The organism is Veillonella sp. Ser01 (assembly GCF_053850375.1).
Map to the genome: position 1 here is coordinate 1 of NZ_JBSPUA010000001.1, position 230,686 is coordinate 230,686.

Genomic DNA, 230,686 nt, shown 5'->3' on the forward strand with positions numbered 1-230,686 from the left:
TCCACAGTGAGGAAGCAAGTAGGGCCACCGAAAAGTAATTAGATCTATGCGACGCATGGGGCCCACACATCACCTTCGACGAAGCCCTATAGTTAAGTCTGTACATTGCCATAATGTATTATATTTCGCCATGGGCGAGTGTGATAGGAAGCTGCGGCTAGTGGTAGGAGGAAAACTATATTCATACGGTAACGCGGCACAACGTGCCAATGTTACCGAACCAAAAAGATCGTTGAGTAACTTTAAATTATGTAAATATTGAGAGTTACGTTCTAAGTATTATATATCGCTTAATACTAAAGTATCACTATATCTCAATACATACTTATCTATAATATACAATTATCCTTCATTTTTAACTTTAAATATTTATCCGTAAACGTTAGTTGTATTATTCAATAGGTATAGACTTCTTAACGATATAAAAACAACAGTATAACCCAAATATTACTATTTTAATGGCTATATCTATACATAATACTTAATTGATTAAGACCGTACATAAGCTATTCTTTAATCAAATTTTCTAATTAATCATTTTTATATAATTAATATTACTTTAATTATAAATTCTAATAATGACTATCTACTACATATTCTATTCATGCATAGTTTTATCTAAAAAATATATATAAACCTAAAAGTGTAGGTAAATACAAGTTTTATAGCTATATTTGTAATGTTTAAATATGTACCAAAATTTACTCGTTTCATATATATCTCATAAAACTTTCACTATGTTTTCACATATAATCTATATACTAGCAATAGTTGATTGAGATCAACTAAGGAAATGGAGGTCTACTGCAAATAACTTTTACCTGTCCCTTTTACAAATAATACAAACAACACAACACAAAACAATACAACACATAAAACAACACTTAAATACACAACAATACTCTCCCTGTGTATAAACAAAACAATACATATACAAAACTCTCTAATTATATATACCATCTCCCGTATATATAAAGGTAAAAGTTAGGTAGACATAAGAGCCCTTGAAAAAGGGCTCTTTTTCCTTTTAAATTCACTATTATTTCATTATTTTAAAGCGCTTTGTTTCTTGACATAGGGTCTATTTTTTGTTAAACTAATCAAGTATCAAGCACGGCTTGATGAACATAGGGGTATAGCTCAATTGGTAGAGTAGCGGTCTCCAAAACCGTTGGTTGTGGGTTCAAGTCCTACTGCCCCTGCCAAATTTGGATTGCGGTCTTCGGACCGCATGTCCATAAAATTACTCAAAAAAATATTAAAAAATGCTTGCATAGATTTAAGCGTTGTGTTAATATAAGTGAGTACCAAGTACATGACTCAGTAGCTCAGCTGGATAGAGCGTTTGACTACGAATCAAAAGGCCAGGGGTTCGAATCCCTTCTGGGTCACCAAATTAAAGCATCACAGTAATGTGGTGCTTTTTTATTTTATCTACTTATAGTAATAGTATAATCAAAAGGACTCTACATTCTGATCAGTAGAGTCCTTTATTATATGTATACTTTATATGGCGAGCTTTTAAAATTTGGCAATTAGATAATACTTAGATTATTTTAGCTGACCAGCGGCAACAGCAAGGTCACGCCAATAGATAGCTTGCATATAACCATAAGTATCTGGTTTTAAAGTAATCAATTTAGCTTTAGGTCGTTTTTCCTCACGTAATACTCTACCTGTACGGGCATCGATAATATTACGTTGTTCTTGGACCCATTGAATTGTATCGGCATCTTGATCAAAGTAATAATGGTTTATGTACTCTGTCATATAATATTGAGCTCCTTGATGGCTATAGGTGCGACCGATAATTTCAAATTTATGACCTTCACCAGCGATAACTTTAACGCGTTGTTCTGCGTAATAGTTTTGACCATTCATACGATATAGGTAGGCATAACCTCTTGCATTCTCTAAGTCAGCAATATTGACTGCTTGAGACGGCAATATGCCTAAGATTGTGAAAGCTGCTGCAATTAATAAACTACGCTTCATTTATTCTCCTTATTACTTTGCATGTGGCTGATCAGACTCAGCTACTACATGGACAACTAATTCTTGATCGGAAGGAATCTGAGCCATAACTACAGGCATTGGCACACTCATAGCTGCTGCTATACCTTTGATTTGTCGCATTGCAACTGGTATTACAGTACCATCTTCTTGTAAGTTATTTTCTAAGGCTTCAATTTCTGTAACTGTTAAGCCTGCTTTTGTGGCAAAGTCTTCAATGGATACACCATTGGCTTCCCGATATTCTTTAATGAAATCTCCGATATACATAGATTCCTCCTATTTTTAGATACCTTTATATTGTAATTAAAAATATCATATATGGCAATAGATGAATAAAAGATGAATTGATAAAATTACAAAAATAATTTGACTTAATACCGTAGTGGTGTTAATATTAACTCATAGAAAACATCATATTTGGGAATAGGTGCTGAAAAGCATAATAGAGAAGCTGGTTAAATGCCAGCACGGTCCCGCCACTGTATGGTCGAGCGAGTCTAAATTAAGTCACTGGGAAACTGGGAAGGCTAGATAAGCGATGACGCCGAGTCAGGAGAACTGCCTATTCAACATTCACCATTTGACCTACGAGAGATAGGGAGGAGAAGTTAGTAGCTCCTTTTTACGTACCCGTAAAAAGGATTTTTTAGTTCTATATGATTTGTATTGTATATGATATAGATTGTATTCGAAAGACCTAAATGTCGATGGCATGGTCATGGTGAATAATACCTTCTTGGTATTACCAGCATGACATGTGTTATGACTGTTAATATATTTTATGGTAAATGTAGGGCATGCATTTATTCATCATCATCCTAAAAAAGAGGCTGACCCAGGATTCTAGTAGTTCGGATTCTGGGTCAGTCTCTTTTTCATTTTACAATTTATATAATAACCAATATGTAAGTTTAAAATAAAAATAATAGAATTAGTTATATAGTAGATATTTAATTAGTTATATAGTAGATATTTTAGAGGAAACATGAATTTTTAGTTAAATCTAAAAAAATGATTGACGATGAATTATATACATGATATTATTATTTCAGTTGAGACGCGGGAGTGGCGGAATTGGCAGACGCACCAGACTTAGGATCTGGCGCCTTACGGCGTGGGGGTTCAAGTCCCTTCTCCCGCACCAACTTTATTGCACCTTTTGAGGTGCTATTTTTTTTGCCTAAAAATGTTATAATAAATGAGTTAGAACTATTTATTTAAATAATCATGAATACTATATGGTGCAGTATGGATAATACATTAACTAAGCTGCTTTCACAGAACCCATCCTTTGTGGATGGGCTAAACGCATTTCAGCGGAAAGGAAAGTCAGTCATATATGGTCTAAGTGGATCTCAAAAGAGTTTCCTCTTAAACCAAGCTTTTGCTACAGGTCTTACAAAGCCCGTGGTTATCGTAGTCCATGATAAGGACCATAAAGAGATGTGGGAACGAGATTTAGCCTTTTTCTGGCCTAATATCCCAGTCCTATCATTTCCTATAACTGACAATGTGGAGTTTACAACGACTGCTCGTAGCCTTGAAGATCAAGGTGCTCAAATGCGTGCTTTAGCATTGCTAGCATGGCAAGAACCTGCCGTAGTTATAGCGAATGCAGAAGAGGTTACACAATATGTAGTATCTCCACAATATTTAAAAGGCCAGTCGTTACATTTTTCTTTGAATGATACGATTGAACGCGATACAGCTCTTGAACAGCTTGTCATAATTGGATATGAACGTGTAGACCAGGTGGAACAACGTGGTCATTTTGCCGTGCGTGGAGATATTCTAGATATTTATCCTGTTAATAGTGAACATCCAATACGAATTGAGTTCTTTGGCGATGAAATCGATACATTGCGGTTCTTCTCTGTTGAGAACCAACGTTCTATTGAACAGATTGATTCGTATACGGTGACACCTTTCTTCCTTGGTAAAAGTGATGCAGATTGCACTTTATTATCCTATGTGAAAGATGGGACTCTCATTTATGATGAGCCCGGTCGTATCCAGGAAGCATTAAAGAAGTTCCTCAAGGAAGATCCTACACATCGTAAAAATCATTGCGACTGGAGTGAATTACAACGTACTGTAGAGGCTACAAATCAAGTAGCTTTCACATTTATGCAACAACGCTCTATCGGTCTACCTAGATTTAATCCAATCGGTATTCAAGGTAAGACGATGACGAGCTTTGAGCGTCAAATTCCACTCCTAACAGATGAAATTAAACAATGGCATCGCCTCAATCATCAAGTTGTATTGGTATTAAATAACCAACAACGACGAGAAGGTATTGAACGAGCTCTTGAAGGTGAAGGGATTGCCTTTGTTCATAGTACGGAATGGATTGCAAAACCTAATACGGTCGTTATTTTGCAAGGTTTATTGACCGATGGTTTTGAATTACCTAATAGCCATCTCGTAGTTGTTGTAGAAGGCAATATTTACGGACAACAAAAACGTAAGCTTCGTAACAAGCCTAAAAAGGGCCAAGAAATCAATTACTTTACGGACTTAACACCAGGTGACTATGTAGTTCATAGCATGCATGGTATTGGTAAGTATATTGGCCTTAAAACGATAGAAACAGAAGGCATTCATCGGGACTATATTGAAATCGCCTATGCCGGAACGGATAAGTTATTCCTACCAGCAAACAATCTAGATCAGTTACAAAAATACATTGGCAATGAAGGTGATGTGCCGCGCATCCATAAAATGGGAGGCCGTGACTGGGCTAAGGTTGTTACAAAGGCCAAAAAATCCATCGATGATTTGGCAGATAAGCTCGTTGAAATCTATGCACAACGAGAAATTACAGAAGGATTTGCATTTTTGCCAGATCAACCATGGCAGCAAGAGTTTGAAGATGCCTTCCCTTATGAAGAAACGGAAGACCAATTACAGGCTACAGCAGAAATCAAGGCATCCATGGAAAAACCTGTTCCTATGGACCGCTTGCTAGCAGGTGATGTAGGCTTTGGTAAAACCGAAGTGGCTATGCGTGCCATCTTTAAGGCCGTTATGAGTGGCAAACAGGTTGCGGTGCTCGTACCGACCACAGTTCTTGCGCAGCAACATTTCCAGACCTTCTGGAATCGTTTTGCTCCATTTGGGGTCAAAGTAGATGTGCTCAATCGTTTCCGCAGTACATCTGAGAAGAAACAAGTTCTAAAAGGTGTAGAGGATGGCTCTATCGATGTTCTCATCGGAACCCATTCACTACTTAATAAAAAAGTAGTCTTTAAAGACTTAGGCATGCTCGTAGTGGATGAAGAACAACGCTTCGGGGTAGCTCAAAAGGAAAAATGGAAAGAGTGGGCTAGTAATATTGATGTGCTCACCTTGAGTGCAACCCCAATTCCTCGGACCTTACATATGTCGCTTGTAGGTGTTCGGGAGATGTCTGTTATCAACACGCCACCAGAGGAACGATTACCAGTTCAGACCTATGTGGTGGAATATGATATGAACATCGTTGCTGATGCCATCAAGCGAGAATTGGCACGGGGCGGACAAGTTTACTTCGTATATAACCGCGTTGCATCAATTAATCATATGGGTGAGTTATTAGAAGCAGCATTACCTGGTTTACGCTATGCTATTGCTCATGGTCAGATGACGGGCCGTCAAATTGAAGAAATTATGACGGATTTCTATGAAGGCCATTATGACGTATTATTGTCTACAAGTATCATTGAAACCGGCTTAGATATTCCTAATGCCAATACTATCATCATTTATGATGCGGACCGATTAGGTTTATCTCAGCTATATCAAATGCGTGGACGCGTAGGGCGTTCTCGTAGAAGGGCCTATGCATACTTTATGTATCGACCTGATAAAATGCTTTCAGAGGCTGCAGAAAAGCGCTTGAAAGCTATTGAAGAGTTCACTGAGCTCGGTGCTGGTTTTAAATTGGCGATGCGAGATTTAGAAATCCGTGGTGCTGGTAATCTCTTAGGTTCACAGCAACATGGCAACATCGCCTCTGTCGGCTTTGGTATGTACGTAAGTATGTTAGAAGAAGCCATTGCGAAGGCTCAAAATAAAGAGGTAGAGCGCGAGGTCTCCATTGATCCAGCCATCGACTTAGAGGTAGATGCCTTTATCGACGATGCGTATATCAAAGATAGTGCCCGCAAAATTTCTGTATACCAACGATTGTTACATATTAAATCAAAAGAACAGCTTGATGATATGACAGACGAACTCATCGACCGGTTCGGCACGCCAACAGATCCGGTGGACCGACTATTGCGCATTGCCCAAATTAAAGAGCAAGCACGTTTACTGGGTATTAAAAGTATCGTTCGTAGAGATCAACAGCTTACTATCCATTGGCATGATGATTCCAAAATGGCCGACTGGGATATGGGGGCTGTACGAGAAGATCTATGGAAAAAGATGAAATTTGCAGACTCCAAGCCAGCCATATTGTATGTGAGCCTTAACGGCATGAAAGGTTCTATTTTGACCATTACGGAAGCGGTGATGAAGGCCCTTAGTCAGAAATCATCGTCTAAGGAGGGCCTATGAATCGATTTTTAAAGGGCGCTATGATTTTAACCTTGGCTGGAATTATCGTTAAGGTTATCGGTGCTTTCAGTAAAGTCCTTATTGCCCGTGTTCTCGGTGGTGAAGGGATTGGCCTATATATGATGGCCTATCCAATTTATCAAATTATCGTTAGTATTTCCGCTGCAGGCATTCCTGTAGCCATATCTATTATGATTGCAGAAAAGCTAGCTAATGATGATATGCGTGGCGTACAACAAGTATTTTCCGTATCTTTAAAGGTGTTAACACTGTTAGGCCTTGTATTTAGTGTTGCTTTATATGGCAGTGCACAGTGGCTCATAGATTCTCATATTATTACAGATCCTCGTGCATTGCTTGCCATTCAGCTATTATCTCCAGCGATCTTTATCGTTACGATTTTGAGTTGTTTTAGAGGTTACTTCCAAGGCTTCCAATACATGGTTCCTACCGGGACTAGCCAAGTCTTTGAACAAATCTTCCGCGTATCCTCTATGGTGGGCTTAGCCTATTACTTCATTGATAGAGGGTTACACTTAGCGGCTGGTGGTGCAACCTTTGCTACATTCCCTGGCGTATTAGCGGGATTACTCGTATTAATTTACTTTTACTATCGTCAACGTCGTGTACGGGCACAAATGTTGGCACAGCAGAATCCGAATGCTGTTGGTGAAAGTAATAGTTCTGTAGTGAAACGACTATTTAGTTTGGCCATACCTGTTTCGATGGCCAATATTATGCTGCCTATGGTATCCCTTATCGATACATTCATCGTGCCAAAGCGTTTGATGGATATTGGGTATTATCTCAATGAAGCGACCACACAATTTGGTTATCTTACAGGGATGGCTACATCGTTGATTGGGTTGCCCATTATTTTGACTACATCTCTAGCAGCTAGTCTTGTACCAGCTGTATCGGAAGCGCATGCCCAAGGTGATGTACATCGTATTGTACAGCGCGCTGGGACAGCCATTAAAATTGCAAATATCTTTACTATTCCAGCCTGTATCGGCCTCTGTGTATTGGCGACACCTATATCTAAACTGATATATGCAACGCCTCATGCAGGTCCTGTTATTGCTGTTATTAGCTTGAGCATTATATTCTTGGGTTGGCAACAGATTACAGCAGGCATCTTGCAAGGGCTAGGCAGAACTGTTATTCCTATGATAGCCATTTTTATTGGTTTGTTAGCTAAGACCTTCTTAGACTATGAATTGACCGGTACTATTGAGTTAGGCATTAATGGTGCTGCATGGGCAACGAATTTGAATTTTGCCATTGCGGCACTCATAAACTATATATTTGTTAAAAAATATGTAGGATCTGTACTTGATAAATTAGAGCTATTAAAAATTGTAGTGTCTGCCATGGCTATGGGCGGTGCTACGCAGGTAGTGTATGTGACTACCGTAGAGTTATTCGGCAATGGTGGTGCAGTGGCAGCGGCTATTATTGTGGCTGTATTTGTATATGGTTTATCCTTATGGTTAACAAAGGCCGTTGTAAAAGCTGACATGTATCATTTCCCTGTTATAGGCAAGCGCTTACAAGCTCGCCGAGATAAGGAGGAGGCTAAACTATATGAAGAACAATACTGATAAGCTTGTATCGGTACAACCATTAGTAGATGTAGTAAAAGCCTTGCGAGCTCTTAATGGTTGCCCTTGGGATCAAAAACAGACTCATGAATCATTGCGTCGATATTTCATTGAAGAAACTTATGAAGTAGTAGATGCTATCGATAATAAAGATATGGATAATCTTCGTGAAGAACTAGGTGATGTATTATTACAAGTTGTCTTTCACAGTCAATTGGCTGAAGAAGCTGGTCAGTTTACATTAGAAGATGTAATTAATGATGTGACTCAGAAGATGATTCGCCGTCATCCCCATGTTTTTGACCCTGAAAATAATGAAAAATCATACAGTTGGGATGAATTAAAGGCACAAGAAAAGAAAAATATACAAAAATCTGTATTAGATGGTGTATCTAAAAGTTTACCTGCTTTAGTGGCCGCTTATAAGTTGCAAGAAAAGGCTGCAAAGCTAGGTTTTGACTGGGATGAGCTCGATCCGGTTTGGGCGAAAGTTTCGGAAGAAATGGATGAATTTAAGGAGGCTATTGTCCAAGAAGATAGAGAAAATATGGAAAAAGAAGCGGGAGATGTGCTTTTTTCCTTGATTAATCTATTAAGATGGTATAAAATAAGCGGTGAAAATGCACTAAATCGCACAAACACAAAGTTCCGACAGCGTTTTTTACATGTAGAAGCTTGTGTTAACCAAAGCGATCGCTCATGGGAAGACTTTTCATTAGCTGAGCTGGATGCTTTTTGGGAGGAGGCTAAAGTGCAGGAAAAGTAGCCTAGAGGTTTGCATGCTTCTTAGGTATAGTATTTTTAAGGAGGTTCTGTCATGAACAAAACAGAATTAATCGCAAGTGTTGCACAAAAAACTGAATTAACTAAAAAAGACGCTGAAAAAGCGGTAAAAGCTGTATTTGACACAGTTGCTGAAGAATTAGCTGCTGGCGGTAAAGTACAAGTTATCGGCTTCGGTACATTCGAAGTTCGTGAACGCGCAGCTCGTGAAGGCCGTAACCCACAAAACGGTAAAACTATCACAATCGCAGCTTCCAAATCCCCTGCATTCAAAGCTGGTAAAGGTTTGAAAGAACAAGTTAACGCTGCAAAAGCTAAAAAACGCAAAAAATAATCTTTAATGGATTGGAAAGAGACCTTTCGAGGTCTCTTTTTTTCGTCTATTTATGGTATAATGCACAGAGAAAGGGTGTACTATGAATAACGAAAGATCACGGAAGGTTCTCATTGTGTCCGCTTCTATTGGGACAGGACATATGCAGGCCGCCAGAGCTATAGAAGAATATTGGAAAGAGAAAGAGCCACAAGCTTCCATAACGCATGTAGATTTTCTTGATACAGAAACCATGTCTGTAGAGCATTTGATCAAGGGCACATATATCAAGATGATTGACGTATTTCCTATGCTATATGATATGATTTATCGCGTATCAAAAGGGGAAAAACGAGGTACGATTTTGCAAACTGCATTATCATACCTATTGAAAAGCCGCATGCTTAAGTTGGTGCAACAAGAAGAACCAGATGTAATGGTATTTACTCATCCATTCCCATGTGGTGCAGCGTCTATCTTAAAACGTCAAGGGCATATCGATGTACCTTTAGTGGCTATCATGACGGACTTTAGTAGTCATCAATTTTGGCTATATCCACAAATTGATACATACTATGTAGCTACTGAATCGATGGTAGATGAAATGGTATCGTCTGGTATCGATGCCTCACGTATCCATGTATCAGGGATTCCAGTGCGTCGTGCCTTCTTCCGTGATGCTATTGAAGAATATAGCTTAGAGGAACCCATAAAAGTGCTCGTTATGGGTGGGGGCCTTGGATTGGGTTCTCTAGAAACGGCATTAAAACACTTAGATGAAGTTAATGGCATTGGTGAAATTACCGTTGTAGCCGGTCAAAATACGTCTCTGTATGAATCCTTAGTTACCCTTAGTGAATCTATGCGTACTAAGACTATTGTGTATGGATATACTACGAATATTTCAGAGCTTATGAAATCCTCTTCCTTGCTGGTAACAAAGCCTGGTGCATTAACCTGTATGGAGGCTGTTACAATTGGTTTACCTATGGTGTTCTTTAATGCTATTCCAGGGCAAGAAGAGGCTAATGCAGAGCTATTAGAACAACGAGGTTGTGCTCGTTGGGCTCGTGATATTCATAACTTAGAAGATGTTGTGACAGCCCTTCTTATCAACTCACCACGACTTCAACAGATGTCTGAGCGCGCTCGTGAATGGCATGTTGATGGTGCAGCGAATATCGTAAATAACTTAATTGAAATTCTAGATGCTACTAATACGGGCGAACCTGTTGAACTAGTAAAAGCGGAAGAGTCTATTAACTAATCTCTTGTAGTGGCTAGTACGAATATAATTAGCTATTGGTAATGCGCGTATTTCTAGATTAGTAATATATAGATATTAGTAGCTTTATATGAAATAAAAAGCGATGACTTTTAGGTCATCGCTTTTGTGTTATTGGTATTGTTCAATATGTTCTTGTCGAATTTTTTGAAGTGTTTCTAAGAATGTATCTGTGCTTTCAGCACTGTCCAACAAGTCTTTTAGTTGGTAGGAATCATCTAGGGTCACACTCCATTGGAAGGCGTCGTTATCGTCGTACACATTGAATACGATTAACGTCTCTAAATCCTCTGGCAAATGACCGTCATCATCGGACACAGTTGCATAGGTGCCATCTTCCAAGAGCTCTGTAAATAATGTGTCATACCCATCGATATCGATAAGTTCAAAGTTGATAGTTTCGTAAAAGTCTAAAACGATATCTGCTGCCATGTGGACCTCCTCATGAATATATACGTTACGTTTATTCTACTGACGGCGCCTGTTACTGTCAATGGTAATGTGTAGTATAATAAATAACAGAATGACATAATAGGAGCATACGATGAACGTTATTAGTTTACAAAATATAGAAAAATCATATGGTACACGACTGCTGTTTAAAGATGTGAATATTACTTTCACCACAGACAAACGGTTAGGTCTTGTAGGGATTAATGGGACGGGTAAGTCTACATTCCTAAAAATTTTGGCAGCCCAAATGGAACCTGATAAGGGCACTATTGAGCGGAATGGTAAGGCGAGTATTCATTATTTGGCTCAGACCCCAGAGTTTGATCCAGAATCAACGTTGCTAGAAGCTGTTCTTGATGGAGACCATCCTCGCTTGCGGATGGTTCAATCCTTTGAACGCATTAGTCGTGAATATCGTGAAATGCAAGAGTCTGGTAGCGAGGATAGTAAAATATCGCGTAACTATATGAATGCGTTAGAACAAATGGATCAACAAGATGGTTGGCAAGTAGAGCAAGAGGCTCGTATTATTTTAACCAAATTAGGTTTTCCTGAGATGGATCAAAAAGTGGCTATGTTATCTGGTGGTCAAAAGCGTCGTCTCGCATTAGGACAGGCATTATTATATCCTTGTGACCTATTATTGTTAGACGAACCGACAAACCATTTAGATGAAGATAGCATCGACTGGCTTGAGTCCTACTTAAGTGCTCGCCAAGGGGGCCTATTAATCAGTACTCATGATAGATATTTCCTTGACTCTGTATGTAATGGAATTTTAGAGCTTTCTAATCGTCGTATGTATCAATATGACGGTAATTACGAAGAATTTATTGCCTTGAAGGCTGATCGAGAGGCTCGCGAGGCCGCTACAGAAGAGAAACGCCGTCAGTTCTTGAAACGAGAAATCGAATGGGTACGTCGTGGGGCTTTGGCGAGAACGACGAAACAAAAGGCTCGTTTAGACCGCTATGAAAAACTTAAGAATATGGAGAAAACTAGACGTCCCGATCAAATGGATCCCATTGCTTTAAAAACGCGTTTAGGGAAAACCATTTTTGATATTGAACATTTAGAGTTCTACTTTGATGAGCGCCCTATGATTAAGGACTTTACCTACCATGTAGTGCGTCATGATCGTATTGGTATCGTAGGCCCTAATGGTGTTGGCAAGTCTACCTTTATGAATATTCTTGATGGAACCTATGAACCTACAAACGGTACTATTGGTAAGGGAGAGACCGTTCGCATTGCCCATTTCAAACAAGAACTACCAGAGTTTGATGAAGATATGCGTGTTCTCGATTATATTCGCGAAGATCATTCCTACATGGTTCTGGGCGATGGTTCTACGTTGAGTGCTGGTCAGATTCTTGAACGATTCCTTTTTACACCTGAGCTACATGGTGTGCCGATTCGTAAGCTTTCAGGCGGTGAACGACGTCGCTTATATCTATTGAAATTGCTTATGAGCGCTCCTAATGTTTTATTACTAGATGAACCGACCAATGATCTTGATATTCCTACATTAGAGGTGCTAGAGGACTTCCTTGATTCCTTTAGTGGGGTCATTATCACAGTATGCCATGATCGTTACTTCTTAGACCGTGTTGTGGACAAACTCTTTGTTTTTAGTGGTGATGGTCAAATTGAAATTGTTCACGGTTCCTATTCCGATTACAAGGATTCTTTAGATGAAAGTAGTGGTGGAAAGCGCCCATTCTACATGGCTAATACTGATACATCTATTGCTTCTAAAACTGGTAAAACTAACAAATCTGTAACTAGTACTGGGTGTGATGGTTCATCATTAAGTACTTCGGTAGATGGTAGTGATAGTAATATGGCTACATTTGGGGAAGGTACTTTCAAAGAAACACCAAAGAAGGGACTCAATAAAGCGGAAGAAGCAGAGTATGCTAACATCATGGATGAATTACCTAAATTAGAGCATTTAGTAAAGGGGCTCGATGTCATGATTAGTCAAGTTGCTACTGATTATGAAAAGATGCAATCCTTGATGGCTGAGCGAGAAGAGACTCAATCCCAAATAGATGCGCTCACAGAACGGTGGATGGAATTAGAAGAACGCCTATAATTCCTTGTATCATGCGATTTTTTAATATCTGTTATGCAAAGGAATTACATGTGAATTTATTGATAAAAATCACAATGTATAGTATAATTTCATCGATTAACGATAACAACGTTACCTAAGTAGGAGGAACTCATGAGTAAGTACCAATTTTTAGACCGTCGTGTACCTATTGAAGACGGCAATATTGCATTAGTTCAAGATTTGTCCAAATGTAAAAACTGCTCCTTATGTCGTAAAGCGTGTGCTGTAGACATGGGCGTATTTGATTATTATGACTTAACAACTAATGGGGATCATCCAATTTGTATTCATTGCGGTCAATGTGCATCTATTTGTCCATTTGATTCCATTAATGAACGCTCTGAAATTGATGAAGTAAAAGCAGCGATTGCTGACCCTAATAAAATCGTCGTTTTCCAAACTGCACCTGCTGTACGTGTTGGCTTAGGTGAAGAGTTCGGTCTTGATGCGGGTACATTCGTAGAAGGTAAAATGGTAGCTGCTCTTCGTAAATTGGGTGGCGACTATATTTTAGATACAAACTTTGGTGCTGACATGACTATCATGGAGGAAGCATCTGAATTGTTGGAACGCGTTATCAATAGTGATGCGGTATTGCCTCAATTCACATCTTGCTGTCCTGCTTGGGTTAAGTTTGCTGAAACATTCTGTCCAGAATTCTTGCCAAACTTGTCTACAGCTAAGAGTCCAATTGCAATGCAAGCGCCTACACAAAAAACATATTTTGCTGAAAAAATGGGCCTTGATGCAAAACAAATCGTTGCTGTTGCAGTAACACCTTGTACAGCTAAGAAATTCGAAATCCGTCGTGACGAAATGAATTCCTCTGCTGAATACTGGGATGTACCAGAAATGCGCGATACAGACTACTGTATTACTACACGTGAACTTGCAAAATGGTTACGTGCAGAAGAAATCAACTTTGATGAATTAGAAGACTCTACATTTGATCCATTGATGGGTGAAGCTTCTGGTGGCGGTATCATCTTCGGTAATACTGGTGGTGTTATGGAAGCGGCTATGCGTGCGGCTTACAAATTAGCAACTGGTGAAGATGCACCTCAAACATTGATCCCATTTGAAGCAATTCGCGGTATGGATGGTGCTCGTGAAGCTGATGTAGTAATTGGAGATAAAACATTGCACGTAGCAGCAGTACATGGTACAGGCAACTTGCGTAAGTTTATCGAACGCATGCGTGCAGAAAACATCCATTATGACTTCATTGAAGTAATGGCTTGCCGTGGTGGCTGTATTGGTGGTGGTGGTCAACCACGCGTTAAATTACCAATGGCTGATAAAGCTCGTGAAGCTCGTATTGCGTCCTTGTATACTCGCGATGCAGAGGTACAAGTGAAAGCAGCTTGTGATAATCCAGATATCCAAAAATTATATGCTGAGTTTTTCGATGGCAAACCTATGAGCCATAAAGCACATCACATGTTACATACGACATTTGTAAATCGCTCTGAAGACTTGGGTCCTAATGGTGCTTGTACACCTGCTACATGCCCAACATCTGTGCCTAATTTGAAAAAGGCAGCAGAGGCGGCTAAAGCAGCAGCGGAAGCTAATAACTAATAGGTAAAAAATAGTAACAGTAATAATTAACCGTATTTCTAGCTGTTAACTGTTATAATTAGTTGCTATATACTATAAAAGCTCGTATGTGGCTTAAGTTAAAAGGCAGATAGTTGATAATTAATCAGCTATCTGCTTTTTTATTGTCTTTAGACTTGTATTGGATGTTATGAAGAATCATAGAACTATTCACCATACGAGTTATTGTAATCTAGAATGTTTAGAGAGTACACCTATGATACGTAAATACAATTACAGCTGTTTTCACGGAATGAGATACTATATATGCCATATACGCATAGGGGTTAAAATATAGAGCATGGTAAATTGTTTAGGAATTATTGTTAGTGTGCTATAATTAAATTATATTTATGGAAGCAATCAATACTGTTTCAGGAGGATCTTCATGGCTTTTAAATTAAAAGGAAAAGAAGAAAAATTTTTCAGTATTTTAGAAAATCATGCTGCTCTTACATATGAAAGTGCAGAGATGATGGAACGTGTGTTTAAAGGCGAGACTTCTAAAGAAGAGGCATTTCTTGAAATTGATATAAAGGAAAAAGCTGCCGATGAATTAGTAACCGAAACTGTAGAACGTTTGCGTAAAACATTCATCACACCAATGGATCGTGAAGATATTCAGCTTTTAATCGATCAATTAGATACTACTTTGGATAATATTAAAGAAATCATGGATAAAATGGTTATGTACCACGTTGGTAATCCAAGTGATGGTGCTATCCGTATGAGTGAAATTGTTGTGAAATGCGTTAAGCATATTAACAAATCTATTGGTTACATGGGCAGTCTTAAAAAGGACCATGTAAAGGTAGAAGGCCGTGTGCACCAAGTTTTGAAACTTGAGTCCGAAGCGGATAATATTTACCATGAAGAAATGGCTAAGCTCTTCACTGAGTGTACAGATCCTATTGAAATTATCAAATGGAAGGAAATCCTTAGTGCCATGGAGGATGTAATCGATGGTTGCGAAGATTTGGTTGGTACATTCCGCCGGGTAGTATTGAAGTATGCTTGATGCTCAATATTTAGTATGGCTAGTAGTATTTCTAGCATTAGCCTTCGACTATATCAATGGCTTCCACGATACAGCGAACGCCATTGCTACATCTGTTTCCACCCGTGCTATTGAACCTAAAAAGGCAATTATGATGACTGCAGCGCTCAACTTCTTGGGGGCCATGGTTAGTACTGGTGTTGCGAAGACTATCGGTGGTGACATCGTTATGTCTGCATCTCTTATCAATAGTGGCATTATTTCCGCTGCTCTTATTGGTGCCATCACATGGAATTTACTTACATGGTACTGGGGGATTCCAAGCTCCTCATCTCATGCGCTAATCGGTGGTATCATCGGTGCCGTAGGTTGGTCTGTAGGGTTCGATGCTTTAAATGAGGCTGGCATCTTAAAAATCTTCTTATCCCTCATTTTATCTCCAATTGTGGCCATGATTGGTGGCTATATTGTGATGAAAGTATTGTTGCTTATCTTTGGTAGATTTTCTCCAATCGTATTGAATGATCGATTTAGATCCATGCAAATTGTATCTGCTATCATGATGGCCTTTTCTCATGGTTCTAATGATGCGCAAAAGGCGATGGGGATTATTACCTTAACATTACTTAGCGGTGGCTTTATCGATACATTAGATGTACCAGTATGGGTTAAACTTTGTTGTGCTACGGCTATGGCCATGGGTACAGCGGTAGGCGGTTGGAAAATCATCTCTACTATGGGGACTAAGATTTTCAAATTGGAAACTATCAATGGTTTCGCTGCTGACTTAAACTCTGCCATCACTATTTTTACAGCTACATTCTTACATTTACCTGTAAGTACTACACACGTTGTAAGTGGTTCCTTGCTAGGCGTTGGGTCCTCTAAACGTTTGAAAGCTGTTAACTGGGGCGTAGCAAGATCTATGGTATTGGCGTGGTTTGTAACAATTCCATTATCTGGTATTGTAGCAGCTATTGCGTATGAAGTAGGTCACTTATTATTTGGTTAATACAATCATATATATAAATAAAAAGACTGCGAAAGCAGTCTTTTTTTCTGTAGTTAAAGTATTAGATTGATTAAGTTATCCCATTTGTTGATTAGATTTTAACACTTTAATTTGACTAGTTGTATCTAGTATGTAATCAGAGAATATAGGTATACATTAGCTTCTAAATACTATATTCTATAAAAGCGTTTTATCTATATTTGGCAACGTTGATGTTGCAATTCAAGTTGAGAATAGGAAAATGCTTATAAATATGTGGTTTTCTTGATTATGCATTTTATTAATAAATGCAGTTTATTGCACGTTTAAAGACTATTATGAGATTGTTTATAATGAATGGATGTTGCATACTTATGTATGAGCGGTTATACTATCGGTAGAAGGAGTTTTTCAAGTGAAAAGTGAGGTATGTATATGGCATGGGGTGGAACTAGACGCGGTGCCGGGCGCCCACGTAATCCGATTAAACGTATTGGTAGAACCATTCGACTCAGTGATGAAGAGTTTCTTTCACTCAAACCATTAATTATGGCCATTAAGGCAAATAATGATAAAAGATATAAGCAACAATATAATCGAAATGGATAAAAAAGGCATTGTCACAGCATATACAACTTAATAAACTTTACATCTATTTTACAATAATCCATTTTAAAATCTTTCAACTACAACACATCTCTACTCTCTACAATATGCTGTGTGCAATACAAGCAGTACGAAAAAGGTCCCAATTCATTTGAATTGGGACCTTCTTCGTTTGTTATATTGCTATAATTTTAGGAATCCTTATATTACGTAGCGAATTCCTGAATTATTATGGTTTATTAGTCGATTTTCACACCGTGAATTTCTTCAGCTAAACGTTTTAGAGCATCAACTGTACGTACACCAGGCGTGATTTCAGATAGTTTTACACGGATAAAGTGACCTTCTTTAACTGCTGTAATGTCTTGAAGTTGAGGATTAGCTTTGATTTTTTCGACTTTTTGTTGGAAATCGTCATCGTTACGGATAGAGTTGCCATAGTCAGCGATGATGATATAATCAGGATTTTGAGCGATTACTGTTTCCCAAGATCCTTTAGCCCATGTTTTATCTACACCTAAACCGCTCATTACATTGTCAGCGCCAATGAGTTTTAAGATGTTAGTAGTATAACCTTCGAAGGCTGTGAATGGTTGGCCATCTTCAGAGTCATAAATGAAGACCCGTTTACGAGGTAAGTCTTTAAGTTTAGCTTGGATAGCTTCTAACGTTTTACGTTGACCTGCAACCCATTCTTCAGCTTTTGATTTTACACCGAAGATCTCACCTAATTTAATCATGTCGCTAAAGTTAGTTTCTAAATCTGCTTTAGTAGACAACATAGATTCAGGAATCCAAATATTAACTTTTTGAGCGATCATTTTGTCTGCAGGGATGGCGCGTTTGCTGAAGGAGTCAGGCCAGCCTGTAGCAAAGTCAGGTTTTACAGACATAAATACTTCGTAGGACGGCCATTTATCGGATAATACTTTTACCTTGTCATAAGCGGCTTGTAGAGGTGGATAGATTTCCTCTTCTTTAAAAGCGGTACCAGCCATCTTGTCTTCAAGACCTAATTGAAGCATCATTTCTGTTGTTGCTTGAGACATGGATACTGCGTGAGTAGGGGAAGATTTTACAGCAAAGTCAGTTTTTGTACCGTCAAATGTTTCACTCCACGTTACAGATTTGCCATTGTCAGCTGTGCTTTTAGTTGTATCAGAACCACAACCAGCGATAGCAAATGTGGCACATGCCATAGCAATTAATACTAATTTTTTTGACTTTCTTAATTTTTGAAACATAGCAATTCCTTTCTTTTAATTAATAATATAAGTGATAGCGCCCTTCATCCCAAGAGGTTTTGAACGGAACTTCAAATATGGGTTCAAGAATTTCGGGTGTTAGTACCTCAGTTGGGGAACCTTCCTTGAGGATTGTTCCTTTATTCATAATCACGATATGATCACAATATTGAGCAGCTAGATTTAAATCGTGTAGAACTACGATGGTTGTACCTTTGAAAGCTCGCAATTGTTTCATAAGTGCTACCTTATACTTCATATCTAGATGGTTAGTAGGTTCATCTAAAAGCAGTATTTGAGGTTTTTGCGTTAAAGCTTTCGCAATAAAAACGCGTTGCTTCTCGCCACCTGAGAGGTGATGAATTTCTTCGTCAGCTAAATGTGTAATGCCTACTTCGTTCATATAGTGCTCTGCAATTTTTACATCTTCTGCGCTATAGGTGCCGAAGTGTTGCTTATATGGATAACGTCCCATGAGGACGATGTCTTTTACGAGAAAATCATCGATCATAGAGTCCCTAGACTGTGTTAAAACTGCTACTAATTGAGCAAACTCACGACCTTTATAAGACTCTAATGGCTTTTGATTTAATGTAATTTTATCTTTTGATGGTAGTAGTCGATAAAGATGGCTCAGTAATGTAGACTTACCACATCCATTTGGCCCAATGATGGCTGTAATTTTATTATTAGGAAATGTTACAGAAATATTCTTTAACACTTCTTTCTTCTCGTAGGAGAAGGACAGCTGATTAATTTGATACATAGTATCTCCTATAGATATGATATACACTAACCATTGTGTTTGTAACGATTCATAATAATCCAAATGAAGAGTGGCGCCCCTAGTAAGGATGTAAGAACACCGATTGGGATTTCTTCCGGACTATATAGGGCTCTTGATAATACATCTGACCATATCATGACGATACTACCGATTAGAGCACTAAAAAGTAATGTGTTTCTATGCTTAGGACCACCTATAATTCTAGCTAGGTGTGGAATTATGAGTCCTATAAAACCGACTACACCCACTTTTGATACTAATGTGGCAATCACAATAGAGGATATAATAACGATGCTTAGCTGTAACTGTTTAACTGATAAGCCCATTTGTGCTGCTTCATGATTACCCAGTAGTAGCACATCAAGATCTTGATTAAACATATAGATGTATAGCATAAACAAGGTTACAATGATAGCCGTTAATGGTAAATCACCCCATTGAATGCCTGCGAAACTACCTAGGAGCCAGAACATAGCACTACGAACTTGTGCCTCGTGCTTAGCTCCGTAGATGATCATCATAGTTAAAGCCGAGAAAATCCCCGTCATGCCCATACCGATGAGGATGAGTTTTACAGGACTGTTGCTTTTACCAACACAGAGCAATACCAAGATAATAGAGAGAGCTGCACCTAGGGCTGCAAAAACAGGTGTATTATAGGCCCCTAGTAGTGGAATACCGCCCATGATGATAGCAAATACGGCACCTGTACTAGCGCCCGATGAAACACCTAATACATAGGGATCTGCTAGCGCATTTCTAGTTACCGTTTGCATTAATAAACCTACAAGGGATAGGCCTATACCTGTTAGTACTGAGTAGATGAGCCTAGGCAAACGAATATCCGTAATAATTGTGTTTGTCATGGACGTGGTCGCATTTGGGTCCATCATAGCCATAAGTGCAGGAATGATTTGATCTAAAGAAATAAATGTGGATCCAAATTGCAAGGCCGTTACCAATGAAATACATAATATTACACATAGTATTAATGCTTTTATAGAAGTTTGCATAAAATCTCCTTATTCTCTTTTAAAGGTAATATAACCTTATCTAAGTATAGAGAACTTTCTATATATATACAATATACATACGTGTATAGGTATTGATTATAATAAGTATAATTCTATAGAAAATCTTTATAGAATTAAACTCAAAGTGAAATTTAAAATAGGGTTTCTGTATTAATAAAAATTTAGAATTAAGAATAAATATTCGTAATTTGATTTTGGGTAATCTATTAATAAAATAATAGGGAAAATGTTAATTTTATTTGTTTTTATTACTGTATTCCTATTTTGTTATATGAAAAAACTGTAAGAATAGATATAATACAAGTATATACGTGAGTAAATTTAGGAGGTGTTAGCTTGTTACAAGATTTACTATCTGAGGATAATGTATCTTTTCATTATCCGGCAGAAACGTGGGAAGAGGTAATTCGTCACGGTGGTCAACTTATGGTTGATGCAGGTTTTACTGATCCATCTTATACCGAGGCTATGGTAGAGGTTGTACGTGAAATGGGGCCATATATTGTATTGGCACCAGGTCTTGCTATGCCACATGCTCGTCCAGAAAATGGGGCAAAACGAGTAGGTACAGCCTTAGTTACGTTGGAAAAACCATTAAATTTTGGTAGTCCTGATAATGATCCTGTTTCTGTTGCATTATTTTTATGTGCACCTAATAAGGATGAACACATTCAGTTATTGACGGATATTGCGACCTTGTTTGAAGATGATGAATTTTTAGATGCGGCAGCTGATTTTGAAAGTATCGAAGATGTACAAGAATTCTTGGCAGAGCATTTAGATGATCAAGAATATATTTAGTAGGAGGCAAGTATGATTTCTGTATTGACTGTATGCGGTAATGGTATTGGTTCTAGCTTGATGCTTAAAATGAAGATTGAAGAAATTTGTGCTGAAAATGGTATTGATGCACAAGTAGAATCTATCGATTTTAATGCCGCACAAGGCCGCAAAGCAGACCTTATTGTTACTGTAAAAGAATTGGCTGAACAATTTGAAGATAAGAATGTTGCTGTTGTTCGTAGTTATATCAATAAAAAGAAAATCACAGAAGATATTCTTGATGCATTGAAACAAGCTGCTCAATAAAATGTAACAACTATATAGAGGAGGTAGTGCCATGGAAATGGTATTAGAGTTCTTACGTGACGTGCTGTCTCAACCAGCACTTTTAATTGGTATTATGTCATGTGTAGGTTTGGTTGCTTTGAAACGTCCGTTTCATAAGGTAATGACAGGTACATTGAAACCGATTCTTGGCTACTTAATGCTCGCAGCAGGCGCTGGCGTTATCGTTAGCAATCTTGACCCACTAGGTAAGATGATTGAACATGGCTTCCATATTACTGGCGTTGTACCAAACAATGAAGCTATCGTGGCTGTTGCACAAAAAGTTCTTGGCGTTGAAACGATGTCTATTCTCGTAGTAGGCTTATTGATGAACTTATGTATTGCTCGTTTCACCAAGTTTAAATATGTGTTCTTAACAGGCCATCATAGTTTGTTTATGGCATGTCTCATGTCTGCCGTACTTGGTACTGCAGGTTTGTCCGGTATGGAACTCATCCTTGTAGGTGGTTTCTTAATGGGGGCCTGGTCTGCTATTTCTCCAGCAATCGGTCAAAGTTATACATCCAAAGTTACAGACGGTGATGAAATTGCTATCGGTCACTTTGGTAGCTTAGGTTACTATTTATCTGCTTGGGTTGCTAAATATGTCGGTAAAGCAGATGATAGTACAGAGGATATAGAAATTCCAGAAAAATGGGGTTTCTTGCGTGACTCCACACTATCTACAGCATTGACTATGATCGTATTCTATTTGATTGCAGCCTTTGCAGCTGGTTCTGAGTTTGTAGCTACCTTATCTGGTGATATGAGCCCTTACTTATATGCGGTTATGAGTGCTATGAACTTTGCCGTAGGTGTAACAATCGTATATTCTGGTGTACGTATGATCTTAGGTGATTTGATTCCTGCTTTCCAAGGTATTGCTACAAAAATTATCCCTAATGCAATTCCAGCAGTAGACTGTGCAGTATTCTTTACATATGCTCCAACGGCTGTAGTATTGGGCTTCATTAGCTCCTTTATCGGCGGTATCATCGGTATGCTTATCCTTGGCGCTGTAGGTGGTGTATTGATCATTCCTGGTCTTGTACCTCATTTCTTCTGTGGTGCAACAGCAGGTATTTATGGTAATGCTACAGGTGGTCGTCGTGGTGCTGCAGTAGGTGCATTCCTTAATGGTTTGGCTATTACCTTCTTACCAGCATTGGCATTGCCAGTTCTTGGTCAATTAGGTTTCCAAAATACAACATTTGGTGATGCAGACTTTGCAGTAATGGGTCTTGTATTAGGTCATGCATTCGAATGGATCGGTATGGCTGGCATCTATGGTATCGTAGCCATTGCAGCTCTTGTACTTATTATTCCAAACTTTATTAAAACAAAAGGTAAAGTTATTAACTACGTAGAAGAGGAGTAATGAAAACAACTGAGCAACATAGTAATGTGGTTGTGCGATACATATTCTTGACTGTTGGAGCAATCAGTTTTGTTCTCGGTACAGCAGGAATTGTAATACCACTATTCCCAACAGTTCCTTTTTATATGCTTACTTTATTTTGTTTAGCTCGAGGATCTGAACGTTTTCATAACATGTTCTTAGAATCTAGTTTATATCAAAAGACTGTTGGTGCTTATGAGCGCGATAAAGCGTTGACGTTGCGGACAAAGGTGTCCATTCTCTTATCGGTTAGTACAATAATGGCAGTTGGTGCCTATTTTAGTCAAGATATGCCCATTGCACTTATCGTTATGGCCTTTGTATGGATTGGTCATGTTATTGCATTAGTCTTTATTGTAAAAACAAAAAAATAAAGAATTATCTCTCATAATTCTACATATAGCCTTGTAAGTTAGACTGCGTTGGTTTAACTTGCAAGGCTTATTTTATTATAAAATCAATCATACATAGAGTAGATTGTGTAATGAATGGATGTTAATGAATAGAGCGCTATATATTACTGAAATTGTCTTATGTGGATTACAAATAGTAGAAACTTATATTTTTAAAGAAAAAATGAATTATTACAAAATTGAATTTGACAATGAATATCAACAATTATACTATGATAACTGTGTATATAGTAATTTATATAGTATTTGTGTATATGGTGATCGTATGAATCCACATAATCATGCAATGTCACATGCAGGGACGTCTATATCGAGACATAAGGTGTTTGATGGTATCGATTTAATGTTCCTTGATGTGAAGCAAGAAACGATTCAATTTTATGCTAAATCACATACTAAGACATTTGCCATAAATCATTGTGAAGAGGGGCGTATAGAGTGTAAGTTTACCTCTGGTGAATATTTATATATGGGGCCAGGGGATATGTCTTTAGGCTGGCATATTAGCTCTAATTATCAACATGAAAATTATTTCCCTACTAAGCTTTTTAAAGGGGTTGTATTATTAGTAGATGTTGAAAAAGCTCAGCCTATTTTAGATACCCTTGTTACTGAGACCCGTATTGATTTAACTCAGCTAGCAAATCGATTTTGTGAGCATTCTGACTTTGGTATGATGATGGAAGAGACGGAATCTGTTCGTCAGATTTTTTCTAGTTTATATAAAGTGCCTGATCAAATTAAAGGGCACTATTTTAAATTAAAAGTTATTGAAATTTTCTTATTATTATCTATTATTTCTACAACTAATCATGAAAAGAGAAGCTCCTATCGTAAACAACAAGTAGATATTGTAAAAGCTGTTAATGAATATATATCTACACAGTTTATGAAACGAATAACCATAGATTCCTTGTCTGACCAATTTGATATTCCTACATCAACATTAAAGCGTTGTTTTAAAGGGGTATATGGTACGACAATCCATCACTATTTAAAGGAATGCCGTATTAATGCAGCTAAGCGCTTGCTTCAAGAGTCAGATCAATCTATTTTAGAAATTGCTAATGCCGTAGGCTACGAGAATGGTAGTAAATTTACTAGTGCATTCAAAGAGGCCACAGGTGTAACGCCTAGTGCATATCGTAAAGTATAAATACCTTTAAACTAAACTAAGGCATGCATTATAGTATTAGTAATATTTAAAATATAATTGTTTAAGGTTTAGAACTAGTAGGTTATAAAAACTTAATATTGTCCGAAATGTATATTTTTGGTCTTTTCGGAGTAGATATGCAAGATACACTTTGCTAACATTAAAATGTAAATGATATTCAATGTCATTATATGTTGGTAGAGTGTATCTTTTTTATTTTGTGTATGAGATACAAAACATATGGTTAGTTAGAAATTGAGGAGGGCACAATGAACCGGTGGGGACATGTAAAACGCAGCATTATTCTGTCTAGTGCAGTTGCCTTGTGGCTTAGTGCACCGCTTGTAGTGTGGGCGGGGAATGCGACTGTTACTACGGATGTTGTTCATGTCAAAGGTACATGGGCAGAAGAAGAAGCAAAATTGAACTCACAGCAAGTGCAAATCATTACTAAGAAAGAGATTGAAAAGAAACAGGCGAAGTCCGTCGAAGATATTATATTTACTCAAACAGGTGTATCTAGAACCGTTGATGCTATGGGCCGTGTTGGTGTATCCATCCGCGGTGCCGAAGCGCGTCACACATTAATTCTTGTAGATGGTCAACCTGTACTAGGCGATTTTGATAAGTACTCTGGTGCAGCAGACGAAGTACAACGTCTAGGTACAGAAAACGTAGAGCGTATTGAAGTTATCCAAGGTGCTGCTAGTGCTAAATACGGCTCTGATGCTATAGGTGGTGTAGTTAATATCATCACCAAAAAAGCACAAAAGAAACCAACCCTCCAATTGAATGCAGAAGGTATGCGTCGTAAGAGCGATGGCGATGCGTTCCCATATCAAAACTTCTTCATTCGTGCCGACTCTGGTCAAATGGGGAAATTAAAGGTCGGTTTATCCGGTAGTAAACGTGATCTTATGCCTGTTTTAGCATCCGTTAAACGTCGTGACTCCGGCATGGCTTTTGATTATGCTAAGCATAACTTCAAACCCAATGTACTTCGTTACTATGGCGATGCGGCAGATATTGGTCTTGTAGCAACTTATGATGCAAACGATAAAAATAAATTTGAAATGCGTCTCAACCGGTATACAGAAGATCTTGTACGCGATGTTAAACACTCTGACTCCGACTTAGAGCCACAACAACATTTCAAACGTACTGCGGACCGTAATACTGTAAACTTACAATGGTCCTCTCGAGCTGGTAAAAGCGACTGGACGGTTGAAACTAACTACTCCCGCATCAAAGAAAATGACGTAGCCCTCATTAGTTATACTGGTCGTTCTGCTTATGAAGGCTCCAATGAGTTACGCTATATTGATAATATCGATCATCGTCAATTAGACGTTCGAGCTAATGCGAATACACAACTCAATAAAAATCACTTGCTTAGTTACGGCGTCAGCTATGCTCGCGAAGAAGGTTCTGGTAGCCGTCTAAAGAGCTCTCCTAATACAAGCACTATGTACATCGATCCATGGGATTACGATAAAAGCTTGCTAGTGGATAAACTCGATCGTCTTGTAAGACGTAAAGGCGATAACAGTATTAAAGTATACTCCCACATCCATGACTATAAGTTCATCAATTCCGGTGGTGGTATGCCACAATGGGATATGGATTACGAATACTATGGTGCCGCTACAGATGCACAAAAGCCAGGCATTACATATGATGATTATGTAAACTATGGTTTGTCTGAAAGCCGATTAAGTGATTGGTCTAGTACATCCCCTAATAATCAACCTGTAACGGATGAGTTTAAAGCTCGTTATAAAGCTTTAGAAGATCGTTTAAAAGCAGAAAATCCTGTATTATCTGCTACACGTGCCAATATCGTAGGTGACTACTTTAAATATGGCGAGTCCAATGATCCAGAAATGCGTAAAAAAGCACCTAAGCTCAATGGTAAAGCCTTCTTAGAAGAATATCGTAGTCGTGATCAGCGGCTAACAACTGGTAGCGGTTCAATCCGCAAGGTAAACGCTTATATTTCTGATACTTGGCAGGTGAATAAGAACTTAACCTTATCTCCAATTCTTCGCTTTGATAACAGTAGCCTATTTGGTTCCAATTTATCTGCGTCTCTGGGGATGACCTACAACGTTAAAGGCAACACACACCGCAGATTTAAAGCCAATGTAGGCACGGGTTATACTGAACCTGGCATGGGCGAATTATGGTACAACTGGGAAATGTACGCGTCTAACCCTGTAGGGATTGGGGTAGCGAAACTTGGTTGGTATTGGGCAGGTAACCCTAATTTAAAACCTGAAAAGTCTGTCAATTTTGACATGAGCTTAGAAGGGGAAAATAAAAATACTTATGCTCGCGTAGGCGTATTCCATAACCGCATCAAGAACTATATGTCCGTATACTTTACAGGGGACTTCATGGACTTTGCGCCATACCTCAAAGGCGATGCGAAGTACCAACGGGCACCAGATATGATTTACAGCTTTAAAAATATTGGTAAAGCAGAAATCACAGGTGTTCAAGCGGAAGTACAACAAAAGTTCGGCAAGTATTGGTCTGGTAAGTTAGGGTATACATACTTACATGCCATCAACAAGAGCGATCCAAGTATGCCTCGTCAATTGCTTGATAAACCAATGCACAAAGTTGACATCGGCATTACTTATGACAATCCTAAATCCGGTTGGAATGGTTCCATCTGGGGTGATTATTATATCAACATGCTTGATAGTAATACCCTTAATAACGGTGGTAACTATTGGCCAGATATCTTGTCCGGTGATGCAGGCGTTTATAATAAGCAAACTTATGAAAAGAAAACATTTGGTATTTGGAACGTAATGGTTCAAAAACGATTCAATAAAAATGCCATGATGTACTTTGGTATCAACAATATCTTCAACCATCGCGATGATGACCGTGCCACACAAGAACGGGTATACCGCGTGGGGGTTAACCTTAAATTCGGTGGTGGAGACAGTAGCAAAACTACAGCAATCGGCAAATCCAAGGATGGCACAACTATGAATGCAGTAGGGGTCAATACACCTAATGGAGCTAATGGCGAAGTAGTAAATGCTGAATCTGGTGTACAAAACGTAGCTGATGTAGTTCACTTAACTGATTTTATTCGATCTGATTTTGATACCACTAAAGAGCGTGGTGTTACATTAGTCGGCGACTACAGAGTGCGCTGGATGGCACATGATGGATCTAATAGACCTCAATCTCCATTTAGAGCGAACTCCGCTATCGGTTCTGCCAAAGCGAATATGTACGATGCCAATCGTCATAGCTTTGAACAACAATTGCGTCTTGGCTTTGATGCACGCCTTAATGAGTTTACTAATCTTAAGGTTATCGGCAGTGCGACTGGCATGAGTGGTGTCGATACAAGCTGGACTCAATCTGACTCTAAAGGCTTTAATCATCAACGAATCGATACAGTGGATCTCACAAGACGTGTTAAAAAATGGGATGTATCTGTGGGCCGCTTAACAGAGCCTATGGGTGCGAGTGGCTATTGGTTTGGTCAATCTTATGACGGTGTTCGTGCCGTTTGGAATGGTCATGACTCTCAAGTTCGTATCGGTGTTGGTACTTTCAAACATAGTACGGGCATTGCTGATTCTGCCTATACTCACGCAGTACATGAAGTTATCTACAGACCGCCAACAGCGGCTGAATTGATCGGTATTAACCGTGATGAGTTCCCATACGATATTGAAAGTGCTACTAAAACCGGTTCTGATGGTGAGAAAAAATCTAGTGAAGATGCAGCTGCACCAGATAGCCCTAATGGTATTTATGATTCTACTTACAAAGGTAAGACCGATAGCCTTTACTTCTATCAACAACTAAAAGGTTTGCAAGATGAATATGAAGCGTATAAAGCTACATTGAATCTAAGTTGGAGCAATCCGAATCGGGATCAAGAAATTGAAAAGGCTAATGCTAAGCTCGTAGAAACACAACAAAAACAAGCTCAAGTGATGAGCCGCTTACAAGATATTCTTACAAAGGCATACCCTACAGATATGGCTGAGAAGAAATTCTCCCTCGATATTCCATCTGGTGGTTATGCAATGTATGAAATTACTAATAAGAATACAGGGGAAAAACTCTATAAGACCGGGGACATTATGTATAATGTGAACTCTTCTTTATACCCTGAATCCTTAAAAGAAAAGGCTAAAGGTCTTATCATATCTACTGATAATAAAGATGCTTTAGTAAATCCTAAAGCCTATGTTGAAAAACATAGTGACGAGATCAATCAATCGGTAGCAGAAATTGCTAAATATAATGCTACAGATAACTGGAGCAACTATAACAATAGTGAGCTTGATGTAGTTTGGGTTAAACAGCCAGACGGGACGTTTAAACAATCTTATGATTACTATGGACAACCAGCTAGTGATTATGAGTTCACTGGATACTTAGGTGCTAAAACGTATAAATATGATAGTGGTCGCTATGTATTTAGCGATTATGACGCTAAAGATGCCATTTATAAAAAGAACTTTACAATGGCCTCCAATGATTGGGGTGAAGGTAGTTCGTACTATGGTTGGGGCATGCCAAATGCAATGTTCAACTATATGTATAATCTTGAAAAGGTTGTACATGATGCAGAGTCTGAAAATAAATTACCACGTGAAGCGATTGGTAAGATTATTGGCAACTTAATTCAAACAGAAGGGGTAGTTCTTGAAAAAGACACTGTGCCAGCTATCGATAAAGCAGCCTTTGTTCAATACAAGAAACAAATAGGTTCTCGTCTTGGTTTACAAGCTTGGTATTTACGCTCCTTTGGCGGTAAAACGCATACATACCTAAATGCAAATGGCAACGGTAATGATGAACATAGCTTCTCCAATGTAGCTCATGTATTCGGTATCGGCGCTAAATATCAACTGGGTGCTAATGCATCTGTTACCGTTGACTACGGACAAAACCGTTCTAACCTTGGTCGTTACTTAAACGGTAACACGGTTTATGAACATGAACGAGGCACAGCAGACTTTGCGCTTAAAGGTCATCAAATGGGTGGTACACCACACTTCTGGATGGCTCGTCTCGATATTGGCCGTGCTGACCTAGATATTCCAAAATCTTGGAATGCGTTCATCGATTACAAATACTTTGAACATGGCTCCTTCTTTGGTGGCAATGGTACTGGCGCAGTACCGGATCGTTATCTCGACGGTATTCGCAGCTTTACATTCGGTGCCGGCTATGTACCTCGTAAGGACTTACTCCTTGAGGCATTCTATACATTCGATGCGAAGGGCACTAATAAACGAGATACTTTATATGGTAGTGAAAGCTTTAAGTTAGGCGATTATACAAGAATTCAAGGGACCTACAGGTTCTAATGTTCAGTCTGTAAACAGGCAGAAAGGTTACTAATATGGAAAACTTAAATTATGTCATTCACTTGTTTCATAGCGGTGGGTATGTAATGTATCCATTATTACTCTTGTCTTTCATGGTTATCGCTATCGCTGCAGAACGAGCTTTCTACTATCACAAATATGCTGGGAAAACATTCGTTGTTACGCATGCAGTCAATGAACTAGCAAAATTACAAAATTGGACAGAAATTGATAAAGTAATCAAAGAAAACCCATCTATTGCGAGCCGTATTGCAGAAGCAGGTTTACATAATGCTTCTAGCGAGGAAGCTATGAAAACAGCCTTTGCTGACCAAATGGGTGTAGACGCAGTAGGCTTCCGTAAATATATGGACTACCTCAGTGCTACCGTTACAATCTCCCCATTATTGGGCCTATTAGGTACAGTAACAGGTATGATTGGTTCTTTCAGTATTCTCGACTCTGGTGCGGGCGCATCTGCTATCACTGGTGGTGTCGGTGAGGCCCTCATCGCTACAGCATCTGGTTTGTGCGTAGCTATCATGGCATTTATTGTGTATACAATCTTTAGTCATCGTTTAGATTCTATTATTAACCAAATTGAAAATATGTGTGTAAGCCTTGTGACTGCTAAACGAGAAGGGTGGAAATAATTATGAATTTACAAAGCTTTCGTATGAAAAGTAAGCCGGAATTCATGATTATTCCAATGATTGATATCATCTTCTTCTTGTTGGTATTCTTCATGATGAACAGCTTACAAACAGTGGCTCAAAAAGCCTTGTCTGTACAATTACCACAGGCGACTAGTGCCTCGTCACCAGCTCAATTGCCTGTAGTACTCACATTAGATGCAGAAGGTCATATTACAATTGATAACAATCCTATGAGCATTGATGATGCTGAGGCAATGGTTAAACAACGTATTCAAGGAAATCCGAATGCCAGTGTTATCTTGCAAGCCGATAAGCGGGCTGCCCATGGTCAAGTAGTAGCGATTATGGATTTGTTAAAACAATCTGGCGTTAAACGCTTGGCGATTGCAGCCGAACAGAAAGGATAATTATGGGACTAGGCATATCATGGAAAAAAGCAGCCATTATATCCGCCGTAGTTCATCTCATTGCTCTCTTTATTGCGGTCATCTTTTTTGTGGTCGTTCCAGCTATTCAAGATATGGATACCTATGAAGTGGATCTTACACAAAGTGTACTCGATGATGGCGGCAGTGGTCATGCCGGCGGTGGTGGCGGTAATAGGTCAGACCTATTCCCTAAACCACTATCGGCTGATGAAGTGGCGGCAAGAACAAAGGCTGTTGTAGCGAATATAGAGCCATCTACTGCAACAGATATTCCTGATGCAGTAGATGTACCCCAAAAAGGCGGCGAACATAAAGGTAATACCGCTGGTGATAATTCCGCAAGTGGTTCCGGCCCCGGACATGGTGGCGGCTCTGGTGGTGGTAACGGCACAGGTGATGGCACTGGTAATGGTGATGGCCAAGGTCAGGGAAATGGCAACGGTAATGGAAATGGCAATGGTAACAACCATGGCACAGCAAAAGCCGCATTTGATGCGGAAGGGTTCCGAGCAAGAGTACAAGCTAATGCGCAAATGCCTTCCATGGCTTTAAAAAGGAAATTACAAGGTGATGTAACTGTACAAGTAACACTTGATACAAATGGTAGTCTTATTGGACAAAGTATCGTATCTTCTACAAATGAAATATTCAATGATGCGGCAATGTCTGCCGTAGTGGCCGCAACACCATATAGAAATCCAACAGGCGAAGATATCGATGTCAACGTACCAGTTGAGTTTAGAGGTCACGAATCCTCTGATGATGAGGAAGAATAAAAGTATCTATGTAATAGATCTATTTTAGTAATATATTCATCCAAGAACTAAAGGAGCTAGTTATGAAATCCATTATTTTATATTCTTCCCTCACGGGAAATACAAAAAGCGTAGCGGAAGCAATGGCTTCCGTAATGCCTGAAGGTACACCTTGCGTTCCTGTAAAGGAAGCGCCAGAGAATTTAGCTGATTATGATACAGTATTCGTAGGCTTCTGGGTAGACCGCGGTACAGCAAATAAAGAAGCAGCTAAGTTGATTGAAACTTTGAAGAATCCTAACATCGTATTCTTTGCTACATTAGGTATGTATGCAGATTCTGATCATGCTCGTGAAAGTATTGAAAAAGCATCTGAATTACTACAAAATAAAGAGTCCCTTGTAGATGGATTCGTATGCCAAGGTAAAATCGACCCTAAAGTAATCGAAATGATGTATAAAATGTTCCCACCTGGATCTGCTCATGGTCAAAGCCCTGAACGCGATGCCTTACATAAAGCGGCTGAAACGCATCCAGATGAACAAGATTTTGCCAATGCAAAAGAATTTACAAAATCTGTACTTGCAAAGTTGCAAGCCTAAACTGAAAGGGGATTGGAGTATGAGTTTAGCAAGTTTCTTTGAATCCATTCCGGAGAGACAACGCAATCTACAATTAGGTTTAGAATGCGATAATCCGATGAGTGGTGCATTCCCTCATAAACGGGTTGTTCATGCAGGGCTTAATGGCATCTTAGTTTCGCCAAAGGAAACACAAGCCGTTTGGGATACCTTAATGAATGGCACACCTACAAAGGGTGAAATGCAGTGTGCCTATATTCACATTCCGTTTTGTAAGACAAAATGCACATATTGTGGCTTCTTCCAAAATGGTACGAGTCAAAACGTAGAGGACCAATATATTGATGGTCTTGTTAGCGAGTTAAAACTAGCTAGTGAGCGTCCAAGATTAAAAGATGGATTAATCCACGCCGTATTTATCGGTGGTGGTACGCCAACATCGTTGTCTCCAACGAACTCTGAACGATTGCTTAAGGCAATTAAAGAGTATTTGCCACTGTCTAACGATTATGAGCTTACCTTAGAAGGCCGTATTCACGATTTGATTCCTGAAAATCTCGATGTGTGGATGGCAAACGGCGTAAACCGCATGTCTATTGGTGTACAATCTTTCAACACAGAAGTACGTCAAATGGTAGGTCGTTTAGATACGAAAGAAACCGTGTTAGAACGTTTAGCTGCGCTAAAAGCGTATGGACAATGTTCTGTTGTTATCGACTTGATCTATGGCTTGCCTGGTCAAACTATGGAAGTTTGGGAACAAGACTTAGCTGATTTAGTAAGTTCTGGCGTAGATGGTGCTGACCTTTATCAATTGAACGTATTTGATGGCAGTGATCTTAATAAAGACATTGCAAAGGGTAAGGTGCCAGCGGCAGCGACAACTTCTATGCAAGGGGATATGTTCGAATTCGGTCGTAAGTACCTTGATGAACGTTCCTATCGTCGATTGAGTGCGGCTCACTGGAGTGCAAACAACCGTGAACGTAGCTTGTATAACATTTTAGCTAAAGCGGGCGTACCGATGTTCCCATTCGGTAGCGGTGCCGGTGGTAATGTCGATGGGTATGGCATGATGCTTCATCGTGCATTAAAGCCGTACGAAGATATGGTTAGCCGCGGTGAAAAACCATTCATGGCTCTTATGAAACAAAGTGAGTTACAACCCGTTGTAAATCAAGTGGTAAGCCAACTTGAACAAGGGTTCCTCAATATTATGAGTTTGGTAACACTAGATCCAAGACTAGAAGAATTAAACTGGCTCTATAAATTATGGGAAGAACGTGGTCTTGTAGCTTACAATGGGTTACTTTATAAATTGACTGCAGCTGGTGAATTTTGGACTGTAAACCTTACACAAAGTACCTTGGAAGCTGTGGAGTATATCATGACTGGTAAAAACTCCTTCGCTATGGAAGCGGTGGCCGCCCAAGATACTAAAACAACATCTAAAGATAATCCAAATCAAGAGGTACGTGGTATTGGTCAAGGTAAAGCTAATATTTCCGTACCAACAGATGAAGATTCTGAAGCACAACGCAAGGAAGCCCTTATTGCTAAGGCAAAAGCTGAAATTGCGAAAAGCGGTGCCTCTGGTGAGTCAGCAAATCGAATGGTACAAGCTATGTACAATTTGAGTGCTGATGAAATTGAATATATGATGGAACGTATGATGTCTTAACCTGTTATATTACACCTTATATCTAACAACCTTTCTCACACACAACATATACTAAATAAGACAAACTACGTGACATACAGTACAATGCAGTACAAAGTAGCCCCAGACAATAGTCTGGGGTTTACTTTTTATACAGCGAATTGTATTCTGTAATTATAGGAATTCATATAATATTTAATCTATAAATATTACTTTACATAGAATGTGTCTACTATAATCAGATAAAAGTAATCATAGTTATAGTTATAGTTATTGTTATTATTATTGCTATAGTTTTATTGATTGTAATGGTGATAGTTAAAGGGGTAAGAGATTAGTATGAGTACATTTCCTCAAAAACATATAGATATTGTTGGCATAGGTGCCAGTACATTAGATCGATTTATCGTCGTCGATCATTATCCTACAGGCCGTGAGGTACAACAAGTCGTATCGTCTACTACAGATGGTGGTGGGCCAGTGGCTACAGCACTAGCGGTGGCAGGAAAATATGGTGCTCGTACCGCTATGATTGATAGCATTGGTGATGATATGGTAGGTCGTCATATATTAGATGATTTTGAAAAATACAATGTTAATACAGAGGCAATTCAAGTTGAACGCGGTGCTAACAGTGGTGTGGCAACGATCCTCGTAAAACAGAGTACTGGTGAGCGTGCTGTATTTTTTGAACGGTCTACTGCAACTGAGCCTGAGTTTTTAGATACTCATAAGCAGCTGATAGGATCTGCCTATATTCTGCATATCAATGGTCGACATCGCAAACTCATGCGCTCTGCTATGGCCGTTGCAAAAGAGGTAGACACTATTATTTCTTTAGATGGTGGTGCTCAGCGTTACGATGAAGACATGAAGCCTATTACCGAAGCCAGTCATATCGTTATCGTAGCTCGTGATTATGCTGAAAAATATACGGGCACAACTAATTTAGAAGAGGCTTGTCGTATCATTCATGAACGAGGTGCATGTATTGCAGGTGTTACCGATGGTGCAAATGGTAGTTATTTTGTTTGGCCTGATGGAACATCTTATCGATGTGAACCATTTACTCAAGCTACCGTAGTAGATACAACGGGGGCTGGGGATAGCTTCCATGGTGCTTTTTTAGCTAATTTAGTACATACAATTAATCATATGAAGGGGCAAGACACAACTTCGACGACTAAGCATGACCGTGCATCTATACATGCTGTAGAGTTGCTAAAAGCTTGTGCGCATTCCGATTTAGAGAAGGCCGCTATTTTTGCATCTGCAGTAGCTTCTTTAAATACACAAGGCATAGGCGGGCGCAGTCCACTACCAACGTTAAAGTCAGTGCAGGAACTAATAGGATAGGACTACAGTTATGTGGAAAAATACTTCAAAAAATCAAGTTCAGCAATATATGCAACAAAATCCTTATCGTCTATTAGCCCTTAGCTTTTTGGCTACCATGACAATAGGGACGATATTACTCATGTTGCCCATATCAAATGTTCAAGGCTATAGTACAACGCTTGTAGATGCGGCTTTTACCGCAGTATCTTGTGTTTCTGTAACTGGATTGTCAACAGTAGATACCTATCATCATTGGTCCTTGTTTGGCAAAATCGTCATGGTAATCCTTATCCAATTAGGTGGTTTGGGGATTGTTTCCTTTACCACTATTATTGCTCTAGTATTAGGGCGACGTGTAGGTCTGAAAAATCGCGTGCTTTTGTCAGAAGATGTAGGGCAAGATGGCATGAAAGGGCTTCTACACATTACGAAGAAGCTAACCATTTATACCTTTTGTGTCGAAATAATTGGTGGTATTATCTATACCATTCAGCTATATCCCTATATTGGTGATGCTGCTTTATATACGGGGATTATGCAATCTATTTCCAGCTTTTGTAATGCAGGATTTATATTCTTTGATAATGATCTACCTTATGCTATGGTGGGCGATGTATTATTTAATATGAATACAATGGCCCTTATTGTAATAGGTGGTTTTGGTTATCTTGCAACTTTTGATATTTGGTCGCATCGCAAGCTACGACGTTTTGTAGATTTAAAATTACATACAAAAATAATGTTAGTTGGTACAACGGCGCTCATCCTTTTAGGGACGATTATTTTCTTGGGGGTTGAGTGGGCGAATCCCAAAACGTTTGGCCCTTTACCTATATGGAACAAGGTCATGGCTGCTCTGTTTCAATCGATTACACCTCGTACAGCGGGGATTGCAACTGTAGATTATAATGATTTACATCCCATAACTCTGTTTATTACCATCATTTTTATGTTTATTGGGGCAGGTCCTAACTCTACAGGGGGCGGTGTTAAGATTAGTACTATTGCCGTCGCTTTTCTAGCAGCGCGTACATTATTTAATAACCGTCCTGATACAGAGGTTTTTGAACGTCGTATTTCGTTGATTACTGTACTTAAGGCAAATGGGATAATCTTTTTATCTATCCTTTTTGTTTTATTTGCTACTTGTTATTTGGCTTGGGATGAGCCATATGACTTTATTCGACTGCTTTTTGAGGTAACTTCTGCCTTTGGGACCGTAGGTCTTACAACGGGTATTACACCTGATTTATCTGAAAGTAGTAAATGGGTGTTGATGCTTGTCATGTTTACAGGTCGTGTAGGGGTTATGACTGTTATTGGTACTTGGGCGCTAAGAACGGCACCGACTAAACCAATTAGCTATGCCGAAGAGCGTGTATTGTTATAAAATAGATTAGATTGAATATAAAAGGGGGCATATATGAAACATAAAACGATAGCAGTAATAGGTCTTGGTCAATTTGGTGGCACTGTTGCCAAGATGTTGGCTTCCATGGATCATGAGGTATTAGGTGTAGATATTGATCCAGAAGTTGTACAGAAAATTTCGCCATTTATAACACATGCTATAGTTGCAGATACAACCGATGAAGAGGCAATCAAAGAATTGGCCCTAAGCCAGTTTGATATGGTTATTGTGGCTATAGGTGGAAATCTTCAAGCTAATTTAATGACAGCTATGCTTCTTAAAGAATTAGATGCACCTAAAATTGTGGCTAAGGCTGAAAATAATATACAAGGCAAAATGCTTCATAAAATAGGTGTAGATCAAGTGATTTACCCTGAATACGATATGGCATTACGCCTTGTACAGTTTTTAACTAGAGACCATGTGATGGATTATTTACAACTATCTAAAAATATTAGTCTCATAGAAATTAAGGTGCCAAAATTCTTGGTGGGGTCTAACTTAAAGGATTCTAATTTGCGTGAGAAATATAATCTTAATGCAGTAGGCATAAGACGTGGTGAAGATTTAGAAGTTCCACCAAACCCAATTACCATCCTCGGTGAAGATGATAAATTATTAGTTATTGGGAATAATTCTGATTTAGATGCATTAACAGTGTAGTAAGTATACGAAACAGATATAATTATATCGAAAAATTATGATACAATAGGAATAGAATTCAGTATAGGCCGTACGTATTCGTATGGCCTTTTTAGATAGAAAAGAAGGTTATTATGACAGAGGAACAATACATAACAGCGCTGACCAATAACCCCCATGGGATTCGGAATATTCCAAATCCAACAGAAGCGATGCAACTTACCTGTGTAGCTCAAAACGGTATGTTGCTTCAATATATCAAAGAGCCTACTCAAAAAGTTATTGAAACGGCACTTTCACAAGCACCACGAGCAATACAGTTCGTGGAAAAACCTACAGAGGAATTGTTAGGTGCCTTAGTTGAAAAGGACTGGGCTATTTTAGAATATATTAACGATCCGTCTGACTCGTTAATTCGAAGTGCATTAGCGCAATCTGGCTGGGCCATTCGCTATATAGCAAATCCCTCAGAAGAGCTGCAATTAGAGGCTGTACGAGCCAATTATGATGCGTTACAGTACATCAAGGAGCCAAGTGAAGCTGTTCAATTACAAGCCGTACAGGAAAGCTACTTGGCGTTACGCTATATTAATGAGCCAAGCGTAGCCGTATTAGAAGCAGCAGTTAAACAAGATTCTCAAGCAATGCGGCAAATTACAAAGCTTACAAAGGATTTGGCATTGCACCTATTTGGTGTAAGTGCTGCCACACTAGGGTATATACCAAATAATTTAGGTGTCACTGTGGACGAAATTAAATCGATCATCATTAGCGCCATCTCTAGTGATACAGCTGATGAAGACTATATTCGTGAATTGATTAACAACCAAGCTATCGGTGGTCGCCAATCTAAATGGCATATCGACTTATTGTCACTTATAGACGCTTATGGAACTAGGGCTGTTAAGAAAATTGCAGTCAGTGAATATTTGAAGTATTAGAAATGGAGACGCAATGAACTTTATAGATACAATGGCAAGTGTAGAATTAGTGCTTGCTGCTAATCAAGTGCCTTTGCTCGTTGGTGAAACGGGCATTGGTAAAACATCTCTTGCGGCACGCGTAGCTACTGTGCACGACTGGGAATTAGTAACCATCGATGGGAACCTTTTAAAAGAAGGTGAAATTGGTGGTTTGCCAACTGTAGAATCTGTCACACATACAGATGGTCGTGGTAACACACATTTAGTAAAGACTACAGTATATGCAGTGCATCATACATTGGAACATGTGGCACAAGCCGTGGATAAAGGTCGTCAAGTATTACTGTTTATTGACGAAATTAACCGTGCGGAACATGCAGTACAACAAGAGTTAATGAATCTCATCTTAAATCGTGAAATCAATGGCTTCTCTTTGAGTGATCAAGTGCGTATTATCGCCGCTATGAATCCTGAGGATTCTTTTGATTATCAAACGATTGATATGGACCCGGCCCAACAAAACCGTTTTGTATGGCTCTATATGAATGCGGATTATATGCAATGGATTGACTGGGCTATCGGTGCAGGCATTGAAGAAAAGGTTATCGAATTTATTTCTTCCTATCCTGAGTATTTAAATCAACGCCATGAAGACGATATTGATGCTACACCTCGTTCCTTTGAACGCGTGTCTGGTCTATATACGATTTATAAAAACCAAGAAGGTAATGCTTATAGTCGTGATGTATTTATGAATGTTATCCGTGGTAACGTAGGTAAACTCATTGCAGAGGCTTTTGTAAACTTTATCGAGTCTGATCAAGACCCGCTCATTACCTTTGATGACGTATTAGCAGCAGTTCAAAAACCGGGTGCTATCATGTCTATGGCTGAGCAGGTTAAAGGTGAAAGCCCAACTCGTCTATATGTAGCGGCTAAAAATATGTTGCATCGTTTAAACCGCAATAGCAATGCCGAAGAAGTTCATCACTTTATTGAATTCCTTACATTGTATCCAGGTGATCTACGCGTAGCAGTTATGAAAGACTTACGTAACACGTATGAGCGTGTTTACTCTTATGCGATTGAAGATGATTTATTTGTTGATACCTTCTTTGAAGCACAGAAATAGTTCTATATGAATAGTTACTATAATCGAAGTAGCTATTTATGGACAAATGATTATAGTGCGTTATTAGTTGTGATACTGACTAATATAATATAAATTAAATTTGTTTTTCAAAGAAAAGGAGGTGGAATGATGCAACGAAATTTAGATAAAGATGATATTCGCGACGCCTCTGATTTACTCACTCATATAGATGGATGGGAGAAAACAGGTTCCTATGATGAGAAGGCCATCGAGGCTCTCGATCGTTGGCATGCAAAACGGGAACGTATTCATCGTGAAGCAGAGGCCTTGTACACGCAAATTTATGCTGCCTACGAAGCCTATGTAGATAGTTATGAAGCACAACATCATAGCATGGAACCAGAACGCATAGCGGCAGATTTGATGAATCACAATATGTCAGACAGTCATATAGGGACCATAGGACGTGCCTTAGATGAGATACAAATTGAAGGCACCGATTTTGCGGTAATGCAACAAGCTGTGATGACACCTACTTATGAGCAACGGTTGTGGAATATTTTGCATGATGTAAATAGTTTGTTGCTTGAAGAAGACCAATTCTTTGGTTACTTCTATTTGCAAATGGCTCATCGCATCCGTTTTGATATGACCAGTGCCTTCGGTATTAACTTAAAACAAGGTGGCTATGTACTGTATGTAAATCCTTTTATCTTACTACGCCAGCCGCCAGATGTTATGAAGGATGGCATTAAGCGTGAAATTCTTCATATTATTTCTGCACATTTGATGCGTGTAAAAACATTGAGTCAAAGCTTTAATAAAACGGCTGTACATATGGCGATGGATATGGTTGTAAATGACTACTTAGAACATGTAGATCGCGATGCAGTAACAGTAGCTAATGTAAATGAACGTTTTGGATTGATGCTCAAACGATTCCGTACCATTGAGTATTACGCCAAGGCCATCGATAAGGCGATGAAGGAAAAGCTTGAACTCTTTGTACCCATAGATAATTCTGATACGGCAGTAGCTATGGAATTTGATCCTCAAACGAGTCATGATATTTGGGATGAATCTGACTCAATCGATACAGATACGATGGACCAAATTACGGAGCGCTATATCAACGAAGCCTCAAAAGGTGATATGGAAGGGTATGTGAAGAGTCTCATCGATACCTTCCAAAAGACGCGTCGTGCGCTTCCGTGGTATTTCTACCTTAAAAAGCTCATGGGCAAGGTAGCAAGTGGGTACAAAAAAACGACGATGCGTCGCAATCGTCGTCAACCTGAGCGCTTGGAGTTGTCTGGTACCTTGCGCCAACATAAGGCTAATGTATGGGTTGCTCTCGATATGAGTGGTAGTATTACCGATGCAGAATTTACGAATGCCTTAGAACAAGTACTGCAAATTGTACACGCCTATAACCATCGCATTACCGTTGTAGAATGTGATAATGAGGTACGACGTACGTATACGATGGAATCAGTGAAGGACGTTAAGCCGCGCCTTGATGTGCGTGGCGCCACAGCTTTTACGCCTGTGTTTTCTTTAGCTAATCAAAATCGTGTAGATTTACTAGTATACTTTACGGATGGTAAAGGCGAGGAACGCCTTCGAGAAGCGCCTAAAGGCTACAAAGTGCTTTGGGTACTGACAGGTGAGAACCCTCAATTATCTTTGCACAATCCATATGGTTTAGTTCGTGAGCTAGGCTATGTTGGTGTAGATGAAATACAAGATATAGATGAATTTGTACGTATGTCTAGTCGTAGTGGCTTTTCTATGGCTAACCAAGAGGTATAAGCTGCTTTATAAAGGTGAACAGTGATATATTTGGGTTTAACCTAGAGAAGCGTTTATAAAAGCATATAAAAATGACGCAATTCCTTAGAATTGCGTCATTTCTACGTAGATGTTATTTTTTATTTTAGTTATTGAGCTCGATAGAGGAACCTGGATCGATAATGAGGGCTGTTTGATTGTATTTGCCTTCAACTAAGCTTGTAAATACACCTGGTTCACGATCGATAACAGGCCATGTTTTGTAGTGAATTGGAATAGAGATACGCGCTTTTACATAAGAGGCTGCAAGTGCTGCATCTTCAACGCCCATCGTGAAGTTATCGCCGATAGGAAGTAAAGCGTAGTCAATATCGCCAAAGCGATTCAACAATTTCATATCGCTAAAGAGTGCTGTATCACCTGCGAAGTATACAATATCTCCATAGAAATCTACGATGCAACCTGCTGCATGACCACCAGGGATACCAGCACCGTGGAAGGCTGGAACTATGCGAACAGAACCGAATTCAAAGTCAAATTTACCGCCTAAATGCATAGCGTGTGTACGACAACCAGCAGCTGCTGCTTTACCAGCTACCTCTGCAGTAGAGATAACGAGCGCATCATTTGCTTTAGCAATGAAATCTGTATCGCCATAGTGGTCATCGTGACCATGGCTGACAAAGATATATTGGCATTTGATATCTTCTTTTTTGGCGATATCCCATGTATTACCCGTTAAGAATGGGTCGAAAATCATGGACACATCACCGCGTGTTAGCATAAAGCAAGCATGACCGAAATAAGTTAGTTTTGTTTTCATAGGAACACTTCCTTCCTTATACATATAAATCTTAATTCTATTGTATAATATAACTAATGAAAATAAAACTATTGATGATAATTTATGCATAATTAGTAAGGATATAGTATGGATTTAACACATTTTGATCAAGATGGTAATGCTTGGATGGTAGATGTATCCGATAAGGATGTTACATCTCGTACAGCTGTGGCTGAAGGTTTTATTGCCATCAACGACGCTATTTATGAGCGTATTGCAGCTGGCACTATGAAAAAGGGCGATGTCCTTAGTGTAGCGCAACTAGCGGCTATTATGGGGGCTAAGCAAACGAGCAATCTCATTCCTCTTTGTCATCCATTAGCGCTCACAAAGGTTGAGGTTCACTGCTCTTTAGTAGATGGTGAAAGCCCTGCTTGCACTGATGAAAATCATAACAAGGCCGTCAAGATACGTGCCATCGTTAAGACTACTGGAAAAACGGGCGTTGAAATGGAGGCCCTTACAGCTGTACAAGTGGGATTGCTCACTGTATACGATATGTGTAAGGCCATCGATAAAGGCATGATTATGGGCCCTACATACCTCGTAGAAAAAGAAGGCGGTAAAAGTGGACATTTTGTGCGTTCCTTTGTAGAATAATATAGATATAAAGAATAGGGGAACGAAAATGGAAATAGTACTTTATGAGCCAGAAATTCCTGGCAATACAGGAAATATAGCGCGGTTATGCGCAGCTAATCATATGACCCTACATCTTATCAAACCACTGGGCTTTTCTATTGACGATAAGCACGTGAAACGAGCTGGTCTCGATTATTGGCATTTGGTAGATGTACAGGTACATGAAAATATTCAAGAGTTGTATGAGAAATATCCTGATCGCAGATATTTCTACGCTACTACAAAGGCAAAGCATACCCACTCTGAGGTAAAGTATGAAATCGGGGATATGCTCGTATTTGGCCCTGAATCAAGGGGCTTACCTGAAAGTTTACTGGCAGGTAATGAAGAAACGTGTATTCGCATACCAATGGTAGATGAGGCGCGTTCTTTAAACTTATCTAATGCAGTAGCTATTATTGCGTATGAAGCTATGCGCCAACTTGATTATCCAGATCTTAAAGCCGAAGGCAACTGGATTCAACCTAAATAAATATACTTTCACCATTGAGAGATATACAATGAATATGTGTTAGAAATCCTACCCAATCTACATGAGAGGTAGTATTTTGACAGGTGTTGTTAGAGGAGGATATTATGAACTACGATAAAGCTCATGATTTAGCTCACGCTATGCGTGAATCCGAAGAGTACAAAGAATTAATGGCAGCTCAAGAAGCTTTGAAAGCTGACGCAGTAGCAGCGGCGTTAGTACGCACATTTATGGCACAACAAATGCAATGGGAATATGCAAAGTTGTCTGGTGCACCAGAAGCTGATGAATTACAAAAGAAACAAGAGGAAATGATGCCTCAAATTCAAGAAAATGCTGCAGCGGCTGCTTATTTACAAGCACAAATGCGTTGGAGCCAAATCTCTAATGATATCTATAAAATCATTAGCGAACCAATCACTGAGGGGATGAAAGTGTTAGATCATGGCGAACAACAACAACCAAAACATTAAGGCCTTAAAAGAAGCCTTATTAGAGAAATTACCTAGTACACGTGTACGAGAACAGGAACTGCTTTGTCATCATACGACATTTAAAATTGGTGGTCCTGCTGATTTATTTATTGAACCTACGACGATGGATGAGTTGAGCTTTACGCTACGCACTATTCACGAATTACAAGTGCCTGTAACTATTATTGGTTGCGGCTCCAATATTTTGGTGAAAGATGGTGGTATTCGCGGTGCTGTCGTATCGGTTCGACATATGACTCAAATCATGGATTGTAATGAGAATGTACTATGCATTGGTTCTGGTTATATGTTAAAGGATGCTTCTGAATTTGCTTGGGAAAACGGACTATCTGGTCTTGAATTTGCCATTGGTATTCCAGGTACGCTAGGTGGTGCTGTGTTCATGAATGCAGGTGCTTATGACGGGGAAATGAGCCATGTAGTTACATCAGTATTAGCTGTAGACTTCCAAGGTAATATCAAGGAGTATGATGCATCTCATCTAGATTTTGGATATCGTCATAGTGTGTTCCACGATAATCATGAGGTTATTGGTGAGGTTATTATGACACTCAAACCAGGCGATAAAGATACTATCAAAGCACGTATGGATGAACTCACAGAAAAGCGTGAATCTAAACAACCATTGGAGTTTGCCAGTGCAGGTTCAACCTTTAAACGCCCACCAGGGTATTTTGCAGGTACTTTGATTGAACAAACAGGTCTTAAAGGGTTATCTGTTGGTGACGCACAAGTATCTCATAAGCATGCTGGTTTTGTTATCAACACTGGCAATGCTAAAGCTAAAGATGTACTTGATCTTATTAAAGAAGTACAAAAACGCGTATATGATCAACATGGTGTACATCTGGAGCCAGAAGTACGTATGATTGGTGAAGATTAATACAAACTAAATATTAATACAAGATTTCTTATGTGACGTTCCTCTTATCCTATTTGAGGCAAGGTATCATAAGAAATCTTTTTTAATACCATATGCTTATGTAGCTAATTTAGCTTTAAGATGACTCAAAAGTATAATCAAATGTAGAAATTGCCATGATTAGAAATCCTGTATTTCTTTGACTTTTTTCTATAGACTACGTTATAATTAAGTGTTGCCAATTTTGGGAATATACCTACATAGCTACTTTTACAAGCGCTATGTGATATAGAATATACTAAAAGAATTAAAGGGAGGATCTTATGATTCGCGAAAATCTTCGTAATGTAGCGATTATCGCCCACGTTGACCATGGTAAAACTACTTTGGTGGACGCGTTATTAAAACAAAGCCATGTGTTCCGTGAAAATGAAAAAGTAGCAGAACGCGTAATGGACTCCAACGACTTGGAACGTGAACGCGGTATTACTATTTTGTCTAAAAACACTGCGGTTATGCATGATGGCATTAAAATCAACATCGTTGATACTCCAGGCCATGCTGACTTCGGCGGCGAAGTAGAACGTGTACTTAACATGGTTGACGGCGTATTGCTTCTCGTAGATGCTTATGAAGGTCCAATGCCTCAAACTAAATACGTTTTGCGTAAAGCTTTAGAACAAAAATTGAAACCAATCGTAGTTATCAACAAAATCGACCGTCCTGACCAACGCGTTAAAGAGGTTGAAGATGAAGTTCTTGAATTGTTCATGGAACTTGAAGCTGATGATGACCAACTAGATTTCCCTGTAGTATACGCATCTGCTCGTGCTGGTGTGGCTAAAACTAACTGGGATGACGAAGCTGTAAATATGGAACCATTGTTTGAAACATTGATCGAAGAAATTCCTGCACCACAAGGTGATTTGGAAGGTCCTCTTCAATTCATGGTTACTACACTTGATTACGATAACTTCATCGGTAAAATCGCAGTAGGCCGTATCGTTCGTGGTAAAATGAAACCTAACCAACAAGTAGCTATCATGACTGGTGAAAGCACTCGTAAAGCGAAAATCGGTCGCGTATATACATACAATGGCTTGAACCGTGTTGAAACTGACGAAGCTGAAATGGGCGATATCATTGCGTTCGCTGGTATCGACGATATCAATATCGGCGAAACTGTAGCAGATGCTGAAAATCCTGAAGCATTACCATCCATCTCCATCGACGAACCAACATTGTCCATGGTATTCTCCGTAAACAACTCTCCATTCGCAGGTCGCGAAGGTGAATTCGTTACATCCCGTCACTTACGTGATCGTTTGTTCCGCGAAGTAGAAACTAATGTTTCTATGAAGGTAGAAGAAACTGATTCTGCAGATGCTTTCAAAGTATCTGGCCGTGGCGAATTGCATTTGGCTGTATTGATCGAAACTATGCGTCGTGAAGGCTATGAATTACAAGTAGGTAAACCTCGCGTAATTTTCAAAACTATTAACGACAAATTGTGCGAACCATTAGAAGCATTGACCATCGACGTACCTCAAGAATTCATGGGTACTGTAATGGAAAATCTTGGCCAACGTAAAGCTGAATTGACTAACATGGTTGAGTTAGCTGGTTACCTTCGTATGGAATTCGTAATTCCTGCGCGTGGTTTGATCGGTTTCCGTGCACAATTCTTAACAGCTACAAAAGGTAATGGTATCATGAACCATGTATTCCATGGTTATGCACCATACAAAGGCGAAATTCCTTCCCGTACACGCGGTGCTTTGGTTGCATTCGAAAATGGCGAAACTACACCATATGGTTTGAACTCTGTTCAAGACCGCGGTACATTGTTCGTTGGTCCTAACCAAGACGTGTACGCAGGCCAAGTTATTGGTGAAAACACTCGTGAACTTGATATGGATGTTAACCCATGTAAGAAAAAACACGTTACTAACATGCGTTCCAGCTCCTCTGACGAAGCAGTACGCTTGACTCCACCTCGTATCTTCTCCTTGGAACAAGCTCTTGAGTGGATTAACGATGACGAACTCGTTGAAGTAACACCTGAAAGCATTCGTATGCGTAAAACAATCCTTGATCGTAACGCACGTGCGAAAGCTGCTAAAAACAAAAAATAATATCCTTAGTGATATAAAACGACGTTCCTATGGGGGCGTCGTTTTTATGTTACAGATAACAAAGAAGATATTCCTATTTATTATATCTATATGAAAAATGGATGATAATTTTATCATTTATGATTAATTATTATATAAAAGCTTGTATATACTGACTTTGCATAAAGCATTGCTGATAGGGGTATCAGTATATACGGAATATCCATAACGATGTATAATAATAGCAAGTTTGTTGAAATCAATTATTGATTATGGAGGTTCTTATGAATAAGAAAATTTTAGCATCTTTATTTGCTGTAGGTTTAGCTGTAGGCTCTGTGTACTCTTCTGTTGATGCTCATGGTGTATTCTTTGCTAATCGCTTAGATGAAAAAGCGTTAGTACTTGGCGAAGGCCCTGTTGATGATGCATATAGCCCAGAAATGGTAAAAAGCATCATTGGTTTAGATAACAATGGCATGGTAATTCCTGTACAAGTTATTAAACATGAAAAAAATGTAGTAGTTGTACCAAATGATAAATTGGGTATTACAGTAACTGACTTTGACTATGGTTATTGGACAAAAGACAAAGATGGCAAAACTGTTCATAAACCAATTACAGAAGTACCTGGTGCTCAAAAAAGTACACATGCCATTAAATATGATGTTCACTACTGGAATGCAGAAGCAAAACCTTTCAATAATAAAGATGCTTTCATCCAAATCATTCCATCCGTTAACCCATTAACTCTTAGAAAAGGTGATACATATGAAATTCAAGTCTTGAAAGAAGGCAAACCATATGCAAATGCACCTTTAATCAAAGACGTAATTAACGATCTTACTAATGAAAGCCAAGCTGATGCTAACGGTAAAGCAACAGTGACTGTAAGCGCTAATGGCCTTAACGTAGTAGGTGTTGAAGTAGGTTTCCCAACACAAACTAAAGGGGAACAAAACAAATACTTCAGCGCATTATCCTTCATCATCAATCCTGAATAATAGTGTGTACTATTTAATGAGTGTGTAGTTATAAAAGACCTCCTAAGTTGGACTTAGGGGGCCTTTTTACATTTTTGAGCAAATAAAAATGTAAATGTGTTCTATGAGGACGCTTGCCTACAAGGTAAGTAAAAGGAGAGATTATTATGAAGTTACATCGCCATTTATCCGCTATGATGGCTGCCTTAGTTTTGACTGGTATTTCTTATACTGCTATGGCTACAGAAATTAATGCTTCTAGCGATAAAGCAGAGGAGTTGCTGGGTTTAACAATGGGGTCACCAGTACAAACGCAACCTGAGGTTAAACGCATAGAGGATACATTAACCGTTAATGTACATGGTAAAAGTTTAACAGAGGCTGGTAAAAGTAAGAATGTTACAGGTATTTATAATGGCTTTGGGTCCCAGTTAACGGTAGATAAGGATTTAGTGGTTCGACTTAAAAATGATGCGCCTGCTTCTAAACGTGAATTGGGCCATTATTATATGAGTGCAGTCTATGCTGGTTACGGTGGGAAGATGCCACGTCTTAGCAAGGATAATCCGGACCGAGATTTTGGGGATACTAATATTCACGTTAAAGGTAATGTAGATATCGATGCCATCGGCTCTGGTTTACAAGTCAATCAACGAGGTCATATCCTTGTTGATGGAGGCGGTAAGATTATCACTCATCCTGTAGAAACATCTGATACCTATTCTGTAGTAGCTGAAGAGGGCGATGTCTATGTAAATGCAGGCTCTGATGGTAAACATCCAGGCACTCATGACTTAGTTACTGTTGGTAATGTGGGTCTTATCAACAAGGATTATGGCCGCGATCCAAATCACAACGTAGAACCAACTAATATAGCACTAGCTTTCACAACACCAAACTCTAGCCTTACCGGTGCTGTTTTGAATGAATATGCTGAAAGCAATAAAAACCCTCATAATTCCGGTGCAGATATTTACCTACAAAACGGAGCTACTTGGAATAATGAATGGATTGGCATGGAGCGTCCTACACCTAAAAAAGAACGTCCATCAGGGGATAATGCAGCGTACCTATACAAGGGTAGTAAGGTTCGCAATCTTGTAGGTGGTGTTAACCCAACGGCAGCAGGTAACATTCATCCTATCGATGCGCGGCCTATAACAATTCAGAACTATAGCGGTTATGTGAATGCTATTTATAAATCTGGCGTACCAGCAAGCGAAGCTGGAAAAGGGCAAATCATCGTTGAACATGCGGCGGATAATAGCCATATTACAATGAAAGGCGACCATTCCGGTAGTACCATCGACGATGCAAGCTACAAAAAGGATATTCAAGCATTAGCTGAGAAATTACAATACACAGGCAATGATAAGAAACTTAGCACAACAGTTCAAATCAATGAAGGCGTTACTACACCTGGTGCTGTTGCAGACCTAGGGGCAGATCATTTTGATTCTCAAGGTCATCTCGTTGTAGATGATACAACAAAAGTTGTTCGTGCTAGCGAATCATCACTCGTAGGTGGCACAAAATCTGCCCTTACTTCAACGGTTATGGCGTGGAAAAATAATACTAATGATTTACAACGTCGTTTAGGTGATCTTCGTCTAGCTAATACAAACCAAGGTATATGGGCTAAATATATAGGTGGTAAATCTAAGATTACAGATGGTGCTGATGCACATATGACATACAATGGCGTACAAATCGGGTATGATCATAAAGCCTCCAATGGCTGGATTTTCGGCGGTGCTCTAGATTACAGTACATCTAGTAACTCTTATGCTAACGGCAGTGGCGACGGTAAGTTAGGTGGTATAGCCTTATATGGTACAAAGCAACACGATGATGGTCGGTATATAGATATCATCGCTCGTGGTAATAGATTATCCAACGACTATAGCCTTAACTCAATTAGTGGTCAACATTTGAATGGTAACTACCATACATTTGGTACATCCTTGAGTGCTGAATATGGCAAACGTATTAAAAAACAAAATGGTTTCTATATCGACCCTAGTGTAGAATTTATTTTAGGTCGTTTAAATGGTATATCCTATGATGCAACTATTGCAGGCGGTGGATCCATGCATGTGAAATCTGATGCGGTCAACTCTGCCGTAGGTAGACTTGGCATTGGTATTGGTAAAGAAACAGAAAAATCTAATATCTTTGCAAAACTAGCACTAGCTCATGAATTCTCTGGTAAGGTAAATACTACATATTCTGCACCAGGTAATCCAACAGTACAAACAACTGTAGATTTAAAGGATACATGGCTTGATGCGGAAATCGGCGGTTCTTGGAGCCTTCGTCCTAGCACATATCTATATGGTACATTCACTAAAAACTTTGGTGCTACCATAGATAATACATGGCGTATCGATGCAGGAGTACGACATAACTTTTAATTAAATATATGAAAACTCTGTAGTAGCTCGAATTGAGTTGCTACAGAGTTTTTTTGTAAAAGTGTTTATGTGAATTATTCTATAGCGGCAAATAGGCAAATATTAACTGGCTTGCTGTGATGGGCAGACTTTAACAATTTGGTATATCTATGTTAGTATATAAAGGCTAGTTAATATGTAACTTCTTAAGTAAGAGTTAGGAGGATATAATATGAAAGTTCTAATCGTAAATGGTAGTAGCCATGTAAATGGCACAACAATGCAAGCTATACAAGAGGTACAAAAGGTATTTAGTGAAGCCAATGTAGATACAGAGGTCATTCAGCTAGGCAATAAACCTATTCGTGATTGTATTCAATGTGGTTATTGTTCTGGGCATGGCGATTGTGTATTTAAGGATGATGATGTAAATGCCTTCGTAGAAAAAGCGAAAGATGCAGATGGTTTTATCTTTGCAACACCTGTATACTATGCACATCCGAGTGGACGTATTTTATCCTTCTTAGATCGCGTATTCTATAGTGCAGAAAGCGTAACGCCCAATCCATTTGCCTTTAAACCTGGTGCATCTATTGCCGTAGCTCGTCGCGGCGGTACAACTGCATCCTTTGATGTACTCAATAAATACTTTGGTATTTCTCAAATGCCAATTGCAGGCTCTACGTATTGGAATATTAGCCATGGTCTAGTAGCCGACGATGCTAAGCAAGATGAAGAAGGTATGCAAACCATGCGCAACTTGGCGAGAAATATGGTTTGGATGATGCGTAGCTTTGCTGTAGCTAAGGAGCAAGGCGTACCATATCCAGATACAGAGAAAAACGTATCTACGAACTTTGTACGTTAATACCTTATCGATTGTTGAGTTACTAGAGGAGTTATGATGGTTAAGGTTTTATTTATTTGTCATGGTAATATTTGTCGTTCAACGATGGCAGAGTTTTATATGAAGCATATTGTTAAACAGGCTGGACTAGGCGACTCTATTTATATCGAATCCGCCGCTACATCTCGTGAGGAGATAGGGAACGACACCCATTATGGGACTAAAAAGAAATTAGATGAACTGGGTATTCCTTATACACGTCGTAAGGCTCGTCAAGTGACCGTTGATGACTATCATAATTTTGATTACCTCATTATCATGGATGAAAATAATGGACGTAATTTAAAACGTATCATTGGCGATGATGTGGACTCTAAGGTGTACAAGGCCATGTCTTTTGTTGGTGAAAGCCGTGATGTAAAGGATCCTTGGTATACGGGAAATTTTGATGAAACCTATGACGACATAAGTCGTAGCTGTGATGCTCTATTAGAATTAATTAAAGAAAAAATATAAATATATAGACCTTACTATTAGACGGTGTAGCAGCAGTGCTTGAGTTTAACTATAGTTATTTCGAACCTAAACTGACTTAAAGTAAGGTCTTTTCTATATGTAGACTAAGTCCCTTTATACTTTATACTATCGAACCATAGCGTAATATGATATAATTTTTAGGTATTCATGCGCCTATAGCTCAGGGGATAGAGCGCCGGTCTCCGGAACCGGGTGCGCAGGTTCGAATCCTGCTAGGCGCACCAAATAAAAGGCTTCTCGAAATTTCGAGAAGCCTTTTTATGTGTCTTTATTCTTTAGGTTGATGTATAGTTCAGAAAATTATATGTTAGCATCTATATTTAGTACAACGAATTCCTCGTGCTTGAAATTCATTCATCAGTAAGTCTATTGCTTTATCAATGATTTCTTCATTAGTTATATATACCATCTTTTTGTAATAGACAGTACCATCAAATTCTATCCAACGACTTGTTTTACCATTTAGTTTGCAAATTTGCATTCTGCCGGCCCAGCTGCCCATACTACGGAATTGTTTTCCTTTAGAAAAACGTACTTCACGAATATCGCTTATTTTAAAGGTTTTTTTAATTAAGCCAATGCCTATAGAGACTTGATCATCCTTAAAGTAAAGAAGTTTATAACGTTCTTCCGGAGGCATAGATCTAATGATAGATAAGTTATAAGTAGCAAAAACTACAGCAATAGCAATCAATAGAAACATAAGGATTATCATATATTTTCCCATACTTTCAAAGCCTCCTTTTCTTTATTATAATAAATATAAATAATATATGAAACAGCTATATTAAATCTAGTTTTTCGGCATTAAAAAGCCTTTACTCAAGAGGGAAACAAGAAAATTATTAGAGAAGAAATTAGGATCTACGTGAAGCTTTCATTACTGGCTCTGAACAGATACGAAGTAATGAGCATATTGTTGATATAAATGATTTAGAAAACTTCCACTCCAATGAGTGGAGGTTTTTTTATATGGTGATATATAGGGGGTGTGGTACAGCTAAAAGCGCCACTTAGGATTTTATATTTGATAGTATTGAAATAACGTGTAAATGTGATTTGAGTAACACATTTTATTTTGAGAATGATGTACAATAAGATTGTCCTTGTGAAAATCTGAACATCCTAGCTGGAACACTAGGCATATAGGACGTGATGAATAACATATAGATTATCTAATTAAGATTAATAAAGTACTAAATTGTATCATTGCATAGTTTTGATGTAGTGATACAGAGGAGATAGAATGACAAATAGAATACAAGAACTCACCGTCGACGAAACTTGGCGTAATGAGCAAGATGCGTGGAATAATCGATCTAATTACTTTGTAGAAATGCACAATCGGGACGATCGTAAGGCGCAGGTTACAGAGTTTTTATCCTTCTTGAAGGATGAAAATCTTTTGCCCCCTAAAGGCGGTTGTACCCTTGATATTGGCTGTGGTGTATGTGACTATGCATTAGGATTGGCTCGTGAAGGTCATAAGGCAACAGGTATAGATTTATCTGATGGTATGATTCGTGGTGCTAAACAATTAGCAGAGGCAGAAGGTTTAGATCTTAGCTTGTATATTGCACCGTGGTCTGATGAAACTCGCCGTGAACTAAAATGGGATAAAACCTTTGATTTAACATATAGTATTTTTTGCCCTATCATGTTTGATGTAGAAAACATTCGCGCCATGCATGAATCAAGTAAGGACAAATGCTTGTGGATCGCTTTTAGTGAACGCAGCGATGAAACGGTAGATATGTTATCTGAACATTTCTTTGGTCGCGATTCATTCCCTTGGGATGGTAAGATGAAAGCATGTTTAGATGTTATTCATGAAATAGGGCATAATGTAAAAGTAACCTATAAGACAGTTCCTGAAACAGAGGTTATGAGCCTTGATAAAGCGGTTAATTACTTTGCTATGCGACTTCATAATAATACATGGGGCGATATAGAAGATATGAAAGTAGAAATTAGAAATCTCATTGAACCATTAGCCATTAATGGAGAAATTCATAATAAAACGGTTGATAAAGTGGCATGGGTATCATGGTCCGTGAAATAGGAGGGTAGTATGACAGTTGATGAAAAACGTAAGTTAGAACTAAAAACTATGTACCAAATTATTGGCATCTATTGTCATAATAAGCACCATACTCCTAAGGGGCAGCTATGTGAGGCTTGTGAGCAGGTTTGGGAATATGCGGAGCATCGCATTGATGCATGTCCTCATATGGAAAGTAAAACATTCTGTAGTGTATGTAAAACACATTGCTATGCACCTAATTATCGTGAAAAGATTCGTGAAATTATGCGTTATGGTGGACCAAGGATGTTATTGGTATCACCGATCCAAGTTATTAGACATATGTATCTTGAATGGAAAGACAAAAAAAGAGGCTAGCTATGCTAGCCTCTTTTTTAATGGTTTTATCACGTTTTTGTGTAATAATCTTATGCGATTGCTTTGTCCAATACAGCTTTGATTAATGCTTTTGTTTGGTCATAGCTTTCACCAGGTTGAGCCTCATATTGTTTGTCGAGGTCGAACCATAAGTTTGGATAGTACTCATAAGGGTGAGTTTTGAAGAGCTCATGAGCGTCTTGATCTTCAACCCAGTTGATATGAATGTCTGCATATGCAGGGTTTTCTGCAACAAGTTCATCGATAGCACGGAATGCATTTGCACAATAAGGGCAACCGTTTAAGTGGAAACCTAAGATTTCTTTCATGGTTTTACAGTCCTTTCCAGACAAAATTAATATATATTTCTATAATTTGAGATTTATTACATACTCATGTACCACAACATGTGGTACACTACTGAGTATAACACATCTATATAAGATATTCAATTTTTTAGATATATCGAATGAGAATATTGAGAATGCGATATGCATTTTTTACATAGTTAAGGAGGCACCTATGATTTCAGGCGCAGCATATGTGGTGAAGGCCCTTCAAGAGGAGCAGGTAGATATACTATTCAACTATCCTGGGGCAGCAACTATTGATATCATGGATGAATTATACAAACAAGATAAGGTAAAAGTAATTTTGCCACGTCATGAGCAAGCATTGGCTCATGCAGCAGATGGTTATGCTCGCAGTACAGGTAAAGTAGGGGTGTGCATGGTAACCTCTGGACCAGGTGCTACAAACCTTGTGACAGGTATTGCTACAGCATACGCTGATAGTGTTCCCCTTGTTTGTATTACAGGTCAAGTAGACTTGGGCCTCATGGGTAATGACGCATTCCAAGAGGTGGATACGGTTGGTATTGTGCGCAATATCTGTAAATATGCTGTTACCGTTCGTGATCGTAAAGAGCTAGGGCGTATTTTGAAAGAAGCATTTTATATTGCCCGTACTGGTCGTCCGGGTCCTGTAGTGGTGGATGTTCCTAAAAACATTCAAAAGGCTATGGGCTCTGATGAGTATCCTACAGAGGTTAATATTCGTGGCTATAAACCAAATACAACAGTTCATGTAGGACAAGTAAAAAAAGCATGCTCTATTATCAGCAAGGCTAAACGACCACTATTCTTATTAGGCGGTGGCGTTAGCATTAGTGGTGCTAACGATCTCATGATGGAGCTAGTAGAAAAAACAGGCATTCCTGCTGTAACTACATTGATGGGGAAAGGTGCTATCGATAGTCGACATCCTTTATATCTTGGCAATATTGGTATTCATGGGGGCTATGCACCGAATGTGGCACTCACTGATTGCGATGTAATGATTTCTATTGGTACACGCTTTAACGACCGTATTACAGGCAAATTAAGTACCTTTGCACAAAATTGTAAGATTATCCATATCGATGTGGATGCAGCATCTATTTCTAAAAATATTAAGGTAGATATTCCAATTGTAGCAGATGCTAAATTAGCTATTGAAAAATTATTGGAATATATTGAACCTCATGATCTTGGTGAATGGCCTGCGCAATTACAACAACTTAAGGCTGAGCGCCCTGTTACACAAGCGGGTGAAGAGGGCTTAACACCTCAAATTGTTATTGACTATATTAATAACCACTATGCACGACCTATTGTTGCTACCGATGTAGGACAAAATCAATTGTGGACTACTCAGTTCCTTGAAATTAAAGGGCAACACCAAATGTTGACATCTGGTGGCCTTGGTACGATGGGCTATGGGTTCCCAGCAGCGTTAGGGGCTCAAATTGGCAATCCTGATAAACGAGTATTTGCTATCTGTGGTGATGGTGGCGTACAAATGAATATCCAAGAATTTGCCACAGCTATGCATTATCGTTTGCCAGTAACTCTCATCATTTTGAATAATGGCTTCCTTGGTAATGTACGCCAATGGCAACAATTGTTCTACGACAAACGATATGCTTGTACTAATTTGTTGATGGATGAAAGCTCCATTGTGACACGTGATATGATCGATAATGATGAGTTTGAATATGTTCCAAACTTTGTACAATTGGCAGAAGCTTATGGTGCTAAAGCTATGCGTATCACGAAGGTAGAGGATATCGAAAAAGGGTTCCAATTGGCAGATACTTTCAAAGATGGTCCTACATTACTTGAGTTCATCATTCCAACGGAGCTCAATGTATTGCCAATGGTACCAGCTGGCAAGTCTTTAAGCGATATGTTATTAAAGGATAAAAAATAGGAGGGGCTATGGAATTACATATGGAAAAACGCTGTATTTCAGCGTATGTAGAAAACCAAATCGGCGTATTGGCTAAAATTTCTGGCCTCTTCGCAGGTAAAAATTATAACCTTGATACATTAACCGTAGGGGAGACAGAAGATCCTACCATGTCTCGTATGACAATTGAGCTCACATGTGACGATTTGACGTACGAACAAATCATTAAACAATTAAATCGCAGTGTAGAGGTGATTAAGGTTATCGACTTTACGGATATGCGGATTACAAAAAAAGAACTATTGTTTATTAAGGTCAACAGCTGCAAAGAAGCAGATAAACAAGAAATCTTCCGTATTGCTCAAACCTTTGACTTGTTGATAGTCGATTATAACCGCAAATCTGTTCTCGTACAATGTGTAAAAACAGTATCCAAAAATAACGACATGATTGCTCTATTTAAAGATATGTTCGTTAATCGCATTGAAGTTGTTCGCGGTGGTAGTGTTGCTATCGAAGCACTATCTACACCTGATAGATAAGACTTAACTTAATTATTCTAAATCTATTTTTGGAGGATAATAATCTAAGAATGTTAGTGATTTAGAATGGGGATAACTGAATATGATATAATATTTATATCGACCATTATTGATATAGAGACCTTGGTTGTATGCCAAGGTCTTTTTATATAGGAGGTACTATGAGTTTATTAGATGATATTTTAGCCCATAATAGAGAATATGTAGAAGATCAAAATACAGGTTATGTAGAAACAGATACTAAATGCAGTAAGATGCCTAGTCGTGAAATGGCAATCGTTACATGCATGGATACACGTCTTGTTAACTTCTTAGAAGATTCCATGGATATTGGACGCGGTGAAGCGAAAATCGTAAAGACTGCAGGGAACTGCATTACAGGTCCCTTTGATGGCGTTGTACGTAGCTTACTTGTATGTATCTATGAGCTAGGAGTTAACGAAATCTTTATTATTGGTCATCATGAATGTGGTATGGCAAAAACTACAGCAAAAAATTTAACAGAAAAAATGTTGGCTCGTGGCATTGCACCAGAAGCGATTCATATGGTCCATAAAGAAATGGAACGCTGGGCAGATGGATTTACACATCCTGCTGAAAATGTAGAAGACACGGTAGACGAATTGCGTATGAATCCTTTGATTCCGAAAGACGTACCTATTCACGGTCTTATCTTCCATCCTAGAACAGGTGAAATTGAAGTCATCGTTAATGGCTATACACAAATGAAGCAATATTACGAAAAATAGTAGGTAAATACTTTAAAAGAGGTATTGTGAATTGAGCAATATAGATAGATTAGATACATTTGAGGTAGCGTGTAAACATTTTCTGGAAGATTTTTCAAATTTTAAAAATCTCATTTCTACTCAAGTTCAATCGTTAAATGGTTTAGAATGGTCTTTTGATAAAGGTTCTACTAAGGTTTGTAGTGCTGATGAAAAGGGGTTAAAAAAACGCTGTAAAGTTGGCATAAAATATAGACTACAGACTGAATTATCTCAAGCTGATGTGGAAATTATTTGGATGGAATTTAACCGATTTTGGAGTGCTACTACTTTAAATCAGGTTGAAAGAGTATGTAGCAATGAGGAACTAGGGCGCTATCAATTTATAGCTAATAACTCTATAGGCGATGAGCTTACCTGTGATATCTATTTACCTAATGAATGGAACATACCACAATTAAATATGTTGGGATGTGTTTCTGCTAGATATAGAAAAGTAGATATTCAAGAAGTATAGAAAACTCTTGTTTGACTTAAAGTTAAGTTTAAGTTTTATAATGTGTTCATATTAAATATTAATCAAACAGTTTTGTTAATAAAGGAATTATATGAACAAAAAAAGATTAATCATATCCTTACTAGCTATTATTACCGTGGTTGGTGCTACTGTAGGTAGCTATGTATATAGGGATACTATATACAGTCGAATTGCTCGGACTGCGGCTGTTGTGAGTGGGCAAGAGATAAAACCACTACTCGATTCTGAAAGTCGTTATATTCGGCAAATTGTAGCTCAAGATAATAGCACAAGTCGAACCATTATGTGGCAGTCTGATAACAGTGAATCTGATGCCATCATAGAATATCGCCAAGATGGGACCGATACTATACAAACCATAAATGCTACAGATAAAGCTTTTACCGATGACGGCAGTACTACCTATATTCATGAAGGCACTTTGACAGGGTTAACACCTAAAACAAAGTATGAGTATCGTGTTGGGTATAGCAGTGATCGCCGTAGTGATTGGTATTCGTTGGAAACCGCTGGCGCTAGTGTCTATGATGTTCTTATCTATCCAGACTCTCAGTCGGGGGATTATTCTCAGTGGGAACAGATTGTAAAGGACTCAGCACATCGCAATCCAAGGACAGCCCTGTATATTAGTATGGGGGACCTTGTAGATAATGGGGAACAAGACTATCAATGGCGCACTTGGTTGAATTCCATCAGACCATTGAGTGCTACTGTGCCGTTAGCAACGATCTTAGGCAACCATGAGATGTATACATTAGATTGGAAAATGCGTGAGCCTCACGCGTATTTGAATTACTTCGCAGTACCGCCTAATGGAAATGAAATTTTTAATCGTCGTTATTATTCCTATGACTTCGGTGATGTTCATTATGTTGTATTAGATACGCAACTTTATGAAAGTAATCATGAAGATAATCATGATAAGCATCATCCAGATTTATACGATGTACAGGTTCAGTGGCTACGCCAAGATTTGGCAGCTAATACTAAAAAGTGGACCGTAGTCCTTATGCATCGCGATCCATTCCAATACGCCTTTGACCGACCAGGCGCAAGTCGTGATGTAGGATTCAACGAAGAGGGCGTATTGTTTATGCCTATCTTTGATGAGTTTAATGTAGATTTAGTGTTGTCAGCTCATTTACATTCTTATCGTAATAGAGGGCATGTACGCAACTTTAATCGAGATGCTTCGGGGACATTATATATCCTGACTGGTATCGCTGGAGATGCTCGTCGCCCTAAGTGGAAAGAACATCCTTTAGATGTATATGTGGCACCAGATCGAGATAAGAATAACTATATGACGATGACTGTTACACCCAATAAATTAATAGTAAAAGCATTCTTAGCTGATGGTACACAGCTGGATGAGTCAGTTATAGAGAAATAGAAGCACAAGAATATAAGAATATAAGAATATATAAGCAAAAGACACCTTCCTTGTAAGGTGTCTTTTTGTGTGTTTATACAAATAGTTTTCTCTGACTTATCGATTAAATAGGTGAATATATAAATGATAATTATATATTTATTAGATATTTTCTAAGCTAAATTAAGTTCATGTAAATTACAGTTTTAAGGACTATGATAAAAATTAATTTATAGTATAACAAATAAAAATACAGAAATTTTGTATAAAACTTGAATAAAACGAGTGATAGTATTATAATACGTACATAGGTTATAAAAATACACGAATGATGTATGAAATATGCATATAGTGTATAAAGGAGATAGAGTAATGAGCACATTACAAGATTTGATTAAGAAATATGCCGCACAATATAAAGAACAAGTTGTTGTATGGCGTAGACATATTCATAGTCATCCAGAATTATCTGGTGATGAAAAAAATACATCCTTATTTATTCAAAAGATTCTTGGTGAATTAGGTATTCCTTTTGTAAATGATGTTTCTGATTATGCCGTTATCGGTAAAATCGAAGGGGCTCAACCTGGACCAGTCATTGCATTGCGTGCTGATATAGATGCCTTACCTATACATGAAACTACTGGATTGCCATTTGCATCAGAAAATGACGGTGTTATGCATGCTTGTGGTCATGATAGCCACATTGCGATTTTGCTTGGTGCAGCAGCCATTTTACAGTCTATTAAAGACCAATTGCATGGCACCGTAAAGCTCGTATTCCAGCCTTCCGAAGAGGAAGCATTATTCCCAGGTGCACAAGGTATTGTAGATAGCGGCATTCTTGATGATGTAGATGAAATATATGGCCTTCATGTATGGCCACAATTACCGGTTGGTACGGTAGGTCTAAAAAAAGGTAATTTGATGGCTGCATCGGATCATTTTTTCGTACATATTAAAGGAAAATCGACCCACGGTGCGGAGCCTCATAATGGGGTGGATGCCATCGTAGCTGCAGCAAACTGGATTGTAAATGTAGAATCTATAGTTGCTCGCGAAACGAATCCAATGGAAAATCTTGTATGCACCATCGGTGTCATCAATGGTGGTGACCGATATAACGTAGGCTGCGGGGATGTGTATCTAGAGGGCACTTGTCGTACCTATGAACCTGCGAAACGAGATTATATTGAACGACGTCTTGGTGAAAGTTTACAAGCTCTCGACATGTTATTAAAAACAAAGAGTACCTTAGATTATAAACGTGGTCATGGCGCTACTATCAACAATCCAGACGCCATCGATTATGCCACATCTATTGTAGAGAAATATCTTGGTAAAGAAGCTGTGGTCCATCCTGAATTTCCGTCTATGGCAGCAGAGGACTTCTCCGCATATCTTCATAAAATAAAAGGTGCTTTCCTTTGGTTAGGTACTGGATTTGAAGGTAATCCAGCCTTGCATAATGAGGCTTTTACCATTGATGAAAGCATTCTGGAACCTGGTATAACAATGATGGCTGCTATTGCCGCCGAATTTTTACAAGAGAAGTCGTTAAATAAGTAGTTTGAAATAAGAGGTTATCATGAAAAGTTTACAACATACATCATTTAAAACAATGCTTCAATACACACCAGAAGAAATTAAATACTTCTTGGACTTGGCCGCAAAATTAAAAGCCGATAAAAAAGCAGGCAAAGAAATCAAAACATTGGTAGGTAAAAACTTTGCATTAATTTTTGAAAAAGACTCCACACGGACACGTTGTGCCTTTGAAGTAGGTGCTGCGGATCAAGGTGCTCATACAACATATCTTGGCCCCACAGGTTCCCAAATGAATAAAAAGGAATCCTTAAAAGATACAGCTCGTGTTCTAGGATCTATGTATGATGCTATCGAGTTTAGAGGTTTTGATCAAGCCGATGTAGATACACTCGCTGATTATTCTGGCGTACCTGTTTGGAATGGCCTTACCGATATGGACCACCCAACACAAACATTAGCGAATTTTTTGACGCTTCAAGAAAATATTGATAAACCATTGAATGAAATCTCTTATGCTTATGTGGGTCATGGTCAATCTAATATGTGCAACGCTTTGATGAGTGGTGCCGCTAAAATGGGTATGGACTTTAGACTTATCGGTCCTAAACAATACTGGCCAGCCGGTCCATTCTATGAAGAATGTTTGAAAGTGGCAAAAGAAACAGGTGCTACCATTACATGTACAGAGAACGTAGCTGAAGGTGTTAAAGGCTTAGATGTAATCTATACAGGTGTATGGGTAACTATGGGTGATACATACGATATGTGGGAAGAACGTATCAATACGTTTAAACCATTCCAAGTTAACGCTGAAATGATGGCATTAACAGGTAATCCAAATACCAAATTCTGTCACTGCTTGCCAGCATTCCACAATACGGAAACTCAAGTAGGTAAAGATATCTTTGAACGGTTCGGCATGAATGGTATCGAGGTAACGGAAGAGGTATTTGAAGGTCCAAACTCCTTAGCATTCCAAGAAGCCGAAAATCGTCTCCATACGATTAAGGCCGTTATGGTTGCTACATTTAGTGACTATCCATTGAAATAATTTCATCTCCCTAGAAGGTGATGTATGGTATAGTTTGTTTCCTATTTATAATCGCTGAAAGTAATAACTGAGAGCTGTATAAATAGGTGTGAGTCACCAATAGGTGAGAATTGAGGTTTACTATGACACCCTATAAAGTATTTATTGTCGGTCATGAAGGCACAACAGGTTTAAGAATTCATGAACGGTTATCCGATAGAAAAGATATAGAGCTATTAGCTACAGCTGATGAGGATCGTAAAAATGTAGAGGCTATTAAAGAGGTAGCTAAAGAGGCAGATATTGTATTTCTCTGCTTGCCTGATGCGGCATCTAAAGAAATCATGGCCGCTATCGGTGAATTACCTTGTAAGGTCATTGATACATCTACTGCCTTTAGAACGGCTGATGATTGGGCCTATGGGTTCCCAGAGCTCGGTACGGATTATAAAACAGCCATCGCTACTAAAAAACATATTGCTAACCCTGGTTGTCATGCGAGTGGAATGATTGCTTGTATTGCACCTCTTGTAAAAGCTGGTCTTGTACCAACAGAGTATCCTTTCACTATCACATCCTTAACAGGCTATAGCGGTGGTGGTAAAAAGATGATTGGCCAATATGAAAGTGAACCGAAGGATTATTTTCTCTATGCACCGCGTCAATATGGTCTTAGTCAACAACATAAGCACTTGCCTGAGGTACAACATGTATGTGGTCTTAGTGAAGCACCTATTTTTATTCCTATCGTTGACGATTATTATTCTGGCATGGAAGTAACGGTAGGCATTCACAGTCGTTTATGTCAAAAGCCAATAAGCATTGATACAGTGCAACAGGCATTGGAAAACTTTTATAAAGGTAGCCCGATTATTATTGTCGTACCGTTTACTGAGAACAGTAATACAGGCATGTTAAATGCAAATCAATTGAGCAACACGGATAGCATGAAAATCTATGTGACTGGCAACGATGAACGCATTATGATTCATGCTATTTTCGATAATTTAGGCAAAGGAGCATCTGGTGCTGCTGTTCAATGTATGAACATTGCTTTAGGTTTGTCAGAAGAGACTGGATTAGCATTGGGATAGAGGTAACACAATGAAGAATGTATCAAATGCAATGCGGGCGCAGATACTAACGGCGGCCGTTCCATATATAAAACAGTATACAGATCAGTATGTTGTCGTTAAATACGGCGGCAATGCTATGATTGATGAAGAATTAAAAAAATCCGTTATGAAGGATTTAATGCTACTTCAATTGGTAGGGGTAAAAGTTGTGCTCGTTCATGGCGGTGGTCCAGCTATTAATAGCACACTAGATGCCATGAAAATTGAATCCCATTTTGCAAACGGATTGCGTGTCACAGATGAAGCGACAATGGATGTAGTACAAATGGTATTAGCTGGTAAGGTTAATAAAGGCCTTGTAGCAGATTTAACAGACCTTGGCGGTAAAGCTGTTGGTCTTTGTGGCGTTGATGGGAATATGATTCAAGTTCATAAGCAAAATGATGAGCTTGGGTACGTAGGATCCATAGATACTATTGATACAAGCATTATCGATGATGTTATCAGTAGAGGATATATTCCTGTCATTTCTTCCATTGGTATGGGGGCTGATGGCAAGACATATAATATCAATGCTGATACGGTAGCCGCAAAAATTGCCGGTGCCCTTAAGGCAGAAACCATGGTGGCCATGACTAACATTGATGGTGTATTACGAGATGTGCATGATCCTAGTTCTCTAATCTCTAAAATCACTATGGCAGAGGCGGATCAATTAAAAGTAGAGGGTATTATCGCTGGCGGTATGATTCCAAAAGTGGATTGCTGCTTAGAGGCCATTAAATCAGGAGCTCAAAAGGTGTTTATCATCAATGGTGAGATTCCACATGCCATTCTTATCGAGCTATTAACTGATGAAGGTCTTGGCACCATGTTTGTAAAGTAATATAGTAGGTATAACGATGGTAATTGTTTATTACTATCGTTACCTTTCATATAGATAGACGACGGCACGACCGTACGTTTGGAGGATATAATGAGTAATACAATCGATTTTGAACAACAAGATAAAGAATATATAGCCAATACGTATGGCCGGTTTAACGTATGTTTTGAAAAGGGTAAAGGATCCCTTTTATGGGACGTAGACGGTAAAGAATACATCGACCTTGGATCTGGTATCGGTGTAACAGCCTTTGGGGTTGATGATGATGAATGGACAGAGGCGGTAACAAAGCAATCTCATGCGTTGAACCACATTTCAAATTTATACTATTCTTTGCCACAAATTGAATTGGCAAAACAACTGTGCGCTAAAACAGGTATGAAGAAGGTATTCTTCTCTAACTCTGGTGCAGAGTCTAATGAATGTGCCATCAAAGCAGCTCGTAAATATAGTCATGACAAATACGGTGAAGGTCGTCATGTCATCGTCACCTTGGTTAATAGCTTCCATGGTCGTACTATTACTACCTTGTCTGCTACAGGCCAAGATGTATTCCATCAACATTTCTTCCCATTTACAGAAGGCTTTATTCATACACCTGCTAATGATATTGATGCGGCATTAAAAGCTCTTGATAATGCAGCAGTTTGTGCCATCATGATGGAACCTATTCAAGGTGAAGGTGGTGTTATGCCATTGGACAAAGAGTTCGTGCAAGCAGTAACAAAATATGCTCATGAACATGATCAACTCGTGTTAATCGATGAAGTACAAACTGGTAATGGTCGTACGGGCAGTCTATATGCATACCAACAATTTGGTATTGAGCCAGATGTAGTATCTACTGCAAAAGGTTTAGCAGGTGGCCTTCCTATGGGGGCTACATTATTCAATGAAAAGATGCAATATGTGTTAAATGCTGGTGCACATGCTACAACCTTTGGGGGCAATCCAATCTGTGCGGCAGCAGGCAATACTATCATTAATCGTTTAACACCAGAATTCTTAGATTCTGTAAAAGCAAAAGGGGACTATGTAAAAGCTACTTTAGCAGGCAAACCTGGTATTCTAGGTGTAAGCGGCATGGGCCTTATGCTTGGTATTGAAACTACAGTAGATCCAAAAGCAGTCATTGCAAAATGTCTTGAAAAGGGCGTTGTATGCTTGTCTGCGAAAAATAAAGTACGTCTTTTACCAGCTCTTAATATTCCTCAAGATCAATTGGAAAAAGCGATTGCTATTGTAGCTGAAGCTATTGAAGAGTTAGCGGCAAAATAATGTTAAGGATAACTTTCATAAATATCATTTAAAATAGTTGCGTAACCGTATAATCATTGAAATAAATCGATGAATATATAGACTTTAGTTCTCATTCGTGTTACCCTAGAAGAAACAGTCTATATTGGAGGAGTAAATATGAATACAGAATCCTTACGTAACGAAGTATTGGTTCCTGCTGTAGCAAAAACATTAGATATTGCTACAAAAGCAAAACCTACAAAAGAAGAGCTTTTCACAACAGCAAAAATTACGGCTGCTGTGGCAGTTGCAACAGCTGTTGTATCCTTGGCGGTACAAGCAGTATTACGCAACCGATAAGACATAAAGAAAACGACATGGCGATGCCTGTCGTTTTCTTTTACTTTTACCCTGTTATTCCCCTTGATTATGGGATTTTATAAGGAGGCGATACCATGCATAGTCGCGATTTAATCGAACAATATAAAGGCTACGTTCAAGATTGGCGTAGATATTTTCATAAACATCCAGAGCTGAGCAATGAAGAGTTTGAAACAACTAAAACACTGGCTAAAGAATTAGAATCTATGGGCGTAGAGGTTCATGTAGATACAGAGCGTGGCATCGGCTTAGTTGGTATCATCCACGGTGATAAACCTGGCAAGGCTATCGCGTTGCGCGCTGATATTGATGCATTGCCTGTTCACGAACATAATACAGTAGACTATAAATCAGAAACTGAAGGCAAAATGCACGCCTGTGGTCACGATGGTCATATGGCTATTTTGTTAGGCGCTGCAAAAATGTTAATGTCTATGAAAGACCGCATCGAAGGCGATGTATATTTAGCATTCCAACCTGCTGAGGAGACAGGGGCAGGGGCACCAGACTTCATCAAATTTGGCGACTGGTACGATAAGGTGGATGCTATCTTTGGCGGTCACGTGTGGATCGACTTGCCAGCAGGTCTTATCTCTGTAGAGGAAGGACCTCGTATGGCTGCAAGTAGCCAAATTACTATCAATGTAAAAGGCAAACAAGGCCATGGTGCACAGCCACATCAAGCAATTGATGCCATTGTAGTAGCTAGTGCTATCGTCGTGAACTTGCAAACCGTAGTGTCTCGTAATGTTAGTGCCTTAGATTCTCTTGTACTCACTATTGGTAATATTCACTCTGGATCTGAATGGAATGTTATCCCCGGTGAAGCTAAAATGGGGGGAACTATTCGATTCTTTGACCCAGATCAAGAAGAGTACTATGTTGAATCCATACGACGCGTAGTAGAACATACTGCTGAAGCCTATGGTGCTACTGCTACATTAGAGTATGTAAAAAAAGTACCACCTACCATTAATGATCCAGAAGCTAGTGAATTGGCGGAACGCGTTGTTGTTGATACATTAGGTAAAGACAAGCTTTCTAAAATGCGTAAAGTAATGCCAGGAGAAGATTTTGCGTGGTACTTACAAGATAAGCCAGGTTGCTTTGCTTTTATTGGGATTCAAAACCCAGCAATCGAGGCTACCTACGATCATCATAATAATAGATTTAATATGGATGATACCGTACTATCTGCGGCATCTGCCGTATATGCTGAATATGCTATTCAATGGTTACAAGAACATAAATAAATACATTCTCTATGAGAGGTACTTATGAATATAGTTATATGTCTCATCATAATTGCTATTACAGGCTTTTTATTGATGAAGCGCTACCAGCCACAGCCTATTTTGATTGGCTTAGGAATTCTTATGATGTTCATCGCTTATGAGGCGAGCTGGATTGATGCCATATTAGTTGGTGACCAATCCACAGGAGTTCTCATATTTGATGCAATGGATATCGTAAGAATAACGACATCAAATAACATAGTCAATCTGGGACTTATGATTATGACCTGTGCAGGTTATGCAAAATATATGGAGTATATCGGGGCAGGAACGAGATTGGCACATACACTTATCCGACCTTTATATCGTCTAAATCGGCCGTACATTGTGCTAGCCCTTATGTTTCTACTCAATATGGGACTGTCTATTTGTGTACCTAATCCATTGAGCCTTGCACTCCTTATGATGGTCACTATGTATCCTGTGTTACTTCGATTAGGTGTAAGCCCTGTAGGGGCGGCAGCGGTTATTGCTACGGGACAGCTCATGGATGTGGGCCCTGGTGCTGTGTCTACGTTGTTGATTGCAAAGGTCTTGAATATGCCCGTGCCAAACTATTTTGTAGGCTACCAGTTGCGTCTTTATTTCTTAGTCGCCATTGTGACGGCTGTAGCACACTTTTTCTGGCAGAAATATCGTGATCGAGTGGAGGAACCTAAGGCTATAGGTGCTTGTGAAAGTATTCCAGAGGCGCCAATTGGGCCTAAGCCGTATATGATATTCCCATTATTACCGTTGTGTTTTATCTTGGGCTTTAGTCAATATGGCTTTCCCGGGGTGAAGATGAATGTTACCCTTGCTATGATGCTTGCCTTTGGTATAGCTCTATTAGCTGAATTAATTCGTCATCGAAATCTGCGTACAGTTCTTAAAAGTACAACGATTTTCTTTGAAGGTATGGGGAACCAGTTCTCTTATGCAGTGACACTTATTATAGGGGGACAAATCTTTGCACAAGGACTAGTGAGTTTAGGTCTTATTGAATCCTTGCTTGGGGCACTTCAAACATTATCTCTTAACTCCATAGGACTTACCTCTGTGCTAGGGGGCGGTATGTTAGGCCTTAGCATGGTGACAGGTAGCAATGTAGCGCCATTATTTACTTTGGTTCCACTAGTACCTAATATCGTAGCTCATCTAGGCCTTGATCCGATTACTACTATGCTTGGTATGCAAAACGGTGCAAGCCTAGGCTTATTCCTTAGCCCTATTAGTCCTGTAATGGTCGGCGTAGCAGGCGTGGCGCATATTAAGTCAGTAGACTTACTTAAACGAACTGCTGTACCTGTTCTTGTGGCCTTACTTACTAGCTGTGTGGGGATATGTCTCCTTTACTAACTATCATCTAAAAGACTAATTAGTTATATTTAATCAGATATACTTTATATTGCTTTTTAAGTTTAGTTTAAAATTAGAAAACCCTCTTTACATGTAACGTAAAGAGGGTTATTATATTCCAAGATTAAATCATATGTAATTAAAATGGTTTCCTGCAATGATGCAAGTTTTAGCGCTTTGCGGATAAAAAAGGGCCTTTCTTCGCCGAACGGTTCTAGAAGCCAGAAAGGATGTAATGAACAATCAAGTTTCTATTTCAACAGCAAATATTCGTGGTGCCTTTGGGGCATTTTTTATCCCTGGTATGTATACAGCTTTATGGGCTGGTTTTGTACCATATTTAAAAGCGAAGCTTAGCATTGGTGAAGATGTATTAGGTTCCATGATTTTAGTGCTTGGTTTAGGTTCTTGTTTATCCATGGCTATAGCAGGTAAGCTTGTAGAGACCTTTGGATGCAAAAAAGTCGTTTTATTGGCTAGTTTTATTGGTATGTTATCTCTTGCTGTTATTACCATGTGTTCTACCATTGCTACTACAACAGCTGCTTTATTCTTCTTTGGCCTTGGTACAGGCCTAAGTGCGGCATCGGCTAATTTACAAGCCATTTTAACTGAAAAGGTGAGCAAAAAGCACTTGATGGGTGCCTATCATGGTGGGTGGAGCTTAGGTGGCTTTGCCGGTGCTGGCGTTTTGCTTGTCCTTTTAAAAATATTGTCCCTACCTGTTAATGAAAGTATTTGGGGACTTCTCATCGTATTATTCATTGCCATGGTTATAGTCAGTCAATTTATGCTAACCTTTGGTAGTGATCCAAATGCAAAGGTTACTAAGAAATCGAAAAGTCCATTATCGTTCCATCCAATTGCTATTATCTTTGGTCTCTTGTCCTTTGTATCTTACTTAGTTGAAGGTGCAGTAGGGGATTGGAGTGCATTATACTTATTCGAAGATAAAGGTATCGTTATCGAAGAAGCCGTTATGGGCGTTATGTTATTTAACGGTACCATGTGTATCGGCCGTTTGCTTGGGAATACAATTGGTAAACATTTGACATCTAAACAAGTTGTTGTTGGCGGTTATTTGTTAGGTGCTATTGCAATGGGGCTTATCGTATTCTTACCTGGCTATGGCTCTATGTATACGTATTTATTGCTTGGTATTTCCTTAGCTATGGTAGTACCAAACTTATTCTCTGCCATGGGGGAACAAAATGTAATTCCTATGACACAAGCTGTGGCAACATCTACCATGCTTGGCTATATGGGGATTTTGATGGGACCAGCATTGATTGGTTTTATTGCTCATGGCACAAGTCTTACTGTTGCATTTATCGTATTAACAGCATTACTTGTAGTGAGTGCAGGTATTAGTAAATACGCTTATATGTTGATGGACAAATCAAAAGAAGCTGAAGCTTAAATAATAGCCCTAAAGATTGAATGTCTTTGGGGCTAATTTTTTTATAGTAATATTACGCTTTTAAACATATAGTATTCCTTATAGTGAATGTAAAGGAGATACAAAAAAGCCACAGGGTGAACCTGTGGCTTTTAGCATATGCCCAAATATTATATTAGCGATCGCCATTGAAGATGGAGTTTTTAACAAGTACATAGTCTACTTTGCGAATTGCTTGTAGAGTAGTACCACCAGCGTAAGAAATAGCAGATTGCAAATCTTGTTCCATTTCAACTAATGTATCAAAGATAGAACCTTTGGAATCGATGAAGATTTTTTTACCTTCTACGTTTTTGCGTTCCCCTTTTTGGAACTCAGAAGCAGAACCAAAGTATTCTTTTACTGCTTTACCATCAACGATTTTTTCTTCCCCTGGGGATTCTTCGTGACCCGCAAAGAGGGAACCGATCATAACCATAGTAGCGCCAAAGCGAATGGATTTAGCGATGTCGCCATGATCGCGGATACCACCGTCAGCGATGATAGGTTTAGTAGCTGCTTTTGCGCACCAGCGAACAGCAGCCAATTGCCAACCACCAGTACCAAAGCCAGTTTTTAATTTAGTGATACAAACTTTACCAGGACCGATACCAACTTTAGTTGCATCTGCACCAGCATTTTCAAGTTCACGAACTGCTTCTGGTGTACCTACGTTACCAGCGATAACGAAAGTTCCAGGCAAGTTCTTTTTGATGTATTGAATCATATCGATTACAGCGTTGGAGTGACCATGTGCAATATCGATTGTAATGTATTCAGGTGTTAAGTTTGCTTTTTTGAATTCATCAACTAAAGCAAATTCTTCTGGTTTTACACCAATAGAAATAGAAGAATATAAATTAAGGTCGTGCATGCGTTTTACAAAGTCCATACGACGTTCTGGTTGGAAACGATGCATGATATAGAAATAACCTTCACGAGCTAATTTTTCTGCCAATTCTTCGTCGATAATAGTTTGCATATTTGCAGGAACTACTGGCAAGCGGAATGTGCGATTACCTAATTTAACATGTGTATCACATTCGCTACGGCTAGTTACGATACATTTATTAGGAATTAATTGCACGTCTTCATAATCAAAGATGTTCGTTGTATTAATCATATTTTCTATATCTCCTTCGAGTATTACAAATTGAACCTGTACCATTATACAAGAGTCGCGTAAAATTTTCAATACGTTCCGAATATTTTGTTTGGACTCAGAAACGAACTGTAGTACAATACAAGTAGATTATGCAAGTTATATACATTAATATATATGGTAAAAGGAGGTTGATTGACATGGATCAGTCCAAAACTCGCATGCTTGCAGAAGCAGGTGTGGCGATTGCAATTGCTCAAGTATTATCCTTTATTACGATTTTTCATATGCCTCAAGGAGGCTCTATTAAGGCTGCAGCTTTAGTGCCGCTCATGATTTATGCCTATCGTTGGGGTGGTGCACGGGGAATTTTTGCTGGCGTCGTATATGGTATTTTACATTTTATTTTAGGCTTTAAATCATCTGTACACTATTTAAGTATTATATTGGATTATCTAGTTGCTTATGGTGCCATAGGTGTATGTGGTTACTTCAAAGATTCTATTTCTGGACTCATTACAGGTTCTATTGTTGGTATTGCATTGCGCTGGGTCGCCACTGTTGTGAGCGGTGCCGTTGTGTTCGCTAGCTATGCACCTCAAGGTCAAAATCCATGGATTTACTCCATGATTTATAACGCTTCTTATATGGTGCCAGATGGGATTTTAAATATTGTTGTTTTACTATTCATTTACCAAGGTGTTAAACGAGGTTTAGGACGTCGTGGATAAATTAGGTTTAATTATTTTGGCTGGTGGTTTGAGTTCTCGAATGGGGCAACCTAAGGCATTATTGCCTTGGGTTAATGGTGAAAGCCTCATATCTCATGCACTTCGTAAGGGATTAGAAGCGGATGTGGATGATATCATCATCTCCATTGGTGATGATGATCAGTTAGGACATGCCATTCAGACTCATATTATTGATACGTTGTCGAACGATGAAAAGAAAAAAGTTTCTATTGTTCGGGATTCTATTGAGCGATGTGGTCCTCTAGGGGGACTTTATAGTGCTCTAGCTGTTGGAATGAGTCCTGCCTATGCGGTGATGGCTGTAGATATGCCATTTATGCCTATGGATTTATATTATGATTGGTTATATCAAGTGAATCATAATAATTGGAATGTCATAGTTCCTACTGGTTCTAGTGGTAAGCCAGAACCTATGGCAGGAATTTATAGGCCTCATATTGTATCATTACTTCCATCTATTCTAGCCGGTCAAGACGTATCGTTGCAGCATGCTCTTGATACGATTGGTCATGTTGAATCTATTGATGCCAGTGATTATGATTGGGAGCTAAGTAATGTAAATCATTATGATGACTATCAATGGGCTCGTGCATTAGCAGAAAATGAGTTCCGTCGTGTGCCGCTTATTAGTGTAGTAGCATCAAAACGTAAAACAGGTAAGACTACGGTAGTAACCCGCCTTGTAGCTGAGTTACAACGAGCTGGATTTTCTGTAGGCGTTGTAAAGAGTGATAAACACGGCTTTCAAATGGATCATGAAGGAACCGATACAGACCTTTCTTATAAAGCTGGTGCTGATGCGGTGGCTATTGCAGGCCCTAATGAAACAGCGATTCGTATACGCACTAAAGAACAATCAAATCTGTATGAAATATCACAGTTTATGCCTGTGGATATAGTTATACTAGAAACAAGGTCCCAAGGCATTGCCCCTATTATAGAGGTTACACAAGAGGGACATACGGAAGAGCTAATCTCGGATGATATGGAGCGAGTGGCTACAATCGAAATTAGCAAATTGGATCAAGACGTACCTAAATTGGTACGCCACATACAGGAAATGATGAGGAGTTTACATGGCCGTCGTTACTGTTGAGAAGGCACTCCAATTATGGGATGAGGCCTTACAAACACAAGTTCATAAAACTGAAACTATTGCTGTTAAGGCTGCGAAGGGGTACGTATTAGCTGAGGATATTATGGCATCAACTGATGTACCGGCCTTTTCGAAATCAGCGATGGATGGGTATGCTATTGCCTTTTCCGCGGATTGTAATGAGTATATTGTTGACGGTGTTATAGGCGCCGGCGTTGTATGGGAACAACCTGTTGGACTAGGCCATGCAGTACGTATTATGACGGGCGCACCTATACCGGATACATGTGATACTGTTATCATGCAAGAACAGGTAGTTGGCTCCGGAGAACCTGGTACAACAATCACAATTCAAGGTAAATACAAATGTGGCGATCATATCATCCCTCAAGGTGAGGAATGTAGTGCTGGCACCATTGTGATTCCTTGTGGAACAGAGGTAACCACTACGGTACAAACTGTTTTGACTGGTCTGGGAGTGACTGAGGTTGCTGTCAATGCAATGCCTCGCGTGTTAGTCCTTACCTCAGGTCATGAGGTGATTGAGCCCGGTGAAAGCTTAACACCAGGTAAAATTTATAACTCTAATAGAGCTATGATTTGTGGACTCTTGGAGGATTTAGGGTTTCATAAGATTACGCACTATCATGTCAGTGATGCTCCAGAGGAATTAGAGTCTGAAATTAATCATGTGTTACAGCTCAGTGAAGATGCCGATATTATCATTAGCTCTGGCGGTGTATCAGTAGGGCTGTTTGATACAATGCCTCTTATTTATGAAAAACTAGGCGCTAAATCCATTTATGAGCGCATTCAAATGCGTCCAGGTGCTGCATCCTATGGTGCAGTGACGCCGAAAGGTCAAATCATCTTTGGTCTATCTGGTAATCCAGGGGCTGCTTTCAACGGCTGGCATCTAATCGTAGCACCAACCTTAAAGCGCTATAAAGGTTTGGTAAACTGGACCACACCAGTAGTAGCCTGCGTAATGGATTCAGAAATCTTTAAGCGTAATGCTTTTGATCGCTATGTACAAGGTAAAGTAATCTTTGGTGGTGGCGCTCCACGCTTTGTAGCCAACCGTCACTTTAACAGTAGTAGTATGTTAGGATTATATACTGTTAATGCGTTGGCATGTATTCCGAAAGGTATACACGAAGTGCACCCTGGAGATACCTTTGATGTGTATCTATTAGAGCTGCTGCCTGCCATCTGAAGTGCCTCATAGCCTCGATGCCCGAGAAAACTTCAAGATGCTGTTGACCGTCGTTAAATAAATATATCATAATGAATGCATCCCTTGGATTAGTAGGGGTGCATTTTTAATACGTTAAGAGCGAAATTACCTTAGGGAGTAAAAGTGTAATGGATTATTTTCACTATACATATAAACACAATCATATAGATTTTAATAGTGATATATATAAGGTTAGTACGTATCATTACAACTGGCACAGTGGCGTAGAAATTCTAATCTTGTTAAAAGGTAGAATTGATATGAGTTGTAATAGTGAGGTTTTCACGATGGAGCCGCTCGATACTATTATTATATCGCCTCAAGTAGGTCATGCTACATTAGCCTTAGAGGAGGATACGACAGCTCTTGTTATTCATGTAAGTAAGGAGTTTTTCCAACACTTTGATTCTAACTTTGGTATGTATCAATTTGTATTGCGCTCAGATAAAAGTAATCGGTATAATCAATTCTTTACGTCATTACGTCATCATGCAGCACAAATGATGTTACTAATGGTGAATGGTGATAGTCCTGATCGTCAATTATATTTGGAGAGTCACTATTTATCGTTGACTAGTGATATATATCGTGAAATTGATGCGGTTAAGACTATCCCTGTACATACAAAGCCTGCTGATATGACCGTAGCTACCTTTGATAAAATGATTGCTTACATTGATGAAAACTATCAGCAAAAGATTGAGTTAGAAGATATTGCTAAAATTGGCGGTTATAATGTGAACTATACATCTCAGTTCTTTAAACGCCAATTAGGTGTTTCTTTTCTTGAATATGTTTTGCGTTTGCGGTTGCGAGAGGCGACAGTACGTTTGGTCAATTCTAATGATGGGGTTGCACATATTGCAAGTAGCTGTGGGTTTGCAGATATTAAAGCCTTTAATGTGGCTTTTAAGAAACATTTCCATACGACGCCATCGGAATATCGTAAACAAGCAAAAGAGATGGGGCGTAAAACAAAACTACATGATTGGAAGGAAATTATCTCCACTCAAGAAAATGATATTATGGAAATCTTACAATCTTGCGTAGCCTATAGAGCTGATTCTGTATATAGTCTTGAATTAAAGCAGGCTAATCAAAAATTACAGGACGTTAAGGAACAACTTGAGAGTGTTGTTAGAAAACTATCATCTTAATTTATCCAGCTTCAATGCGGTGATAATATGGCGTAAACTTTATAGCGTTATTTTTCTAATTTTAAAAATATACAATCATTAGGTATAGGTGATTTTGTATATATCATAATAGTAAATAAATATATGGTAAAAGAGTATTACTTCAGATAAGTAGTGCTCTTTTTCTTTTTGTATGTGGGTAAAATTGTATACCCGATAGTATTAGAACTTATTGATTAGGGCGATTTTGTATAATTTTAAAAGACTTTTACTATTAAATATAAACTTGTAAATTGGATAGTTATATCTCTGAAAAAGAGTACAATGTAATTAGTGATAGGAACTAAGGTTTTAAGTAGACAGTGTTATTGAGTCCTAAATAGTGAAGTACTACAGGAGGTTTACGATGAGTACGAAGGATCAACAAGTGCAAGAAATGACAAATAAAATAGCTAACTTCATTTCTTATATGGCAAAGGTATTGCCTGATGATGTACAAGAAAAAATCCATGAATTAGCTAAGGATGAAAAAAATCCTATGGCTAAATCTATTTATGAAACAATGCAACATAATATGGATCTAGCAGCTCAGCTTAATCGCCCTTCATGCCAAGATACAGGTGTATTACAGTTTTGGGTGAAAGTAGGTTCTAACTATCCTCTAATTGGTGAGCTAGAGGAAATCTTAAAAGATGCTACATATAAAGCTACACAAGAAGCTCCTTTGCGACTAAATTGTGTGGAAACCTTTGACGAATTTAATACTGGTACAAATATTGGTTTAACTGCACCTTATATTCACTGGGATATTATTCCTGGACGTGATGATGTAGAAATTTTCCCATACATGGCAGGTGGTGGGTGCTCTTTGCCAGGTTCTGGTAAAACATTAATGCCAGGCGAAGGTTATGAAGGTGTTGCCAAGTTTGTTCTCGATTTGATGACGAGTTATGGTTTAAATGCGTGTCCTCCACTTTTAGTAGGTGTAGGGATTGCTACTACTATTGATACTGCGGCTGGTTTATCTAAAAAGGCATTAATGCGTCCTGTATCTTCAAAAGCACCTAACGAAAAAGCTGCTTATATGGAACAATTATTAGAAGATGGAATTAATAAAATTGGTATTGGCCCTCAAGGTATGGGTGGGGATAAAACTGTTTTAGGTGTGAATATTGAACATGGTACACGTCATCCATCTGTTATTTCTTGTGCTGTCAGCGTAGGTTGTTGGAATCATCGTCGAGGCAATTTAGTATTTGATAAAGATGGTAATTGCACCGTTAAATCTCATAAAGGAGTGACACTATAATGGCTAAGAAAATATTAACTACACCTATTCAAAAATCTGATCTAGAAGGAATTAAGCCAGGCGATGTGATTTATTTAACTGGTCATATTACTACTACTAGAGATATGGGGCATCGCAGGGTGGTGGAAGAAGGTCAAACGTTACCAGTTGACATTAAAGATGGTGCTATACTCCATGCAGGACCAATTATTCGTACTATAAGCGATAATGAGTTTGAAGTTGTGTCTGTAGGACCTACTACATCTATGCGGATGGAAAAATTTGAGTACGACTTTGTGAAAGAAACAGGTGTACGACTTATTGTTGGTAAAGGCGGCATGGGGTCAGACACCGCGCGTGCATGTAAAGACTTTGGTGCACTACATTGTGTATTCCCAGCGGGGAACGCAGTTCTTGCTGCTACAGAAGTTGAAAAGGTAGAATCTGCTAATTGGCGCGAATTAGGTATGTGTGAAACTTTATGGACTTTTAAGGTTAAAGAGTTTGGACCTCTTATCGTATCTATTGACGCAGAAGGGCATAATTACTTTGAAGAAAAGAAAATTGAATATAATAAGAAAAAAGATGAAGTATTAGAAGACATATATAAACATGTAAACTTTATTAAATAAGTTACTCTAATTCCTAAAAGGCCCTGATGGTTTCACATTAGGGCTTTTTCTTGTTTGCATATCTATATTAAGAATATTTCTGTTATATAAGGTGGATTACTAAAATTGTTAGACATAAGTATTAGACATTAGAGATACTTTCATATATAATAGATTACTGTAGCTGTACAAATATACATCTACAGTAGACATTAATATCAATATAGTAAATATTAGATAGTAAGTTTATAGTTGTTATATAGTTGATAGATGGCCATGGTGCCGAGGAGGCTTTATGTTAAGCGATATTGAGATTGCCCAACAGAATGAAATGGAGAAGATTCAGGTTATTGCTGATAAATGTGGTTTAACACCTGATGACATTGAACAATATGGTCATTATAAAGCGAAGATTTCCTTTGATGCTATTCGTCGCTTAGAATCTAAACCTGATGGTAAATTGGTGCTGGTTACGGCGATTACACCAACACCAGCGGGGGAAGGTAAATCTACAACGAGTATTGGTCTCGTACAAGGCTTACAAAAAATTGGTAAAAATGCTATTGCTACATTGCGTGAGCCATCCTTAGGCCCTGTATTTGGCATTAAGGGTGGTGCTGCAGGTGGCGGTTATGCTCAAGTTGTACCAATGGATGATATTAACCTCCATTTTACAGGTGATATGCACGCTATTACAGCAGCTAATAATTTATTGTCCGCTATGATCGACAATCACATTCATCAAGGTAATGAATTGCAAATCGATTTGCGCCAATTATCTTGGACTCGTGTACTAGATATGAATGACCGTGCTCTTCGTAATGTAACGGTTGCCCTCGGTGGTAAAGTGTGTGGCTTCCCGCGTGAAGATCACTTCATGATTACTGTTGCTTCTGAAATCATGGCTATTCTTTGCTTAGCCAAAGATCTAGAAGATTTAAAAGAACGCTTTGGTCGCATTGTTATTGGGTGTAATTTAGCAGGTGAACCTGTTTATGTTCATCAACTTGGTTGCCAAGGTGCGATGGCGCTTCTTATGAAAGACGCAATCAAGCCAAATTTAGTACAAACATTAGAACATACACCAGCTATCGTTCACGGTGGTCCATTTGCAAACATCGCTCATGGTTGTAATTCCATCGTAGCTACAAAGCTTGGTCTTAAATTAGGTGACATCGTAGTTACAGAAGCTGGCTTTGGTGCTGACTTGGGGGCTGAAAAGTTCCTCGACATCAAATGTCGTTACGGTGATATTTTCCCTGATACAATCGTTATCGTAGCTACTTTGCGTGCTCTTAAAATGCATGGCGGTGTACCTAAACAAGAACTTAGCACAGAAAATGTTGAAGCTGTTACAAAAGGTTTCAGCAATTTGCAAAAAGCCATCGAGAACATGCGTTACTTTAACGTACCTGTCTTAGTGGCTATCAATAAATTTGCTACTGATACAGATGCAGAAATAGCTGAGTTAACTCGTCTTTGCGATGAATTTGGCGTACCTGTAGAACTTAATGAATGTTGGGAAAAGGGCGGCGAAGGCGGCACTGATATGGCGAAAAAGGTCGTGGAATTGCTTGAAGGTCCAAAACCAACATCTAAATTCGTATATGATTTAGAAGATAGCTTAGAAGAAAAGGTAAATAAAATCGTTAAAACCATTTACGGTGGCGAAGGCGTTATCTTTACAGATAAAGCTAAAAAGCAAATCAAACAATTAGCTGATTGGGGCCTTGATCGTTTACCTGTATGTATGGCAAAAACACAATATTCCTTATCTGATAATCCAGCACTTTTAGGTGCTCCAACAGGCTTTACCATCACTGTATCCGATATCCGCGTTGCTAATGGTGCAAGCTTTATCGTGTGCCGCACAGGTGATGTAATGGTTATGCCTGGCCTTCCTAAACGTCCTGCCGCTCTTAATATGGATATCGAAGCAGACGGTACGATTAAAGGTTTATTCTAATATAAATTTTTTGTAGCACACATTTTCTTAACTACCTATTGGTAGTGTCTGCTTTCACTCGTTTATATAGTGTGTTACCTGTATATTTTTATAGAAATGACAAAGCGATAACAAGGATATCTTGTTATCGCTTTTACATGAGGTCTTGTTATGAATTTAGTAGAACAACGTGTTGTAGATTTTGTGGCAGCTACTGCGTCTAAAGAACCGACTCCAGGTGGTGGTGCCATTGCGGCCTTAACGGCTGCAACTGGTGCAGCATTAGCTGAAATGGTGGCGAACTTAACCTTTGGTAAAAAGGGATATGAAGAGGTTCAATCTGAAATGAAAGATCTTCAAGCTACAGCGGAATCTATTCGTCATCGCATGCTAGAGTTGTCTCAGGCTGATGCAGATGTATTTAATATCTTTATGAATGCCTTAGGTTTGCCAAAGAATACAGATGAAGAAAAGGCTACGCGCACAGCGGCGATTCAACAAGCTTATAAAGATGCTGCGATGGTTCCCTTTGAAATCGGTGAGTTAGCCTATCAAGTCTTTGATTTAGCAGAGTTAGCATCTAAAAAAGGTAATCAAAATCTTATTACCGATGGTATCATTGCTGCAATCAATGCTCGTGCTGCAGTAAAGGCGGCATTCCTAAACGTACGTATTAATTTATCAGGTATTAAAGACGAAACATTTGTAGCTGATATAACCACAAAAATGAATGCTATTGAAACAGGTTTAGATGATAAAGAAGCGGCAATTATAGCATTATATGTATAACTAGCTCAAAATAGCAGTTTAAAATAGCAGATTAAAATAGCAGATTAAAATAACAAGATATACGACTGTATATATTAATCAATAATACCCCGAATGATTTCGAACGATTGATGATTTCAAAAATCTAATGTTCGGAAAATTTCGAAAGGGAACTTAGTATTTCTTTTGAAAATATTAAGTTCTCTTTTTTCTATTGTTAAAATCCGAACGATAGTGTAAAATAAATGGGTGTTATTTCGAGGTTTGATGTAGGAGACATTATGACAGATCAAAAACAAATGAATACGGTCGATAGTATGTTGCCAATACCACAGCTCTTTGCCTTTGGTTTACAACACGTACTGGCCATGTATGCAGGTGCCGTTGCTGTACCTATTATTGTGGCACAGGCCATGAACTTACCTATGGAAGATTTGATTCGATTAATTACAGCGGACTTATTTACCTGCGGTATTGCCACATTAATCCAAACATTAGGCTTTGGTAAAATTGGTGGACGTATTCCGATGATCCAAGGTGTTACCTTTGCTTCTGTTGGCCCTATGGCCATGATTGGTGCTCAGCATGGTATGACTGCTATTTATGGTGCTATTATCGTAGCCGGTTTATTTACCTTCTTGATAGCCCCATTCTTCAGTCGTCTTATTCGCTTATTCCCACCTGTAGTTACAGGTACAATTATTACCATTATCGGTATTAACTTGATGCCAGTTGCTATTAATTGGATGGGCGGCGGTATAGGTAATCCTCAATTTGGTAGTTTTACCAATATTGGACTAGGGTTCCTTACCTTCTTAATCGTCGTATTTGTTTATAAATTTGCCAAAGGATTCTTTAGTAATCTTTCTGTACTAATTGGTTTGATTGCAGGTACAGCGATTGCGTTTGCCATGGGCGTTACAAACTTTGATGAAGTAGGTCGTTCCCACTGGATTGCGTTTATTGAGCCTTTCTATTTCGGGTTGCCAACCTTTGATTGGGCGTCTGTACTTTCCATGATTATCGTAATGCTCGTAGTTATGGTAGAAACAACTGGTGATAGTATCGCTATTGGTGAAATCGTAGATAAGCCAATTGGTCGTAAAGAACTTGCTTCTATTATTCGTGCTGATGGGGTATCTACAGTTATCGGTGGTATTCTTAATAGCTTCCCTTATACAGCATTCGCTCAAAACGTTGGTCTTATTGCCGTAACAGGTGTTAAGAGCCGCTTTGTTGTAGCTGCATCTGGTGTAATCTTAATTTTATTGGGGTTATTCCCTAAATTAGCGGCTATCGTAGCTAGCATTCCCAATGCCGTGTTGGGCGGTGCTGGTATTGCCATGTTCGGCATGATCGTTGCTAGTGGTATTCGTTCCTTAGGCAAGGTTAGCTTTGAAGGCAACCATAATTTAATGCTCGTAGCTATCAGTATTGGTGTAGCTATGATTCCAATTGCAGCGCCAAACTTTTATGCTAATTTCCCTGCGTGGGCACAAATTATATTAAAATCTGGCATCACTTTCGGTAGTATTATGGCAATTTTGCTTAATTTACTACTTAATGGTGTTAACCGTGGTGACGAAATTAAAGAAATGGGTCGCCGATAAAAATTACTAAAAAAGAACTCTGTTCCTTGGAGCAGAGTTCTTTTTTAGTGATTAAATTCACAGGAAATTTGTGTGAATACTATGCTATAATAAATAGATAATTGTAGAATAATTTTGTGATGCTTTCAGTAACATGAAAATTATAAAAATGACTGCAATTACATGTTGAAATAAAGTTATGTATATATGGTATGTTCCCATAAGAAGGGAAAGGTTACATGGCAGAAGGAAAAATTATTGCTATCTCCATTAGTGAGAAAAAAGGGCAAAAGAAACATAATATTGAATCCGCAAATCTTATCGTAGATCATGGTATGGAAGGTGATGCTCACGCAGGCAATTGGCACCGCCAAATCAGTTTGCTTGGCATTGCAAGCATCGATCATATGCGTGCCCAAGGAGCGGATGTAAAACCTGGTGATTTTGCAGAAAATATCACCGTTGAAGGTATGGTGCTTTACGAATTGGCTGTAGGCACACAATTACAAATTGGTAAGGATGTAATTCTTGAAATTACTCAAATTGGTAAGGAATGTCATCATGGCTGTGAAATCATGAAACAAGTAGGATCTTGTATCATGCCTACACAAGGCATTTTCGGTAAGGTTCTTAAAAATGGTACAATTCACGTAGGTGATGACGTATCTATTATTAAATAATTCTGTATTGGTAAACGAGGTGTGTTATGAAAGACGCATGGGGCCGTACAATTGAATATGTACGTCTGTCATTGACAGATGCGTGTAATTTTTGTTGTCCCTATTGTCGACCTGCTGAAATTACACCTCAAAGTCAAACACAATTATTATCAGTTGATGAATGGATGACTATTTTAGGTGCCTTCCATCGTATCGGAGTGAAAGCGGTACGTTTAACTGGTGGCGAGCCATTGCTATATCCTCATATTGAAGAGCTGTTAGAACGTATCAAAGCAACGGGTTGGTTTGAAGATATTTCCATGACTACTAATGGTAGTCTATTATCATCTCGTGCTCAACGGTTGAAAAAACTAGGCTTAAATCGTGTGAATATTAGCTTGGATTCCCTTGAAAGTGAAGCCTTTGCTACTTGTGTAGGTAAAGAGGGGCAACTTGAGTCCGTTCTTGAGGGGATTCGCAGTGCTATTAATGCTAACTTTAAGTCTGTAAAAATCAATACGGTTTTGTCTCGACATTGGTCTGATGATGAAGTTAGATCTTTATTACAATATGTAGAAAAGTGGCCTGTTGTATGGCGCTTTATTGAATACATGCCATTCCAAGGCGATGCATTCCATGGTCCAACCTTTGATGAATGGAAGGCTCAATTAGAACGTGTTAGTGGAGGTCCGCTTACAGAAGTACATTCCGTTTATGGCTTTGGCCCTGCTACGTACTTAGCGTTACCAAGTGGAAAGGCTATAGGCTTTATCTTTTCTATGTCTCATAGCTACTGTGATACATGTAATCGTGTACGTCTCACATCTGATGGGCAAATGCGTTTATGCTTGTTGCGTGATGATGAGGCTGATCTTGTATCTCTTGTACGCAATGGTGCGACCGAGGAAGATTTAGCTTTGCATATTGAACGTGCGTTGCAACGTAAACAAGAACGTCATGATGGCGTAGGTATGGAACAACCTGAACGTCCAATGTGGCGTATTGGAGGATAGTATGGGGTTTTTGGATTTTCTAAAACCAAGATCAAAGGAACATATTGAAGAATGCTGGCCTGGTGGCAAGATGCTTCAAGTCCATATCGAATATGATACTAAATCCTCTGTAATTACCTACAAGGGACGTTATGGATTGCAATTTAATGTGCCAAAGGCAGATGTGACAGATATTATCGTCAAAGAGGTAAGCCGCACACATAGCGTTCTTCAACTGTATAGTGGTGCTGACTGTGTAGGAACTAGTGATATTCTCCCTACGGAGGCTTGTAATACGATGAAGGATTGGCTAGGACAATATTGATGCATATGTTTTATAGGAATGTAATAAATATTCTTTACATTCCTATAAAATAGGCATATAATTAGTCGTGTCATGGACCACTAGCTCAGCTGGCAGAGCACCTGACTCTTAATCAGGGTGTCCAGGGTTCGAACCCCTGGTGGTCCACCAAAATAAACCCGCACTACTGTGCGGGTTTTTCTTATTATTGTCTTTAGACTGGTTCGCGACGTAGTCGCGAATCATTAAACCACCCGCTATGCGGGTGCGGCAACGAAAGTTATACAAAAAAATCACCTTGCTTAAGTATAATGTAGGTGTTCAAGCCGCATTATATGCAAAAGAAAGGTGATCTATAAAAATAATAAAAAATAGTTGCCCCTAATAATAGCCATCCTCCAAGTAGCAACTGCGGTGATAACGGCGATTAATAAGGAGTAACCACAGGGGCTAGAAAAAGCCCCACTTTTCCTTATTATTATAGCAATGAGATATATATGCTTTCAAGTTTAACTTTAATAATTAGTATTATTGCCTTTATATTATCCGTTTATAATTTATTAGTAATATTAGGAGTACTGAAATGAAATTAGATGATGTAATGACAACACAAGAGGCGGCAGAACGATGGAATGTTACGGCGGATGCATTGAAACAGAATTGTAGAGGCCGTGTAAAGAATGGATTTTTAGAAGGTGAGTTTAGAAAGTCTGGGAAAATGTGGCTTGTAACCCGTCAAGGAATGGAAAGACTATATGGTGAAGAAATGGATCGTCACATATAATGTATATATTTTATGACATCATTTTGACATCATTTTATTAAAAAAAGGAATTGATGTCTTAGCGACTGCGATTGAAAATAATAAGTATATTGAACAAATACCAAAAAAAATATATGATCAATTGATATTTTAAGCTTTTAAATGTCACCTTTTCTGAAAGTTTTCTAATAGCTGTGATGAGTTTATTGGGGATGGCATATCTTATAGACAATACGGGCTTAATAGCTTATGATTGATATATAATAATTTTTCTCATTAGGAGGTAACGAATGGCAGTAGACATTTCTAGAACACAAGATGTGTATAAAGATGCTGGCCAAAGTGTCAACTTCACAACGTTGTTATTAAACCGCGAGGATCATAACGCAGAGCTTGAAGTGATTCAAGATATGGCGGACCGTATTCAAGCCATTAAACGTTCTGTAAGTATTCGTGCAAATGGTGCAGGTTTGGGCATTGCTTTTGGTTTCAGCCGTAAAGCATGGGATTATTTATTCCCTAATGCACCTGTACCAAAAGAGTTAGAAGACTTCCAAGGTATTAAAGGTGATAAACAAGACGTACCAGCTGTAGCAGCTGATTTATTCTTACATGTACGTTCCAATGATGAGTCCGTTACATATACTGTAGTGGATCAAATTATGGAGTTCTTACGTCCTATTACATCTGTAGTCGATGAAACTCATGGCTTCCATTATGAACAAGGTCGCGCCATCATTGATTTCGTAGATGGTACTGAAAACCCTGTTGGTCAAGAAGCTGTAGAGTGGGGCGTTATTGGTGATGAAGATCCTGAATTCACTAATGGTTCTTATGCATTTGCTCAAAAATATGAACACGATCTTGATGCGTGGCGTGCTCTTCCTACAGAAATGCAAGAAAAGTTCATTGGCCGTCGTAAATTCAGCGATATTGAGTTAGAAGATGATGAAAAAGATCCAGCAGCTCATAATGTAGTGGCTCAAGATAATCGCGATGATAAAGAACATAAAATCGTGCGCATGAATGTAGCGTTTGCTCAACCGGGTCAAGGTGTACGTGGTACATATTTTATTGGCTATGCTCGTTACTGGGATGTAACTAAAACTATGCTTACTAATATGTTTACGCAAAATGATAAATTGCTTGATTATTCTAAACCTATTACAGGCATGCTCTTCTTCATTCCATCCCTAGATACATTGGATGCTATTGCAGAAGGCGAATTATAATCCGCATAGCTAGTTTATGCATGATTTATATGGTTTGTGATGCTCAGTTTTGTTAGCAGTATATAATTTGAGTGAAAATATCATATAAGTTGAGTAAAAATATCATATAAATTCTATAGAAGCACCCCTTTTAGGGTGCTTTTATGCTATAATAAATCTATTAGACTCGTAAAAATACATTGTAGTTATAAATGAGGTATTCCATGAATTATACTAGCACCCGCGGTACCGTTGCGGTAAATGAAACATATGCATTGTTGCACGGCTTAGCAGAGGATGGTGGTCTATATGTACCATCTTTATTCCCTACAAACTGCTTAACTTACAATGATGTGAAAGATAAAAACTATCAAGAGGTAGCAGCTATTGTATTATCTAAGTTGTTCCCATGCTTCTCTGAAGCTCATTTAAATGAAATGATCAATTCTGCATACTCTGATGCTAATTTCAGTACTCGTGATATTGCACCATTACATTCCTTATTAGAAAAGGTTTCTGTGTTGGAATTATTCCACGGCCGTACACAAGCTTTCAAAGATATGGCGTTGTCCTTATTCCCATATCTATTGGTGGCGGCAAAAGAAGCAGAAGGTGAGAAAAAAGAGGTTCTTATCTTAACGGCTACATCTGGTGATACTGGTAAAGCCGCACTGGAAGGCTTTAAAGATGTACCTGGTACACATATCCAAGTTTTCTACCCAACAGATGGTGTAAGTCCTATGCAAGCAGAACAAATGCAAAAGCAAGAAGGAAATAACGTTAACGTAACGGCTATTCATGGTAACTTTGATGATGCTCAACAATTCTTGAAACGCTTATTCGTTGATAAGGCTACAGCAGAAGCGGTTGCGGAAAAAGGTGTGATGTTCTCCAGTGCGAACTCCATTAACATCGGCCGCTTGGCACCTCAAGTAGTGTACTATGTAAATACCTATGCTGAGCTTGTAGCACAAGGTGCTATTCACGAAGACGAAGCTTTCAACGTAGTAGTGCCAACAGGTAACTTTGGTAATATCTTGGCTGCTTACTATGCTAAAAAAATGGGTATTCCTATTGGCAAATTGATTTGTGCATCCAACCAAAACAATGTACTTACTGAGTTCTTTGAAACTGGCACATACGATATGAATCGTCCATTCTATACAACAATTTCTCCATCTATGGATATTCTTGAATCCTCCAACTTTGAACGTTTCTTGTACTATATCTCTGGTGAAGATAGTGAACGTACCTCTGGTTGGATGAAAGATCTTAAAGCAACAGGTAAATTGACTGTTAACGAAGAAGAGTTCAATCGTGTTAAAGCCAATTTTGCAGGTGCTTACGTAGATGATGAAGAGACGAAAGCTATCATTGAGCAAGTGTACAATTCTTATGGATATGTTATGGACCCGCATACGGCAGTAGCTATGGGCGCATACATGAAAGAATTGGAAAAACATCCTGAAGACGGTGCGCGTCATACAATTATCGCTTCTACAGCACATCCATTTAAATTCCCTACAGCTATCTGTGAGGCATTGGATATCAAGGTTGGAGAGACACCGTATGAAAGCTTAGATAATATCTCTGCTGTAACAGCTGTAGCTTTCCCTAAACAATTGGAAGCGTTGAAATCTAAACCATTGCGTTTTACAAAAGCAATTGATAAAGAGAATATGAAACAAGAAATATTGGATTTTGTAGATACATTCTCTAAATAATAGAATGCCGCCTTTCAGTAGAAGGGCGGCATATATTTTGGCTTTGTGAACTCTGTATCTCCTGTATATTGGATTGCTTATATAGATAATACAGGACAGTAACTATGTAGTTATATTATAGTAGAAGTGTATAGGGAGGTAGTATGGCTAAGAAAGGCCTAATATATGCACTGTTGTCGGCACTCTTGCTGAGCACAATGAATTTGTTTGTAAAGATGCTAGGCTCGAATATTCCTTCTGGGGAAATTGCCTTTTTCCGTGGCTTATTTGGTACTGTAGCGGTTCTTATCGTTATGTATACCCAAGGCATCCGATTCTCTAAAGAAGATAGAGGACATCTACTAATGCGCGGTTTATACGGCGGCTTTGGCATGGTTTGTAACTTTATTGCCTTAGTGCATTTAAAATTATCTGATGCAACGATTTTATTTCAAACATCAGGTATATTTGTATTGATATTTAGCGCCTTATTTCTTAAGGAACGGGTGCCTAAAGGGGCTGGGAAGTGGCTTCTTTTGATCTTTGTAGCTGTAATGGTTATGGTAAATCCATTTAGCTTTACCGGCTTTACTTGGTTTGCCTTAGTAGCTATTTTAGGGGCTGCTTTATCTGCAGCTGCGTATACAACGATTCGCCTTATATCTAAGCGAGGCAAGCATAGTAATTTTGAAATTATGGCTTATTTCATGATTACTGGTATGATTGCAGGACTTGTTACAACTGACAAACTCGTTATGCCTCAAGGTACAGACTGGATAATCATTTTAGCCATTGGTGGCATTAGTGTGGTGGCTCAGTTCTTCTTAACCGGTGCCTTTGTTACCACGAATGCCGTAGTGGCTCAATTCTTGCAATACGTTGGCGTATTTATTAGTTCCTTCTATGGGTTCTTGTTCTTTGGTGAAAGTTTATCTATTGAAACTATAGGAGCTGGTATTGCGATGTTTGTATCCTCTGTTATGCTAGCGCGCCTTAAAGAGCAAAGTGGTCCTTTGCGTGAAGGCAAGGTTATAGAAGATAAAATTAAATAACTGTGGAATATATACAATACAGTCAAGTTATAGAAGCCGATATGATACGGCCCGAATTTATTGCTGTTATAGAAGAGACTAGAGATCCTTCCTGAGATATAAACATATAATAGTATATATAAAGGGTTATAAATTACTTTTTCTAATTAGTAGAGTCTAACCGATGTAGGGTTAGACTCTATTTTTTGCGTATCTCAAATAAAATTTTAAAGAAATATATAACGATATGGTGCGAAAAGTACGCATAAATACTGATTTATTACAATTTTAGATAGATCTATGAAAAACTATATTAAATAAATTCGAAAAACTATATCGAAAAATATTGACATCTCTTCATCTTTCCTTTATGATTAGTACAGTTATTAACGCATTCTCAATTAAGTGTATCTAGGAGTAGTGAGAAATGAAACAATTTTTGAACGATTTTAAAGCTTTTGCATTCAAAGGTAACATGATGGACCTAGCTATTGGTATGATTATTGGGGCTGCTTTCACAGCGTTGGTTAACTCCGTTGTAAGCAACTTGTTCATGCCTATTATCAGCTTGTTCACAGGCGGTATTGATTTCAGTAACTTGTACTTGCCATTAAATGCTGCATCTAAAGATGCATTCATGGCTGGTGCTGATATTAATACAGCTCGTGCAGTTGGTTCTGTATTGCCATACGGTACATTCATTACTGATTTGATTCAATTCTTAATCTTGGCGTTCGTTGTATTCTTGATGGTTCGCGCATTAGCTAAAATGATGAAAAGCGCGAAAGAAGAAGAAGCTGCTGAAGCACCTACAACTAAAGAATGTCCATTCTGTAAAACAGAAATTCACATTGATGCAGTTAAATGTCCTAACTGTACAGCAGATTTGAAATAATTCAAATTTAAAGCTACATAAAAGGAGTAAGGCTTAGGCCTTACTCCTTTTTGTTGTATTACGCCAGCTTTCTAGTATAAAATATAAGTATATAATAGAAATATATAATATTAACTTTAACGTGAAATTCTTGGGCGTGTATTATAAGACGTTTTTGGAGGACTTATACATATGGAAAAAAAACCTCTAGTTGTTGTAAACGGTTTAGTCCGTAAAGATGCAATTGCTTATTTAAAAGAGCACGTAGATGTGCGCCAATGGACTGAAAAGACTGTAATGCCTCGTGAGACATTAAAGGAATGGCTCGTTGATGCGGATGGTTTATGGTGTGTTCGCCCTTTAGATGTAGATGGTGATCTTGTAAAAAATGCACCTAATTTAAAGGTTATTGCTCAAGCAGCTGTGGGTTATGATAATGTAAAAATTGATGAATTAACGGCAGCAGGCATTCCTTATGGCAATACGCCAGGTGTTCTTAATGAAACCGTAGCAGAGCTTGCTTTTACATTGATTGCTACTGCTAGTCGTCGTATTCTGGAAAATGCTAATTTCGTAAAAGAAGGACGTTGGGCTCAAAGACCATCGAATATTAAAGGCTTTGATTTGAGTCGCCGTACCCTTGGTATTATTGGGATGGGGGCTATTGGTGTATCTATTTCTCGTCGTGCTCGTGCATTCGGTATGACTGTGGTATACCATAATCGTAATCAGCGTATTGATGACAAGATTCATAAAACTACGTATATGGAATTAGATGACTTGTTAGCTACTAGTGATGTAGTTTGTGTGATGGCTCCACTAACAGATGAAACATATCACATGTGTGATGAAGCATTCTTCAAAAAAATGAAGAATACTGCTTTGTTTGTTAATGTTGGCCGTGGACCTATCGTTGATACAGATGCTTTGATTAATGCTCTAAAAACAGGTGAAATCGATTACGCAGCACTTGACGTAACTGATCCAGAGCCATTGCCAGCAGATCATCCATTATTGGATGTTGAGAACTGTCTTATCGTACCACATATTGGTTCTTATACTGATCGCACACGTTATGATATGTCTATTTTGACAGCTGACAATATTATTGCTGGCGTTCATAAGAAACCATTAAAGACCTGTGTTAATGAAGAAGTTAACTATAAGAAACCAGAAATGGATGTAGAGTCTGCCTTAGAAGAGCTTAAAAAAGCTGGTGTAGACTTAGCTGATTTCGACTAATATCACAAGACCTCAAAAGATATGCGGTATTATGCAAAATATGGTAAAATAAAAGAATATTTATCCTATGGAGGTTAGAACGTTGGAACATAAAGATATTGAAAAAACTGTAGCTCCTGAAGAAGTTGTATCTGTTAACTTTATCGAAGCTATCATCAACAAAGATAACGAAACTGGCAAATACGGTGGTCGTGTGTTAACTCGCTTCCCACCAGAGCCAAATGGTTACTTACATATTGGTCATGCTAAATCTATTTGTCTTAACTTTGGTATTGGCAAACAGTACAATGGCTTAACAAATCTTCGTTTTGATGATACGAATCCTGCAAAAGAAGATGTTGAATACGTAAACTCCATCATGGAAGATGTAAAATGGCTCGGCTTTGATTGGGCTGATGAACCACGTTATGCATCTGACTATTTTGGTCAAATGTACGAATATGCTAAGAAATTAATCACTCTTGGCAAAGCGTATGTAGATGATCAAACGGCTGATGAAATTAAACAAACTCGTGGCGATTTCTCTACACCTGGTGTTAACAGCCCATACCGCGATCGTAGCGTAGAAGAAAACTTGAAACTTTTCGAAGAAATGAAAGATGGTAAATACGCTGATGGTGAAAAGGTATTGCGTGCAAAAATCGACATGGCCCATCCTAATATCGTTATGCGTGACCCTGTTCTTTATCGTATTGTAAATGCAGAACATCATAACACAGGTAATGAGTGGAAGATTTACCCTATGTATGACTTTGCTCATCCTATTGAAGATGCTATCGAACGTGTTACACACTCTATCTGTACTTTAGAGTTTGAAGTTCATCGTCCATTGTATGATTGGGTACTTGAGGATTGGGATGATACTGAAATTCCGCAACAAATTGAATTTGCTCGTTTAAATGTAACTAAAATGGTTATGTCCAAACGTAAATTGCGTGCACTTGTGGAAGCTGGTCTCGTAGCTGGCTGGGATGATCCTCGTATGCCTACTATTTCTGGCTTGCGTCGTCGTGGTTACACGCCAGAAGCGATTCGTGATTTCTGTGATCGCATTGGTGTCGCTAAAGCTGATAGCGTTGTTGATATTGCTTTGCTTGAGTTCTGTATCCGTGAAGATTTGAAACTCAAAGCTACACGCCCTATGGTAGTTATTGATCCTGTGAAAGTTGTTATTACGAACTATCCAGAAGGTCAAACTGAACTTTGCACGGTTGAAAATAATCCAGAAAATGAAGAGTTGGGTAACCGTGAAGTTGTATTCGGTCGTGAAATCTACATTGAACGCAATGACTTTATGGAAGAGCCAGTTAAGAAATTCTTCCGCTTGGCACCAGGTAAAGAAGTACGCTTAAAAGGTGCATACTTCATTACATGTACTGATGTTATTAAAGATGAAAATGGCAATATTACAGAAATACACTGTACATATGATCCAGAAACTAAGAGCGGTAGCGGTTGCACTCGTAAGGTAAAAGGGACATTGCACTGGGTTGAAGCATCTACTGCAGTAGATATTGAATCTCGCTTATATGATTATTTACTTAAAGAAGATTCCGATGGTAAAGACTTCTTGGGCGATTTCAACCATGACTCCTTACAAGTATTCCACAGTAAAGGGGAAGCATGTCTTGCTAACACTGTACCAGGAGACCATTTCCAATTCTTGCGCCAAGGTTACTTTGTAACTGATAAAGATAGCACACCAGATCATATCGTAATGAACCGTATTGTTGGTTTACGCGATAGCTGGGCTAAGGCACAAAAGAAATAATTTAGTCAGTCATATACGTTGCTAAGATAATGATAAAGAACCGCTCCACTAAGGGCGGTTCTTTACTACTGTGTTGTTACTATAAATGTTGAGAGTTTGTGACATTAACATTTCACTAGAGGAGACATATGAAAAAATTAGTATTACTTGCTACGGCGGCAGCTGTATTAGTATCTGTTCCAGTAATAGGTTCTGCAGCAAACATTAAGTCCGTTTTGAATAAAAGTCAAACTGTAACATATCAAGGTGTTAAATTACCTGAAGGTGTTACAATGTATCAAAATAATCCTAAAGCACTTTTTGCAGGCGATGCAAAAAAAGATATTAAATCTGTGTTTATAGAAGCGGGCGCTACCTCTGCTAATGTATCTACATTGAATATTAAGAACGAAAATGAAATGAACTATGCTGTATATGGTGATGTAGTATTAGGAAAGAAATTATCTGGTCGCATGAGTGAAACTAAGCATGTCAATGCAGATCCATCTTCACTAGGTGCACTTGCCTCTGCTATTAATAAGGGGGATAGTCCAATCCTTGGTACTTTCACAGTTGTAACGCCATTAGCTAAACAAGGTAATGTATACGAAGGAACATTAAAATATAAAAGCATAGCTAATAATAATTCTTATAATGAAGTTTTACATATTAGCCTTTTTGATGATAAATATACTGGTCCGAATGCACGTTTTATATCTATAAATGAAGCTAATGATGCTGCGATATTCCCTAAAGTTAAGACTTTGCTAACGGTTAAAAAATAAATAATTATTGAAAATATATATCAATTATTCTTGACAATTTTTCTCATCAAGAGTACTATTGGCATATAGGAATTATTCTCATTAGAGAAAGTTCTAACGATGTGCAACAGGCAGGTACTATTATGATGAATTCAATTGACCATATCATTGGATATCATTGTGCACCGGCAATTCGAGGTGTCAAGCTTTCGAACTTGGTTTCTATTCCACGGGACATGAATGAACAAATCCAATTTGTATTGACAGAATATAATAAAGAGTTCAATGAAAAAGGATTGTTCTTCTTTGAATTATGTCGCTGTAAAGCGCGTAGACTATTATTGGTATTCCGTGAGAAACAATTACGAGACTATGTACGGCAACCTGCAGTAATGACATTTTTGAAAGCCTACGGTTATCATGATCGCATGAGTATTATGGAGATGCTTGAGCACCTAAGATATCGTATGGAAGCAAGTGTTGATTTTCCACATGAAATCGGCGTATTTCTAGGTTATCCGTTAAATGATGTGAAATATTTTATTTCTCGTCGTGGCAGTGGATATCGTATGTGTGGAGAGTGGAAAGTTTACCATGATGTGGTAGATGCAAAGCGCTCTTTCTTATGTTACAAAGCATGTCGTGAATTTTGTCAAACTCAATTGATGTTGGGAAAAACATTTAGTTCATTGGTCGCAAGAACGGCCTAGGAGGTACAAGATGATTGGTGTAATTTATTGGTCCGGTACAGGCAATACAGAACAAATGGCTCAAGCAGTAGCTGAAGGTATCAAAGCTGCAGGTCAAGAAGTTGAAGTGAAATCTGTTTCTGAAGTATCCGTAGATGACGCAGCAGCTTACGAAAAACTAGCTCTTGGCTGTGCTGATATGGGTGCAGAACAATTAGAAGAAGGCGAATTTGAACCATTCTACACAGAATTAGAAGCTAAATTGGGTGGTAAAAAAGTAGCAATCTTTGGCTCCTATGGTTGGGGTGGCACTTGGTTAGAAGATTGGGGCACTCGCATTAAAGACGCTGGTGGCGAATTAGTAGCTGATGGCGTGGCAATCTTGGGTGAACCTGATGATGATGGTAAAGCACAATGTGAAGAATTGGGTAAAACATTAGCAAACGCATAGTTTACTCTTAACCATTAATATAAATCCTAACAGATAACAGTATATAAAGGCTGTAATAACGATATGTCGTTATTACAGCCTTTTTTGTATGCAATAAGAAGATTATATACACTTACTATGTATATAGACGTAACTTTTTGGTAGTTATGAATGTAGGAGTATTTATAAAAAATATATATATGCATAATGACATAGCAGATTGAATTAATACATATAAAAATATAGATATACATTGATTTTTATAGAGTTTGAATAGATTTAATTATATAGATGTGATAGCACAAAGGTCATTAAAAAAATTTATAACAGCCGGTTTATATGATGGAAATCACAGGGAATGTATATGTTTATAACAATGGATGTATATGTTTGAATGTTTATAAATAACTTTAATGCATAATAGCATTGCATTTTTGTATACATAGACCTATAATTTAAGTAAGGAACCTAACAAAAAATTAGGTTGATACAAAAATAGTTAGAATTGTTCTCATAATGCTGACTATGTAAGCGGACTGAAGTTATTTAGACCATAAAGTTAACCGATACCGATGAGAGGGAGGTTATCTCAATGAGTACATTGGAACGGCTAAAAGTAATAGCCCATGGATTGGCCATACAATTCGGACCATCTTGTGAAGTACTAATACATGACTTACAAAGAGATCTCGATACATCACTTGTATATATAGAAAATGGTACGATAACGAATCGTCATGTTGGTGATGGTCCATCACATGTGGTTTTAGATGTACTCAACTATGATGATGGTAGTGAAGGTAGATTTGGGTATCTAACAAAAACTAAGGATGGACGGATATTAAAATCCTCTACCATGTATATCCGTGATGATAATGGCAATATTGAATACCTATTAGGAATTAATCAGGATATTACAGAGTTTGTTATGATGCATCGATCACTTGAAAGTCTTATAGGGATAGGTCAAGCTGAGACTGGCACTGTTGAAAAAATTACTACAAGTGTATCGGAACTATTAGATGATTTACTACTAGAAGCAGAACGGTTAGTTGGCAAACCTGGACCACTCATGAATAAAGTAGAGCGACTAAAAGCTATTAGCTACTTAAATGAAAAAGGGGCATTTCTTATCTCTAAATCTTCAGAAAAGATTGCGGAGTATTTCAATATTTCTAAGTTTACTCTTTATAGTGATTTAAATACTGTAAAGGAAGAATCATAGGAGGCAAATATGGACCGAATTCAGTGGAAACGTAATACGATGGCACCATCTAGTGACAAGTTTTTGTCTGTTATGGATGTTAGAGAAATTAAGAAAGCTAAAGCGTTTCATGAAAGTTTTCCACAGTATAGTGTAACTCCACTAGTATCGCTAGAAAAATTAGCAGATTATATCGGTGTTAATTCTCTCTTTGTAAAAGATGAATCTTACCGCTTTGGCTTAAATGCGTTTAAGGTATTAGGCGGCTCTTATGCAATGGCAAAATACGTAGCTCAACAAACTGGTAAAAATGTTGAGGATGTACCATATGATGTATTAACTTCTCCACAATTAAAAGAAGAATTCGGACAAGCTACATTCTTTACAGCTACTGATGGTAACCACGGACGTGGCGTAGCCTGGGCTGCTAATAAATTAGGTCAAAAAGCAGTAGTATTCATGCCTAAAGGCTCTACAGAATATCGTAGAAAACAAATTGAAAATGAAGGTGCTACCGTAACGATCGAAGAATTCAACTACGATGAATGTGTACGGTTAGCAACTAAAAAATCTAAAGAAGTTCCAAATGGTGTTGTAGTTCAAGATACAGCATGGGAAGGTTACGAAGAAATTCCAAACTGGATCATGCAAGGCTATGGCACAATGGCTATGGAAACGGCAAATCAGTTAGAATCTGAAAACTGTAAGGTACCAACTCATGTATTTGTACAAGCTGGTGTAGGTTCTCTAGCAGGTGCTGTAGTAGGTTATTTCACTAATTTATACAGCAATGCAACTAAGAAACCTAAATTAGTGGTTGTAGAAGCTGAAGCAGCAGCTTGCTTATATAAAGGGGCTGTAGCTGATGATGGTAATCCTCGTATCGTTGAGGGTGATTTAGAAACAATCATGGCTGGACTTGCATGTGGTGAACCAAATACAGTTTCTTGGGATATTTTGAGAAACCATGCGGATGTATTCGTATCTGCTCCTGATTGGGTAGCAAGACTTGGTATGCGCGTTGGTGGTGCACCGATTAAAGGTGATACACCAATCACTACAGGTGAATCTGGTGCAGTTCCACTAGGTCTTGTAACGGCAATTATGACAATGCCGGAATATGAAGACTTACGCAAGGAATTAGAATTAGATGCGTCTTCAAAGGTGCTCTGCTTCTCCACTGAAGGTGATACAGACCCTGAAAGATATAAAAACATTATGTGGTATGGTGAAGATCGTTAGGAGGCATTAATTATGGATTTACAAGCAATTAAACAAGCAGCAGCAACTTATGGACCAGCGATGACCAAGTTCTTACGTGAAATCGTAGCATTCCCTGGTGAAAGTGCAGAAGAAAAAGAACACGTTCAACGCATTGAAAAAGAAATGAAAGATCTTGGCTTCGACGAAGTTGAAGTAGATCCAATGGGTAACATTCTTGGTTACATGGGTACTGGTAAAACACTTATTGCCTTCGACGCTCATATCGATACTGTAGGTATTGGTAACCGCGATAACTGGAACTTCGATCCTTATGAAGGTTTTGAAGATGAAACTAAAATCGGTGGTCGTGGTGTATCCGACCAATTAGGTGGTATCGTATCCGCTGTATACGGCGCTAAAATCATGAAAGACTTAGGTCTTTTAAGTGATAAATATCGCGTACTTGTTGTAGGTACAGTACAAGAAGAAGACTGCGATGGTCTTTGCTGGGAATATATGATTAAAGAACGTAATATTCGTCCTGAATTCGTAGTATCCACTGAACCTACTGACGGCGGTATCTACCGTGGTCAACGTGGCCGTATGGAAATCCGCGTAGATGTACAAGGCGTATCTTGCCATGGCTCTGCTCCTGAACGCGGTGACAACGCTATCTACAAAATGGCAGACATTCTTCAAGATATCCGTGAATTGAATGCTAACTCTGCTGATGAAAGCACAAAAATTAAAGGTCTCGTTAAAATGCTTGACCCTAAATTCAACCCAGACCACTACGAAGAAGCTCGCTTCTTAGGTCGCGGTACTGTAACTACTTCCCAAATCTTCTACACTTCTCCAAGCCGTTGTGCAGTAGCTGACTCTTGCGCCGTTTCCTTGGACCGTCGTATGACCGCTGGCGAAACATGGCAATCCTGCTTGGCAGAAATCGAAGCTTTACCACATGTTAAAGAATATGGTGCAAAAGTATCCATGTACGAATATGCTCGTCCATCCTGGACTGGTTTGACATATCCAATCGAATGTTACTTCCCAACTTGGGTAATTCCTAAAGATCACAAAGTAACAGAAGCTTTGGAAGAAGCATACACTAGCTTGTATGGTAATGAACGTATCGGCGCCGAAGATACAGTTGAAATGCGTAAAGCTCGCCCATTGACTGATAAATGGACATTCTCCACAAATGGTGTTTCCATCATGGGCCGTAATGGAATCCCTTGCATCGGCTTCGGTCCTGGCGCAGAAGCACAAGCACATGCTCCTAACGAAATTACATGGAAACAAGACCTTGTAACATGTGCGGCTGTATATGCATTATTGCCATCCGTATACTGCAAAGACTAATATCATATACATTGAATTAGATCTCTTTAAAACGGAAATCACTAGAACATAGTTCATAACTACAAATTTAATATGGTACCTCACCATTTGATGAGGTACCGTATAAAGTTAGATACTAAGTAGCCCTTTAGGGAATTGAAAGAGAGGACTTACAGATGACAGACTTCAATAAAAGTATTGAAACTTTAAAAGACTTAGACGTTAGCAAAATGTACGGTGAAGATTTCTTCCTTACATGGGAAAAATCTGAAGATGAATTAAAAGGTGTTTGGGCAGTAGCAGATGCATTACGAGCTCTTAGAGAACGCAATATTTCCACTAAAGTATTTGACAGTGGCCTTGGTATTTCTTTATTCCGCGATAATTCTACAAGAACTCGTTTCTCCTTCGCCTCCGCTTGTAACTTGTTAGGTCTTGAAGTTCAAGATTTGGATGAAGGTAAATCCCAAATTGCTCACGGTGAAACAGTTCGTGAAACAGCGAATATGATTTCCTTCATGGCTGACGTTATCGGTATCCGTGATGATATGTACATCGGTAAAGGTAATGCTTACATGCATCAAGTATCTGATGCAGTTAAAGAAGGTCATGAAGATGGCGTATTAGAACAACGTCCTACACTTGTAAACTTACAATGTGATATCGACCATCCAACACAAATTATGGCTGATGCGGCTCATATCATCAAAGAATTCGGTGGTGTAGAAAATCTTAAAGGCAAAAAAATTGCTATGACTTGGGCTTACTCTCCATCTTATGGTAAACCTTTATCCGTACCTCAAGGTGCTATTGGTTTATTCACTCGTTTAGGTATGGAAGTTGTATTAGCACATCCTGAAGGCTATGAAGTAATGCCAGAAGTTGAAGAAATCGCTAAGAAACAAGCTGAAGAAAGCGGCGGTTCCTTCCGTAGAACTAACGACATGAAGGATGCTTTCAAAGATGCAGACATCGTATATCCTAAGAGCTGGGCTCCATTTGGTGCGATGGAAAAACGTACGAAATTGTATGGCGAAAACGACCATGAAGGCATTAAAGCATTAGAAAAAGTTCTTCTTGAAGAAAATGGTAAACATAAAGATTGGGCATGTACTGAAGAGATGATGAGTCTCACTAAAGACGGTAAGGCTCTTTACTTACATTGCTTACCAGCAGATATTACAGGTGTAAGTTGTGAAGAAGGCGAAGTAGACGCAACAGTATTCGATCGCTATCGCGTACCTCTTTATAAAGAAGCAAGCTACAAACCATATGTTATTGCAGCTATGATCTTCTTAAGCAAATTTAAGAATCCTGTAGAAACCTTAAAAGAATTAGAACGGAAGGGAACTGACCGAGTTCAACCGTAAAGTAAACTTTAGGGGCCATCCGTGTTGATGGCCCCTTTTTATTCTTAATAGTTTGTTATGAGGCATAACATGAAAAAAAGAGTTGTAGTAGCGTTAGGTGGGAATGCATTAGGTAATTCCCTTCCGGAACAAAAAATTGCAGTAAAAAGTACAGCTAAAACTATTATTGATTTAGTAGAAGCTGATTGTGATGTGGTAGTAACTCATGGCAATGGCCCTCAAATTGGTATGATCAACAATGCGATGGCTGCATTGACACGAGAAGTAGAAGGACAACCTAATACACCATTGTCCGTATGTGTGGCCATGAGCCAAGCATATATCGGGTATGACTTACAAAATGCCCTTCATGAAGAGTTGTTGAATCGTGGTATTGAACATCTACCAACTATGACAATGGTTACGCAAGTATTAGTTGACCAAAATGATCCTGGATTCCAAAATCCAACAAAACCAATCGGTCACTTTATGACTAAAGAAGAAGCTGAATACGCAGAAAAAAATTACGATTACGTTGTAAAAGAAGATTCTGGCCGCGGTTATCGCCGTGTAGTAGCATCTCCAGCTCCTAAAGAAATTATCGAAATCGAAGCGATTAAAGGCTTAGTTGGGAAACAATTAATCGTTGCTTGTGGCGGTGGCGGTATCCCTGTAACTAGAGAAGGTAATGAACTTCATGGTGCAGCAGCCGTTATTGATAAAGACTGGACTAGTAGCTTGTTAGCACAAGAAATTGATGCAGATGTACTTGTTATCTTAACAGCTGTTGAAAAAGTAGCTATTAATTTTGGTAAAGAAAATGAAAAATGGCTAGATGAAATAACCGTGGCAGATGCGAAAAAATACGCAGCAGCAGGCGAATTTGCAGAAGGTTCTATGAAACCTAAAGTAGAAGCAGCTATTGCCTTTGCAGAATCTAAAAAAGGCCGTGTTTCCATTATTACATTATTAGAAAAATCTAAGGATGGTATAGCAGGAAAAACAGGTACGCGTATCGTATTATAATAATATATAGATTTATAAGTATACATCCAACGACTCGTTGGGGAGGTGCCCGTATGATTATATTAGGAAAAGGTACTGTAATTACTCGCGACACTGATAGACCTATCATTTATGATGGTGCCGTTGCTATTGATGGGACTCAAATTATTGATATCGGAACATATGATGAGTTATGTAAAACTTACACAAATGCAGAAATTATTGATGCTCATAACGGCTTGATTATGCCAGGTTTTATCAATGCACATCACCATATTTATTCCGCTCTTGCACGCGGTTTATCCTTGCCAGGACCAGCACCAACTAATTTTGGTGAAATTTTAGAAGGCTTATGGTTCTATTTAGATAATAAATTAACAGCTCCAGATGTGAAGGCTAGCGCATTGCTTACATACTTAGGCTGTATCGAAAACGGTGTCACTACTATCTTCGATCATCATGCAAGCTATGGGGAAACCGCTAATAGTTTATCTGTAATTGCTGATGTGGCTAAACAGTTTGGTGTTCGCTCTTGCTTATGCTATGAAGTATCTGACCGTAACGGTGTTGATCAAATGAAAGCAGCTGTTGCAGAAAATGTACGTTTTGGTAAAGAAGCGAAAAAAGATCCATCTAGACTCGCTGCTATGATGGGCTTACATGCATCCTTCACGTTAAGTTCTGAAACATTAGATTATGTGAAAGCACAAAATGAAGACAAGTTAGGTTATCACGTTCATGTTGCTGAAGGCCCTGAAGATGTGGCAGATAGTAAAGAAAAATATGGCATGACACCTGTGAGACGACTTGTAGAGGCAGGAATTTTAGGTCCTAAGAGTATTGCAGGTCACTGCGTACATGTAACTGATCAAGATGTGGAATTATTGAAAGAATCTCAAGCCAAGGTTGTACATAATCCAGAAAGTAATATGGGTAATGCAGTAGGCACAACAGATATCTTAAAACTATTAGGTGCAGGTATCACAGTTGGTCTTGGTACAGATGGTTATACAAATGACATGCTCGAATCTTACAAAGTGGCAAATTGCCTTGTAAAACATGAGCAACATAAACCATATGTAGGTTGGGGCGAAGTTCCTCATATGCTATTCGAAAACAACCGTAAAATGGCGAATGAATTCTTCGATACTACAGTTGGCATCCTTAAAAAAGGTGCCGCAGCTGACGTAATCGTTCTTGATTACGCAGCACCAACGCCACTTGATGAAAATAACATCAATGGTCACTTATTATTCGGTGCTAATGGTATGTATGTGGTAACAACTATTAGTGATGGTGTACCACGTATGATCGATCGTAAGTTACAAGGCATCGACAAAGCTGAAGTAATGAATGAAGTTTTAGCAACATCTAAAGGTTTATGGAAACGACTAAACCCATAACACAAGCGCTTTAAAGGAGTGTGACATTATGAGTGACATTATGTATCCGGTAAGTTTCGGAAATTTGATGAACCACATTATGACTGAGTACAAGATGTACAATCGTATTTACAATGTAAATAAAATTCATCGTACTAATCATAATCAACGCTTATCTATCTTTGGTAAATCCATTGAAAACCCTGTAGGTCCTGCAGCTGGCCCTAATACACAGTTGGCACAAAACATTGTGGCTTCTTATGTAGCTGGTGCTCGTTGCATCGAATTAAAAACTGTACAAATTATGTACGGTGAAGAATTAGGTATTCCTAGACCTTGTATCTACTCTGTAGACGAAACATACAACGTAGAATGGTCTTCTGAATATAGCTGTGATGAAGCTGCTGATGAATACATCAAAGCTTGGTTCGCATTAAAATTAATCTCTAAAGAATTAGGCTTAGGCGATCCAGATGGCTTCTTATTCATTATGAGTGTTGGTTACAACCTAGCTGGTATTAAGAGCCCAATGGTTGATAAATTCATCAACACAATGCGTAGCGCATCTCAATCTCCTATGTGGGATGAATGCAAACAATGGTGTCTTGACCATGTAGATGAATTTGAACATATCGATGCTGATTTCATCAACTCCATTAGCGATGAACTTTGCCAAGCAATTACATTGTCCACAATGCACGGTTGCCCGGCTGAAGAAATCGAATCCATTTGTTCTTACCTAATCAGTGAAAAAGGTCTTCATCTATACTTGAAATGCAACCCTACATTATTAGGTCCAAAACGCATTAGAGAGTTATTAGATAATGCTGGTTTTGAATATATTGACTTTGAAGATCATCAATTCGAAGTTGATCTTCAATTCGATAAAGCTGTTCCAATGTTAGAACGTCTTATCGCTCTTGGTGAAAAACACAACAAGATCTTTGGCGTTAAATTGACAAATACATTCCCTGTACAAATTCATAACAATGAATTGCCAGGCGAGCAAATGTACATGTCTGGTAAATCCTTGTTACCTGTAACAATTGGCGTAGCTGAGCTTTTAAGTGCTCAATTCGGCGAACGTTTACCAATGTCTTACAGTGGTGGTGCTGTAAAACAAAACATCAAAGCTATCTTTGATTGTGGTATCTGGCCTGTAACAGTATGTACAATTCTTCTACAAGGCGAAGGTTACAATACGTTCAAAGGCTTAGCAGATGAAGTTGAATCTACCGATTACAACGCTGCTTTGAAAGTGCATAAAGATCTAATCGCTAAACTTGCTAAAGATATTAGTGAAAATAAAATCTTCAAGAAAAGCGATGCAATGAAGAAAAAACGTGAAGCAATGCCATCCTTCCCTGGTACACGTAGCTCTGACTACCACTGCCGCGTAGTGTGTGGTGCTTGCGTTCGCGTATGTCCTAACAGATGTAATGAAGTCGTTACTGTAAATGATGCTAAATTGATCGTCCATGTAGATCAAAGCTGTAATGAGTGTGGTAACTGTGCATGTCATTGCGTAGAACCTTGTCAACCATACAAGGATCGCATTACATTCTTCCACAATGCTGAAGCTTTAGCAGATAGTACAAATGATGGTTTCTACATCACAGGCACTAGCTGTGGCTACCGCTTCAAAGGTGAAGAAGCCGTATGTGACATTGATGCATTACCTGAAGAATTGAAAGGAGTTGTACATGCCTTCTGTAAAGAGCATGTGTACTATGTATCATGATTATCATACAACAAGGGGAATTGGTCTTAACTGATCGAATCCTTACCGGAGATTTATTAATCGATGGCGACAAAATTGTCGCCATCGATGAACACGTTCCTGTTCCAGAAGGAGCTAAAGTAATTGATGCAAAAGGTTGCTATGTATTTCCAGGATTCATAGATCCTCATACACACTTCCAAATGACTAATGCTTTAGCATCTACTGCGGATGATTTTGATAGTGGCACAAAGGCTGCTATCCTTGGCGGGACTACTTCAATTATCAATTTTGCTTCTCCTGAGGAAGGCTCCCTTTGTAAAGGCTTAGAGGTTCATAAGGAGCGTGCCGCAGGGCATTGCTCCTGTGACTACAAATTCCATATGGAACTTGTAGAAATGAATGATACTGTGGCCAGTGAAATCCCAAAAGTGGTTGAATCTGGCGTATCATCCTTTAAGGTATATTTAGCTTATGGCTTCCGTTTAACGGACCGTGAGATTTATGACGCTATTGAAGCTATTAAACCAACAGGCGCACTTGTAGGAGCTCACTGTGAAAATGGTGATCTCATCGATGCACTCGTAGCTAATAAACGTAAACGTGGTGAATTAGATGTAAGCAATCATCCACTCACAAGACCTGCCATGATTGAATCGGAAGCGATTAAGCGCTTTAGTACAATTGGTGCTGCATTAGAATATCCTGTACATATTGTTCATGTAAGTTCTAAAGAGGGCCTTGAAGAGGTTATTCGAGAACGGAACCTAGGGCATAAAGTGACTTGTGAAACATGTCCACAATATTTAGTGCTCGATGAATCACGATATAATTTGCCTGATTTTGAAGGTGTTAAATATGTGATGAGCCCGCCGCTGAGAACAATTCAGGATCAAATGGCAATAAAGGATGCCTTAGTAAATGGCATATTCCAAACGATTGGGTCTGATCATTGTAGCTTTACGTTTGATGATCAAAAGCTAAAAAGTCGACATGATTTTACTCGTATACCTGGTGGTATTCCAGGTGCTGAGGAACGAGGAATCATAGCTTATGATGTGTTGGTAAATCAATGCAATATGAGCGTTGTAGATTTTATGAAATTAGTTAGTGAAAATCCTGCAAAGCTTTACGGTATGTATCCGAAGAAGGGCACGTTAGCCGTTGGTAGCGATGGGGATATTACAATTGTTGATAAGCGCATTGAGCATGTGCTTTCGAAAGAGTCCGCCCATACAAAGGCAGACTATATACCTTATGAGGGCATATCTGTAACAGGTAAAGTTCGAGATGTTATCCTTAGAGGTCACCATGTGGTACAAGATGGATCCTTAATAGAATCATATCTTGGTGAATGTATTCCTTAATGAGAGGAGGGCTATATATGTACCGCTTTCAAGTGAATGGCACCCAACATGAGGTTCAAGAGGATCAACGTTTAATTGATTTCTTGAGAGCCGATTTGAAATTAACGGGCACTAAAGAAGGTTGTAGTGCTGGTGCTTGTGGTACGTGTACAGTAATTATAGACGGAAAAAAAGCAAAGGCTTGTGTAACTAAATTATCCCAATTAGATGGTAAATCGGTTGTAACGATTGAAGGACTATCTGAACGGGAAAAAGCGGTATACACCTATGCTTTTGGTGAATGCGGAGCGGTGCAGTGTGGTTTCTGTATCCCAGGTATGATTATTAGTGCAAAAGTTTTGATTGATGAAAATAATGACCCTACACCTGATGATGTTAAAAAAGCTATTTTAGGCAACATTTGTCGTTGTACAGGTTATGTAAAAATTGAAGAAGGCATTATGCTGGCAGCAAAAATGTTCCGTGAGAACTTACCAGTTCCTGAAAAGGATATAACTGGTAATGTAGGTGCTCGTTTACACCGTGTAGATGCAGAGGAAAAAGCACTAGGTACTGGACAATACGCTGATGATATACATATGGATGGCATGATTTATGCTAAAGCATTGCGCTCTAAATATCCTCGCGCTAGAGTTGATCGCGTTGATGTTTCTAAAGCACTTGCACATCCTAAATGTGTAACGGCTTTAACTGCTAAAGATGTTCCATTCAATAAGACTGGTCACTTGGTACCAGACTGGGATGTGCTCATTGCAGAAGGCGATATCACTCGTTATGTTGGTGATGCTATTGCACTAGTAGCGACAACTGAGAAAAAATACTTAGATGAAGTTCTTGCTCTCGTTGAAGTTGATTATACTGAGTTAGAGCCTGTAGTAGACCCATTAGAAGCATTGAAACCAGATGCACCTCAGTTACATCCAAATGGAAATGTATTGTCTCGTCAAACATTATCTCGCGGCGATGTAGATAAGGCTATTGCAGAGGCTGCATTTGTTGTAACAAATCACTATTCCACACCTCAAACAGACCATGCATTCATGGAGCCTGAATGTGCTGTAGCATATCGTGAAGGCGATGTAATCCATTTGCATTCCGGTAGCCAAAACGTTTACGATGATCGCCACGAAGTATCTCGTATGCTTGGCATTCCTGAAGAATCTGTAAAAGTTCACAGCATGCTCGTAGGTGGCGGCTTTGGTGGTAAAGAGGACATGAGTGTACAGCATCATGCTTCTCTTGTAGCTTGGCTCACAGGTAAACCAACTAAGGTTCTATTCTCTCGTCAAGAAAGTCTTAATATTCACCCTAAACGCCATGCGATGGAAATGGATATTACTACTGCTTGTGATGCAGAAGGCAACTTGGTGGCAAGTAAGGTAAACATCGTATCTAACTGTGGGGCCTATGCATCCTTAGGTGGCCCAGTACTTCAACGTGCTGGTACACACTCTTGTGGTCCTTACAAATTTGATAACTTTGCCTTTGATGGCGTTTGTGTTTACACAAATACCGTTCCTGGTGGTGCATTCCGCGGGTTCGGCGTAACACAAACTATCTTTGGTCAAGAACAAAATATTGATGAATTAGCTGCATTGGTAGGCATGGATCCATGGGAATTCCGCTATAAAAACGTAGTTCGCCCTGGTGACTCCTTGCCAAATGGCCAAATTTGCTCAGAAGAAACTGCTTTAGCAGAATGCTTGGAAGCAGTAAAAGATGCATACTATGCATCTGACCGCACAGGTCTTGCAGTATGTTTGAAAAATAGTGGTATCGGCGTAGGTTTACCTGATACTGGTCGCGTTATCTTAGAAGTACGAGATGGTAAAGTTCGTATTCGTACTGGTGCAGCTTGTATCGGTCAAGGGATGGCTACAATGGCTACTCAAGTGCTTTGTGAAACAACTGGTTTAACAGCTGACAAAGTATTTGTAGAACGTCCTGACACAGTACGTACTCCAGACTCTGGTACGACTACTGCATCTCGTCAAACAGTATTCACTGGTGAAGCAACGCGCAAAGCAAGTCTTCGCTTGAAAGAAATGTTACAAACTAAGACCTTAGAAGAATTGAATGGTGTAGAAATTTACGAAGAATTCCTTGGTGAAACAGATCCATTCAACTCTGATAAACCACATCCGAAAAATCATGTTGCTTATGGTTATGGTGCATGTGTAGCTAGAATTGGGGAAGATAATAAAGTTGCTGAACTACATGTAGCATACGATGTAGGTCGTGTAGTTAATCCTCAATCTTGCTCTGGTCAAGCTGAAGGTGGTGCCATCATGGGTATGGGCTATGCGGTTACAGAAGACTTCCCTTATAAAGATGGTTATGTAACAGCTAAATATGGTACATTAGGTCTTCTTAGAGCTACACAATGTCCACCAATTCAAGTAAGTCTTATTGAAAAAGGGACACCTGAACAATATGCATACGGCGCTAAAGGTATTGGTGAAATCTCCAGTATCCCAATTGCACCAGCTATTGCAAATGCGTATCGTCGTATCGACGGAGAACCACGTAGGTCCTTGCCGATTCAACATACAGGTTATAAAAAATAAAATATTTGCTTAGTGGTTAGGGGCATTAGCCCCTGACCATCAAGGTTCCCACGTGAAGTCTATGAGATTTTTAAACTCTATCAAGTACGATAGTATGACTATATTATTTACTAGTAACTAAAACGTAAGATATGAGGTGATTCTTATGAGTAAAGGTGTATCTGGTGTCAACCATGTAGATGGTATGCTGCCAATCCCGCAATTATTTGCTTATGGTTTACAACACGTTTTGGCCATGTATGCAGGTGCCGTAGCGGTACCAATCATTATTGCGCAAGCCATGCATTTGCCAATTGAAGATTTAATTCGTTTGATCACAGCCGATTTGTTCACATGTGGTGTAGCCACATTGATACAAACATTAGGTTTTGGTCCTGTTGGTGGTCGTATTCCTCTTATTCAAGGTGTAACATTTGCTTCTGTAGGGCCGATGATTCTGATTGGCCAACAGCATGATATTAATACTATTTATGGTGCTATTATCGTGGCCGGTTTATTTACATTCTTGGTAGCACCATTCTTTAGTCGCTTAATTCGTCTATTCCCACCTGTAGTAACAGGTACCATCATTACTATTATTGGTATCAACTTGATGCCAGTAGCAGTTAACTGGATGGGTGGGGGTGTAGGTAATAAAAACTTCGGCGATCCACTATACATAGCTCTTGGTGTAGCTACATTTATTCTCGTTATTTTAACATATCGATTTGGTAAAGGGTTCCTAGGTAATCTGGCTATTTTGGTAGGTCTTATCCTTGGTACTGCTCTTGCTATGATCTGTGGTATTACCGACTTCTCTGAAGTAGGTCGTTCTCAATGGGTTTCCGTTATAACACCATTCTACTTTGGCCTTCCTACATTTGATTTTGCTTCCATCATCTCTATGATCATTGTAATGCTTGTAGTTATGGTAGAAACAACTGGTGATAGTATTGCGGTTGGTGAAATCGTAGATAAACCTATCGGTCAAAAAGAGTTAGCTGCAGTGCTTCGCGCTGATGGTTTGTCCACTCTAATCGGTGGTATTCTTAATAGCTTCCCTTACACAGCATTCGCTCAAAACGTAGGCCTTATCGCTGTAACACGCGTAAAAAGCCGCTTCGTTGTAGCAGCATCCGGTGTAATTTTGATTTTATTAGGTCTTTTCCCTAAATTAGCAGCTGTTGTAGCTTGTATCCCTAATGCAGTATTAGGTGGTGCAGGGATTGCTATGTTTGGTATGATTATTGCCAGTGGTATTCGTTCCCTTGGTAAAGTTAACTTCGATGGCAACTATAACTTAATGCTTGTAGCAATTAGCATTGGGGTATCCATGATTCCATTGGCAGCACCTCAATTCTATGCACACTTCCCAGCTTGGGCACAAATTCTTTTGAAATCTGGTATCACAGCTGGTAGTATCGTAGCCGTTTTGTTGAATGTAGTATTTAATGGCTTTGGTTACAAAACTGTTAACGAACCTAACCGTGCAACACGTAAGTATCGTCACTTCACACGATTCAAAGGTTATCCTAAACATTTCTATCAATAAGATATAGTTAAATCAATTAATTCTCATACGATTACATGTAGTGTCTCTCACGGTAGAAACCTTGTTCATATAGGTAAAAAATCTATATACATGTTATCACTCTTTCAAAAAGGCCTCACTCTAAATTTAGAGTGAGGCCTTTTTTGTATGGAATGAAGTACTACTTTGGTATATAATTATATAATATTATTGCAAAGGAGACGCATTATGAAAGACGAGCGATTTATAGTTACGTATCGAATAGAAGCAAGTTCATATGAAGAGGCGAAAGCCATTGCATGGGCTGTTCAAGTAGAACAAACCATAGAGTTTCCTTATGAGTTTGTCACAGATCCATATATTAAAGGAACCATTACTGGTCGATTAGAATCTCTTGAACCGATGGAACAAGATTCTGCATATGTTAATGTCGGTGTCATGCCAAATGCTGTGATCGATATATCTCGTTATTATGTGGCTCGTATTTCATATCTTGTAGATACTACTGCTTTAGAAGCAACGCAATTTTTAAATGTTGTTTTTGGAAATTCGTCTTTACAACCTCATATTTGGGTGGTTGATGTTGAACTATGCCCAACTCTTTACGATGTGTTTAAAGGACCACGTTTTGGTTTGCATGGGCTTCGCGAATTAGTGGAAACATCAACGCGTCCTATGATTCAAGCCGTTGTAAAACCTATGGGGACACCTAATGAAGAGTTAGCTCGTATGTGTGGTGCTTATACACGTGGTGGGGCAGATGTTATTAAGGATGACCATGGTATCTCTAACCAGTCGTTCTCTCAATTTAAAGATCGGGTAAAGCGATGTGCTGCTATAGTGCGTGAAATGAATGATAAACACGACAGACATACCTTATATGCAGCTAATGTGTCTGGCGATGGTACAGACGTAATAGAACGTGCTTATTTTGCTAAGGAAGCTGGCGCAACGGCTCTTATGGTGGCCTCAGGGCTCGTTGGGTTTGGTTGGCTACATAAACTAGCTAGTGATGAAAAATTACGATTGCCTATTATACACCATCCCGCTTATTCCGGTGGATTTGTAAGTCCTGGCACATCTGGTATAGCTGATTATCTACAATTAGGCTTGTTACCTCGTATTTTTGGGGCTGATATGCCAATCTTTGTATCCTATGGTGGACGTTTTACTTTCACAGAGGAGCAATGCAAGAGAATTTCGAATTATATTAAACAACCTATGGCATTGATGAAAGAGGCTTGCCCAGCTCCAGGTGGTGGTGTAACAGATGCTCGTCTTAATGAACTAGTTAAGTTATACGGTAATGATACAATGTTCCTCGTTGGGGGCGATATGTTCCGTAGAGGTCCGGACATCGAGTCAAATATGGCTTACTTTGTAGAGCGTTTGACTGACTTATCTGAAAGTAAGTCATGACAGTTTTGGGTTATATAACTTAATACAATAGTTATATCGAATAACTAAGTCACTGACTTTCACAAAAATATGTAAAGAATTATGATTAAGTATATGGAGTGTTTTGATGAGTGAATCCTCACCGTTGGAGGTCCATGTCCTTGCTAGTGGTAGCAAGGGCAATTGTACAGTAATAAAAAAAGGAAACTCCGTCATATTGCACGATGTAGGCATTAGCTGTCGGCGCATCGCAAATGGATTAAAAGAATTGCATATCGATATGGCACAGGTAGAGGGCATATTTATCAGTCATGAGCATAGTGATCATATTGCAGGACTGCAACAACTGTTGAAACGATTTGATATTCCTGTGTACACAAAACAGGGGACGTGGCGTGAAATACAAGACAAGCTCGTCGTACCAAAGAATCAATTAATTGAACTGACCAAAGGTAGTTTGACCTTGGGGAATCTCATTGTAGAACCTTTTGCTGTGAGTCATGATGCAGCAGATCCAATCGGAATAAATGTATTTTCTGGAAAGGACAAGGCTACAGTCGTGACCGATACAGGTATCATTTCTGATGATATATTACATAGAATCGATGATAGTACGTTGTTAGTGCTAGAGGCTAATTACGATCCTCATATGTTGCGTTTTGGACCGTATCAACCATTTTTAAAACAACGGGTGGCCAGTGATGAAGGCCATTTAAGTAATGAAATGGCAGCTCAAGCCTTGCTTATGATGAAGCGGCCTGATTTTATGCAAGTTATTTTAGCTCATCGCTCTGAAAATAATAATAATGCCGTCCTTGTTACTCAAACAATTGGGAAAATGCTCGTAGATGGTGGCGTACGTATTGGGCCGGAAATGAAATTACAACATGGTCAGCCTAATGAAATTGTGTCTATGCAATCAATAAAGAGGTAGAGTATGAGATTTTATGTAATTTGTATTGGCAAACTAAAAGATGCTTACTTACGTGATGGGGTAGCAGAATTTGTAAAGCGTATGCGACCATATGGCGGCATTACCATTACTGAACTAAATGAAAGTAAAATTGGAGATAAACCAAGTGATGCAGATCGTAAACAAGTCGTTATAGAAGAGGGGGAACGATTATTAAAAAATGTTCCTAAGAATGCTTATACAGTGCTACTCGATGTGTACGGTAAAACGATGTCCTCGGAAGACTTGGCAAAGACCGTGGCAAAATTAGAGGTGGATGGCGTTAGTGATATGGCGTTCATCGTTGGCGGTGCTTTTGGTGTAAGTGATGAACTACGTAGGTCAGTAAATTATAAATTATCCTTTAGCCCAATGACCTTTACCCATCAAATGGTACGCTTATTGCTAGTAGAGCAAATTTATAGAGCCTCTAAGATTAATCGTAACGAACCATATCATTGGTAATTGGTAATAGACTTATAAATTATTTATATAATATTCTTATAAAAAAGGAGTTTTATTATGCTATGTCGAATAGTATAATAAAGCAAGATGTATTTGTAAGGAGGAATTCACTATGAAAATTCAAGAAGTAATGAATAAATACCCTGTTACTGTTGGCAAGGATGCGCCGATTTCTGATGTGGCTGACTTATTGGTAAAATATAATTTAACAGCTGTTTCCGTAGTGGATGACAACAATAAATTATTAGGTATTATTTCTGAAGGTGATTTGCTTTATAAAAAAGTTCGCCCTCATGTACCTCACTATGTAAATGTGTTGGGCGCTAGTATTTATTACAATGGCATTGGCGAATATAATGCGCAATTCAAAAAATTGTTAGCATCTCACGTTCATGAGTTGATGACTGACGAAGTCATTACAACTACACCGGATAAAGATGTAGAGGAAATTGTATCTGTTATGCTTGATCAACATTTGAAAAATGTTCCTGTTGTAGATAAGGATTACCATTTGATTGGTATCTTGTCTCGTCGTGACATTATCAAATTGATTGCTAAAGATAACTAATTCGCATAATTATGTAGAACATAGAAAGACCACCCATTTCGGGGTGGTCTTTTAGTGTAAATTGAGAAGAATTGCATTGACTTTGCATTTATGTTATTATTAGGAGTGCATAATATACTACAGAAATTTGGGCGTATTGCCCTTCGAGGAGGACATATTTTAAATGAAAGCAACTGTAAATCCTGTTGATCAACACGTAGTAACGTTAACTATTGAAGTACCTGCAGCAGAAGTAGATAAAGGCATTAAGCAAGCTGTAAAACGCATTGCAAGTCAAGTAAACATTCCTGGCTTCCGTAAAGGTCATGCACCTCGCCGTATTTTGGAAATGAACTTCGGCAAAGACGCTATCATGGAAGAAGCATTCGAAGTATTGGCTAGCCAAAACTACAGTGCTGCACTTCGTGAAAACGATATCGTTCCTGTATCTGAACCAGAAATCGAACGCGAACAATTCGAAGAAGGTAAAGACTTGATTTTCAAAGCTACTGTAACTAAACGCCCTGAAGTTAAACTTGGCGACTACAAAGGCTTAGAAGCTGAAAAACAAGATGCTACAGTAACTGATGAACAAATCGAAGAACAATTGAACAACATCCGTGAACAACAAGCGAAAATGGTTGTTGCTGAAGAAGGCGCTACAATTCAAAAAGACGACTTCGCAGTAATCGACTTCGCTGGTTCCGTTGATGGCAAACCATTCGATGGTGGTGAAGGTAAATCCTACCCATTGCAAATCGGTTCTGGTAGCTTCATTCCTGGCTTTGAAGATCAATTGATCGGCGCTAAAGCTGGCGATGATGTAACTGTAAAAGTAACATTCCCTGAAGACTACTTCGTAGCAGAACTTGCTGGTAAAGAAGCAGAATTCAAAACACATATCCATGACATTAAACGTAAAGAGTTGCCTGAATTGAACGACGAGTTCGCAAAAGAAGCAAGCTCTTACGAAACTATTGAAGAATTGAAAAAAGATCTTCGCGCTAAAATGGAAGAAGAAGCTTCCCGTCGCGCAATCGATACTTACAATGCTGACTTGATTCAAACAGCTGTTAAAAATGCAACTGTAGAAATCCCAGAAGTAATGATCGAAGATCGTGTAGAACAAATGATTCAAGAATTGGCTATGAACATGGAAGGCCGTGGCTTGAAACTTGATGACTATTTGAAATTCTCCAATAAAACTATCGAAGATTTACGTTCTGAATACAAAGATTCTGCAGCTGAAAACGTACGCGCTGATTTAGTATTAGACGCTATCGCAACTGCTGAAGGTATCGAAGTAACTCCAGATGATATGAACCGTGAAATCTTCATTATGGCTCAAAACTTTGGGGCAGATCCTAAAGAAGTTTGGGATATTATTGCAAAAGAAGGTCGTGTAGCTATGTTGGCAGGCTCTGTAGCTCGCAAAAAAGCAGCTCGATTCATTATTGATAATGCAAAAGGCGCTGAAGCGGCTAAATAATAGTTTGCTCAACTAGGTACATGAAAAGGTGAATATATGTATGTACCAATCGTAGTTGAACAAAGTGAACGCGGCGAGCGTTCCTATGATATTTACTCTCGCTTGTTAAAGGATCGCATTATCTTCCTAGGTGGACCTATTGATGATAATGTAGCAAATGCGGTTATTGCGCAAATGCTATTCCTAGAAGCAGAGGATCCTGATAAGGATATCCATTTGTACATTAATAGCCCCGGTGGTGTTGTAACTGCCGGCATGGCTATTTATGATACGATGCAATATATTAAACCAGATGTGTCTACCATTTGTGTAGGCTCTGCAGCGAGCATGGGGGCCGTGCTTTTAACAGCAGGTGCCAAGGGCAAACGTTATGCGTTGCCTCATGCACGCGTTATGATTCACCAACCATTAGGTGGTGTTCAAGGGCAAGCATCTGAAATTGAAATCCATGCCCGTGAGATTCTTCGTATGCGTGAAGAATTAAATGGTATCTTAGCTTCTCGCAGTGGACAAGATATTGAAGTAGTAGCTCGCGATACAGATCGCGATAACTTCATGAGTGCTCAGGATGCCGTTGAATACGGCTTAATTGATGAGGTACTCACAAGAGAACCTGTAGAAAGCAAGTAATGGAGGCGCCCATTGGCAAAAGATAAAGACACTATGCGCTGCAGTTTTTGTGGACGCACAAGCGAAGAAGTCCGCAAATTAGTAGCGGGTCCTAACGTATATATTTGTGATGAATGCGTTGAAGTATGTGAACGTATTATTGCTGATGAGTTAGGTGACGTAGAAACGGACGACTTCAACTTAAAAGAATTGCCAATGCCGAGAGAAATTAAAGCTCATCTTGACGAATATGTTATTGGTCAAGATGATGCTAAAATCTCTTTAGCTGTGGCTGTATATAATCACTACAAACGTTTACAAACAGATAATGTAGTTGATGATGTAGAATTACAAAAGGCTAATGTTTTATTCATTGGTCCTACTGGTAGTGGTAAAACACTATTGGCTCAAACCTTAGCGAAAATGCTAGAAGTACCATTTGCTATTGCAGATGCTACAAGCTTAACTGAAGCTGGTTATGTAGGGGAAGATGTGGAAAATATCTTGCTCAAAATTATCCAAGCTGCAGATTATGATATAGCTCGGGCTGAACGTGGCATTATTTATATCGATGAAATTGATAAGATTGCTCGTAAGTCTGAGAACCCTTCCATTACACGTGATGTGTCTGGTGAAGGCGTACAACAAGCATTGCTTAAAATCTTAGAAGGTACCGTAGCTTCTGTTCCGCCTCAAGGTGGTAGAAAGCATCCAAATCAAGAAATGCTTCAAATTGATACTACAAATATTCTCTTTATTTGTGGTGGTGCATTTGATGGTATGGACAAGGTTATTACTAAGCGTACCGCTAAGAAAACCCTTGGTTTTGGTGCAGATGTACAACGTAAAGAAGAACGTAATGTATCGGCTATCTTAAAAGATGTTGTACCTGAAGATTTATTGAAATTTGGTTTGATTCCTGAGTTCATTGGTCGTTTACCTGTTATGGTAACATTGGACCAATTGGACAGAGAGGCATTAATTCAAATTTTGACAAAGCCTAAAAATGCATTAACAAAACAATATGAAAAAATTCTATCCCTTGATGGTGTAGAGTTAACTTTCACTGAAGATGCATTAGAAGAAATCGCTGATGAAGCATTACAGCGAAAAACAGGTGCTCGTGGTTTGCGTGCTATCATTGAAAAGGTGATGAAACGCGTTATGTTTGAAGTTCCTTCCATGCCGGAAGTAACTAAGTGCATAGTTAATCGTGAATCCGTGTTGAGCACAGGTGAACCTATACTCAAAAATGAGGCAGACCAAGACATCCAGTTGAAATCGTAATTCGAAGAAACTCATTTCTGTGTAGGAATGAGTTTCTTTTCATAATATAAATACCTGGAGGAAGTATGAATTTACTCGAAATTGGGATTCCAACCGTACCCCTTAGAGGCATGGTTGTATACCCGAATATCGTGATTCACCTCGATATCGGTCGAGACAAATCCATTAAAGCGGTAGAAGCCGCAATGAACGAGGACCGTATTTTAGCAGTTGTCAGCCAAAAGGATGATGCTGTTGATTCGCCAACTGTTCATGACTTAGCCCAAATGGGTACATTAGTAAAAATTAAGCAAATGTTACGCTTACCAGGTGGTATTGTACGTGTTCTTGTAGAGGGCATTACACGTATTCGCGTAATGAATATTACAAGTATGGATCCGTACTATGTAGGGGACTACGAACGTGTAGCCTCCGAATTTGAAGACGATGTTGAGTTAGAAGCCTATCGTCGTTTAGTGCAATCTAAGTTTGGCGAATGGGCTGAAGAGGCTAAATCTGTTACCGATGAAGGCGTAACACGGGTTATGGAATTACGTGACCCATGTGAATTAGCTGACCAAGTTGCGTTCTTGTTGCCTATTAATAATACTAAACGCCAAGAATTACTTGAAGAGTTATCCGTAGCTCGTCGTTTAAATATGATCGTAGGCATCTTGAATATGGAATTACAAATTTCTGATTTGGAAAATTCCATTAATAATCAAGTTCGTCAATCCATGGAAAAAGCGCAAAAAGAATATTTCTTGCGTGAAAAAATCCGAGTTATCCACGATGAGTTGGGTGACAAAGGAGATCCAGAGGAAGAAGCAGAAGAGTTACGTGTTAAATTGAAAGCACTAAACCTTAGCGAAGATGTACATGAACGTATCGATAAAGAAATCTCTCGTTATAGTCGCATGCCTCAATTGATGCCAGAAGCAACTATTTTGCGTAATTACCTAGATTGGGTGTTGGCGTTACCTTGGAACGAATTGACTGAGGATCGCTTAGATATCAAAGAAGCTCATGATATGCTTGAGGCTGATCATTATGGCCTTGAAAAGGTTAAGAAACGCATTCTTGAATTCTTAGCTGTTCGTAAGTTAACTGGTAAGAATAGTGGCTCCATTCTTTGCTTAGTTGGACCACCAGGTGTTGGTAAAACATCCTTGGCTACGTCTATAGCTAAAGCAATGAACCGTAAGTTCATCCGCGCATCTTTAGGTGGTGTTCGTGATGAAGCTGAAATTCGTGGCCATCGCCGTACGTATATTGGTGCATTGCCTGGTCGCATGATTCAAGGCCTCAAGAATGTAGGCACTAAGAACCCTGTATTCTTATTGGATGAAATTGATAAACTTGCATCTGATTATAAAGGCGATCCATCCTCTGCATTGTTAGAGGTATTGGACCCTGAACAAAATAGCACATTTAGTGATCACTTCATTGAAGTACCATTTGATTTCTCCGAAGTATTCTGGATTACAACGGCTAATGTTGCATCCAATATTCCTGGTCCATTGTTAGATCGTATGGAAATTATCGAACTATCTAGCTATATGGAACAAGAAAAATTAGAAATTGCTAAGCGCTATTTAGTACCTAAACAAATCAAGAAAAATGGCCTTGAAGATTACAAGGTTAAATTATCTGATGCAGTGTTGAAAAAGATAGTTTCCGAATATACTCGTGAAGCCGGTGTTCGTACCTTAGAAAAAACGATTGCTAAGATTTGTCGTAAGATTGCTTATAAAGTTGTTGAAGAAGGTGGGGATGCACCGAAAGTAACGACAAAAAATCTTCACGAATTCTTGGGTGCACCAATTTTTGTTGACCAAGAGCGCGAAAAGAAACCGCAAATTGGCTATGTAAATGGTTTAGCGTGGACTTCTGTAGGTGGCGTTGTATTGCCTTGTGAAGCAACAACTATGAACGGTACAGGTAAACTTGCATTAACGGGTAGCTTAGGTAAGGTTATGCAAGAGTCTGGTCAAGCTGCAATGAGCTATATTCGCCACAATGCAAAAGCCTTAAAAATCGAAGATGACTTCTATAAGAAACTCGATATACACGTTCACTTGCCAGAAGGTGCAACACCTAAGGATGGCCCTTCTGCAGGTATTACGATGACATTGGCTATGGTATCTATTTTGACAAACCGTAAGGTTCGTTCTGATATTGCCATGACTGGTGAAATTACATTGCGTGGCCGTGTACTACCGATTGGCGGTTTAAAAGAAAAGTTATTAGCAGCCTTGTCTAATGGCATTAAAGAGGTATTGATTCCTAAAGGTAATGAAAAGGATATTGCAGAATTACCTGATATTGTAAAAGAAGGTCTCATTATTACGCCAGTTAAGACAATGGATGAAGTATTAGCAAAGGCACTTGTGTAATGCAAAAAAAGAAAAAATCCACTAAACAAATGGGCCCAAAACCACAATATACACGAAAAGAACCGAAGGGGCCTCGTATTATAGCAGCAAAATATAATACTTCCTGTGTTAAGGCTGATCAATATCCTGAAGGGGATACTGTGGAAATAGCCTTCATCGGGCGCTCTAATGTGGGCAAATCATCGTTGATTAACTCGTTGTGTAATTATCGTGGGTTAGCTCTCGTTAGTGGCCAACCAGGTAAGACTAAGACAATTAACTACTTTGATATTGAATCAAAAGAGGATATTTCTGAAACAGAGGAACGCAGATATAACTGGTTTCTCGTAGACCTTCCTGGGTATGGTTTTGCAAAGACAAATAAGGGAAACCGCAACTTGTGGTCTTCCTTTATTGCCGATTATATTTTACATTCTGAACGATTGATGTTGTTGTGCTTACTTATCGATGGCCGTCATCCAGAGATGTCTATCGATAAGGTGGCCTATGATTGGCTTATTGAAGCTGGTGTACCATTACAAATTGTAGTTACTAAAGCTGACAAACTAACGGCTAAAGAGAAGTCTGCGAACTTGGCTAAAATTAAGGAAATGTATCCAACGAATACACCGCCTATTTTATATAGCTCCTTAAAACACACGGGACGTGAACTTTTACAACAACGAATCAATAAAGTTCTAGTAGGAGATGAAGCATGAGTCAAACCAATGAATTAGAGATTATGGAACGCATTGCTCTAGATTTAGAGGGTGTGGAAGAGTCTCTTGCATCATCTTTTAATACAGGTGCAGAAGACTTTAATGCACTGATTCGACCATTATCTGCTGCAGGTGGCAAGCGCTTGCGCGCGCAATTATGTTTATTGATTGCTAATGCAGGTACATCTGTAGAACGTCAGCGTATTAGAATTGCTGAAGCCGTAGAGATGCTTCATTTAGCGACTTTGATTCACGATGATGTGTTAGATCAAGCAGAGATTCGTCGAGGCGAAGAAACGATACATATGCATAAAGGGAATAAGGTAGCTATTCTTAGTGGTGATTACTTGTTTGCTAAAGCATTCCAAATTGTATCTGAAATGCCTAATATGAAATATTTGCAGATTTTTTCTCATATCATTACTTGTCTTGTGGAAGGCGAGTTTATGCAGATGGAAGATGTGTATCGCATCGATCAAGGTATAGAACGATATATGACTAAGACCCAAAAGAAAACAGCTGACTTTATGGAAGGCTGTATGGAATTGGGTGGTCTCTTAGGGGGCTGGAGTGAGTCTGAAATCGTTGAGTTGAAAAAATACGGTCACGCTTTAGGTATGGCATTCCAAATTACTGATGATATCATGGACTATCGTGAAACAACTGAGACTACAGGTAAACCTGTAGGGAATGATCTTCGCGAAGGTTTATTGACATATCCGTTGTTAAGTATTGTAAATGATGACAATAAAGATAAATTGCTTGAGGATATTAAAGCCTTGAATAATGGCGGCGATGAGCAAGATATTATCGATTACGTTATCGCTCAAGGCGGTATCGACAATACATTAGCTGTAGCTGATCAATATTGCAAAGATGCTTTGGCAGCACTCGACGCTGTTCGTGATTTCCCAGGCAAGGAATTCCTTGTGATGGCGGTAGAGAATTTAGCTGATAGAAAGGTATAATATGGAACCATTCGAACCAAAACCGGACTTCGAATATCCCATACAAAAACCTTCTTTTGATAGTGTAGTTCGTCAAAAGCGTCGCGAAGCCAAATTAAAGGCTGAACAAGAACAGTATAAGGTGGTAAGACAACAGGTTCCTGAGGAACCGGAGAACGAGCCAATTTATACTGAGATGGAACAGAAAATGATGGACGAGGCGAGGGAAATATCCCTTGTTGGCCATCTATCTGAATTGCGAAAACGCCTCATTATAATGGCTGTTGCAGTAGTCATAGGAACTTGTATTTCTTATTATTATGTAGACTTTTTATTGGAAATACTTCTAAAGCCGGCTGGTAAGCTCTATTATATGAAACCGACTGAGGCCTTCTTTACCTATATGAAGGTATCCATAGTAGGTGGTCTTATTATAGGAGCGCCTATTATATTGCATCAGATTTGGCTATTTGTTAAGCCCGCCCTTACGGTGCGAGAAAAACAGCTATCTAACTGGATTTTACCAGTTGCAATAGGTCTATTTGGCATAGGTATTGTATTTTCTTATTTCCTTGTACTACCGGCAGCTGTTAAGTTCTTTATGGGCTTTGCTACAGACGAATTACAACCGTTATTTTCCATCGGTCAGTACATGGACTTTGTATTGTCCTTTGTACTACCCTTTGGATTTATCTTTGAGTTGCCGTTGATTTTAATCATCTTGGGATATTTCAACTTAATTACATCACGTTTTTTAAAAACGAAACGTAAGATATTTATTCTTATATCCTTTATCATAGGTGCGGTCATTTCACCAACACCGGATATGTTCTCTCAAACGATGATTGCATTGCCTATGATATTGCTATATGAAACGAGCCTATTTGTATTGGCTAAGATTATGAAGCGCTAAGGAGTTTATTTAGGAGGAACGATGAAAACCTACGAAAATTTAACCACTTATAACCCCGGTGAAATAGAAGGGAAATGGTATTCTTATTGGGAAAACCAAGGATACTTTCACGAAGAAGTAGACACAAATAAAGAGCCATTTAGTATCGTGTTGCCGCCTCCTAATGTAACTGGTATGTTGCACATGGGCCATGCTTTAGATAATACATTACAAGATATCCTCATCCGTTTCAAACGCATGCAAGGTTACAATGTGTTGTGGATGCCTGGTACTGACCATGCTGGTATTGCTACTCAAATTAAAGTAGAAGAGATGCTCGCTAAAGAAGAGGGAAAATCTCGCTATGATTTAGGCCGTGAGAAATTTGTAGAACGCGTATGGGAATGGAAAAAAGAATACGGTGATACTATCGTAAAACAAATCCGTAGCCTAGGCGCATCTTGTGACTGGTCTCGCGAACGCTTTACATTAGATGAAGGGTACTATCATGCAGTGCGTGAAGTGTTTGTAAAACTTTATGAAAAAGGCTTAATCTATCGTGGTGAACGTATTATCAACTGGTGCCCTCGTTGTGCTACTGCTTTATCTGATGTTGAAGTTGAACATGAAGACGAACATGGCCACTTATGGCATATTAAATATCCTGTAAAAGGTGAAGATAATCGTTTCGTAATTGTTGCTACCACACGTCCAGAAACAATGTTTGGTGACGTAGCAGTAGCGGTAAATCCTGATGATGATCGTTATAAAGACCTCATCGGCAAAACCTTGATTTTACCATTTGTGAATCGCGAAATTCCTGTAATTGCCGATGATTATGTAGATGCTAGCTTCGGTACAGGATGTGTAAAAATTACACCTGCTCATGACCCTAATGACTTTGAAATGGGCCAACGTCATAATTTGGAATCCATCGTTGTTATGAACAATGATGCGACAATGAATGAAGGTGCTGGCAAATTCAATGGCATGACTCGTGAAGAAGCTCGTAAACAAGTGGTATCTGAACTCAAAGAACTAGGCTTACTTGAAAAAATCGATGATCATGATCATGCGGTAGGTCATTGCTCTCGTTGTAATACAATTATCGAGCCAATGGTATCTAAACAATGGTTCGTAGATATGAAACCATTAGCAGAGCCAGCTCTTAAGGTTGTTAAAGACCACGAAGTAGAGTTCGTTCCTGAACGTTTTACAAAAACATATGTAAACTGGCTTGAAAATATTCGGGACTGGACGATTTCTCGTCAATTGTGGTGGGGCCATCGTATTCCTGCATGGTACTGCGATGACTGCGGCGAAACTATCGTAAGCCGTGAAGACATCACTGAATGTCCTCATTGCCACGGTCATGTAACACAAGATCCAGATGTTCTTGATACATGGTTTAGCTCTGGCTTGTGGCCATTTGCTACAATGGGGTGGCCTGAACAAACTCCTGAGCTTAAACAATGGTACCCAACAAGTGTTCTTGTAACTGGCTACGATATCATCTTCTTCTGGGTTGCTCGTATGATCTTTATGGCTCTTGAGTTCGAACATGAGATTCCATTCAAACATGTATTTATTCATGGTCTAGTTCGCGACAGCCAAGGCCGTAAAATGAGTAAATCTTTGGGCAATGGCATTAATCCTCTTGAAGTTATCGATCAATATGGTGCCGATGCATTGCGCTTTACTCTTGTTACTGGTAATACACCTGGTAACGATATGCGCTTCTATATGGAACGTGTTGAGGCTAATCGTAACTTTGCTAATAAGATTTGGAATGCATCTAAATTTGTATTGATGAATCTTACAAATTATGATGAAAGCTTTGTTCCAACAGCAGATGATTTGACATTAGCAGACCAATGGATTGTTCAAAAATACAATGAAACAGTACAAAGTGTAACGTCTAATCTCGATAAATTCGAGTTGGGTGAAGCTGCAAGTTCCGTATATGATTTCATTTGGAACACATACTGTGACTGGTATATTGAGTTAGCTAAACCTCGTTTATACAACGATGGTAATGAACGTGATCGTCGTACTGTTCAATATTTACTTGTAACAATTTTGCGTCACATGCTTGAATTGTTACATCCATTTATGCCGTTCGTAACAGAACATATTTGGCAACATTTACCTCATGAAGGGGATAGCATCGTTGTTGCAAAATGGCCTGAAGCATTAAAATTTGATAATCTTGAAAGTGCAGCTCGTCAAATGGAAGTTATGATGGATGCCATCAAGGGTATTCGTAACATGCGTGCTGAAATGAATGTGCCTTTAGGTAAAAAAGCTGAGGTTATCGTAGCGCCAACAGATGAAGCATTAGCTCAAACTGTAGCAGATCATAGCGATTACTTTGTTACATTAGCTTGGGCTGAGAAGGTAACAATTCTTGGTGCTGATGATCCAAAACCAGAAAATGCGACTGTAACAGTTGTAAATGGTATGGAAGTATATCTCTTACTTAAAGACTTGATCGACGGTGAAAAAGAAAGAGAGCGTATTGCAAAGGAAAAAATCCAAATGGAAAAAGAAATTTCCCGTTTGGAAGGCAAATTGTCTAATCAAGGCTTCCTCGCAAAAGCTCCAGAAGCTGTAGTAGCAAAAGAAAAAGAAAAGTTAGAAGAATATAAACAAAAACAACAAGCGTTATTGGAACGTGAAGCGTTCCTTGAAACCTTATAATAGGAGGTTTATATGACATATCAAGAGGCCTTAGCCTATTTAGAACAGGCATCTTCATTCGGTATTAAGCCTGGCCTTGAACGAATTACAGCTCTTATGGAAGCCCTTGGGAATCCACAAGAAGACTATAAGATTGTTCATGTAACAGGCACGAATGGTAAGGGCTCGGTTACCTCATATATTTCCTACGCACTGTTTACAAGTGGACTACGGGTGGGGCGATTTACATCGCCTCACCTTCAATCCTATACGGAGCGAATTCAAATCAATGATGGAAATATAACAGAGGAAGCCTTTGGTAATCTAATTAGTCGTGTAAAAGTGGCAGTTGATACTATTATTACTAACGGCATAGAAGCGCCAACGCAATTTGAAATTTTGACGGCTGCTGCCTTTTTGTTTTTCAAAGAACAAGATGTGGACTATGCGGTGGTGGAAGTCGGCTTAGGTGGATTACTAGATTCTACTAATATTGTGACACCAAAGGTATCGGTTATTACCAATGTAACAATAGACCATCAAGCGTATTGTGGTGATACTATTGAGGAGATTGCGCATCACAAGGCAGGGATTATTAAATCTAAAATTCCAGTTGTAACTGCTGCACAGGATGCTCCTCTTCGTATTATTGAAGAGGTAGCTAAAGAGAAACATGCTAGAGTGTATGCTTTCAATAAAGACTTTGGTATCGATAGCCGTAGTGCTGTAACTGGTGGCCAAATGATTACGGTTAGTACTAATGATACCGCTCCTGCAATGTTGTTTACGACGATGGCAGGTATCCACCAATCTGTTAATCTTGCGTGTGCATTAATGGCTGTGCGTTTACTGATGAAAGAAGATACTAACATCAGTGAAGAAACGATGCGTGAAGGATTTGCTCGTACTACGTGGGCAGGTCGATTTGAAGTTAAACGAGGTTTAGATCGCACCTTTATCTTTGATGGTGCTCATAATGCGGCAGGTGCTGAATCTTTCAGTATGACCTATGCTGAATTATTTAAGGACACCCAAAAAACGATTGTGATGGCAATTCTTAAAGATAAAAATCAAGATGCTATTATCCGCGAAGTTGTTAAGGCGGGCGATACGGTCCTAGTTGCACCAGCTCCAACAGATAGAACTGAAGTGCCAGAGGTTTTGGTTGAGAAAATACGTCACATCGTTCCAAAAGCTATAGCGCAAACAGCAGATTCTGTTGAAGACGCATTGGCTTTAGCATATAAACATACAAAAACTGGTGATATTATCACTGTTTGTGGTTCTTTATATATTTTAGGAGATGCTCGTCAGTGGTTTAACCATGAGATGAGTCACTAAGGTGAGCCTATGGAACTCTCACTTATTCCTAATCAGAAGAGAATCACATTTTATATTGAACGTTTAATTTATGGCGTTGTTGTGGCCATGCCTTTGCAACCAATGGTGGGTGATGTGCTCCTTTGGCTTGCGATAGGACTTGCACTATATGATTTAATATCTAGTAAATCCTTGAGCTTACCAACAGGCTATTTATCGTGGTCTGTTATGATTTTTGTAGTATGGACTGGCATATCTTCTATAGTGTCAGAAAATTGGGATTGGTCAATTCAAAGTTGGTTTTATCAAATTGTGGCCAGTGGCGGTATGTATTATTTAGTTCGTACATACATACAAACGCCTAAACAGTGGAACTATTTTCTTCGTGCCTTGCTAGGTACTGCTGTTCTAGTGTGTATCATAGGTGCGTATCAATATGTATTTGTTCCTAATATACATATTAAAGAGTGGGTAGATGCGGCACAGTTCCCTAAATTGATGCGTCGCATGTCGTCTACATTACAAAATCCTAATTTATTGGGCGCCTATCTATTGATGGTACTCAGCGTATGTATCAGTTATATCTTGGTATATATGAAGGAAAATCGTACACGCGAAGTTATTTCAATGCTCATTATAGGCCTTATATTATTCTTAACGATGCTATTAACCTATTCTAGGGGAATTTGGATTAGCTTTGGAGCGATGATTTTGTACTGGGCAATCTTTGTGGAGCGAAGATTATTCTTATCCCTATTAGCAGTGCCAATAATTTTGTACTTTTATGATGGTGAAATAGCTTCAAGGCTGTGGTCTATATTCCAAGGTCATGATACATCCGCTGATCTGCGATGGGCCTTATGGGATAGTACTATGTATATCGTACGAGAAAATCCTATCTTTGGTATTGGGTGGAATACATTTTATTTAGTATATCCAGACTATAATTACTATATTCAAGGACCTCATGTCTTGATGTATCATGCTCATAATTTATACCTTAATATGTTAGCTGAAACCGGTATCCCCGGATTGCTATCATTCCTAGCAGTTATCGTAGGTCATGTTATTACATCTATAAGACTTAAAGGGGATATATTCCGTCAAGCTGCGCAAATTGGTGTAGGAGCGTTGGCTATAGGTGTTTTATTTAGTGGCTTATCTGATTTTGAGCTATACAGTCATCAAGTGACTATTGTGTTTTGGCAATTGTTTGGCTGGGTAGGGGCCTTTGTAAAAGTTCAGCTGTCTGCTGATAAATCTACATAATTTCAGTAGCTTGTATAATTAGTATGTTTAATAGTAGATATATAATTTCATAATATGGTATACTTAATACATACCTTAGGTAGGTACGTATTAAGTAGTTTTAACCGGTTTTCTAATGTTAGACATAATTGAACATTATCGTTGACATTTGAAAGCCGGTTTTTTGTATATCTTTGTATCTTTATAGGGAGGTGTATGGTCTAGTTCTTGTGTATGAGATGTTGTTTTATATTGAAAAGAGTCTATATATTGTATAGAGAGAGTTCGATTTAATTGAAAAACATCAATATATGCCATAAATCAATAATTCCTGTGAGTTATAGCGATGTGAATAAAACTTATGTGAATATATGAAAATCTATGCATTTTAATCATAATACACCCATAAAGTGTGATGAAAAATACATTTTAGTCATATAAGTTGACAATGCGTTGGATGTGGACTACGATGAAGTCGGTTTAAGGAACGACCAAGAGATCAAACTGTCGTTTATACAATGTTACTCTTAAAGGAGATGGTAATGGTGATAGACATCAAAGACCGCGTTAAATGTGCGGCCCTCCAAGGTAAAATTGTCACTGCTTATGATGCAGCTCTTTTGATTAACCCTAACGATAAAGTTGGTATTTCCGGCTTTACTCCATCTGGTTATGCAAAAGCAGTGCCATTGGCATTGGCAGAAAGAATGGAAAAAGAACCATTCAAAATTGATTTGTGGACAGGTGCTTCCGTAGGTGATGAAGCTGATGGCGCGTTAACTCGTGCTAACGGTATCAATCGTCGTTTCCCATATCAAACAAATGGGGATACACGTAAAGCCTTAAATAGCGGTGCTGTTAAATACATTGATATGCATTTAAGCACAATGGCACAAAATGTTCGCTATGGCTTCTTTGGTGATTTAGATGTAGCAATTATTGAAGCTGCACAAATCAACGAAGATGGCTCCATTGTTCCAACTACATCTGTTGGTAACTCTCCAACATTTGTTAGCCAAGCTAAAAAAGTTATCGTAGAAGTGAATGTATCCCAACCACTTTCCTTGGTAGGTATGCATGATATCTATGAACCACTCGATCCACCACATCGTAAACCAATTCCATTGGAAACACCTGGTGATCGTATTGGTACTGAAGCAATTCCTTGTGATCCAAGTAAAATTGTTGCAGTAGTACCTTGTGATGTTCCTGATACAACACGACCTTTGGCACCTATCGATGATGATGCGAAAGCAATGAGTCAACACCTTATCAAATTCTTCGAACAAGAAATTGCAGAAGGTCGTTTACCTAAAAACTTGCTTCCATTACAATCTGGTGTAGGTTCCGTGGCGAATGCTGTAATCAGTGGTCTTGCTAAAGGCCCATTCACAGATTTGTCCATCTATACAGAAGTAATCCAAGATGGTATGTTCGACTTGATTGATGCTGGTAAAGTAACTGTATGTTCTGGTACTGCATTAAGTCCTTCTCCAGATGGGTTGAAACGTTTCTATGCGAATATTGATGAATACCGTAAAAAAATCATTCTTCGCCCACAAGAAATTTCCAACAACCCTGGTATTGCTCGCCGTATTGGTGTCATTGCCATGAATACCGCTATCGAATTTGATATTTTTGGCAATGTAAACTCTACTCATATTATGGGTAGCAAAATGATGAATGGTGTTGGTGGTTCTGGTGACTTTGCACGTAGTGCTTATCTCACTATTTTCTGCACTAACTCCGTTGCTAAAAATGGCGACATCAGTTCTATCGTTCCATATGTATCTCATGTGGATCATCCAGAACATGACACTATGATTTTCTGTACAGAACAAGGTGTTGCTGACTGCCGTGGTTTGAGCCCAGTGGAAAGAGCTCGTTTGATCATTGAAAAATGTGCTCACCCAGACTACAAACCTATGTTAACTGAATACCTAGAAAAAGCATTAGCTGCAACAAAGAATGCCCATACACCTATGTTGCTTGATGAAGCTCTTTCTTGGCATAAACGCTTCACAGAAACTGGAAGCATGAAAAAATAACCTGTTTTTTTAGGAGGATGATGAAAACATGGCTTACGAAAACTTAAAAGCCCAAATTGCTGAGTACAACAAACTTTGTGACGAAAAAAGTGCAAAAACTCCAGAACGTCAAAATTTAAAATACAACCGTGTATATACACCAGTTGATATCGAAGGTTTTGACTATGAACGTGATTTGGGTATGCCTGGCGAATTCCCTTACACTCGTGGCGTACAACCTACTATGTACCGTGGTCGTTTCTGGACAATGCGTATGTATGCAGGCTTCGCTACAGCAGAAGAATCTAACAAACGTTACCGCTACCTAATCGAGTCTGGTGCAACTGGTCTTTCCTGTGCATTCGACTTACCTACACAAATTGGTTATGACTCCGACGATGCAGTTGCAGAAGGCGAAGTTGGTAAAGTAGGTGTAGCGATTGACTCCTTGGCAGATATGGAAATCTTGTTCGACGGCATCGATCTTGGTAAAGTATCCACATCCATGACAATCAACGCTCCAGCATCCGTTTTGTTGGCAATGTACATCGCAGTAGCTGAAAAACAAGGCGTACCTTCCACAGAATTGAAAGGTACAATTCAAAATGATATTTTGAAAGAATACGCAGCTCGTGGTACTTACATTTTCCCACCAAAACCATCCATGCGTTTGATTACTAATATCTTCGAATATTGTTCTCAAAATGTTCCAAAATGGAACACAATCTCCATCTCCGGTTACCATATCCGTGAAGCAGGTTCCACAGCAGCTCAAGAAATCGCATTCACAATTGCTGATGGTATCGCATACGTAGAAGCAGCTTTGAAAGCTGGTCTTGATGTTGATACATTCGCTGGTCGTCTTTCCTTCTTCTGGAATGCTCATAACAACGTACTTGAAGAAGTTGCTAAATTCCGTGCATCCCGCCGTTTATGGGCAACAATCATGAAAGAACGTTTTGGTGCTAAAAAACCAAAATCTATGATGCTTCGTGTACATACTCAAACAGCTGGTTCCATGTTGACTGCACAACAAGTTGATAACAACATCGTTCGTGTTGCTCTTCAAACTGCAGCTGCTGTAATGGGCGGTACTCAATCCTTACATACAAACTCCCGTGACGAAGCGTTGGCTCTTCCTACAGAAGCATCTGTACAAGTAGCTCTTCGTACACAACAAATCGTGGCTTACGAATCTGGTTTGGCTGACGTAGTTGACCCATTGGGTGGTTCCTACTATGTAGAAGCTATGACTAACGCTATCTATGACGAAGCTATGGCATACATCAAGAAAATTGATGAAATGGGCGGCGCTGTAGTAGCAATCGAAAAAGGCTACATCCAAAAAGAAATTCAAGAATCCGCTTACAAATGGCAAATGGAAGTTGAATCTGGCTTGCGCACAATCGTTGGCGTAAACAAATTCCAAGTTGAAGAAGAAGCTCCAAAAGACTTACTTCGCGTAGATGCTTCCGTTGGTGTTAACCAATCCAAGAAAACTCAAGCAGTTCGCGCTAACCGCGATCAAGCAGCAGTTGATAAAGCATTAGCAGCTCTTAAAGCTGGTGCAGCTGATGAAAACGTTAACTTGATGCCATTAATTCTTGATGCAGTTAAAACATATGCTACTTTGGGTGAAATTTGTAATGTATTGCGCGAAGTATTCGGTGAATACGAAGCTCATTCCACATTATAATATCGGCTAATTTCGGAGGTAATTAATCATGGCAGAAAAACGTATTAGAGTAATCGTAGCAAAACCAGGTCTTGATGGTCATGACCGTGGTGCAAAAGTAGTAGCACGCGCACTTCGCGATGCTGGTTTCGAAGTAATCTACACTGGTCTTCGTCAAACTCCAGAACAAATCGTAGAAGCAGCTCTTTCTGAAGACGTTAATGTAGTTGCATTATCCCTTCTTTCCGGTGCTCATAACACATTGTTCCCTAAAATTGTTGAACTTTTGAAAGAAAAAGGCATGGGCGATGTACTTGTAATCGGTGGTGGCGTTATTCCTGACGCTGATATCCCTGGCTTGAAAGCAGCTGGCGTAGCAGCAGTATTCACACCTGGTACACCAACTGGCGATATCGTTAAATTCATTAACGAAAACGTTAAATAATTAATTGGGTAAGAGAGGGGTTCAACGGAATAGTTGACTCCCCTCTATTCCCATATTTTAAGATAGGTGGTGAGGCGAGTGGATTTAGTTAAAGAACTTTTTGAAGGTTCCCGACTAGCCTTAGCACGGTCCATAACAGCTGTAGAAAACGAGTATGAAAATGCCATTGATATTATGAAGGCAATTTATCCTAAAACAGGGAATGCACGTATTCTCGGTATTACTGGGGCCCCTGGTGCTGGTAAAAGTACTTTGACTGATAAAGTTGTTAAACATTATCTAGATCAAGGTAAAAAAATCGGCATCGTTGCCATCGACCCAACAAGCCCATTCTCTGGTGGTGCTATCTTGGGGGACCGTATTCGAATGAATGATTTGACATTAAATGAAAATGTATTTATTCGAAGCATGGGCACGCGTGGAAGTCTTGGTGGTTTATCCAAAAAGACTGCGGACGTTGTAAAACTCATGGATGCCTTTGGCATGGATTTAGTAATCATCGAAACAGTAGGTGTAGGTCAATCCGAAGTAGATATCGTTAAAAATGCAGATACTACATTGGTAGTACTTGTTCCTGGTCTCGGTGATGATATCCAAGCTATCAAAGCGGGTATTCTTGAAATTGGCGATGTATTTGCTATCAATAAAGCTGACCGAGATGGTTGTGATCGTTTGAATGTAGAAATTGAAATGATGCTTGACCTAGACTCTCGTGAAGTAAAATGGCGCCCACCAATTAAGCGCACAATTGCTAGCAAGGACCAAGGCGTAGATGAACTCATCGACGCTTTAGATGAACATTTTGAGTATCTTGAAGATTCTGGTGAATTGGAATCTCGTCGGGCAGAACGTACTCGTGATGAAATCATCGCAATGATTAATGAACAAATTGGTCGTTATGTAGCTGATAAAATCGTTACAAGCGACGAATTTAATAGCCAAGTGGCAGCTGTTAATGAACGCGAAAGCGATCCATACACAGTTGTTAACGGCGTAATGACAAGCGTGCTAAAGTAGACGGCGACTACATAGCATTAGAGATTTAGCCTTGAAAAGGAGATAATCGAAATGGCTTTTAAAGTATTACAAGTGGATCACATCGGTATTGGTGTTAATGATTTAGCAGCAACTAAAGAATTCTATAAAAATGCATTAGGTATTCAACATCTTCCTGAAGATGAAGTGGTTGAAGAACAAAAAGTAAAAGTATCCTTCTTCCCATGTGGCGATGCTGAACTTGAATTCTTAGAAACTACAACTCCAGATGGCCCTATCGGTAAATTCATCGAAAAAAATGGCGGTCGTGATGGTATCCAACACGTTGCATTGCGCGTTGATAATATTGAAAATGCTATTGCTGATTTGATGGCTAAAGGCGTTCGTATGATTGACGAAAAACCTCGTTACGGTGCAGGCGGTTCCTCCATTGCTTTCTTACATCCAAAAGCAACAGGCGGCGTATTGCTTGAATTATGTCAACGTATGAAATAATACAGTATCCAATTCACATCATTATGTATGAGTAATAGATATACATATTCATATAATCACTAGTTATATATTAAATATGTATGCATGCTTGAACTTTAATTATTAATGAAATAAAATGATACTGTAACAAGTTTTATTTGGAGGTGCTATAATGGCAACAGTGCAAGAAAAAATCGAGTTATTGCACGAAAAACTAGCTAAAGTTAAAGCTGGTGGCGGTGAAAAACGCGTTGAGAAACAACATGCTCAAGGCAAAATGACTGCTCGTGAACGTTTGGCTAAATTGTTCGATGATAACTCTTTCGTTGAACTTGATCAATTTGTTAAACATCGTTGTGTTAACTTCGGTCAAGACAAGAAAGAATTACCAGGCGAAGGTGTAGTAACTGGTTATGGTACTATTGACGGTCGTTTAGTATATGCATTCGCACAAGATTTCACTGTAGAAGGTGGTTCTCTTGGTGAAATGCATGCTGCTAAAATCGTTAAAGTACAACGTTTAGCAATGAAAATGGGTGCGCCTATCGTTGGTATCAATGATTCCGGCGGTGCTCGTATTCAAGAAGCAGTAGATGCGCTTGCTGGTTACGGTAAAATTTTCTTTGAAAATACAAATGCATCTGGCGTTATTCCACAAATTTCCGTAATCATGGGCCCATGTGCAGGTGGTGCTGTATATTCTCCAGCATTAACTGACTTCATCTACATGGTTAAACACACATCTCAAATGTTCATCACTGGTCCTGCAGTTATCAAATCTGTAACTGGTGAAGAAGTAACCGCTGAAGATCTTGGTGGTGCAATGGCTCACAACTCCGTGTCTGGTGTTGCTCACTTTGCAGCTGAAGATGAAGATGATTGCATCGCACAAATTCGCTACTTATTAGGCTTCTTGCCATCCAATAATATGGAAGACGCTCCATTAGTAGATACTGGCGATGATCCAACTCGCGAAGACGAAGGCTTGAACAGCTTGTTGCCTGATAACAGTAACATGCCATACGACATGAAAGATGTTATTGCAGCTACTGTAGATAATGGTGAATACTATGAAGTACAACCATTCTATGCTACAAACATTATTACTTGTTTCGCACGTTTTGACGGTCAATCCGTTGGTATCATTGCTAACCAACCAAAAGTAATGGCTGGTTGCTTGGACATCAATGCATCCGACAAATCTTCCCGTTTCATCCGTTTCTGTGATGCTTTCAATATTCCAATCGTTAACTTTGTTGACGTTCCTGGTTTCTTGCCTGGCACAAATCAAGAATGGGGCGGTATCATTCGTCATGGTGCTAAAATGTTGTATGCTTACTCTGAAGCTACAGTACCAAAAATTACTGTTATCACTCGTAAAGCGTATGGTGGTTCTTATCTCGCTATGTGTTCCCAAGATTTGGGTGCTGACCAAGTATACGCTTGGCCTACATCCGAAATCGCTGTAATGGGTCCTGCTGGTGCAGCTAACATTATCTTCAAAAAAGATGAAGATAAAGATGCTAAAACAGCTAAATACGTAGAAGAGTTCGCAACTCCATACAAAGCTGCAGAACGTGGCTTCGTAGACGTTGTAATCGAACCAAAACAAACTCGTCCAGCAGTTATCAACGCTTTGGCAATGCTTGCAAGCAAACGCGAAAACCGTGCTCCAAAGAAACATGGTAATATTCCATTATAATTCGTTTCGATAACAAGAACATCGAATTTGGGAGATACCTTTCTTTACTAATTTTTTAGAAAGGGGAATGATTATGGAAGGACAAGCAGTTACTACCAATCCTTGGTTAATTATGGCCATTAATATGACAGTTGTATTTGTTGTGTTGATTCTTTTAGGTATTCTTATGGAAATCGTACATTTAATCGATCCAACTAAGAAAAAAAAAGAAGCACCTAAAACAGAACAAACTGTTGTAACGCCTGCAGCTACTCCAGTGGCTGCTCCAAGTGCATCCGCTCAAAATGAGGAAGAAGTAGTAGCAGCTATCGTAGGTGCCATTGTGGCGATGGGGTACTCATCTGAACAAATTGCATCTATCCGACCTACAGCAACCAGTGCTAAATGGCGCTTGGAAGGTCGTTTAAGCGGTAGAGGTTAATAAAATTTTAGGAGGCATTTGTAATGAGCAATGCTACAAAAACTAACGGTAAAGCTCCATCTCAAGATGTAGTAGCCGTAATCGTTGGTGCATTAGCGGCAATGGGTTATTCCGCTGATCAAATCGCGCATATCCGTCCAATCGTAAGCTATAATTGGAAAATGGAAGGCCGTTTGCGCGGTAGTCGATAAGATTATTGGCTTATTTAGATAATCGATAAGATTATCCAATTTATATGTGTAATAAAAATTTATAAGTATTGTGTAGACATACACATTTTGGAGGAATTTAAGATGAAAAAATTCAACGTTACAGTAAATGGTACAGCATATGATGTAGAAGTTAATGAAGTAAAAGGCGCAGCTCCTGCAGCAGCTCCAGCTCCAGCAGCAGCTCCAGCTCCTAAAGCAGCTCCTGCACCAGCACCAGCTCCAGCTGCAGCAGCAGCTCCAGTTCCAGCAGGTGCTGAAACTGTAAAAGCTCCAATGCCTGGTAAAATCTTATCTGTAGCAGTATCCGCTGGTCAAGCAGTTAAAAAAGGCGAAACTTTGTTGATTCTTGAAGCTATGAAAATGCAAAACGAAATCGCAGCTCCACATGATGCTGTAGTTGCAGAAGTTCGCGTAGCTGCTAACCAAACTGTATCCACTGGCGACGACATGGTTGTTCTTGGTTAATACCAAGTTTTGTGTGGCGCGGCTAGTCCGCGTCATATAAAAATTTTATATTTGTGAAAGGGGAACGCATATGGAGGCTTTTGCTGTTGCGATTCAATCCGTTATTAATGATAGCGGGTTCCTCGCATTTACAACAGGCAATGCTATTATGATTCTTGTAGGTTTGATCCTATTGTACTTGGCATTTGCTAAAGAGTTTGAACCATTATTGTTGGGTCCGATTGCGTTTGGTTGTGTACTTGCTAATATTCCTCGTAATGGCTTCGAAGAAGGCGTTATGGCTCTTATTAGTGCAGGTATCTCTCAAGAAATCTTCCCACCTTTAATTTTCCTTGGTGTAGGTGCAATGACTGACTTTGGTCCACTCATTGCTAATCCTAAAACATTGCTTTTAGGTGCTGCTGCTCAAATCGGCGTATTCGTTGCTTTAGGTGGCGCAATGATGCTTGGCTTTACTGCTCAAGAAGCAGCTGCTATCGGTATCATCGGTGGTGCCGACGGCCCTACATCCATTTACTTGGCTACTAAGTTAGCTCCTCATTTATTAGGTGCAATCGCGGTTGCCGCATATTCCTATATGTCCTTGGTACCGTTGATTCAACCACCTGTAATGAAATTATTCACTACGCAAAAAGAACGCGAAATTGTGATGGAACAATTGCGTGATGTAACACGTTTTGAAAGAATCGTGTTCCCAATCGTTGCAACGATCTTCATTTCCTTATTGCTTCCTTCCATTACATCTCTTTTAGGTATGTTGATGTTAGGTAACTTGTTCCGTGAATCTGGCGTAACTGAACGTTTGTCTGATACATCTCAAAATGCGTTGATCAATACTGTTACAATCTTCTTGGCAACTGGTACTGGTTTAACAATGAGTGCGGAACACTTCTTAAGCGTACAAACAATTCTTATTATTTGCTTAGGTTTGGTTGCATTTATCGGCGGTACTGCTGGTGGCGTATTATTCGGTAAATTGATGAGCTTAGTTGATGGTGGTAAAACAAATCCACTTATTGGTTCTGCCGGTGTATCCGCAGTTCCAATGGCGGCTCGCGTATCTCAAGTTGTAGGTGCGAAAGCTAACCCAGCTAACTTCTTGCTCATGCATGCTATGGGTCCTAACGTAGCTGGCGTTATCGGTACAGCAGTAGCAGCAGGTACAATGCTTGCTATGTTGTCTAGCCATTAATAATTAAATAATTATTCACCAAGGTGTGCCTAATTAGGTACACCTATTGGTGAATAAAAAAGCCCTTCAAATTTATGTATTCATGCATAAATAGGGTATATTTGCAATAAATGCTTTTCAGATCGGTCATTAGGTGGTACAAGAATTCACACAATAACCTTCTAGTGCTTTGAATATAGTAGAGGTGGTCACTTGTTATCAATTGAATTAAAAATACTGATTTGTTTTATTTGGGCATTTATTGTATTTTTTATTACTGCACTGATTATCGGTAATGAAGGAAAAGCTAAATGGTTTCAACGTAGAACTAAATATACTTGGTTTAATCGCCGAGGCTTTTTAGGGGAAGCGTTATTTTTTGGCTATCCTAAAACTAAAGAGGGTTATGGTATAACTTTTTTGATGGCTTCTGCTATCTGTATTGTAGGCTATATTTTATATCTCATCTAATGCGATCAGTGCATTTCTCTGAAGGGAGATGATGATGTATGGGTACTGCGGAACAAACCTTAATCGTCCTTGCAGTCATGGCTGTTTTATTCGTTACGGAAATTATTCCTTTAGCTATTACTTCTCTAGGTGGCGCAATTACTCTAGGCCTTATGGGTATTATTACTCCTAAGGTTGTATTCTCTGGTTTATCTGATAGTACAGTTGTGTTGTTCGCTGGCATGTTCGTTGTTGGTGCTGCATTGTTCTACACTGGTTTAGCTCAAAAAATTGGGGAAACAGTAGTATCTCATGCAGGTACTAGCGAAAATGGCTTAATGCTTGCCATCATGGTTGTTACTGCAACTATGTCTGCATTCTTATCTAACACTGGTACAACAGCTGCATTACTTCCAGTAGTTGTAGGTATCTGTGCTGTTGCTAAGATTCCTGCGTCTCGCCAATTGATGCCTTTAGCATTTGCTGCAGGTATTGGTGGTATTATTACAATGGTTGGTACACCACCTAATATCATTGTAAGTGGTACATTAACTAAATTTGGTGAACAACCATTTGGTTTCTTCGAATTTGCTTGGATAGGTATTCCTTTGACTGTTGCTACTATTGCATTCATGATGCTCATTGGTAAACATTTACTGCCTAAACATGAAATTCAAGATGCTGGCGACGTTGAACAAGAAGTAGCTGCTGAAGATATTTCTAACGATCCTAAGAAACAATTATATTCTGGTCTTATTCTTTTAGGCGTAATCATCGCTATGATTTTAGGCGACTTCCTAAAAGGTTACGGTATTAATTTACCATTGAGCATGGTTGCAGTTATTGGCGCAATGCTTTGTGTATTAACTGGTTGCTTGAACGAAAAACAAGCTTACACATCCATTGACTGGGTAACAATCTTCTTATTCGCTGGTATGATGCCAGTAGCAACTGCACTTGACCAATCTGGTGCAGGTAAAATGATTGCTAATGCAGTAATCGGCGTTATGGGTTCCGATCCTAGCCCTTACTTTGCAACAGCAGTATTATTTGCACTGTCTTGTGTTATGACTCAATTCATGTCTAACACAGCATCTTGTGCATTATTGGCTCCTATCGGTATCTCCATTGCTCAAGGTATGGGCGCTGACCCTCATGCAGTATTGATGGCTATCGGCGTTGCAGCATCTTGTGCATTCGGTACACCTGTAGGTACACCTCCAAATACATTAGTACTTGGTCCTGGCCAATACAAATTTACAGACTATGTAAAAGCCGGCGTTCCATTGATCTTAGTTTGCTTCGTAGTAAGCTTAATTATTATCCCAATGGTATGGCCATTCTTCCCTGGTAAATAATAGGGGATAGGTTACTCTACTATACAAGCACATACGAGGTCGAATCGTAAGATTCGGCCTCGTTTTTTATGATTTTAGCCTATATGATTTTAATATAGATTACATATAAGTGTAATCAAAAGCAATATGAATTAAACTAATTTGCATGATTAATTTTACACAATTGACTACATCGAAAAAAATATGATATAGTATATTGTGTAAGATATAATAATGTAATGTTGAATAAGGAGGTCATCTATGACAAAAGAAAGATTTAACATGTTAGTTGGTTCTATTGGTGCATTTATTGGTGTATTTGTATTTTTAGCCTATATCCCACAAATAATTGCTAATCTTCATGGTCAACCTAGTCAACCATGGCAACCATTATTTGCAGCAGTATCCTGTTTGATCTGGGTATTATATGGTTGGACAAAATCACCTAAACGTGATTATATTTTAATCGTACCAAACCTTGCAGGCGTTATTTTAGGTACACTAACATTCTTAACATCTTTCTAAGTGCTATAAGAAAAAAATAGTATTATTGTTATATAGTGAATAATAGTAAAGATATTACTTTACTTTATAAATATAAATGAGGTCGAATCGTATGATTCGGCCTTTTTTAGAGTGAAGTTTATATGTTAGATTAAAACATAGATAAGCGTTAAATCTGTTGTAATAAAAAAATAGTTTTTATGATAATAAATATTGATAATTAAATTCCTATTATAATGATTAGGATTTTATAAAATTGATAATTACAACATTCTCATTTGTTGAATATCATATTCAATTAATTAAATGAAAAGTAATATCAAAATACCTATAAACATAGGCTTTGTATGATAAAAATGAAAAAGTAATATGCAAAAATATATACAGTTTTTTATCATTTTCATTTGACTTTCAAAAAGAACTGTGTGATAATGAGAACATAAGTTGAGGCAAGTGCCTTTCTAAATGATAATAAAAAGTTCTGATCTATATTTTTATGGAGGTCCTAATTATGAGAGTTATTGCTGATGGTTGCATTAAATGTGGTTCTTGCGCATCTGTTTGCCCAGTTTCTGCTATTTCTGAAGGCGAAACTAAATACGAAATCAACGATACTTGCATCGATTGCGGTTCTTGCGAATCCGTTTGCCCAGTATCTGTAATTTCCGCTGAGTAATCACAAATTAAACGGCCCCTCATTGAGGGGCTTTTTATTTTGCCTAAATTTGCTTAACTTAGTATAATAGGACTATTAAGATATATATTATTATAAGGGAGTACAGCTTGTTTTACATTATACTAATTCTTTGGTTGCTCTTAGATCAATGGACTAAATATTACATTATGAATCATTTTATGTTAGGTGAGTCTTTAGTGGTTATACCCAATGTATTTCATTTAACATATATTATTAATCGCGGTGCAGCATTTGGTATGCTTGCTAATCAGCGATGGTTTTTCTTACTGGTAGCAGTTATTTTGCTAGGCGCATGTGCATATTATTGGAAGCGCTTATCAAAAGGTCCTTGGACTTTACAAATTGGATCTGCTTTATTAGTGTCTGGTGCTATTGGTAATGGTATAGATCGTTACATGATTCATGGTGTGGTAGATTTTTTTGATTTCCGTATATGGCCTATCTTTAATGTTGCTGATATTGGTATCTGTGTAGGCGTAGCTTTAGTAGTCTACTATTTATTTACATTAAAAGATGATGATAAATAATTCATATATTATGACAAATAATTAATTAATATATGATACTTAACTCATAGAGAGGTAGAGGATGAACGAATATATTGTAAGTGCTGAGCAAGACGGCATGAGACTAGATGTGTTTTTAACTGAACAAATGGAAGGGTCTCGTAGCTATATTCAAAGCTTAATAAAAGGTGGTCACGTTACTGTTGGTAATAAGATTGGTAAGGCAAATCTTAGACTTACACCAAATACTGTGATTCATGTAGAGGTACCAGAGCCTGAATCGGTAGAGGTAAAGGCGGAAGATATTCCTTTAGATGTATTGTACGAAGATCATGATATTATCATTGTAAATAAACAACGTGGTATGGTTGTTCATCCTGCGGTGGGCAATTATTCGGGTACACTTGTTAATGCATTGCTATATCATTGTAAGGATTTGTCCGGTATTAATGGTGAGATTAGACCTGGTATTGTTCACCGTTTAGATAAGGATACATCTGGTGTTATGATGGCTGCTAAAAATGATGCAGCTCATATAGGTTTAGCGGAGCAGGTAAAGGAGCATTCTGCTAAACGGACATATTTAGCATTAGTACAAGGTAATATTGTAGAAGAAAAGGGTACTATTAAAGCTCCTATTGGAAGACATCCTAAGGATCGTATGAAAATGGCTGTTGTCTTTGAAAATAGTAAGGATGCAGTTACTCACTTTAATGTAGTTGAACGATTTGGCCATCAAACCCTGGTTGAATGTAATTTAGAGACTGGGCGCACACATCAAATTCGTGTACATTTTGCTCATATTGGACATCCTGTTGTTAATGATCCGTTCTATGGTTACCGTCGTATGGACTTCCCTATTGAAGGGCAAGCATTACATTCTAAATCTCTAGATGTAAAACATCCTATTACAGGTGAAGCTATGCATTTTGAGGCACCACTTCCAGATGATTTTAAAGCGTGTCTCGAGTTTGCTAAGACATATCGTGAGGATAAACGTAAATAAACGAAATTAATGGAAAATTAAACTGTCTAACTTATATTGTGGATTACTAGATAATTTTCTAACTATATTTGTTGAAAGGGCATAGAAGACTCTGTGCTATAAGGGCGTATATATGGAAAAGAAACGCTTATTGATGGATCAAGATGCTATTATGCGTGCTATCCGTCGTATTAGTCATGAAATTCTAGAACGTAATAAAGGCTTATCTAATGCTCTCATTGTAGGGATTGAACGACGTGGTGTTATTTTAGCAAAACGTTTACAAGCTGAAATTGAGCGTATTGAAGGTATCCATATTGAATGTGAATCTCTCAATGTGGCTATGTATCGCGATGATCGTGATGCTCGTCAAAAAGAGGGGGAACCCTGTACGATTGATACAACAGAGAAAACAATTATCCTCGTTGATGATGTACTTTACACAGGGCGCACCATTCGTGCAGCATTAAATGCATTGATGACATCTGGTAGACCTAAATCTATTCAGTTGGCAGTTCTCGTAGATCGTGGTCATCGAGAATTACCAATACGAGCAGATTATGTAGGTAAAAATATTCCTACTTCACATCTTGAAAGTGTACGGGTTGCTGTAACTGATTTAGATGGCGAAGAAGGGGTTACAATACAGGAATAACCTGTATTGTAACCCCTTTTTATTTAAATTAAATATGCTTTTTATTTAATATATTGTGGTGTATATGTATAGTCTGTATGGCCTATACGGTTAGCTTTATTATGGAAACATAAGGCTTGAATATCTGTAGCTAGCGTGTCGATGTGGTGCATAGATTTTCCAAGATTGTTGAGCTGAGTAGGTGCTTTAGCCCATTTTTGAATGAGTGGAATGTCATGTTCAGTTCTCAGCCATTGACGTCCTCTGTCGTTAAAGGCTAGTAATCTAGCGTATTGAGGACCGTCTTGCATAGCGATATTTATCAAGTCTTTTGTAATGCCTAATGTAAGATATGCACCCATACGCTGTAAACGGGCGTAGGTGTAGCGCTTGGATTTTATTTGCTCAATGGCAGATTCCCATGAAGGCTGTTGTGCTGCTTTTAACCACAAGTGTTCAATACCTTCAGTAAAATCAACAAAATGCTCTAATTCATTGGCATTCATGCGGCGACTCAACATATGTACCATATTATAATATCTGTTGTAGTCGACATAGTCATCATTTGTGATTCTATGCGTCATATCATCTAGAATTGGTGTTGGAATAGTACTTTGAAGCGTTGAACACATATCTAAGGGATTAGCAGTAGTGATGAGTTGACGCAATGCCGTACCGGATGGTAACTCTTGATTGAAATTGTGATTGTGGTGATCAGATGTACGCTGAATAGGAATATATTCTAAGTTTGGATAATATTTTAATGCAGCGCGGATATATTCAAGTCCTAATAAGGCATTAGGTGTGTTAAGTGATTCGGAGCCTAGCGCTTTACGGAAGGCTGTACCATAGGACATGCCTTCATTTAAATAATTGCGTAATTCATTTTGGGTGCTTTCACAATCCATACGTTTAGCCATATGGATGAGTTGATTTAAATCAGTTGTTTCAGAACCGAAGGACAGCATATCAATAGATAAAGATTTAATTAATTGAATGGCACCTGAAGCAAATAGTTGGGCACTACCTAACGAATAAAGCGTAGGAAGTTCGATAACGATATCTGTACCGCCTAGAATAGCCCAACGAGCGCGATCGAATTTTGAGAAAAGGGCTGGTTCGCCACGTTGTACAAAGGAGCCGCTCATAATACAGATGCGCAATACATCAGGGTATTTTGTAGCTAATGTATGTAGTTGATGTGCATGACCATTGTGAAATGGATTGTATTCGCAAATAATACCGATGGTTTTCATAGTGACTCCTTTCATTAGTGTTAGTGTAACAAAGCATAGAAAGACTGTAAATAAATTTTGAACTTAAGAGGCCGTATAGTAAAAAAATAGACGTAAAAATGTGTGTAAAACTAAAGTTTTTTGTAGATTTTATTTGTTCTATAGGCTATAATTAACTGTAAATGCTGAATTGATGTGAGGTATATGATGAAACAAAATTGGAAACGTACATTACAAGGGGCTCTGCTCGGTGCTGCGCTACTAGCAATGGCGGGATGTGGTTCTACAAATGTAATGGATACATATAGTTTTGGCCATCAAGTTATCCGTGCTGGTCAATCTGAAATTACCATTGCTTTGCCTTATGAAATGGGTAAAAGCACAAAAAATATGTCTGATGATGGGTATCCAATTGATATTTATGGATCGGTTACGGAACATATGGTGATTGAGGTTGAGGCTTTGCGTGCCGGTGAAAATAAACCATTGCCAACGGTGGATGAGTATGTTAACCGCAGCAAATCTGAGTTTACTAAATTGGGCGGCACCATCAAAGAAGAGTCTGTAGCTTTAGAAGGCGCATCTGCTAAAAAGCTTGATGTGACTTATACAACTCAAGGGCAAACATTTAGATTTTCTCAATACGTATTCTTAGATCATGGCGTATTGTGGAATATAGTCTACCAATATCCTGAAAAGGATCAGGTAGGTGCTGATATCAGCAAAGAAATTCAAAACAAGATTCAAGTTACACAACAGAAAGAGGGTTAATCGATGAACGTATTAGTAGTTAACTGCGGTAGTTCTTCCTTGAAATATCAATTACTTGATATGACAACTGAAACAGAATTGGCAAAAGGTCTTTTTGAGAAGATTGGTGATCAAGACGCTATCTTCACTCATAAACGTCCTAACGCAGATAAATTAGAACGCGTTGAACCAATTTTGAATCATAAAGAAGCTCTTCGTATTTTACTTGATATTTTAGTTGATGCTGAATATGGTGTAATTAAGTCTATGGACGAAATCGACGCTGTTGGTCACCGTGTAGTACATGGCGGTGAAAAATTCGCTGACTCCGTATTGATCACTCCAGCTGTTATGGAAGCGTTGGAAGAATGTGCTTCTCTTGCACCATTGCATAATCCACCAAACATTCAAGGTATCGAAGCTTGCCAAGCTATCATGCCTAATGTTCCACAAGTTGCTGTATTCGATACTGCGTTCCACCAAACAATGCCTAAAGAAGCTTACATGTATGCGCTTCCTTACGAATACTATGAAGATTATGGCATCCGTCGTTACGGTTTCCATGGTACATCCCACAAATATGTTGCACAACGTTGCGCTGAATTGATGGGTAAACACATGTCTGATCTTCGCATCATCACATGTCACTTAGGTAATGGTTCTTCCGTATCCGCTATTAAAGGTGGTCGCTCCATCGATACTACAATGGGCTTTACTCCATTGTCTGGTTTGATCATGGGTACTCGTACTGGTGATATTGACCCAGCTATCGTTCCATTCTTGATGAACAAAACTGGCATGAACTACGATGAAGTAGACACTATTATGAATAAAAAATCCGGTGTACTTGGTATTTCCGGTGTGTCCAATGACTTCCGTGTTATCGAAGAAGCAGCAGCTAATGGTAACAAACGTGCTCAATTAGCATTGAACATGTTCCATTACAAAGTTCGCCGTGTAATCGGTGCCTTTGCTGCTGTTATGGGTGGTGTAGATGCTATCATCTTTACTGCTGGTATTGGTGAAAACGGTATTGGTAACCGCGATGCAATCTGCAACGGTTTAGAATACTTGGGTACTCGCATTGACCCTGAACGCAACAACATCCGCGGTAAAGAACAAGAAATCAGTGCTGAAGGCTCCAAAGTTAAAATCTTCGTAATCCCTACAAACGAAGAAATCATGATTGCTCGCGATACTCAACGTATTACAGCATCCTTGAAAAAATAATATAGTTCGTATCTGAACTAGGTGACTAATAGAGTCATAAAACCCCGTCTATATCTTAGATATAGGCGGGGTTTTTGTAGTTTTTATACTTAGAATACCTTATAATAGAATGTATAGTTATAAAGTAGTAGTTCTTTTAAAGGGGTAACACATGACAGTATTATATGAAGAAAAATCTCAGCGTGCTAAAAGTGCAGAGTGGCTAGTATTATGTTTTGTTATTCTATTATTATGTGGTGTTGGCTACACTACATATCGTAGTATTAACTTGCATACTATTTTAATAGCAGAATATTTTATTGAAATTATGGCTATCATCGTAATTGTTAAACAAGCTGTTAGTCGATATACCTATATTTTGACAGATACAAAATTAGTAATTGAAGAATCTTCTATATTTAGAAAGCGCCATTTTGAGGTAGATTACGATATGATTGATGGCGTATTTAAATTTGAACGTGAATTATTGACAAATATTAAATATCGATATAAATATAGAAAATGTTCAACTTCTGATCCACGTCCTATTTGGTCTCTAGTGTATGCGATTGTAAAGGGTGATAAGGTTCAAAATGGTCGCCTTTTATTGAAAGCGGATGATAAATTTTTTGACATCTTAGAGGAACATGTACCAGGTCGTATCCGTGTGCCTCAAGCGGACATTGTGTTTTATGCTGCAGTCCGTGCTGATGCGGTAAAACATGGCGAAGATGTACAAGAGTACTATAAAAAGTTAACTACACCTGAAAAGGATGGCCCTGATATTCTTGTTTAATTTACAAATATTTTCTAATTTATATTATCAAAATTAGTTGGAATGGTTTTATTTATAAAAAGGTGAAATTAACTAATATTCGTATATGATAAAGGAGTGCAAATGGCTGGATTATATTTGGCGAGCCAATCACCACGAAGAACTGAACTATTAACACAAGTTGGTATTGATCATGTTGTTGTATCAAGTACCTATGAAGAGGCTAATAAGGGTTATGATGATCCTATTGAAATGGTGAAAGCACAAGCTTTAGGTAAGGCCCGTGCGGCTGTAGACGTACCTGAAGGGAGTATCGTACTAGGTGCTGATACGATTGTCGTATTAGACAATCAAGTGCTAGGTAAACCTTATGATGAATCTGAGGCCCGTCATATGCTAGAGCGTTTATCAGGTCAAGTTCATTCTGTAATTACTGGTGTAGCCTTGCTTATTAAAGGTCAAGAAATAGTTTTTCATAATGAAACAAAGGTGTATTTTAAAAAATTAGCTCCTTTTGAAATAGAATCCTATATTGCTAGTGGCGAACCTATGGACAAAGCTGGCGCCTATGGCATACAAGGTAAAGGTGCTTTGTGGGTAGAGAAGATAGAAGGCTCTTATACCAATGTGGTAGGATTACCTGTTGAACATGTATACGATGAATTGTGTAAAGCATTAGGTGCTAAATAATACTATCATTTGATGGCGATGATGCTATAATCGGCTGTGCTGTGCTGTGCTGTGCTGTGCTGTGCTGTGCTGTGCTGTGCTGTGCTGTGCTGTGCTGTGCTGTGCTGTGCGCTATTAATATAGTAAGAGAGTAGATGTGTGTAGTTAGATTTACAAATGGTGTTATCTATTTGAATGGAGAGATTCTATGGAAGTACCAACAGTAAGTGTAAAAGACATGTTACCATTTCAGCGTCCTCGTGAAAAATTTCTTGCTTTAGGACCATCTCATATGGCGATGGAGGAATTGCTAGCTATTTTATTGCGTACTGGGGTGAAAGGTCAGTCTGCCATATCGCTGGCGAGTGATATCGTACAGTCCTATGATGATGGGGCGTACGGTCTTAATAGAATGACCGTTGAAGAGCTTGTAAAAATTAAGGGAATTGGCACAGATAAAGCGGTAACTTTGTGTGCGGCTCTTGAGATGGGGCGACGATTAGGGGAACTAAAAATTAAGGAAACATACGAAGATTTTTCTCAACCTTTTGTCATTGCTCAATATGTAATGGAGCGCCTGCGACACGAAGAGGTGGAGCATGTATGGGCAGCTATGTTGACGTCTCGGAATAAGTTGATTCAGTTAGAACATATTTCGAATGGAGGTTTAGTATCTAGCCTCGTAGAGCAGCGAGCTGTTTTTAGGAAAGCCATAGCTTGTAATGCGGCAGCCATTATCTTAATACATAATCATCCATCTGGCGATAGTCGGCCTAGTGACGAAGATATACGGCTTACCAAGTTATTTGTCAGTGCAGGTCAGTTTATGGGAATACCAGTGTTAGATCATATTATCATTGGTGATAATGAATTCACTAGCCTTAGTGAAATAGGTAAACTTAGTTAGAGAATACACATATTAATAGTAAAAGCACTCATAATAATGAGTTCATTCTTTCTGATTTGTTCAGTGAAGGGATGTAGACATCATTATAGGAGTGCTTTTTCTATTCAATAGATAAAGTCGCATTATATGTGGTAAAATGGAATGATGATGTAATGAAGGAGATTTTACTATGAGTTCCATTTTACCTACTCTAGGAAAAGATGTAAGTATAGATATTGGTTCCATACAGACGCGCCTCATGGGGGGGACGCGAGGAACTGTTATAAGCGAACCATCTATTATAGCAACTGATACAAAACAAGAAAAAGTAGTAGCCGTTGGGGATGAAGCGGCACGTCTTGTATTGCGTATGCCTGATATGTGGCGCCCTTTAACACCATTAAAAGATGGATTTATTGTGGACTATCGAGTTATGCACACGATGCTTAACTATTTTCTGAATAAAGTGTCTAATGCATTGCGCCGCGCTCGAGTTCTTGTTGGTGTTCCTTGTGGGATGACCGACGTTGAGCAAAGAGCGATGATGGATGCTGTTATTCAGGCTGGAGCACGCGAAGTATTTCTTATCGAACGACCTGTGGCTGCAGCCATTGGTTGCGGTGCACCTATCTTTGAAGCTCGTGGATCTATGGTCATTGATATTGGTGGTGGCACTGTCGATATGGGCATTGTTTCATTGGGAGGCATTGTAGATAGTAAAACCATACGCTTTGGTGGTTCAGATATCAATAATGCATTGCTACGCTATGTACGCGAGTGTTTTGGTGTAATCGTTTCTGAAGAAATTATAGAAGATATTAAACATACAGTAGGCACTGCTATGGCACCTTTAGAAGATGCGGAATATGCCTTTCAAGGCCGTGATATGATGAATGGTTTAGGCAGACGTTGTGTTATTCATCAGTCAGAGGTATATCAAGTTGTAAATGACTGTATTGTTGGCCTTTTAGATGAAGTGAAACAAATGATTCGTTCCGCTGAACCTGAGATTGTAGCAGATATTATGCAATATGGAATATATCTTACTGGTGGTACTGCGCAATTGTCGGGTTTGGCTGAGCGTATTGGGGGCGAGTTAGGTGTGCCTGTACATGTTCCAGATGCACCAGACACAAAAGTCGTTGTGGGCCTTAACGGGGCTTCATCTGACTTGGTGAGCTTATCACGTTTTATTGTGAATTCTAAAAATAGAAAGGGCCAAGACTAATATGATACAGTCAGATAAAAAGTTAATTATCGTTGTTGTCATTAGCTGTATCCTATTAGCGTTGCTCGGATTTGCATGGAAACAACGAACTAGTATTCCTTTTGTTACTGTCACTCTTGAAGGTATCACAACACCATTTGCTTATGGATCTGCCCGTTTGCTTGATGGTGTACAAACCGGTTTTACAGTGCTCAATAATGCTATTTCTGCAACTATTGAAAGTGATGAGGCAGCATCTCGCAAGGCTGCATTAGAACAAAAGGTTGTTAACTATGATGAAGTAGTAGCAGAAAATATTCGACTTCGTCAATTGCTCAACTATAAGAGCAATCATCCGGAATTCTCCATGACTTTAGCCGGTATTATTACAAAGGATTACGGCACATGGACAAATACTTTCACTATCGATAAGGGTAGTGAAGAAGGGATGGCTGTCAATATGGCTGTCGTTGTACCAAGTGGGGTAGTTGGTTTTATTACCGATGTATACCCTCACTCGTCTCGAGTACAAACCATTCTTGACCCACGTAGTGCAATCGGTGTTATTGTACAACGTCCTGAATCTCGCCTATCTGGTGTCGTAAAAGGTAATGGTGACTCACCTCGTACGCCATTAATGGTAAATATTGCCCGTGATGGTGATGTATTAGTAGGGGATAAATTAATCACCTCTGGGTATGGTGGTATCTATCCTAAAGGATTGCCTGTTGGTAATGTACAGTCCATTGAAAATGATACAGAAGGTTTTGTAAAGAATGCCGTAATTACACCAAGTGTGGACTTCTATCGTTTAGAAGAGGTGTTTGTCCTTACATCATCTTCCGTAAGTGCACCACCAAAACCAGGGCTTGAGCCTAAACTGGTACCTCAAACACAACGGGATCAAGTTGAAGGGGCAAAGGGGGCCGTTAAACCATGATGCGTCTAGCTTTAGTCCTCTGTGGATTCTTAATTTACTTTATACAGGCCCAATTATTGCCTGCTATTTTTCATACGAATTGGTTACCAAATTTAATTTTGACCATCATTGTTATGGTCACACTATTTAAAGGTCGTTATATGGGTTTGATGGCAGCTGTTATAGGTGGTATTGTACATGATGTATTAATATCTAACTTCTTTGGGCTCCATTTATTCCCTTACGTTCTTGTGGTTTACATATTATCCGCAGTGAAACATCGACTCTATGAAGAACGTTGGTATTGGTCCAGTGCTATTGTAGCCATTTGTACGTTGCTTGATGGATTTATCCGCAGCTTAATGATATTGGCCAGTGGCGGGGATTTACATATAGGGTTATATATGTGGCATATGGTTATACCGGTACTATTTTGGAACGGTCTATTGGCTGCCATCGTACATGGATTATTGTGGCGTAAGGACGAACAGCAAGATTATATTTGGTAATAAATTAGTAAGGGGGTGAAAGAGTGCTTGAAGGCCTCTATAAACGAAGAAAAACGAGTCGCTTTGATGTACTCTTTTACATTGTAGCGGGCATATTTATAGTGTTAGCATTGCGTTTGTTTATGCTACAAATCTTGGCTGGTGGCTATTATCAAGCCAAGGCGGAAGGCAACCGATTGCGCATGGTACCGATGACTGCAGCACGAGGCGTTATGTATGATCGTAATGGTCAAATTCTTGTAGGCTCTCGACCTGCCTATACTATATCTATCATGCCTACCGGAAAGGCTTTGGATGATGGTGAAGTTGCTAAATTGGCAGCTTTATTAAAAATGAAGCCTGAAGATATTACAAAGAAGGTTAATGATCACAAGTATGGTTATGAGCCAATACGTATTGCTAATGATATTTCTATGGACGTAGTGACAACCATTGAAGAGCATCGTCATGAATTACCAGGGGTAACCATTGATGTTGAGCCACTTCGATACTATCCATATGAAACGATGGCTTCTCAATTGTTTGGTTATGTTGGTGAAGTGAGTGAAGAGGAATTAGAAGAGCTAAAACAGCAAGACCCTAATACACTGGTAAGTGGCGGTACTATTTTAGGTCGTTCTGGTCTCGAAAAATTATATGATTCAATCTTGCGTGGTACTGATGGTGGTAAACAAGTTGAGGTAGATGCTACAGGTCGTCCTGTGGCTGAGGTAGATAGAAAACATACAGTGCCAGGTGCTAATATTCATTTAACCATTGATGTAAATCTTCAAAAGGCCGCTGAAGAGGCCGTTAAGAATCAGCTCAATCAATTGCGTGCGCAAGGTATTCCAGCACAAGGGGCAGCAGTGGTGGCCATGGATCCTAATACAGGAGCTATTTTAGCTATGGTCAGTGCGCCTGAATTCAATCCAAACTGGTTTTCTAAAGGAATTACAACTGCTCAATGGAACCAGCTGAATAATGATAAAAATCATCCATTTGATAATAAGGTTATTTCTGGTGAATATCCACCAGGATCACCATTTAAGATTATTACCGGTACAGCAGCGTTAGATCTTAAAAAGGTTACTCCTGAAGAGATGATCTTTGACAGTGGTAAGCACTGGTTGATCGATAAGCGAAATGCAGAAGGTGAAGCCTTAGGATGGCTTAACTTTAATAGAGCACTTGCTAAGTCAGATAACGTTTACTTCTATGAAATGGGTAATCGCGTTGGTATAGAAAATCTCGATAAATATGCTGCTTATTTTGGCATTGGCGAAAAGACTGGTATTAATTTACCAGGTGAGGCGTCTGGCATTATGGCAAGCCCTGAGTATAAACGAAAAGTATATGATGAAGATTGGTACTTAGGTGAAACCTTCGATGCTGCTATTGGTCAATCTTTTACCTTAGTTACACCATTGCAAATGGCTGTTTTACTCAGCGAAGTAGCTAATGGTGGTATTAAATATAAACCTTATGTGGTAAGCCGTATTGATAATAAAGATGGTACTCCGAAAGAGATTTTTGGTCCTGATAAATTAGGTATTCTACCAGTTCCAAAAAATATTATGGACCTTATTCGAGAAGGTTTGCGTGATGTTACAAACGAAGGTGGTACAGCAGGGGACTTATTTAAAGGCTTTCCAATTAATGTAGCTGGTAAGACTGGTACTGCAGAAAATGCACATGGCCGGGATCATGGCTGGTTTGTAGCCTATGCACCATATGATAAACCACAAATTGTTGTGGTTGCACTTGTTGAACAAGGTAGCTTTGGTGCGGGCTCTGCAGGTCCAATCGTACGAGATGTGTTAGCCGCATATTTCAATGTACCATTAAATAAAAAAACGAATGATACAAATACTAAAAGTAATAAAGATAGTGCAACTGTAGGGAATACGCCTAATGGGCAGAAACCTCAGAATGCAGTAACAAGTGGGCAACCAAGAAAGGATTAGTATGGGCGAAATCATTGGTGTTGTATCCGGCAAGGGTGGCGTAGGTAAAACGACCGTCACTGCATGCTTGGGTGCAGCCTTAAGTCATGCAGGGCATCGCGTATTGCTCTGTGATGGGGACTTTGGATTGCGCGATTTGGATCTCGTGTTAGGCGTGGCAGATGAAATTATCTATGATGCACTTGATGCGAGTGAAGATAAAGAATATACAGATGATGCTATTGTATCAATTGCAGAAAATCTAGATTTCTTACCGGCTAGTCAAAGTGCACGTTGGGAAGATATAGGTCGAAAGAAGTATAAGAAATTAGTTCGTCGGCTTTGTGATGTATATGACTATATTTTGATTGATGCACCAGCAGGGATTGGTAAGGGCATTGAGTCAATTTTAGATCTTGTGAGTCGTTGTATCGTTGTGACACATCCATTGTGGGTATCCTTGCGCAATGGGGCGCGTATGATTCAAGTGTGTCAAGAACATAATATTCGGGACTTTGCTATTGCCTTTAATGCAGTGTCAGTAGATAGTGAAGACATAGATTTATATGATATGTTGGAAGTCCTTCGCGCCGAGTATGTAGGGGCTATGATTCCTTATGATGAAGATATCCTAACATATACACAAGATGGTCATTTGTTAGACCTTGCTTCTCATGAGTTTCGTAATGTATTAGCACCTCTTGTAGACTATGTTGTAACAGGTGATTGTTGGGAAGATTATGATGTACAAAAACAATTTGATGCCTATGTAACTAAGAAAAAAGCGGCTAAAGAAGAAGCATGTACACCGACTCTTGCTTCAGCTGGTGAGTCTATCTTTGGGGATTCAAATACTGTTTTGTATATTAATCGCGGTGGATGGACTACTCAGCGTTTATTAGTACAAGGTAAGCAAAGTTTATGGCGCCGTCGTAAATTGAAATAGGTGATATGATGTGGCGGAAACTATGGAATGATAGCGACTGGGCTATTATCATATGTACTTTTCTACTAGTTTGCATTGGCTTAGCAGCTATTGGCAGTGCAACTCATGTTAATCAAGAGCCTATTGGATTTGGTAGTTTAGTAGTAAAGCAACTTATATTTTTCCTTGCTAATGCAGCTGTTGTGATAGGCATGCAATTCCTTAACTATCATCGATTAAAGGATTGGGGTAATATCATTTATGGCATTACTCTTTTGATGTTAATTGCTGTTATGGCTGTTGGTACATCTGCATTGGGTGCTCAACGGTGGATTCAATTGGGTCCTATTACCATTCAGCCATCAGAATTTTCTAAATTATTGATGATTATCTGTATGGCGAAAATGCTAGAGCCCCGTATTGGCAAGTTAGATACATTTAAGTCTTTAATAATGCCTGTATTATATGTTGGGGTGCCTATTGCGCTTGTATTCTTACAACCTGACTTAGGTACATCTCTTGTGTACATTGCCATTTTTGTGGGGATGCTATTTATCTCTGGCATTAAAACAAGACTCATAAAAATCATTGCGGGCACTGGTTTATTATTGATGCCTTTAGGCTGGTTTGTACTGAAAGAATACCAAAAACAACGTATTCTCGTATTTTTAAATCCAGATATTGATCCGTTTGGATCTGGCTATCATATTATTCAATCTAAGATTGCCATTGGTTCTGGTTTGATTTTTGGTAAGGGACTCTTCAATGGTACTCAAAGTCAGTTGAACTTCTTACCAGAAAACCATACGGATTTTATTTTCTCCGTTATTGGTGAAGAATTTGGCTTTGTAGGTTGTATCATAGTATTATTATTACTCTTTATGCTTATTTATCGCAGCATTAAAGTGGCGTATATGTGCAATGATAATTTTGGTATGTTATTAGCTACAGGTATTGCCACCATGTTTACCTTTGAGGTACTCGTAAACGTAGGTATGACCATTGGTATTATGCCTGTTACTGGTATTCCATTGCCATTCCTTAGTTATGGTGTTAGTGCATTGACTACAAATATGTTGAGTATCGGTATTTTGTTAAATATCGCAATGCAACGGACAAAATATATTTTTTAAATAACCTATGTATATAGGATTGATTGTGAAAGAAGTCTTTCAGAAAAGACGGAGGATGTATGATTCAATTAGATACGTCATGGTTACAACATGTCCAAAAGCCTGCTCGTTATACGGGCGGTGAATATAACAGTATCGTAAAAGATCACAGTACTGTTGATGTAACAATGGCATTAGCTTTTCCAGATGTATACGAAGTGGCCATGAGCCATTTGGGTATCAAAATTTTATATGGTCTTGTAAACCGTCGTGATGATGCAGCAGCGGAACGTGTGTTTGCACCTTGGCACGATATGGAAGAGGAGATGCGCAAGCGCAACATTCCTTTATTTTCTTTGGAAACTCGTACGCCTATTAAAGACTTTGATGTACTAGCCTTTACGCTTCAATATGAGATGAGCTTTACTAATATCTTGAATATGCTCGATTTGGCTGGCATTCCTATGTACGCTAAAGATCGTGATATGGATTTCCCGTTACTCGTATGTGGTGGTCCATGTGCATTTAATGTAGAGCCTATTGCAGATTTCTTTGATATTGTATCTCTTGGTGAGTCCGAAGAATGGGGCGATGAATTTATCGATCTCTATAAAGCTGAAAAAGCAAAAGGTTTCCCAGGTGGTAAAGAGGCGTTTTTGCGTAAAGTGGCTCAAATTCCTGGTACCTATTGTCCTGCATTATATGATGTGGAATATACAGAGCAAGGTGATTTTAAATCGATTACACCTCGCTTTGAAGATGTACCGGCAGCTGTAGAGAAACGCATCGTAGAAGATGTAGAAAATGTGTTCTACCCTACAAAACCTGTAGTGCCATTCTTGGATATCGTGCATGACCGGGCAGTACTAGAATTGTTCCGTGGCTGTACACGGGGCTGTCGGTTCTGTCAGGCTGGTATGTTATACCGTCCTGTTCGTGAAAAAACGCCAGAGCGTTTGCTTCAAATTGCTAAGGATACGATTGCTAACACTGGTTATAATGAAATCTCTTTGATGAGCTTAAGCTCTGCGGATTATTCTAAATTGCCAGAGCTAGTAGACATGCTCATGGAAGAGTTCAAAGACAAACAAGTGAGCGTAAGCTTGCCATCCTTGCGTATCGATAGTTTCTCCATCGATATTGCGAAAAAGGTGCAACAAGTACGTAAAAGTGGTCTTACTTTTGCTCCTGAAGCAGGTACACAGCGCATGCGCGATGTTATTAACAAAGGCGTTAGCGAAGAAGACTTATTGGCAGCGTGTACAAATGCCTTTAAATCGGGGTGGAATACAGTTAAATTGTACTTCATGATGGGCCTTCCTACTGAAACTGATGAAGACCTAGCAGGCATTGCTGATTTGGCGTATAAGGTGCTTGATTTACACCGCGATATTACGGGTAAACGCAATGGTTCTGTAACCGTTAGCGTATCCTTCTTCGTACCAAAAACACATTCTCCATACCAATGGTATGGTCAACAAGATGTAGAGGAAATTCATCGTAAGCAACGCTATTTAAAATCTCTCATCAATAACCGTAATATTTCTTATCATTACCATGATGGCTATACTGGCTACATGGAGGCTGCTTTTGCTCGTGGGGACCGTAGATTGTCTAAGGTTCTTGTAAAAGCATGGGAAGCAGGTTGTAAATTTGATGGCTGGACTGAGTTCTTCAACTATGAAACTTGGTTAAAAGCATTTGCTGATTGTGGTTTGGATCCTGCATATTTTGCACGTCGTACTCGTGATTTCGACGAGCCATTACCTTGGGATCATCTAGATTGCACCGTAAGTAAAGCCTTCTTAAAACGAGAGTGGGAACAAGCGGTAGAGGCAAATTTAACAAGTGATTGCCGTCGCGGTCCATGTAAGGGCTGTAACGTATGTCCAGAGCTAAATACTGCAATTATTGACTATAAGGAGGGTGGCAGAGTTGAAAAAGTTACGTTTGGCCTTAAATAAAGGCGAAAAATTGCGATTCTTGTCGCACCTTGATTATGCACAAGCAGTAGAACGTATGATTCGCCGCGCCGGAATTAAAATGGCTTATTCTGAAGGCTTTAATCCACATATGAAAATTAGCTTCTCCTCCGCACTTGCTTTAGGTGTAACAGCGGCGGCTGAATATATCGATATGGATGTGCTAGAAGAGGACTCTTTAGAGTCTATTATGGAACGTTTGAACCGCGTAGCACCGCCAGGTCTTGAGGTGCTAGGTGGCAAGGAAATGCCTGAAAAGGTTAAAAAAATGATGGCTATCTGTAACTTTGCTATTTACGAAGTTACGGGTCCTGTAACGGATGAACATGCGGATTGGGATGCGTTGCTCAAATCTTTCAACGAAGCTACGGAGATTTCTTATGAAAAGGTGACTCCAAAGAAAACTCGTATCATTGATGTGAAAGAATTTGTAAAAGAACCTATCGTAGCATCTGTTAAGGATGGTATGGTTACCCTTACTATGGGCATCGGCATTTATCCACAAGGTACAATCAAACCTAGCGAAGTGTGGAACCTTGGTAAAGATAAATATAACTGGCCTATTACGACGGGCTATGAAATTCACCGTAAAGCCATTATGGTGGAAAACGAAGAAGGCCGTTACACTCCATTGGAAATTAATTACTAGTACTTTTTACATAAATCTTAAGCGGTTATATAAGCTTTAGTGATTTAAAAGACCTATATATTTTGAATTGAACGAAGGGAGGGATAGGATGCATAAAATTTTGGTCAATGTTATGCGAGAAGAAATTCGCATGGCTGTTATCGACGAAGAAGGGCAGTTAGTAGATTTTGTCCTAGAACGTACTGATGAGTCTCATATGGCAAATCATATGTACAAAGGTACTGTTAAGAACGTATTAAACGGTATGCAAGCGACCTTTGTTGATATAGGGGGCTCTCAAAATGCGTATTTGAACCTTCAACAGGGGAAAGAACAGAAAATCTTGCCACGCCTATCTGTGGGACAGCAAATTCTCGTACAAGTGGTAAAAGAGGAAATGCTTGGTAAAGGAGCTCGCGTTACAGCTGATGTGAGTTTGGCAGGGCGCTTTATGGTGCTTTTACCATATTCTGAAGGCATGCATATTTCTAAGAAAATTACTGATGAAGCAGTACGTGCTAAATTACAAGAATTAGCAGCGCCTTATGTACAGGAAGGCTGTGGATTTATTATTCGTACCGCAGCCGCTAAGGCTAGTGCTGACGAAATCGGTCGTGATATGGAATATCTATGGCGTACATGGCAACATGTGTTAAAACGATTTAAGGTGGCTAAGAGTGGTACTGATCTCTATAGTGATGCGGACTTCTGGTTCCGCCTTGTACGTGACTATGCGCATCGAAATGTAGCAGAAATCATCGTCGATTCCGATATGGGCGAATCTCGATTGCTGGATCTCTTAGGTCATGGACCTACATCACAGCAAATTAAAGTGACACGTCACCGTGGTAGCACACCTATCTTTAAAGCCAATCATATTGAACCACAATTAGAAGATCTTATCTCTCGTGATATTAATCTACCTTCCGGTGGTTCTATCCGCATTGATCATACGGAGGCTCTCACCGTATTTGATGTAAACTCGGCTCATTACACAGGTAAGTCTAATAAGTTAGAAGATCTGGCTTTTACAGTCAATAAAGAGGCGGCAAAGGAAATTTGTCGACAATTGCGATTGCGCGATATTGGTGGTATTATCGTCGTCGATTTTATCGATATGAAGGATAAGTCCCATCAACAAGAGTTGTTAAAATTGTTGAGTGCACAAGCCAAGTTAGATAAGATGAAAACTGTGGTATGTGGTATTAGTTCGCTTGGTCTTGTGGAGATGACAAGAAAGCGTGCCCGTCAAGGTTTGCAAACATTGATGTTTGATACATGTCCTCAATGTGGGGGCACTGGATACATGTTGTCAGGCAGAACTGTATATATGCAAATTATCCGTCGTATACGTGAGCTGTTTAAATCAGGTCGCATTAAATCTAATCTAGAAATTGAAGTCCATCCAGAGGTAGCTCAATACTTAACTAAGGCTGTCCTTGAGGAGTTAGGTGATTCTATAGGGCGTAAGATTTCGATTGTAGTGAATTCACAAATTAGCCGAGAAGGATATTCTTTGATGGCAGTAGCAGAATAAGTAAGTAGTTTTTATAGGTGAGTTTCGTGTCTGTATTTGAAATTATATTAATTAGTATTGGTCTTGCTATGGATGCCTTTGGTGTATCGATTGGTAAAGGTTTATCAATGCCGGTAGGTGAAAATGGCCGAAAGGTTACATTGGCATTCTTATTTGGGTTATTCCAGTTTCTCATGCCTGTTATGGGATGGCTTATTGGTCGCCAGTTTATCGATGTCATATCTGAATGGGATCATTGGATTATCTTTGGACTTCTCGGCTATTTAGGTGTTGCTATGATACGAGAAGGCCTCAGTGATGATGATGAAGACGATGATAAACAGTTTTTAGGTGCTTGGGAAATGATGATGCTCTCCGTAGCCACCAGCCTTGATGCGATGGCGGTTGGTTTAACCTTTGCTTTTCTACCTATTAATGTATGGGAAGCCTCTACTATGATAGGGGTAATTACCTTTGGTATTTCTCTTATTGGTGTGTACCTAGGCAAATTTATGGGCCAGTTCGTGGGAAAATATGCAGACATACTAGGTGGGGGTGTATTGATTCTCATCGGTACAAAAATACTTTTACAACACCTTGGAATTATCGGAGAATTTTAGAGGTTTGTATATATATGAAAGTATCATAAACTGAGCTGTTTATGTTGAATTTTGTTTGACATAGATAGGTAAATACGATATACTATATCAGTATTAGTTCGGTTTACTGAACTTTGCAATCCGCGTGAAGCAGGTTTAAACGCCCGACCGAAGTTCGGGTCGGGATACCGAATTCAGCGAGTTCGATAACAAGGAGGTGTTCTCATGTACGCAATTATTAAAACTGGTGGTAAACAATATCGCGTTGCTGAAGGCGATGTAATTACTATCGAAAAATTGGAAGCAGCTGCTAACGAGTCCGTTACATTCGAAGAAGTTTTGACTGTAGTGAATGACGGCGACGTTAAAGTTGGCGCTCCTCTTGTAAACGGTGCAAAAGTTACAGGTACAGTTCTTGAGCATGGTAAAGGTAAAAAAATCTTAGTATTCAAATACAAAGCTAAATCCAACTACCGTCGTCGTCAAGGCCATCGTCAACCGTTCACAAAAGTTCGTATTGAATCTATCCAAGCTTAATTATGGTTTCCATTGAAATCCAGCGGAATAGTGAAGATCAAGTCATTGGTTGTCACCTATCCGGTCATGCAGGATATGATGAGCATGGCTTCGATATCGTATGTGCTGCAGTGTCTGCCTTATCGGCAACGGCAATGTTAGGACTTACCCAGATTGCTCAGCAAGAAGGGGAATATACGAATAGCGAAGGTCAATGTGATATGGTTCTCTCTGGTACGATTAACCAGAGTGGACAGGATATTCTGGGCACTATGATCCTTGGTTTAAAGGAAATTAGCCATCAATATCCAGAGTTTGTCCAAATACACGAAATATAGGAGGTGAACTTAATGTTTACTTTTGATTTGCAATTGTTCGCACATAAAAAAGGTGTGTCCAGTACTCGTAACGGTCGTGACAGTGAATCTAAACGTCTTGGTGTTAAATGCCATGATGGTTCCATCGTAAAGAGCGGTAACATCATCGTTCGTCAACGTGGTACTCACTTCCACCCTGGTACTAACGTAGGTATCGGTAAAGATGACACTTTATTCGCACTTGTGCCTGGTAAAGTAGCATTCGAACGTGCTGGTCGTTACAACCGTAAAGTTAGCGTATACCCTGTAGAAGCTTAATTTTACATAGACTATTAATCCCTAGTGGTTTTCCACTAGGGGTTTTTTGCTTTTCTGTAGTATGTGTCTAATAGATATATCATAATTAAGCTTAGCATTATCATATGGGCAATGATATAATAGTTAGAATCATTATACTTAAAATTACTATATAACTAGCTACAGTGAGTCGATATTTTGCTTTTAATATACATATGACGAGATAGGGGGCATTATGGCACTGTTAGAATTATCTAATATATCTTATATTGTAAAAGACAAACCTATTATCAGTGATGTATCTTTATCGGTAAATCAAGGCGATTATATTACTATTGTAGGTCCTTCTGGAAGTGGTAAAAGTACACTTTTAAAATTATGTAGTGATCTGATTAGTCCTACATCGGGAACTATTACTTATAATGGTCGCCCCTTAACGGCTATAGATCCTGAATCTTATCGTAGAGAGGTGGGGTACTGTTTTCAAAGACCTTATTTGTTTGCGAAAACAGTACGTCACAATATTCTATTTCCTTACGATATTCGCGGTTTAGAGCCGGATATGAATCGTATAGAATATCTCTTTGACCTACTACATATGCCTCTAAATTATATGGAGCGCCGTAATGATGAGTTGTCTGGTGGTGAAATGCAACGAATATGCCTCATTCGGAGCCTTATTTTCGAGCCTAAAGTGTTGCTTTTAGACGAGGTTACGTCTGCCTTAGATGCGACGAATACATCTATTGTAGAAAATGTGATTGATGAGCTTCATAAAAAGGGAATCACGATCATCTCCATCACTCATAATGAAGAGCAAAGCTTGCGTACTGCTAATCGCCGTATCACTATCGTAGATGGTCAATTAGCAAAAGAGGAGGTATTGCGATGAGTCAGTTTCACAGTATTTCTACTATGTCCTTGTGTCTTGCATCCGTACTAGTTATTATCAGTATGTTCATGTCCTATCGGCAGGAGTTGAAGTTAGAGAAAGATATTTTCATCAGTGCTGTACGTGCTACAGTTCAACTATTAGTCATCGGGTTTATTTTATCGTATATTTTTAGTACGGAAAGTCCAATATTTATTATTGGCTTACTTGGATTTATGGCTTTTAATGCGGCTTATAACTCAGCTAAACGAGGGCAAGGGATTCCGCATGCGTTATGGATTTCTTGGTTTGCTATCACCATTGGTGCATGGATAACCTTATCTGTTTTATTGGTAACTGGTGTACTTAGTTTTACTGCGTACCAATTGATTCCTGTTGGTGGTATGGTCATTAGTGGTGCTATGGTAGCCATTGGGCTTTGTTATCGTCAAATGCTATCAAATTTTGAATTGCGTAAACAAGAGGTGGAAATTAAATTAGCCTTGGGTAGTACACCTAAACAAGCTTCGAAAGCAATAGTTCGTGATGTTATAAAGACGGGCCTACAACCTACTGTAGATAGTGCAAAAACATTGGGAATAGTAGCTTTGCCTGGTATGATGACTGGTCTTATCCTAGCAGGCATGCCTCCATTAGAAGCTGTAAAATATCAGATGATCGTTACATTTATGTCGTTATCCACTATATCAATTGCTTGTTTTATTACGTGCCAGTTGTCGTATAGGACATTTTTTAATACTAGAAATCAATTATATAAGTAATTTTTATTAAAATCTTAATAGTAAATAAGGAATTAATTTAATTACATACATTTTAGTCATATTCGATATAGATAATCGATATAAATTAGAAATTCCCATACTATAAAGGTTGCTTCCTCTTATGAGGAAGTAACCTTTTATTATTGTGTGTCAAATTCCTATGTTTTTTAGTAGGAATAGTGGTATACTATGTACAGTATCAGTGAAATACCAGAAGACTGGTTGTCATATACTTTCATATACCTAAAGAGGGGTGGCGTTGCCACTAGAAAGATTTGAGGTAAGTACTATGTATGATGTAAAATCTCCAAAGGCGGAGGAATTTATTTCCCATCAGGAAATCCTTGACACCCTTGCCTATGCAGAGGAAAACAAGGAAAATCGGGAGTTGTTAGATGCTATTTTAGCAAAAGCTGCTACATTTAAGGGGTTAAACCATAGAGAAGCAGCTGTTCTATTAGAATGTCCGTTGCCTGAATATAAGGAAAAGCTTTATGCGTTAGCTAAAGAAATCAAGAAAGCTATTTATGGGGATCGAATCGTTCTATTTGCACCATTATATTTGTCTAACTATTGTATTAATGGTTGTGTATACTGTCCGTACCATTCTAAAAATCGCGATATTAAACGTAAAAAGTTGACTCAAGACCAAATTAGAGAAGAGGTTATTGCCTTAGAAGCAATGGGGCATAAGCGCATTGTTATTGAGTCTGGTGAAGATCCTCTTAATAATCCTCTTGAATATATTTTGGAATCTATCAAGACTATTTACGGTATTAAAAATAAAAATGGCGAAATTCGCCGTGTAAACGTAAATATTGCAGCTTGTTCCGTTGAGGATTACAAGAAATTACATGAAGCTGGTATTGGTACATATACATTATTCCAAGAAACGTACAATAAAGAAAACTACGAAGCACTTCATCCAACAGGCCCTAAGAGCGACTACGCCTACCATACAGAGGCGATGGACCGCGCTATGCAAGGTGGCATTGATGATGTTGGCATCGGTGTTCTTTATGGCTTAGAACATTATAAATATGATTTTGTAGGTTTATTGATGCATGCAGAGCATTTAGAGGCTGTATTTGGTGTAGGTCCACATACTATTTCTGTACCTCGTATTTGTCCAGCTGATGATATCGATGTAGATGATTTCAGTAATGCTGTACCTGACGATATATTTGAGAAAATCGTTGCTCTTATTCGTGTATCCACACCGTATACAGGTATGATTATGTCTACCCGTGAAAGTCAATCCATGCGTGAACGCGGTTTGGCATTAGGTATCTCCCAAATTAGTGGTGGCTCTCGTACTAGCGTAGGTGGTTACAAAGAAGAAGAGAAACCAGAGGATAATTCGGCTCAATTTGATCGCAGTGACACACGTACATTAGATGAAATCGTAGATTGGTTACTAGATCTTGGATATGTGCCTAGTTTCTGTACTGCATGCTATCGAGCAGGTAGAACAGGGGACAGATTTATGGCCCTCGCTAAATCCGGCCAAATCCATAACTGTTGCCAACCTAATGCATTGATGACATTAAACGAATACATCATGGATTATGGTGACGAAAAAACTAAATCTCATGGCGCTAAGGTTATTGAACAACAGTTAGAAAATATCAAAAATGATTTAGTTAAAGATAAAGCTAAAGCTTATATTGCACAGATGAAAGACGGCGAACGAGACTTCCGGTTCTAAGTAATTCACTGATCGAGAACCTCCTATTGATAATGGGAGGTTCTTTTTTGTTGAGAAAAACACAAAGTTTAAATGAGAATAAAGTATATAAAATAGTTTATTTTATTCACTTTTTGATGTATAATAAATAAAAATGATAATGATAATACGTTGAAGTTTTATACTAATATTGATTATAAACTACTGAGGGATATGATGATTAAGAAAAAACGTTGGCGCATTTCCACAAGCGACAAAGAACAAGAGAATATCTTAATCCGTGAACTTGGTGTGAATCCTATTGTGGCCAAATTAATGGTTAATCGCCACATAGATGTTGATGAAGGGCGTCGGTTTTTACAAGGCTCTTTGTCTGATTTGTTAGATCCATTCGCATTAAAAGATATGGATGTAGCTGTTTCGCTAGTTCAGGAGACAATTGAAAAACATGAACCAATCGTTATTTATGGTGATTATGATGTAGATGGCATTACTGCCACATCTGTTCTATATCGCTTTTTAAAGAAACTAGGTGCTGATGTTACCTATTACATACCAGAGCGTCAAAGTGAAGGGTATGGCCTCAATTTAGAGGCTTTAGAGCATCTTATAGAGCAGGGGACAGCTTTAGTAATTACCGTGGATTGTGGTATTAGCTCTTACGATATTGTTGAGGCTGTACGTGACCGTATCGATATGATTATTACGGATCATCATACGGCACCAGATATGATTCCACGAGCAAAGGCTGTTATTAACCACAAACAAAAGGATTGTCACTACAAGGATAAGAACTTATCCGGTGTTGGGGTTGCTTTTAAATTATGCCAAGCATTGTGGCTTACAAAGACTGGTGAATGGTATTTAGATGATTTAGATATCGTTGCATTAGGCACTGTGGCGGACGTTGTGCCGTTAGTCGGTGAGAACCGCATCATCGTAAAAGCAGGCCTTGAAAAGATGAATAGTCATCCAAATCTAGGGATTAAAAAGCTAATCGATGTAGCCGGTCTCCATGAACGAACTATAACATCTGGACATATTGGTTTTACCTTAGCTCCACGACTCAATGCAGCAGGTCGCGTAACCCATGCAACACGTGCTGTTGAGTTACTAGTTACTGATAATGCTGACATGGCTGAAGCGATTGCTGAAGAATTAAACGAAACAAATCGTGAGCGTCAAGAACTAGAGAGAAATATTCACGAACTAGCTCGTATCGATGTGGCTAACCAAGGCCATAAGGCCGACTATGTAACCGTTGTAGCCGGTGAAGACTGGCACCCTGGTGTTATCGGTATTGTGGCTTCTCGCTTAGTTGAGGAGTTTTATAAGCCGACCCTGGTTATTAGTATCCACGATGGCATTGGCAAAGGCTCTTGCCGTAGTATCGATGGTTTTAATATCTACGATGCACTGAAGTCTTGCGAAGATGTGTTATTACAATTCGGTGGCCATGCTGCAGCAGCAGGCTTCAGTATTGATGCAAATCGTATAGATGAATTGCGAGACCGTTTGACTGCGTATTGTAAGGAGCATGTAACAGCAGAGGAATACATTCCTGTTGTTGCTATTGATGCGGAACTACCCGTTGATGATATCGATGTAGATATTATTGACCGTGTATCAGCCCTTGAGCCATATGGTATGGCCAATAGTACGCCGGTCTTTGCGGTTATGGAAGCAACCGTACAAGATATAATGCTTATGGGACAATTGAAAAATCACTGCAAGGTGATTTTAAAAACCTCTAGTGGCACATTGGATGCCATTGCTTGGAATCGTCCTGATTTATTTAAAACTATATTCATTGGAACTGTGGTGAAAGTAGCATTTTCATTGCAAAAGAATGAATGGCAAGGGATGGTTTCTCCACAGCTTATGATACAAGCTATTGAACCGCTCACTGAAGAGCCGATTACACTTTCCACGGAAGGTCTTAGACAAATGTATGTCATAGTAAAACAAGCTATGCGTGGTCGTAGTCAATCGGTTTATAATGTGGAACAAGAAATTTTGCGCCGTAAGCCGGCAGATCAAAATAATCGCAGTGCCCTTACATCCTTAGATGTATTTAAGGAGTTGGGCATCATAGAAGAATATACCAGTGATGATGGTCAATTAATGCTAAGATGGAATGCCATTGAAGGAAAATTAGATCTTGTCACATCCGTAACATTTCTTACCTATAGTGTATAGGAGGTGACACCATGACAACTGTAAATGAAGAAGGCAAAGCTTTAGTAGAACAAAGCACTTTTGATAAAGGAAAAGCTTTAGCTGAATTTATGGAGTATATCCATACCTATTTAACAGATGATGAGTGTAACCAAGTATTAAAGGCTTTTGAGCTTGCAGATAAGGCTCACGAAGGTCAGCTTAGAGCTTCTGGTGAACCGTATATCATGCATCCACTAGCTGTAGCTGATATTTTGGCACACTTACAAATTGACCATATCACACTTATGGCAGCACTCATGCATGATGTGGTTGAAGATACATCCTACTCCAAGGAAGATTTAGAGGAAATGTTTGGCTCTGAAGTAGCATTCCTTGTTGATGGGGTAACAAAATTAAATCAATTCCAATATGAAACAAAAGAAGATCGGCAAATGGAAAATTATCGGAAGATGATTTTAGCCATGGCGAAGGATGTGCGCGTCGTTGTTATTAAACTAGGTGACCGCCTACATAATATGCGTACCTTAAAGCATATGCGTAGCGACAAACAAAAGCGCATTGCAAAGGAAACATTAGAAATCTTTGCTCCTTTAGCACATCGCCTTGGTATCTTCAATGTGAAATGGGAGTTGGAAGATTTATCATTCCGGTATTTAGAACCAGAAAAATACTATGATCTTGTAGATCAAATGAAACAAAAACGCCAAGCTCGTGAAGACATTGTAAATGATACGATGAGTCAACTCACTAAGGCTTTAGGCGAAGCTCATATTAAGGCGGATATCAAAGGTCGTCCAAAACACTTCTACAGTATTTACAAGAAGATGAAAAAGGACAATCGCGATTTATCTCAAATCTATGACTTGCTTGCAGTTCGTGTTATCGTTGATACAATTCCTGATTGTTACGCGGTACTAGGCATTGCTCATAGTTTGTGGAAACCATTGCCATATCGTTTCAAAGATTATATTTCCATGCCGAAATCTAATATGTATCAATCGTTACATACTACGGTTATCGGTACCATGGGGCAACCTGTAGAAATTCAAATCCGTACATGGGAAATGCACCGCGTATCTGAATACGGTGTTGCAGCCCATTGGCGTTATAAAGAAGGCAATAAAAATGGCGATAAGGATTTCGACCAAAAGGTTGCGTGGTTGCGCCAAGTATTGGAATGGCAAGATACAAGTAATCCAACAGAGCTTGTAAACGCTTTAAAATTAGACGTATTCTCCGGTGAAGTATTCGTATTTACACCAAAAGGCGATGTTGTTAAATTGCCGATAGGTTCTGTTCCACTAGATTTTGCATATCGTGTTCATACCGATGTAGGGCATAGATGCGTAGGTGCCAAGGTAAACGGTAAAATTGTACCTCTTGATTACACCTTACAAAATGGTGATATCGTAGATATCATTACATCTAAAACAGGTCGTCCGAGCCTTGATTGGCTTAATATTGTAGGTTCTTCTGAAAGTAAGAGTAAAATACGCAACTGGTTCAAGCGTGAAAATAAAGCTGAAAATATTGAAAAAGGCTTAGAAGCTCTTGAAAAAGAAGCAAAACGATTAAATTATAACTGGAAAGAATTGATTGCAGATAATCGACTTCAACAAGTAACTAAACAATTGAAAGCCGGTACTGAAGAGGAAATGTTTGCCGCTTGTGGCTATGGCGGCATTCCTGTAAGCACAGTGCTCTTACGCTTAATTGAACTGTATAAGAAGTCTAAAGAGGCAGAAGAATCTAAACGCAGTACAGAACAAATTATTGCGAAGTTAAAATCCCAAGGACCAAAAACTACTAAGAATGGTACGGGCGTCCTTGTAAAAGGCGAGGCCGGTGTTATGGTTCGTATGGCGAAATGCTGTAGTCCTGTACCTGGTGATGATATCATTGGTTACATTACTCGTGGTCGTGGGGTCTCTGTCCATCGTTCCGATTGTACGAGCCTAGGCCATACGCCTGAAGATTTAGAGCGCATGATTGAGGTCTCTTGGGATGGTTCCTCTGGCGAATCCTTCCATGTAGGTATCGATATTCAAGCATACGATCGAAATGGCTTGCTCATGGAGGTTATGGCTGTCCTTTCAGAGTTGAAAATTACTATTACAAACATTAATGCAAAGGTTCAAGAAGATACTAAAACTGTAAGTATTAATGTGGTTGTCGATATTCGCGATATTTCACAATTAGATTTTGTTATGACTAAGTTGCGCCGTATTCGTGAAGTGTATACGGTACAGCGTAGTAAAGGAGGGGCTTAATGAGCGAGCAACAACTAGTACTTATGCGTATGCCCTTGGGGCCACTAGGAACAAATTGCTATGTCATAGGCGATAAAGCGGTAGGAGAAGCGTTTATTATTGATCCTGCTACAGCGGAAGTATTAGAGTCTCTTAAGAAGCATGACTTAAAACCAAAGGCTGTTTTGCTAACTCATGGTCACGGAGATCATATTGGTGGTGTTCAAGAGATTGTAGATACATATCATGTGCCTGTATATATTCAAAAGGGTGATATCCCGTATTTATCTGATCCTGAACTTAACCTTAGTGCGTATAGCAATCCTACACCGATTAAGGTAAAGGCAGATATCATCGAGGTTAAACAAGGTGACCATATTACATGTGGGGATATCGATTTGGAAGTACTTGAAACGCCAGGTCATACGCCAGGTGGTGTGTGTTACTACATGGAAGGGCTTGTATTTGTAGGGGATACTCTATTTAGAGATTCCGTAGGGCGTACAGATTTTCCAAACGGCTCTTATGAGACCTTGATGGAATCCATTAAAACACAGCTCTATAAGTTGCCTGATAGTACAATGGTGTATCCTGGTCATGGGCCGGAAACAAATATAGGTTATGAAAAACAATACAATCCATTCGTTGGAGCGTAGGTTTTATAAAATTTTATAAGAAGTAAAGGGGATAGTTATCATGAATACAACATTAGAAAAATTAAAAGAACGCATTAAAGACAAAAAATACAAATTGACTACACAACGTCAAACAATTTTACAAGCCTTCATCGATGCTGATGAAAATCATTTAAGTGCAGAAGACGTATATGTACTTGTAAAAGAAGTGGCTCCTGATATCGGCTTGGCTACTATTTACAGAACACTTGATCTCTTCACTGAACTTGATTTGTTGAAACGTCTTGATTTCGGCGATGGTCGTAACCGTTACGAATTGAACGACGAAGAGTTTGCTCATTTCCACCATCATTTGATCTGCGTAAAATGTGGCAAAGTATCCGAGTTTGAAGATGATATGCTTGAAACACTAGAATCCATCATTGCTAAAAAATTAAACTTCCGCACTATCGACCATCAATTGAAAGTATATGGTTATTGCAGTGATTGCCAAAATCATATGACTGAAGCAGAGCTTGAAAAATTAGAACGTATGGCTCATCACCATGCTTAATGGATATCTATATACGGGACCATTACCGCTTGGTTCTGTAGTGGCCCATAATTGTGGTGCTGCAGGCCTGTTTTCTGACAAGGTGCATCCAGATGTTATCCTTGAAGCTCACGAAGTCGATGGATTGTATACCTTAACAGTTACCATTGGTGACACGGTTCAGAATTTTGAAGGCCCCGTCTCCTCTATGGGACGACGTCAAATAGGGCAAGCTTTGTTAAGCTATTTGCGTGAATATCAAGGCTTGCCAGTTGATGCACCATGGGGGACTATGGTCGGTGTACGCCCTACAAAGCTACTACATAAATATATAGATACATATGGCTCTGTCCACGCAGCAACTCGTCACATTAGGGACGAGTTTTCTGTGTCTATGGAAAAACTTGCCACTTTAGGCTCTATAGGTGAATACCAACGTCCATTTTTAGCTGATACAGACGATAAAAAGGTCAGTCTCTATTGTGGCATTCCCTTTTGTGATACCCGCTGTGTTTACTGCTCCTTTCCGTATGGACTCTATCAGGACTATGATGGTAAAAGCCAATTTTTAACTGCCTTAGGCCGAGATATAGAGGATATGAAAACTATTGTTGAATCTTATGGCTTAACGGTAGATACCCTCTATATGGGGGGCGGTACACCGACGGTGTTAGGGGACGAAGACTTTCACCAAGTTTTGAAACAGCTGTCTATACTTGTTCCTGAAGGTCATGAGTTTACTGTAGAAGCGGGGCGACCAGATTCTGTTAATCCTGTAAAACTACAATCCATGCTAGAACTAGGTGTGAATCGTATCAGTATTAATCCACAAACCATGCAAGATGATATTTTACGCCGCATAGGGCGTGGACATAGTGCACGTGATATTGATGAGTTGTTACAATATGTCAAACATAATACGTCGTTAGCGGTAAATATGGATTTTATTGCCGGTTTACCAAATCAAACGATGCAAAACATGATAGAGAATATGGATTATGTATGTCAAAATTTGCCGGAAAATGTTACAATTCATACGTTAGCATTAAAACGTGGTAGCCCGTTGTACGATTTAAATATGCAAGATGATATTCCAGAGGAACATCTCGTAGCAGAAATGGTACAATATGGTAAAGAGCGTCTGGAAGCGGCTGGCTATGTGCCATATTATCTATATCGCCAACAATATATGAGAGGACAGTTAGAGAATATCGGCTATACCTTGCCCGGCAAAGCGTGCGAATATAATATTCAGATTATGGAGGAACGACAAAGTATTCTTTCCATGGGGCCTGGTAGTTCATCTAAGTGGATGCGGGCCCCTGAATATCGTCAATTGAAACAGCATATGCCAAAGGATGTAGATGTTTACCACGGAACGATAGATGCACTATTAGAGAAACGACATAGAATTTGTAAAAAATTTTGGGAGGTTGTGTAATGGCTATTAGAAAACCAAGAGGTACACAAGACTTTTTGCCAGAGCAAATGATAAATTGGCACTATATTGAACAGCGTATGCGTGAAATTTGTAAGGTATACGGGTTCAACGAAATTCGCACACCTGCCTTTGAAGATACTAAATTATTTTTGCGCGGCATCGGTGAAACTACAGATGTAGTACAAAAGGAAATGTACACCTTTACTACGGGTGATGAAGGTGGTTCTAGCTTCACATTGCGTCCAGAAAATACAGCGTCCGCTGTGCGCGCATACTTAGAAAATAAAGTATATGGTAAAGAAGGCCTTACAAAATGGTATTACATGGGGCCTATGTTCCGACATGATAAACCACAAGCTGGCCGTTACCGCCAATTCCACCAATTCGGAGCAGAGGTATTAGGCTCTCAATCTCCAGTGGTAGATAGCGAAGTTATCTGCATGGTCGTACAATTGTTGAAAGACTTTGGCCTTAAAGACCTCAACGTAGAGGTGAACTCTGTAGGCTGTCCAACATGCCGCCCTGTATATCGTGAAAAATTAATTGAGTTCTTTGAGCCTAAAAAAGAACAATTATGTAGTGACTGCCAAGAACGTTTGTATAAAAATCCTTTACGTATCTTGGATTGCAAAAATGAAACATGTAAATCCTTGTCCGTAGGTGCTCCTGAAATTCACGAACATTTATGTGAAGAATGTCATGATCACTTCGAAGAATTAAAAACTTATTTAATGGCTGCTAATGTGCAATATACATTAAATCCTCGTTTAGTACGTGGCCTTGATTATTACACAAAAACGGCATTTGAGGTGCAATATACTCCATTGGGGGCTCAAAGTGCAGTAGCCGGTGGTGGTCGTTACGATGGCCTTGTAGAGGAACTCGATGGTCCTCATACACCAGCTATCGGTTTTGCGATGGGCATGGAACGCTTGCTCTTGGCTCTTGAAAAACAAAACTTATTGCCTGAACCTGCTGTAGAACCATCTGCTTTCGTCGTAGCTCTTGGTGATACGGCTAAGGTAGAGGCCTTCAAAATTTGCCAAGCATTGCATGATGCATATGTATCCGTTGAAATGGACGGACAGGGCAAGAGTATGAAGGCACAATTAAAATATGCTAACAAAATTAATGCAAAATATGTTATCATATTGGGTGATGATGAATTGGCTCGTGGGGAAGCCATTATCCGATTCATGGAAACTAGTGAACAAGAAACTGTACCACTCGATACAGTTTCTGAACGTATAACTTCTTTGGTGAAAGGATGACAATTAGAATGGAAACAATGCAAGGCTTACACCGTACGCACGGTTGTGGCACCATCTCTGAACAAGAGGTAGGTAAAGAGGTCGTATTATGTGGTTGGGTTGAACGCCGTCGTGATCATGGTGGTTTGATCTTCTTGGATTTGCGTGATCGTTCTGGCGTAGTACAAGTAGTGGCATCTCCAGATCATAACGTGGAATCTTTCCACAAAGCAGAGGATGTTCGTAACGAATATGTACTTTGTGTACGTGGTAAAATTACAAAACGTGATGAAGCTGCTATCAATCCAAATCTTCCAACTGGTGCATATGAAATGTACTGTGAAGAGTTGCGCGTATTGAACTCTGCTAAAACACCTCCATTCTATATCCAAGATGATATTGATGTAGATGAAAATATTCGTTTAAAATATCGTTACCTTGACTTACGTCGTCCAGAAATGCAACGTAACTTGATTTTACGTCACAAAGTAACGAAAGCAATGCGCGACTTCTTCGATAGCCGCGATTTCTTGGAAATTGAAACTCCAATGCTTACTAAATCTACACCAGAAGGCGCTCGTGACTATCTAGTACCTTCTCGTGTAAATGCTGGTACATTCTATGCATTGCCACAATCTCCACAAATTTTCAAACAAATCTTGATGGTAGCTGGTTATGAAAAATATTTCCAAATTGTTCGTTGCTTCCGCGATGAAGATTTGCGTGCAGACCGTCAACCAGAGTTCACTCAGCTCGACTTGGAAATGTCCTTCGTAGATGAAGAAGACATTTACTCCATGCTTGAAGAAATGGTTGCTCATGTATTTAAAACTACATTGGGCAAAGAAATCACATTGCCTATGCCTCGCATTACATGGGATGAAGCAATGGATAAATATGGTTCTGATAAACCAGACCTTCGTTTCGACATGGCCTTTACTGATGTAACTGATCTTGTAAAAGATACAGAATTTAAAGTATTCCGTTCTGTTATCGACAATGGTGGCGTAGTTAAAGGCATCGTAGTACCTGGTGATGCAGGTATTCCTCGTCGTGAACTTGATGACCTCGTTGAATATGTAAACCGTTATGGTGCGAAAGGTCTTGCATGGGCTTGCTTCAACGAAGATGGTTCTATCAAGTCTCAAATCATGAAGTTCTTAGGTGAAGATACAATCCGCAACATCGGTGAAAAAATGGGCGCTAAAGGTGGCGACCTCGTATTGATGATTGCTGATAAACCAGCAACTGTAGCACGTGCCTTGGGCGAATTGCGCCTTGAAATGGCACGTCGTATGAACATGATTGATCCAGATAAATTGGCATTCACATGGGTAACTGATTTCCCTATGTTCGAATATAACGAAGATGAAAAACGTTATGTTGCAATGCATCATCCGTTTACAATGCCTCGTCATGAAGACCTTGATAAATTGGAATCCGATCCTGGCAGCGTAAAAGCAATCGCTTATGATATGGTATTGAACGGTGTTGAAATCGGTGGCGGTTCCTTGCGTATTTACCAATCTGATGTACAAGAAAAAGTATTCAAAGCTATTGGCTTGTCTGAAGAAGAAGCAAAATCTAAATTCGGCTTCATGCTTGATGCATTCCAATATGGTGCACCTCCTCATGCAGGCTGTGCATTCGGCCTTGATCGTCTTGTTATGTTGATGGCAAAACGTCAATCTATCCGCGACGTAATCGCATTCCCTAAAACTCAATCTGCTTCTGATGTTATGAGCCAAGCGCCATCTGAAGTAGAACCTAAACAATTAAAAGAGTTGCATATTAAACCAGATATCGAGGAAGAAGAAGAGCAATCTTTGGTGTAAAAACATAGGCAAGAATTGATTAAAATTCAAATGTCAAGACTTGTTTATTACGAATCTTTCTGATACTATTTATGTATAAGATATCCCTGCCATGTGCGTGTGATATCGCAGTTTTGAGCCAACACATTTACTTCGGGAGTCCGAACTCTCGTCTGAACGTTATGCCCTTACGGGACAACTGCAGGATGAGGAGGACACCCACCTGCCCTAAGCAGGATCAAAACGCGGTACATTACGGCATGGTGGGGCTTTTTTGCGTGTAAAAATGGCATATAATGTCATATACTATATATGGAAATACAATAAGGTATATCGATGTATGATGCTTGTCATAGGTATTCATATTTGAGAGCAATACAGTTTGATGGTCTAACATATCTGATTTCTAAAATGAGAACATCAATGGTTTAGAAATGTGGATATTAATAGTTTAGATACTGTGAATTGAGGTGATAGAATGGATAGTTTGTTTGATTTAGAGCCTACAAATGCATATGAGCCACTTCCTGTGCGTATGCGTCCTACCAAGTTGGATCATTTATACGGTCAAGAGAAGGCCGTAGGGAAGGGGACCTTCTTACGTGCTATGGTAGAAAAGGATACCATACCATCTATGCTTTTTTATGGTCCTTGTGGAACCGGGAAAACTACACTAGCAGGTATCATTGCTAAGGTAAGTAATAGTCATTTTGTAAATTTAAATGCTACCAATGCTGGTATAGGTGAGTTGCGTAACATCATAGAGGATGCTCGTAAGCGCGTACGGTCATTACAACAAAGAACTATATTATTCCTCGATGAAATCCATCGTTTCAATAAAAGCCAACAAGATGTGTTATTACCTTGTGTAGAAGATGGTACGATTATCCTCATTGGTGCCACCACAGAAAATCCGTTTTTTGAGGTTAATAGACCGCTTTTATCCCGTTTGCGACTCATAACATTGGAGGCTTTGACACCAAAGGCGATTGGTCAAATTTTGCGTCGTGCTATTACAGATGAAGAGGTAGGTCTTGGTAAACGCCGTTTACAAGTAACCGATGAAGTGCTAGAGGATGTAGGAATTTTCGTTAATGGCGACGGTCGTATGGCTTTGAATATTTTAGAACAGGCTGCAGCTATGGTACAGGATGAAGGAACTATAACCATAGAGGTTCTTGAAAAAGTTGTGGGACGTCGAATTTACACATATGATAAAAAAGGCGACAGCCACTACGATACAATCTCTGCTTTTATTAAAAGTATGCGTGGCTCTGATGTACAAGCGACTGTGCATTATTTGGCACGTATGATTGAAGCAGGAGAGGATCCTAATTTTATTGCTCGTCGTATCGTAATATGTGCAGCTGAGGATGTAGGCCTTGCAGATCCGCAAGCTTTGATTCTAGCCAATGCAGCGGCTCAAGCAGCTCATATGGTAGGATTTCCAGAGGCTCGCATCATATTGTCTGAGGCGGCTTGTTATGTAGCATTAGCACCGAAAAGTAATTCTGCTTATTTGGCTATCGATGCAGCAATTGCCGATGTGCGTCACAAGGATTGTGGACAGGTGCCAGATCATTTAAAAGATAGTCATTATAGTGGGGCTAGCAAGCTAGGTCATGGGAACACCTATAAGTATGCCCACAACTATCCAAATGGCTATGTAAAACAGCAGTATCTACCAACACCTCTTATGGATGCTTCGTACTACAATGGTATTAAAAGAGGCAAGGAAGAACAGTTACTTTGTGACTGGGAGAAACGGCGTAAAAGCTAACTAAATACTTCGATATATGCTATAATATAATGATAAGTTAATTTACAGTAGTGTTATATAAGTAAGGGGTTTGTATAGATTTATGGCAGAAGAAAAAACTTCCACCAAAAAACGCAATACACGACGAAAGCGAACAAGTACAAAACAGCAAACTAAGTCTCAAGGGTTTTCCTTGCGCAGCGAAGTTAAAGGCTTAATTGTAATTGCCTTTGCAGTTATTTCCCTGCTCGGATTCTTTGGGTTTGAACTCGGTCTTGTAGGACAGATTTTAACAGGTATATTCCGTTATGGTTTTGGCCTAGGCGGTATTATTCCTTGCCTTGGTGTGTTCTGGATTGGCTGGCGATTATTGTATAAAGGAACATTTATTTCCCTTACTAAACGGGGCGTTGTAATGACTTTGTTCTTCCTGTTCTTGCTAGCTCTTGTTCCATTGTGGCGCGTTCCTGAGGGGCAGGAACTAATCACCACACAATTGGCTAATCAAGGCGGTGTTGTAGGTGGAGCTATCGCTACATTCCTTCGTACACTGTTAGGTGAGCTAGGGGCCATCATTTTAGATGTGTTCTTATTATTAGCCTTTGGTATTCTAATTACGCGTTTATCTTTGCGTAGTGGCTTGCAAAAGGCAGCGGATAAAACACAAGTAGGCTTAGATGTAGCTAAAGAAGTGGCTGCTGAGAAGGTGGCTGTAGCTAAAGAGGTCTTTGAAGATTGGAATGAACAACGTAAAGAAGCTGCAGAACAACGTAAAGCGTATAACAGGGAAAAGGATACACGCTTTGCTGATGCTGCAGACCAAGCGTTAGATACACTTGAAAAACGAGGTATCACTACTGACCGAGATAACTTTGAAACGAGTGCGGTTGTAGATAATGAACCTATGGTGGATACAGTAACGACTGTAGAATCTCCAAAGGCTCCTACATCTTGGAAAGAATTAGCTGAAATAGAAGCGCGCAACCGTGCAGCAGAACAATTGGCGAATATTTCTGAAGATGCTGGTGATGCGAAGTCTTATGATGCAGATGATTTTGATCAATTCTCTGATGCTAGTAGATCTACAGGTGATGACTATGTATATACTCCAGATGAGGATTATACATATACTCCAGACGAAGGATATACAGATGAATCTGAATCAGTAGAGAATAACCATGAGGAACAACCAGAGTTTACATATCAAAATACAACGATCGGCCCATTGGAAACTAATCACGCTGCCATAGCTTCTGCTGTACCTGGTACAGGTGCTGCAGCAAGTTCTGTAAGTGCTGGTGCCGGTATGTCTGGTATGAGTTTACAAGTACCATCTACTATTAGTACTACAGAAGATACAGCACAAGTAGCAGTATCTAAAGATGGTCAAATTCATCGTACCTATGATAGGCCGTATCATTTCCCAAGCCTTGATATTTTGGCGAAAGGGAAGGGGAGTCAAAGCAATGGTGAAGAAGTAGCGCAAAATGCAATGATGCTTGAAAATGTATTGAGTAACTTTGGTATTACTGCTAAGGTGGTTAATGCTACACAAGGTCCAACTGTTACACGCTACGAAATTGAACCTGCGCCTGGTGTAAAGGTTAGCCGTATCGTCAATTTAACTGATGATATTGCCTTAAACTTAGCGGCTCAACATATTCGGATGGAGGCTCCAATCCCTGGTAAATCCGCCATCGGTATCGAGGTTCCTAATAAGACAACAGAGGCCGTTCATTTGCGTGATGTTCTTGATTGTAGTGACTTCAAGGACGCTCGTGGGGGTATTCCGGTAGGTCTTGGCAAGGATATTGCAGGTAAGCCTGTTATTACTGACCTTGCGAAGATGCCTCACTTGCTCGTAGCAGGTACTACTGGTTCAGGTAAATCTGTATGTGTAAATACTTTGATTTCAAGTATTCTATTTAGTCGTAAACCAGAAGAGGTTAAGCTTTTATTAATCGACCCTAAGATGGTTGAATTGTCTATCTACAATGGCATTCCTCATTTGATGGCGCCAGTTGTAACAGATATGAAAAAAGCAGCCGCTGTATTGCGTTGGGCTGTTCGTGAGATGGAGGCTCGTTATAAAGCCTTTGCAGCATCTGGCAAACGCGATATTAAGAGTTATAACGAAGCGCACCCTAAGGCGGCTATGCCTTTGATTGTATTAATTATCGATGAGTTAGCTGACCTTATGATGACTGCTCCTGATGATATTGAAGAATCTATTAGTCGCTTAGCACAAATGGCGCGTGCTGCAGGTATTCACATGGTACTTGCTACGCAACGTCCTTCTGTCAACGTTATTACTGGTTCTATTAAGGCTAATGTGCCGAGCCGTATTTCCTTTGCAGTAGGTTCTCAAATTGACTCCCGTACTATTCTCGATATGGCGGGTGCTGAGAAATTGCTCGGTAAAGGGGATATGTTATTTGCTCCAATTGGTGCTAATAAACCAATTCGTGTACAAGGTGCGTTTATCTCTGATGATGAGGTAGAACATCTTGTGGAATTTGTAAAAGCTCAACGTGAACCAGAATATGACGATACTGTTACACAAGAGGCTGAAAAGGAAACCGAAAAAGAATCATCTGAAGAAAATGATATTTACCGCGATGAATTATTAGAACGTGCTGTTAATCTCGTTATGGAATCTGGTCAAGCTTCTGTGTCTATGTTACAGCGTCGATTCCGCATTGGATATACTCGTGCGGCTCGCCTTGTTGATACGATGGAAGATCTTAAAATTGTTGGTCCTAGTATGGGCAGTAAGGCTCGAGAAATTTTGATGAGCCCTGAACAAGCTAAGGCGCGATATTTCTCAGACTCCAATGATGAGCAATAATTAAATGATTACGATATGAGTATTATGTAGATTAAGAGAGGAACGAAAATGGCTGAATTAGGCGAAGAATTACGACGTGAACGAGTAAGACGTAATTTAACCTTTAAAGATGTGGAGCAAGTACTGCACATTAAAACAACCTATTTGGAAGCTATCGAAGATGGTAAGTATGACATCATTCCTGGTCAGGTCTACGTAAAAGGCTTTATTCGTAATTACGGTAATTATTTAGATCTTGATGGTGATCGTTTGGTAAAAGCCTACCAAAGTCAAGTAGGTGATATAGATACGTTTTCTTTGCGTTCTGTGACGCGTCAGAAGGCACAAGCTGCGCCAAATTTGGTGCAAAGTGAATTCGTTGAATACCAAACATCCAAAAAGCGTATGTCCTTAGAAACGCGTCAACGTAAACGTCAACGTTCTATCGTTCAGGAACGTATTATTTTAGGAATTATTTTATTCTGTATGGCATTATTTTTACTATGGTTATTCCTTTTCTAATAGTTGATTAGGAATGATAGAAAGGCATTTACTCAATCAATGGATAGATTTTTAGTAACAGAACCTTCGGATATGAAGAAACGTGGTTGGGCCGAATTAGATTTTGTCCTCATTAGTGGGGACGCCTATGTGGACCATCCTTCCTTTGCACCTGCAGTTATCGGCAGATACTTAGAATCCAAAGGGTATCGTGTAGGTATTATAGATCAACCAGATTGGAATGATGTAGAGGCTTTCAAAAAACTTGGTAAACCACGTCTAGCATCCCTTGTTACGGCAGGGAATCTAGATTCAATGCTCAATAAATTTACGGCGGCAAAGAAAATTCGTCGACAAGATGACTATTCTCCAGGTGGAGAAGCGGGCCATCGCCCAGATCGAGCTACCTTGGTATATGCGAATCGCATGAAGGAGGCTTACAGTGATGTGCCTCTTATTATCGGTGGCATAGAGGCGTCCTTACGCCGATTTGGTCATTATGATTATTGGTCAGATACTGTGCGTCGTTCTATTTTAGTTGATTCAAAGGCGGATGTACTCATTTATGGTATGGGTGAATTTCAAATTGTAGAATTAGCTGATGCGTTAGATCAAGGTAGATTTAAAGAGTCCTTGCCATCTATTCGTGGTATTTGTTATATGGCCAAGGAAATCCCTACCATAGACTATGTTGAGTGTCCATCTTTTGAGGAAATTAAAGCGGATAAGATGGCTTTTGCCGATGCATTCCGTATGCAGTATGATGAACAAGACCCTTTCTATGGTCGTATAGTAGTACAAAAACATGGTGATAGATATCTTGTTCAAAACACACCTGCATTGCCACTTACGCAGGAGGAAATGGATGGCGTATATAACTTGCCGTATACTCGCAAGTGGCATCCTAAATATGATGATAAGGGTGGTGTACCAGCATTAAGCGAAGTACAGTTTAGCCTTGTAAGTCAACGTGGCTGCTTTGGTAGCTGTTCATTCTGTGCAATAACAAATCATCAAGGTCGTATCATTCAAAATCGTAGTCATGAGTCTTTACTTGATGAAGCTCAAACTATGATTAATATGGATAACTTTAAGGGCTATATCCATGATGTTGGTGGACCTACGGCGAACTTCCGTCATTTAGCTTGTGACAAACAAGCTGTATATGGTGCTTGTAAAGGTCGTACTTGTGCGGCTCCAGAGCCTTGTGAAAATCTAAATACAAACCATGATGACTATATTGCTTTACTCCGTAAATTACGTAAGCTAAAAGGCGTAAAAAAAGTATTTGTTCGTTCTGGCTTGCGTTATGACTATGTTCTAGCGGATAACAATAAAGATTTTGTCCGCGAGCTTTGTGAATTTCATGTAAGTGGACAACTAAAAGTAGCGCCAGAACATGTTTCTAAACGCGTTACCAATATGATGGGCAAAGCTGGTAAGGAAGAGTTCCTCACCTTCAAATCTTGGTTTGAGGAGGCCAATAAAAAGCTTGGTAAGAAGCAATATTTAGTACCATATTTTATGAGCTCTCATCCAGGTTGTGCCTTGGAAGATGCTATTGAATTAGCCGAGTTCTTACGTGATCAACATATGTATCCAGAACAAGTGCAAGACTTTATTCCTACGCCAGGAAGCTTATCGACATGCATGTACTATACGGGCATTAACCCACTGGATGGAAAACCTGTATATGTTGCCAAAAAAGGTAGAGATAAAGCTAAGCAGCGGGCTTTAATGCAATATAAAAATATTGAAAATTATGACCTTGTAAAAGAGGCGCTCATTGAGGCTAATCGACGTGACTTAATAGGGTTTGGACCTGAATGTTTGATTCCACCACGCCCAATTGGTCGGACTAATTGTACTAGTCAATCTAATGGTTCTCGTAATAGTGGGAAGAATAATGATCGTCGAAACGGACGTCAGTCTAGTGAGAGAAGTAATAAGGGTAGACCCTCTCGTAATGGCATGACCAAAAGTCGTCCATCTAATAGTAATCGAGGACGTGGTAGTCGTTAATAATGGAGAATAGCTTTGTCTATTCTGGTTTGGGAATACTTTATGTCTTATAGGAGGCATATATGAAACGGTGGATTGCTCCGGGCGTTTTAGCCCTATTTGTTATAGGAATGTTAACCTATGGTGTAAACTTTTACCATCAAGAACAGTTAGAACATGCAAAAGAACCTGTTCGTGGTGAGATTACAGTTTATACAGACTTGCCGAACAATATAACTACATTGCTTGCCGATCGATATGAAGAGGAGAAAAATGTAAAAGTTACAGTTATGCCTCTTACAGAAGAGCAAATGACCCAACGGTCGGCTTCAAATGTAGCTGATACATCTGGTGATCTGGTACTTACCTCTGAAGATAATCTCGTTGTAGGGGCAAATGTAGGGAAATATGCACCTATCGTTAATGAGAGAATTGATGAAGTACGTGATAATCTAAAAGATATAAATGGGTATTGGGTAGGTCTTTGGTATGATCCTATTGTATTTGTTCAAAATGACACCTTCTACAATGGGATAGGTAAATATATTACTACTTGGGATACATTGGGAAAACAAGGCGATTGGTCTATTGTGATGACCGATTTTGTAGCATCCCAAAATGCAGCTAATTTGTTATATAACATGGTGGAATATAGAGGCGAGCCTGAGGCACTGAACTATTTATATAGCTTAAAGCCACATATAATACAACATGCCAAGTTCTTGTCTACTCCAGTTCGCTTAACTGCATTAGGAGAGTCTAATATCGGCATTGGTAATTTGTCTGATGCGGCCCAATATACTCGTCATGGATATCCGATTAAGGTTATATACCCAACAGATGGAACATCTTATTATGTAACTGGCGCTGCTGTATTAAAAAATTCAAAGCATAAAGCAGATAGCGTTGAATTTATTAATTGGTTGTTATCTACAAAGACTGCAAAATATATGGTTGAAAATAATTTCACCTATATATTTACGAATCCAGAAATGGATGAGCCAAAAGACTCATTGGGGCACGAGTTAATTTTATGGCCTGTTAATGGTGGTTACACTATAGATGGTAAAAAGTTATTGTTAAATCACTGGGTTAGCCAAGTGCGTTTCCGCAAGGAGTAACTCAGTTATATAGATCCTATTACAGGAAGTAAATTGAGAAATAAACTAGTTATGAAAGGATATAGAATGGGTAAGAAATTAGGGTATGTTAGCCTAGGTTGTGCTAAAAACTTAGTAGATACAGAGGTAATGTTAGGCTTATTGAAAGATAATGGCTATACGATTACAGAGGACCTAAGCGAAGCAGATCTTATCGTTGTAAATACCTGTACTTTTATTGAGAAAGCCAAGGCTGAGTCTATTAATACTATTCTTGAGGTTGCTCAATATAAGGAAGATGGCCGTTGTAAGGGCCTTATTGTAGCAGGTTGCCTTAGCCAACAATATCAGGATGAATTATTCCAAGAAATTCCTGAAATTGATGCTTTAATTGGTACAGGTGCATGGGACCAAATTATGGTAGCCGTTGATGCTATTGAGCATGGCAATCGAAGTTGTATCATGGAAAATATTACAAATATTTATGATGAGCGTATGCCGCGTATTCAAACAACGCCTCGGTACAGTGCATATGTAAAAATTGCGGAAGGCTGTAACAATGGTTGTACCTTCTGTATTATTCCAAAAGTGCGTGGTGCATTCCGCAGTCGTACAATCGAGTCTATTAAGGCCGAAGTAGAACGATTGGCTGCATCCGGTGTTAAAGAGGTTGTTCTTATTGCTCAAGATACGACTAGCTATGGTATTGACCTCAATGATGGTAAACCATTGTTGACTACGTTGTTAAAAGAATTAACTACTGTGGAAGGCATCGAATGGATTCGTATGCTTTACTTATATCCAACATTCTTCTCTGATGAATTGTTAGATATTATCGTTAATGAGCCAAAACTTTGCAAATATGTAGATATTCCGTTGCAGCATGTTAATAACGATATTTTGAAGCAAATGAATCGTCGCGATGATCGTAGTGATATTGAGCGTTTGCTTAAGAAGATTAGAAATGCTCCTACACATATCACATTGCGTACATCTATTATCGTTGGTTTCCCTGGTGAAACAGACGAGCAATTTGAGGAACTTTGTGACTTTGTAAAAGAAATCAAATTCGATAATATGGGTGTGTTTACCTACTCTCAAGAGGAAGGTACTCCTGCAGGTGCTCGTGAAGACCAAGTCCCAGAAGAGATTAAAGAAGAACGTTACCACGTTCTTATGTCCATTCAAGCTGCGATCTCTGAAGAGAATAATCGCGACTTAGAAGGTACCATTGATTATGCGATGGTGGAAGAAATCGAAGAAGGCGATAATAATACATTGCTTGCAAAAGGTCGTTTAAAATCTCAAGCTCCTGATGTAGACGGCAATATGTACATCGAAGACTGCGGTGAAGATATTAAACCTGGTGACATTCTCAAGGTACAAGTAGAACAAGGCTTTGCTTACGATGTAGTAGCTACGGTTGCAGAATAAAACACAGCTCGATTCTTTCGATTGTGGAGGTGATCTGATGATTGTAGAACTTATTTCTACAGGCTCAGAATTATTGCTAGGTGATACAGTCAATACAAATGTATCTTGGCTAGCACAAGAGTTAAATAAATTAGGCTATACTATTGCTCATCAATCTGTAGTGGGGGATAATCCTAAGCGAATGGCAGAGGTCTTTCAATTAGCTAGCACTAGAGCGGACATCGTTATTAGTACTGGCGGATTAGGACCAACGCAAGGAGATATTACGCGTAATGTATTAGCCGATTCTATTGGACGACCTATTGTATTTAATCAAGAGGCTATGGATGAGGTTAAAAAATTCTTTGACCGTGTAAAACGTACCGTGCCAGATGCAAGTCGTCGAGAAGCTGAGTTGCCTGAAGGTGCAAACGTATTACATAATCCTGTAGGTGTAGCACCAGGTGTTGTCGTAGAAGATGGCGATACTACATATATACTTTTGCCGGGACCTCCTGGTGAGATGAAGGGGATGTTCCAAGAGAGCGTAGTACCTTATTTAGATAATCGCTTCGGTTCGCAAGGTGTTGTTACTTCTTATCGCTATGGTGTATATGATATTCGCGAAATTGATTTAGAAAATACCTTAATGGATCTCATTAAGAACCAATCGAATCCAACCATTGCGTTGCTCATTAAAAAGGGGTATATCGAGGTTCGTATCACCGCTAAGGCAGATACTTTAGAGGTAGCACAAAAGCTTCTCAATCCTTGGGATGCTATCATTCGAGAACGATTAGGCTCTCGTGTAGGCCGTGACTTGACTGTTTCTATGGAGGAAACACTTGGTCATGTATTGCTTGAAGAACATAGCACTATTAGTACTGCTGAATCCTGTACTTCTGGATTAGTTGGTAAGTTGTTGACTAATGTCAGCGGTAGTAGTGAATACTATATGGGTGGCGTCATTTCTTATAGCAATGATATAAAGCATCGGGTATTAGGGGTGCCTCAAGATATGCTCGATACGTATGGTGCCGTAAGTGAACAAGTCGCTAAGGCTATGGCGGAAGGGGCTAAATCTATTGGACAAACGACCTATGCCGTTTCTACGACGGGCATAGCCGGTCCTGGTGGTGGTAGTCCTGAAAAGCCAGTTGGTCTCGTGTGGTTTGGTGTTACTGGGCCTCATGGGACAGTAGCTCACAAGGCTAATTTAATTGGTAATCGCGAAGATATTCGTCAAAGTGCAGCAGAGCTAGCACTATATTATGTGTATACTTATATAACAGAAAAGGGGAAATAAAATAATGGCTGTAGATGGCAGACAAGCAGCGTTGGATAACGCGTTAAAACAAATTGAAAAAGACTTTGGTAAAGGCGCTATTATGCGTCTTGGTGAAGCGGCTGATCGCATGAACGTAGAGGTTATCTCCTCCGGTTCTCTTGCTATCGATATCGCTGTTGGTGTAGGTGGTTTCCCTCGTGGTCGTGTTATTGAAATCTACGGCCCAGAATCCTCTGGTAAAACAACAGTAGCACTTCACGCTGTAGCAGAAGCACAAAAACAAGGTGGTATTGCGGCTTTTATTGATGCGGAACATGCGATGGATCCAGTATATGCGCGTAACTTGGGCGTAGATATTAATAACTTATTGATTTCTCAACCAGATAATGGTGAGCAAGCTCTTGAAATTACGGAAGCTCTTGTTCGCAGTGGCGCTGTAGATATCGTCGTAGTTGACTCCGTTGCCGCTTTAGTTCCTAAAGCTGAAATCGAAGGCGAAATGGGCGATGCTCATGTAGGTTTACAAGCTCGTTTGATGAGTAAAGCATTGCGTAAATTAACTGGTATTATCAGCAAGTCTAAAACTGTTGTTATTTTTATCAACCAATTGCGTGAAAAAGTAGGCGTAATGTTTGGTAACCCTGAAACTACAACAGGTGGTCGTGCATTGAAATTCTATTCTTCTGTACGCCTTGATGTTCGTAAGGGTGAACTTATTAAAGCTAACAACGAAAATGTTGGTGCTCGCACTAAAGTTAAAGTAGTTAAAAACAAAGTAGCACCTCCGTTCAAAACAGCAGAATTTGACTTGATGTATGGTGAAGGTATTTCTAAAGCAGGTACTCTTATCGATATCGGTACAAATATGGAAATCATCAATAAATCTGGTGCATGGTATTCCTACAATGGGGAACGTATGGGCCAAGGTAAAGAGGCGGCAAAACAATACTTACTCGACAATCCACAAATCGCTGATGAGATTGATCGTATTATTCGCGATACATTAGCGGTTGGTACAGAAGAAATCGATGTAATCGGTGAAGAAGTAGCTGAAGAAGTATAATCATGAGTGAAGAAACGATGCAAGCTGCTATGGATCAAGCGTATCGCTTCCTAGCTCAACGATTTCTTAGTTCCTATGAACTGACACAAAAAATGAGACGTAAACAAATCGAGGACCCAATCATTGCGCGGGTCCTCGAACGTCTTAGAGACTATGATTATATCAATGATGAGCGCCTGTCTGAACAAGTATTAGACTATTTGATGAAAGAACAAAAATACGGTGCCTACATGATTAAGCAAAAGATGAAACTTAGAGGTCTTACGGTGCCTCCGGAAATCTCTGATTATGATGAAGTGAAAGCTGCTTATCGTGTAGTGGAGAAAAAATTTGGTTCCATTCTCAATGAGGACTGCACTCCTCGTGTAAAAGTCTTTAATTTTCTCAAATATAGAGGGTTTTCAACGAGTACTATCCAAGTTGTGTGCAATGATTTTTATGAATAGATAGTACTTTTTCTGAGGCCTTACCAGGCTTGTAAAATCTTGACAGAAAGGGCTTTCAAGTCTAAAATTAATAATAGCCTTATTTATTTATATGATGATATGGCTAAATGATAATTTAATGCATGAAGGGCATAAAAGGAGCATGAAAGCTCAATTTTGAGAATTTAAGAGGAGGTGAGACTGATTTTAGAGTATAGTCTAATTGCAGTGGTAATGGTACTGATTGGACTAGGGGTAGGCTATTTTTTACGAAAAAATATTGCTGAAGGAAAACTGAATCAAGCTGAACAAGAGGCTGCACGCATCATCGCAAATGGTGAGCGCACAGCTGAGTCTAAAAAGAAAGAAGCTTTATTAGAAGCGAAAGAAGAAATTCATAAGCTCCGTTCTGATGTAGAACGAGAAAATAAAGATCGCCGTTCTGAACTTCAACGTATGGAACGTCGTATTCTTCAAAAAGAAGAATCTTTGGATAAAAAATTAGACAATATTGAACACAAAGAGGAAGCTTTACATCGCAAAGAAGCTGACTTAGCCCAAAGCCGTGAAAAAATTGAAGCTTTGTATGAAAAACAAATGGCAGAGTTAGAACGTATTTCTGGCATGACATTTGAAGAAGCTAAGAATATCTTGTTAACAAATGTAGAACAAGAAATTCGTCATGAAACGGCAATTATGGTTAAGGAAATGGAGCAGCAAGCTAAGGATGATGCGGAGAAAAAAGCAAAAGAAATTATCTCCTCTGCAATCCAACGTTGCGCAGCTGACCATGTGGCGGAGACTACCGTATCCGTAGTGGCATTGCCTAATGATGAAATGAAAGGCCGCATTATTGGTCGTGAGGGCCGTAATATTCGCGCACTCGAAACATTAACAGGTATTGACTTGATTATCGATGACACACCAGAAGCAGTTATTCTTTCTGGCTTCGATCCAATTCGTCGTGAAGTGGCTCGTATTGCTTTAGAAAAATTGATTGTAGATGGTCGTATTCATCCAGCTCGTATTGAAGAAATGGTTGGTAAAGCTCGTAAAGAGGTTGACCAAACTATTAAAGAAGCTGGTGAACAAGCAACATTTGAAGCTGATGTTCATGGCTTACATCCTGAAATTGTTAAAATTTTAGGTCGTTTGAAATATCGTACTAGTTACGGTCAAAACGTTTTGAAACATTCTATTGAAGTATCTCATTTAGCAGGTTTAATGGCAGCTGAACTAGGCTGTGATGTAACATTGGCTAAACGAGGTGGTTTGATTCATGATATTGGTAAAGCATTAGACCGTGAACTTGAAGGTTCTCATGTTCAAATCGGTGTTGATGTGGCTCGTAAATATCGTGAAAGCGCAGCAGTAATTAACTGCATTGGCGCTCATCATGGTGATGAAGAGTTCCAATCTGTAGAAGCTGTATTAGTAGCAGCTGCTGATGCTATCTCTGCGGCTCGTCCAGGAGCACGTCGAGAAACATTAGAAAACTACTTAAAACGTTTATCTAAATTGGAAGAAATCGCTGAATCCTTCGAAGGCGTTGAAAAATGCTTTGCTATTCAAGCAGGTCGTGAGATTCGCGTTGTAGTAAAACCGGATAAGATTGATGAAGCTGAGTCTACATTACTTGTTCGGAATATCGTAAAACGCATCGAGTCTGAACTCGAATATCCAGGCCAAATTAAGGTCGTAATTATTCGTGAAACTCGCGTTGTGGATTACGCAAAATAATATGCTATAAGTGATAAGTATAGGCTGCAATGATTTCATTGCAGCCTATTATTATCAAATTTCATTTGCATATAATTTAAAGATACGGAGTATAGGAATCCTTATGTATTGATCTTTAATAGATAAGGATTCCTATGATTCGTATCGGTTGTTAAACCGGTTGACTCGATAATTGATTAAATTACTTTACAAATAGAGGATTTTTTATTTATATATCGAATTAATATATATAAGGGAAGGAGGCGTTGGCTATGAGCAGATATTTTGAAAATGAATTGATTGAGCAAATCAAAGATGCAAATGATATTGTATCTGTAATATCCGAGCATGTAGCTTTAAAGAAACGGGGCAAGAACTATTGGGGTTGTTGTCCATTTCATAATGAAAAGACGCCGTCCTTTAGTGTTGCCCCTGAAAAGGGCTTTTATTATTGTTTTGGCTGTCATGCATCGGGGAATGTCATTAAATTCCTCATGGAACTAGAGCATTTAAGCTTTGTAGAGGTTCTAGAGCGGCTTGCTAATCGCGCTAATATTCCCTTGCCAGAGGCAAAACTATCACCAGAACAACGAGCTCGAGATGAACGACGAAAAAAACTATATGAAGCTTCAGAATTAGCGGCTACATTTTTCCATAACTGCCTTACTCAAACATCGATGGGTAAGGTGGGCCTTGATTACTTAAAAAAACGGGGCCTTACAAAAGATACGATTGAAAAATTCAAATTAGGCTTTGCTCCAGATGGTTGGGATAAGTTGTATCGCGCCTTTCACGAACGTGGTATTGATGATTCTATTCTTTTGGAGTTGAATCTGGTCCGTAAAAACCAAAAGGGTCAGTTTTACGATTTCTTTAGAAACCGAATTATGTTTCCTATTATGGATGGTAAAGGTCGTGTAGTTGCCTTTGGTGGTCGTGTTATGGATGACAGCACGCCAAAATATTTAAACTCACCAGAATCAGCCATCTTTGAAAAGGGAAAACTATTATTTGCCTTTGATAAGGCTTATAAATCTATTCGTCAAGAGCGACAGGCTATCCTTGTGGAAGGGTATATGGACGTTATATCTGCTCATAACCATGGTGTTACTAATGTAGTAGCATCCTTGGGGACGGCTTATACACGAGATCATGGTCATATCTTAATGAGACAGGCTGATGAAATTGTGTTGGCCTATGATATGGATGGAGCAGGTCGTCAAGCAGCAGCTAGGGCTATAGAATTATTACAAAATACGGACTTTAAGGTGCGTGTTCTGGCTATGCCAGATGGTAAGGATCCAGATGATTATGTACGTAATCATGGAGGACAAGCATTTAAAGATTTAGTGGCTAAAGCGGTTAAGCCTCTTGATTATTTATTAAGTGAGTCCTTAATTAAACACGACACAAATGATACGGAAGGGAAGCAAGCTGTAATGGCTGATGTATTCCCATATATTGCTAATATAGATAGTCAAACACAACGAGATGACGCATTAAAAACATTGGCACTGCCACTATGGCTTGATAATAGTAGCATATTTAGATACTTCCGAGATTATGTGAAAAAAGGACAAATTGAATTGGTTGATACTGCATCAGCACCTTTGCCGACACAGGATTTACCTAAGGGGGATGCGGAAAAATTATTGTCCTTAGCTTTCACTGATGGGGAAATATTATCTCATATGATGAGTTATTTGCCGATAGAAGACTTTCAAAAAAGTGAATATCGAGGTATAATAGAAAAGATATTCACCTTATTTAAACAAGAAGGTCGTCTAGATGATACTGCCATTCAATCTATTTTATCCCCATCGGAGTATGATATTTACTCTAGATTGGTTGTTATGAGTGACGATGAATATAAGGTACAAGTGCCTGGATTAATCCGCAAGATAAGGCTTCATTCATTGCGTGAACAGTATAAAGCGCATTCAATTATGGCGGATCAATTAAAACGGGCAGGAGATTCGACATTTATTAGCGAATTACATAAGTGTCAGGAAATACAGAACTTAATTAGAGAATGGTCTAAGTAATATGATGTAAGAAGGAGAGCGCTGTGGCTAAGAAAGTACAAAAAAGTCAAATAGAGGAGATTGTAGAACAACTTCTTGAAAAAGGCCGAAAAACCGGCGTGTTGACACAATCAGAGATTTCAGATGCTCTTCATGAGCAGACTGAACTTACTGCGGAACAATTAGACGATATTTATACTACATTTGGTAAATTAAATATTGAAGTAGTGGCTGATATCGACAGTGAGGATGCGGACGCTCATCCAATAGAACCAGAAGAAGAGGATGAAGAAGATACTTCTAATGAAAAGAATATCTCCATCGATTTAAGTGTAGACTCTGGTGTTAACATTGATGATCCTGTACGTATGTACCTCAAGGAAATTGGTCGTGTCCCATTGCTTTCTGCAGATGAAGAAATCGTTTTAGCAAAGCAAATTGAGGCTGGCGCAGCAGAAGATGCTACATATAAAGATATTCAACTTGCCAAAAAGGCTAAGAAAAAATTGGTAGATGCGAACTTGCGTCTAGTTGTAAGTATTGCAAAACGTTATGTAGGTCGCGGCATGTTATTCTTGGATTTGATTCAAGAAGGTAACTTGGGCCTTATTAAAGCTGTAGATAAGTTCGATTATACAAAGGGTTATAAATTCTCCACATATGCTACATGGTGGATTCGTCAAGCTATTACTCGTGCTATTGCGGACCAAGCTCGTACGATTCGTATTCCTGTACATATGGTAGAAACAATCAATAAATTGATTCGTATTTCCCGACAATTATTGCAAGATAAAGGACGTGAACCATTACCTGAAGAAATTGCAGAAGGTATGGGTATTACGGTAGAGCGCGTGCGTGAAATTCAAAAAATCGCACAAGAGCCAGTATCGTTGGAAACTCCAATTGGTGAAGAGGAAGACTCTCACTTGGGAGACTTTATTGAAGACCAAGATGCTATTGCTCCAGACGATGCAGCTAGCTACATCTTATTACAAGAACAAATTGAAGATGTATTTACATGCTTAACTGACCGTGAGCAACAAGTATTGATCTTGCGCTTTGGTTTGAAGGACGGTAAACCTCGTACATTGGAAGAAGTAGGTCAACATTTCAATGTAACTCGTGAACGTATTCGTCAAATAGAAGGCAAAGCGCTCACTAAATTGCGCAATCGTGGTAAACGCGATAAAATCAAAGATTTCTTATAAGATAAAGAAACTCGTAAGGGTTGTAATGCAGTGTTCTCTAGCACTGTGTTACAGCCCTTTTGTGTTATATTACTGTCTATGCCCGTTCTCTACTGCAGAAAATATGGCAAAATATAGCTCATGAAACAGTCATAGAAATACGGTGTGCCTTGACTTAGTACTAGCCTATTCGGTATAATTAATGAGCTAGAAACTAACTGTGGGCCTATAGCTCAGGGGTAGAGCAACCGGCTCATAACCGGTCGGTCCCTGGTTCGATCCCAGGTGGGCCCACCAATTATGTTGATATCTACCGTCCTTGAGGATTCAAGGGCGGTTATTTTTATATACGATAATAGAGGAATTATGGAACCTAGACCTATGATGGATCGCTTAGAGGCGGTGTTTTCAATTGTACCAAAAGCTCATGCTATAGCTGATATTGGTACTGATCATGGATATTTAGCAGTAGAACTTATCAACCGTAATCGTGCTGAATTTGTTATTGCTGGCGACGTGCATAAAGGACCTTTAGAATCTGCAAAAGAATATGTTCAATCTTGTGGATTAACTTCTAAAGTAGATTGTCGATTAGGGGATGGTCTAAAGGTAACAGAGAAGGGCGAATTAAATGGTGCCATTTGCTGTGGTATGGGTGGATACCTCATGCGCGATATTGTAGACGCTGGTCCAGAGTCTTTAGAGTTCTACGTATTACAACCACAGAATGGACAAAAAGAATTACGTCAATATATGGTACAAAAGGGCTATGTTATCGTCCTTGAAATCATCGTTGAAGATGCAGGAAAGTTATACACTGCATTTTTAGCAGTGCGTAATGATCGCGTAGAAGCGTATACGGGCATGACTGAATACGTAGATGTTTATCAATCATTACCAGAGGATTCATTATTATGGTCTGTAGGTGCTCTTTTAGAACAGGAACGACCATCACTTTGGCCGAAATATATTGAGTACTTAATATATCAACGGCAATGTGCACTAGACGGTATGACTGAGCAATTGAGCCATACAGATAAATATAAGGATTTAGAGCGTGAAGTAGAATTTCTGCACGGACTTTTAGAAGATAGAAAGAAGTGAGCTTTATGACAACAGTTCAACAAGTTATTACCTTAATGGAACAATTGGCCCCTCGTTCTTATGCAGAATCTTGGGATAATGTGGGCCTCATGGTGGGTGATAGAAATGCTATCGTTACAGGCGTGTTAACTACATTAGATGTAACAGAGGAGGCCATTTCATATGCTATTGAGCATGACTGTAATCTAATTGTTAGTCATCACCCGTTGATTTTTAAGGGATTAAAACAATTGTCTTGTGATACGGCGCAAGGGCGAATGATTAATCAGCTAATTCAACATAATATTGCCGTTTACAGTGCGCATACAAATCTTGATATTGCACCTGGTGGCTTGAATGATATGTTGGCAAATCAATTAGGTCTTATAGACATAAAAGGTTTTGTTAAAACTGGTGAAGACGCGCTATATAAGGTGACTACCTTTGTACCTGAAAGCTCTGCTGATGAGGTTCGTTATGCTATGGGAACAGCAGGGGCAGGAAAAATTGGCAACTATGAACACTGTAGCTTTAGTCTTTATGGTGAAGGTCGCTTCATTGGCAATGAAGAATCTCATCCGGTCGTCGGTGAAGCAGGTACTTTAACGGTGGCATCTGAGGTACAAGTGAATGCTATCGTAGATGGTGCTCATTTAAGACAAGTGATTGAGTCTATGAAAGCAGCACATCCTTATGAAGAAGTGGCTTATGAAGTTGTGTCTTTAGTAGAGCCTACAGCTTCTACTCAGTATTTAGGTAGAGTTGGCCGCTTACCAAATGTCTTAAATTTAGATACATTCCGTGAATGGGTACAGGAAGCATTACCAGAGGCTAATATTCGTTTTGCTGGCGTAGTTCCTGAAGAAATTCAATCCATAGCACTATGTTCTGGTGCCGGTGCTGAATTTATTAAGGATGCAGCTCGCTTGCATGTAGACGCATATGTTACAGGTGATGTGAAATATCATGATGCACAATTAGCTAAAGAGCTTGGATTGCTTGTAGTTGATGCAGGACATTTTGGTACAGAATCTATTGTTGCTAGCGGTTTACGTGACTATTTACTTAGTAAAGATATATCTGTTCCTGTGAAAGCTTTTACAGAACAGAATGATTTCTTTTTCTTATAATATTGCATTTTCTTGCAACAAATGGGCTAGCTATGATAAACTGAATTGAAGCAAGTATGAAAGACGGTTGCGAGTCCATAGGACTCGAGGAAAGTCCGAGCTCCATAGGGCAGGATGCCAGATAACGTCTGGCGAGGGTAACCTTAGGGAAAGTGCCATAGAAAAGGAAACCGCCACGTCAGTGGTAAGGGTGGAAAGGTGAGGTAAGAGCTCACCAGCAGTCTGGTAACAGGCTGGCTCGGTAAACCCCATCCGGAGCAAGACCGAATAGGGAAGGGTTAAGGGTGGTCCCGCCTACCTTCCGGGTTGTGTCGCTCGAGCGTGCAGGCGACTGTACGCCTAGAAAGATAATCGTCACCGCGCAAGCGGAACAGAACTCGGCTTATTGATTGCTTGCTTCCATATTTAAGATATAATTTATAGTATATAAGATTGTAGATCTTTGTTAGGAGAACTTCATGGCAATTACAGCGATTACTAGTGTACAAGAATTTGATGAAAAAGTACTTGGCTCTAAAGGTTTAGCTATTGTTGATTTCTGGGCTGCCTGGTGCGAACCTTGCACTGTTATGCGTCCAGAGGTAGAAGCTGTAGCAGAACGTTTGAAAGGACAAGTAACGTTCTTTAGTGTTGATGCAGAAGATAAAAATCTTCGTGGCGTTTTGTTGAAAGAAGACATCGATGGTATTCCATCCATGGTATTCTATCGCGATGGCAAAATGCTTGATTCCCTTGTAGGTTACAAGAAAGCTGATGTGCTTGAGTCTCTAATCAAGGAAGTTATCTAATTTAGTAATAATTGAAATTTTTTACAATATCATATAATACAAGGCTGTATACAAGTTAAATAAATTTTCTTGTATACAGTTTTTTTGTTTAAAATCTGTAGTTTTAACATTTATTAAGTGATATAATAAAGTTGTAAGAATATGATTGTTATCATAATAGCTATGATATATTGAATGTTAAAATTAATTATCATAGTATGATTATTATCATAATAGTTGTAGTTTATTAAGTAATATTGATATATTGCGCAAAGTTGTTGTAAGGAGGCTATATTCCGTGAAGAATCGTATAAACAGTTTATGGACACTCTTCCAAGAGCGACGTTTGAGTCGACGCACATTTATGAAATCCTGTGTAGCACTCACCGCTATTCTCGGTTTGCCACCAACGATGTTAGATACCGTTGTTAAGGCAGCTGAGACAACTGAATTGCCTACGGTAATTTGGTTACATGGTCATGAATGTACTGGTTGCAGTGAATCATTCATTCGTTCATCTTCTCCGTTTACATCCGATGTAATTTTGAACATGATTTCCCTTGAATATGATGATACTTTGTCGGCTGCATCTGGTGCACCATTAGAAGAACATTTAGAGAAAATCATTAAAGAAAAAGCAGGCAAATATATTTTGGCTGTTGAAGGTGGCGTACCACTTGATGAAGATGGTGTTTACTGTACAGTAGGTGGACGTACATTTAAAGAGTCCTTAATAGAAGCCGCTAAAGGTGCAGCAGCAATCATTGAATATGGTTCTTGCGCATCTTGGGGTGGTATTCAAGCGGCTAAACCAAATCCAACAAATACAGTATCTGTATCTTCTGTTGTATCTGGTAAGCCTATTATCAAAGTTCCTGGATGTCCTCCAATTCCAGAGGTTATGACTGGTGTAATTATGCATTATGCATTATTCGGCCAAATCCCACCTCTTGATTCTCAAGGTCGTCCTAAACAATTTTATGGCAATCGTATTCACGATACATGCTATCGTCGTGCCTTCTTTGACTCTGGTCTATTCGTTGAAAAATTTGACGATGATGCATCCAAATCTGGTTGGTGCTTGTACAAGGTAGGTTGTCGTGGACCTCAAACATATAATTCTTGTGGTAATTTGCGTTGGTGGAATGGTTTATCCTACCCAATTCAATCCGGTCACGGCTGTATTGGTTGCTCTGAAAAGGGCTTCTGGGATAATGACGTATTCTATAAACGTTTACCGGATATTCCATTGGCTAATACCATCACAACTGCTGATACAATCGGTACAGTAGCTGCTGTTGGTGCCACTGCAGCTGTTATTGTTCATGGTGCTGCAACTCTTACGCGTAATAAAATTCTTGATATGAAAGAAGAAAAACGCTTAAAAGAAGAAGGCTTATGGGATGAAAAGAAACATAATAATGGAGGAGGTCACTAATGAAACGCGTAGTAGTAGATCCGATTTCCCGTATTGAAGGTCATTTACGGGTAGAAATAAAAGTTGATGAAGCCAGTGGTAAGGTAGAGGACGCATTGTCTTCTGGTACTGCTTGGCGCGGTATCGAACTTGTTGCTAAAGATCGCGATCCTCGTGACCTTTGGGCTTTCGTACAACGTATTTGTGGCGTATGTACTACAACACATGCATTGGCAGCATTACGTGCTGTAGAAGATGCACTTGGTATTACCATTCCTAAAAATGCAAACTATATTCGTAATATCATGCATAGCTCTTTAGATGTACATGACCATATCGTACATTTCTATCACTTACATGCTCTTGACTGGGTTAGCCCAGTAGCAGCTCTTAGTGCAGATCCAGCTAAAACTGCACAATTACAAAATGATGTATTAGCTACTTATAATGTAAGTGGTTTGGCGCCAGCTGAAACTGCGTCTAAAGACTCTGCATATCCTAAAGAGTTCCCTAAAGCTACCACTGCCTATTTTGCAGCGGTACAACAAAAGGTTAAGAAAATCGTAGAATCTGGTCAATTAGGCATCTTCTCCGCTCAATGGTGGGATCATCCTGATTATAATTTATTGCCACCAGAGGTTCATTTGATGGCCGTATCCCATTATTTGAATATTCTTGACCGTCAACGTGATATCGTTATTCCACACGTTGTATTTGGTGGTAAAAACCCTCATCCACATTACATTGTTGGCGGGATGCCATGCTCCATTTCAATGAATGACATGAATGCACCTATTAATACACAACGTCTTGCTGCGGTAGAACAATCTATTGCATTGGCTAAAGATCTAGTGGATAATTTCTATGTTCCAGATTTATTGGCTATTGGCAAAATGTATGTAGAAAAGGGCATGATCGATGGTGGTGGACTAGCGAAAAAACGTGTTATGTCTTACGGTGATTACCCAGATGATACATATTCTGGCATTTCTAATGGCGATTACCATAAGAAATGTGTGGTTCGCTCCAATGGTGTAGTTGAAAACTTTGCTTTAGGCGTAGATAAAGCTACATTTATTCCATTAGAAGGTAAAGACTTCATGGACCCTCAATACCTTAGTGAAGAGGTTGATCACTCCTGGTTCACATATCCAGATGGTAAAAGCTCTCTTCATCCTATCGAAGGTGTTACAGATCCTAAGTTTACAGGTCCTAAATCTGGTACAAAAGAAAAATGGGAATTCCTTGATGAAGATAAAAAATACTCTTGGATTAAATCCCCAACATTCAAAGGTAAAACTGCAGAGGTTGGCCCATTAGCGAAATATATCGTTGTATATACAAAAGTAAAACAAGGTATCATTAAAGACCCAACTTGGGCAGAGTCTATGATTGTTCGTCAAATTGATACAGTATCCCAAGTATTGGGCGTACCTGCACATGTATGGATGACAACTATGGTAGGTCGTACAGCATGTCGTGGCCTTGATGCACAAGTAGCAGCAAATATGAGCCAATACTTCTTCAATAAACTTGTAGCGAACATTAAAAATGGTGATACTACAGTGGCTGATACAACTAAGTTTGAGCCAAATACATGGGATAAAGATGCTAAAGGCGTTGGCCTTGTAGATGCACCTCGTGGTGGTTTGGGCCACTGGATTCACATTAAAGATGGCCGCTCTGCAAACTATCAATGTATCGTACCATCTACATGGAATGCATGTCCTAAGACTGCAGCAAATGAACATGGTGCCTATGAAGACTCCATGATTGATACACATGTAAAAATTGCAGATAAACCACTTGAAATTTTGAAGGTAATACACTCCTTTGACCCATGTCTCGCATGTGCAACCCATTTATACAATAAACAAGGCGAAAAAATTGTTTCCGTCAATACAGATGCATTGTGTAAATAAAGGGTGGTGGGCTTATGTTAATACATACTGACAAAAAGGCGTATGTCGTATTTAGTCTATGGCTGCGCATATTCCACTGGACTATGGTGCTAAGCGTAACTGCATTATTCTGGACAGGTCTATATATTGGTGATCCAGGATTTGCGGCTATCACAGGTAATCCAGAGCCAACCTTTGCTATTGATGGCTGGTTCTCTATGGAAACTATGCGTCGTATCCATTTCATTGCAGGGGTTATCTTAACATTCTCCTTTATTTTCCGTTTTGCAGGTGCGCTTTGGAATCGAGGAGATAGATTATTACCTAAATTCCGCCAAAAACGGTATTGGTATGGTCTTAAAGAAACTACATTGCACTATTTGATGATTCCACAAAAACATGAACATCATTGGCTTCGTAACTCCTTAGCAAGAACTGCATATATGATGGTATATGTAATGTTTTTCTTTGAAATCTTAACGGGTTTTGCAATGTTTTCTATGGTGAATCCTAATGGTATTCTAGGAACCCTATTCGCACCAGTTGTTACATTATTTGGTGGTGAATATAAGGTTCACATTATTCATCACTATATTGCGTGGGGATTCTTGTTCTTTACTATCGTTCACGTGTACATGGCATTCCGTGAAGACGTTATGGAGGAATCCGGCGAAGTATCTGCTATGGTTTCCGGTATGAAGTATTATGCGCATGATCCAATCGATATTGAAGATCTAAACGGTAAACGCCGTCGTGGTGAACGTATCGATAAACCATCTGGTACTACATATCGTCCAAGTGATCCTAACGATCCTAGAGAAAGAGAATTACAAGATAATGACTAATACAAGTACTGATATCATCAGCGGCTTGGAACAATACGCGGACTCTGAGGGTCCGCGTATTGATTTAAATAGCCTTTATGATGATGGGAATAATGAAATTGTTCTACTTGGCGTAGGGAATATATTACTTACTGATGAGGGATTAGGTGTTCATGTAGTGAAAGAGTTGAAAGAATCTTTCACATTCACACCAGCCATTTCCATTATTGATGGTGGCACAATGGGGATGGAGCTACTTACGTATATGCGTGGAATGAAGAAAATTCTTCTTGTAGATGCTATCAATGGTGGAGAAGCACCAGGAACTATATATGAGTTTCCTCATAAGGAATTAGAACAATATTTTACAGAGCATATTTCTGTACATGAAGTAGGGATGCAAGATATTTTACGTATTCGTGCTATTCAAGAGGATCCATTAGAGGATGCAGTGGTTATTGGCGTAGAACCAGAATCATTAGAAATTGGCTTTGAACCTAGTGCGCCTGTACAACGAGCATTACCAGAGGTAAAAGAGCGTGTATTACATGTTCTACAAGAATGGGGCGTAACTGCAGAGCTTAATACTTAAAATAATGCGTTTATAGGATATAAAGAGTATCTCTAATAGGAGTATTTATGATTGAGAATTATAGTAATATTCGCGCTGTTTTAAATGAGTTGCGTTTAGCTCTTAAAAACTTGCGAGAAACGGGTGAGACATATTCAATTTATATTGAGAAAACAGGGCTCACAGAGGAAGAACAAGTGGAAGTATTAGAAACACTTGGCCGTGGTCATATTACGATTAACTTCAATGAAACTGATCAGCCTGTAGAGTGGTATGAATCTCAATTCTCTGGAATTTGGATTGGAACTTTTAAAAATGGCCGAGATGATTCGATTTTGCACACCGTAGAGGTTTCAAAGTATCCTGTAGTGGCTGGTGCATATGAAGAGGATATAGAGCTTGCAGAGGATGATTTACAATCTTGGATTGATGCTGCTGGCCTATAATAAAAGAGACCCTAATAAGGGTCTCTTTCTTCTCTATTGATGAAAAGATTCTAGTAAATCTATTTTGTTAATACCATAATATTAGTTTTTTATATTATTAGTATTTTATGCATATTTTGGGCATATATAATTGGTTTATGCACAGTGTGATTAGTGAAATTATTTCAATTTTCATGAATTTAAGATGAAATTAGTTGAAACTCTTATATTTATAGTAAAAAATATATTTGATATTTTAATTAATTAGCAATTAAATCAGTAATTAACAGTATTTCATAGATTTTTAGTAATATAAATTTATTTTATAGTATGGTTTATTGAGTAGTTGGTAAGATAAGTAAAATAATTACTTATTCATCATACTTATATATAGGATAAATGAAGAGAAATATCGATAGAGTTTGTAGAAATCGCATGTTTACTGGGGTTATAGATGTTATTTTTCCTATTGTTAACCTTGATAATTTGCCTTAATTTACTAATTAACTTAAAATATGTGAGTAAAATACTTTGGAGGATTTATGTTACTTTCTATTGTAGTGCCTGTATATAACGAAGAAGAGAACATAGCGAATTTTTATAAAGCTGTAACTGATGTTATGTCAGGACTCACGTACGATTATGAACTAATCTTCGTAGACGACGGTTCTAGTGATTCGTCAGCTATGATATTGCGTGAAATTGCTTACAATGATAAACATGTCAAAGTGTTATTGCTTGCTCGTAATTTTGGGCATCAGACTGCGCTTACTTGTGGTCTTGATTATGCTCATGGAGATGCAGTTATTACAATGGACGGTGACATGCAGCATCCACCGGCTTTGATTCCTGAACTTGTTAGGTTGTGGGAGTCAGGCTATGATGTGGTGCGCACCATACGCGATTCAACTGAAGATGCTAGTTGGGCTAAATCTTTCACGTCTAAGTATTATTACAAACTAATGAACAAAATGGCCGATGTTCCTATTGTTGAAGGTGGATCTGATTTCCGTCTCATGAATAGTAAAGCATTGGGCACATTGAAACGGTTTAGAGAACATGGTCGTTTCTTGCGCGGTATTGTCGGTGCCTTGGGGTATAGACAAGCTGAGTTGCACTTTGTGGCGCCACCTCGTTTTGCAGGTGTCTCAAAGTTTAGTGTGCGTAAAATGATACGATTTGCTCTCGATGGGGTAACCGCCTTTTCAAGAGTTCCTTTACGGGCTGCTTTATACGTCGGTGTACTATGTGGTGGGTTAAGCTTCTTGCTTATATTACACCTCTTGTATGTATATCTTACGGGACAAGCCTTGAATGGATGGACTACCTTGGGCGTATCAATTTTGTTCATTGGTGGAATTCAACTCGTCGGACTGGGAATTATTGGCGAGTATGTAGGTCGTATTTTTGAAGAGGTGAAGCAACGGCCTTTGTATTGGGTTAAGTCAGCTATAAACTTTGATGAGCATGAAGAGGCTCCATTACTTGGACCGAGTAGTGCAGATGTGTTTATGGCACCTGAGACTTATACTAACAAAAGCAAAGAAGACTAGCTGTATTTGTAGATGCAAATAAATAGACGGTTAGTATATTTTGAATAAATAACTTACTTTAAAAGTTTTTGGAAAGGAAGCATATGAAGTCAAAATATAGTAAGGTTAAAATAACGGCATTAACATTAACTTTTGTGTGTGCCACAACAGCCATGGTAGGTGCAACAACATTACAATATGGTGATAAGGGCAAAAGTGTTACAGCGGTTCAACAACAACTAATTAAACACGGTTATAATGCTACAGATAAAAATGGTGTATATGGTAAAGAAACGAAATGGGCAGTTCGTCTGTTCCAACAAGATCGTGGCTTACCAGTGGACGGTATTGTAGGTCCTGCTACGTATAATGCATTGATGAGTGCTCCTCGTTCTACGAAGGCAGTATTGACTCAAAATGCTGCGACTAAAGCAGTAGCAACAAAATCCGCTTTCACAAACAACAATGCGACATCTCGTCGTGTTGCTGGTCAATCCATTACTGGCAAAAATATTAAATTAAATAATATTACGAAAAACGAAACACCAAATAGCATTCATGCTATTTTGGCGGAAGCAGACAAATACCGCGGTGTACCGTATGTATTTGGTGGTACTACACCAAGTGGTTTCGACTGCTCTGGTTACGTTAAATATGTATTTGCAAAACAAGGTATTTCTTTGCCACGTTTAGCAGATGAACAATATAACGTAGGTGTTGAGGTTTCTCGTGCAAACTTAAAAGCAGGGGATTTGGTATTCTTTGAAACATATGAACCAGGTCCATCTCACTCCGGTATTTACATTGGTGATGGCAAGTTCATCAGCGCCACTTCCAGTCGTGGTGTAGCAGTAGCAGATCTTGATACTGGCTATTGGGGTGAACGCTATATCGGCGCAAAACGCGTTATATAAACCAATACATATTAGCTTTAAAAGAGGCTATACGAATCAATTATGTTCTGTTGATTTGTATAACCTCTTTTTCTCATTTCTAGAAATATTGAATTTTATCCTTGTATTTGCTATTGTGAAAGTCGGTAAATTCCGCATAATCTCAATGTTTTTAATAGATTTTATGTCATTTTTACGATATAATGAAGAGTAAATAATTTTAGGAGGAATATACACATGAAGGGTAATGAACTGCGTCAAGCATACTTGCAGTTTTTTGAAAGCAAAGGACATTTAAAATTAGATAGTTTTTCTCTTATACCAGAAAACGATCCATCTCTATTATTGATTGGGGCAGGTATGGCGCCATTAAAGCCTTTCTTTACAGGTAAATTGGTACCTCCTTGTCATCGTATTACAACAAGCCAAAAATGTATGCGTACAGGTGACCTTGAAAACGTAGGTCGCACAGCTCGTCACCATACATTCTTTGAAATGCTTGGCAACTTCTCCTTTGGTGACTACTTCAAAAAAGAAGCAATTCACTGGGCGTGGGAGTTCTTAACTGAAGTTATTAAACTCGATAAAAATAGATTGTATGTTACTGTATATCCAGATGACCAAGAAGCATATGATACATGGCACAATGATTGTGGCGTAGAAGAAAGTCATATTACACGCCTTGAAGATAACTTCTGGGAAATCGGTGAAGGCCCATGTGGTCCTGATAGTGAAATCTTCTTCGACCAAGGTCCTGAACATGGTTGTGATGATCCTAACTGTGCACCAGGTTGTGACTGTGATCGCTATCTTGAAATCTGGAACTTAGTATTCACTCAATTTAATAAAATGCCAGATGGTTCTTATGAACCATTGCAACATAAAAACATCGATACCGGCGCTGGTCTTGAACGATTGGCTTCCGTATTACAAGGTTGTAAAACAAACTTTGAAACAGATTTGATTTTCCCAATTATTGAAGCTACAGCTAAACGTGCTGGTGTTACATATAACGAAAATCCAAATACTGATGTTTCTTTAAAGGTTATCGCTGACCATGCTCGCGCTGTAACTGCATTAATTTCCGATGGCGTATTGCCATCTAACGAAGGTCGTGGTTACGTACTGCGTCGTATTTTACGTCGTGCTGTACGTCATGGCCGTTTACTTGGTATTGAAGGTATCTTCTTAACACCACTTATTGATGTAGTGGTAGATATTCTTGGCCCTGGTATTAAATCCATTGCTGAGAAACAAGACTTCGTTAAACGGGTTGTACAAAACGAAGAAGAACGATTCAACCAAACCTTGGAACAAGGTCTTGAATTGTTGAATTCTTTGATTGATACACTTGCTGCTGAAAAAGCAACAGTAGTTCCTGGTACAGAAGTATTCAAACTATATGATACATACGGATTTCCTTGGGAATTAACAGAAGAAATCGCTTCTGAACGCGGCTTTACAATCGACCATGAAGGTTTTGAAGCAGCTATGAAGGAACAACGTGAACGCGCTCGTGAAGCTCGTGTAAAAGAAGATGCTAAGGTAGCAACACCTGACATTACCTTCTTGAAAGACGAAGAGCTTCTTGAAGATGAAGCTGTAACTGCTTCTTCCGTATTAATGATCGGCAAAGGCTCTGAACGTTTGCAAACAGCTGCTGATGGCGATGAAATTACTGTTATCGTACGCACCACACCATTCCACGCTGAAGGGGGCGGTCAATTAGGTGATACAGGCTTTATCGTTGGTCCAATGGGTAAGGTAGAGGTTCATAATACGAAACGTTTACCTGAAGGCACTGTATACCATATTGGTACTGTTGTGGAAGGCTCCATTTCCGAAGGCGATGATGTAACACTTGAAGTAGATACAAATCGCCGTGCTGCTATGGCTCGTAATCATACAGCAACACATTTGTTACATGCAGCATTGAAAAAGGTTCTAGGCGAGCATGTTAACCAAGCTGGTTCCTTAGTAACTCCAGATTACTTGCGTTTCGACTTCACTCACTTCTCTCCTGTAACACAAGAAGAACTTGATCAAATTGAAGCTCTTGTAAATGAAGAGATTTTAAAAGCTACAGATTTAGCTATTGCTGAAATGTCTATGGACGAAGCAAAAGCTAAAGGTGCGATGGCACTCTTTGGTGATAAATATGGTGATGTAGTTCGCGTTGTAGAGGTTCCTGGTTTCTCCGTTGAATTATGTGGTGGTTCTCATGTAGGTAATACAGCTTTCATTAGTTCCTTCCGCTTAACATCTGAAGCTGGTATCGGCTCTGGTGTACGTCGTATTGAAGCAATTACAGGTCGCGCAGCTCTAGATGCAGCAAAACATGATCGCTTGACTATCGAACGCATGGCAGGCGAACTTAAAACTAAAGCACCTCAAGTAGAAGAACGTTTGCACCAAGTATTGGCTGAAGCAAAAGAAACTGCTAAAGAATTAGAACAAATTCGCAAAGAGGTTTCTGCAGCTGGTGCGGCAGATATCATTGCTGGTAAGGTAATGATTGGTGACGTTGCATTTGTAGCGGCTGCTGTAAAAGCTTCCTCTATCGATGAGTTACGTGATATGGCTGATATGGGCCTTGATAAATTGGCTGGTTCTGGTGTAGTGCTTGTAGGCTCTGCTATGGGCGATGACAAGGTTAACTTTGTATGTAAAGTATCCAAAGATGTAGTGGCTAAAGGCGCTAAAGCTGGTAATATCGTAAAAGCAGCAGCTCAAGTAGCTGGTGGTAATGGCGGTGGCCGTCCAGATATGGCTCAAGCAGGTGGTAAAGAACCAGCTAAATTGGCAGAAGCATTAAAAGCTGGTGGTGAAGCTTTAACATCTATGTTACAATAGGCATATAATTTTATAATTATACTTGTATCTGTTATAGAAAAATCTTATAATGCATAAAAAGTTACTGACTTTGTAGCTTTAATTCAAGTATAATAGTAGGCGAGGTTTCACTTTTACAGTGAAACCTGCCAATGTAATAAAAAGGAGGGATACGATGAAGGTTTCTGATGAAACTATGTTATTCCGTAAAGTAGACGATGAACCGATGACAGCTGAAGAGGTTCTTACTCGTGTTTATCAATCTATTCAAGAAAAAGGTTACAATCCAATCAATCAAATCTTAGGGTATCTTATTTCTGGAGATCCAGCGTACATTACAAGTTATAATAATGCACGTTCTGATATCCGTCGTTTAGAACGGGATGACTTGATTGAGGAATTGTTGAAAGAATACGCAAAGGCAAAACAACTATAATGAGAATTATGTCATTAGATGTGGGTAGCCGTACTATCGGTATTGCCTGTAGTGATGCACTGCTCATGACAGCACAAGGTATTGAAACCATTCGTAGAACATCTCTTGAAAAAGACTTTAACCGTTTGCAAGAACTCATTACTGAATATGAAGTACATGAACTTGTAGTAGGTATGCCGAAAAATATGAATGGTACAAAAGGTGAACGGGCTGAAAAGACCGAAGAATTTGTTGAAAAGATGAAGGAAGTCATCGATTTACCTGTTACATATTGGGATGAGCGGTTATCTACCGTTATGGCTGAACGCCAACTCATTGCAGCTGACGTGAGTCGTAAAAAACGTAAGTCCGTTATTGATAAAATGGCAGCGGTTGTAATTTTGCAAGGATATTTAGATCGCTTGCAGATTAATAAATAAGTATTTTTTATTAAGGAGGGTTTCCGATGGTTGACCAAAATTTTGAAGGCGAAGTATATTACTTGGAATTCGAAGATGAAAATGGTAACAAACAGTACTTCACAGAGGACATTATTTTAAGTCATGAAGGCCAAGAATATGCTGTTCTTGTACATGTACAAGATGAAGAGGCTGACCATGAAGGTCAAGATGATACATACATGATCTTGGCTCGCATCGAAAAAAATGAAGAAGGCGTAGAAGAATACGTACCTTTAGATGAAGATGATGAAAACTTTGAAACTCTAGTAAAATTGTATGAAGAAATGGAAGATGGCGAATAGTCGTGTTCTTTATAAAAATAGCGTATTGTCTTTGGGCAATACGCTATTTTTATTTGCTATTTATTAAGGGGCCTATAATATGATAATGTCCTTTTATATAGGGGAAATATGGACTTTATGGTATAATAAGATGATAAATACTGTTATGTTACAGAAAGGAACTCAACGTCGTGAGAAAAGCCTTAAGATATATTTTAATCCTTATTATTGTAGGCGTATTAATCATCGCCGGTGGTTTGGGAGTGATTTATTTAGTGCCAAACACCTTTGCTCAAGATGATGGTACACAAGTACTTGTCATCGAAAAAGGGCAGACTGGCACTGAAATTGCAGACATGCTCTATGAACGAGGTCTTATTCGTTCCACACAAGGCTTTAAGCTTTGGTTATATTTGAGCGGCACCAATGATAAACTTCAAACTGGTCACTACCAAATTCCTAACAAGGTAACTGTGCGCGAACTCATTTCTTTATTACAAGAAGGTCATGTAGAATCTATTCGTGTTACAATTCCTGAAGGATACACAGTTGGTGATATTGCTATCGTTCTTGAAAAAAATCAAATTATGAAGGCAAAGGATTTCTTAGCAGAAGCGAAGACCTTTGTACCATATCCTTATATGAAAGGTACAAGACCTGCTACATATCCGGTAGAGGGCTTCTTATTCCCAAGTACTTATGAAATTCCAGTAGGTGCAACGCCACGTGAAGTGATTCAAATGATGGCTGACGAAATGAATCGTTACCTCACACCGGCTGTGAAGAAACAAATTCAAGCTCAACACATGAGTATTCATGACTTTGTAACATTGGCATCCATTGTTGAACGTGAATCTTTATTTGATGCAGATCGTCCAACAATTGCAGGGGTATTTAAAAAACGGTTAGCCCATGGTATTCCATTGCAATCTGATGCGACAATTTCCTATGTACTTGGTTATGCAAAAGAAGATGTAACTATTGGTGATACGCAATTACAAAGCCCGTATAATACATACGTATCTAAAGGCTTGCCACCTGGTCCAATTGCAAATCCTGGTAAAAAAGCATTAGATGCAGTCTTGCATTCCGAAGATACAGATTATTTATACTTTGTAGCAGATAAAGATGGACATAACCACTTCTCTAAAACATATGAAGAACATTTAGCGGAAGTTCATAAAATCTATGGTAATGATACGGCTACATCCTCTAATACAGGGGCCGCAGTACAAGCTGGTCCTAACTATGACGTGGCTGTGGCAACGACAGAGCCTAACTACAATTACAGCTCTGAAGAAGCGGTGGAAGCAGATTCTCAATATGTTAATGTGGAACCTACGTACAAATATACACCAACAACGGTTCCAGCTGCTGAAATTCCAGCACCAACACCAGCTCCACAAGCACCAGCTCAATCTGCACCAGCAACTCAATCATCTAGTTCTAACTCTTATGTACCAACTACAACACCTGCTCCAGAATCTATGCAAAATGTTGTACCAAGTACACAACAAGTACCTCATATTGAAGTAAAGCCAGCTGAATCTGTGGATCGTTCTACGTTGGTAATTCCTAGTGGTAATAGCAATAAATAATGTAGGAGATTGAATCTACTTTCATGACATTAAATGATATTTTAAATGAACAGCGTATTTACGCGATGATTAATGATGTACCGATTCTACGAGAATCTGAGGTTCATCTCTTTGAAGAATTAATAGGTTTGTACCGGCCCACCTCTGTGTTAGAGGTGGGCACCGCCATTGGTTACTCTGCTTTGTTGATGGCTCCGCTACTCGATAAAGAGGAGGGACACATTACATCTATTGAATTAGATGATGTGCGTCACGAAATGGCGAAATATTATATTAACCAATCCGATTATGCCGATAAAATTACATTACTGAAAGGTGATGCGTCTCAAGTCTTAACGGAACTCACTGGTGAATATGATCTAGTGTTTTTAGATGGGCCAAAAGGGCAATACCTAAAACAGTTAGAACTTATTTTGCCTCATGTGAAAGAAGGTGGCGTTATCCTGGCGGATAATGTACTTTTTAGAGGCTATGTAAGAGGCGATAAGGAGCCGCCAAAGCGGTTTAAGACTATCGTAAAACGGTTAAAAGAATACTTAACGTATGTTGAAAATAAAGAATTGTTTAACACCACCATTTACCCAATGGGTGATGGTATGAGTGTGAGTGTGTGGAAAGGGCACAACAAATAATGGCAGAACATTTTATGGAATTGCTTTGTCCAGCTGGTAATATGGACAAGCTTAAAATGGCTATTCGCTACGGTGCGGATGCCGTATATTGTGCAGGCAAACGTTTTGGCTTGCGCGCAGGTAACTCTAATTTCTCCGACGAGGAATTAAAGGAAGCGGTAGAATTTGTACATGCTCATGGCAAGAAAATCCATGTAACATGTAATATCATTCCCCATAACGAGGACTTTGAAGGCTTAGAGGATTATTTGAAATTCCTTGAAAGTATCGGCGTTGATGCAATTATCGTTGCTGATATGGGTATTTTTAGCCTTGCTAAACGAGTGGCTCCAGGACTTGAACTTCACGTAAGTACACAAGCTTCCACTACAAACTGGCATACAGTTCAAATGTGGAAAGAACTGGGTGCTACACGCGTAGTAGCAGCTCGTGAAGTATCCTTAGCAGATCTTAAAGAAATGAAGGACAATGTAGATATTGAAATCGAATCCTTCGTACATGGCTCCATGTGTATTTCTTATTCTGGTCGTTGCCTATTGTCTAACTATATGACAGGCAATCGCGATGCGAACCGCGGTCAATGCTCTCAATCTTGTCGTTGGAAATACTCCCTTGTGGAATCTAACCGACCTGGTGAATATTATCCAATTGAAGAAGATGAACATGGCACATATATCTTTAACTCTAAAGACTTGTGTTTGATTCACCGCATTCCTGATTTATATGAAGCTGGTATCGATAGCCTTAAAATTGAAGGTCGTATGAAATCCGTTCACTATTGTGCAACAGTAGCAAAGGTATACCGTACAGCTATCGATACATATCTTAAAGAAGGTAAAGACTGGTATGTTCGTCCAGAATGGATTGCAGAATTAGAAAAGATTTCTCACCGTCCATATACAGATGGTTTTGCAGAAGGCCGTCCTGATGAAACAGCTCAAAACTATGGTAAATCTACTAATACACAAAGCCATGACTTCATCGGTTTAGTTATGGGCTACAACGAAGAAGAAAAATACGTTGATCTTGAACAACGTAATAACTTCAAGGTTGGGGATAAAGTAGAATTCTGCCAACCTAAAGGTGAACTCGTTGAAACTGTAATTGAAAAAATGACAGACGAAGATGGTAACCCAATCGACGTAGCGCCTCATGCGCAAATGAAGGTACGCATCTACATGGATACACCACTTGAACCGTACTCTATGATGCGCCGTGAGTGCAAACCAAAAGAAGCTTAGTACGTAGTATATTAACGACAAACATATCTAATGGATGCCTATACTAGCGACATGTATAGCATTTACATTTTATAGTAATGATGTGTAGGAGGACTTATGAGTGGTACATCTTTAGAACCGAGTAAATCTATCGGTGCATTTACTGATGTACCAGATTTAGCAACCTCTGGGGAAGAAGCGTATGTGTACTTTCATCTTGAACCGAAGCATACGAACTATATCAATCGCATCATTGAAGGCTATGAATACTTAGGGGTTATGACATCTATTGATGTAAATGGACGATGTATGCTAAGGTGTACACCTTCAACACGGCCCTTGGCTATTGAATTATTAAGTAGTCTATCGGACTATGTCACTATCGAGGATTAATATCATATTTTTATAATTACATCAAAATGTTTAGACCTAGTAGAGAAATGAGAGTATATCTATGAAACAATCTATGTTGAAACGTGCATTATTAACAGCTTGTCTAAGTGTATCTATGGCAGGCGTAGCTATGGCAGGTCCTGTAGGTCCTGTTATTATTCCTCAAGCAGGGGATGTAGTAGTCATCAATCATAGTCCTGATATGACCTTCACTGGTAATATCAACTTTGATGTGGAAAGCCAAACTAACAATAATTTACAAGTTGGCTCCACTGTAATCCCTAATGTTGTATATGGTGCAGCGTTCAATAAAACTGGTGCGCCAGATACAATTATTCCAGCTCAAACTTACGTGTATGTAGGCACAAAAGATGGGGTGAATGCTTTCACAGAGGCTAGCGATGCTGACAAAAAAGGTGCTAACTGGAATGTAGAAACCTTGAAAAAAACTAAATCTGGTGACGTACAATTGGCAAGCCGTGGCATTCCTGAAAAGCCATTGGCAAATCAAGTAGCAACCATTAAAGATTCTATTATGCTTAGCGCTGTAGACCTCAGTACAACAGAGGTAGGTCGCAATAGCAAGGGCGTTCTATACATGACTGTTCCTAAAGAATTAAAATTGACTGCTGACACAGGTATTCCTGAAGACGTGCGCGAAACAATGCCAGCTATGTTCCGTGGTAAAATGGGTGATTCCCTCATGGTGAATCTCATGCCTTTAAATGAAGAGGAAAAACAACAATTAGCGGCAAACCCACATAATGCAAATACAATCGTATTCAACCGTGGTATGAGCATGGCAAAAATGATCGGTTCTTCTGCCCGTACAAGTAAAGTGTACACATACATGAAGGACCATTACTTGAACCTCGTTATCGTAGCAAAAGATTACGACGATAACGGTGCTCGTGGTAGTGGCGTTATGATGGTATCCAAACAAGATAACTCTAATGATGTACTTTTAACACTCTACAAAGGCCCAGACCTTTCCAATAGCAAATTGGAAAAAGTAATTGGCGCTATGTTATCTACAAACTTCAAACGCTAATAATCTAGCTCATGTACAGTGAGCTGTAGTATAGCTACATTGCTTAGCGTATATATGATAATCTTAATAAACGGCTCGAGTTTGATATGTACCCCTTTTAATGGACAACCCGTAAAGGGGTACATATCAGTTATATCGGGCCGTTTTTATATGGTGTGTTTAAAGGCGTTTCTTTAATTTATAGATTTTGTGAAATTTACTATTGAACTGTATTGAATTTTTTAATTCCCTGTGATACTATAATCTAGTAAAAGTTATGCAAAGGACATGATTCTCATATCCCTGTGTACCAGAGAGAGGCAGATGCTGGAAATGCCTTACACATATATCAGAGTTACCCCCTTTAAACTGATTTGTCGAACCTAAGTAGGCAAATACGGCCGCCACCGTTATCGGGCTTAATGAAGTGAATTAACTATACATATATATTTGTATAGGTAGTTAACTAGGGTGGAACCGCGAATGATCTTCGTCCCTTGTTTTGTAGGGATAGAGGGTCTTTTTTTATTACAAAAATCCAGTCTATCCTAGATAATAAATTGGAGGAAAGAAAAATGGCAGATGTAAAAATCATTTTACCTGATGGTAGTGCAAAGGAATACGCTGCTGGCACTACTCTTGGGGAAGCAGTAAAACAATTATCTAACAGCTTGGCTAAAAAAGTCCTAGCTGCTAATGTAAATGGCGAATTAACAGACCTTCGCGAAGAACTCGTAGATGGTTCTGAAGTAGCTTTCTTAACATTCGAAGAAGATGGTGGTAAACATACTTTGCGCCATACAGCTTCTCATATTTTGGCACAAGCGGTTAAACGCTTATGGCCTGAAGCTAAATTGGCTATCGGTCCTGCTATCGATAAAGGTTTCTACTATGATATCGATATGGAACATACTTTAACTCCTGAAGATTTAGGCAAAATCGAAAAGGAAATGAGCCGTATTGTAAAAGAAAACTTGCCTATCACTAAATCTGTAATGTCTCGTCAAGAAGCTATTGAGTTCTTCAAATCTAAAAACGAAGACTACAAGGTAGAATTGATTGAAGATCTTCCTGAAGATGCTGTTATCTCTTGCTACGCGCAAGGCGACTTCATCGATCTTTGTGCAGGTCCTCACGTAGCATCCACTGGTAAGGTAAAAGCTTTCAAATTGCAAAGCATTGCAGGTGCATACTGGCGCGGTGATGAAAAGAACAAAATGTTGCAACGTATTTACGGTACAGCATTTGAAAAGAAAGAAGAACTTGATGCATACCTTCACTTGCTTGAAGAAGCAGCTAAACGCGACCATCGTAAACTTGGTAAAGAACTTGGTTTGTTCGTTATCAAAGAAGAAGGTCCTGGCTTCCCATTCTTCTTACCAAAAGGTATGGCTCTTCGCAACGAATTGGAAAACTTCTGGCGTGAAGTTCACCATGAATTCGATTACGAAGAAATTCGTACACCAATCATCTTAAATAAACAATTATGGGAAACATCTGGTCACTGGTTCCATTACCGTGAAAACATGTACACTACAATCATCGATGATGAAGAATATGCAATTAAACCAATGAACTGCCCAGGCGGTATCTTGGTTTACCAAAACGAAATGCATTCCTATCGCGACTTCCCATTACGTTATGCTGAACTTGGTTTAGTTCATCGTCATGAATTGTCCGGTGCTTTACACGGCTTATTCCGTGTACGTGCATTCACACAAGACGATGCGCATGTATTCATGTTGCCAAATCAAATGCAATCTGAATTGATGAAAGTTATCGAATTGTTCGACCGCATTTATAGCCAATTTGGTTTGAAATACCATGTAGAATTGTCTACTAAACCAGACAATGCAATGGGTGATGATGCAATTTGGGAAGCGGCTACAGAAGCATTGCGTAATGCGATTGAAGCGAAAGGTATTCCTTACGTAATTAACCCTGGTGATGGCGCATTCTACGGCCCTAAACTTGACTACCATATTGAAGATTCCTTAGGCCGTACATGGCAATGTGGTACTATTCAATTGGATATGAACTTGCCTGAACGTTTCCAAATCGAATACATTGGTGAAGATGGTCAAAAACATCGTCCTATCATGATTCACCGTGCATGCTTCGGTTCCATGGAACGTTTCATCGGTATTTTAACTGAACACTATGCAGGCGCATTCCCAACTTGGATGGCTCCTGTACAAGTTAAAATCTTACCTATCTCTGAAAAACATGTTGAATATGCTAAAGAATTGGCAAAACAAATGCACCGCGACTATGTACGTGTAGAAGTGGATGATCGTAGCGAAAAAATTGGCTACAAAATCCGCCAAGCACAAATGGCAAAAGTTCCATACATGCTTGTGGTAGGCGATAAAGAAGTTGAAGAAGGCACAGTTAACGTTCGTAAACACGGCGGTGACGAATTAGGTTCTGTACCATTCGAAGAATTCTTCAATTCTATTAAAATCGAAATCAAAGAACGTAACTAAATATTTAGCCCCCATATACTAAAGCCTTTCATTAGACTTAAGTCTAGGCGTTGGCCATTTGTATAGTGGGGGCTATCTCTTTAATTGTTACCTGTGAGTAGCGAAAGGAAATACTATGAAAGAAGTAAATTCATATGGCTGGAAAGCCGTTATTGGTTCCTCCATTGGTTATGCTATGGATGGTTTTGACCTCTTAATTCTTGGCTTTATGCTGACACTAATTTCTGGAGATTTAGGTTTGACCACAGGTCAAGCGGGGTCTCTTGTGACGTGGACCTTGGTTGGTGCCGTACTTGGTGGTTTCATCTTCGGTACCTTGTCAGATAAATTTGGTCGCGTTCGCGTTTTAACTTGGACGATTGTTTTATTTGCTATATTTACTGGCCTCTGTGCTTTTGCTCAAGGCTATTGGGATCTTCTTATCTACCGTACAATAGCAGGTATTGGTTTAGGTGGTGAATTTGGTATTGGTATGGCGCTCGCTGCTGAAGCTTGGCCTGCTCAACATCGTGCAAAAGCAACAAGCTACGTTGCCTTAGGTTGGCAATTAGGCGTGTTGGCTGCTGCTTTGTTAACACCATTACTCATTCCTATTATTGGATGGCGTGGTATGTTTATGGTTGGCATTATTCCAGCTTTAATTGCTTGGGTATTCCGTGCGAAACTACATGAACCAGAAATCTTTGTACAAAGTAAAGAAGATAAAGAGCATTCACATACAAACTCTTTCAAGTTATTAGTAAAAGATGTAAGAACTACAAAGACATCCATTGGTGTTGCTATTTTAACATCTGTTCAAAACTTTGGTTATTACGGTATTATGATTTGGTTACCTAATTTCTTAAGTAAGCAATTAGGTTTCTCCCTCACAAAATCCGGTTTATGGACTGCTGTTACTGTATGTGGCATGATGGTCGGTATTTGGGTATTTGGTCGCTTGGCTGATAAAATAGGTCGTAAACCTACATTCATTCTATTCCAAGTATGTGCTGTAGCATCTATTTTAATCTACTCTCAACTATCTGATCCAACTGCCATGCTATTTGCTGGTGCTATCTTAGGTGCTGCTGTAAATGGTATGATGGGTGGCTATGGTGCTTTGATGGCAGAAGCATACCCAACAACTGCCCGTGCAACAGCTCAAAATGTACTATTTAATATCGGTCGTGCTGTAGGCGGCTTTAGCCCAATGGTAGTAGGCATGATCATCTCTATGTACTCCTACCAAGTAGCAATTGCATTTCTAGCTATTATCTATGTACTTGATATTCTTGCAACCCTATTCTTGATTCCTGAACTTAAAGGTAAGGAATTAGAATAAGAAAACGAGTAAATAAGATTAATAAACAAAACTAGTAAATAAGAGTAGTAAATAATTTAACTACATTAAGCGCTGTCTTCGGACGGCGCTTTTTTGTGCTTGTATTTAAATTTTGTTTGTATTTTAATTTGTAATTATATTTCTAGTAATTCGGAATAATACTGTTATTTTGCAGGAGTTTTAGAATCTTTGTCGAATATTATTTTGGTTATTCATACTTTGATGTAAAAACACAATGCAAGCTTTAATTAATTATATTATTTTGCTGGTACTACCATTTAAAAATAATTTTTAAGGACAGATATAAGTCATTTTAGAGATACTACCAGTTAAAAGTAATTTTGCTAAGTAGAGATATAAGCTGACTTAGAGATACTACCAGTTAAAAGTAATTTTGCTAAGTGGAGATATAAGCTGATTTAGAGATACTATCAGTTAAAAGTAATTCTACTAAGCGGAGATATAAGCTGATTTAGAGATACTACCAGTTAAAAATAAATATTTTTAACTGGTAGTATCTGGAAAATAGGTTATGTATGGAAAATTTGTAAAATGGTAAAGGAGTGAGTCTATTGGCGCGATTACGATTACGTGAGGTTAGTGAGAGTGAAGAAGGTTTTAATCGATTAGAGCGAGCTATGCGATACGGTAAACGGTTAAAGTTAGCCAAAAGAGTTCCTAGAGATGTATTTATGCCAGAGGATAAGAAGTTATGGTTTTTATTTGAGCGTATATATACGGTGATTCATGATAAGGAGGTTGCTGTATTAAGATGTTTTGGGTTGACACCGATGCAATATAATGTGTTGGAGTTTGTCTATGTTTCGTCGTGTAAACCAACATTGGGCTTTATAGTGGATGAGTTACGAGTGTCGTATGGAAATTTATTTGCAGTTGTAAAAAATTTAACAAAGAAAGGTTTATTGACTTGTAGTGTGTGTTCAATTGATAGACGATCTAAAAGTCTTGCTTTAACTTATGAAGGAAAGCTTTTATTTGAAGAAGTACAAGTTGTGCATGATAAAGTATTAGGTAATATGTTTTCAGCTATGCGCAAAAATAAGAAGAGTGATATTAAATCTGATCTAACATTTATACTTAGACATTTTAGTCCAGAAAAAATAGAGTAAGAAATAGAGTAAGTATTGAAGTAAGCGATAGAGTGAGTGAGCATAATAGATAAAGTGGGGATATGGAGTAAGTTAACCAGTTAAAACAAAAAATCCTACAATTTTTGTTAATAAGAAATTGCAGGATTTTGATGTTTTGTTAGTTAGTTTTAAGCTATACCAATCCAGTGCCAGTATGTAAGAGCAAATACGAGCATCATTACATAGCCAATAATAGTCAATGGAATGCCTGTAGTCATAAATGTTTTTACGTCGAATGTGTCGGTACCGTAAGCTACCATACCTTGTGGAGAGTTTACTGGTAATACTAGACCGAAGCAGATAGAATATTGCATAAGCATGGTTACGCCGATTGGGTTAAGACCTTCTGCGTTATGTCCAACTACAATAGAAATTACAATAGGAATCATGGCAGAGGAGAGAGCTGTAGCAGATGCAAAGCCTAGGTGGATAACAATGAGGAAGGCCGCCATTACAGCAATTAAGATGAATACGCTGGCACTTTCAAGGGAGAAGGCGTTTACGAATACTTGAGCAAGCCAAGTGGCTGCCTTTGTTTTCAGTAATACAGATCCAAGGCCGATACCAGCACCAAACATAACGATGGAACCCCAGTCGATGTTTGGCTGTGCAAATTTCCAATCCATAATGCCAATCTTAGGGAAGAAGAACAATGCGATAGCTACAATTGTTGTAGTTGTTGTATCGATAGAATGTAGCTTGCCACCAGTAGCCCACAATGCGAGAAGACCGATAGAGATACATAACAGTTTCTTTTCATCCATGCTCATAGGACCGATTTCTTGGCGCATTTTAGCAAGCTGTACATCGCCACCTACAAGTTCTTTGAACTCTGGCTTAATTAATGCTTGTGTTAAGAAATAGGCGATGATAACCATAATGATGGAGAATGGAGCCGCTGCTGTGAGCCAATCTATCCAGCTAATAGATGTATTCATCTGTGTTTGCATAAAACCTACTGCTACAAGATTTTGAGCTGCAGCTGTTTGAATCATAATATTCCAGAACGTATCGGCCTGTACGGCACCTACCATGAGTAGAGCGGCTACGCGGCTTTTACGTTCAATACCTAAGTTTTCAACAATACCGATGATAATCGGTGCTAAGCAGGCAATACGCGCTGTTGCACTGGGTACGAAGAAGGCGAGGATAAGTCCTGTAATAATAACACCTAAATAAATACGACTTACCTTAGTACCAACGCTAGACAGTACTAACATGGCAATACGACGATCGAGACCTGTTTTGCGCATAGCTACAGAGATAAACATAGCAGCACCTACAAGAATCATGGCTGGTGAAGAATAACCAGAAATGATAAGCTTCAAGGCATTGGCTGTGCCCATCGCCTTAGCAGGTGCTTCGGGATTCGGTGAGAATCCTAATAGTAAAGCGGTAAGTGCAGTAATCATGGTGGCACTTACTGGATAGGAAACAGCTGAGGTCATCCATAAGATAATGGCAAAGGCTAGTACACCAATCATACGATGACCGCCGGTAGATAATGTTTCCGGTGTAGGCAATAATAAAATACCGCCTAAAACAATAAAGGATAAAATAAGTCCAATATTTTGAGCAGTTGTACGCGCCTTTTGAGGAGGGGCAGTGGTTGTTACACTCATAATAAAACTCCTTTCAATTTGTGTAATACCTATTACTGTATAATAATAAATAAGGTAAACTATATAAACTAGACTATCCTATAAAGTTTAGTATCCTATAAAGTACATTATTCTATAAAGTAAACTATATAAGCTAGACTATTCTATAAATATTATTGTATCGTATTTTCTATAGAATTAGTTGTATAATTTATAAGAATATTGTATACATAAAGAGAGAACGGTGTCAGTAAGTATACCTATATACAGAACTTATAATGTCTGTTATACTATAAGAGTTGTAATAACAAATTCATTGTTAAAAGCTCAATATTTTTTGTTGACTTTCACCAGTCAATTTGTTATTATAATTAAGTAATTTATGAAGCAGAGGCCATCCGCCACTCACCTAATACCATGAAGTATGAGGTTAATATAGAGAACTCTATTCGGATGGTGTTTGCCGTCCGTTTTTTTTATTCTCTTGGAGGTGAACGCTATTAGCAAGGATACACCACGCATTAATGAAGAGATTCGTGCTCGTGAACTTCGTGTCGTAGGTCCTGAAAACGAACAAATCGGTATCATGTCTGGCCGTGAGGCGTTGGCATTAGCTGAAGAAAAGCATCTTGATCTTGTGGAAATTGCACCTAACGCTAAACCACCAGTAGCTCGCATTATGAACTACGGTAAATATCGTTATGAACAACAAAAACGCGAGAAAGAAGCGAAGAAGAAACAAAAAATCGTAACTTTAAAAGAAGTTAAGTTACGTCCACATATTGAAGACCATGACTTTTACGTAAAAATGAAAAACGCATCCAAATTCTTGGGTGAAGGTAACAAAGTAAAAGTAACTATCATGTTCCGCGGTCGTGAACTTTCACATCCAGAACTAGGCATGGCAGTATTGACACGTTTCGCTGAAGAACTCAAAGAAACAGCGTCTATTGAAAAAGCAGCTAAATTAGAAGGTCGTAACATGACCATGATTTTAGTAAGTAAATAATGTTTTGGGAGGATTATAATTATGCCAAAAATTAAAACTCGTCGCGCAGCGGCTAAACGTTTCGCAGTAACTGGTACTGGTGAATTCAAGCGTGCAAAAGCTTTCAAAAGCCACATTCTTGAGAAAAAATCTCCAGCTCGTAAACGTAATTTGCGTAAAGCTACATTGGTTGCAAAAGCTGACCACAAACGCGTAGCTAAATGCTTACCATACGCTTAATCGTTAACTATTAGATCGATATATCGTAATTTAGGAGGAATATACAATGGCAAGAGTGAAAAAAGGCGTTACAGCTCATGCACGTCATAAAAAGATTTTAAAATTAGCTAAAGGTTACCGCGGTACACGTTCTCGTTTGTTCAAAAAAGCTAACGAAACAGTAATGAAAGCGTTGTACTACGCTCGTCGTGACCGTCGTGCGAAAAAACGCGAATTCCGTCAATTGTGGATCGCTCGTATCAACGCAGCGGCTCGCATCAATGGCACAACTTACAGCCGTTTCATCGCTGGTTTGACTAAAGCAGGCGTTGAAGTTAACCGTAAAATGTTGGCTGACTTGGCAGTTAACGATGCAGCAGCATTCGCTAAACTTGTTGAAGTAGCTAAAAACGCTTAATAGCATAACAATACAGACTAAGGACTCTCTTTGGAGGGTCCTTTTTTGCATGGTGAAAGTATGCTATAGTGAAAATACAATCGTGTTGTGTAAAAGCGGGAGAATAGAGGAGGAGTAGGTAATGGAACAGTTATTTTATCTGTTGATACCGTTAGGACTTTGTTTGTTCTATTTGGGTATTAAATACACGATTCGCTTTGGTAGAGCTAAGATGCTCTATGAGATGCCTTATGTAAATAAAGAAGGCACTTTTACTTTAGAGCGAGCAGGAACGTATGGGGTGTGGCTTAGTGGAAAAATGTTTACAAAGGCGCCTATTGGTGAATTTGGGTTTAACTTAGTTGATGAAACAACGGGAAGGACCATTCCTTTATTTCTATCTTTTATGCGTGCCCGGGTTAATAGTTTAACTCACTCAAGAATGGAACTATATACCTTTGATGCGGGTCCAGGCACCTATAGACTGTCCATTACAGAAGATCCTTTTGTACTAGATACAGTTATGAAAAAAGTAGGCGATAAGGTGATTAAAGGAGCGGTTGATTATAATCAATTTACTATACAAATCTATACACATACTTCCTTTGTTTTAAGGTTTATATCAATTTGGATGATTGTACTTGGACTTATTATTGCTGTATTAGGCGGAGTTCTTCCTAACACTTTAGTGTGAAATAGTAGATAGTTTTAGCTATTTTATATAATGAATAAATTATGAGAAAAGTGAAATAGAAAAAGAGGAGTTTTATCATAGCCTGTAGAAGTAACACAGTAATAAACCTATTTAAGGTGCTTGTAAAAGGAGACATTATTATGGGAATCTTTAAAAAGCTATGTATGACCTCTATGCTAGGTGTTATGATTGCTGTGCCTACATATGCAACTGTTGTTACAGGTAGTCAATCTGATGTAAACATGGAATTAAAATATCCATTGGTATATACCAATAATATGTTTGCACAAAAAGCAATTAATACAGACATTGCTAACTATGTTTTATATGCGAAATCAGTTTATTACGATCAACATGCGTACCAAGTAAAACAAAATTATAAAGTTACCTATGAAGATGCTCAAGTAGTATCTATCTTGTTAACTACATATCACTATCATGCTGGTGCCGCACATGGAATGTATAACACTAAAGGCTTAGTATATAACAAGATAACTGGCCAAAGAATTCCGTTATATAACTATGTGAAAATTGCTAATCCACAACAAATAGAACGGGGCATTAATTCTGGTATATTGCGCTTCTACCGTGAAGATCATAAAAAAGCAGATCTATTACCTAATTGGAATGTAGAATATGTTTCTGACAACTACTACTTAAAAGGTAAAGGCGCTATAGGTCTTGTATACCAACCATATGAATTGGGACCATACTCTTATGGGAATACATTCGTTGAATTCTCACCAAATGCCATTGAATACTTTAACCGTATGAATGGTTAGAGAATAGTAATTGGTAGATTGAGTTCTAATTAGAAATTTGAAATAGTCATAAAAAAGCCTGTAATACTTAGATGAGTATTACAGGCTTTCATATAATGAAAGAAATAGTTCATTATGCGATATTCTAGAGTTATAAAGTTATAAAAGTCTATATAAATAGGTAAGAGAGAAGGAAATATAATGAAAAAAATACTTATTATTTTATTATTGTCTTGTATAGTATTACCATTACAAATTCAGGCTATATCTATGCAAGATATAAAGATTAATAAAAATAATATTTCTATTATTACAGGTAAGAACTCTATCACATATTTTGTAGATAAGAGTTCTATTAAAAGTATTGAAGAAGATCAATCTATTTATAAAGTTCAAGCAGTTGTATATGAGGTTGAAAATAAAAATAGTCATAGATTTAATCCATATATTCATAAGGTTTTAGTTACATATCGATATGATATAAGATATACAGTAGCTAGCATATTGCGTATACCACAGTATTCACAAGATTATTCTTTACTTATTTATGCTAAACAAGCTAGTTCTGGCATGAGATTGACTATGAATAGTATAGAAGACTTTAATTATGAAGGTATCGCTTTTGCTAACTCTAATAATAGGGAAGAACAATACGTTGATGTAGCTTTACATGATCCTAAATATGTAGTAGGAAATTATATTTTTAAAGAAGCATATGGCAGAAGTTTTGAAAATATGATACCAGTTAAGAACTAAATTAAAGAAAATTGTTTTATAGATTACTATTTTATGGAGAGCTGTATATGTTAAAACGATTATTACTAAGTGCTGCAATATTAAGTGCTGTGGGTGTATCTAGTTATGCTGTTGATGTGAATATTCCCGGTGCAGATCCATCAATTTCAAAGGATGCATACCAAAACTATCGTAAAACTGATAAAACTGCTAGGGATATGGAAGTAGATGTAGGTAGTCAAATTAAGGCAAAATATACTAACAATATGCCTGGAAAATGGTCAATGGATGAGTTAGTATACATTACTGAGGAACTGAATCATTCCGTTAATTTCTCGTCCTCTGTTTTTATTCTTAAAGATAATGGCGCAAATATAAAATTTACGATGCCTGTGAGTAGTCAGTTTGGTAAAACTGTGAAAGGGGACCCATTAACTACAGATGTTAAAAAGGGAAATATTCTTTTGATTGATGGAAATTTACATTATACCATTCGTAGGGATAATGTAAATTCCATAAAAGAAAACTCCTTTTCATATCCTACTATTAAACATGCTACATGGGAGATTAGTCCAACTCAAACTGGTGCTTTAGAAGGGGCAATTAACTTTAGCATTAAATCAGAGCCTTCGATGTACTATCGTATAAGTTATGATTTATCTAAAAAAAGAGAAGTAGAACTGTTAAAGAAACATGATCAGGAATATGTGTATAAAGAATTAATGTCTCCTTTAGTTAATTATGTTTTACCATCTATTGAACCAGCTAAACAATTACTTTCCAAAACTAAACCGATAACTATAAATGGATTTACATTCCAAACACTAAAATCAAGCAATTTGGAATACCATGGTCCTGATAATGATGCAATTTATATTTATGATGGTAAAAGTTATCGTGAAGGTATTATGGTAAGAGAATTAAAGCCAGAGGAGTTAGCAAATCGCCATAAAATTAACTCTAAATTAATACAACATTTCATTATGTATAAGCCTTACTCTGATTATAAACCAATCCAATACGCTACTGTATGGAATGATGCTACTCCGGCCATCTATATGGAGGTAGATCGTTCTACATCTAGAATGTACATTCAATCGCTGTATGACGATAAATATTTATATACACACTTTATAATGGCGAACTCTGAGTATGAGACGCCAGCAAAAGATCTACGTGACATAGTTCAATATGTAGATAATGCAAATGATGCAGATAAATACTCAAGAAGTCTACCAGGTATGGCAGCTATACCAAAAGATATGTTTGATATGGACTTTATTAAAACGCGGTAGGAAATTATGAATCGTAATGAATTACTTCAATACATACAACAAGAATATGTCTGTGATATTGATTATTCATGGGAAAGATACCCTGACTATATAGTAATCCGACGTAGAGATAATCAAAAATGGTTTGCTGGAATTTTTGATGTTAAAGGCCATCAAGTAGGTCAAGATACAAATGAACCTATGGATATAGTCAATCTAAAATGCGAACCCGACTTGATTCCTAATCTGATCCATGAAAATGAAATCTATCCTGCCTATCATATGAATAAACAACACTGGATATCGGTGGATATTGAAGGATATGAAGATATAGAGAAACTTAAAATGCTAGTGGATATGAGCTATCAGTTGGTGGGGCATAAATAGCCAAATTTATTAATAGGTACTATTTTAATATTTTTCTTATCTTCTGAAAGTATATGACAAAAGCCTATAGTACATATATCGTACTATAGGCTTTATCGTGTTTATATTATTATCTTCTGTATCCGCCACATCCTCTAGTATTAGAGTTTGAACCGCAATAGTTTTGATTGTTATTGTTACATGGTGCATAGTTAGTATTGTTTGCATTGTTATTGCAGTTGTATTGTGTGTTAGTATTGCAATTGTACTGAGAGTTATTGCATACATAATCGTAAGCAAATCCTGTAGATACAGCTGCGGTTACGGCTAAAGCAGTCATGATGAGTATACGTTTTGTAAATTTCATAAATATCATCTCCTTGTTCCTATAAATATATTATACTACTATAAGTCAAATGAAATATGATATTCTATATATATAGTATTTGAGAGAATTTAGGAGGGAAATAATTAAATGAAAAAGTTATTATTAGCATTACTAGCTGTTAGCACAATTGCTTTTAGTTGTCAGGCAAGAACATCTGAGTTAGTTGGTAAAGGTGAGGGCTACGGTCCTTACAATGGTTGGGTTGTTGCGGATATGTCTATAAATGATGGTGTTGTATCTGAAGTAGCAGCATATTCTATGCGTACATTTAAGGATTATGGACTAGTTCCTGTGGCTTATTGTGCATCTGGTGGAAGCCATTTAGGCACTTACTATATATTTTATGTAAATCCATACCATGATTCATTAATTATTGGGAGAGAAGCTGGCGTGGCTTCTCATGTTAATCCATTTGCTGCGAAATCGAAACCATTTGATAAAACTGGTGAGTTTATTCGTTATACAGATATGGAAGTTAATCAGGATTTATATAGAAAAATAATTAATGTGGCTAAGGCTGAATTTGATAAATATCAACAAATGCTAAAGAAGTAGAGTGTAAGTATCTGACTTTAGAATATTATTTTATTGATGAAAAGTGCTTGATGAATGACTTGAAAGAATGAAGCAAAAACGCAATTGTTAAGGGACATTTTGCTCTATATTCTTTTTGATACTTGATTGTACAGTATTTCAAGAATATGTCATACTAGATATATTATATAAAAATCAGATGTTTTAAGTTCGAATAGATATTTATAGATATTAAACACAATACATAGGGGAGCGTATAAATGCTTAAGGGACAGAATGTAAATTTATTTTTATTAGACGGAGAGGTTACTGGTCGTATTAAATGTACTTTAGCGAATTGGACCGGTTTAGTTTATAAAATACCTAGATCCTTATTAGATGAATCTAAAGAGATTAGTGCATTACATCAAAGTGCAATCTATATGTTATTTGGTATGGATGATAATAATGAACCATTAGTATATATTGGTCAGGCTGGAATTCGTAAAAATGATGATGGTGTATTACAGCGATTAAAAGAACATGATACGGATGGCAGTAAGGACTTTTGGACAGAGGCTGTAGTGCTAACAACTTCGAACGATAGCTTTGGTCCTACAGATTTAAATTTTTTGGAGAATCGTTACTATAAATTGATTAAAGAAATCAATCGGTATAGGGTCTTTAATGAAAATGAACCCACTCTAGGAAATGTAACTGAAGAAAAAGTTAGTGAGTTATTAGCGTATGTAGAGTTCTCAAAGTTACCAATAGGATTATTAGGTAAGAAAGTTTTAACACCAATTGATGAGTTGGCTGACTCAGGTCGTAGCGAGGGTGAGATTATTTATACTATGACTCAAAAAGTTGGTAATGAAGTGATTACTGGTTATGCTAAAGAAACTAATGAAGGTTTTTTACTTTTAAAAGGAAGTAAAGTTTCTCATAAGACTGCTCAAACTATATCTGAGTCACTTAAACTAAGACGTAAACTTGCAAATAAAGATAATAATAATTGTATTATCGAAGATATTTTGTTTAATAGCCCTTCTACAGCTGCTATGTTTTTGATCGGTCAAACCGCTAATGGATTACTTCTTTGGAAAAATAAGGAAGGCGTGAATTTAAAAGAAATACGTAATAGAAACAATAATATCTAAATTAAAATTGCATTTTTAAAAATTACAAAATTATATTTGATTTTACATAAATTACACTGTATAGTTTAATTAAAAGTTATACAGTGTAATTTTTTTACATGCAAAAATAAAAATAAAATGAAAATTATCTTTAAGGAAGAGGTGATCTAGTGTATATTAAAGATATATTTCATAGTAATACAGGGGTATCACAGTATCGACTAGAGGAAAGTACTAGTGAAAAAGCAGTGTTATATACATTGTATGGCCAGAATGAATTGTATGAAGATTTGACTGGTGTACCTGGACCTATGAGTGATAGAAAACAAATTCGTACAGAATACAAAGGTGCTACTCTTAAAACAGGTGATTTAATATTTAGTACAATATCTGGCATGGCTACAATTGTTACTGCAGATCATGAAGAGTATCTTTTTACTCAAAACTATGTTCGGATGGAACCGTTAAATACACCAATAGACAAAAAATTTATGGCTTATTTGATTAATGAGAATCCTAAAATTAGAAAGCAGTTCAAACAAAACTTACAGGGAAGTCAGGTTGTACGATATAGTCTAAGCTTGTTAAAAGATATACAGTTACCAAAACTACCGTCAATAGAAGTGCAACGGATTATGGGGGATATTTATTTTAAACAATTACGACTAAGATCATTAAAACAGCGTGTGGCAGATAACACATATCGGAAAGCAATTATTATGTTACAGGGAGTAAATTAATATGACAGAGCTAGAATTTGAAAATAAATTAATTGAGCAATTATCAACTGGGATTGTTATTAATACAGCTAATACAAAACAAACAGGCGATACAATAGATGCTTATGGTAATATGAAGGTTTATAAAAGTAAACTTTGGAAATATGAGCCAACTATAAAAACAACAGAGGCTCTTTGGGAGAATTTCCGCAAGATTTTATATCAATTGAATCAAAATCAATTGACACAACCATTAAGTGATATGGAATTTAAACAAGTTCAAAAGGTAATTAATGAACTATACACTCCATATCAAGCAGGACAGTTCCTATATGGTATCAATGGTGTATCCCAAGTAGAGGTCGACCTAGATGATGGCCGCCATGTATTTTTAACAGTATTTGATCAAAAACAAATTGGGGCAGGTAATACTGTTTACCAAGTGGTTAGCCAAGTTAAGAGAGAACCACAAATAGCAGGTCGCCCAGAACGTCGTTTTGATACAACACTACTCATTAATGGCTTGCCAATTATCCAAATTGAGGAAAAATCTGTAAAACATTCTGTAGATGAAGCATTAAATCAAATGCATCAATATATTCAGGAAAAACAGTACAGTGATATTTTCTCAACAGTTCAAATTCTAGTCGCGATGACTCCAAATCGAATTAAATATATGGCGAATACTACCGCTGATTTATTTAATAAAGATTTTGCGTTTGAATGGCAAAATCCTAATGATAATAAGGTTGTTCGTAATTGGACTACCTTTGCAGATATGTTCCTTAGCATACCCATGGCGCATCAAATGTCTACATTATTTACCATTCTTGATGGTACCAAGAATAAACAAATGCTTAAGGTTATGCGCCCTTACCAAGTGTATGCCACAAAAGCAGTTTTAAATGAATTAAAACGTGCTGATTTTGATTTACCAATTAATAAACTGGGCTATGTTTGGCATACTACAGGTTCTGGTAAAACGATTACTAGTTTCAAAACTGCGTGGCTGGCAAGTCGCATGCCAAATGTAGATAAGGTGGTATTCGTCGTTGACCGTATCGCGTTAACGAAACAAACTGAAGCAAATTATAAGGCGTATGACCCTGAAGGTTCTATTGATATTGATGGTAAACAATTCGATACCGTTGGTGGAACAGAGAATACTTCAGCCTTAAAGAAAAAATTAAATGAAAAAGGGTATGGCATCATTGTTACCTCTGTACAAAAACTAAATACTCTCATTAATCGTAAAGACTTTGTGGTACCTAATAAGAACTTTGTGTTTATTGTTGATGAGGCACATAGGTCTACCGGTGGTGAAAGCTTTGAAGATTTACAAAAAGTATTCAAAGGTGCTGCTTGGGTTGGCTATACAGGAACACCTATGTTTGATAAGGTGGTCGGTAAAAAAGGTACTAAGACACATGAGGTTTTTGGTAAGTTGTTACATGCGTATACAATTCGTGAAGCTATTGCAGATAAAAATGTATTAGGTTTCAAGGTAGATTTCGAAACTACAATTGCAGAAGACAAAATGAAACTTGAATACTTACCGAAGTTCTATGCAAAGAAATATCCTAATTGGAATGAACTCGATATTGAACGAAAGATTGCTAATCTTACTGATGATGATATGGATGATATGATAGAGCCTAGTTTCTATGATAATAATCAAGATCACGTAAAATTGGTTGTAGAAGATATCTTTAAAAACTGGAGAAATCGTTCTAATGATGGTGCTTATAACGCTATGCTTACTACACATGTAGGTGGAAATAGACCAAGTACACCAATGGCACTAATGTACTTTGAAGAATTTGAACGAGTGAATCAAGAACGCCAAGAGCAAGGACTTCCTACATTAAAAGTTGGTATTACTTTTAGCATGAGTACTAACAATAGTGATAACCAGTTAGCTACAAATGATGGTCTATTACGTGCTATGAAACATTATAATAAAATGTTTGGTACTAGTTTTGGCCTAGATGATGTATCAGGTTATACACAAGATCTAACAACACGCTTAAATCGTACAGCGCAAGATGGACAATATTTAGATATTGTTATTGTTGTGGATCAATTATTGACTGGTTTTGATGCACCGCAACTAAATACACTTTACGTAGACCGTACCTTAAAGGATGCAATGCTAATTCAAGCTTACTCAAGAACAAATCGTATTGCCGATAATCAAGGAAAGCCATGGGGCCGTATAGTCAATTATAGATGGCCAACTAAGAACGAAGAGCTCATGAATCGAGCCCTAAGTATTTATGCCAATAAGCACTCTGCAGATGTACAAGATACATTAGTAGATACAAAAGTGTTAGTTGATAGTGGTGTTTTAGCTAAACCTTTCAAAGAACAATTTGAAGAAGTAAAACAAGTGATAGATCGTCTTGCAGATATGACCGATAACTTTACAGAAGTTCCTGCTAGTGAAGCTAAGCAAGAAGAAATGTTTAATCTTATGCGTGCATATAGCAATGGAATGTCAAAGCTAAAACAATATGATCCAGAGGTTGTTAATGGAGAAGACATCGGATTTGATTATGACAATCCAGATGAACTTGTTACATTGCTGGGAATGACACCTGAACAAGAAGAAATGTTAACCACGTCTCTATATAACGACTTGAAAGAACGTATTGCTGAAAATCATGATGTACCAGTTGCTCAAATTGAACTACGTATGATACATGTAAAGCAAATTAGTGTTAACTATGACTATCTCACTGAATTAATTGAAGCGTTAATGAATGCTGTTCATGAAAAACGTATGGATGTAGCTGCGGATTATTGTGAAAAAATTAATGATTTTGCAATGGCTTTAGATGATCGTCAATATGCAAAACGAATTAATAATGCGGTTGATGCAATCTATAAAGGTACGTATCCACCAGAAGGAAAAGATATCCAATATCCTGTAAAGTTAACTAGTTTGGAAGTCATTGAAGATGTAAATACAATGATTATGAAAGATGATATTTTCGATTTCCGCTTAAAATGGGGAATTATTGATGTTATTAGTAATGACGAAATATTAGATCTATTTTCTCGACATACAGCCGGTAAACAGGATTTAGATAGTACCGGTAGAATTAGTAAGCTAAAAAAAGAGGCGCGTGCAGAATATCAAGCAAAAGCACAAGATGCGGATATTGTAAGCCTTAATAAAATTAAATATGGTAATGAACTTGTGGCAGCTTTATATAAATTTGCAGATTTTTATGTTAATGAAAGGTAGTGTTGTTATGATAAAAGGAAAGCGAGGTTATGATGAGTAAAGAAAAACGGAGAGTACCTAAATTACGATTTCCGGGATTTACTGAAGATTGGGAACAGCGTAAGTTTGTGGATCTGTTAGACCTACAAAATGGAATTAGAAGAGGTCCATTTGGTAGTTCGCTAAAAAAAGATTCTTTTGTAAAAAAATCTGATTATGTAGTATATGAACAACAAAATGCTATATATGATAATTATGAAACTCGTTATTTTATTTCAAGAGAGAAATATAATGAGTTAATTCGGTTTAATATACAACCAGGCGATTTTATTATGAGTGGTGCAGGCACTATAGGTAGAATCTCAATGGTTCCAGATGGCATAAAAAAAGGTGTTTTCAATCAAGCGTTAATTAGATTCAAAGTAAATAAGGATTTTGTTGATCCGCTTTACTTTCTTAAGTTTATGCAGTCAGATATGATGCAGAAACAGTTAACACAAGCAAATCCTGGCTCTGCTATGACAAACTTAGTTCCAATGGATGAGTTAAAGAAGTGGAATATTGTCATTCCATCATTGGAAGAACAAAACAGGATAAGTACTTTTATAAAGCAAATAGATGACGTTATTACCCTTCATCAGCGTAAGTTAGATAATCTTAAATTAAAGAAAAAAGCGTTACTTCAGAAACTTTTTCCGAAAAATGGAGAACGATATCCTGAACTTCGTTTTCCAGGATTTACTGATGCTTGGGAACAGCGTAAGTTATCAGATGTATTAGTTGAACGTAATGAACAACAAGTAGAAACAAGTGAATATCCATTAATGTCATTTGTTCAAGGCCTTGGTGTAACTCCCAAAGGTGAAAGGTATGATAGAAGTTTTTTGGTGTTAGATCAATCGAAAAAATATAAAAGAACTGAATTAGGTGATTTTATATATAGCTCTAACAATTTGGAAACAGGATCCATAGGAATAAATAAAACTGGCAAAGCTGTAATATCACCTGTATATAGTATTTTTCAAGGTGTATCTATTGGTGATAGTCAATTTATTGGCATAATGTCATTATTACCAAGATTTATTGCTAAGATGATTCGATTTAGGCAAGGAGTTGTATATGGGCAATGGAGAATTCATGAAACAGATTTTCTTGATATATCTGTATTGATACCATCAGTAGATGAACGTACTAAAATAACACAATTAATTCTTAGTATCGAAGAACTTATTACCCTTCATCAGCGTAAGTTAGAACACTTACAACTTCAGAAGAAAGCTTTATTACAGCAATTATTTATTTAAATTTAGGAGTGACTAGATGTATCGATTCTTACTTAGTTTAAGCTCCTTTGCTGCTGGAGGTATATTGTATCTATTTACCAATCCATTACATTTATCATTGGAATATTATTGGTTGATAGTATTAGTAGCATTTTTTATATTCCTTTTTGGTGCACTTGGGTTAGAGTATTGTTATCGTAACTTTTATCAAGGTGAGAATGACACATTAATTGTCCAAGAAGTTCAACCAATGGAGCAAGATATTATACCAATTTATATAGGCTTATTTGTTATAATGCTTAATATTGGAAATCTTTCAATTGACTTACAAATTTTATTGATTTTGATTTTATTTACTATTTGGTGGAAACTTTTAGAACAGTCTTACTATTTTAATATTTTTTGGTTAACTAAGTATAGATTATATAAAGTTAAAGATTTAGAAGGAAATATCTATAGTATTTATACGAAAAGAAAAGATTTAAAGCTCACAAGGGTCAAATCTGAGGAGAATTTTAATTTAATTCGTATTAATAATTTTTCGTTTATAGAAATTGAGGAGTAGTATGATAATAGCTAAATGTAAGAGGGAATATAAAGTATTAAATTTAAAAAAATCAGATATTGATCATTTATATATTTCGCCTATAACAAATGAAATGAACTTAATTGAATTTAATTCAGAATCAAAATGTGAAAATGATGAATGGTTGTTTATCAATCTTTCAAATCATAAAGATGAAATCATTACTCCTCTATTAAGGATATTTGATTCAACAGCAAATTTAAATATATTTGATAATGATAGCTTTAAAACTGTGGAGTTTTTACTCAGTAAACCAAATGAAACTAATGAGCTTATTTTGAAAAAAATTACAAATTCTAAACGTGTTGAGAATATGTCAATTTTACAGATTAATGGTAATCAAGTAGGTCCGAGAAAATTAAAAGTACTTAATATTCCTAATGGGATTCAATTAGATGGTACTATTGATGCTTACTATGATGGGGAAGGGAAACTATATTTTAAGGATTTTAGTAAGATACATAAAATCTTTAAGGGGCTTGATATATTTTATCGTGAAGCAAATAAAGAAGAAGTAGAAGAATTCAAAAATAATACTTGTTTAGATTTATCAGGTTATACAAGTGATATTGGATCCCGCAATTTAAAAATGATTGCATTAATAAAAGATAATCCCAAAATTAGACTAGATGATTCTGATTATATTAGTAGTATGATCAATCAGGCTAACTCTTTCGAATCGATTACTCTCCAAGTTGATAATAATAGATTTATAATTCTTACTGAATCTGATTTGTCGCAATTCCTTAGGTTAGCATTGGGTCGTTATTATATTAATCCATTAACAGACGATAAAATGATTGCTAGTACTACAAAAGTAATAAATTAATAAAGGAGATTTTGTATGGCAGAATCAAAAGCACAGAATATTTCAAGCCAATTGTGGGCTATTGCCAACGATTTGCGTGGCACAATGGATGCAAGTTCTTTCAAAGATTACATTCTTCCATTTTTATTCTATAAATATCTTTCCATTCATCAAGAAGAGTACCTAGTTAATAATGACTTGGTTGATATTTCAGATGGAAAATCTGTTAATGAGGCATATAAGGAGCTTGTTGAAGACGCAGGTTTAGAGGCTTGTTTAATTGATATTGCAGGTACATTAGGATATGCTATTAATCCTGAGGATACATGGGCTTCTTTAACTGAAAGCATTCATAATGGTTCCGTTATTCCTAGTGATTATCAACGATTATTTGAAAACTTTAATAAGAATGCTGAAATTAATAAAGAAGCTGCAGCAGATTTTAGAGGTATTTTTAACTATATCAATCTTGGTGATTCTGGGCTTGGATCAACGACAGCAGGTAGAACTAAGACTTTGAATGCAGTTGTTACTAAAATCGATGAAATCGAGTATAAAGATGAAAGTGGTAAAGACATACTGGGTGAAATCTATGAGTATTTAATTGGTAAATTTGCAGCTAATGCTGGTAAAAAAGGTGGAGAGTTCTATACACCTCATGAAGTTAGTCAAATCTTGGCTAAAATTGTTACTGGCAATATAGAATCTCAAACTGATACTTTTACAGTCTATGACCCAACAATGGGTTCTGGATCATTACTATTGACGGTTCGTAATGAATTGCCTGATGGATCTCGTCAAGGTGCGGTTAGCTTTTATGGGCAAGAACTAAATACGGTAACATATAACTTGGCTCGTATGAACTTGATGATGCATGGTGTTACGTATAATAATATGACACTGAATAATGCTGATACTCTTGAAAGTGATTGGCCAGATGGGCCTGACCGTGATGGTATCGATAGACCACGTTCCTTTGATGCGGTTGTTGCGAATCCTCCATACTCTGCTAAATGGGATAATAATGAAAGTAAACTTAAAGATCCACGCTTTAGTGAATATGGTAAATTAGCACCAGCCTCTAAAGCAGATTATGCTTTTATATTACATAGCTTATATCATCTAAATAATGAAGGTACAATGGCAATTGTTTTGCCTCATGGAGTTTTATTCCGTGGTGCGGCTGAAGGTAAGATTCGCCAAACTATTATAGAAAAGAATTATCTTGATGCGGTGATTGGTTTGCCTGCGAACTTGTTCTATGGCACAAGTATCCCTACAACAATCCTTGTATTTAAGAAAAACCGCACGACACGCGATGTACTATTTATCGATGCTAGCAATGAGTTTGAAAAAGGTAAAAATCAAAATAATTTGAGCGATGAAAATATCACTAAAATTATTGAAATATATCGAAATAGACAAGACGTTGATAAATATGCACATGTTGCATCTATCGAAGAAATTAAAGAAAATGACTATAATTTAAATATTCCTCGATATGTAGATACATTTGAGGAAGAAGAAGAACTTAATCTTGATGAAATCAATCGTATGATTGAACAAGATAACCAAGAAATTGCACAACTCGAAAAAGAAATAGCCGAACAATTAGCCCTATTAGGCGTAAAAATGTAAGGAAAAGAGGTGGAAAAGACCAAATAGGACTTTTCTACCTCTTTTGGTATTCTTAGAAATAATGTAAATCAAATTTTTTAATATATATAATATTATTAACACATATTTTTTTATATATGACGTTTTGAAGCATTTGTTTTTCTGGAGTAAATACTATGAGTATGATTTATAAATTTAGAAATATAAAAACTTTCTTAGATTATAAAGAGTTAGAAAATCATTACCTTTATTTTTCTAAAATAGACAAATTAAATGATCCGTGGGAAGGTAATCTATCATTGGAGTGGAATACTGATATAAGTGACAATTGGAAAGGGCTTTTATTTAACTATTTTGCATCGTTTATATGGTTCTACACAACGGAGATTCATAATCAAGAAAATCAGCCTAAAGCGTTTGAAAGTATTGATATTGTTATTTTCAACAATAAGTGTGCTAAATATGACCAATATATAAATATAGAATTGATAAAATCTTTATTTGATGACTTTTTTAGATGTAAACCGGTGATTAAACTTAGAGGAACATTTGGTAAATCACCTTTATTAAGAAATCAGATGGCACGTTATTTTGGTTTTTTATATCCAACATTAATCTATTTTTTAAAACAATATTATAATAAACTTTCTGAATCTAATATTTTACCTAATGAAGAAATCGTAGATTTACCTGAAGATTGGCGAATACCTTATGAGTTTCGTTTAAGCGAAAATAATAAACCTTATTATAATGAAGCAAGATCAATTGGATT

General features: G+C 38.6%; 207 protein-coding genes, 6 tRNA genes, 2 other RNA genes, 1 riboswitch and 1 other annotated feature (1 of these 217 cut by a window edge). Of the genes, 202 read left to right on the forward strand and 13 right to left on the reverse strand.

From position 1 onward, the window contains the following. The first annotated feature begins 1,129 nt into the window (after positions 1-1,129). A tRNA-Trp gene (locus ACWTVK_RS00005) sits at positions 1,130-1,205 on the forward strand. A 112-nt stretch (positions 1,206-1,317) separates the two neighbouring features. Continuing rightward, a tRNA-Arg gene (locus tag ACWTVK_RS00010) sits at positions 1,318-1,394 on the forward strand. A 157-nt stretch (positions 1,395-1,551) separates the two neighbouring features. On the opposite strand, the gene ACWTVK_RS00015 is transcribed toward ACWTVK_RS00010, so the two are convergent. Together ACWTVK_RS00015 and ACWTVK_RS00020 are read right to left on the reverse strand one after the other, a co-directional pair. Beyond that, complete coding sequence (locus tag ACWTVK_RS00015; protein ID WP_303931842.1) at positions 1,552-1,995, reverse strand: hypothetical protein; 444 nt, start codon at positions 1,993-1,995, stop codon at positions 1,552-1,554. Positions 1,996-2,007: 12 nt separating this feature from the next. Continuing rightward, a complete protein-coding gene (locus ACWTVK_RS00020; RefSeq protein WP_060924083.1) occupies positions 2,008-2,283 on the reverse strand; it encodes a helix-turn-helix domain-containing protein in 276 nt (91 codons plus the stop codon). Positions 2,284-2,424: 141 nt separating this feature from the next. Continuing rightward, positions 2,425-2,596, forward strand: a riboswitch (cobalamin riboswitch). Between the two features lie 479 nt (positions 2,597-3,075). On the opposite strand from ACWTVK_RS00020, the gene ACWTVK_RS00025 reads away from it, so the two are divergent. From ACWTVK_RS00025 to ACWTVK_RS00050, 6 genes are all read left to right on the forward strand, one after another. Next, positions 3,076-3,160: transfer RNA gene (locus ACWTVK_RS00025), tRNA-Leu, on the forward strand. Positions 3,161-3,264: 104 nt separating this feature from the next. Beyond that, positions 3,265-6,561, forward strand: a complete 3,297-nt coding sequence (mfd, locus tag ACWTVK_RS00030; protein WP_456045555.1) for a transcription-repair coupling factor — start codon at positions 3,265-3,267, stop codon at positions 6,559-6,561. Continuing rightward, on the forward strand, positions 6,558-8,165 hold the full coding sequence (locus ACWTVK_RS00035) for a putative polysaccharide biosynthesis protein (protein ID WP_456045556.1): 1,608 nt from the start codon (positions 6,558-6,560) through the stop codon (positions 8,163-8,165). Before mfd ends, ACWTVK_RS00035 begins: the two co-directional genes overlap by 4 nt. Next, positions 8,149-8,931 (forward strand): nucleoside triphosphate pyrophosphohydrolase, encoded by a 783-nt coding sequence (mazG, locus tag ACWTVK_RS00040; protein ID WP_456045557.1) that lies wholly within the window; start codon positions 8,149-8,151, stop codon positions 8,929-8,931. The genes ACWTVK_RS00035 and mazG overlap by 17 nt, the downstream gene beginning before the upstream one ends. A 51-nt stretch (positions 8,932-8,982) precedes the next feature. Beyond that, a complete protein-coding gene (locus ACWTVK_RS00045; protein WP_005385694.1) occupies positions 8,983-9,282 on the forward strand; it encodes an HU family DNA-binding protein in 300 nt (99 codons plus the stop codon). An 82-nt stretch (positions 9,283-9,364) separates the two neighbouring features. Next, the gene (locus ACWTVK_RS00050; RefSeq protein WP_456045558.1) at positions 9,365-10,528 is read left to right on the forward strand and encodes an MGDG synthase family glycosyltransferase; all 1,164 of its coding nucleotides are present in this window, start codon (positions 9,365-9,367) and stop codon (positions 10,526-10,528) included. Positions 10,529-10,657: 129 nt separating this feature from the next. On the opposite strand, the gene ACWTVK_RS00055 is transcribed toward ACWTVK_RS00050, so the two are convergent. Then, complete coding sequence (locus ACWTVK_RS00055; protein ID WP_105086471.1) at positions 10,658-10,978, reverse strand: hypothetical protein; 321 nt, start codon at positions 10,976-10,978, stop codon at positions 10,658-10,660. Between the two features lie 112 nt (positions 10,979-11,090). Here ACWTVK_RS00055 and ACWTVK_RS00060 point away from each other — a divergent pair, with 112 nt between their 5' ends. The 5 genes from ACWTVK_RS00060 to ACWTVK_RS00080 all read left to right on the forward strand — a co-directional run bounded on the left by ACWTVK_RS00060 (position 11,091) and on the right by ACWTVK_RS00080 (position 17,314). After that, the gene (locus ACWTVK_RS00060; protein ID WP_456045559.1) at positions 11,091-13,097 is read left to right on the forward strand and encodes an ABC-F family ATP-binding cassette domain-containing protein; all 2,007 of its coding nucleotides are present in this window, start codon (positions 11,091-11,093) and stop codon (positions 13,095-13,097) included. A 132-nt stretch (positions 13,098-13,229) separates the two neighbouring features. Continuing rightward, complete coding sequence (locus ACWTVK_RS00065) at positions 13,230-14,699, forward strand: [FeFe] hydrogenase, group A (RefSeq protein ID WP_456045560.1); 1,470 nt, start codon at positions 13,230-13,232, stop codon at positions 14,697-14,699. A gap of 406 nt (positions 14,700-15,105) precedes the next feature. Further along, on the forward strand, positions 15,106-15,735 hold the full coding sequence (locus ACWTVK_RS00070) for a DUF47 domain-containing protein (protein WP_105086468.1): 630 nt from the start codon (positions 15,106-15,108) through the stop codon (positions 15,733-15,735). Beyond that, positions 15,728-16,726 carry an inorganic phosphate transporter gene (locus tag ACWTVK_RS00075; protein WP_105086467.1) on the forward strand — a complete coding sequence of 333 codons (999 nt, stop codon included), beginning with the start codon at positions 15,728-15,730 and terminating at the stop codon, positions 16,724-16,726. The genes ACWTVK_RS00070 and ACWTVK_RS00075 overlap by 8 nt, the downstream gene beginning before the upstream one ends. Before the next feature lie 414 nt (positions 16,727-17,140). Continuing rightward, entirely contained in the window at positions 17,141-17,314 is a 174-nt protein-coding gene (locus ACWTVK_RS00080; protein ID WP_167388607.1) for a hypothetical protein, read from the forward strand. A 236-nt stretch (positions 17,315-17,550) separates the two neighbouring features. Here ACWTVK_RS00080 and ACWTVK_RS00085 read toward each other — a convergent pair whose 3' ends face one another. The 3 genes from ACWTVK_RS00085 to ACWTVK_RS00095 are packed head-to-tail and all read right to left on the reverse strand — an operon-like array spanning position 17,551 to position 20,355. Next, positions 17,551-18,555 (reverse strand): ABC transporter substrate-binding protein, encoded by a 1,005-nt coding sequence (locus ACWTVK_RS00085; RefSeq protein ID WP_456045561.1) that lies wholly within the window; start codon positions 18,553-18,555, stop codon positions 17,551-17,553. Positions 18,556-18,574: 19 nt separating this feature from the next. Beyond that, positions 18,575-19,321 (reverse strand): ABC transporter ATP-binding protein, encoded by a 747-nt coding sequence (locus tag ACWTVK_RS00090; protein WP_105086465.1) that lies wholly within the window; start codon positions 19,319-19,321, stop codon positions 18,575-18,577. A 26-nt stretch (positions 19,322-19,347) separates the two neighbouring features. Next, entirely contained in the window at positions 19,348-20,355 is a 1,008-nt protein-coding gene (locus tag ACWTVK_RS00095; protein WP_119209421.1) for a FecCD family ABC transporter permease, read from the reverse strand. Between the two features lie 357 nt (positions 20,356-20,712). On the opposite strand from ACWTVK_RS00095, the gene ACWTVK_RS00100 reads away from it, so the two are divergent. From ACWTVK_RS00100 to ACWTVK_RS00180, 17 genes are all read left to right on the forward strand, one after another. Next, positions 20,713-21,177 carry a PTS sugar transporter subunit IIA gene (locus ACWTVK_RS00100; RefSeq protein ID WP_303940765.1) on the forward strand — a complete coding sequence of 155 codons (465 nt, stop codon included), beginning with the start codon at positions 20,713-20,715 and terminating at the stop codon, positions 21,175-21,177. A gap of 12 nt (positions 21,178-21,189) precedes the next feature. Further along, on the forward strand, positions 21,190-21,465 hold the full coding sequence (locus ACWTVK_RS00105) for a PTS sugar transporter subunit IIB (RefSeq protein ID WP_456045562.1): 276 nt from the start codon (positions 21,190-21,192) through the stop codon (positions 21,463-21,465). A 31-nt stretch (positions 21,466-21,496) separates the two neighbouring features. Beyond that, a complete protein-coding gene (locus ACWTVK_RS00110) occupies positions 21,497-22,864 on the forward strand; it encodes a PTS ascorbate transporter subunit IIC (protein WP_456045563.1) in 1,368 nt (455 codons plus the stop codon). Then, entirely contained in the window at positions 22,864-23,259 is a 396-nt protein-coding gene (locus ACWTVK_RS00115; protein ID WP_456045564.1) for a YbaN family protein, read from the forward strand. Before ACWTVK_RS00110 ends, ACWTVK_RS00115 begins: the two co-directional genes overlap by 1 nt. A 304-nt stretch (positions 23,260-23,563) precedes the next feature. Next, complete coding sequence (locus ACWTVK_RS00120) at positions 23,564-24,454, forward strand: helix-turn-helix transcriptional regulator (RefSeq protein WP_456045565.1); 891 nt, start codon at positions 23,564-23,566, stop codon at positions 24,452-24,454. 269 nt (positions 24,455-24,723) lie between these two features. Next, complete coding sequence (locus tag ACWTVK_RS00125) at positions 24,724-29,811, forward strand: TonB-dependent receptor domain-containing protein (protein WP_456045566.1); 5,088 nt, start codon at positions 24,724-24,726, stop codon at positions 29,809-29,811. Positions 29,812-29,846: 35 nt separating this feature from the next. Further along, on the forward strand, positions 29,847-30,464 hold the full coding sequence (locus ACWTVK_RS00130) for a MotA/TolQ/ExbB proton channel family protein (RefSeq protein WP_456045567.1): 618 nt from the start codon (positions 29,847-29,849) through the stop codon (positions 30,462-30,464). 2 nt (positions 30,465-30,466) lie between these two features. After that, complete coding sequence (locus ACWTVK_RS00135; RefSeq protein ID WP_456045568.1) at positions 30,467-30,874, forward strand: ExbD/TolR family protein; 408 nt, start codon at positions 30,467-30,469, stop codon at positions 30,872-30,874. 2 nt (positions 30,875-30,876) lie between these two features. After that, complete coding sequence (locus tag ACWTVK_RS00140) at positions 30,877-31,671, forward strand: energy transducer TonB family protein (RefSeq protein WP_456045570.1); 795 nt, start codon at positions 30,877-30,879, stop codon at positions 31,669-31,671. Between the two features lie 62 nt (positions 31,672-31,733). After that, positions 31,734-32,252, forward strand: a complete 519-nt coding sequence (locus ACWTVK_RS00145) for a flavodoxin family protein (RefSeq protein WP_105086455.1) — start codon at positions 31,734-31,736, stop codon at positions 32,250-32,252. A 19-nt stretch (positions 32,253-32,271) separates the two neighbouring features. Next, complete coding sequence (gene hutW / locus ACWTVK_RS00150) at positions 32,272-33,912, forward strand: heme anaerobic degradation radical SAM methyltransferase ChuW/HutW (protein ID WP_456045571.1); 1,641 nt, start codon at positions 32,272-32,274, stop codon at positions 33,910-33,912. A 318-nt stretch (positions 33,913-34,230) separates the two neighbouring features. Next, a complete protein-coding gene (locus tag ACWTVK_RS00155; protein WP_456045572.1) occupies positions 34,231-35,247 on the forward strand; it encodes a carbohydrate kinase family protein in 1,017 nt (338 codons plus the stop codon). Between the two features lie 10 nt (positions 35,248-35,257). After that, on the forward strand, positions 35,258-36,619 hold the full coding sequence (locus tag ACWTVK_RS00160) for a TrkH family potassium uptake protein (RefSeq protein ID WP_456045573.1): 1,362 nt from the start codon (positions 35,258-35,260) through the stop codon (positions 36,617-36,619). Positions 36,620-36,652: 33 nt separating this feature from the next. After that, positions 36,653-37,303, forward strand: coding sequence for a potassium channel family protein (locus tag ACWTVK_RS00165; RefSeq protein WP_303940019.1), 651 nt, complete (start codon positions 36,653-36,655; stop codon positions 37,301-37,303). Between the two features lie 113 nt (positions 37,304-37,416). Further along, on the forward strand, positions 37,417-38,223 hold the full coding sequence (locus ACWTVK_RS00170) for a hypothetical protein (protein WP_456045574.1): 807 nt from the start codon (positions 37,417-37,419) through the stop codon (positions 38,221-38,223). Between the two features lie 13 nt (positions 38,224-38,236). Next, positions 38,237-39,337, forward strand: coding sequence for an AAA family ATPase (locus ACWTVK_RS00175; RefSeq protein ID WP_456045575.1), 1,101 nt, complete (start codon positions 38,237-38,239; stop codon positions 39,335-39,337). A gap of 129 nt (positions 39,338-39,466) precedes the next feature. Then, positions 39,467-41,110, forward strand: a complete 1,644-nt coding sequence (locus ACWTVK_RS00180) for a vWA domain-containing protein (protein WP_456045988.1) — start codon at positions 39,467-39,469, stop codon at positions 41,108-41,110. A gap of 124 nt (positions 41,111-41,234) precedes the next feature. Here ACWTVK_RS00180 and ACWTVK_RS00185 read toward each other — a convergent pair whose 3' ends face one another. Then, the gene (locus ACWTVK_RS00185) at positions 41,235-41,912 is read right to left on the reverse strand and encodes a metal-dependent hydrolase (protein WP_060924061.1); all 678 of its coding nucleotides are present in this window, start codon (positions 41,910-41,912) and stop codon (positions 41,235-41,237) included. Positions 41,913-42,020: 108 nt separating this feature from the next. Between ACWTVK_RS00185 and moaC the strand changes: the two genes are divergently transcribed. The 10 genes from moaC to ACWTVK_RS00235 all read left to right on the forward strand — a co-directional run bounded on the left by moaC (position 42,021) and on the right by ACWTVK_RS00235 (position 51,501). Then, the gene (gene moaC, locus ACWTVK_RS00190; RefSeq protein ID WP_456045576.1) at positions 42,021-42,533 is read left to right on the forward strand and encodes a cyclic pyranopterin monophosphate synthase MoaC; all 513 of its coding nucleotides are present in this window, start codon (positions 42,021-42,023) and stop codon (positions 42,531-42,533) included. 28 nt (positions 42,534-42,561) lie between these two features. After that, a complete protein-coding gene (gene trmL, locus ACWTVK_RS00195; RefSeq protein ID WP_456045577.1) occupies positions 42,562-43,047 on the forward strand; it encodes a tRNA (uridine(34)/cytosine(34)/5-carboxymethylaminomethyluridine(34)-2'-O)-methyltransferase TrmL in 486 nt (161 codons plus the stop codon). 104 nt (positions 43,048-43,151) lie between these two features. After that, the gene (locus ACWTVK_RS00200) at positions 43,152-43,520 is read left to right on the forward strand and encodes a YlbF family regulator (RefSeq protein WP_105089509.1); all 369 of its coding nucleotides are present in this window, start codon (positions 43,152-43,154) and stop codon (positions 43,518-43,520) included. Beyond that, positions 43,492-44,424: a UDP-N-acetylmuramate dehydrogenase gene (murB, locus tag ACWTVK_RS00205; RefSeq protein WP_456045578.1), complete on the forward strand. Its 933-nt coding sequence runs from the start codon at positions 43,492-43,494 to the stop codon at positions 44,422-44,424. The genes ACWTVK_RS00200 and murB overlap by 29 nt, the downstream gene beginning before the upstream one ends. Positions 44,425-44,726: 302 nt before the next feature. Next, positions 44,727-46,538 (forward strand): translational GTPase TypA, encoded by a 1,812-nt coding sequence (gene typA / locus ACWTVK_RS00210; RefSeq protein ID WP_005385769.1) that lies wholly within the window; start codon positions 44,727-44,729, stop codon positions 46,536-46,538. 263 nt (positions 46,539-46,801) lie between these two features. Beyond that, positions 46,802-47,521, forward strand: a complete 720-nt coding sequence (locus ACWTVK_RS00215; protein ID WP_308522478.1) for a DUF4198 domain-containing protein — start codon at positions 46,802-46,804, stop codon at positions 47,519-47,521. Positions 47,522-47,667: 146 nt separating this feature from the next. Next, positions 47,668-49,914, forward strand: coding sequence for an autotransporter outer membrane beta-barrel domain-containing protein (locus tag ACWTVK_RS00220; RefSeq protein ID WP_456045579.1), 2,247 nt, complete (start codon positions 47,668-47,670; stop codon positions 49,912-49,914). Positions 49,915-50,125: 211 nt separating this feature from the next. Next, on the forward strand, positions 50,126-50,761 hold the full coding sequence (locus ACWTVK_RS00225; RefSeq protein ID WP_456045580.1) for a flavodoxin family protein: 636 nt from the start codon (positions 50,126-50,128) through the stop codon (positions 50,759-50,761). 36 nt (positions 50,762-50,797) lie between these two features. Next, positions 50,798-51,256, forward strand: coding sequence for a low molecular weight protein-tyrosine-phosphatase (locus tag ACWTVK_RS00230; RefSeq protein ID WP_456045989.1), 459 nt, complete (start codon positions 50,798-50,800; stop codon positions 51,254-51,256). 170 nt (positions 51,257-51,426) lie between these two features. Further along, positions 51,427-51,501: transfer RNA gene (locus ACWTVK_RS00235), tRNA-Arg, on the forward strand. An 83-nt stretch (positions 51,502-51,584) separates the two neighbouring features. On the opposite strand, the gene ACWTVK_RS00240 is transcribed toward ACWTVK_RS00235, so the two are convergent. Beyond that, positions 51,585-52,004, reverse strand: coding sequence for a hypothetical protein (locus ACWTVK_RS00240; protein ID WP_303939401.1), 420 nt, complete (start codon positions 52,002-52,004; stop codon positions 51,585-51,587). A gap of 519 nt (positions 52,005-52,523) precedes the next feature. Between ACWTVK_RS00240 and ACWTVK_RS00245 the strand changes: the two genes are divergently transcribed. Both ACWTVK_RS00245 and ACWTVK_RS00250 read left to right on the forward strand, forming a co-directional pair. Further along, on the forward strand, positions 52,524-53,339 hold the full coding sequence (locus tag ACWTVK_RS00245; RefSeq protein WP_287534356.1) for a class I SAM-dependent methyltransferase: 816 nt from the start codon (positions 52,524-52,526) through the stop codon (positions 53,337-53,339). A 9-nt stretch (positions 53,340-53,348) separates the two neighbouring features. Next, positions 53,349-53,678, forward strand: coding sequence for a nitrous oxide-stimulated promoter family protein (locus tag ACWTVK_RS00250; RefSeq protein WP_005385779.1), 330 nt, complete (start codon positions 53,349-53,351; stop codon positions 53,676-53,678). Positions 53,679-53,728: 50 nt separating this feature from the next. Here ACWTVK_RS00250 and ACWTVK_RS00255 read toward each other — a convergent pair whose 3' ends face one another. Beyond that, positions 53,729-54,007 (reverse strand): hypothetical protein, encoded by a 279-nt coding sequence (locus tag ACWTVK_RS00255; RefSeq protein WP_005385785.1) that lies wholly within the window; start codon positions 54,005-54,007, stop codon positions 53,729-53,731. Between the two features lie 193 nt (positions 54,008-54,200). Here ACWTVK_RS00255 and ilvB point away from each other — a divergent pair, with 193 nt between their 5' ends. The 14 genes from ilvB to ACWTVK_RS00325 all read left to right on the forward strand — a co-directional run bounded on the left by ilvB (position 54,201) and on the right by ACWTVK_RS00325 (position 69,300). Then, complete coding sequence (gene ilvB, locus ACWTVK_RS00260) at positions 54,201-55,928, forward strand: biosynthetic-type acetolactate synthase large subunit (RefSeq protein ID WP_456045581.1); 1,728 nt, start codon at positions 54,201-54,203, stop codon at positions 55,926-55,928. 8 nt (positions 55,929-55,936) lie between these two features. Beyond that, positions 55,937-56,449, forward strand: a complete 513-nt coding sequence (gene ilvN / locus ACWTVK_RS00265) for an acetolactate synthase small subunit (RefSeq protein ID WP_456045582.1) — start codon at positions 55,937-55,939, stop codon at positions 56,447-56,449. A 161-nt stretch (positions 56,450-56,610) separates the two neighbouring features. Beyond that, a complete protein-coding gene (locus ACWTVK_RS00270; protein WP_456045583.1) occupies positions 56,611-57,198 on the forward strand; it encodes a beta-class carbonic anhydrase in 588 nt (195 codons plus the stop codon). 31 nt (positions 57,199-57,229) lie between these two features. Continuing rightward, positions 57,230-57,694, forward strand: coding sequence for a hypothetical protein (locus tag ACWTVK_RS00275; RefSeq protein ID WP_456045584.1), 465 nt, complete (start codon positions 57,230-57,232; stop codon positions 57,692-57,694). Between the two features lie 91 nt (positions 57,695-57,785). Next, positions 57,786-59,108, forward strand: a complete 1,323-nt coding sequence (locus ACWTVK_RS00280) for a fibronectin type III domain-containing protein (protein WP_456045585.1) — start codon at positions 57,786-57,788, stop codon at positions 59,106-59,108. A 351-nt stretch (positions 59,109-59,459) separates the two neighbouring features. Further along, positions 59,460-60,656: a M20 metallopeptidase family protein gene (locus ACWTVK_RS00285; RefSeq protein WP_456045586.1), complete on the forward strand. Its 1,197-nt coding sequence runs from the start codon at positions 59,460-59,462 to the stop codon at positions 60,654-60,656. Positions 60,657-60,675: 19 nt separating this feature from the next. Next, the gene (gene argF / locus ACWTVK_RS00290; protein ID WP_456045587.1) at positions 60,676-61,686 is read left to right on the forward strand and encodes an ornithine carbamoyltransferase; all 1,011 of its coding nucleotides are present in this window, start codon (positions 60,676-60,678) and stop codon (positions 61,684-61,686) included. Positions 61,687-61,808: 122 nt separating this feature from the next. Continuing rightward, positions 61,809-62,759, forward strand: a complete 951-nt coding sequence (gene argC, locus ACWTVK_RS00295) for an N-acetyl-gamma-glutamyl-phosphate reductase (protein ID WP_456045588.1) — start codon at positions 61,809-61,811, stop codon at positions 62,757-62,759. Between the two features lie 10 nt (positions 62,760-62,769). Then, positions 62,770-63,627 (forward strand): acetylglutamate kinase, encoded by an 858-nt coding sequence (gene argB / locus ACWTVK_RS00300; RefSeq protein WP_456045589.1) that lies wholly within the window; start codon positions 62,770-62,772, stop codon positions 63,625-63,627. Between the two features lie 90 nt (positions 63,628-63,717). Then, positions 63,718-64,905: an acetylornithine/succinylornithine family transaminase gene (locus ACWTVK_RS00305; RefSeq protein WP_456045590.1), complete on the forward strand. Its 1,188-nt coding sequence runs from the start codon at positions 63,718-63,720 to the stop codon at positions 64,903-64,905. Between the two features lie 138 nt (positions 64,906-65,043). Further along, entirely contained in the window at positions 65,044-65,226 is a 183-nt protein-coding gene (locus ACWTVK_RS00310; RefSeq protein ID WP_005385822.1) for a hypothetical protein, read from the forward strand. Positions 65,227-65,321: 95 nt separating this feature from the next. Continuing rightward, positions 65,322-66,500 carry a M20 metallopeptidase family protein gene (locus ACWTVK_RS00315; RefSeq protein ID WP_456045591.1) on the forward strand — a complete coding sequence of 393 codons (1,179 nt, stop codon included), beginning with the start codon at positions 65,322-65,324 and terminating at the stop codon, positions 66,498-66,500. 24 nt (positions 66,501-66,524) lie between these two features. Continuing rightward, positions 66,525-67,880, forward strand: coding sequence for a C4-dicarboxylate transporter DcuC (gene dcuC, locus ACWTVK_RS00320; RefSeq protein WP_456045592.1), 1,356 nt, complete (start codon positions 66,525-66,527; stop codon positions 67,878-67,880). A 235-nt stretch (positions 67,881-68,115) separates the two neighbouring features. Then, a complete protein-coding gene (locus ACWTVK_RS00325) occupies positions 68,116-69,300 on the forward strand; it encodes an MFS transporter (RefSeq protein WP_456045593.1) in 1,185 nt (394 codons plus the stop codon). Positions 69,301-69,454: 154 nt separating this feature from the next. Here ACWTVK_RS00325 and ACWTVK_RS00330 read toward each other — a convergent pair whose 3' ends face one another. Beyond that, positions 69,455-70,441 carry a GMP reductase gene (locus ACWTVK_RS00330; RefSeq protein WP_039969037.1) on the reverse strand — a complete coding sequence of 329 codons (987 nt, stop codon included), beginning with the start codon at positions 70,439-70,441 and terminating at the stop codon, positions 69,455-69,457. Between the two features lie 179 nt (positions 70,442-70,620). Here ACWTVK_RS00330 and thiT point away from each other — a divergent pair, with 179 nt between their 5' ends. The 64 genes from thiT (at position 70,621) to pyrR (ending at position 139,530) form a co-directional block, all read left to right on the forward strand. Beyond that, positions 70,621-71,151 (forward strand): energy-coupled thiamine transporter ThiT, encoded by a 531-nt coding sequence (gene thiT / locus ACWTVK_RS00335; protein ID WP_456045594.1) that lies wholly within the window; start codon positions 70,621-70,623, stop codon positions 71,149-71,151. Beyond that, positions 71,144-72,268 carry a molybdopterin-guanine dinucleotide biosynthesis protein B gene (gene mobB / locus ACWTVK_RS00340; RefSeq protein WP_456045595.1) on the forward strand — a complete coding sequence of 375 codons (1,125 nt, stop codon included), beginning with the start codon at positions 71,144-71,146 and terminating at the stop codon, positions 72,266-72,268. Before thiT ends, mobB begins: the two co-directional genes overlap by 8 nt. Further along, positions 72,249-73,484: a molybdopterin molybdotransferase MoeA gene (locus tag ACWTVK_RS00345; RefSeq protein WP_456045596.1), complete on the forward strand. Its 1,236-nt coding sequence runs from the start codon at positions 72,249-72,251 to the stop codon at positions 73,482-73,484. Before mobB ends, ACWTVK_RS00345 begins: the two co-directional genes overlap by 20 nt. Before the next feature lie 149 nt (positions 73,485-73,633). Then, entirely contained in the window at positions 73,634-74,662 is a 1,029-nt protein-coding gene (locus ACWTVK_RS00350; protein WP_456045597.1) for an AraC family transcriptional regulator, read from the forward strand. 385 nt (positions 74,663-75,047) lie between these two features. Further along, positions 75,048-75,950: a L(+)-tartrate dehydratase subunit alpha gene (gene ttdA / locus ACWTVK_RS00355; RefSeq protein ID WP_295817085.1), complete on the forward strand. Its 903-nt coding sequence runs from the start codon at positions 75,048-75,050 to the stop codon at positions 75,948-75,950. Then, positions 75,950-76,561 (forward strand): L(+)-tartrate dehydratase subunit beta, encoded by a 612-nt coding sequence (ttdB, locus tag ACWTVK_RS00360; RefSeq protein ID WP_456045598.1) that lies wholly within the window; start codon positions 75,950-75,952, stop codon positions 76,559-76,561. The genes ttdA and ttdB overlap by 1 nt, the downstream gene beginning before the upstream one ends. 274 nt (positions 76,562-76,835) lie before the next feature. Then, positions 76,836-78,506 carry a formate--tetrahydrofolate ligase gene (locus tag ACWTVK_RS00365; RefSeq protein WP_456045599.1) on the forward strand — a complete coding sequence of 557 codons (1,671 nt, stop codon included), beginning with the start codon at positions 76,836-76,838 and terminating at the stop codon, positions 78,504-78,506. 150 nt (positions 78,507-78,656) lie between these two features. Beyond that, positions 78,657-79,274: a cyclodeaminase/cyclohydrolase family protein gene (locus ACWTVK_RS00370; protein ID WP_456045600.1), complete on the forward strand. Its 618-nt coding sequence runs from the start codon at positions 78,657-78,659 to the stop codon at positions 79,272-79,274. A 260-nt stretch (positions 79,275-79,534) separates the two neighbouring features. Beyond that, entirely contained in the window at positions 79,535-80,863 is a 1,329-nt protein-coding gene (locus ACWTVK_RS00375) for a nucleobase:cation symporter-2 family protein (RefSeq protein WP_456045601.1), read from the forward strand. A gap of 218 nt (positions 80,864-81,081) precedes the next feature. Further along, positions 81,082-81,522 (forward strand): MOSC domain-containing protein, encoded by a 441-nt coding sequence (locus tag ACWTVK_RS00380; protein ID WP_303940653.1) that lies wholly within the window; start codon positions 81,082-81,084, stop codon positions 81,520-81,522. A 26-nt stretch (positions 81,523-81,548) separates the two neighbouring features. Then, positions 81,549-82,514: a GTP 3',8-cyclase MoaA gene (gene moaA, locus ACWTVK_RS00385; RefSeq protein ID WP_456045602.1), complete on the forward strand. Its 966-nt coding sequence runs from the start codon at positions 81,549-81,551 to the stop codon at positions 82,512-82,514. A 1-nt stretch (position 82,515) separates the two neighbouring features. Further along, positions 82,516-82,818: a hypothetical protein gene (locus tag ACWTVK_RS00390; RefSeq protein ID WP_456045603.1), complete on the forward strand. Its 303-nt coding sequence runs from the start codon at positions 82,516-82,518 to the stop codon at positions 82,816-82,818. A gap of 74 nt (positions 82,819-82,892) precedes the next feature. Beyond that, positions 82,893-82,968 (forward strand) — tRNA-Lys (locus ACWTVK_RS00395). Between the two features lie 412 nt (positions 82,969-83,380). After that, positions 83,381-83,581 carry a helix-turn-helix domain-containing protein gene (locus ACWTVK_RS00400; protein WP_295259257.1) on the forward strand — a complete coding sequence of 67 codons (201 nt, stop codon included), beginning with the start codon at positions 83,381-83,383 and terminating at the stop codon, positions 83,579-83,581. 269 nt (positions 83,582-83,850) lie between these two features. Continuing rightward, a complete protein-coding gene (locus tag ACWTVK_RS00405) occupies positions 83,851-84,792 on the forward strand; it encodes a Dyp-type peroxidase (RefSeq protein ID WP_265138675.1) in 942 nt (313 codons plus the stop codon). A gap of 203 nt (positions 84,793-84,995) precedes the next feature. Beyond that, positions 84,996-86,495: a threonine synthase gene (gene thrC, locus ACWTVK_RS00410; RefSeq protein ID WP_456045604.1), complete on the forward strand. Its 1,500-nt coding sequence runs from the start codon at positions 84,996-84,998 to the stop codon at positions 86,493-86,495. Between the two features lie 143 nt (positions 86,496-86,638). Next, positions 86,639-87,526, forward strand: coding sequence for a DMT family transporter (locus ACWTVK_RS00415; protein ID WP_456045605.1), 888 nt, complete (start codon positions 86,639-86,641; stop codon positions 87,524-87,526). Positions 87,527-87,932: 406 nt separating this feature from the next. Next, positions 87,933-88,400: a large conductance mechanosensitive channel protein MscL gene (gene mscL / locus ACWTVK_RS00420; protein ID WP_303938794.1), complete on the forward strand. Its 468-nt coding sequence runs from the start codon at positions 87,933-87,935 to the stop codon at positions 88,398-88,400. 171 nt (positions 88,401-88,571) lie between these two features. After that, positions 88,572-89,621 carry a 2-hydroxyacid dehydrogenase gene (locus ACWTVK_RS00425; RefSeq protein ID WP_456045606.1) on the forward strand — a complete coding sequence of 350 codons (1,050 nt, stop codon included), beginning with the start codon at positions 88,572-88,574 and terminating at the stop codon, positions 89,619-89,621. Positions 89,622-89,703: 82 nt separating this feature from the next. After that, positions 89,704-91,392, forward strand: a complete 1,689-nt coding sequence (locus ACWTVK_RS00430; protein WP_456045607.1) for a glutamine--tRNA ligase/YqeY domain fusion protein — start codon at positions 89,704-89,706, stop codon at positions 91,390-91,392. A gap of 128 nt (positions 91,393-91,520) precedes the next feature. Next, positions 91,521-92,156 (forward strand): hypothetical protein, encoded by a 636-nt coding sequence (locus ACWTVK_RS00435; protein WP_456045608.1) that lies wholly within the window; start codon positions 91,521-91,523, stop codon positions 92,154-92,156. Positions 92,157-92,257: 101 nt separating this feature from the next. Beyond that, on the forward strand, positions 92,258-92,845 hold the full coding sequence (locus tag ACWTVK_RS00440) for a DUF3793 family protein (protein ID WP_456045609.1): 588 nt from the start codon (positions 92,258-92,260) through the stop codon (positions 92,843-92,845). Positions 92,846-92,855: 10 nt separating this feature from the next. Then, entirely contained in the window at positions 92,856-93,275 is a 420-nt protein-coding gene (locus ACWTVK_RS00445) for a flavodoxin (RefSeq protein WP_105089459.1), read from the forward strand. Between the two features lie 571 nt (positions 93,276-93,846). After that, positions 93,847-94,479, forward strand: coding sequence for a helix-turn-helix transcriptional regulator (locus ACWTVK_RS00450; protein ID WP_287539745.1), 633 nt, complete (start codon positions 93,847-93,849; stop codon positions 94,477-94,479). Between the two features lie 9 nt (positions 94,480-94,488). Continuing rightward, positions 94,489-95,700 carry a diaminopropionate ammonia-lyase gene (gene dpaL, locus ACWTVK_RS00455; RefSeq protein WP_024065752.1) on the forward strand — a complete coding sequence of 404 codons (1,212 nt, stop codon included), beginning with the start codon at positions 94,489-94,491 and terminating at the stop codon, positions 95,698-95,700. 12 nt (positions 95,701-95,712) lie between these two features. After that, entirely contained in the window at positions 95,713-97,023 is a 1,311-nt protein-coding gene (locus tag ACWTVK_RS00460) for a YgeY family selenium metabolism-linked hydrolase (RefSeq protein ID WP_295204422.1), read from the forward strand. Positions 97,024-97,178: 155 nt separating this feature from the next. After that, complete coding sequence (gene ygeW / locus ACWTVK_RS00465) at positions 97,179-98,372, forward strand: knotted carbamoyltransferase YgeW (RefSeq protein ID WP_024065750.1); 1,194 nt, start codon at positions 97,179-97,181, stop codon at positions 98,370-98,372. Between the two features lie 69 nt (positions 98,373-98,441). After that, positions 98,442-99,377: a carbamate kinase gene (gene arcC / locus ACWTVK_RS00470; RefSeq protein WP_456045610.1), complete on the forward strand. Its 936-nt coding sequence runs from the start codon at positions 98,442-98,444 to the stop codon at positions 99,375-99,377. A gap of 53 nt (positions 99,378-99,430) precedes the next feature. Continuing rightward, entirely contained in the window at positions 99,431-100,759 is a 1,329-nt protein-coding gene (ssnA, locus tag ACWTVK_RS00475) for a putative aminohydrolase SsnA (RefSeq protein ID WP_456045611.1), read from the forward strand. A 28-nt stretch (positions 100,760-100,787) separates the two neighbouring features. Then, positions 100,788-102,479: a selenate reductase gene (locus tag ACWTVK_RS00480; protein ID WP_314361861.1), complete on the forward strand. Its 1,692-nt coding sequence runs from the start codon at positions 100,788-100,790 to the stop codon at positions 102,477-102,479. Further along, positions 102,476-103,825, forward strand: coding sequence for a dihydropyrimidinase (hydA, locus tag ACWTVK_RS00485; protein WP_456045612.1), 1,350 nt, complete (start codon positions 102,476-102,478; stop codon positions 103,823-103,825). Before ACWTVK_RS00480 ends, hydA begins: the two co-directional genes overlap by 4 nt. Positions 103,826-103,842: 17 nt before the next feature. Further along, positions 103,843-106,392, forward strand: coding sequence for a selenium-dependent xanthine dehydrogenase (xdh, locus tag ACWTVK_RS00490; protein WP_456045613.1), 2,550 nt, complete (start codon positions 103,843-103,845; stop codon positions 106,390-106,392). A gap of 145 nt (positions 106,393-106,537) precedes the next feature. Further along, on the forward strand, positions 106,538-107,923 hold the full coding sequence (locus ACWTVK_RS00495) for a nucleobase:cation symporter-2 family protein (RefSeq protein ID WP_303938772.1): 1,386 nt from the start codon (positions 106,538-106,540) through the stop codon (positions 107,921-107,923). Positions 107,924-108,130: 207 nt separating this feature from the next. Next, the gene (locus ACWTVK_RS00500) at positions 108,131-109,321 is read left to right on the forward strand and encodes a RuBisCO large subunit C-terminal-like domain-containing protein (protein ID WP_456045614.1); all 1,191 of its coding nucleotides are present in this window, start codon (positions 108,131-108,133) and stop codon (positions 109,319-109,321) included. 106 nt (positions 109,322-109,427) lie between these two features. Next, positions 109,428-110,234 carry an MBL fold metallo-hydrolase gene (locus tag ACWTVK_RS00505; RefSeq protein ID WP_456045615.1) on the forward strand — a complete coding sequence of 269 codons (807 nt, stop codon included), beginning with the start codon at positions 109,428-109,430 and terminating at the stop codon, positions 110,232-110,234. Positions 110,235-110,237: 3 nt separating this feature from the next. After that, complete coding sequence (gene rlmH, locus ACWTVK_RS00510; protein WP_129823198.1) at positions 110,238-110,717, forward strand: 23S rRNA (pseudouridine(1915)-N(3))-methyltransferase RlmH; 480 nt, start codon at positions 110,238-110,240, stop codon at positions 110,715-110,717. 112 nt (positions 110,718-110,829) lie between these two features. Continuing rightward, positions 110,830-111,285, forward strand: coding sequence for a CBS domain-containing protein (locus tag ACWTVK_RS00515; RefSeq protein WP_024065467.1), 456 nt, complete (start codon positions 110,830-110,832; stop codon positions 111,283-111,285). 163 nt (positions 111,286-111,448) lie between these two features. Next, a complete protein-coding gene (gene tig, locus ACWTVK_RS00520) occupies positions 111,449-112,753 on the forward strand; it encodes a trigger factor (protein ID WP_105085923.1) in 1,305 nt (434 codons plus the stop codon). Positions 112,754-112,789: 36 nt separating this feature from the next. Then, a complete protein-coding gene (gene clpP / locus ACWTVK_RS00525; protein WP_005385987.1) occupies positions 112,790-113,383 on the forward strand; it encodes an ATP-dependent Clp endopeptidase proteolytic subunit ClpP in 594 nt (197 codons plus the stop codon). A 12-nt stretch (positions 113,384-113,395) separates the two neighbouring features. After that, complete coding sequence (gene clpX / locus ACWTVK_RS00530) at positions 113,396-114,649, forward strand: ATP-dependent protease ATP-binding subunit ClpX (RefSeq protein WP_456045616.1); 1,254 nt, start codon at positions 113,396-113,398, stop codon at positions 114,647-114,649. 65 nt (positions 114,650-114,714) lie between these two features. Further along, positions 114,715-117,024: an endopeptidase La gene (gene lon / locus ACWTVK_RS00535; protein ID WP_456045617.1), complete on the forward strand. Its 2,310-nt coding sequence runs from the start codon at positions 114,715-114,717 to the stop codon at positions 117,022-117,024. After that, the gene (yihA, locus tag ACWTVK_RS00540; protein ID WP_456045618.1) at positions 117,024-117,722 is read left to right on the forward strand and encodes a ribosome biogenesis GTP-binding protein YihA/YsxC; all 699 of its coding nucleotides are present in this window, start codon (positions 117,024-117,026) and stop codon (positions 117,720-117,722) included. The genes lon and yihA overlap by 1 nt, the downstream gene beginning before the upstream one ends. After that, positions 117,719-118,690 carry a polyprenyl synthetase family protein gene (locus ACWTVK_RS00545; protein WP_456045619.1) on the forward strand — a complete coding sequence of 324 codons (972 nt, stop codon included), beginning with the start codon at positions 117,719-117,721 and terminating at the stop codon, positions 118,688-118,690. The genes yihA and ACWTVK_RS00545 overlap by 4 nt, the downstream gene beginning before the upstream one ends. A 1-nt stretch (position 118,691) precedes the next feature. Further along, positions 118,692-119,582, forward strand: coding sequence for a twin-arginine translocase subunit TatC (tatC, locus tag ACWTVK_RS00550; protein WP_456045620.1), 891 nt, complete (start codon positions 118,692-118,694; stop codon positions 119,580-119,582). A 21-nt stretch (positions 119,583-119,603) separates the two neighbouring features. Beyond that, entirely contained in the window at positions 119,604-122,261 is a 2,658-nt protein-coding gene (locus tag ACWTVK_RS00555; protein ID WP_456045621.1) for a valine--tRNA ligase, read from the forward strand. Between the two features lie 12 nt (positions 122,262-122,273). Then, positions 122,274-123,581 carry a bifunctional folylpolyglutamate synthase/dihydrofolate synthase gene (locus ACWTVK_RS00560; RefSeq protein WP_456045622.1) on the forward strand — a complete coding sequence of 436 codons (1,308 nt, stop codon included), beginning with the start codon at positions 122,274-122,276 and terminating at the stop codon, positions 123,579-123,581. Between the two features lie 9 nt (positions 123,582-123,590). Further along, a complete protein-coding gene (locus ACWTVK_RS00565) occupies positions 123,591-124,829 on the forward strand; it encodes an O-antigen ligase family protein (RefSeq protein WP_456045623.1) in 1,239 nt (412 codons plus the stop codon). A 521-nt stretch (positions 124,830-125,350) separates the two neighbouring features. Next, positions 125,351-126,856, forward strand: a complete 1,506-nt coding sequence (locus ACWTVK_RS00570) for an acetyl-CoA hydrolase/transferase family protein (RefSeq protein WP_060924000.1) — start codon at positions 125,351-125,353, stop codon at positions 126,854-126,856. A gap of 28 nt (positions 126,857-126,884) precedes the next feature. Then, a complete protein-coding gene (locus ACWTVK_RS00575; RefSeq protein ID WP_005386006.1) occupies positions 126,885-128,531 on the forward strand; it encodes an acyl-CoA mutase large subunit family protein in 1,647 nt (548 codons plus the stop codon). A gap of 28 nt (positions 128,532-128,559) precedes the next feature. Beyond that, the gene (locus tag ACWTVK_RS00580) at positions 128,560-128,955 is read left to right on the forward strand and encodes a cobalamin B12-binding domain-containing protein (RefSeq protein ID WP_105094081.1); all 396 of its coding nucleotides are present in this window, start codon (positions 128,560-128,562) and stop codon (positions 128,953-128,955) included. Positions 128,956-129,033: 78 nt separating this feature from the next. After that, positions 129,034-129,972 (forward strand): methylmalonyl Co-A mutase-associated GTPase MeaB, encoded by a 939-nt coding sequence (gene meaB, locus ACWTVK_RS00585; protein ID WP_060923998.1) that lies wholly within the window; start codon positions 129,034-129,036, stop codon positions 129,970-129,972. Between the two features lie 51 nt (positions 129,973-130,023). Continuing rightward, complete coding sequence (gene mce, locus ACWTVK_RS00590) at positions 130,024-130,446, forward strand: methylmalonyl-CoA epimerase (protein ID WP_060923997.1); 423 nt, start codon at positions 130,024-130,026, stop codon at positions 130,444-130,446. A 151-nt stretch (positions 130,447-130,597) separates the two neighbouring features. After that, positions 130,598-132,127, forward strand: a complete 1,530-nt coding sequence (gene mmdA / locus ACWTVK_RS00595; RefSeq protein ID WP_295824491.1) for a methylmalonyl-CoA decarboxylase subunit alpha — start codon at positions 130,598-130,600, stop codon at positions 132,125-132,127. A gap of 73 nt (positions 132,128-132,200) precedes the next feature. After that, on the forward strand, positions 132,201-132,548 hold the full coding sequence (mmdD, locus tag ACWTVK_RS00600) for a methylmalonyl-CoA decarboxylase subunit delta (protein ID WP_060923995.1): 348 nt from the start codon (positions 132,201-132,203) through the stop codon (positions 132,546-132,548). A 23-nt stretch (positions 132,549-132,571) separates the two neighbouring features. After that, positions 132,572-132,739: a methylmalonyl-CoA decarboxylase subunit epsilon gene (gene mmdE, locus ACWTVK_RS00605; protein WP_173015017.1), complete on the forward strand. Its 168-nt coding sequence runs from the start codon at positions 132,572-132,574 to the stop codon at positions 132,737-132,739. 102 nt (positions 132,740-132,841) lie between these two features. Further along, positions 132,842-133,225 carry a methylmalonyl-CoA decarboxylase subunit gamma gene (gene mmdC / locus ACWTVK_RS00610; protein WP_060923994.1) on the forward strand — a complete coding sequence of 128 codons (384 nt, stop codon included), beginning with the start codon at positions 132,842-132,844 and terminating at the stop codon, positions 133,223-133,225. Positions 133,226-133,295: 70 nt separating this feature from the next. Beyond that, positions 133,296-134,417, forward strand: coding sequence for a methylmalonyl-CoA decarboxylase subunit beta (mmdB, locus tag ACWTVK_RS00615; RefSeq protein WP_060923993.1), 1,122 nt, complete (start codon positions 133,296-133,298; stop codon positions 134,415-134,417). 192 nt (positions 134,418-134,609) lie between these two features. After that, positions 134,610-134,867: a hypothetical protein gene (locus tag ACWTVK_RS00620; protein ID WP_060923992.1), complete on the forward strand. Its 258-nt coding sequence runs from the start codon at positions 134,610-134,612 to the stop codon at positions 134,865-134,867. Positions 134,868-134,905: 38 nt separating this feature from the next. Beyond that, the gene (locus ACWTVK_RS00625) at positions 134,906-136,204 is read left to right on the forward strand and encodes an SLC13 family permease (protein ID WP_156719028.1); all 1,299 of its coding nucleotides are present in this window, start codon (positions 134,906-134,908) and stop codon (positions 136,202-136,204) included. Between the two features lie 240 nt (positions 136,205-136,444). Beyond that, complete coding sequence (locus tag ACWTVK_RS00630) at positions 136,445-136,708, forward strand: SemiSWEET family transporter (RefSeq protein WP_004696474.1); 264 nt, start codon at positions 136,445-136,447, stop codon at positions 136,706-136,708. 490 nt (positions 136,709-137,198) lie between these two features. Next, complete coding sequence (locus ACWTVK_RS00635; protein ID WP_005386021.1) at positions 137,199-137,363, forward strand: DUF362 domain-containing protein; 165 nt, start codon at positions 137,199-137,201, stop codon at positions 137,361-137,363. A 107-nt stretch (positions 137,364-137,470) separates the two neighbouring features. Then, positions 137,471-137,911, forward strand: a complete 441-nt coding sequence (gene lspA / locus ACWTVK_RS00640; protein ID WP_039969072.1) for a signal peptidase II — start codon at positions 137,471-137,473, stop codon at positions 137,909-137,911. 61 nt (positions 137,912-137,972) lie between these two features. After that, entirely contained in the window at positions 137,973-138,896 is a 924-nt protein-coding gene (locus ACWTVK_RS00645; protein ID WP_456045624.1) for an RluA family pseudouridine synthase, read from the forward strand. Positions 138,897-139,008: 112 nt separating this feature from the next. After that, a complete protein-coding gene (pyrR, locus tag ACWTVK_RS00650; protein ID WP_296005579.1) occupies positions 139,009-139,530 on the forward strand; it encodes a bifunctional pyr operon transcriptional regulator/uracil phosphoribosyltransferase PyrR in 522 nt (173 codons plus the stop codon). 41 nt (positions 139,531-139,571) lie between these two features. On the opposite strand, the gene ACWTVK_RS00655 is transcribed toward pyrR, so the two are convergent. After that, positions 139,572-140,765: a tRNA(Met) cytidine acetate ligase gene (locus tag ACWTVK_RS00655; RefSeq protein WP_456045625.1), complete on the reverse strand. Its 1,194-nt coding sequence runs from the start codon at positions 140,763-140,765 to the stop codon at positions 139,572-139,574. A 186-nt stretch (positions 140,766-140,951) separates the two neighbouring features. On the opposite strand from ACWTVK_RS00655, the gene ACWTVK_RS00660 reads away from it, so the two are divergent. The 65 genes from ACWTVK_RS00660 to ACWTVK_RS00980 all read left to right on the forward strand — a co-directional run bounded on the left by ACWTVK_RS00660 (position 140,952) and on the right by ACWTVK_RS00980 (position 212,576). Beyond that, on the forward strand, positions 140,952-141,515 hold the full coding sequence (locus ACWTVK_RS00660; protein ID WP_456045990.1) for a hypothetical protein: 564 nt from the start codon (positions 140,952-140,954) through the stop codon (positions 141,513-141,515). Between the two features lie 3 nt (positions 141,516-141,518). Continuing rightward, positions 141,519-142,724, forward strand: a complete 1,206-nt coding sequence (locus ACWTVK_RS00665) for an acetate/propionate family kinase (protein WP_456045627.1) — start codon at positions 141,519-141,521, stop codon at positions 142,722-142,724. A gap of 151 nt (positions 142,725-142,875) precedes the next feature. Further along, entirely contained in the window at positions 142,876-143,499 is a 624-nt protein-coding gene (locus tag ACWTVK_RS00670) for a hypothetical protein (protein WP_129823183.1), read from the forward strand. Positions 143,500-143,601: 102 nt separating this feature from the next. Next, positions 143,602-144,168: a Maf family protein gene (locus ACWTVK_RS00675; RefSeq protein ID WP_456045628.1), complete on the forward strand. Its 567-nt coding sequence runs from the start codon at positions 143,602-143,604 to the stop codon at positions 144,166-144,168. Positions 144,169-144,355: 187 nt separating this feature from the next. After that, positions 144,356-145,054: a RadC family protein gene (gene radC / locus ACWTVK_RS00680; protein WP_303939482.1), complete on the forward strand. Its 699-nt coding sequence runs from the start codon at positions 144,356-144,358 to the stop codon at positions 145,052-145,054. Between the two features lie 169 nt (positions 145,055-145,223). Next, positions 145,224-146,261, forward strand: a complete 1,038-nt coding sequence (gene mreB / locus ACWTVK_RS00685) for a rod shape-determining protein (RefSeq protein ID WP_295232065.1) — start codon at positions 145,224-145,226, stop codon at positions 146,259-146,261. A gap of 1 nt (position 146,262) precedes the next feature. Beyond that, positions 146,263-147,180 (forward strand): rod shape-determining protein MreC, encoded by a 918-nt coding sequence (gene mreC, locus ACWTVK_RS00690; protein ID WP_295232062.1) that lies wholly within the window; start codon positions 146,263-146,265, stop codon positions 147,178-147,180. After that, positions 147,177-147,668: a rod shape-determining protein MreD gene (mreD, locus tag ACWTVK_RS00695; protein ID WP_456045629.1), complete on the forward strand. Its 492-nt coding sequence runs from the start codon at positions 147,177-147,179 to the stop codon at positions 147,666-147,668. Before mreC ends, mreD begins: the two co-directional genes overlap by 4 nt. Before the next feature lie 23 nt (positions 147,669-147,691). Further along, positions 147,692-149,614 (forward strand): penicillin-binding protein 2, encoded by a 1,923-nt coding sequence (mrdA, locus tag ACWTVK_RS00700; RefSeq protein WP_349224430.1) that lies wholly within the window; start codon positions 147,692-147,694, stop codon positions 149,612-149,614. A gap of 1 nt (position 149,615) precedes the next feature. Further along, positions 149,616-150,539 carry a P-loop NTPase gene (locus ACWTVK_RS00705; protein WP_456045630.1) on the forward strand — a complete coding sequence of 308 codons (924 nt, stop codon included), beginning with the start codon at positions 149,616-149,618 and terminating at the stop codon, positions 150,537-150,539. Positions 150,540-150,547: 8 nt separating this feature from the next. Further along, positions 150,548-151,651: a rod shape-determining protein RodA gene (rodA, locus tag ACWTVK_RS00710; protein WP_297937112.1), complete on the forward strand. Its 1,104-nt coding sequence runs from the start codon at positions 150,548-150,550 to the stop codon at positions 151,649-151,651. A gap of 59 nt (positions 151,652-151,710) precedes the next feature. Beyond that, positions 151,711-153,594 (forward strand): TIGR03960 family B12-binding radical SAM protein, encoded by a 1,884-nt coding sequence (locus ACWTVK_RS00715; RefSeq protein ID WP_456045631.1) that lies wholly within the window; start codon positions 151,711-151,713, stop codon positions 153,592-153,594. Then, positions 153,566-154,261 carry a TIGR03936 family radical SAM-associated protein gene (locus ACWTVK_RS00720; protein ID WP_456045632.1) on the forward strand — a complete coding sequence of 232 codons (696 nt, stop codon included), beginning with the start codon at positions 153,566-153,568 and terminating at the stop codon, positions 154,259-154,261. The genes ACWTVK_RS00715 and ACWTVK_RS00720 overlap by 29 nt, the downstream gene beginning before the upstream one ends. An 88-nt stretch (positions 154,262-154,349) precedes the next feature. Continuing rightward, positions 154,350-155,777, forward strand: coding sequence for an Rne/Rng family ribonuclease (locus ACWTVK_RS00725; RefSeq protein ID WP_456045633.1), 1,428 nt, complete (start codon positions 154,350-154,352; stop codon positions 155,775-155,777). 26 nt (positions 155,778-155,803) lie between these two features. After that, on the forward strand, positions 155,804-156,376 hold the full coding sequence (locus tag ACWTVK_RS00730) for a manganese efflux pump MntP (RefSeq protein WP_316596271.1): 573 nt from the start codon (positions 155,804-155,806) through the stop codon (positions 156,374-156,376). Between the two features lie 204 nt (positions 156,377-156,580). Continuing rightward, positions 156,581-156,892 (forward strand): 50S ribosomal protein L21, encoded by a 312-nt coding sequence (gene rplU, locus ACWTVK_RS00735; RefSeq protein ID WP_004698652.1) that lies wholly within the window; start codon positions 156,581-156,583, stop codon positions 156,890-156,892. Positions 156,893-156,894: 2 nt separating this feature from the next. Then, positions 156,895-157,209, forward strand: a complete 315-nt coding sequence (locus ACWTVK_RS00740) for a ribosomal-processing cysteine protease Prp (protein ID WP_456045634.1) — start codon at positions 156,895-156,897, stop codon at positions 157,207-157,209. 12 nt (positions 157,210-157,221) lie between these two features. Continuing rightward, entirely contained in the window at positions 157,222-157,506 is a 285-nt protein-coding gene (gene rpmA, locus ACWTVK_RS00745; protein WP_004696430.1) for a 50S ribosomal protein L27, read from the forward strand. Between the two features lie 214 nt (positions 157,507-157,720). After that, on the forward strand, positions 157,721-158,377 hold the full coding sequence (locus ACWTVK_RS00750) for an ABC transporter ATP-binding protein (RefSeq protein ID WP_456045635.1): 657 nt from the start codon (positions 157,721-157,723) through the stop codon (positions 158,375-158,377). Next, entirely contained in the window at positions 158,374-159,138 is a 765-nt protein-coding gene (locus ACWTVK_RS00755) for an ABC transporter permease (protein WP_456045636.1), read from the forward strand. Before ACWTVK_RS00750 ends, ACWTVK_RS00755 begins: the two co-directional genes overlap by 4 nt. 289 nt (positions 159,139-159,427) lie before the next feature. Then, on the forward strand, positions 159,428-160,846 hold the full coding sequence (gene hydG / locus ACWTVK_RS00760; RefSeq protein ID WP_456045637.1) for a [FeFe] hydrogenase H-cluster radical SAM maturase HydG: 1,419 nt from the start codon (positions 159,428-159,430) through the stop codon (positions 160,844-160,846). A gap of 195 nt (positions 160,847-161,041) precedes the next feature. Further along, positions 161,042-163,024 (forward strand): single-stranded-DNA-specific exonuclease RecJ, encoded by a 1,983-nt coding sequence (recJ, locus tag ACWTVK_RS00765; protein ID WP_456045991.1) that lies wholly within the window; start codon positions 161,042-161,044, stop codon positions 163,022-163,024. Positions 163,025-163,035: 11 nt separating this feature from the next. Then, positions 163,036-165,276: a RelA/SpoT family protein gene (locus tag ACWTVK_RS00770; RefSeq protein WP_456045638.1), complete on the forward strand. Its 2,241-nt coding sequence runs from the start codon at positions 163,036-163,038 to the stop codon at positions 165,274-165,276. Beyond that, a complete protein-coding gene (locus tag ACWTVK_RS00775) occupies positions 165,276-165,911 on the forward strand; it encodes an MBL fold metallo-hydrolase (RefSeq protein WP_456045639.1) in 636 nt (211 codons plus the stop codon). The genes ACWTVK_RS00770 and ACWTVK_RS00775 overlap by 1 nt, the downstream gene beginning before the upstream one ends. A gap of 40 nt (positions 165,912-165,951) precedes the next feature. Beyond that, positions 165,952-166,443 (forward strand): Fur family transcriptional regulator, encoded by a 492-nt coding sequence (locus tag ACWTVK_RS00780; RefSeq protein ID WP_105089417.1) that lies wholly within the window; start codon positions 165,952-165,954, stop codon positions 166,441-166,443. Continuing rightward, positions 166,436-167,863: a coproporphyrinogen dehydrogenase HemZ gene (gene hemZ / locus ACWTVK_RS00785; RefSeq protein ID WP_456045640.1), complete on the forward strand. Its 1,428-nt coding sequence runs from the start codon at positions 166,436-166,438 to the stop codon at positions 167,861-167,863. Before ACWTVK_RS00780 ends, hemZ begins: the two co-directional genes overlap by 8 nt. Next, on the forward strand, positions 167,863-169,134 hold the full coding sequence (hisS, locus tag ACWTVK_RS00790) for a histidine--tRNA ligase (protein WP_456045641.1): 1,272 nt from the start codon (positions 167,863-167,865) through the stop codon (positions 169,132-169,134). The genes hemZ and hisS overlap by 1 nt, the downstream gene beginning before the upstream one ends. 8 nt (positions 169,135-169,142) lie before the next feature. Beyond that, entirely contained in the window at positions 169,143-170,948 is a 1,806-nt protein-coding gene (gene aspS / locus ACWTVK_RS00795) for an aspartate--tRNA ligase (protein WP_024065547.1), read from the forward strand. A gap of 80 nt (positions 170,949-171,028) precedes the next feature. Continuing rightward, a non-coding RNA gene (ssrS, locus tag ACWTVK_RS00800) (6S RNA) lies at positions 171,029-171,201 on the forward strand. A gap of 204 nt (positions 171,202-171,405) precedes the next feature. Next, entirely contained in the window at positions 171,406-172,707 is a 1,302-nt protein-coding gene (locus ACWTVK_RS00805) for a replication-associated recombination protein A (protein WP_105085883.1), read from the forward strand. Between the two features lie 82 nt (positions 172,708-172,789). Beyond that, positions 172,790-175,534, forward strand: coding sequence for an FtsK/SpoIIIE family DNA translocase (locus ACWTVK_RS00810; RefSeq protein WP_105085882.1), 2,745 nt, complete (start codon positions 172,790-172,792; stop codon positions 175,532-175,534). Positions 175,535-175,582: 48 nt separating this feature from the next. Then, positions 175,583-176,035: a helix-turn-helix domain-containing protein gene (locus tag ACWTVK_RS00815; protein WP_005386075.1), complete on the forward strand. Its 453-nt coding sequence runs from the start codon at positions 175,583-175,585 to the stop codon at positions 176,033-176,035. 39 nt (positions 176,036-176,074) lie between these two features. After that, positions 176,075-178,036, forward strand: a complete 1,962-nt coding sequence (locus ACWTVK_RS00820; RefSeq protein WP_456045642.1) for a YgiQ family radical SAM protein — start codon at positions 176,075-176,077, stop codon at positions 178,034-178,036. A gap of 62 nt (positions 178,037-178,098) precedes the next feature. Continuing rightward, positions 178,099-179,136, forward strand: coding sequence for an ABC transporter substrate-binding protein (locus ACWTVK_RS00825; protein ID WP_303939438.1), 1,038 nt, complete (start codon positions 178,099-178,101; stop codon positions 179,134-179,136). A gap of 66 nt (positions 179,137-179,202) precedes the next feature. Continuing rightward, positions 179,203-180,549, forward strand: coding sequence for a 30S ribosomal protein S12 methylthiotransferase RimO (gene rimO, locus ACWTVK_RS00830; RefSeq protein ID WP_456045643.1), 1,347 nt, complete (start codon positions 179,203-179,205; stop codon positions 180,547-180,549). 37 nt (positions 180,550-180,586) lie between these two features. After that, positions 180,587-181,834 (forward strand): competence/damage-inducible protein A, encoded by a 1,248-nt coding sequence (locus ACWTVK_RS00835; RefSeq protein WP_456045644.1) that lies wholly within the window; start codon positions 180,587-180,589, stop codon positions 181,832-181,834. Between the two features lie 4 nt (positions 181,835-181,838). Next, positions 181,839-182,879: a recombinase RecA gene (gene recA / locus ACWTVK_RS00840; protein ID WP_105085877.1), complete on the forward strand. Its 1,041-nt coding sequence runs from the start codon at positions 181,839-181,841 to the stop codon at positions 182,877-182,879. Positions 182,880-182,881: 2 nt separating this feature from the next. Continuing rightward, positions 182,882-183,325 (forward strand): regulatory protein RecX, encoded by a 444-nt coding sequence (locus ACWTVK_RS00845; RefSeq protein WP_456045645.1) that lies wholly within the window; start codon positions 182,882-182,884, stop codon positions 183,323-183,325. Between the two features lie 213 nt (positions 183,326-183,538). Then, positions 183,539-185,044, forward strand: coding sequence for a ribonuclease Y (rny, locus tag ACWTVK_RS00850; RefSeq protein ID WP_005386089.1), 1,506 nt, complete (start codon positions 183,539-183,541; stop codon positions 185,042-185,044). Between the two features lie 251 nt (positions 185,045-185,295). Next, entirely contained in the window at positions 185,296-187,068 is a 1,773-nt protein-coding gene (gene dnaG, locus ACWTVK_RS00855; protein WP_456045646.1) for a DNA primase, read from the forward strand. Between the two features lie 23 nt (positions 187,069-187,091). After that, entirely contained in the window at positions 187,092-188,255 is a 1,164-nt protein-coding gene (gene rpoD / locus ACWTVK_RS00860; RefSeq protein WP_456045647.1) for an RNA polymerase sigma factor RpoD, read from the forward strand. A 201-nt stretch (positions 188,256-188,456) separates the two neighbouring features. Next, positions 188,457-188,531: transfer RNA gene (locus ACWTVK_RS00865), tRNA-Ile, on the forward strand. 69 nt (positions 188,532-188,600) lie between these two features. Beyond that, positions 188,601-189,338 carry a tRNA (adenine(22)-N(1))-methyltransferase gene (locus tag ACWTVK_RS00870; protein ID WP_456045649.1) on the forward strand — a complete coding sequence of 246 codons (738 nt, stop codon included), beginning with the start codon at positions 188,601-188,603 and terminating at the stop codon, positions 189,336-189,338. Positions 189,339-189,343: 5 nt separating this feature from the next. Next, on the forward strand, positions 189,344-190,447 hold the full coding sequence (locus ACWTVK_RS00875; protein ID WP_456045650.1) for a Nif3-like dinuclear metal center hexameric protein: 1,104 nt from the start codon (positions 189,344-189,346) through the stop codon (positions 190,445-190,447). 50 nt (positions 190,448-190,497) lie between these two features. Further along, positions 190,498-190,848: RNase P RNA component class A (gene rnpB, locus ACWTVK_RS00880), an RNA gene on the forward strand. Positions 190,849-190,905: 57 nt separating this feature from the next. Beyond that, positions 190,906-191,235, forward strand: coding sequence for a thioredoxin family protein (locus ACWTVK_RS00885; RefSeq protein ID WP_024064517.1), 330 nt, complete (start codon positions 190,906-190,908; stop codon positions 191,233-191,235). A 277-nt stretch (positions 191,236-191,512) separates the two neighbouring features. Next, entirely contained in the window at positions 191,513-192,652 is a 1,140-nt protein-coding gene (locus ACWTVK_RS00890; protein ID WP_303938152.1) for a hydrogenase small subunit, read from the forward strand. Further along, positions 192,652-194,553 (forward strand): nickel-dependent hydrogenase large subunit, encoded by a 1,902-nt coding sequence (locus ACWTVK_RS00895; RefSeq protein ID WP_456045651.1) that lies wholly within the window; start codon positions 192,652-192,654, stop codon positions 194,551-194,553. Before ACWTVK_RS00890 ends, ACWTVK_RS00895 begins: the two co-directional genes overlap by 1 nt. Before the next feature lie 14 nt (positions 194,554-194,567). Continuing rightward, on the forward strand, positions 194,568-195,377 hold the full coding sequence (cybH, locus tag ACWTVK_RS00900; protein WP_105085868.1) for a Ni/Fe-hydrogenase, b-type cytochrome subunit: 810 nt from the start codon (positions 194,568-194,570) through the stop codon (positions 195,375-195,377). Next, entirely contained in the window at positions 195,370-195,948 is a 579-nt protein-coding gene (locus ACWTVK_RS00905) for a HyaD/HybD family hydrogenase maturation endopeptidase (protein ID WP_024066802.1), read from the forward strand. Before cybH ends, ACWTVK_RS00905 begins: the two co-directional genes overlap by 8 nt. Positions 195,949-195,995: 47 nt before the next feature. Beyond that, positions 195,996-196,373, forward strand: a complete 378-nt coding sequence (locus ACWTVK_RS00910) for a hydrogenase expression/formation C-terminal domain-containing protein (protein WP_456045652.1) — start codon at positions 195,996-195,998, stop codon at positions 196,371-196,373. Positions 196,374-196,894: 521 nt separating this feature from the next. Beyond that, positions 196,895-197,905 (forward strand): glycosyltransferase family 2 protein, encoded by a 1,011-nt coding sequence (locus tag ACWTVK_RS00915; RefSeq protein WP_105085867.1) that lies wholly within the window; start codon positions 196,895-196,897, stop codon positions 197,903-197,905. An 83-nt stretch (positions 197,906-197,988) separates the two neighbouring features. Beyond that, a complete protein-coding gene (locus ACWTVK_RS00920; RefSeq protein WP_155086768.1) occupies positions 197,989-198,798 on the forward strand; it encodes a C40 family peptidase in 810 nt (269 codons plus the stop codon). A gap of 216 nt (positions 198,799-199,014) precedes the next feature. Next, a complete protein-coding gene (gene alaS / locus ACWTVK_RS00925; RefSeq protein ID WP_456045653.1) occupies positions 199,015-201,630 on the forward strand; it encodes an alanine--tRNA ligase in 2,616 nt (871 codons plus the stop codon). A gap of 154 nt (positions 201,631-201,784) precedes the next feature. After that, positions 201,785-202,045: an IreB family regulatory phosphoprotein gene (locus ACWTVK_RS00930; RefSeq protein ID WP_009351224.1), complete on the forward strand. Its 261-nt coding sequence runs from the start codon at positions 201,785-201,787 to the stop codon at positions 202,043-202,045. Next, positions 202,045-202,464, forward strand: a complete 420-nt coding sequence (gene ruvX / locus ACWTVK_RS00935) for a Holliday junction resolvase RuvX (RefSeq protein ID WP_295259792.1) — start codon at positions 202,045-202,047, stop codon at positions 202,462-202,464. The genes ACWTVK_RS00930 and ruvX overlap by 1 nt, the downstream gene beginning before the upstream one ends. Positions 202,465-202,490: 26 nt before the next feature. Continuing rightward, positions 202,491-202,787, forward strand: coding sequence for a DUF1292 domain-containing protein (locus tag ACWTVK_RS00940; protein ID WP_105085863.1), 297 nt, complete (start codon positions 202,491-202,493; stop codon positions 202,785-202,787). A gap of 170 nt (positions 202,788-202,957) precedes the next feature. Then, positions 202,958-204,364, forward strand: coding sequence for an endolytic transglycosylase MltG (mltG, locus tag ACWTVK_RS00945; RefSeq protein WP_456045654.1), 1,407 nt, complete (start codon positions 202,958-202,960; stop codon positions 204,362-204,364). 23 nt (positions 204,365-204,387) lie between these two features. After that, positions 204,388-204,996: an O-methyltransferase gene (locus tag ACWTVK_RS00950; RefSeq protein WP_024066665.1), complete on the forward strand. Its 609-nt coding sequence runs from the start codon at positions 204,388-204,390 to the stop codon at positions 204,994-204,996. After that, positions 204,996-206,237 (forward strand): peptidase U32 family protein, encoded by a 1,242-nt coding sequence (locus ACWTVK_RS00955; RefSeq protein ID WP_105085861.1) that lies wholly within the window; start codon positions 204,996-204,998, stop codon positions 206,235-206,237. The genes ACWTVK_RS00950 and ACWTVK_RS00955 overlap by 1 nt, the downstream gene beginning before the upstream one ends. A 96-nt stretch (positions 206,238-206,333) precedes the next feature. Further along, on the forward strand, positions 206,334-206,609 hold the full coding sequence (locus ACWTVK_RS00960; RefSeq protein ID WP_060923942.1) for a DUF4911 domain-containing protein: 276 nt from the start codon (positions 206,334-206,336) through the stop codon (positions 206,607-206,609). Between the two features lie 61 nt (positions 206,610-206,670). After that, positions 206,671-207,660, forward strand: a complete 990-nt coding sequence (locus ACWTVK_RS00965) for a hypothetical protein (RefSeq protein WP_456045655.1) — start codon at positions 206,671-206,673, stop codon at positions 207,658-207,660. Positions 207,661-207,907: 247 nt separating this feature from the next. Continuing rightward, positions 207,908-208,140 (forward strand) — a binding site (T-box leader). 74 nt (positions 208,141-208,214) lie between these two features. Beyond that, complete coding sequence (thrS, locus tag ACWTVK_RS00970) at positions 208,215-210,125, forward strand: threonine--tRNA ligase (RefSeq protein WP_456045656.1); 1,911 nt, start codon at positions 208,215-208,217, stop codon at positions 210,123-210,125. Between the two features lie 115 nt (positions 210,126-210,240). Then, positions 210,241-211,446, forward strand: coding sequence for an MFS transporter (locus tag ACWTVK_RS00975; RefSeq protein ID WP_105085857.1), 1,206 nt, complete (start codon positions 210,241-210,243; stop codon positions 211,444-211,446). Positions 211,447-212,018: 572 nt separating this feature from the next. Then, positions 212,019-212,576, forward strand: a complete 558-nt coding sequence (locus tag ACWTVK_RS00980) for a MarR family winged helix-turn-helix transcriptional regulator (protein WP_456045657.1) — start codon at positions 212,019-212,021, stop codon at positions 212,574-212,576. A 149-nt stretch (positions 212,577-212,725) separates the two neighbouring features. Here ACWTVK_RS00980 and ACWTVK_RS00985 read toward each other — a convergent pair whose 3' ends face one another. Continuing rightward, positions 212,726-214,219 carry a DASS family sodium-coupled anion symporter gene (locus ACWTVK_RS00985; RefSeq protein WP_456045658.1) on the reverse strand — a complete coding sequence of 498 codons (1,494 nt, stop codon included), beginning with the start codon at positions 214,217-214,219 and terminating at the stop codon, positions 212,726-212,728. Positions 214,220-214,688: 469 nt separating this feature from the next. Between ACWTVK_RS00985 and infC the strand changes: the two genes are divergently transcribed. The 8 genes from infC (at position 214,689) to ACWTVK_RS01025 (ending at position 219,653) form a co-directional block, all read left to right on the forward strand. Beyond that, complete coding sequence (gene infC / locus ACWTVK_RS00990; RefSeq protein WP_005386139.1) at positions 214,689-215,207, forward strand: translation initiation factor IF-3; 519 nt, start codon at positions 214,689-214,691, stop codon at positions 215,205-215,207. A gap of 21 nt (positions 215,208-215,228) precedes the next feature. Next, positions 215,229-215,426: a 50S ribosomal protein L35 gene (gene rpmI / locus ACWTVK_RS00995; protein WP_004696338.1), complete on the forward strand. Its 198-nt coding sequence runs from the start codon at positions 215,229-215,231 to the stop codon at positions 215,424-215,426. 46 nt (positions 215,427-215,472) lie between these two features. Continuing rightward, on the forward strand, positions 215,473-215,823 hold the full coding sequence (gene rplT, locus ACWTVK_RS01000; protein ID WP_005376311.1) for a 50S ribosomal protein L20: 351 nt from the start codon (positions 215,473-215,475) through the stop codon (positions 215,821-215,823). A gap of 121 nt (positions 215,824-215,944) precedes the next feature. Next, positions 215,945-216,496: a hypothetical protein gene (locus ACWTVK_RS01005; protein ID WP_456045659.1), complete on the forward strand. Its 552-nt coding sequence runs from the start codon at positions 215,945-215,947 to the stop codon at positions 216,494-216,496. A gap of 140 nt (positions 216,497-216,636) precedes the next feature. Continuing rightward, a complete protein-coding gene (locus ACWTVK_RS01010; protein ID WP_456045660.1) occupies positions 216,637-217,278 on the forward strand; it encodes a PdaC/SigV domain-containing protein in 642 nt (213 codons plus the stop codon). Between the two features lie 180 nt (positions 217,279-217,458). Beyond that, a complete protein-coding gene (locus tag ACWTVK_RS01015) occupies positions 217,459-218,013 on the forward strand; it encodes a hypothetical protein (RefSeq protein WP_456045661.1) in 555 nt (184 codons plus the stop codon). A gap of 47 nt (positions 218,014-218,060) precedes the next feature. Continuing rightward, entirely contained in the window at positions 218,061-219,287 is a 1,227-nt protein-coding gene (locus ACWTVK_RS01020) for a hypothetical protein (RefSeq protein ID WP_456045662.1), read from the forward strand. A 6-nt stretch (positions 219,288-219,293) separates the two neighbouring features. Then, entirely contained in the window at positions 219,294-219,653 is a 360-nt protein-coding gene (locus ACWTVK_RS01025) for an MmcQ/YjbR family DNA-binding protein (protein ID WP_456045663.1), read from the forward strand. A 109-nt stretch (positions 219,654-219,762) separates the two neighbouring features. On the opposite strand, the gene ACWTVK_RS01030 is transcribed toward ACWTVK_RS01025, so the two are convergent. Further along, positions 219,763-219,999 (reverse strand): hypothetical protein, encoded by a 237-nt coding sequence (locus ACWTVK_RS01030; protein WP_298631266.1) that lies wholly within the window; start codon positions 219,997-219,999, stop codon positions 219,763-219,765. A gap of 108 nt (positions 220,000-220,107) precedes the next feature. Here ACWTVK_RS01030 and ACWTVK_RS01035 point away from each other — a divergent pair, with 108 nt between their 5' ends. The 9 genes from ACWTVK_RS01035 to ACWTVK_RS01075 form a co-directional block, all read left to right on the forward strand. Continuing rightward, the gene (locus ACWTVK_RS01035) at positions 220,108-220,575 is read left to right on the forward strand and encodes a hypothetical protein (RefSeq protein WP_456045664.1); all 468 of its coding nucleotides are present in this window, start codon (positions 220,108-220,110) and stop codon (positions 220,573-220,575) included. A 239-nt stretch (positions 220,576-220,814) separates the two neighbouring features. Continuing rightward, complete coding sequence (locus tag ACWTVK_RS01040; RefSeq protein ID WP_456045665.1) at positions 220,815-221,693, forward strand: GIY-YIG nuclease family protein; 879 nt, start codon at positions 220,815-220,817, stop codon at positions 221,691-221,693. A 149-nt stretch (positions 221,694-221,842) separates the two neighbouring features. Continuing rightward, positions 221,843-222,412, forward strand: a complete 570-nt coding sequence (locus ACWTVK_RS01045) for a restriction endonuclease subunit S (protein WP_456045666.1) — start codon at positions 221,843-221,845, stop codon at positions 222,410-222,412. A 1-nt stretch (position 222,413) separates the two neighbouring features. Beyond that, positions 222,414-225,641 (forward strand): type I restriction endonuclease subunit R, encoded by a 3,228-nt coding sequence (locus tag ACWTVK_RS01050; RefSeq protein WP_456045667.1) that lies wholly within the window; start codon positions 222,414-222,416, stop codon positions 225,639-225,641. Positions 225,642-225,670: 29 nt separating this feature from the next. Beyond that, entirely contained in the window at positions 225,671-226,924 is a 1,254-nt protein-coding gene (locus ACWTVK_RS01055; RefSeq protein ID WP_456045668.1) for a restriction endonuclease subunit S, read from the forward strand. Positions 226,925-226,940: 16 nt separating this feature from the next. Further along, entirely contained in the window at positions 226,941-227,468 is a 528-nt protein-coding gene (locus tag ACWTVK_RS01060; RefSeq protein WP_456045669.1) for a hypothetical protein, read from the forward strand. A 1-nt stretch (position 227,469) separates the two neighbouring features. Next, positions 227,470-228,318, forward strand: a complete 849-nt coding sequence (locus tag ACWTVK_RS01065) for a hypothetical protein (protein ID WP_456045671.1) — start codon at positions 227,470-227,472, stop codon at positions 228,316-228,318. Between the two features lie 15 nt (positions 228,319-228,333). Further along, positions 228,334-229,935 (forward strand): type I restriction-modification system subunit M, encoded by a 1,602-nt coding sequence (locus ACWTVK_RS01070; RefSeq protein WP_456045672.1) that lies wholly within the window; start codon positions 228,334-228,336, stop codon positions 229,933-229,935. Between the two features lie 155 nt (positions 229,936-230,090). Beyond that, on the forward strand, positions 230,091-230,686 hold the 5' portion of the coding sequence (locus ACWTVK_RS01075) for a DUF2971 domain-containing protein (protein ID WP_456045673.1). The gene runs 694 nt beyond the window's last position; 596 of the gene's 1,290 nt are visible here — the first part of the coding sequence; the start codon lies at positions 230,091-230,093; its stop codon lies beyond the right edge, outside the window.

Bases quoted from the DNA above. Each gene is read 5' to 3' on its own strand.
- ACWTVK_RS00015 (WP_303931842.1), bottom strand. From the start codon at position 1,995: ATGAAGCGTAGTTTATTAATTGCAGCAGCTTTCACAATCTTAGGCATA.
- ACWTVK_RS00020 (WP_060924083.1), bottom strand. From the start codon at position 2,283: ATGTATATCGGAGATTTCATTAAAGAATATCGGGAAGCCAATGGTGTA.
- mfd (WP_456045555.1), top strand. From the start codon at position 3,265: ATGGATAATACATTAACTAAGCTGCTTTCACAGAACCCATCCTTTGTG.
- ACWTVK_RS00035 (WP_456045556.1), top strand. From the start codon at position 6,558: ATGAATCGATTTTTAAAGGGCGCTATGATTTTAACCTTGGCTGGAATT.
- mazG (WP_456045557.1), top strand. From the start codon at position 8,149: ATGAAGAACAATACTGATAAGCTTGTATCGGTACAACCATTAGTAGAT.
- ACWTVK_RS00045 (WP_005385694.1), top strand. From the start codon at position 8,983: ATGAACAAAACAGAATTAATCGCAAGTGTTGCACAAAAAACTGAATTA.
- ACWTVK_RS00050 (WP_456045558.1), top strand. From the start codon at position 9,365: ATGAATAACGAAAGATCACGGAAGGTTCTCATTGTGTCCGCTTCTATT.
- ACWTVK_RS00055 (WP_105086471.1), bottom strand. From the start codon at position 10,978: ATGGCAGCAGATATCGTTTTAGACTTTTACGAAACTATCAACTTTGAA.
- ACWTVK_RS00060 (WP_456045559.1), top strand. From the start codon at position 11,091: ATGAACGTTATTAGTTTACAAAATATAGAAAAATCATATGGTACACGA.
- ACWTVK_RS00065 (WP_456045560.1), top strand. From the start codon at position 13,230: ATGAGTAAGTACCAATTTTTAGACCGTCGTGTACCTATTGAAGACGGC.
- ACWTVK_RS00070 (WP_105086468.1), top strand. From the start codon at position 15,106: ATGGCTTTTAAATTAAAAGGAAAAGAAGAAAAATTTTTCAGTATTTTA.
- ACWTVK_RS00075 (WP_105086467.1), top strand. From the start codon at position 15,728: ATGCTTGATGCTCAATATTTAGTATGGCTAGTAGTATTTCTAGCATTA.
- ACWTVK_RS00080 (WP_167388607.1), top strand. From the start codon at position 17,141: ATGGCATGGGGTGGAACTAGACGCGGTGCCGGGCGCCCACGTAATCCG.
- ACWTVK_RS00085 (WP_456045561.1), bottom strand. From the start codon at position 18,555: ATGTTTCAAAAATTAAGAAAGTCAAAAAAATTAGTATTAATTGCTATG.
- ACWTVK_RS00090 (WP_105086465.1), bottom strand. From the start codon at position 19,321: ATGTATCAAATTAATCAGCTGTCCTTCTCCTACGAGAAGAAAGAAGTG.
- ACWTVK_RS00095 (WP_119209421.1), bottom strand. From the start codon at position 20,355: ATGCAAACTTCTATAAAAGCATTAATACTATGTGTAATATTATGTATT.
- ACWTVK_RS00105 (WP_456045562.1), top strand. From the start codon at position 21,190: ATGATTTCTGTATTGACTGTATGCGGTAATGGTATTGGTTCTAGCTTG.
- ACWTVK_RS00110 (WP_456045563.1), top strand. From the start codon at position 21,497: ATGGAAATGGTATTAGAGTTCTTACGTGACGTGCTGTCTCAACCAGCA.
- ACWTVK_RS00115 (WP_456045564.1), top strand. From the start codon at position 22,864: ATGAAAACAACTGAGCAACATAGTAATGTGGTTGTGCGATACATATTC.
- ACWTVK_RS00120 (WP_456045565.1), top strand. From the start codon at position 23,564: ATGAATCCACATAATCATGCAATGTCACATGCAGGGACGTCTATATCG.
- ACWTVK_RS00125 (WP_456045566.1), top strand. From the start codon at position 24,724: ATGAACCGGTGGGGACATGTAAAACGCAGCATTATTCTGTCTAGTGCA.
- ACWTVK_RS00130 (WP_456045567.1), top strand. From the start codon at position 29,847: ATGGAAAACTTAAATTATGTCATTCACTTGTTTCATAGCGGTGGGTAT.
- ACWTVK_RS00135 (WP_456045568.1), top strand. From the start codon at position 30,467: ATGAATTTACAAAGCTTTCGTATGAAAAGTAAGCCGGAATTCATGATT.
- ACWTVK_RS00140 (WP_456045570.1), top strand. From the start codon at position 30,877: ATGGGACTAGGCATATCATGGAAAAAAGCAGCCATTATATCCGCCGTA.
- ACWTVK_RS00145 (WP_105086455.1), top strand. From the start codon at position 31,734: ATGAAATCCATTATTTTATATTCTTCCCTCACGGGAAATACAAAAAGC.
- hutW (WP_456045571.1), top strand. From the start codon at position 32,272: ATGAGTTTAGCAAGTTTCTTTGAATCCATTCCGGAGAGACAACGCAAT.
- ACWTVK_RS00155 (WP_456045572.1), top strand. From the start codon at position 34,231: ATGAGTACATTTCCTCAAAAACATATAGATATTGTTGGCATAGGTGCC.
- ACWTVK_RS00160 (WP_456045573.1), top strand. From the start codon at position 35,258: ATGTGGAAAAATACTTCAAAAAATCAAGTTCAGCAATATATGCAACAA.
- ACWTVK_RS00165 (WP_303940019.1), top strand. From the start codon at position 36,653: ATGAAACATAAAACGATAGCAGTAATAGGTCTTGGTCAATTTGGTGGC.
- ACWTVK_RS00170 (WP_456045574.1), top strand. From the start codon at position 37,417: ATGACAGAGGAACAATACATAACAGCGCTGACCAATAACCCCCATGGG.
- ACWTVK_RS00175 (WP_456045575.1), top strand. From the start codon at position 38,237: ATGAACTTTATAGATACAATGGCAAGTGTAGAATTAGTGCTTGCTGCT.
- ACWTVK_RS00180 (WP_456045988.1), top strand. From the start codon at position 39,467: ATGCAACGAAATTTAGATAAAGATGATATTCGCGACGCCTCTGATTTA.
- ACWTVK_RS00185 (WP_060924061.1), bottom strand. From the start codon at position 41,912: ATGAAAACAAAACTAACTTATTTCGGTCATGCTTGCTTTATGCTAACA.
- moaC (WP_456045576.1), top strand. From the start codon at position 42,021: ATGGATTTAACACATTTTGATCAAGATGGTAATGCTTGGATGGTAGAT.
- trmL (WP_456045577.1), top strand. From the start codon at position 42,562: ATGGAAATAGTACTTTATGAGCCAGAAATTCCTGGCAATACAGGAAAT.
- ACWTVK_RS00200 (WP_105089509.1), top strand. From the start codon at position 43,152: ATGAACTACGATAAAGCTCATGATTTAGCTCACGCTATGCGTGAATCC.
- murB (WP_456045578.1), top strand. From the start codon at position 43,492: ATGGCGAACAACAACAACCAAAACATTAAGGCCTTAAAAGAAGCCTTA.
- typA (WP_005385769.1), top strand. From the start codon at position 44,727: ATGATTCGCGAAAATCTTCGTAATGTAGCGATTATCGCCCACGTTGAC.
- ACWTVK_RS00215 (WP_308522478.1), top strand. From the start codon at position 46,802: ATGAATAAGAAAATTTTAGCATCTTTATTTGCTGTAGGTTTAGCTGTA.
- ACWTVK_RS00220 (WP_456045579.1), top strand. From the start codon at position 47,668: ATGAAGTTACATCGCCATTTATCCGCTATGATGGCTGCCTTAGTTTTG.
- ACWTVK_RS00225 (WP_456045580.1), top strand. From the start codon at position 50,126: ATGAAAGTTCTAATCGTAAATGGTAGTAGCCATGTAAATGGCACAACA.
- ACWTVK_RS00230 (WP_456045989.1), top strand. From the start codon at position 50,798: ATGGTTAAGGTTTTATTTATTTGTCATGGTAATATTTGTCGTTCAACG.
- ACWTVK_RS00240 (WP_303939401.1), bottom strand. From the start codon at position 52,004: ATGGGAAAATATATGATAATCCTTATGTTTCTATTGATTGCTATTGCT.
- ACWTVK_RS00245 (WP_287534356.1), top strand. From the start codon at position 52,524: ATGACAAATAGAATACAAGAACTCACCGTCGACGAAACTTGGCGTAAT.
- ACWTVK_RS00250 (WP_005385779.1), top strand. From the start codon at position 53,349: ATGACAGTTGATGAAAAACGTAAGTTAGAACTAAAAACTATGTACCAA.
- ACWTVK_RS00255 (WP_005385785.1), bottom strand. From the start codon at position 54,007: ATGAAAGAAATCTTAGGTTTCCACTTAAACGGTTGCCCTTATTGTGCA.
- ilvB (WP_456045581.1), top strand. From the start codon at position 54,201: ATGATTTCAGGCGCAGCATATGTGGTGAAGGCCCTTCAAGAGGAGCAG.
- ilvN (WP_456045582.1), top strand. From the start codon at position 55,937: ATGGAATTACATATGGAAAAACGCTGTATTTCAGCGTATGTAGAAAAC.
- ACWTVK_RS00270 (WP_456045583.1), top strand. From the start codon at position 56,611: ATGAGTTTATTAGATGATATTTTAGCCCATAATAGAGAATATGTAGAA.
- ACWTVK_RS00280 (WP_456045585.1), top strand. From the start codon at position 57,786: ATGAACAAAAAAAGATTAATCATATCCTTACTAGCTATTATTACCGTG.
- ACWTVK_RS00285 (WP_456045586.1), top strand. From the start codon at position 59,460: ATGAGCACATTACAAGATTTGATTAAGAAATATGCCGCACAATATAAA.
- argF (WP_456045587.1), top strand. From the start codon at position 60,676: ATGAAAAGTTTACAACATACATCATTTAAAACAATGCTTCAATACACA.
- argC (WP_456045588.1), top strand. From the start codon at position 61,809: ATGACACCCTATAAAGTATTTATTGTCGGTCATGAAGGCACAACAGGT.
- argB (WP_456045589.1), top strand. From the start codon at position 62,770: ATGAAGAATGTATCAAATGCAATGCGGGCGCAGATACTAACGGCGGCC.
- ACWTVK_RS00305 (WP_456045590.1), top strand. From the start codon at position 63,718: ATGAGTAATACAATCGATTTTGAACAACAAGATAAAGAATATATAGCC.
- ACWTVK_RS00310 (WP_005385822.1), top strand. From the start codon at position 65,044: ATGAATACAGAATCCTTACGTAACGAAGTATTGGTTCCTGCTGTAGCA.
- ACWTVK_RS00315 (WP_456045591.1), top strand. From the start codon at position 65,322: ATGCATAGTCGCGATTTAATCGAACAATATAAAGGCTACGTTCAAGAT.
- dcuC (WP_456045592.1), top strand. From the start codon at position 66,525: ATGAATATAGTTATATGTCTCATCATAATTGCTATTACAGGCTTTTTA.
- ACWTVK_RS00325 (WP_456045593.1), top strand. From the start codon at position 68,116: ATGAACAATCAAGTTTCTATTTCAACAGCAAATATTCGTGGTGCCTTT.
- ACWTVK_RS00330 (WP_039969037.1), bottom strand. From the start codon at position 70,441: ATGATTAATACAACGAACATCTTTGATTATGAAGACGTGCAATTAATT.
- thiT (WP_456045594.1), top strand. From the start codon at position 70,621: ATGGATCAGTCCAAAACTCGCATGCTTGCAGAAGCAGGTGTGGCGATT.
- ACWTVK_RS00345 (WP_456045596.1), top strand. From the start codon at position 72,249: ATGGCCGTCGTTACTGTTGAGAAGGCACTCCAATTATGGGATGAGGCC.
- ACWTVK_RS00350 (WP_456045597.1), top strand. From the start codon at position 73,634: ATGGATTATTTTCACTATACATATAAACACAATCATATAGATTTTAAT.
- ttdA (WP_295817085.1), top strand. From the start codon at position 75,048: ATGAGTACGAAGGATCAACAAGTGCAAGAAATGACAAATAAAATAGCT.
- ttdB (WP_456045598.1), top strand. From the start codon at position 75,950: ATGGCTAAGAAAATATTAACTACACCTATTCAAAAATCTGATCTAGAA.
- ACWTVK_RS00365 (WP_456045599.1), top strand. From the start codon at position 76,836: ATGTTAAGCGATATTGAGATTGCCCAACAGAATGAAATGGAGAAGATT.
- ACWTVK_RS00370 (WP_456045600.1), top strand. From the start codon at position 78,657: ATGAATTTAGTAGAACAACGTGTTGTAGATTTTGTGGCAGCTACTGCG.
- ACWTVK_RS00375 (WP_456045601.1), top strand. From the start codon at position 79,535: ATGACAGATCAAAAACAAATGAATACGGTCGATAGTATGTTGCCAATA.
- ACWTVK_RS00380 (WP_303940653.1), top strand. From the start codon at position 81,082: ATGGCAGAAGGAAAAATTATTGCTATCTCCATTAGTGAGAAAAAAGGG.
- moaA (WP_456045602.1), top strand. From the start codon at position 81,549: ATGAAAGACGCATGGGGCCGTACAATTGAATATGTACGTCTGTCATTG.
- ACWTVK_RS00390 (WP_456045603.1), top strand. From the start codon at position 82,516: ATGGGGTTTTTGGATTTTCTAAAACCAAGATCAAAGGAACATATTGAA.
- ACWTVK_RS00400 (WP_295259257.1), top strand. From the start codon at position 83,381: ATGAAATTAGATGATGTAATGACAACACAAGAGGCGGCAGAACGATGG.
- ACWTVK_RS00405 (WP_265138675.1), top strand. From the start codon at position 83,851: ATGGCAGTAGACATTTCTAGAACACAAGATGTGTATAAAGATGCTGGC.
- thrC (WP_456045604.1), top strand. From the start codon at position 84,996: ATGAATTATACTAGCACCCGCGGTACCGTTGCGGTAAATGAAACATAT.
- ACWTVK_RS00415 (WP_456045605.1), top strand. From the start codon at position 86,639: ATGGCTAAGAAAGGCCTAATATATGCACTGTTGTCGGCACTCTTGCTG.
- mscL (WP_303938794.1), top strand. From the start codon at position 87,933: ATGAAACAATTTTTGAACGATTTTAAAGCTTTTGCATTCAAAGGTAAC.
- ACWTVK_RS00425 (WP_456045606.1), top strand. From the start codon at position 88,572: ATGGAAAAAAAACCTCTAGTTGTTGTAAACGGTTTAGTCCGTAAAGAT.
- ACWTVK_RS00435 (WP_456045608.1), top strand. From the start codon at position 91,521: ATGAAAAAATTAGTATTACTTGCTACGGCGGCAGCTGTATTAGTATCT.
- ACWTVK_RS00445 (WP_105089459.1), top strand. From the start codon at position 92,856: ATGATTGGTGTAATTTATTGGTCCGGTACAGGCAATACAGAACAAATG.
- ACWTVK_RS00450 (WP_287539745.1), top strand. From the start codon at position 93,847: ATGAGTACATTGGAACGGCTAAAAGTAATAGCCCATGGATTGGCCATA.
- dpaL (WP_024065752.1), top strand. From the start codon at position 94,489: ATGGACCGAATTCAGTGGAAACGTAATACGATGGCACCATCTAGTGAC.
- ACWTVK_RS00460 (WP_295204422.1), top strand. From the start codon at position 95,713: ATGGATTTACAAGCAATTAAACAAGCAGCAGCAACTTATGGACCAGCG.
- ygeW (WP_024065750.1), top strand. From the start codon at position 97,179: ATGACAGACTTCAATAAAAGTATTGAAACTTTAAAAGACTTAGACGTT.
- arcC (WP_456045610.1), top strand. From the start codon at position 98,442: ATGAAAAAAAGAGTTGTAGTAGCGTTAGGTGGGAATGCATTAGGTAAT.
- ssnA (WP_456045611.1), top strand. From the start codon at position 99,431: ATGATTATATTAGGAAAAGGTACTGTAATTACTCGCGACACTGATAGA.
- ACWTVK_RS00480 (WP_314361861.1), top strand. From the start codon at position 100,788: ATGAGTGACATTATGTATCCGGTAAGTTTCGGAAATTTGATGAACCAC.
- hydA (WP_456045612.1), top strand. From the start codon at position 102,476: ATGATTATCATACAACAAGGGGAATTGGTCTTAACTGATCGAATCCTT.
- xdh (WP_456045613.1), top strand. From the start codon at position 103,843: ATGTACCGCTTTCAAGTGAATGGCACCCAACATGAGGTTCAAGAGGAT.
- ACWTVK_RS00495 (WP_303938772.1), top strand. From the start codon at position 106,538: ATGAGTAAAGGTGTATCTGGTGTCAACCATGTAGATGGTATGCTGCCA.
- ACWTVK_RS00500 (WP_456045614.1), top strand. From the start codon at position 108,131: ATGAAAGACGAGCGATTTATAGTTACGTATCGAATAGAAGCAAGTTCA.
- ACWTVK_RS00505 (WP_456045615.1), top strand. From the start codon at position 109,428: ATGAGTGAATCCTCACCGTTGGAGGTCCATGTCCTTGCTAGTGGTAGC.
- rlmH (WP_129823198.1), top strand. From the start codon at position 110,238: ATGAGATTTTATGTAATTTGTATTGGCAAACTAAAAGATGCTTACTTA.
- ACWTVK_RS00515 (WP_024065467.1), top strand. From the start codon at position 110,830: ATGAAAATTCAAGAAGTAATGAATAAATACCCTGTTACTGTTGGCAAG.
- tig (WP_105085923.1), top strand. From the start codon at position 111,449: ATGAAAGCAACTGTAAATCCTGTTGATCAACACGTAGTAACGTTAACT.
- clpP (WP_005385987.1), top strand. From the start codon at position 112,790: ATGTATGTACCAATCGTAGTTGAACAAAGTGAACGCGGCGAGCGTTCC.
- lon (WP_456045617.1), top strand. From the start codon at position 114,715: ATGAATTTACTCGAAATTGGGATTCCAACCGTACCCCTTAGAGGCATG.
- yihA (WP_456045618.1), top strand. From the start codon at position 117,024: ATGCAAAAAAAGAAAAAATCCACTAAACAAATGGGCCCAAAACCACAA.
- ACWTVK_RS00545 (WP_456045619.1), top strand. From the start codon at position 117,719: ATGAGTCAAACCAATGAATTAGAGATTATGGAACGCATTGCTCTAGAT.
- tatC (WP_456045620.1), top strand. From the start codon at position 118,692: ATGGAACCATTCGAACCAAAACCGGACTTCGAATATCCCATACAAAAA.
- ACWTVK_RS00555 (WP_456045621.1), top strand. From the start codon at position 119,604: ATGAAAACCTACGAAAATTTAACCACTTATAACCCCGGTGAAATAGAA.
- ACWTVK_RS00560 (WP_456045622.1), top strand. From the start codon at position 122,274: ATGACATATCAAGAGGCCTTAGCCTATTTAGAACAGGCATCTTCATTC.
- ACWTVK_RS00565 (WP_456045623.1), top strand. From the start codon at position 123,591: ATGGAACTCTCACTTATTCCTAATCAGAAGAGAATCACATTTTATATT.
- ACWTVK_RS00570 (WP_060924000.1), top strand. From the start codon at position 125,351: ATGGTGATAGACATCAAAGACCGCGTTAAATGTGCGGCCCTCCAAGGT.
- ACWTVK_RS00575 (WP_005386006.1), top strand. From the start codon at position 126,885: ATGGCTTACGAAAACTTAAAAGCCCAAATTGCTGAGTACAACAAACTT.
- ACWTVK_RS00580 (WP_105094081.1), top strand. From the start codon at position 128,560: ATGGCAGAAAAACGTATTAGAGTAATCGTAGCAAAACCAGGTCTTGAT.
- mce (WP_060923997.1), top strand. From the start codon at position 130,024: ATGGCTTTTAAAGTATTACAAGTGGATCACATCGGTATTGGTGTTAAT.
- mmdA (WP_295824491.1), top strand. From the start codon at position 130,598: ATGGCAACAGTGCAAGAAAAAATCGAGTTATTGCACGAAAAACTAGCT.
- mmdD (WP_060923995.1), top strand. From the start codon at position 132,201: ATGGAAGGACAAGCAGTTACTACCAATCCTTGGTTAATTATGGCCATT.
- mmdE (WP_173015017.1), top strand. From the start codon at position 132,572: ATGAGCAATGCTACAAAAACTAACGGTAAAGCTCCATCTCAAGATGTA.
- mmdC (WP_060923994.1), top strand. From the start codon at position 132,842: ATGAAAAAATTCAACGTTACAGTAAATGGTACAGCATATGATGTAGAA.
- mmdB (WP_060923993.1), top strand. From the start codon at position 133,296: ATGGAGGCTTTTGCTGTTGCGATTCAATCCGTTATTAATGATAGCGGG.
- ACWTVK_RS00625 (WP_156719028.1), top strand. From the start codon at position 134,906: ATGGGTACTGCGGAACAAACCTTAATCGTCCTTGCAGTCATGGCTGTT.
- ACWTVK_RS00630 (WP_004696474.1), top strand. From the start codon at position 136,445: ATGACAAAAGAAAGATTTAACATGTTAGTTGGTTCTATTGGTGCATTT.
- ACWTVK_RS00635 (WP_005386021.1), top strand. From the start codon at position 137,199: ATGAGAGTTATTGCTGATGGTTGCATTAAATGTGGTTCTTGCGCATCT.
- ACWTVK_RS00645 (WP_456045624.1), top strand. From the start codon at position 137,973: ATGAACGAATATATTGTAAGTGCTGAGCAAGACGGCATGAGACTAGAT.
- pyrR (WP_296005579.1), top strand. From the start codon at position 139,009: ATGGAAAAGAAACGCTTATTGATGGATCAAGATGCTATTATGCGTGCT.
- ACWTVK_RS00655 (WP_456045625.1), bottom strand. From the start codon at position 140,765: ATGAAAACCATCGGTATTATTTGCGAATACAATCCATTTCACAATGGT.
- ACWTVK_RS00660 (WP_456045990.1), top strand. From the start codon at position 140,952: ATGAAACAAAATTGGAAACGTACATTACAAGGGGCTCTGCTCGGTGCT.
- ACWTVK_RS00665 (WP_456045627.1), top strand. From the start codon at position 141,519: ATGAACGTATTAGTAGTTAACTGCGGTAGTTCTTCCTTGAAATATCAA.
- ACWTVK_RS00670 (WP_129823183.1), top strand. From the start codon at position 142,876: ATGACAGTATTATATGAAGAAAAATCTCAGCGTGCTAAAAGTGCAGAG.
- ACWTVK_RS00675 (WP_456045628.1), top strand. From the start codon at position 143,602: ATGGCTGGATTATATTTGGCGAGCCAATCACCACGAAGAACTGAACTA.
- radC (WP_303939482.1), top strand. From the start codon at position 144,356: ATGGAAGTACCAACAGTAAGTGTAAAAGACATGTTACCATTTCAGCGT.
- mreB (WP_295232065.1), top strand. From the start codon at position 145,224: ATGAGTTCCATTTTACCTACTCTAGGAAAAGATGTAAGTATAGATATT.
- mreC (WP_295232062.1), top strand. From the start codon at position 146,263: ATGATACAGTCAGATAAAAAGTTAATTATCGTTGTTGTCATTAGCTGT.
- mreD (WP_456045629.1), top strand. From the start codon at position 147,177: ATGATGCGTCTAGCTTTAGTCCTCTGTGGATTCTTAATTTACTTTATA.
- ACWTVK_RS00705 (WP_456045630.1), top strand. From the start codon at position 149,616: ATGGGCGAAATCATTGGTGTTGTATCCGGCAAGGGTGGCGTAGGTAAA.
- rodA (WP_297937112.1), top strand. From the start codon at position 150,548: ATGTGGCGGAAACTATGGAATGATAGCGACTGGGCTATTATCATATGT.
- ACWTVK_RS00715 (WP_456045631.1), top strand. From the start codon at position 151,711: ATGATTCAATTAGATACGTCATGGTTACAACATGTCCAAAAGCCTGCT.
- ACWTVK_RS00725 (WP_456045633.1), top strand. From the start codon at position 154,350: ATGCATAAAATTTTGGTCAATGTTATGCGAGAAGAAATTCGCATGGCT.
- rplU (WP_004698652.1), top strand. From the start codon at position 156,581: ATGTACGCAATTATTAAAACTGGTGGTAAACAATATCGCGTTGCTGAA.
- ACWTVK_RS00740 (WP_456045634.1), top strand. From the start codon at position 156,895: ATGGTTTCCATTGAAATCCAGCGGAATAGTGAAGATCAAGTCATTGGT.
- rpmA (WP_004696430.1), top strand. From the start codon at position 157,222: ATGTTTACTTTTGATTTGCAATTGTTCGCACATAAAAAAGGTGTGTCC.
- ACWTVK_RS00750 (WP_456045635.1), top strand. From the start codon at position 157,721: ATGGCACTGTTAGAATTATCTAATATATCTTATATTGTAAAAGACAAA.
- ACWTVK_RS00755 (WP_456045636.1), top strand. From the start codon at position 158,374: ATGAGTCAGTTTCACAGTATTTCTACTATGTCCTTGTGTCTTGCATCC.
- hydG (WP_456045637.1), top strand. From the start codon at position 159,428: ATGTATGATGTAAAATCTCCAAAGGCGGAGGAATTTATTTCCCATCAG.
- recJ (WP_456045991.1), top strand. From the start codon at position 161,042: ATGATTAAGAAAAAACGTTGGCGCATTTCCACAAGCGACAAAGAACAA.
- ACWTVK_RS00770 (WP_456045638.1), top strand. From the start codon at position 163,036: ATGACAACTGTAAATGAAGAAGGCAAAGCTTTAGTAGAACAAAGCACT.
- ACWTVK_RS00775 (WP_456045639.1), top strand. From the start codon at position 165,276: ATGAGCGAGCAACAACTAGTACTTATGCGTATGCCCTTGGGGCCACTA.
- ACWTVK_RS00780 (WP_105089417.1), top strand. From the start codon at position 165,952: ATGAATACAACATTAGAAAAATTAAAAGAACGCATTAAAGACAAAAAA.
- hemZ (WP_456045640.1), top strand. From the start codon at position 166,436: ATGCTTAATGGATATCTATATACGGGACCATTACCGCTTGGTTCTGTA.
- hisS (WP_456045641.1), top strand. From the start codon at position 167,863: ATGGCTATTAGAAAACCAAGAGGTACACAAGACTTTTTGCCAGAGCAA.
- aspS (WP_024065547.1), top strand. From the start codon at position 169,143: ATGGAAACAATGCAAGGCTTACACCGTACGCACGGTTGTGGCACCATC.
- ACWTVK_RS00805 (WP_105085883.1), top strand. From the start codon at position 171,406: ATGGATAGTTTGTTTGATTTAGAGCCTACAAATGCATATGAGCCACTT.
- ACWTVK_RS00810 (WP_105085882.1), top strand. From the start codon at position 172,790: ATGGCAGAAGAAAAAACTTCCACCAAAAAACGCAATACACGACGAAAG.
- ACWTVK_RS00815 (WP_005386075.1), top strand. From the start codon at position 175,583: ATGGCTGAATTAGGCGAAGAATTACGACGTGAACGAGTAAGACGTAAT.
- ACWTVK_RS00820 (WP_456045642.1), top strand. From the start codon at position 176,075: ATGGATAGATTTTTAGTAACAGAACCTTCGGATATGAAGAAACGTGGT.
- ACWTVK_RS00825 (WP_303939438.1), top strand. From the start codon at position 178,099: ATGAAACGGTGGATTGCTCCGGGCGTTTTAGCCCTATTTGTTATAGGA.
- rimO (WP_456045643.1), top strand. From the start codon at position 179,203: ATGGGTAAGAAATTAGGGTATGTTAGCCTAGGTTGTGCTAAAAACTTA.
- ACWTVK_RS00835 (WP_456045644.1), top strand. From the start codon at position 180,587: ATGATTGTAGAACTTATTTCTACAGGCTCAGAATTATTGCTAGGTGAT.
- recA (WP_105085877.1), top strand. From the start codon at position 181,839: ATGGCTGTAGATGGCAGACAAGCAGCGTTGGATAACGCGTTAAAACAA.
- ACWTVK_RS00845 (WP_456045645.1), top strand. From the start codon at position 182,882: ATGAGTGAAGAAACGATGCAAGCTGCTATGGATCAAGCGTATCGCTTC.
- rny (WP_005386089.1), top strand. From the start codon at position 183,539: ATGGTACTGATTGGACTAGGGGTAGGCTATTTTTTACGAAAAAATATT.
- dnaG (WP_456045646.1), top strand. From the start codon at position 185,296: ATGAGCAGATATTTTGAAAATGAATTGATTGAGCAAATCAAAGATGCA.
- ACWTVK_RS00870 (WP_456045649.1), top strand. From the start codon at position 188,601: ATGGAACCTAGACCTATGATGGATCGCTTAGAGGCGGTGTTTTCAATT.
- ACWTVK_RS00875 (WP_456045650.1), top strand. From the start codon at position 189,344: ATGACAACAGTTCAACAAGTTATTACCTTAATGGAACAATTGGCCCCT.
- ACWTVK_RS00885 (WP_024064517.1), top strand. From the start codon at position 190,906: ATGGCAATTACAGCGATTACTAGTGTACAAGAATTTGATGAAAAAGTA.
- ACWTVK_RS00895 (WP_456045651.1), top strand. From the start codon at position 192,652: ATGAAACGCGTAGTAGTAGATCCGATTTCCCGTATTGAAGGTCATTTA.
- cybH (WP_105085868.1), top strand. From the start codon at position 194,568: ATGTTAATACATACTGACAAAAAGGCGTATGTCGTATTTAGTCTATGG.
- ACWTVK_RS00905 (WP_024066802.1), top strand. From the start codon at position 195,370: ATGACTAATACAAGTACTGATATCATCAGCGGCTTGGAACAATACGCG.
- ACWTVK_RS00910 (WP_456045652.1), top strand. From the start codon at position 195,996: ATGATTGAGAATTATAGTAATATTCGCGCTGTTTTAAATGAGTTGCGT.
- ACWTVK_RS00915 (WP_105085867.1), top strand. From the start codon at position 196,895: ATGTTACTTTCTATTGTAGTGCCTGTATATAACGAAGAAGAGAACATA.
- ACWTVK_RS00920 (WP_155086768.1), top strand. From the start codon at position 197,989: ATGAAGTCAAAATATAGTAAGGTTAAAATAACGGCATTAACATTAACT.
- alaS (WP_456045653.1), top strand. From the start codon at position 199,015: ATGAAGGGTAATGAACTGCGTCAAGCATACTTGCAGTTTTTTGAAAGC.
- ACWTVK_RS00930 (WP_009351224.1), top strand. From the start codon at position 201,785: ATGAAGGTTTCTGATGAAACTATGTTATTCCGTAAAGTAGACGATGAA.
- ruvX (WP_295259792.1), top strand. From the start codon at position 202,045: ATGAGAATTATGTCATTAGATGTGGGTAGCCGTACTATCGGTATTGCC.
- ACWTVK_RS00940 (WP_105085863.1), top strand. From the start codon at position 202,491: ATGGTTGACCAAAATTTTGAAGGCGAAGTATATTACTTGGAATTCGAA.
- ACWTVK_RS00950 (WP_024066665.1), top strand. From the start codon at position 204,388: ATGACATTAAATGATATTTTAAATGAACAGCGTATTTACGCGATGATT.
- ACWTVK_RS00955 (WP_105085861.1), top strand. From the start codon at position 204,996: ATGGCAGAACATTTTATGGAATTGCTTTGTCCAGCTGGTAATATGGAC.
- ACWTVK_RS00960 (WP_060923942.1), top strand. From the start codon at position 206,334: ATGAGTGGTACATCTTTAGAACCGAGTAAATCTATCGGTGCATTTACT.
- ACWTVK_RS00965 (WP_456045655.1), top strand. From the start codon at position 206,671: ATGAAACAATCTATGTTGAAACGTGCATTATTAACAGCTTGTCTAAGT.
- thrS (WP_456045656.1), top strand. From the start codon at position 208,215: ATGGCAGATGTAAAAATCATTTTACCTGATGGTAGTGCAAAGGAATAC.
- ACWTVK_RS00975 (WP_105085857.1), top strand. From the start codon at position 210,241: ATGAAAGAAGTAAATTCATATGGCTGGAAAGCCGTTATTGGTTCCTCC.
- ACWTVK_RS00985 (WP_456045658.1), bottom strand. From the start codon at position 214,219: ATGAGTGTAACAACCACTGCCCCTCCTCAAAAGGCGCGTACAACTGCT.
- rpmI (WP_004696338.1), top strand. From the start codon at position 215,229: ATGCCAAAAATTAAAACTCGTCGCGCAGCGGCTAAACGTTTCGCAGTA.
- rplT (WP_005376311.1), top strand. From the start codon at position 215,473: ATGGCAAGAGTGAAAAAAGGCGTTACAGCTCATGCACGTCATAAAAAG.
- ACWTVK_RS01005 (WP_456045659.1), top strand. From the start codon at position 215,945: ATGGAACAGTTATTTTATCTGTTGATACCGTTAGGACTTTGTTTGTTC.
- ACWTVK_RS01010 (WP_456045660.1), top strand. From the start codon at position 216,637: ATGGGAATCTTTAAAAAGCTATGTATGACCTCTATGCTAGGTGTTATG.
- ACWTVK_RS01015 (WP_456045661.1), top strand. From the start codon at position 217,459: ATGAAAAAAATACTTATTATTTTATTATTGTCTTGTATAGTATTACCA.
- ACWTVK_RS01020 (WP_456045662.1), top strand. From the start codon at position 218,061: ATGTTAAAACGATTATTACTAAGTGCTGCAATATTAAGTGCTGTGGGT.
- ACWTVK_RS01025 (WP_456045663.1), top strand. From the start codon at position 219,294: ATGAATCGTAATGAATTACTTCAATACATACAACAAGAATATGTCTGT.
- ACWTVK_RS01030 (WP_298631266.1), bottom strand. From the start codon at position 219,999: ATGAAATTTACAAAACGTATACTCATCATGACTGCTTTAGCCGTAACC.
- ACWTVK_RS01035 (WP_456045664.1), top strand. From the start codon at position 220,108: ATGAAAAAGTTATTATTAGCATTACTAGCTGTTAGCACAATTGCTTTT.
- ACWTVK_RS01040 (WP_456045665.1), top strand. From the start codon at position 220,815: ATGCTTAAGGGACAGAATGTAAATTTATTTTTATTAGACGGAGAGGTT.
- ACWTVK_RS01050 (WP_456045667.1), top strand. From the start codon at position 222,414: ATGACAGAGCTAGAATTTGAAAATAAATTAATTGAGCAATTATCAACT.
- ACWTVK_RS01055 (WP_456045668.1), top strand. From the start codon at position 225,671: ATGATGAGTAAAGAAAAACGGAGAGTACCTAAATTACGATTTCCGGGA.
- ACWTVK_RS01060 (WP_456045669.1), top strand. From the start codon at position 226,941: ATGTATCGATTCTTACTTAGTTTAAGCTCCTTTGCTGCTGGAGGTATA.
- ACWTVK_RS01065 (WP_456045671.1), top strand. From the start codon at position 227,470: ATGATAATAGCTAAATGTAAGAGGGAATATAAAGTATTAAATTTAAAA.
- ACWTVK_RS01070 (WP_456045672.1), top strand. From the start codon at position 228,334: ATGGCAGAATCAAAAGCACAGAATATTTCAAGCCAATTGTGGGCTATT.